Below are 227479 nucleotides of genomic sequence, written 5' to 3'. Positions count from 1 at the left end.
CTGACCGCGCGGGATGCGGCGTTCCGGATCGGGTCGGTCTCGTTCGAGGACCAGGGCCGCGCCCGCGTGATGCGGGTCAATCAGGGCCTGTTGCGCGTCTATGGCTGTGAGAAGACGGGTCTCTTGCTTGGCGCCGAGATGTTTGGCCCCGCGGCCGAGCATATCGGGCACCTCCTGTCCTGGGTCATCGCGGATCATCTGACGGTCGAGGAGATCCTAGACCGCCCCTTCTATCATCCGGTGATCGAGGAAGGTGTGCGCACCGCGCTGAGGAACCTCAACACCGCGCTCGGGTTCGCCCCGCCGCCGCCCGCGCGCAGCATAGATTGCGGGCCGGGCGGATAGCGCCGGTTGGTTCGGATCAGATCACCGGCAGGTCGGGCGCGGCACGGGCGGTCAGCAAGCGGCCCCCCTCGGGCGTGACGACGATATCCTCCTCATGCACCATCATCAGGCCGTCACCGTAGGACAGCGACGGCTCCAGCGTCAGCACCATGTTTTCGCGCAACTCGGTCGTGTCGAAGGCCGCATGCGAGGGTTGCTCGGTCAGTTGCATCCCCAGGCCGTGGCCAAGCCGCCCGATATCGCCGCCGCTGGCGTCCATCTCGGCGATCACCGCCGACATGGCGTGAAAGAGGTCGCGGCAGGTGGCGCCGGGGCGGGCGGCGGCGATCCCGGCCTCGGTTGCGCGCCACAGCACGTCATAGGCGCGCCGTGCGGTGTCATCTGCGTGGCTCACTGCCCAGTTGCGGTCAAAATCGCAGAAATACCCGTCCCAGGTCAGGCCGGTATCCAGCATCAGGATATCGCCCCTCTGTAGAGGCTTGCGCGTCGGCGGCGAGATCACGTCGCGGTAGCCGCCCCGGTCCGCTCCGCCGACCAGATAGGGCGCGTCATCGGCCCCCTGCGCCAGCGCCTCGCGGCGGAAGGCGCGGAAGACCTCCTCCAACGGCATCCCCTCGGCGACCAGGTCGGGCACCCGCGCGAAACTGGCCGAGCCGATGGCGCAGATATGGGCGATCTTGTCGATCTCGGCGGGCGATTTGACCATGCGCAGCCCCTGCACCAACCCGGTCGCATCCGCGATCCGCAGCCCCGGCAGGCCCGCGATCAGCCGCTCCCAATCGGCAAGCGGCATCCGCAGATGCGTCTCATGGCCCATCATCACGCCGATCCGGGCGGCTTTCCCGGCCAGCGGGGCCAGTAGCTCCGTCAGCAGGCTGATCCCGTCATCTTGCGGGGCGGGGGCGCTCCAGGTGCGGGTATCGTCCAGCCATGTGCGGCGCATCAGGTCGGCCCCGATCTCGGGGATGATGGCGACGGGTTTGCCTGCGGCGGGGACGAAGAGGAACCAGGGCCGGGTGGGCGATTGCCAGAACAGTGTGTGAAAACCGCTGAAATAGCGCAGATCGGCCTCGGTGGTCAGAAGCAGCCCGGCCAGACCCTCGCGCGCCATCAGGGCCTGCGCGCGGTCGGTGCGGGCGGCGAACTCGGCGGGTGGAAAGCCACGCTCGGGCGGGGTCACTCCGGGTCTCCCTCGTAGTGCGGCAGGAACGCCGACGGCATCGGCCCCTTGTTGCGCCCGCCCTGCTGCATCTGCTCCCACCCATGCGCCAGCGCGCCCACGGATCGCGACAGGCAGAAGAGGCCGCGCGCCAACGGCGGCGGAAAGCCAAGCTCGCAGAAGATCACGGCGGTCGCCCCGTCGATATTCATCGCGATCGGCGTGCCGCGCTGCTGGCCGATCTCTTGCTGCACGGCCTCGCCGATCTCGGCAAACCGGCCCGAGACAGTGCCCGCCGACGCCGCCCCCCGCACCAGGGCCATGAGGCGCGGCGCGCGCGGATCGACCGGCTTGTGAAAGCGGTGGCCGAAGCCCGAGACGATCTTGCCGTATTTGCTCCGCCATGCCGCCAGCCCCTCCTGCACGGCCTGATCGAGGGGCGCATCGCGCGCAGCAATGTCGTAGTAAAGCTCGGCGCATTGTTCGCCTGCGCCGCCATGCACATCGCCAAGCATGTTGACCGCCGTGGCCATCACGTTGTTCAGCCCGACGCCACAGGTCGCGGCCATCCGCGCGGCGGCGATGGAGGGCGCCTGTGGTCCGTGGTCCACGCCCGCGACCAGCGCGGCCTCAAGAAGGGCGGCTTCCTGCGCGCTCGGCAGGCCGCCGCGCGTCATCAGCCAGATCATCTGTGGAAACGAGACATTGCCGATCAGGTCTTCGACCGCATGTCCGCGAAAGGCGATGCGGCCCGGTTCCATGTCGATGATCGAGGTCCGCCACCATTGGCGGATCGTGTCGGCGTCACTCATATCGGGCGGTCCTTCGGCTGCTTGCGCGCAGCATGACCCGACCGCCCGGAAATGTCACACCCCAACGGGCAGCAGCATCCGCCTGGGGTCGGCGATCAGGCCCGCATAGCGCGCCAGGAACCGCGCCGCGTCTGCCCCGTTGATCACCCGGTGATCATAGCTGAGGTCGAGCGGCACCATCGGCACCGGCTGCCACGCCTCGCCGTCCCAGACCGGCACGGTATCAGAGCGGGTCAGGCCCAGGATCGCCAGTTCGGGCGGGTTCACGATGGGGGTAAAGCCGATACCGCCGATGCCGCCGAGATTCGAGATCGTCATCGAGGCGCCGCCCATCTCGCCGCCACCAAGCTTGCGCGCCTGCGCCTTGGCGGCCAGATCGGTGATGTCCTCGGCGATCTGCCACAGCCCCTTGCGGTCGGCATCGCGGATCACCGGCACCATCAGCCCGTGGGGCGTGTCCACGGCAATGCCGATATGGGCGTAATCCTTGAGGATAAGGGTCTGCCCGTCCGGCGACAGAGACGCATTGAACCGGGGATAGGCGCGCAGGCAGCGGGCCAGCGCCATGACATGAAAGGCCAGCGCGGTCAGCTTGGTGCCGCGCGCGCGGGCTTCATCCCGGACGCTGGCGCGAAAGGCGTTGACTGCGCGCATATCGGCCCGGTCGTGATGCGTGACCTGCGGGATCATCGCGTTCGCAGCCCCCAGATTGGCGGCGGCGATGCGGGCCATGCGGGGCAGGGGCTCTTCGCTGATCGGGCCGTATGCGGCGTGATCCACATCCCAATAGCGCTGCGCATCGGGGGCGGGGGCGCTGCCGTTCATGCCGTCCACATCCTCGCGCCCCAGGGTGGTGCGGCCCGTGTCGCGGGCCAGCTTCTCCAGGTCGACGCCCTTGTCGGCGGCGTGTTTGCGCGTGCTCGGGCTTGCCTTGATTTCCATCACCGCGCCCTCACCAACTGGCCGAGATATACTGGGTTTCCATGAATTCCAGCATCCCTTCATGGCCGCCTTCACGGCCCAGGCCCGATTGCTTGGTGCCGCCGAAGGGGGCTGCCGGGTCGCTGACCAGCCCGCGATTGAGGCCGACCATGCCGTAATCGAGCCGCTCGCAGACCTGCAACGCGCGCTTGAAATCGCCCGAGAAGACATAGGCGACAAGGCCGTATTCGGTGTCATTGGCGCGTTTGATGACGTCATCCTGGTCACGGAAACTCTGGATCGCGGCCACGGGGCCGAAGATCTCGTCCTGCACGCAATCGGCGTTTTCCGGCACGTTCGACAGCACCGTCGGCGGGTAGAAATAGCCCTTGCCGTCAATCGCTTCGCCGCCACATTCGATCTTCGCGCCCTTGGCGACGGCATCGGCCACGAACGCGGCCACCTTGTCGCGGGTGTCGGCATTGACCAGCGGGCCCACATCGACGCCCTCGTCCAAGCCATCGCCCACCTTGAGCGCCTGCATCCGCTCGACCAGGCGGCGGGTGAACTCCTCGGCCACATCCTCATGCACATAGATGCGGTTGGCGGCGGTGCAGGCCTCGCCCAGGTTGCGCATCTTGGCCAGCATCGTGCCCTCAAGCGCGACGTCCATATCGGCGTCGTCGAAGATGATGCAGGGCGCGTTGCCGCCAAGCTCCATCGCCGGTTTCAGCACCTGGTCGGCGGCGGATTTCAGCAGCTTGCGGCCCACCCCGGTGGAGCCTGTGAAGCTGACAACGCGGACGCGGGGATCATGCAGCATGTGATCGACAAGCGCGCCGGTGCGCCGCGAGGGCAACACGTTCACCAGGCCCGCAGGCACGCCCGCCTCCTCCAGCAGAGGCATCAGCGCCAGCATGGTCAGCGGCGTTTCAGAGGCCGGTTTGATGATCACGCCGCAGCCCGCCGCCAGGGCAGGCGCGATCTTGCGGGTGCCCATCGCTGCGGGGTAGTTCCAGGGCGTGACCAGCACGGCCAACCCTGCGGGCTTGTGCTGCACCATGATGCGCGCGCCCGAGGCTGGCGCATGCGTGATCAGGCCATCGGCGCGCACGGCTTCCTCGGCGAACCAGCGGAAGAATTCGGCGGCATAGCCCGCCTCGCCCATCGCATCGGTCCGGGCCTTGCCGTTTTCCAGCGTAATCAGCCGGGCGAAGTCTTCCAGCCGCGCACTCATCAGCTCCCACGCATTGCGCAACACTTCCGAGCGTTCGCGCGGGGTGCGCGCGGCCCAATCGGCCATCGCGGCCTCGGCGGCATCGAGGGCTGCATCGGCATCCGCGATCTCGGCCGAGGCGACCGAGGCGATGACCTCTTCATTGGCGGGATTGATGACGTCGAACCGGGCCTTTTCGGCGCCGTTCCGCCACTGGCCGTTGATGTAGAGGTCACTGTGCAATGCGTCGAAATTGATGTTCCCCTTGGTCATGGGATCGTCCTTTCCGTCAGAGTAAATGGCGAAGCGGCTCGGCCAGCCGCCCGGCAAGATCGGTCATGAAATCCTGCGCTGCCTCAGCCGACAGGTGATCGGGCGCGCAGTCAAGGGTGAGGGTCAGGGTTTGTGCGCCGCCGATGCAGAGCTGTGGGGTCGCGGTGGTGTTGCTGATCGAGGTGAGCCGGGTTCCGGTCAGATCGCGGATGAGAAGCGTGGGCGGGGCGTCGCCTTCCTGTGCCGCGCCCAGACCGGCGCGGTCTGGATCGGGGAAGCTGCAGGTCTGGCCGTCTGTCTCGGTAGCAATGGTCAGGCCGTCGGCTGCCATGGCGCGCCGCAGCGCCGCCCCGGCCATGGCGGCGAGGATGGCGGCAGGGTCCGGCGCGGTGCCGGTCTCGGCCTCGATCCAGGTCAGGAGGCCGGTGAAGGCGCGGGCCGGGATCTGGGCGGTGATGCGCAGGCCGGACTGGCCAGTGGCGGGCAGGGTCTTGAGCGTCTCGATATCGGCGGCATGAAAGGGCTGCTCATAGCCTGCCTGCACCAGCCGGTTCAGGTCCAGCCCCTGTTCCAGCGCCAGCCGTCTGGCTTTGGGCGAGGCGAGGATGCGCCCGTGCGTTGCGGGTTTCGGCACGGGTGGTTTGCCGGTCTTCGGCTCGGGATCAGGTGTCGGGGTCGGCTCCTCCGCCCTCTCGGGCGTCCTCGCCTCTTGCGTCTTGCCTGCCAGGCTGCGCTGCACGGGCGCGTCGGGGGCGGATGCCGAGATGATGGCGATCACGTCGCCCACCGGGGCCTCTTCGCCTGCTTCCGCCAGCAGCGCCGCGACATAGCCGTCATGGCCCGCCTCGACCTCCATGGTCGCCTTGTCGGTCTCCACCTCGAAGAGCACATCGCCCGAGGCCACGGCCTCGCCAAGCCCCTTGTGCCAGGCCACGATCAACCCCGCATCCTGCGCCATGCCAAGCGCGGGCATGATGACCTCGGCCCCATCTGGAAGGTCGGTGTCGTTCGCGGCGGGAGCGGGCTCAGGCACTTCATCGGTCGCGGCGGCACCGGCCTTCGCCTCTGGTGCCGCGCCAGTGCCCTCCGCCGTCTCCGAGATCAGCGCGATCACGTCGCCCACCGGCACCTCCGCCCCGGCCTCGGCGCGCAGGTCGGTCAGGAAGCCGTCGCCGGGGGCCTCCACCTCCATGGTGGATTTGTCGGTCTCGACCTCGAAGAGCAGATCGCCCACTGCCACCGCATCGCCCGGTGACTTGAGCCAGCGCACCAACAGGCCGGTTTCCTGCGCCATGCCGAGCGCGGGCATGATCACCTCATGCGGCATGGATCATCTCCCCCGCCACCAGCTTGCGGGCCATGTCGGCCACGCCTTCGGGGGTCGGCACGGTCAGATCCTCCAGCGCCGGGCTGAACGGCACGGGGACGTCCATCGCCCCCATCCGCATCACGGGCGCGTCGAGATGATAGAACGCCTTTTCGTTGATCCGCGAGGCGATTTCACTGGTCACGCCAAAGCTCTGATGCCCCTCATCGACCACGATCACGCGGGCCGTCTTGCGGGCAGAAGCCAGGAGCGCCTCTTCGTCCAGCGGCACGATGGTGCGCGGGTCGATCACCTCGGCGCTGATTCCCTCGGCCTCCAGCAGTTCCGCCGCCCTCTCGCAGACCTGCACCATCGAGGAGGTGCCGATGAGCGTGATATCCTTGCCCTCGCGCAGGATATTGGCCTCGCCGAAGGGGATCAGGTATTCCTCCTCCGGCACCGGGGCCTTGTCGTTATACATCAGCTTGTCTTCGAAGATGACGACCGGGTTGTTGTCGCGGATCGCGGTCTTCATCAGCCCCTTGGCCTCATAGGCCGAGGAGGGCAGGGCGACCTTCAGCCCCGGAATATGGGCGACCAGCGCGTGCAGCGACTGGCTGTGCTGCGCCGCCGAGCGCCGGGTGGCCCCGAGGTTGGTGCGCAGGACCAGCGGCACGTTCAGCTTGCCGCCCGACATGTAATGCGTCTTGGCGGCCTGGTTGCAGAGCTGGTCCATGATCAGGAAGATGAAATCGCCGAACATCAGGTCCACGACGGGCCGCGCGCCCGTCATGGCGGCGCCGACGGCCAGGCCCATGAAGCCGGGTTCGGCGATCGGCGTGTCGATGACGCGGGCCGTGCCAAACTCCTCGACAAGACCGGACAGCACCTTGAAGGGCGTTCCGGCCTCGGCCACGTCCTCACCGATGATGAACACGGTCTCGTCGCGGCGCATTTCCTCGGCAAGCGCCTCGTTCACGGCCTTGGACAGGGTAATCTCTCGCATCGGGCTCTCCTCAGGCATCGGGACGCAGGGTGGCGGGATCGGTGGCGGCATAGACATGCATGTCGACCTCGGACGCATCGGGATAGGCGGCCTCCAGCGCGTATTCGACGGCCGCCTTGGCTTCCGCGCGGATCTCGTCCTCGATGGCCTTCAACTCCTCCGGCGACGCGACGCCCTCACCCTCCAGCCATTTGCCGAAATTGATGATCGGGTCGCGGCCTTCCTTCCAGATCGCCTCCTCCTCCTTGTCGCGGTAATAGGCGCGGTTGATGTCGCCGACATGGTGGCCGTGATAGCGGTAGGTCTTGAGTTCGATGAAGAACGGCCCTTCACCCTTGCGCGCCCGCGCGACCAGCTTTTGCGTCAGGTCGTTGACTGCCAGCACGTCCTGCCCGTCGATGCTGTGCGCCTCGATCCCGAAGGCCTCGGCCCGCGCGGTGATGGAGCCTGCGGCTATCTCCTCGGTCTTGGTGTATTCCGAATAGCCGTTGTTCTCGCAGGCATAGATGACCGGCAGCGACCAGAGCGCCGCCATGTTCATGACCTCGTAAAGCAACCCCTGCGCCGTCGCGCCATCGCCGAAGAAGCAGACGGTCACATCGTCCGAGCCTTGCATCTTGGCGCGCAGGGCCGAGCCGGTGGCGATCCCCATGGACCCGCCCACGATGGCATTGGCACCAAGGTTGCCGTGGCTCTGGTCGGCGATATGCATCGAGCCGCCCTTGCCCCGGCAATAACCCTCTTCCTTGCCCAGAAGCTCGCAGAACATCGCCTTGAAATCGGCCCCCTTGGCGACGCAATGGCCGTGGCCGCGATGGGTCGAGGTGATGCGGTCATTGTCGGTCAGCGCCTCGCAGATGCCGACGGCGACGGCTTCCTCGCCGGAATACATATGCGTCAATCCCGGCATCTTGGCCGAGAGGTAGAGCTGGTTGGCATTGTCCTCGAAGGCCCGGATGCGCACCATCTGGGAATACATGCGCAGGTAGTCTTCGCTGTTGTGTTTGGTGTCGGCCATCTGACGCTTCCTCTTCGGGCAAGTGCCCCTTTCATTTTGCCAAAAATACCTTCGGGGGGTGCGGGGGGCAGACAGCCCCCCGCGGATCCCGTCAGGGATCAGTACCGATTGGCGATCGGCAGGTCCTCGGCGGGGAAGAGGCTGATCACCTCGCAACCCGTTTCCGTCACCACGACCTCTTCCTCGATGCGCGCCGCCGAATAGCCGTCCGCCGCCGGGCAATAGGTCTCCAGCGCGAAGACCATGCCGGTCTGGATCTCCATCGGGTGTTCCAGGCTGACCGCGCGGCTGATGATGGGGCGTTCGTGCAGCGCGAGCCCAAGCCCGTGGCCGAACTGCAACCCGAAGGCCGAGGCCTCGTCGGGAAAGCCGAATTCCTCGGCCTTGGGCCAGACCTCTGCCACCTTGTCGGTCGAGACGCCCGGCTTGATCATCGAGATCGAGGCGTCGATCCATTCGCGCGCCTTCACATAGGCGTCGTTCTGCGCCGGCGTGGCCCGCCCGATATTGAAGGTTCGGTAATAGCAGGTTCGATAGCCCTGATAAGACTGGAGAATATCGAAGAACGCCTGGTCGCCGGGGCGGAAATAGCGGTCGGTGAAATTGTGCGGATGCGGGTTGCAGCGTTCGCCGGAAATGGCGTTGATCGCCTCGACGTCATCGCTGCCCATCTCGTAGAGCATCTTGTTGCTGAGCGCGACGATGTCGTTTTCGCGGATGCCGGGTTTCAGCTCCTCATAGATCATGTGGTAGACGCCATCGACCATGGAGGCCGCCTGGGTCAGCAGCTGGATCTCGTCCCAGTTCTTGATCTCGCGCGCCGCCAGCATGATCTGCTGGCCGTCGATGACGTTGATCCCCTCGGCCTTCAGCGCCTCGAACATCGCGGTTTCGGCATAGTCGACGCCCACCGGCATGTCGGCCATGCCCGCATCCTTGATCAGCCCGGCAATCTCCTTGGCATATTTGCGCATGAGGCCAAATTCGGGCGGGATGGTCCCGCGCATCCCCACCACCCCGGCGCGGCAATGATCGGGCACCAGCCAGTCGGAGAACTTCTTGTGATGCATCGCGGCCGATCCGAAATCCCATACGTAAGGCGCGTCGTCGCCGGTCAGCAGGCAGAAGCGGCACATCTTGTCGCGTTCCCATTCGCCGATCTTGGTCGCGCTGACATAGCGGATGTTGTTGACATCGAAGAGCAGCAATGTGCCCGCATTCGACGCCTGCAACGCCTGCCGCGTGCGCGCCAGACGGTAGCGGCGCAGACGGTCATGGTCGATCCGGCGTTCGAAATCGACGGATGTGTGGCCCCAGGCGGGGATGCGCCCCTCCCACCGCCAGTTGGGTTCGAGATCCTGCGGGGTCAGCAGGTTGGGCATGAGAGCACGGGACATGAGGCAAACTCCTTCGGTTGCGCGGGGGGCGCATCGGCGTGATTGGGGGGCAGGCGGCGGTTACTGGATGCACCAGCCGCCATCTATGTGGATCATCTGGCCGGTCATGTAGTCGCTGTCGTGGCTGGCCAGGAACGACGCGGTGCCGGTGATGTCGTCGGGGTAGGAGACGCGCTTGATCTGCAAGGCATCGCGCACGATATCCTCGTAGGCCTGGCCTTCCTTCTGCTTGAATCCGATATCGACCAGGTCCTTGTCGAGCTGTTCCCAAAGCGGCGTCACCACCACGCCGGGCGCATAGCCGTTGACGGTGATGTTGTGTTCCGACAGCGCCAGCGCGCCGCAATGCGTGAGCGCGAGGCAGCCGTATTTCGACGTGCAGTAAACCGTCACATCGACCAGCGGCTTGCGCGACGCGATGGAGCCGACGTTGATGATCTTGTAGGGGTGATCCTCCATCGGGCCCTGCTTGATCATCTGGCGGGCGGTCTCCTGCATTCCCAGCCACATCGCCTTGGTGTTGACGTTCATGATCATGTCCCAGTTGTCTTCGTCGATATCCATGAAGAACCGGGGCTTGTTGAGGCCGGCATTGAAGAGGCCCACATTGATCGAGCCGAAAGCATCGACGCAGGCGGCGACGGCGGCGGCATTGTCCGCGCGCTTGGTCACGTCCATCTTGACCGCGATGGCACGCCCGTTGCCTGCGCTGTTGATGTGGTCCGCGACGGCCTGTGCGGCCTCATGGTCCAGATCGCCGATGCAGATATTGGCCCCCTGCGCCGCAAAGCACTCGGCATTCGCCTGCCCCATGCCGCGCGCGGCCCCGGTGATCAGGATGTTCTTGCCCTTCAGGCGATTGGGGTCCATGGCTCTCTCTCCTACTAGGCTTTCTGGTCTTGCATGATTTTCTCGGCCCCGCGTTGCAGGCGGGCCAGAGTGTCGCGGGGCTTGGTGACGCCGCGCAGCATGTCGTGAAGCTCGTGACCGCACAGCGCGATCAGCTCGTTGATCCGGGGCACCGGCGGGCGCGGCCAGAATTGCAGCTCATCGCGCCAGGACATGGCATCGACGGCCTCGAATATGGGCGAGAGGCGGCGCACATCGGGGTCGGCGCCCACCGAATAGCGCGGCGCGGTGCGGCTGCCGTTCTGGACGTAGAGCTTTTGCGCCTCGGGCGAAGTGAAGGCGATCAGCGCCTTGCCCGCCTCGCGCTTGCGCTCCTCGCTGAGATTCGCGGGAATGCACAGGACATAGCCGCCCACCGGCGCGATCGGGCGGCCCGACGGCCCTGCCGGGTGCGGCAGGTAGCCGGTGCGCCCATGCGCGGGCGAGGTCTCGTCCAGCTCGAAATAGGGGGCCAGAAGCGTGTAGCCATAGGCCATCGCGATCTTGCCCGCCGCGTAGGGGCGGACGCGTTCATACCAGGACATCGACAGGATGTCGGGCGGCGAGAATTCCAGCAGCGCCATCAGGTATTCGGCGGCCTCCAGCGCGCGCGGCGTGTCCAGCGTCGGCACCAGGTCGTCGCGATCCAGATGATCGGCATCGACCCCGCCCGCGATCGGGGGCAGGTTGAAGATCGGCTGACCGAAATCGGCGCAGGTCATCATGAAGGTATGGCCAAGCGCCGTGCCGCGCGCCGCGTTCCAGGCAATGCCGTAGCGGCCCCTCTGCGGGTTGTGGAAGGTCTTCGCGGCCTTCAGCACCGCATCCGTGGTGGCGGGCGGCGACAGCCCCGCCTCGGCAAAGAGGTCGGTGCGGTAGAACAGCAATTCCGGTGTCGTTTGGCTGGGAACGCCATAGGGCCGCCCCGCCCAATGCGCCGCGCGCCAGCCGGCGGTGTGAAAGTCGCCGGGATCGAGCGCGTCGATATCAAGCACCTCGTCCAACGGCGACAGGATCCCGCGCGTCACGAACTCGCCCACCCAGGGCAGATCGACGGCGATGATGTCATAGCGGCTGACGGCTCGGTCGCCGTTGCGCAGGGATTCCTCGTGCAGCCGGTCGATGGAAAAGGCGCGCTGGCTGATCTTGGTGCCGACGACCTGCTCGAACTGGCGCTTGAGGTTCTCCATCACCATGAAGGTCGGATCGCCATGCACCAGGATGCGCAGGCCCCCCGGCAGGGCCAGCGGTTCGGGCAGAACCTGCGGCGGCTGGATCGAGCGACCCTCCTGGTAGGAACCGCCGAAATAGTATTCCGCCCCCTTGGCGGCGTTCGGGCCGACACCGATCCGCTGCCGCGCCATGCGCAGGATGCGGTCGGAAAGCTGCGACCAGTCCTGCATCAGCTTGGCACTGGGATGCAGCGAGAAGCTCTTGCCGGTGCGGGTCCGGGGACGCTGTTCGACCAGGCCCGCCTCCTGCATCTCGGCCAGTTTGCGGCGCGCGGTGGCATAGGGCGTGCCCGAGGCGGCGATGGCCGAGGAGGCGGTCGAAATGCGCCCCTCCAGGTGGTTGCGCACCAGGTGGATGGCCATGTTGAGATGCGGGTTGGGCGCGCCGATATCCAGGGCCGAATCGACTTCGGCCATGAATTCCTCAACGAATTCAAGCGCCTGACCGATCTCGAGCGGTTCACGAGAGGGCGCAGTAGTCGCTACCATCTTGCTTCCCGCCATATATTCACTTTGAATATTTCCCATTGCCTTGCCGGGCGTCCCTCGTGGATCAGCGGGCCCGCGCGGCCCTCGCTTCGCGTCGCTCATGCGGCGTTCCTTCTGTTGTGCGGGATCGGATGGTCGGATTGAACAGCACAGATGTCCATTATGACCATTAGGATAATCAAAATGAACATCTTTATGGGCGATGCGATCCGGGCAAAGGGAAACACTGTCCCTCATTCGGCTGCCGGGGAGGGGACGATTCCCGATTTGGACTGTGGCAGCCGCAATGTAAGGTCTTGTCCAACGGAGGATTCAGGATGACCAGATTGAACAAAGCCCTGCTTGCAGGTACCACGGCACTGGCCGGGCTCGCCCTTGCGGGCACCGTGTCGGCGCAGGAGACATTCCGCATCGGCATCACGCAGAACAACGTGGGTGTCGACAGCTACCAGACCACCTATGAAGAGGCGTTCATCGCCGCCGCGGAGGCCAACCCGAATGTGGAGGTCGTGGTCCTGGACGCAGGCGGTGACGTGGCCCGCCAGATCGCCCAGATGCAGGATCTGATCCAGCAGGAGGTCGATGCCATCATCATCTGGCCGACCAATGGCCAGGCCGTGATCCCCGCCGTGCGCGAGGCGTCTGAGGCCGACATTCCGGTCATCGTGACCAATTCCAACATCGCCGAGCCGGGCTTTCCCTTCGTCGCCTCCTTCTCGGGGCCCGACAACATCACCCAGGGCTCGCGCGCGGCGGAAATCATGTGCGACCGCTTCACCGAGCTCGGCATCGAGGACGAGGCGCAGATCGTGCAGATCTCGGGCCAGCCTGGCTACACCACCGCCATCGAGCGGGCGCAGGGCTTCGAGGATCGCCTGCCCGAGGTCTGCCCGAACGTGACCCTGCTGGAAACGCAGCCCGGCAACTGGAACCGCGAGGATTCGCAGCGCGTGATGGAGGCGTTCCTGGTCCAGTATGACGACATCGACGGGGTCTATTCCGGCGATGACAACATGGGTGTCGGCGCGATGAATGCCGCGATCGCGGCAGGCCGTGACGGCATCACCTTCGTGGGCGCGACCAACTTCGCGGTCGGCTATGACGCGATGGGGCGTGGCGAATACTGGGGCTCGATCTACCAGTCGCCGGTCGACGATGCCGAGGCCGCGCTGGCCACGGCGCTGGCGATCCTGAACGGCGAAGAGGTGCCGTTCCTGAACTACTTCGATACGCCGAAGATCACGCAGGAGAACATGGAAGAATTCGACCGTCCGGTCTTCTGATCTCTTTCTCCCTGGGCGGGGTCCGGGCGACCGGGCCTCGCGCCATCCAACAACTGTTTTTCGTTACAAGTCAGGAGGGCGTCATGGGCCGTGTCTCGGGGCGTGCATGTATCGTCACCGGTGCCGCGCAAGGCATCGGCAAGGCCATCGGACTGGCCCTGCTGGACGAGGGGGCGGAAGTTTGCTTTGCGGATCGCAACGCGGAAAAGCTGGACGCAATCGCGGATCGGGACCGCGCCATCACCGCCACGGTGGATGTCAGCGACCGCAGCCAGGTCCGCGCGATGATCGACAAGACGGTGGATGCCTTCGGCAGGCTGGACGTCATGTTCAACAATGCCGGCGTCAACAAGCCGATGAATTTCCTCGACGTGACCGAGGAGAACTGGAATTTCATAATGGGGATCAACGGGCTCGGCTGCCTGATCGGAATGCAGGAGGCCGCCCGCCAGATGATCGCCCAGGGGCGTGGCGGCAAGATCGTCAACACCGCCTCGATCGCCAGCCGACAGGGCTTTGACAATGTCGCGCCCTATTGTGCCTCGAAATGGGCGGTGGTGTCGCTGACGCAATCTGCGGCCCGCGACCTGGCGCGGCATGACATAACGGTAACGGGATTTGCCCCCGGCGTGGTCGCGACCGAGATGTGGGAGGAGGTCGACCGCGACCTGATGCAGATCGGGGCCGCCGAACGCCCCGGCCAGGCGATGGAGGAATTTGCCGCCGATATCCTCAAGGGCCGCGTCGCGACGCCCGCCGATATCACCGGCACGACGACATTCCTCGCCTCGCCGGAGAGCGACTACATGACCGGCCAGATCGTGATGATCGACGGTGGCATGACGCTGGTCTGAGGCGCAGAATTGACGGGCCGCGCGATCGCGGTGAGGGAGGGGACAACATGAAGAACGACCGGCTTGGGAAATTCGCGGGGGTGCTGGCGCGGCAGGGTATCCTTGTCGCCTTCATCCTCTTCATGATCGGTTTTTCCCTCTGGAACGCCCGTTTCATCAGTGTCGAGAACGTCTTTGGCGTCGTGCGCTCCTCGGCCATCCTGGGGGTCATGGCGCTTGGCGTGACCTTCGTGGTGATCGGCGGCAATCTTGACCTCTCGGTCGGCTCGCTCATGTCGTTCTCGGCCATCGTGGTGCTGGACCTGCATGAGAACCCCGCCTTCGGACCGGCGCTGGCGATCCCCGCGATGTTCGCGATGACCATGGCGATCGGGGCGCTAAACGGCTTCCTTGTCGGCTATCTCAGGCTGAATTCACTGATCGTGACACTCGGGATGCTGTCGGCCATTCACGGGCTGACGCTGACCTATTCGGGCGGGCAGAACATGGATATTGCCAACCAGGAAGCGACCTGGTTCGGCATCTTCGGGCGCGGCACCGCGCTTGGCATTCCGATCCCCGTCTTGATCTTTGCGGGGCTTGCCGCCGTTCTGGCGATCCTCTTGGCCAAGACCCCCTTCGGGCGCAAGGTCTATGCCGTCGGTGGCAATGAGGTCGCGGCGACCTTCTCCGGCATTCCGCGCGCACGGGTCGTGTTCTTCACCTACCTGATCTCCTCCTTCTGCGTCGCCACGGCGGGTCTGATCCAGGCCAGCCGCACCATGGGCGCGCAGAACACCGTGGGGCAGGGGCTGGAGCTTGAGGTGTTGGCCGCCGTCATCCTGGGCGGTGCATCGCTGCTCGGCGGTTCGGGAACCGTCTTCAAGACCGTGATCGGCGTGCTGATCCTCGGCTTCATCCAGAACGGCCTGCTGCTGGCCGGGCTGGAGTTCTACGTCCAGTTCGTCGTGACCTGGATCATCATCATCCTGGCGGTCTGGCTGGATATCGCGGCCAAGCGCGGCCGTCTCTGGTCGCCGATCGCCTGAAGGGGAACACCGATGCAACGCATGAACACAACGGACCTGATCAAGGGCGGCGCGATCTGGGGCTTCATCGTGCTGGAGCTGGTCTTCTTCTCGGTCGCGGGATCCTTCTGGTCGCTGTCGGAAAGCGCCTTCATGGATTTCGACAACATGCTGCTGCTTCTCAAGCAATCGGCCCCCATCGGGATCATCGCGGTCGGCATGACGATTATCATGATCAACGGCAATATCGACCTCAGCGTCGGCGCGACCTTCGCGCTGTCCGCCGTGGTGATGCTGGATTCGATGAACTGGCCGATCATGGCGGGGCTGGGGGATTGGGCCATTCCGGTGGCCTGGCTGCTGGCGCTGCTGACCGGTGCGGTGCTTGGCTTCATCAACGGGATCATCGTGTGGAAAACCGGGGTCGATGCCTTCATCGTCACGCTTGGTTCGATGCTCGGGTTTCGCGGGCTGGTCTTCATGTATAACGGCGAGAACCCGACCTTTCACCTGAACTGGACCATGGTCGATATCGCGGAATGGGACGCGCTCGGGGTCGAGACACCGGCGCTGGTCCTGATCGCGGTCGTGGTCGTCGCCTGGCTGATCATGACGCGCACGGTGCATGGCCGCAATGCCTATGCCATCGGCAACAACCGCGAGGCGGCGGTCAATGCGGGCCTGCGCGTCGGGCCGCATATGCTGATCAATTTCGTCATCATCGGCACGCTGGCAGCCCTGTCCGCCGTGGCCTTCTATTCGGCCAGCGGCTCGGTGAACCCCAATGACGGGATGCTGTTCGAACTGTGGGCCATCACCGCCGTGGTGCTTGGCGGCACCAAGCTGACGGGGGGCTCGGGCTCGATCATCGGCACCTTCGGCGGCGTCATCGCGATCCAGCTTCTGCGCAAGGGCCTGGGCCATATCGGGGCCGATACCGAGACCGTCAACCTTGTGATCGGGTCCATCCTGATCGCGGTGCTGTTCCTTGATCGCCAGCTCAATCGCAAGGGCCAGGAGGAGTTGAAGGTATGAACACGGATCGAAAACCCGCCCTGCGGCTGGAAAACATCGTCAAGACCTTCCCCGGTGTGCGGGCGCTGGACGATGTCAGCTTCGAGGTCTTCCCCGGCGAGGTCCACGCCCTGATGGGCGAGAACGGCGCCGGGAAATCCACCCTGATGAAGGTTCTGGGCGGCATCCACCAACCCGACGAGGGCCGCATTTTCGTCGAGGAGGCCGAAGCCGTCATGACAACGCCGCTGCATGCCAAGGCGCGCGGGGTCATGTTCATCCACCAGGAACTGAGCCTGGCCGAGGAACTGTCGGTGGCCGAAAACGTCTACCTGGGCGAGTTGCCGCGCAAGAGCTTTGGCCGCGTCGATTGGGCGACGCTTTATGCGAATACTGACGAGATCCTCAAGCGTCTCAAGGTCGGTTTCACCGCCCGCACCCGCGTCGGCGACCTGTCGATTGCCAATCAGCAGATGGTCGAGATCGCCCGCGCGCTGACCGTCGACGCCAAGGTGGTGATCTTCGACGAACCCACCGCATCCCTGACCGATGCGGAAAAGGTCGTGCTCTTCGAGGTCATCGCGGGGCTTCAGGCGGAAGGCGTCGGCATCGTCTACATCTCGCACCGGATGGAGGAGATCTTCAAGATCACCGACCGCATCTCGGTCCTGCGCGACGGGGAATATCGCGGCACGCTGATCACGTCTGAGACGAACGAGGACGAGATCACCCAGATGATGATCGGGCGCAGCCTGGACCTCAGCCGCCGCACCGCGCGCGGCGAGGTCGGCAAGACCGCGCTTCGGGTCGAGGGGCTGTCCTGCGGCAGCCTGTTCCAGGATATCAGCTTTGACGTGCGCCAGGGCGAGGTGGTGGGGTTCTACGGCCTTGTCGGCGCGGGCCGGACCGAGATCGCCGAGACTCTGTTCGGCCTGCGCACGCCCTCGGCCGGCAAGATCTTCCTCAAGGATGAGGAGTTGCGCATCCATTCGCCCATCGAGGCGATCCGGCACGGCATCTCGCTGGTGCCCGAAAGCCGCAAGGAACAGGGGTTGGTGCTTGGCATGAACTGCCGCGACAACATCACCTTGCCGCAGGTCAGCGACCTTGTGGCGGGGCCCTTCGTCTCGGACGGGGCCGAGGTGGCGATTTTCGACCAGTATCGCGACCGGCTGGAGATCAAGACGCCAAGCTGGCGCAGCGCGGTCGGCAACCTGTCGGGCGGCAACCAGCAGAAGATCGTGATCGGCAAATGGCTGGCGATGCGGCCCGAGGTGCTGATCGTGGATGAACCGACGCGCGGTATCGACGTGGGCTCAAAATCCGAGATCCACAACCTCTTGCGCGATCTGGCGGCGCGGGGCTTTGCGGTGATCGTGATCTCGTCGGAAATGCCCGAGGTTCTGCATGTCTCGGACCGCATCGTTGCCATGTACCAGGGCCGCGTCATGCGCATTTTCGACGCCGAGGAGGTGACCGAGGACAGCCTGATCCAGGCCATATCGGGGATCGAAAACGGCAAGGTGGCCTGACATGCGCGTGGGCTTTGCAGGGCTGGGGCGCATGGGCGTGCGCATGGCGGAAAACCTCGTTGCGGCGGGCCACGATGTGACGGTGTGGAACCGCAGCGCGGAAAAGGCGGAAGGCTTCGCCGCCGCGCATCGGGCCGATGTGGCGCGGACCCCCAAGGCGCTGGCCGATGCGGTGGATGTCGTGGTGACAATGTTGGCCGACGATGCGTCATCGCAGGTGGTGCATCTGGGGCCGGAGGGCCTGTTCGCGGGCCGCCGCGCGCAGATCTTCGTCGAGATGGGGACGCTTGGACCCGATCATCTGCGGGCGCTGGCAGCGGCGACGGATAAACGCGTGATTGATGCGCCGGTCTCGGGCGCGACACAGGCCGCCACTGAGGCGCAATTGCTGATCATGGCGGGCTGTGACGCCGCCACGCTGGCCGAACTGCAGCCGCTTTTCGACGCGATGGGCAAGAAGACCATCTGCCTGGGCAAACCCGGTGCGGGCGCGGTGATGAAACTGGCGGTCAACATGCTGATCCACGGTTTGAACCAGACCCTGGCCGAGGCGATGACATTGGCCGAGGCGGCAGGCATCGCGCCTGACGCCGCCTTCGACGTGATCGAGGCCAGCGCCGCCGCCGCGCCGATGCTGACATATCGCAGGCCGCTCTACCTGGACGAGGCGGGCCATGACGTGACCTTCACCGTCGCATTGGCGGAGAAAGACCTGCGCGTCGCGGGCGACCTGGCACGCGGGCTTGGCGTGGCCCTGCCGCAATCGCAGGTCACGCAAGCCATCCTGGAACAGGCCATCGAGCAGGGTTTCGCCGCCCGCGACATGGCCGCGATCCTCAGCTACATGCGGGAGCAAAGACAATGAAAGCAGCCCTTTTCGTCGGCGGTTGGGAGGGGCACACGCCCACCGAGTTCAGCGATTGGTGCGCCGCTCTGCTACGCGACAACGGCTTCGAGGTCGACATCCACGACACGCTGGAGCCGCTGGCCACGCCCGGGAAACTGCAAGATGTCGACCTGATCGTGCCGATCTGGTCCTCGGCGCGGTCGGGCCACCAGGAAGAGTTCGGCAACATGACCAAGCCGCAGGAGGACGGCCTGCTGCAGCTGATCGGCGAGGGGCGCGGGATTGCCGGCTGGCACGGCCATATGGGTGACGCCTTCCGCGACCGGCCGACCTATCACTTCCTCATCGGCGGGCAGTTCGTGGCGCATCCCCCCGGCTGGCCCGACAATCTGCAACCGCGCGAGGATTACATCGACTATGACGTGACCGTCACCCGCCCCGCCGATCCGATCATGCAGGGCATCGGCAGTTTCCGCCTGCGATCCGAGCAATATTACATGCTGGTCGACCCCTCGAACGAGGTGCTGGCCACGACCACCTTCTCGGGCGATCACCTGTGGTGGATCGAGGGCACCGTCATCCCCGTCGTCTGGAAACGCCGATGGGACAAGGGCCGGGTTTTCTATTGCTCCATCGGACATGAGCTGGACGACCTCAAGACCAGCCAGGTCACCGAGATCCTGCGCCGTGGCATGATCTGGGCCGCGACGCGCGAGGGCTAGGCCCGTCCCGACATAATCCCATTCAACCTGGCGGCCACGTGCTGTAGGGTCTTTCGACGTGCGCCCTGCGGAATATGTTAGTTTAGCGCTAACATTTCTTGTCCGAGTTCTGTATCAAGGTCGGAACGGGTGCCCTGACCCGCGAGGTGACCGCACCGGTTGCCCTGCCCAACATGCTACGAGACCGCGCGATGCTGAAACCGAACGACACCCATATCACCGCCACGCAACTGGCAGGTGAGATTTCCCGCCACCTGAACCTGTCGCTTGGCAAGGACGCGGCCCATGCCAGCCTCTATGACTGGCGCATGTCGCTGTCGCTGGCCCTGCGCGACCGGGTGGTGGCCCCGTGGTTCGCCTCGACCCGCGCCACCTATGAAGGGCAGCACAAGCGGGTCTATTACCTGTCGATGGAATTCCTGATCGGGCGGCTGATCGAGGATGTGACGATCAACCTGGACCTTGAGGGCGTGGTGCGCGAGGCGCTGGCCGATCTGGGGCAGGATTACGCAAGCGTCATGGCCGATGAACCCGACGCCGCCCTTGGCAATGGCGGGCTGGGGCGCCTGGCGGCCTGTTTCATGGACAGCCTGTCAACGCTGGCGATTCCGGCCTATGGCTATGGTATCCGCTATGAACACGGCCTTTTCGAGCAGCATTTCGAGAACGGCCAGCAGGTCGAGACCGCCGAGGGCTGGTTGGCGCAGCGCCACGCCTGGGAGTTCGAGCGGCCCGAAGTGGCCTACAAGATCCATTTCGGCGGCCATGTGGCCGATGAAGACGGGCGCGCGGTCTGGCACCCGGCGGAGACCGTTCTGGCCTCGGCCTATGACACGCCGGTCGTCGGCTGGCAGGGGCGGTGGGCCAACACGCTCAGGCTGTGGGCGGCCAAGCCCATCAAGCTGTTTGATCTGGAGAGCTTCAACCGCGGCGACTACGTCGCGGCCAACGCGCCCGAGCGGCTGGCGCGGACGATCTCCCGCGTCCTCTACCCCGACGACACCACCGAGGAAGGCAAGGAACTGCGCCTGAAGCAGGAGTATTTCTTTACCGCCGCCTCGATCAAGGACCTCATCCGCCGCTTCCTGTCCGAAGGGCACAGGCTGGACGACCTGGCGTCGCTGGTGGCGATCCAGCTCAATGACACGCATCCCGCGATTGCCGGGCCGGAACTGGTGCGGCTGCTGGTCGATCATCACGGGGTCGAGATGGGCGCGGCGATTGATACGGCGCGCGCCTGCCTCGGTTATACCAATCACACGCTGTTGCCCGAAGCGCTGGAGCGCTGGCCCGAGGGCCTCTTTCAGCGCATCCTGCCGCGTCATCACCAGATCATCGTCGAGATCCAGAACCGGCACCTGGCGGAAACCGGCAGTGACATTCGCATCCTCGACCATGGCAATGTGAACATGGGCGAACTGGCCTTCATCATGGCGCATAAGGTCAACGGCGTCTCGGCGCTGCATTCCGACCTCGTGAAGCAGACGGTGTTCGCCGATCTCGACGCCGCCTATCCGGGCCGGATCATCAACCAGACCAACGGCATCACGCCGCGCCGCTGGCTGCAGTCGTGCAACCCGGCCCTGCGGGCGTTGATCACCGACACCATCGGCAGCGGCTGGCAGGACGATCTGGAGCGCTTGCAGGAGCTGAAACCGCATCTGGACGATACCGGGTTCCTCGACCGGTTCGATGCCGCCAAGGCCGCCAACAAGGCGCGGCTGGCGGCGTGGCTCAAGGACCGGCACGGCACCGTCCTGGACCCCGCCGCGATGTTCGACATCCAGATCAAGCGCATCCATGAATACAAGCGCCAGCACATGAATATCCTGGAGACCATCGCGCTCTGGAACGAGATCCGGGACAATCCGAACGGGGACTGGACCCCGCGCGTCAAGATCTTCGGCGGCAAGGCGGCACCGGGCTACGCGCTGGCGAAATCCATCATCCGGCTGATCAATGACGTGGCCGCGACGATCAACACTGACCCGGTGACGCGCGAGTTGTTGCAGGTGGTCTTCCCCGAGAATTACAACGTCTCGATGGCCGAGATCCTGATCCCCGCATCGGACCTGTCAGAGCAGATTTCGACGGCGGGCAAGGAGGCGTCGGGCACCGGCAACATGAAGCTTTCGCTGAACGGCAGCCCCACCATCGGCACGCTCGACGGGGCCAATGTGGAGATTCGTGACCATGTCGGGGCGGAAAACTTCTTTCTCTTCGGTCTGACGGCCGAGGAGGTGCGCGCGCGCCGCGTGCAGCCCGGCTATGCCCGTGCGGCGATCGAGGCCAGCCCGCGCCTGATGCGCGTGTTGGGCCAGATCGCGGAGGGCGTGTTCTCGGGCGGGGACACGCATCGCTACGGGGATATCCTGCACAATCTATGGGAACATGATTATTTCCTCGTGAGTTGCGATTTCGACGCCTATTTTGACACACAGCGTGAGGTCGATACGGTCTACAGGGACCGCGCCCGCTGGACCAGGATGGCGGCGGCGAACACCGCCGGGATGGGCTGGTTCTCGTCCGACCGCACGATCCGGGGCTATGCGCGCGACATCTGGGGCGCGACATCCGTGGCGCATTAGGAAAGGGGACGCGATGGCAGACGTGATCAGCGCAGAGGATGCCGGGCAGATCGTTGCGGCAACCCATGCCGATCCCTTCGCCGTACTGGGCCAGCATATGCTGGACGGCCATCCCTCGATCCGCGCCTTCCACCCCGAGGCTGACGCGATTGACGTCCTGGACGCGAAATCAGGCCGCAAGGTTCTGTCGCTTGCCCCCGTGGCCGATGCGCGGGGCCTGTTCGCGGGCATCGCCACGCGGCGCAAGCGGGCCTTTGCCTACCGGCTGCGGATCGGCAGGGGCGCCGATACCTGGGAGGTCGATGACCCCTATCGCTTTGGCCCCGTCCTGGGCCCGCTGGATGAGCACCTGTTCTCCGAAGGGGCGCATCTGAACCTGTGGCGGATGCTCGGGGCGCATGTGATCACGCATGAGGGCGTGGAGGGCACCCATTTCGCGGTCTGGGCGCCCAATGCGCGGCGGGTCTCGCTGGTCGGCGATTTCAACGCCTGGGACGGTCGGCGCAACCCTATGCGCAGGCGTGGCCAGACCGGCGTGTGGGAGATTTTCATTCCCGGTTTGGGCGAAGGCGAGCCTTACAAGTATGAGCTTCTGGACGCGGTCGGGCGATTGCTGCCGCAAAAGGCCGACCCGTTCGGCTTCGGGGCCGAGCATCCGCCCGCCACCGCCTCGGTCGTGCGGCGGCTTGAGGGGTATGACTGGTCGGACGCCGACTGGATGACCACGCGCGCCGGGGCGCAGAGCATCGACCGCCCGATCTCCATCTACGAGGTGCATATGGGATCGTGGCGGCGCGTGATCGAAGAGGGCAACAGGCCGCTCTCCTATCACGAACACGCACGGCAACTGGTCGGCTATGCCAAGGATATGGGCTTCACCCATATCGAGCTGATGCCGGTATCCGAGTTTCCCTTTGACGGATCATGGGGCTATCAGCCCGTGGGCCTCTACGCGCCGACCATCCGGCATGGCACCTTGCAGGAGTTCCGCGCCTTCGTCGATGCCTGCCACGGGGCCGGTCTGGGCCTGATCCTGGATTGGGTGCCGGGGCACTTCCCCGAGGACGCGCATGGGCTCGGCCGCTTCGACGGCACCGCGCTCTACGAACATGCCGACCGGCGCGAGGGGTTTCACCCGGACTGGAACACGCTGGTCTATAATTACGGGCGGGCCGAGGTCTCAAACTTCCTGCTGGCCAATGCGCTCTACTGGCTCAAGGAACATCACATCGACGGGCTGCGCGTCGATGCCGTCGCCTCGATGCTCTACCGCGATTATTCGCGCAAATCGGGCGAATGGGTGCCCAACATCCATGGCGGGCGCGAGAACCTCGAGGCCATCAGCTTCCTGCAGCGCACCAATACCGTGGCCTATGGCGAATGCCCGGGGATCGTGACGGTGGCCGAGGAATCCACCGCCTTTCCGCAGGTCAGCGGATCGGCGGATAAGGGCGGGCTTGGTTTCGGGTTCAAGTGGAACATGGGCTGGATGAACGACACGCTCTCCTACATGGAAGAGGATCCGGTTCACCGCAAATACCACCACCACAAGATGACTTTCGGCCTGCATTACGCGTTCTCGGAAAACTTCGTGCTGCCGATCAGCCATGACGAGGTCGTCCACGGCAAGGGCGCGATGCTGGCCAAGATGGGCGGGTCAGACGCTTTCGGCAACCTGCGCGCCTATTACGGCTTCATGTGGGGCCATCCGGGCAAGAAGCTGCTTTTCATGGGCTGCGAGTTTGCGCAGGGGCGTGAGTGGAACCATGATTCCAGCCTCGATTGGCATTTGCTGGACCAGCCGCAGCATGAGGGCGTGCAGCGGCTGGTGCGTGATCTGAACAGGCTCTACCGGGATACGCCCGCGCTTTATCAACTCGATTGCAAACCCGAGGGGTTCGAATGGGTCGAGGAGGGGGCGGCGGAGGAATCGCTCTATGCCTGGCTGCGCAAGGGGCAGGACGGCGCGGCCCCGGTTCTGGTCGTGTGCAACTTCACGCCGGTGGAACGTTCCGCCCGGCGCATCGGCGTGCCGCAGGCGGGCCGCTGGATCGAGCGGCTGAACACCGACGCCGCGTGCTATGGTGGCGGCGATCGTGGCAATCTGGGCGGGGTCGAGAGCGAACCCATCGCGGCCTCGGGGCGGGCGCAATCCATCGCGCTGACGATTCCGCCGCTTTCGACGCTCTTTTTCGAACTGGATCAGGGCTGACAGACAATCAACAGGGGAGGGAGACGGCAATGGATACGGAACCGCACAGGCTGGCGCAGCAGAGCATGGCCTTCGTTCTGGCAGGCGGGCGCGGCAGCAGGCTTTACGAGCTGACCGACAGGCGCGCCAAACCGGCGATGTATTTCGGCGGCAAGAGCCGGATCATCGACTTTGCCCTCTCGAACGCCGTCAATTCGGGCATCCGCCGCATCGGGGTGGCGACGCAATACAAGGCCCATTCCCTCATTCGCCACCTGCAACGCGGCTGGAGTTTCTTCCGGGCCGAGCGAAATGAATCGCTGGATATCCTGCCCGCCTCGCAGCAGATGAACAACGAGAACTGGTACAAGGGCACCGCCGATGCCGTGACCCAGAATATCGAGATCATCCGCGGCTACGGGCCGAAATACATCATCATCCTGGCGGGCGATCACATCTACAAGCAGGACTACGCGCAGATGCTGAAGCATCACGTCGACAGCGGCGCGGATGTGACCGTGGGCTGCATCGAGGTGCCGCGCATGGAGGCGACGGGGTTCGGCGTGATGGATGTGGATGACAGCGACCGCATCCATGCCTTCGTGGAAAAGCCCGCCGACCCGCCCGCGATGCCGGGGCACCCGGATATGGCGCTGGCCAGCATGGGGATCTACGTGTTCGAGACCGAATACCTCTGCGACCTGCTGGAAAAGGACGCGCAGGATCCGGGGTCGAACCACGATTTCGGCGGCGACATCATTCCGGGGATCGTCAAATCCGGCAAGGCCATCGCGCATCCCTTCAGCCGCTCCTGCGTGCGCAGCGGGTTGGAGGAGAAACCCTATTGGCGCGATGTCGGCACCATCGACGCCTTTTGGCAGGCCAATGTCGACCTGACCGATTTCAGGCCGGAACTGGACCTATACGACAATGAATGGCCGATCTGGACCTATTCGGAACTGACCGCGCCCGCGAAATTCATCCATGACGAGGAAGGGCGGCGCGGCCATGCCGTGTCCTCGATGGTGTCGGGGGGCTGCATCATTTCCGGCTCTCGGCTGGATCGCTGCCTGCTGTTTACCGGCGTGCGCACCCATTCCTATTCGGAACTGGAGGCCGTGGTCGCCATGCCCTATGCCGAGATCAAGCGCAACGCGCATCTGAAAAACGTCGTGATCGACCGGGGCGTCGTCATCCCCGAGGGTCTGGTCGTGGGCCAGGATGCCGAGGAGGATGCACGCCGCTTCCGCCGCACCGCGAACGGCATCTGCCTGATCACGCAACCGATGATCGACCGGCTGGAGGGCTGAGATGCGGCTCCTCTTCGTCGCGTCCGAATGCGCGCCTTTCGTCAAGACCGGCGGGCTGGCCGATGTGATCGGCGCGGTGCCCAAGGCGCTGGCGGGCGTAGGCGCGGAGGTGCGGGTGCTGATCCCGGCCTACCCGGCGCTGGCGCGGCTGGTGGCGGAGGGCACACCGGTGATGCGCTTCGACGATTTCTTCGGCGGCGCGGGGCGCATCGTGGCGGTAAAGGCCGAGGGGCTGGACCTGCTGCTTCTGGACGCGCCGCACCTCTTTGACCGGCCCGGCAATATCTACCTGGGCCCCGATGGCAAGGACTGGCCCGACAATGACCTGCGCTTTGGCGCGCTCTCTTTTGCGGGCGCGCAGGTCGCGCAGCAAGGCTTCGATGGCTGGCAGGCCGATCTGATCCACGCCCACGATTGGCAGGCGGGGCTGGTCCCGGCCTATCTGCGGCAGGCGGGCGACAGGACGCCGGTGGTCACGACGATCCACAACATCGCCTTTCAGGGCGTGTTCGGGGCCGACCGGCTGGATGCGCTGCGGCTGAAATCGGCGCTCTTCACGCAAGAGGGCATCGAATATTACGGGCAGATCAGTTTCCTGAAAGCGGCGCTGCAATTGTCGGATCGGATCACGACGGTCAGCCCGACCTATGCCGCCGAGCTGATGACGCCCGAGTTCGGCATGGGCATGGATGGCATCCTGCGCGCGCGGGCGGGCGATCTCACGGGCATCCTCAACGGCATCGACCTCGACGCCTGGAGCCCCGACACCGACCCCGACCTGATCGCGCCCTATTCCACCCGCAGCCTCAAGGGCAAGGCGCGGAACCGGGCCGAGGTGATGCGGCGCTTTGACTTGACCGAGGGCCGCGGCCCGCTTTTCTGCGTCATCAGTCGTTTGACGGCACAAAAGGGGCTGGACCTGTTGCTGGACTGTCTTCCGGGGCTTGTCGGGCAGGGCGCGAAGCTGGCGCTTCTGGGCAGCGGTGAGCCGGGGCTGGAGCGCGGATTTGTCGGCGCGGCCAGCCGGTTCAAGGGCTCGGTCGGGACGATCATCGGCTATGACGAGGCGCTCTCGCACCTCATGCAGGGCGGCAGCGACGCGATCTTGATCCCCTCGCGGTTCGAGCCTTGCGGCCTGACCCAGCTTTACGGGCTGCGCTACGGTACCCTGCCGGTGGTGGCGCGGACGGGCGGGCTGGCCGACACGGTGATCGACGCCAATGACGCCGGATTGCAGGCGGGCTGCGCCACCGGGGTCCAGTTCCCGCCGGGAAGCGCCACGATGCTTGGCCATGCGATCGGCCGGACCTGTGCCCTCTATCGGGAGCGGAAGGTTTGGCAGGGCATGATGCGCCGCGCGATGCGCCACCCGGTCGGGTGGGACCGTTCGGCGGCGGAGTATCTGGATGTCTACCGCGCGGCGATGGGGTAGAGGCCGGGGCATGAGCTATCAACTGACAGGCGGACGCCCGACTCGGCTCGGCGCGCATCACGATGGGGCAGGCGTGAATTTCGCCGTGTTCTCGGCCCATGCCGACAAGATGGAGCTGTGCCTGTTCTCCGAGGACGGCAAGGAGGAACGCGCGCGGATCGTCCTGCCCGAACGCACCGGCCCGGTCTGGCACGGGTATCTTGCGGGCCTGCCCGTGGGCACCGTCTATGGCTACCGCGCGCATGGGGCATACGCGCCCGAGCGGGGCCACAGGTTCAACGCCAACAAGCTGCTGATGGACCCCTACACGCGGGAATTGCGCGGCACCTGGACGAATGACCCGGCGACATCGGGATTTGTCGAGGGCGAAGGCGATCTGTCCTTCGACCCGCGCAACTCCGCGCCCTTCGTCGCGAAATCCGTCGTCTCCGACCCGGCGCTTTTCCAGGGGCTGGCGGCAGGGCGGCATACACCTTCCGACCGCGACCTGATCTATGAAGCGCATCCCAAGGGTCTGACGCAGACGCACCCGGGCGTGGCGGGCGACCTGCGCGGCACCTATGAGGGGCTGGCCAGCGCGGAGATGCTGGAGCATCTGAGCGCGCTCGGCGTGCGGGCGGTGGAGCTTCTGCCGGTTCACTCTTTCCTCGACGACCGCTTCCTGACCGAGCGGGGGCTGCGCAATTACTGGGGCTACAACTCGCTCGGCTTCTTCGCGCCCGAGCCGCGCTATTTCGGACCCGAGGGGCTGATCGGATTCCGCCGTATGGTCGACCGGTTTCACGCAGCCGGCATCGAGGTGATCCTCGACGTGGTCTATAACCACACCGCAGAAGGGGACGAGTTCGGGCCGACGCTGTGTTACCGGGGCCTCGACAATGCCTCCTACTATCGCCTCATGGCGGGGCAGCCGCGCCATTACGTCAACGATACCGGCTGCGGCAACACGCTGAATGTCGCGCACCCCTATGTGCTTCGCATGGTGCTGGACAGCCTGCGCTTCTGGGTGGAATGCATGGGCGTCGATGGCTTCCGCTTCGACCTTGCCACCACGATGGGGCGCGAGGATCACGGCTTCGACCCGCGCGGCGGGTTCTTCGATGCGCTGCGCCAGGATCCGGTGCTGGCCGAGGTGCGGATGATCGCCGAGCCCTGGGATATCGGGCCGGGGGGCTACCAGCTTGGCCAGTTCCCGCATGAGTTCGCGGAATGGAACGACAGCTACCGCGATACGGTCCGGCGCTATTGGCGCAATGATCCGCATAGCGCGCAGGAGCTCGCCGCGCGGCTTCTGGGATCGGCGGATCGCTTCGACCGGGACGGGCGGCGCGCAACGTCTTCGGTGAATTTCGTCTCGGCCCATGACGGGTTCACGTTGGCCGACCTGACGCGCTATTCCCGCCGCCATAACGAGGCCAATACCGAGAAGAACCGCGACGGGCATAACAGCAATTACAGCGACAATTGCGGGGTCGAGGGTGAGACCGGTGACCCGCAGATCATCGCCCGCCGCGCCCGGCGTCAGCGCAATCTGCTGGCGACGCTGTTCCTGTCGCAAGGCACGCCGATGCTGCTGGCGGGCGACGAAATCGGCAATAGCCAGGGCGGCAACAACAACGCCTATTGCCAGGATAACGAGACCGGCTGGCTGGATTGGGACCGCGCCGACCGGGGCTTGCAGGGCTTCGTCGCGCATCTGTCCGCATTCCGTCGCGCCAACCCGGTGCTTCGGCAGACCCGGTTCCTGCATGGCGACACCAGGGCAGATGGGCTGGCGGATGTCGAATGGCGCGATTTCGACGGCGGGCCGCTGCCCTGGCGCGATCCGGGGCTGGACAACCTGTGCCTGATCCTGCGCGGCGCGGCGGATGCGCCCGAGGGGGAGGCGGGCGCCGCGTTCCTGGTCTTTAACCGGGGTGATGCAGCGGGCGAGGTTATGCTGCCGGACGCGCCCGAGGGGTCCGCATGGCACCGCGCGGTGGACACCGACCGGCTGGAGCGGGACGCCCGGATCGCGCGCGATACGGCGCAAGTCGCGGGCGACAGCGTCGTGGCCTTCATCCTGGCGAAAGCACCATGAGCACCGACCCCGACCTCGCCGCGCTGGCCGATCTGTGCGGGATCCTGCCCGCCTATCACGACCTGCACGGGGGGCAGCGGATCACCTCGCCCGAGACCCAACGCGCGCTCTTGGCGGCGGATGGGGTGGATGTGTCCTCGCCCGCCGCGATCCGCGACAGCCTGGCAGCGCTGCGCCAAGCGGGCCAGGATCGCTGGTTCCCCGAGGAGGTGATCATCGAGGCGGGGGCGGAGGCACATCTTGGCTTTGGCCTCGGCGCGACATGGGCGTTGCGCGCGGGGGATGACGAGGTGGTGGCCGAGGGGCTGCCCGCCGATCACATCACCCTGCCGTCGTTGGCCCCCGATATATACGTCCTGCGCGCCGAGGCCTCAGGCCGGATCGAGGAGGTGACGGTGCTGGCCGCGCCGTCGCGCCTGCCGTCGATAGAAGACCTGACCGGACAAACCCGCCTCTGGGGCCTCAACTGCGCGCTCTACGGGCTGCGGTCGGACAGAAATGCGGGGCTTGGCGATTTCGACGACCTCGCGCGCATGGCCGAGATCGCAGGCGGGCAAGGGGCCGGGTTCCTCGGCATCAACCCGATCCACAGCATGGGCTATGCCGACCGCGCGGCGATCAGCCCCTATTCGCCGTCGCATCGGGGTTACCTCAACACCAGCCATATCGCGCTGAACGGCGCGGATGGGTTTCAGGCCATCCGCGCGGCCGAGCATGTCGATTACGCCGCCCACAAGCCCGCCCATTCCGCCGCGCTGGAAGCCATGTTCGCGGTGTTTCAGGGCGATTCCGGGTTCGACGCTTTCCGGCAGGCAGGCGGGGCGGATCTTGCCCGCTTTGCCCGGTTCGAGGCGCTGAGCGAGATCCATGGCCCCGACTGGACGCGCTGGCCGGATGATCCCGGCCCGTTGGAGCCTGCGCGCGAGACTTTCCATGCCTGGCTGCAATGGCGCGCCGACGGCCAGTTGGCCGAGGCACAGGCCCGCGCGAAAGCGGCCGGGATGCCCCTTGGCCTCTACCTCGACCTCGCCGTGGGCCCGCGCCGTGACGGGGCCGAGGCCTGGTGCGAGCGTGACGCCATCGCACAGGGCGTCTCGATCGGTGCGCCGCCCGATCACCTCAGCCCCGAGGGGCAGAACTGGTCCCTCGCGGCCTTCGCGCCCCGCAAATTGCGCGCGCAGCACTACGCCCCCCTGCGCCGCATCCTGGCCGCGACCATGCGCCATGCGGGCGTGATCCGCATCGATCATGTCCTTGGCCTCAACCGCAGTTTCTGGATCCCCGACGATGGCAGCCCCGGCGGCTATATCCGCCAACCTTTCGAGGCGCTTCTGGCGGTGATCAAGATCGAGGCCGCGCGCCATGCCTGTGCCGTCATCGGCGAGGATCTGGGGCTGGTGCCCGAGGGCTTCCGCGAGACCATGCGGGGGCACGGGTTCTACGGCTATTCGGTCCTGCAATACGAGAAGGACCACGAGGGCAATTTCCGCACCCCCGGCGATGGCGCGGCGGAAGTGCTGGCCTGTTTCGCCACCCATGACACGCCGACCCTGCGCGGCTACGCAGGCGGGCGCGACGTGGACTGGTGGCGTGACCTGGGATGGATCGACGCGGACCGGGCGGACGAGATCAATCGCCAGAGGCAGGCCGAATTGGACCGGATGCCGCGCGCGGGAGACCTCGCGACCAGCATCCACGCGCTTCTGGCCCACGCCCCCGCCGCCCTGGTCGCGGTGCAGCTTGACGATGTGCTGGAGGCGGTCGAGGCGCAGAACCTGCCCGGCACGATTGACGCGCACCCGAACTGGCGTCGAAAATACGATGTGGACCTGGACGACCTGGCCCGCGACCCGCGATTGCGAGACATCGCGTCGATCATGCGCGGGGCCGGGCGCGCGCAACCTCAAGGAGGGACCAGCCGATGACGATCAAGACCATTCCCACGACCCCGATCGACGGGCAGAAGCCCGGCACATCCGGCCTGCGCAAGAAGACGCGGGTGTTCATGCAGACGCCCTACCTGGAGAATTTCATCCAAGCGACGATCGACGCCATTGGCGGCGGTGCGGGCAAGCGGCTGGTGGTGGGCGGCGACGGGCGCTACTTCAACCGCGCCGCGATCCAGACCATCCTCAAGATGGCGGCGGGCAATGGCGTGGCCGAGGTGATCGTGGGCCAGGGCGGGATCCTCTCGACCCCCGCCGCGTCCAACCTCATCCGCGAGAACAAGACCGATGGCGGCTTCATCCTGTCGGCCAGCCATAATCCCGGCGGCATCGACGAGGATTTCGGCGTCAAGTTCAACGCGGCCAATGGCGGGCCCGCGCCCGAAAAGCTGACCGCGCGCATGTATGAGGCGACGACGACCATCGCGGAATACAGGATCGCCGAGGCCGCGGATATCGACCTGGGCCGGATCGGCGAGACCACGCTGGACGACATGCGCATCCGCGTTGTCGATCCGGTCGAAAGCTACCAGGCGCTGATGCAGCGGCTCTTTGATTTCGACGCCATCCGGTCGCTGTTCGCGGGCGGCTTCACCATGTGTTTCGACGCCATGCACGCGGTGACCGGGCCCTATGCCACGGCGATCCTGGAAGGCGCGTTGGGTGCGCCCACTGGCACCGTCGTGAACGGGACGCCGCTGGAGGATTTCGGCAAGGGCCACCCCGACCCCAACCCGATCTGGGCCAAGCCGCTGATGGACCTGATGATGGGCGCGGATGCCCCCGATCTGGGCGCGGCCTCGGACGGGGACGGCGACCGCAACATGATCGTCGGGCGCGGGGCCTATGTGACGCCATCGGACAGCCTGGCGATCCTGGCGGCCAACGCGCATCTCGCCCCGGCCTATGCGGGTGGCCTTGCGGGGATCGCGCGCTCCATGCCGACCAGTGCCGCCGCCGACCGGGTGGCCGCGAAACTGGGCATTGCGGCCTATGAGACGCCCACGGGATGGAAGTTCTTCGGCAACCTGCTGGATGCGGGCAAGGTCACGATCTGCGGCGAGGAAAGCGCCGGCACCGGCTCGGACCATGTGCGCGAGAAGGACGGGCTGTGGGCGGTGCTGCTGTGGCTGAACATCCTGGCCGCGCGCAAGCAATCGGTCGCCGAGATCGTGACGCGGCACTGGCAGGAATTCGGGCGCGACTACTATTCGCGCTACGATTACGAGGATGTCGCGACCGATCAGGCCACCCGCCTGATGGACGGGCTGCGCGACCGGCTGGACGGGCTGGCGGCGAGGCGCTTTGCCGACCTGACGGTCGCGGGGGCGGATGAGTTCTCCTATCTCGATCCGGTCGATGGGTCTTTCAGCGAGGGGCAGGGCCTGCGCATCGCCTTTGAAGGCGGCGGGCGCGCCGTGTTCCGGCTGTCGGGCACTGGCACGCAAGGGGCGACCCTGCGCCTCTACCTGGAGCAATATTCCGGCACCGATGGCCGCACCGACCTGGACCCGCAAGAGGCGCTGGCCCCGGTGCGCGAGGCGGCGCAGGAGATCAGCGACATGGGCGCGATCATCGGTCGGACGGAGCCGGATGTGGTGACCTGAGCGGGTAGTTTCGCGACGATTCCATCCGATAAAAAAGTGGCGTGCGCGTGCGCGGCGTGGTCCCGCGCGGCGTTTTGCTTGCCTGATGGCCGAGTCGCGGCACTCTGACGGCCCTCGCTCCATGCACCATGGCTGACAACCCGGCGCCATGGCCGGAACATTGCGGAAACACAGTTGTGCCGCAATCTCCGCGCCCCGGAATTCCCGTATGATAAATTCATCTATTTTCAATATCTTAGACCTGCATCATACCTCGGTCTGATACCGTTCAGACTTCGGTCGGGGGGCACCGGATTCAGACCCTCGGCCGATTTTTTCCGGCCCCCACTCGGGGCAATGTCAGGTCATCGGACGGCTACACCGGTCGTCTACCAACACCCTTCGCAGGAGACATGACATGACGACTTTCAACCTCAAGACCCTCACCGCGCGCTTCACCAAGGACGACTCCGGCGCCACCGCCATCGAGTACGGCCTTTTCGCGGCCCTTATCGCGGCTGCCATCGTCGGCACGGTTGCCACGCTCGGCGGGCAGACCAATTCGGGCTTCACCACGGTCAGCACGGCCCTGTCGGATTCGGGCATCGAGGCCCCGGCAGAGGGCGGCGAGGAACCCCCGGCACAGTAATCGCCGGTCCTGCGGGCGGCGCGCGGGGGCAGGGGCCGGGTTCTCTGGCCACCCCCGCCCCGCGCGCCTGTCCGATCCACCCCACCCCAGACCAGACCCTATCGCGGAGACGACCCATGGCACAGGCCACCCCTTCCCCAACCGACCCCGTCACCGCCTATGTCTGCACCGAGCAGGGCGCGGACGTGGTGCGCGCCTTCGCCGCCAATTCGGGCGGCGCGGAACCTGTCTTGCATGGCGGTGGCGTCAGCGGGGCCGCGCGGCTTTGCGGCGCGGACCAGCGCGGCGGCACCGTTCTGACCGAGATCGGCAACCTTCCCCTGCCCATGGCCTGTGAAAGCGTGACCGAGATCCACCGCAGCGGCGCGCGCGTCATCGTCTTCGGAATGCAGGACGACATCGGCACCTATCGCGCCATCCGGCAGGCAGGCGCGCTTGAATATTTCGCCTATCCCGTCGATGTGGCCGACATCATCCGCGTGTTGTCCGAGGAAACCGCGAACGACCCCGAACCTGTCAGCGATCCCGCCCTGCGCATCGCCGTCACCGGCAGCAATGGCGGCGTCGGGGCCAGCCTTCTGGCACAGAACCTGGCCTGGATCTCGGCAACCGCGCGGGGGGGTGAACGGGCCACCGCGCTGGTCGATGGCGATCTGGCCTTCGGGTCGGTCGCCTGTGACCTCAACCGTGACACCACACCGGGCTTCCGCGAGGCGCTTGCCGCCCCCGACCGCGTCGATGAGACCTTCCTCAAGGCCACCATGGACCGCATCACCCCCAATCTCTCGCTCTATTCCGGCCATGGCCGCGCAGTGCCGGATGCCGACGCGCTGGAGGGCGGGCTGACCCGGCTTCTGCCGCGCCTCTCGGCCAGTTTCCCCACCACCGTGCTGGATGCGCCGCGCGCGCTGATCCTGCGCCGCCCCGACATGGTGCGCCAGTTGCACGCATTGGTGCTGGTCGTCCCCGGCGGATATGGCGGCATCCACGCCGCAAGCCGCCTGATGGCCCGCCTGCGCGAGGATGCGCCGGATCTTCGGGTCATTCCGGTCCTGTCCGAGCTGCGCAAGGATGCCGGGCTGCCCCGCAAGGAGCTGGCACAGGCCTTCGGGACCGAGATCGCCCATATCCTGCCGCGCGACGACAAGGCCATGCTGCGCGCCCATCGGGCCGGCAGGCCGCTGGCACAGCACGCGCCCCGGTCGGGCTATGTGCGGGCGGTGTCCGGGCTTTGGTCCGCGCTGTCCTCGCCCGCGACCCCGGCGGCCGCGAAACAGCGTCGGGGCCTCCTGCGCAGGGCGCGCGCATGACCCTGCATATGGAACAACCCTCGCTCGCCCGCGCGCTGGAACAGGTCTTGCTGCTGGCCCGCCAGATCGACGCCGAGACGCTCGGGCCCCAGGACCGCGCCAATGCCGCGATCACCTATGTCGTGGAGCAATCCGGCGGTCTCTGGCCGCTGGCCCTGCAACGCGAGATCCTGACCCGCGCCACGGCGGCGCTGGAGGATGAGGGCGCGGCGCCGCCCGAAACGCGGGCCGAGGCCCCCGCGGCCAAGGCACCCACCCCTGACCGGCCCGCCCGCCGTCTGCATCTTGTCGCGCAGCCCGCCGCCCCGGAGCCCGCCCCAGAGGCGATGGACCCCGCGCCGATGTTGCACCTGGCGTCGGAGGTCACGCAGGCGCTGTCGAAGCAGATGGATTTCACCGACCTGGCCCGGCAGTCGCGGGAAGAGCAGGAGGCTTCGATCCGCGAGGCCATCACCGCCCTGACCGAGGCGCGCAAGCTGCAACTCAACGGGCGCGAGATTGCCGATCTTGTCGCCTCCGTGCTGGCCGACATGCTCGGCCTCGGCCCGCTTGAACGCCTGCTGGCCGACGAGGAGATCACCGATATCATGGTCAACGGCCCCGCCCAGGTCTATGTGGAGCGCGGCGGCAAGCTGGAACTGACGCCCGTGCGTTTTCGCGACAACGCGCATGTCTTCAGCGTCGCGTCCCGCATCGTGGCCGAAGTAGGCCGCCGCATCGACGAGGCGCAGCCGATGGTCGATGCATGCCTGAAGGATGGCAGCCGGGTCAATGTCGCGGTGCCGCCGCTGGCGATTGACGGGCCGACCATCACCATCCGCAAATTTCCCAAGAACCCGGTTCGCCTGGACGCGCTGGTGCAGGGCGGCAGCCTCTCGGCGCAGATGGCGGCGTTCCTGGGTCTGGCCTCGGTCCTGCGCCTCAATGTGCTGATCTCGGGCGGCACCGGGTCGGGCAAGACGACGCTGTTGAATGCGCTCTCGCAATTCATCCCGGCGGGCGAGCGTGTCGTCACCATCGAGGATGCCGCCGAACTGCGCCTGCAACAGCCCCATGTCGTGCGCTTTGAGACCCGCCCCCCCAACGTGGAGGGCACCGGCGAGGTCACCATGCGCACACTGGTGCGCAATGCGCTCAGGATGCGGCCCGACCGGATCATCATTGGCGAGATACGCGGCGACGAGGTGCTGGACCTGATGCAGGCGATGAACACCGGCCATGACGGCTCGATGTCGACGCTGCACGCCAATTCCCCGCGCGAGGCGCTGACACGGGTGGAAAGCATGGCGGCGCTGGCGGGCTTTTCGGCGGGAACGGCGGTGATCCGGCGCCAGTTGACCGATGCCGTTCACCTGGTGGTTCAGGTCAGCCGGATGCGCGACGGACGCCGCCGCATCACCTCGATCTCGGAGATCGCGGGGATAGCCGGTGACGCCATCATGCTACAGGAAATCTTCCGCTTCCGCACCGATCCCGACAGCACGCGGGCGGAGGTGCGCGGCGGGTTCGAGTTCTCGGGCTACCGCCCCGACTTCGCCAGTCGCGCCGCAGAATACGGTCTGGCGGATGAGCTTGACCGGATATTGGAGGGCTGAGGCCATGTCGCAGGAATTGCTTGTTCTGATCGCGGGGTCTGCCACGCTTGCCCTGCTGGTGCTGGCGGGCCTCGTCCTCAGCGACCGCCGCCGCCGCGCGCATCGCGCCCGTGTCGCGCGGGCACTTTCCGGCCACCGGCCTGACACCATTCCAACCGCCACCAAGCCCCGTCAACGGCGTAGCCGCGCGGCCCGGCCCGGTGACCCAGTGGGGCGCAACCTGGCCCGCCTCGACGAGGCGCTGGCCCGCGCGGGCATGACGGTTTCCGCCGGTGAGGTTCTGACCCAGATCGGCATTGCGGTGCTGGCGCTTTACGCGATCTTCGTGCTGCTCTTGCAGCTGCCCCTTGTGCAGGCCGTCGCGATGGCCGTGGCGGGCCCTGCGGCTCTGTTGTTGCTGGTGCTGCGCTTCAAGCGGGCCAGGCGGATAGCCGCCTTCACCGCCGGTCTGCCCGATGCGCTGGACGTCTTCGCGCGGGGGCTCAAGGCGGGGCGACCGGTCGCCGACAGCCTCTCCATCGTGGTGGAAAACGCCCCCGACCCGGTGCGCGGTGAACTGGCGCGCTGCCGCGATCAGATCAAGATGGGCACCACGCTGGCCGATGCCTTCGCCGATCTCGCCGCGCGGATGCCGACGGCCGAGGCGCATTTCTTCGGCGTCGCCACCGCGCTGCAATCGGAAACCGGCGGCAACCTGATCGAGACGATCGAGAACCTTTCGGCGCAGTTGCGCGAACGCCGCAAGCTGAAGCAGAAGGCGCGCGCGCTGTCCTCCGAGGCACGGGCCAGCGCCATCATCCTGGCCTCGCTGCCCTTTGCCGTCGGGCTGGTGATCTTTCTACTGAACGCGGCCTATCTGGACCCGCTCTTCAGCGATCCGCGCGGGCGGGCGATGCTGATCACCGGCATTTGCAGCATCGCACTTGGCATTTTCATGATGGTGCGGATGGGCAAGCTCGATGTTTGATTTTCTCGGCACCGGAGGGCGCATGATGACCGACCCCGAAATCTACATGTTCTGGATGGCCTTCATCGGCCTGTCCGTCAGCTTCCTGGCCGCCGCCGGGCTGATGGCCGATGCACGGGTGAAATCGCAGCGCGCGGCCCGGATCGCGCGCGCCTGCGGCACCGCCCCCGCGCCCGAGGCCCGGCACGGCGGCCCGCTGCATGAGAGGATCGGACGCGCCCTGCTCAGGATGGCGGCGCAGAGCGGCGAAAGGGTCTCGGCCATTCTGGGCGGCGAGGCCAGGGCCACCGCCGAGGACTTGCAGGCGGCGGGGTTCCGGGGCCGCGACGCGGTGCTGATCTATGCGTTTCTCAAGACCGTCCTGCCGCTTGGCACGGTGCTGGTCGGCGCGGCCTGGGTGCTGACCACCGGGCGGGCCGGATTGGGCCTGCTGGTGCCGCTGGCGACCGTGCTGGCCATCGCGCTGGCGATCTCCAAGGGCGTGGATATCGCGGTCGACGTGATCCGCAAGAAGCGGCTGGCGCGGATCCGCTTGGGTGTCGCTGACCTGCTGGAACTGCTGGTCATCACCAGCGAGGCCGGCCTGGGGCCGCAACCCGCCCTGCACCGCGTGGCGGGAGAGCTTGAGGCCGCCCATCCCGAGCTTGCGCGCGAGGCGTTGCAGATGGTGGCCGAGATGCGCATGACCAACGACCGCCGCGCCGCCTATCAGGCGCTGGCCGCCCGCGTGCCGCTGCCCGAAATCGGTGTCTTCACGCAGACGCTGGACCAGTCCGACACCTATGGCACGCCGTTTTCGCGCGCCATGCGCACCCTGATGGTGGAGTTGCGCAGCGATCGCCTGCTCAGGGTCGAGGAAAAAGCCGCGCGCCTGCCGGTAATCATGACCGTGCCGCTCATTTTCTGCATCATGCCCGCCGTCTTCATCGTGCTGGTCGGCCCCGCCGTCCTGTCCATCCTCGACAACATCATCGCGGGGGGGTGAACGATGCGCAGGGTTCTCCGCCGTTCCCTCCGCCACTGGCGGAGCAACGAGTCCGGCGCCGTCGCGGTCGAGTTCGCCATCATCGCGCCGCTTCTCTTCGCGATGCTTTTCGGGATCGTCGTGGTGGGCTATGCAATGGCGCTCAGCCATTCGGTGAACCAGTTGGCGGGCAGCGCCGCGCGCGCCAGTGTCGCCGGACTGACGCAAGGCGAACGCCGCGACCTTGCGCAGGCCTATCTGGACGAGGCCGCCACGCATTACCCGCTGCTGGTGCAAGACGCGATCCGCCCGACCCTGACCCTGTCGCAGACGGGCGATGCGGATATCACCGTGGCGATTGCCTATGACCTCGACGGCTCCATGCTGTCGCTGGCGAACGGGTTTCTGGGGCTGGACATGTCCGTGCTGAGATCGGAGGCCTATCTTGCCTATTGATGCCCTCACCCGGTTCCGTCGTGACGAAAACGGCGGCGTCGTGATCATCGTGGCGCTGTGCCTCACGGTGCTGTTCGCCTTCGTGGCCTTCGGCGTCGATATCGCCTCGCTCTACCGCGACCGGGCGCGGTTGCAGACCCAAAGCGACCTTGTGGCCCTGGGCACCGCCGCCGATCTGCGCGATGGCGATGCGCGGATGGGCGCGATGCTGGCGGGCAACGGGTTGGGTGCGGATGCCCTGCGCGAGGTGCAATATGGCCGTTTCCTGCGCAATCCCGCGATCCCGCGCGAGGAGCGCTTCATCCCGCTCGACCAGAACGCGCCCGGCGTGAATGCCGTCTCGCTCAGCCTCGGGGCCGACGCGCCCATCTACTTCGCCAGTGTGCTGACCGAGGAGAATTCCGTCACCGTAGAGGGACATGCCACCGCGACCCGGACGGGTGCGGCCAGTTTCTCGCTTGGCGGGCGGTTGCTACGTGTGGCGCCGGGGGCGCTGAACGGGCAGCTTTCACAGGCTTTCGGCGTCGATCTGGAGCTTTCGGCCTATCAATACCAGGTTCTGGCGGATGCGGAGCTGTCCTTTGGCGACTTGCGCGCCGCGCTGGCCGCCCGGATCGGGTTCGAGACGCTTAACCCGGTCACAATCCTGGACGAAACGGTCCCCGCGAACAGTGTCATCGCCGCGCTTTCCGACGTCCTGCCGCCCGGTATTGCCAGCCATCTGGGCGACCTGGCCGCCCTGCCGCCCGGACTGGCGCTGGAGGTGGGCGACCTTCTCTCGGCCGCCGACCCCGATCTTGGCCTGACCCTGACCGGGTTCATGGAGGCGCTGCCGGTCTCGGCGCTCGACGTGGTGCTGGCCATGGCCGACAGCGTCACCCGCGACGTGCCGCTGAGCGTCGAGACCGATATCGCCGTGGTCGGTCTTGTCGCGCTCGACCTCGAGGTGATGATGCAAGAACCCCCGGCGCAATCGGGCTGGATCGAGATGGGCGAGACCGGCACGACCCTGCACAGCGCCGCCATGCGCGCGCGTGCCGACCTGGACCTTGCGCCCGACCTTCTGGGCACGCTCGGCGCCGGTGTCAGCGCCACGCGCCTCACGCTGCCGATCTATGTCGAGCTGGCCGGGGCGACCGCGACGCTGACCGACCTGGCTTGTGGCGGGGTCAGTCCCGATGACATCGTCGCCGCTTTCGACACCGCGCAAACGCCCCTGTCGCCGCTGGCGGGCAGCTCGGTCGCGGCGCTCTACCTGGGCGAATTCGATGCGTTGGAATTCGGCTCCTCCGCCCCGCTCGACCCCGCCGATCTTGGCTTTGCCGACATCCTGGACCTCTCGATCTCCATCGACCTGCCGCTGCTGCCGGATATAGAGGTCGGCCTCCTGACCTTGCAGGCGCGCAGCGTGGCGCGGGTGGGGCAGTCGCGGACCGAGGAGATCCTCTTTACCCGCCGCGACCTGGAGACCGGCGACCTGACGCGCGGGTTCGGCTCGGGCGACCTCTTGCAGACCGGGATCAACGGGCTGCTCTCGCCCGCAAATACCGAGATCCGCGTGAAGCCGGGCCATGCCGGACTGCTCGGTGCAGTTGTCGGACCGGTGGTGGACGGCGTGCTGGCGCTCCTGCCCGACCGGCTGCTGTCGACCCTGGCGGCACCGGTCGATGGCGTGCTGGACGGCGCGCTTCAAGCGGCGGGGCTGGAGCTTGGGGCAGGGGAGCTGACGCTGACCGGCCATCACTGCGAGGTGGTGCAGTTGGTGCAATGAGCGCGGCCAGCGAAAAGGGCCCGTGTCATGGACGCGGACCCTGTCGGTTCAGGTAACGGAAGGAGAGTGGCGCGCGATCAACGCCCGCCTGCGGTGGCCCGCTGTTCGGGCATGAGATTGGCCGCCGCCGCACTGCCGGATTTGCCCGCCAGCGCTTTCATCTCGCCCAGTTTGAACAGGGGACGGGCCGAGGGCTGCGGTGCGGCCTGTCCGGCCTCCTGCGCCACCGCGCAAACCTCGTCCGTGACATAGCCGATCAGCTGATACCGTGTCTCAAGCCCCGATTTCTGGTAGATCTTGCCAAGCTGCGACTTCACCGTTGCAACGGCACAGCCACGCATTTCCGCGATTTCGCCGTTCGAGAAGCCCTTGACCACGAAGAGCGCCACCTCCGCCTCGGCCTGTGACAGGCCCCATTCGGCGGCGTAATGCTGAAGGATGACCTCCTTCGAGGCCGGGTCATCCGCGCCGAGGGTGGCGCGCGATCTGCGCTGGCCGTCGAAATGCGCCTTGATCCGGATGAAGGTGATATGGGCCACGCAGGCGGTCAGAACCGCGAACCCGGCGAAGAGGCCCGAGAGGGTGACAAGATCGCGCTGCTCGGGCGTCAGGAAAAGCTGCGAAACGAGGACGGTCTTGATCGCCGCGACCGTAAGGACCACCGCGGCTGCCGTATACCAGAGTTTGTTCATCGCGTCTCTCCAACTGTCCTGTTCTTCGCCTTCGAATTTTTACGCATGGAATGGGGCAAAACTGTGCAGGACTGCGCGCGATTGTTTGAAGATGGCCCTTGCAAGGAGGGTTCCGCGCACGGTTTTCCGGACGTTTGATCTCGGACATGTCGAAAAGGACAGGTGAGGCCGGGATAGGCGCCGCGACCGGGTCTGGCTTGACCCGCGCGTCACAAGGCCCTGTTCCAGGTTGCGGGATTCGTCCTAAAGTGGCGCGACGACCCCCGGCCCGCCGACAGACAGAGGACCCTGCGATGACCCGGATCGACAGCCCGTGCCAAAGCCCGTCATCCGCCTTGCCGCGCGGGGCGGTCGCATGACGGGGCCCAACACGCTTTCTACCCTGGTCAACGCCATGCTCATGGTGGTGCTGGCGGGTTATCTGCTGAAGGTCGGCCAGCCGGTGCTGCTGCCGATCCTGGCCGCCGTGATCGTGGTCTATGTCCTGGTCAACCTGTCCGAGGCGCTTGGCCGTCTGCCGGTGATCGGCCGCCTGCCCGCCGCGCTGCGGCGGTTTCTGGTGTTGCTGGCCTTCACCGCGGCCCTTTTCGCGCTGACCGGCGTGGTGGTCGGCACGATCAGCGAGATCCTGGCCCAGGCCCCGCGCTACCAGGCCAATATCGAGCGGCTGGTGGCGCAGATGGCCGAGTTCATCGGCGTCGACGACCGCCCCGACTGGCCCGCGATCCGCGATGCGACCTTTGGCCGGTTCTCGGTGCAGGGGGTCATCAACACGGCCTTCCTGAACGTCACCGGGATCGGCTCGGCCGTGTTCCTGATCATCATCTATTCGGCCTTCCTGATGGCTGAACGGGCGGGCTTCGCCAACAAGCTCTTCACCGCGTTGCCCGATCCGCGCGACGCCGAGCGCACCGCCGCCATCATCCGCGATGTCAACGAACGGATCGGCGATTACCTGGCCGTCAAGACGCTGATCAATGTCCTGCTCGGGTCGATCTCGTTTGTGATCCTCTGGGCGATGGATGTCGATTTCCCGCTCTTCTGGGCGCTGCTGATCGGGCTGCTCAACTATATTCCATACGTCGGCTCGCTGGTCGGTGTGGCGCTGCCGGTGCTGCTCTCGGTGGTGCAATTCGGCGAGCTCAGCCGCACCATCATCCTGGCCGTCCTGCTGACCATCGCGCAGGTCAGCGTCGGCAACGTGATCGAGCCGCGCCTGATCGGGCGGCGCGTCAACCTCAGCCCCTTCGTGGTGCTGGTGGCCCTGGCGGTGTGGTCCTCGCTCTGGGGGGTGGCGGGGGCGCTGCTGGCTGTGCCGCTGACCTCGATGCTGGCCATTGTCCTATCTGCCTTTGATGCCACACGTCCCATCGCGATCCTGATGGCCGACCGGGTGATGGGCGCCTACAGGCCCGACCCATGATCGCGACGCTGATCAAGCTGCTGATCGGGCTGCTGCTGTGGGTGGGACTGGCCATCGTCGCGGCGCGGATCGTCTTTGCCCTGCCCAGGGTGCAGGACCGGATAGACAGCACCGCGCTGGACCCGGCGGATGTCGGCCCGCTGGCCGCGACCTTGCGCGTGCGCGCCAGGGGGCAGGAGGGCAAGACCGGGATCGCCATGCTGCGCGACGGGGCCGATGCCTTCGCCGCGCGGATCATGCTGGCCGATGCCGCGACCACCTCGATCGACGCGCAATACTATATCTGGCATGACGACCTGACCGGCTACCTGCTGCTGGACGCCTTGGCGCGTGCCGCCGAACGCGGCGTTCGGGTGCGGCTTTTGCTGGACGATAACGGCACATCGCGGCTGGACGCGGAACTGGCCGAGTTGGACGCGCATCCCAATGCCGAGGTCCGGCTCTACAACCCGTTCAACCTGCGCCGCTTCAAGCTGGCCTCCTATGCCTTCGATTTCTTCCGCCTCAACCGCCGGATGCACAACAAATCCTTCACCGTCGACGGGCGCGTCACCATCCTAGGCGGGCGCAATATCGGCGACGGATATTTCGGCACCGGCCCCGCCGCGCTCTATGTCGATCTGGATGCGCTGGCGGTTGGCCGGGTCGTGCCCGAGGTCTCGGCGGATTTCGACCGCTATTGGGCCGCGCCTTGCGTTCATCCGGTCGGGCCGATCCTGGGACAGGCGCGGCGCGACGGGGCCATCGAGGACGGGCTGGCGCACTATGCCGACGACCCGCAGCTTGAAGAATACCTGGAGATCCTCGAAGGCTCCGAGATCGTCACCCGTCTGTCGGCGGGCGACCTGGACCTGGAATGGACCGAGGCCGCGCTGATCAGCGATTCACCGGCCAAGGGCGAAGGCGCGGCACGGCGCGAGGACCTGCTGTCGGCGCGGCTGCTGAAAGCCGTGGCCCGGATCGAAAGCCGGTTCGACGGCATCTCGCCCTATTTCGTGCCGGGACGTGCGGGCGCGCGGGCCTTCAAGGCGCTGCGCAAGCGTGGCGTATCAGTGCGGATGCTGACCAATTCGCTGGAGGCGACGGATGTGCTGCCGGTCCATGCCGGATACACGTCGAAGCGCGGCACGCTGCTGCGCCGGGGCGTGAAACTCTACGAATTGCGCCGCAAATCCGCGTCCAGGACGCCCGCGGATACGCTCGGGCGGTTCGGCTCGTCGGGGGCCAGCCTGCATGCCAAGACCTTCGCCGTCGATGGCAAGCGCATCTTCGTCGGCTCGTTCAATTTCGACCCGCGCTCGACCATGCTGAACACCGAGATGGGCCTGCTGATCGAAAGCGCGGCGTTTGCAGGAAACCTGCATGACGCCTTCGACCGGGAATTGGACGGGCTGGCCTGGCGGGTCGAGATGGACGGGCTCAAGACGGTCTGGATCGACCCTGAAAGCGGCGAGGTGACGCGGGATGAGCCCGGCACGACCTTTGCCAGGCGTGTGGTGCTCAGGGTGATCGGCTGGCTGCCGGTGGAATGGCTGCTTTAGCTACAGCGCCGAGATCACCAGCCGGACGGCGATGATCAGGAGGAGCCCGAGGATACATTTGTCGAACACATCGCGGCTGATCCGCCGCGCAAGATACGCCCCGAGCGGCATCGCCGCCACGATGAGGGCCAGCGTGCCGAGGCCAAGCGCGAAGCGGTTCCAGGTCATTAGCCCGTACTGGATCTGCAACGGCAGTTGCGACAGCGACATGGCGGTGAAGAAGACCGCGATGGTCGAGATGAAGACCGCCCGCTCCAGCTTGAGCGCATTCAGGAACGTGACCGAGATCGGCGCCGACACACCGACCGCGCCTTGCAGGATGCCGCCCAGGAATCCGATGGGGGCGGCAAGTGGCAAGGCGCGCGCATAGGCCAGCGCCCAATCGGGTTTGACCAGGCGGAACCCGACATAGAGGAACACCACCACCGCCACCAGAAGCAGCAGCGTATCGGGCAGAAGGCGGGCGAGGATCACGGTGCCAAGTCCGGCGCCGACCAGCCCGGCAATCGCGAAGCGGGCGGTAAAGCCCCAGGGCAGCCGCGCGCCGCGATAGGCCCAGGCCTGCCAGATATTGGACAGGAGGTTCGGCACGGTAAAGATCGTCACCGCGGTCGGCACGTCGAAGACAACGGCCAGCATCGGCACCGCCACAATCGGCGCGCCTGCCCCGGTCGCCCCCTTCAGCACGCCGCCGATGAGAATACCCAGAACGGCCAGCGTGATGGCTATGGGGTCGGTGTTCATCTGCTATCCTGTTCCGCTCCTGCCGACAAATTGGCTTGTCAAAAGGGAAAGGGCAATCAATATTGGACGGAATCTTGTTATTTGAGATTTTTGGGTCGGATGTCACAGGCAAGCGGAGACCGGGTATTGGCGATCCTCGACCTCTTTTCCGAGGATCGGTTGGTCTGGACGCCGCAGGCGATGATGGCCGCAACCGGCTATACCCGACCGACGCTCTACCGCTATCTCAAGACCTTGCGCGCGGCGGGGTTCCTGGCCGCGGTGCCGGGCGGCGGCTTTGCCATCGGCCCGCGCGTGGTGGAGCTGGATTTCCTGATGCGCAAATCCGACCGGCTGATTGCGGGGGCGGAAGCGGAGTTGCACGACCTTGCCGCACGCTTTCCCGGCACGGCCTTTCTGGCGGAGTGGTATGGTGAGCGGCTGCTCTGCGTCGCATCGTCCAGCCGCGACATTGCCGCGCGCACCAGCTACCCGCGCGGGCGGCCCATGCCGTTGGCGCGCGGGGCGGCGTCGCGCGCGATCATCGCGCATCTGCCGAAACGGCAGCAACAGCGGTTCCTGGATCACGAGGCCGACCTGCGGCAGGTGCGCCGCGATGGCGTGGCCGTGGCGCATGGCGAGGTGACACGCGGTATCGTCGGCACCGCCGCGCCAGTGCTGGACGAGGGCGGCCGCCCGCTGGCCTCGCTCTGCGTCTCGATGGAGGCGGAGGATTACGCGCGGATTGTCCCTGCCGACCTGGCAGAGGCGATCATCGCGGCGGCGGCGCGGATCATGGCGCGGCTTTCGGAGCGGCAGGACTTGGATCGGACCGGCTGACCACCGGAGAAAGAGGGAGTGAGACACATGCAGAGCGACCCGGCACGGCATTATATCGGCGGCACCTGGCGCGAGGGGGTGGGCGATCTGGGGACCAGCACGAACCCCGCCGATTTCAGCGCGGTGGGGCAGTTTCACCCCGGATCGGCGGCCCTGACGGATGAGGCCTGCGCGGTGGCCCGCGACACCTTCTTTTCAACGGATTGGGCCCATAACCCCCGCCTGCGCGCCAAGGCGATGTTCGAGATGGCCGACAGGCTGGAGGCGGCGAAGGACGAGATCGTGGCGCTCTGCGTGGCGGAAAACGGCAAGCTGCGCGCGGAAGCCATGGGCGAGACCATGGGCGCGATTTCCGAGACGCGCTATTACGCGGGGCTTGCGCGCGGCATTCGCGGCACCATGCAGGAGGTGATGCCGGGGCAGATGTCGCTCTTTCACCGCGAGGCCGTGGGCGTGGCCGCCGTGATCGTGCCGTGGAACGCGCCAGTGACGCTGCTGATGCGCTCGCTCGCCCCGGCGTTGGCGGCGGGTTGCACCGCGGTCATCAAGCCCGCGGGCCAGGTGCCGCTGACCCATGCCCGCATCATGCAGGCGCTTGTGGGCGCGCCGTCCTTGCCTGCGGGCGTGATCAACTCGGTCAATGAGAACGGGATCGAGGTGGGGCAGGCGCTGGTCGCCTCGGAAAATGTCGACGTGATCTCCTTCACCGGGTCGTCGCGCACCGGCAGCGCCATCATGGCGGGCGCGGCCCCGACGCTGAAACGGGTAGGACTTGAGCTTGGCGGCAAGGCGCCCGCGGTGATCTTCGAGGATGCCGACCTGGATTTGGCGGTCAAGGAACTGACCCATGGCGCGCTGAACATGGCCGGGCAGATTTGCGTCGCCGCCGCGCGGTTCCTGGTGCATGAGAGTGTCGCGGAGGACTTCGAGGCCAAGGCGATTTCCGCTTTCAAATCAATACGAACCGGGCCGGGCAGCGACCCCGACAGCCAGATGGGAAGCCTGATCGACGCCGACGCGCAGGCGCGGATCGCGGGGCTGATCGAGCAGGCGGGCGATGAAGGCGAGATGCTCTTGAAGGGCGGCAGGCTGGACCAGGGCGCGTTCCTGACCCCGACGCTCTTCCGCATCGACAATCTGCAATCCGCGCTGGTGCAGGAGGAACTGTTCGGCCCCATCGTCTGCGTCGAACGCTTCGCCGATGAGGCAGAGGCGGTGGCCCGCGCGAACGCCACGCTCTACGGGTTGGCGGCCTCGGTCTTCACCCGCGATGTGGGGCGCGCGATGCGGGTCAGCCGGGCGATCCGGGCGGGCACGGTCTGGGTCAACTCGCATCTGCGTTTGTTCGCGGAAGGGGAAACCGGAGGCTTTGGAAAATCCGGCCTCGGGCGGTTGCACGGGCTGGAGGGATTGGCCGATTTCCTTGAAACCAAACATATTTATCTGGAACCGGGGATGATCTGAGCCATGGAGATGACGCATGACGTGGTGATCATCGGCGGCGGGCCGGTGGGTCTTGGGCTGGCCATCGACCTGGGCCAGCGCGGGCATTCGGTGGCGGTGGTGGAGCGCTACCGCGCCTTGCATCCTGTGCCCAAGGGGCAGAACCTGACGCAGCGGACGCTGGAAATCATCGACCATTGGGGGTGCGAGCGGGAATTGCGCGCCGCGCGCATCGTGCCGAGGGGTGTCGCGAATGGCGGATTGGTGACCTACGGGACGCTGCTGGGCGAACACGCCTATAACTGGCTGCCGCGTGAATCCGTCGGGACCTATTACGGCCAGAGCGTCGACCGGATGCCGCAATATTGCACCGAGCGCGTGCTGCGCGAGAGGGTAGCTGACCTGCCCTCGGTCGAGCTGTTCTATGGCTGGCGCTTTGATGCCTTGGCGCAGGATGCCGAGGGCGTGGTCGTTGATATCGTTGAATATAAAGGCGAGGTGAGGCGCAGTCTCCGGGGCCGCTATGCGGTCGGGAGCGATGGCAGCCACTCGGCCACGCGCGAGGCGGCGGGGATCGGGCAGGAGGTCAAGGACCATGACCGCAAGATGGTGCTGCTGGTGTTCCAATCGCCGGAACTGCACCGCCTGCTTGGGGAGCGCTATGAGGAGAAATCCTTCTACTACGCGCTCAGCCCCGAATTGGAGGGCTACTGGAAGTTTCTGGGCCGCGTCGATGGCGATAGGACATGGTTCTATCATGCCCCCGTCGCGGTGGAGGCAACGGCGGAAAACACCGATTTCGCGGCCATGCTGCATGAGGCGGCGGGCCAGGAATTTGCGCTTGATATCAATTATGTAGGTTTCTGGGATCTGCGCTTTGTGCTGGCCGAAAGCTACCGCGCGGGCCGGGTTCTGATCGCAGGCGATGCCTGCCACAGCCACCCGCCCTATGGTGGCTACGGGATCAATACCGGGTTCGAGGATGCGCGGAATCTCGGCTGGAAACTGGGCGCGGTGCTGGAGGGGTGGGGCGGCGACGGGTTGCTGGACAGTTATGACGCCGAACGCAGGCCGGTCTTCGCCTCGCTCAGGGATGATTTCATCGAGCGGTTCATCGAAGAAGACCGCGCGTTTTTAAGGACTTACGACCCTGAGGATGATGCGGAAGCCTTCGCCCGTGAATGGGCCGCGCGCAATGTCGGATCGACCGAGGTTTTCACCTATGAGCCGCATTACGAGGGCTCGCCGCTGGTTGGCGGACCGGGGCGACCGGCGGCGAAGGGGGATCATCAGTTTACCGCGCGCGCCGGGCATCATCTGGCCCCACGCGCGCTGTCGGACGGGCGGACGACCTATCAGGCGTTGGACGGGTCGGCATTTACTCTCTTTGATTTCAATGGCTTGATGGGAGAGGACTTTGTCGGTGTCGCCGAGGCGGCGGGGGTTCCCCTGACCGTGATCAGGGACAGGTACGAGGGAGAGCGCTGCGACTACGGCACGCGCGCGATCCTCGTGCGCCCGGATGGCTACGTGGCCTGGGCGGGGGAGGCGGGAGAGGCGGCCGAGATCCTCATGCGGGCGGTCGGGCGCGGAATTCCTGACAGCTTTGTCCGTTTATCCTGACAGGGTTGTCAGCTTTTCGGGCCGTTTCTGGCGCGGCGCAAAGTGCCTTCGAAGGCACTTGCCATCCCTTCGAAGGGATGGGCGCCCTACATCCGCGTCACCTTCAACCTCGTCTTCAGGTCGGTGCGGCAGAAGGCGTGCAGGAAGCAGGTCTTTTCCGACACGTCCAGCATGTCACGGGCGATGTCGTCGGACTCGTCGGTGGTCAGGTGGACATGGGTTTCGACCGGGTCGGCCTCGCCTGCCTTTCCGGTGCCGCCCGAGGCCCCGCCGAGGGAAAAATGCGTGTCCTGCACGATGGCGTATTTCGGAAGGTTGAGCTTCTCCATCGAGGCCATGCGCCCGAACTGGGTCATGAAGCAGAACGCGATACCGGCGGAGATGTAGCTGACCGCATCGGGGGCGCGGGCGTCCTTGCCCTCATCCGACAGGAACCGGAAGATGGAGCCGTGCGGGCTGTAGAGATGTTGCTCGATCTCCTTCAGCCCGTCCTTGCGCAGGGTGCAGATGGCTGCCGGGTTCAGGGTGCGGTCCTGGTGATCGGTGAGGCTGCTGGCCGCGCCCGCCGTGCCCTTGGCGACGGATTTCCCGGGCGACATGCCCTCGCGGGCGATCAGGGTCAGGTCGGTCTCATCCGCCTCCGGCTCCGCTCCGTCTGGCAGGCCGACGACGGGCGCATCAAGCGCCTGCGCCTCGCCGGTGTGGATCTGCTGGCCGTTCTTGGAAAGCGTGAAGAGGCTCGGCAGTTTGCCCCGCATCAGCCCGTTCAGCGGCGAGGCGTGGACGGCGTTGGACAGAAGCCCGGAGAGCTTGGCGTCATCGGCATCGGTCTCGACCTGCACCTCCAGCTCCACCGGCAGCGCGCCGCCGGTCATGGTGCGTTGCCGCATCGAGCCTTGCATGGTGTAGAAGTTGTTCTGGATCAGGCGCAGGTTGCGCAAGCGCACCCCCTCACGATCCGCCAGCGCGGTGATCTCGTTCATGTAGCTGGAGATCATGCCGACGGTCAGGAAGGCCAGCGGGCAGGGTGCGGCATCGTGGCCGTTGAGGTAGGCGCCCTCATCCGAGACCAGCCGCCACATCGTGCCGGTGCGCGCCGAGAGCACCAGCGCCTCCTTCTGGAAGCCCGAGAGCGAGCGGACCATGGCCCGCACCGCGTCGCCGTGGCGGATCTCGGGCGCGGGCAGGCCCACGGCAGCCGGGTTCGAGACCTTGAAGAACGGCGGCTGGCCGCTGGCGGCGATGATGTTTTTACCCATTTGCATGACGAAGACCTCCTTGTCTGGGGGCGCTAGCCGAACATCGTGTCGGGCAGCAGCAAGGCTATTTGCGGAAAGATGAGGATGAGGATGACCGCGGCCAGCATGGCGAACCAGAACGGCCAGATGCCGCGGAAGATGGTGTTGAGCGGCACATTGGGCGCGATGCCCTTGACCACGAAGACATTGACGCCGACGGGGGGCGAAATCAGGCCCATCTCAAGCGCGATGACCATGAGGACGCCGAACCAGACCATGTCGATGCCCAGGGGCTCGATGATCGGCTGGACCAGCGGCACGGTGAGCACGAGGATGGCGAAGCCGTCCATGAACATGCCGAGAATGACGAAGATTGCGATGAAGGCGATGACGACCTGCATGCCGGTATAGCCCTGCGCCTGCACCCAGTCGGCAAGGTCGTTGGTGACGCCGGAAAAGCCGATGAAGCTCTTGAAGACGAAGGCCCCGAAGAGGATCAGGAAGACGGTGCCGGAGGATTTGAGCGTGCTGGCGAAGACCTCGACAAGGTTGGCACGGGTCAGCTTGCCGCGAATGATGGTGACGACAAAGGCGAGGGTAGCGCCGATGCCCGCCGCCTCGATGGCGGAAAAGACGCCGGAATAGATGCCACCGATGGTCAAAAGGATGATGCCGATGATCCAGCCCGCGCGGGCCAGCATCCGAAGCCGTGTGGCCAGCGGGGCCTTGTCGGTGCCTCCCGGCGCGCGGTCAGGGTGGCGCAGGACGGTGATCCAGATCGCCAGGATGAAAAGCGCGGTCAGCATCAGCCCGGGCAGGACACCGGCCATGAAGAGGCGGCCGATGCTCTCCTCGGTCAGGATGGCGTAGATCACGAACCCGGCGGAGGGCGGGATGAGAATGCCGAGCGTGCCGCCCGCCGCGATGGAGCCTGCGGCGAGCCCGCCCTCGTATTTGTAGCGCTCCATTTCCGGCAGGGCGACGCGGCCCATGGTGAGGGCGGCGGCCAGCGACGACCCCGAGAGCGCCGAGAACCCCGCGCAGCCCACCACTGAGGCCGAGGCCAGGCCGCCCTTCATGTGCCCGACCCAGGAATGCGCCGCGGCATAGAGGTCGCGGCTCATCCCCGAGGCCCCGGCGAGGTTTCCCATCAACACAAAGAGCGGGATGATGGTCAGCGGGTAGTTCGACGCCTCGTTGAAGATCTCGCCGCCCAGTTTCGGGATCGCGGCGCGTTCGCGGATGAACCAGATGCCCGCGGTGCCCACCAGCATCAGGGCGATGCCCACCGGCATGCGGATGGCGAGGAGGATGAAGAGGCTGAGAAACCCCAGGAGCGCGATCAGGCTGTCTTCCATCGGGTCAGTCCGCCATTTCGTTGGGGTCGTCGCCGGTGAAATGAAAGAGCCCGATGACAAGGTGCAGCGCCGTGGTGGCGGCATAGAGCGCCATGGCGACGGCGAGGTAGTAGTAGAAGGGGCGATGTTCGATCGAGAAATTCGCCGTGATGCAGGCGCGCTCGGACCCGCAGGCCTTCTTGGTCAGGGCGTAGACGGCCAGCACCAGGATGAACAGCGTCAGCGCGCGCATGATCAGGTCGGTGATCCGGGTCAGGCGCCGCCCGCCAAGCGTGCCGAGCAGGTTGACGCTGACATGGGACTGGTGGCGGGCGCCATAGGCAACGGCGGCGCCCGCGACAAGGACCAGGACCATCTGCGAGAGATCCTCGGTCCCGAAGATCGGGTCGCGGAAGATGTAGCGCGAGATCACGGCGGCCAGCGTGATGACCATCAGGGCGACGATGGCCAGCCCGCCCGCCACGGCCAGCAGCCCGGCCAGGCGGCCGAGCTGCCGATCCGCCCAGAGAAGGGGTTTGGGCGTCGCTCGCGTCACGCTTACTGGCCCATCATCCGGTCCATGACCGCGCCGACGGTGGTGCCGCCGACGACCTCGGCGCGGGCCTCCTCGAGTGCGGTGGCATAGGCGTCTTGCCAGCGGGCGCGTTCCTCATCGGTCAGGTCGATGATCTCGACCCCGGCCTCGCGCGCGATCTCGATGCCGCGCGCGGCGGCGGCGTCGAAGGCGCGCCCGCCCGAAAGCGACAGCTCGTCATTGGCGGCCTCGTCGACCCAGGCGCGTTCCTCGTCCGAGAGGCCGTCATAGACCTCCTGGTTCATCAGCAGCACGAAGGCGGACCCTGAGCCGGGGAAATAGGTGGTCAGGTAATTGCCCGGCTCATGCAGGTTGAACGAGCCGATGGCCGAGGCCCCGATGGCGATGCCGTCGATCACGCCATTGGTGAGGTTCTGGTTGATCACGCTGACCGGTTGGGCCACGGCAGAGGCGCCCACGGCCTCGGCAAAGGGCGCGTCCTGCACGGCGGTGACGCGCACCAGGAGCCCCTCGAGGTCTTCCATCGTGCGCACGGGCGTGTCGCGGGTGATCAGGATCGGCGGGCTGTTGGCCCAGACTGCCAGCAGGTGAGCCTGATACTCGGACTCGATCAGGTCGCGGGCGCGCAACAGCGCCTCGGTGCAGTCCAGCGCGCTGTCGCAGACATCGGGCAGGGTCACCACATTGGTCATCGGAAACACGTCGCCGGTATAGCCCGGCAGCGCGAAGACGATATCGGCGACACCGTCCAGAAGGATGGAGTATTGCTGCGGCGGCACCGAGTTGAGCGCGCCGCCGGGGAACATCTCGACGGTCAGTTCGCCGCCCGACAACTCGGCCAGGCGTTCGGCGAAGGGCGTGAAGACGGCGGCATTCATCGGGTGGCGCGGCCCCATGAAATAGGCCAGGCTCAGCTCCTCCCCCTGTACTGGAAGCGTCGATGCGGCGACGGCCGCGGCGGCAAGTAAACCCTTGCAATTCATTGTCTTGGTCTCCCCATTTGGTTGCTAATTCGGGAACAGCCAACTGGCCGGCCCGCTGATGGAATGGCTGGATTGAAACTGGATGATGCCCTCGTATCCGAGGTTGCGCCCGAGCCCCGACTGCTTGACGCCGCCGAACGGCCCGCGGCTGTCCTGCGCGGTGGGGCCGTGGGCGTTGAGATAGGTGTATCCCGCGTCCAGCCGCCGGGCCAAAGCGGTGGCGCGGTCGCGATCCTCGGTCCAGACGGAGGAGCAGAGGCCGAAGCGGCTGTCATTGGCCTTCGCGATGGCCTCGTCCTCAGTCTCGAAGGGCAGGATCGGCAGGGCGGGGCCGAATTGCTCCTCGGTGACAAGTTTGAGGGCCGGGTCGGGGTCCAGCGCCAGCACGGGTTTCTGGAAATACCCCCTGGCGTAGAGGTCGGGGTCGGGCACCTGGCCCAACTCGCGCAGGTCGGCCCCTTTGCTGCGCGCCTCCTCGATCAGGCCGGTGACGGTTTTTAGCTGTTTGGCGTTGTTGAGCGGGCCCATACGGGTCTCGTCCAGAAGCCCGTCGCCGACCACTATGCGGTCACAGGCGGCGCTGAGCCCCTCGACCACCTCGTCATAGCGGGACCGATGCACGTAGAGCCGCTTCAGCGCCATGCAGATCTGGCCCGTCGACATGAAGGCCCCCAGATACATGCGCTGGAAGGCGTCGGCATCCAGCATGGCGTCAGCGCAGATGATCGCGGCGTCATTGCCGCCCAGTTCCAGCGTGACCGGCGTGAGGTTCCGGGCCGCCTGCGCCATGATGTGACGGCCCACGGTGTCGGAGCCGGTGAAATTCACGAAACGCACCAGAGGGTGCGTGACCAGCGCATCGCCGATCTCGGACGCGGCCCCGGTGACGACATTGATCACGCCGGGAGGCAGGAGTTTGGCCATCAGATGCAGGGTCAGGGTGGGCGCGAGGGCCGAGTTGCTGCTTGGCTTCACCACCACCGTGTTGCCCGCCATCAGCGCCTGCGGCAGCTTTGCGCCGAGGATGGAGAGCGGCCAGTTCCACGGCACGATCAGGGCGGCCACCCCGCGCGGCTGGCGGGTGATGATGGTGTCGAAAGGCGGGCCGGTGAGGTGTTCATCCGTCGCAAGACGGTCCGCATAGGAGGCGGTGAGGCGGAAGCGGTCGCCGAGGCGGGCCATCTCCAGCTGGCATTCCTTGAGGATCTTGCCATGTTCGCGGCAGAAGAGGCGGGCGCGGGCGGCGAGATCCTCCGCATCCGCCGTCAGCGCGTCGGCGATCCGGGTCAGATGGTCGGCCCGCTCGGCATAGCTGAGCGCGGCCCAAGACGGGTAGGCGGCATGGGCGGCCCGCACCGCCGCGTCCACATCCTCGGGCGATCCGGCGGCGGCATGGCCGACCAGCTCCTCGGGGCGGGCCGGGTTGTGCAGCGCGTAGCGGCGGTTCCCGGTTGCGGGCCGCGCCTCGCCATTCACGAAAAGATGGGTCTCGACCGGGCTGTCGCCCATGGTCAGGGTCATTGGATGGCTCCTCCCAAAGCCTGGACCCGCGCCCCAGGGGGGCATGAGTCGTTAACGGATAGGAGACCCAATTATGGATACAAAATAAACCCTAAACTTGGGGATAGTCCAAGAAACCGCTCGACAAGCACGATTTCGAATACAAATATCGGGTTCATGTCCTCCAGCGGTCAACATGTCCTTGCCGTCGTCCGGCGTCAGATCCTCAGCGGCGCGCGCGCCCCCGGTGAGAAGATCAGCGAGGTTGCGGTGGCCGGCGAGCTTGCGGTGTCGCGCACGCCCGCGCGCACGGCTTTGGCAGCGCTTGAGGCCGAGGGGCTGATCGAAAAGCGCAAGGGGCGCGGCTACACCGTGCGCTCGATCTCGCAATCCGACGTGGCCAATGCCATCGCGGTCAAGGCGGCGCTGGAATCGCTGGCCGCCAAGACGCTGGCCGAGCGGGGGCTCAATGCCGAGACAGACGCCGCGCTCTGCCGTTCCATCGCCGTGACGCAGGCGATGCTAGAGGGCGACGCGCCGGTGACCGAGCATTTCGAGACCTATCACGAGGCCAATGTGCTGTTTCACGAGACCATCATGCGGGCCTGCGGCAACGACCTGATCGCGCATGCCTTCGAGCGCATCGCGATGCTGCCCTTCGCGGCGCTGGGCGCGCTGTCCTTCGAGGCGACGGACCCAAGGCGCGAGCGGATGCGCCTGACAGTGGGCCATTCGCAGCATGTCATCATCCTGGACGCTCTGCGCAAACGCGATGCGGGCCGCGCCGAGGCGATGATGCGCGAGCACAGTCACGCGACGATGAATTACGGCGAGCTATTCTCGCGCGATCTGGGGCGGGCGGAATGACCGGGCGGCTCGACGGCAAGGCAGCGATTGTCACCGGCGGGGCCAAGGGGCTGGGGCTGGTTTTCGTGCGCGCGTTGCTGGCGGAAGGTGCGCAGGTGCTGGCGGTGGATATCGCCGATATCGGCGCGGCCGAGGCGGCGGGTGCGCGGGCGATGCGGGCCGACATCACGCAAGCGGCGGGCGAGGTGGCCCGCGCCTGCCAGGAGGCGTTCGGGCGCATCGACATCCTGGTCAACAACGCCGCGCTCTATGCCAGCCTGCCCGTGGCGCGCTATGACGCAATCGACCTTGAGATCTGGGACCGCGTGATGGCGGTGAACGTGACCGGCACCTACAAGATGATCCGCGCCGCCGCCCCGGTGATGGAGGCCGCGGGGGCGGGCAAGATCGTGAACATCACGTCCGGAACAGTCAAGAAGGGCATGCCGGGGATGTTGCATTACGTGGCCTCCAAGGGCGCGGTGCAGGCGATGACACGGGCCCTGTCGCGGGAATTGGGGCCATCGGGCGTCTGCGTGAACAACCTCGCCCCCGGATTGACGCTCTCGGACAGTATCCTGGCGAACCCGGACCATGTCGAGGCGACGCGGGCCAAGGTGCTGGCCAGCCGCGCGATCCCGAGGGACGGGCTGCCCGAGGACCTGGTGGGCGCGCTGGTGTTCCTGTGCTCGGACGAGAGCGATTTCATGACCGGGCAGACGGTGGCGGTGGATGGCGGGTCGGTGAATACGTGAGGTGTGTCTTGCGCGCCAAGTCGGAATAGCGGCACAGCCGCCCGACCATCGACGGGCCGCCCCCCGGACCGGCGATTTGGCTGATCTTGGTGCAACGATTGAGTGGTGGAGTGATTTGGCAGGCATAAATCACTCCGAACAGATGTTGGATCGCCGATCCGCGGCCCGTCGCTGGCCGGGCTTGGGAAACCACCTCAATCAATCTTCGACGCATCCTTGTACATCACCCGGTGCCGCCGGGTCTTGATCCAGTCCTCCAGCTCCGCATCGCTGATGAACTGGTCGCGGTCGTAGCGGTCCCAGTGCCGGATCTCCTCCATCGGGCGGCGCCAGCGCTTGTAGGGCGCGGCGGCGGGCGGGCCGAAGAGGAAGATGTCGAGGACCGAGATTTCCTCGGGGATGCCCAGCAGGGGCCGCATCGCCTCCTGCGCCTCCTCCTGGCCGATGGCGGTGACCCACCAGACATTGTAGCCAAGCGCCGCGGCGGCCAGATGCGCCGACATGGTCGAGGCGGCGACCGATTGCAGCAAGATGCGCTCGGCGTTTTCCTTGTACATCCGGTCGAGGTCGGAGCCGTCATTCAGCACCGGGAAGGCGTTGATCCAGCGCATGTCGGAACAGACCACGATGAACCCCGGCGCGGTGGCGAGGCCGCGATAATCCGGCGTCGGGAACTTCATCCTGGCCTTGGCGCGGAACCGCTGTTCGGCGACGAAATAATCGGTGATCTGCTGTTTCACGCCCGCGTCGTGCACCACGATATATTGCCAGGGCTGCGCGTTGGCGCCTGACGGACCGTGGCGCGCGGCCTCCAGGATCAGGTCGTAATGCGCCTCGGGCACGACGTAGCCCGCGTCGAACTTGCGCACCGTGACGCGGTTGCGAATGACCTGCATCAGCGCGTCATAGCGGGTGCGGTCGCCGATCTCGGGCAGGTCGATCTCGGCCTCGGCGGCGTCGAGATCGACGGCGGATGTGGTTTCTTCGCTCATGTGCTCCCTCCCGGTTTCTGCGCAAGGGTAGCACCGGGGCGCGTTTTGCCAAATCTCAATCGGCGCGGTGCAAGAGGTTCGCCATCAGGCGGAAGGCCCCCGGCGTCAGTTTCTCCATCTGGTGATGCACGATGAGGGCGCAATGGGTGTGGCGGCCCTGGCCGATCCGCGCGGACAGCAGCGCGCCTTCATGCGGGGCCTCATCGGGGTCGGCCATGGAGAGGAGAGGGGTATAGACCTCATCCCAGGACTTCGCGAAATAGAGCCCGCGTTCCTTGTGCCATCCGTCCCAATCCTGCGCGCCAATGGGGTTGGGCGTGGTCAGGAGGGGGTGGTCGGGGATGAGATGCGTGACCTCGGCGGTCTCGTCGGTGACGCGCCAGCGCAGCGAAGGCGAGCCGATCTGCAGGTGTTCGGGGGGTGTCGTGTCGGGATCCCAGTTGTCGCCGGGGCGATGGTAGAGCGTGACCAGGTTGCCGCCCGCGCGGGTCCATTCGTGCAGCGCGGGCAGGGTGTCCAGCAGGTCGGGGCGGAAGCGGAAGGCGAAGACGCCGACCAGCACAGTGTCGAACCCCGCAAAGGGGGCGGAGGCGGAGAGGTGCGCGGGCGTCAGCGCCGTGACATCGCAGCCAAGGGCGGCCAGCCAGTCGTCCACACGGTCATTGTCGCCGCCGATATAGGCGATGCGGGCCTCGGGCAGCGTGACGGTCAACGCGCGGATGCGCAGGCGGGTCGGAAAGCTGCGCAGGCGCGGGGCGATATGGGTGTAACGGAAGAGATGCGTGGTCTGCGCAGGCCTGCCGTCGAGGGTGAGGGGCAGATCGTAGAGGCCGGGGGCGAGGTCGTCGGGCGTGGTGATCCGCACATGGTCGCCGTCCCAGGTCTGGTCCCAGCCGGGCGGCAGGTCGAAACCGGGGGTGCCTTGGGTGCGGGCGCTGAGCTCCAGCGTGACGCCGCGATCCGGCGCGGCGAGGTTCAGCACCACGGCATCGCGCGAGAGGGTCGCGCGGGTGGTGGGCAGGACCAGCGGCGGCACTTCCAGCGGCAGGTAGGACCGCGTTCCCGCGACGGTGACGGCAAGGCGCGGGCGGGCCGGGTGCAGCGGGTCGTGCCGGTCGGGATAGGGGTCCGAGGGGGGCGCTTCGGGGCCTGCGGTGATGAGGCTGGCATCGCCGCTCCAGCCCTCGGGCAGATCGGGGCTGAGGGTGGCCCCGGCTTGCGGGTTGTATTCGAGATGCAAGGCTGTGGTTTGGCCGGGAATCAGCACGTCCTCGGCCAGCCAACCGCGCGCGTCGGCATTGGCGCTGATGCGGATCACGCGGGCCAGTTGCGCCGCCTTGCGGGTCAGGCGGTGGTGATGCTCCGGGGTGATGGTGTCCAGCGCGGCAGTGATCGCGGCGTGAGCGTCGAGCGCGGCCTGCTGCACGGCGGCACGGTCGGGGAAGGCAGAGAGCGCGGCGTCGATGGCCCGGCTCGCGGCTTTCAGGTCGGGGCCGTCGCCAAGATCGTCCAGGCGCATCGGCAGGCCATCGGTGACCGCGCCCTGATCCGCGCCGACCGACGAGCGCACCAGGTGCAGCGGCCAGCCGGGATGCGGGGATGTGCCGGTCCAATGGCCCATGCCTTGCGTCTTGTGGAACCAGCGCGAGTGCTGGCCGATGCGGGGCCAGGGCCAGCCCGAGACCGGCTCATGCCCGTCGCCGCCGATGCGCAGGGTCTCCTTGGGCGGCGGCACCTCGTCATCATAGGAGCCGCCCGCGCCGGACCAGGCGGGCAGGTAGAGCTTGGCGACCTGCCAGGGCGGCAGATCGGAGCCGTCAAAGCCGGGATCGGCGGCGAGGTCCATCACCAGATGCGCGGCCTCGGTCATGGCGCGGTGGTGGCCGTGCTGGCCGGGAATGTCGAGGAAGGTGGGGCAGATGATGTCCGGTCTGTCCGTCCGCACGAGATCGACGAAACGGGCGAGGGTGCGCGCGCGGCCCCATTTGCCCATGGTCTCGACGCCCGATTTGGAGAAGCCGAAATCGAAGATGCTGTCCCCGGGGCTCTCCGAAAGCCAGTAGAGGCGCATATCCAGCACATCCGCGGCGCGCTCCATCTCGGCGGTGCGCAGGGTGCCCAGATCCTCGGTCACCTCGCTGCCGATGTCGTTCTGGCCGCCCTCGCCGCGATTGGCGCAGATATAGGACAGGTTCACCCCGTCGCGGAAGGTGAGCGCGGCCAGCATGGTCGAGGTCTCGTCATCCGGATGCGCGCCGGTATTCATGAAGGTGGTGACGGATCTCAGCGGTTGCAGCGCGCGCCAGAGGGTCAGCATCAGGGGCTGGGCCAGGTCACGGGCGATGCGGTCGGGTTGGGTCAGCGGCATGGGGGCCTCGGGGTCTTGGGGGGTCAGATCTCCGCGGCCATGCGCGGGGTGAAGGCGTGGTTGATAATGAGCGCGGCGGCGCCTTGCGTGGCGGTGAGGGGCCCGCAGGTGCCGCAAATGAGGCGCGGATGGGCGCGACCGGGGCGGTTGGCGACGGACCGGTCGGACAGGGCCACGCGGGCCAGAAGCGCCTTGAGAAGCGGCTCGGGCAGTGCGCCGCCCGCGATGACGGTGTCGGGATCGTAGAGGTTCTCGACGGTCAGGACGGCGTGCGAGAGGGCCTGGCCTGCATCCTCCAGCCAGTCCATCAGCACCGGGTTCCGCGCAAGAAAGAGCGCCTCCAACGCGGCGGAGGTTTCGGCCTCTTCGCCGGTCGCGGCCAGCCGGTCGCGCAGGGCGATGCGGCTGGCGATCTGTTCCAGCGGCGCGAATTGCCCGCGATGGGGAACCGCGATCTGGCCGATCTCACCGGCATTGCCGCGCGCGCCGCGCAACAGGCTGCGCTCGGCGATCACGCCAAGCCCGATGCCGGTGCCAAAATAGAGGCAGGCGAAACTGCCAAGCCCCTGGCCGTGGCCCGAGACCATCTCGGCCATGGCCGCCGCGCTGGCGTCGTTCTCGATGATGACGGGCAGGTCGAGCGCCTGGGACAGACGCGCCAACGCGTCCTCCTCGGCCCAACCCGGCAGGTCGGAGGCGGCCCCCGAGAGGCCCGTCACCCCGAACGGCCCCGGCATCACGACACCCGCACCGATAAGCCGGTCGGCCCCGGTCTCGGCCACCGCCATCTCCTTGACCTGACGCAGCTTTTCGCAAACCGTCGCAGGGGCGGCATCGGTCAGCCGGTCGCGGTGCGAGAAGAGGATCCGCCCGTCCAGATCGCTGATCGCGACCAGTAGCGCCTCGGGCCGCACCTCGACGCCGAGCGCCAGCCCCGCGCGCGCATCCAGCGCGTATTGCATCGCGGGCAGGCCCCGGCCCTGGCTGAGTTTCCCGGCCTCGACCAGCCAGCCCTCGGCGACCAGGTCGGCGATGATATTGCTGACGGCCTGCGTCGACAGCCCGCTTTCGCGCGCGATCTGCGCCCGCCCGCTGGCCCCGGTGGCGCGGACATGGCGCAGCACCAGCGACCGGTTATAGGCGCGGCTGCGCAGGGCGTTCGACCCGGCAGGGGGCGGGGTGATCAGACTCATGGTGAAATCAGAGCTACCGCAGGGCGCTTGTTAATTCAACTTGATTGAGTTAATTTTAGATTCGCGCCCCGAGGAGACACGAGAGGGCGAGTGGGCCATCACCGGCCACCACCAGACAGGGAGCCTAGACCACCATGATACGGAACCTCCGCCACGCCGCCCTTGGGGCCACACTCAGCACCGCCGCGATGATCGCCGCCGCCCCCGCGCAGGCCCAAGTGACCATTGAATACTGGCAGTATTTCTTCGAAGCCCGCGTCACCGCGATGGAGCAGCTGATCGAAAACTTCGAGGCCGCGAACCCCGACATCACCGTCAACATGACGACCTTCCCCTATGCCGATTACCGCACCCGGACCGCCGTTGCGATCCCGGCGGGTGAAGGCCCGGATGTGGTGCAGCTCTTCTATGGCTGGCTGAATGACTATATCGAGGCCGAACTGATCCAGCCGCTGCCGGTCGAGGCCTTCCCGCCCGACGAGATCAACGCGGAATTCTTCCCGATGGTGCAGGCGATGGAACGTGACGGCCAGTATTACGCGCTGCCGACCGCGGTGCGCAGCCTGGCGCTCTTCTACAACAACCGCCTCTTCGAGGCCGCCGGCATCGACGGTCCGCCCGAGACACTGGATGAAATGGTCGAGATCGCGGCCGCCCTGACCGAACGCGATGGCGCGGGCAACATCACCCAGGTGGGCCTGACCTCGGGCATGACCGCGCAGGACCACCATTGGTGGCGCGAGGTTCTGGTGCGCCAGTTCGGCGGGGAACCCTACACCGACGGCTACCGCAACGTGGCTTACGATTCCGAGGCCGGGCTTGCGGCGCTCAACTTCTACCATGGCCTCTCGGCCGAGCATGGCGTGACGGATGCGGGCTTCATGGACGAGCCGCAGGCCGCCTTCCGCGCCGGACGCGCAGGCATGCATATCGACGGCTCGTTCCGCATCGGCGCGCTGGAAGGCACGCGTGGCCTGGATTGGGGCGTGACCGAACTGCCGGCGGGGCCCGATGGCACGCGGTCGAACTATTCCTCCTACTGGGTGAACGCGATCACCAGCCGCGCCGAGGGCGAGGAATATGACGCGGCGGTTCTGTTCATGGATTACATCACCTCGCCCGAGGCGATGCAGATCTGGCTGGACACGGTCGGCGAACTGCCCGCGCGCCAATCGGTCGGCATGACCGACGAGAACGCCGAGCATCCCGTCTACGGCCCCTTCATCCGTGGCCTGGAATACGCCAATACCACCATCTTCGCCGATGAATCCGCGCAGCGGCAGATCCTGGTCGAGATGCTGGAGCGAATCAACCTGCAAGGCCAGGATCCGGCGGAAAGCCTGGCCCAGGCCGCCGCGGCCGAGCAGGACTTGCTCGACGCCTATTACGGCGAGTAACGGCAGACAGCTTCCCCGGCCCGCCACGTCCCCGGCGGGCCGGACACATTCCCCGCAGACCTCGTCAGGCCAGACCCGATGTCCTTCTACCGCGCCCTCTCCATTCGCCAAAAACGCACCCTCTGGGCCTGGGGTTTCCTGGCCGTGCCCATCATCTTCTACGTGGTGATCCGGTTCTACCCCACCGGCAACGCGATGGTGCTGAGTTTCCAGAGCTGGAACCTGCTGGGGGACCGCGAATGGGCGGGGCTGGCGAATTACCGGGTGCTGTTCAGCGATCCGGTGTTCTGGCAGGTGTTCTGGAATACGTTCAAATACCTGCTGATCGGCACGCCCATCAGCCTGGTGATCAGCTTTTTCATCGCCTATCACCTCGACAAGGTCCGCTTTGCGCATGGCTTCCTGCGGGCGCTCTATTTCCTGCCTTTCATGACCTCCGCCGTGGCAATGGCCTGGGTCTGGCGCTGGTTCTACCAGGGCGTGCCCATCGGCCTGTTCAACAACATGCTGGCCTCGGTCGGCATCGGGCAGGTGGAGTTCCTGAATTCCACCACCAACGCGCTGCCGTCGATCCTGGCGCCCGCCGTCTGGGCCGGACTGGGGTTCCAGGTGATCATCTTCATGGCCGGTTTGCGCGCCATCCCGCGCAGCTATTACGAGGCCGCCGAGATCGACGGCGTGTCGAAATGGACGGTGCTGTGGGAGATCACGATCCCGCTCCTGCGGCCCACCATCGTCTTCATCGTCGTCTTCTCCTCGATCGGGTTTTTGCGCATCTTCGACCATGTCTTCAACATGACCACGAACAATCCCGGCGGGCCGCTCAACTCGACCAAACCGCTGGTCCTGATGATCTACGAGACCGCGTTCCGCAGCTTCGACATGGGCTATGCCGCGGCGCAGACGGTGGTTCTGTTCCTGATCCTGCTGGTCGTGAGCCTGATCCAGCTGCGCATCCTGAGGGACAGCTGAGATGACCGCCACCGACACCCAGATCCGCGCCACCTCCGCCGCCCTTCTGGAGGGCACCCGCGCCAAGCAGCGCCGAAGCCTCGGCCAGACGATCCGCTGGCTCTTGCTCTTCGCGGGCGGCATCGCGATGATCATGCCGATCGCCTACATGCTGTCCACCTCGCTGAAATGGCCGCATGAGGTCTATAATGTGGGCCTCATCCCCGAGGAGCCGCATCTGGAGAACTACGCCTATGTGCTCGAAGATGGTCGTTTCTTCGGCTGGTTCATCAACTCGCTGATCATCGCGGTGCTGACCACGGTCTCGAACCTCTTCTTCGACAGCCTCGTCGGCTACACGCTGTGCAAATTCACGTTTCGCGGGCGCCAGATCGTCTTCATCGCGATCCTGTCGACGCTGATGATCCCGACCGAGATGCTGGTGATCCCGTGGTATATCATGAGCCAGAGCTTCGGCTGGCTGGACAGCTACTGGGGCATCATGTTCCCCGGCCTGATGACCGCCTTCGGCGTCTTCCTGATGCGCCAGTTCTTCCAGACCGTGCCGGACGATTTCATCGAGGCCGCGCGCATCGACGGGCTGAACGAGTTCCAGATCTACTGGTCGGTCGCGCTGCCGATGGTCAAGCCGGCCCTGGCGGCGCTGGCGATCTTCGTCTTCCTGGGCAACTGGACGGCCTTCCTGTGGCCGCTCATTGTGACCACCGACGCCGCGCTCTACACGCTGCCGGTGGGGCTGTCCTCGTTCGGGGACGAGGCCGATGTGCAATGGGAGCTGATCATGACGGGGGCCGCGATCTCGACTCTGCCGACGCTGATCGTGTTCCTGATCTTCCAGCGTTTCATCATCCAGGGCGTGGCGATGGCGGGTCTCAAGGGATGATTGTGCGCCAGGATCCACCGTTCCGCCGTGAGTATTTTTGCCAAGAAGATGCGGAAAATTCGACTAAAATTGTCTCATCTTCTTGGTCCAAATACTCGAATCCGACCCCTGCCGCGGGCGCTATCGGTGCAAGAGAATGACCGACAGTTCCACCTTCCCCGACCCGACCTATCGCGACACGGTTCTGGCGCCGCTCTTCGAGGGGGTGAAGACCCATTTCGCAGGGCACATGGCGGCGATCAACCGGGCACATCTGGTGATGCTGACCGAGACCGGTATTCTGGGCGCGACGGAAAGCGGCCGGATCGCGGGCGCGCTGCGCGACATCGCGGCGGAGACCGATCTCGAGACGCTCAGCTATACCGGCGAGCACGAGGATTATTTCTTCTATGTCGAGGCCGAGTTGAAGCGGCGTCTGGGGCCGGATCTGGGCGGCATGCTGCACACCGCGCGCTCGCGCAACGACATGGATCATACCGTGTTCAAGCTGGCCTTGCAGACCCGCGTCACGGCGATGCTGGAGGGGATGACGGGCCTGGCCGAGGCGCTGATCGCGAAGGCGCGGGAAGACCGCGATACCGCCATCGTCGCCTATACCCATGGCCAGCCGGCGCAACCGTCGACCTTCGGCCATTACCTTGCCGCCGCAATCGAGGTGCTGCTCTCTGACATCGCGCGGTTGGCGCGGGAGGCGGGCGCGCTGGATCTCTGCCCGATGGGGGCCGCCGCGATCACCACCTCGGGCTTTCCCATCGACCGGGCGCGGGTCGCGGAGCTTCTGGGCTTTGCCGCGCCGAAACAGAACTCCTACGGCTGCATCGCCTCGGTCGATTACATCACCGGGCTTTATTCGGCGCTGAAACTGCCCTTCCTGCATCTGGGCCGGGTGATCCAGGACATGGCCTTCTGGTCCGCCTTCGAGGTTGGCCAGCTGCATGTGCCCAATTCGCTGGTCCAGATCAGCTCGATCATGCCGCAAAAGCGCAACCCGGTGCCGATCGAGCATATGCGCCACCTGGCCAGCGTCACCGTGGGGCGGTGCGAGACGATGCTGGGCACGATGCACAACACGCCCTTCACCGACATGAACGATAGCGAGGGCGAGGTGCAGGCGGCGGGCTATGACGCCTTTGCCTCGGGCGGGCGGGTCATCGCGCTTTTAACCGCGTTCCTGCCCGCGTGCAGGATCGACGAGGGCCGGGTGCGCGCCAATGCCGATGCGGCCTGCGTCACCGTCACGGAACTGGCCGATACGCTGGTCCGGGTTGAGGGGCTGTCGTTCCGGCAGGCGCATGAGGTCGCGGCGAAAACTGCGCGGGCTGTCATCGCCGAGGGCTGCGCCCTGGGGGCGGGATACGGCGATTTCGCCGCCGCCTTCCGGGCCGAGACGGGGCGCGATCCGGGCCTCTCCGAGGAGGAGTTCGCGCAGGCCACCTCGCTTGATGGCTTCATCGCCCGGCGCGACCGGTTCGGCGGGCCCGCCCCCGCGCCGATGGATGCCGCACTTGAGGGATATGCCGCCCGGCTGGACGGGTTGCGCGCCGATCTGGCCGCCATCCGGACCCGCCGCCGAGATGCCGAAACCGCGCTGACCACAGCCTTTACCCAATTGACGGAGCCCGCCTGATGTCCGACCTCGCCCTGCGCAACCTGGTGAAGAGCTATGACAAGACGCAAGTGCTGCACTCGATCAACCTCGATGTGGCCGATGGGGAGTTTGTCGTCTTTGTCGGCCCGTCCGGCTGCGGCAAGTCCACCACGCTCAGGATGATCGCGGGGCTGGAGGAGGTGACCTCGGGCGAGATCGAGATCGGGGGCCGGGTGGTCAACAACCTGGAGCCCAAGGAACGCGACATCGCCATGGTGTTCCAGAATTACGCGATCTATCCGCATATGACGGTGCGCAAGAACATCGGCTTTGGGCTGCGATCCTCGAAGTTGTCCAAACCCGAGAAGGAGGCCCGCATCGACGAGGTGGCGGGTATCCTGGGCATGACCGATCTGCTGGCGCGCAAGCCCGCGCAGCTCAGTGGCGGGCAGCGCCAGAGGGTCGCCATCGGGCGTGCCATGGTGCGCGATCCGGCGGTGTTCCTCTTCGATGAGCCGCTCAGCAACCTTGACGCGCAATTGCGCACCCAGATGCGGCTGGAGATCAAGAAACTGCACCGCCGCGTCGGCAACACGATCATTTTTGTCACCCATGACCAGGTCGAAGCCATGACCATGGCCGACCGGATCGTGATCATGAAGGACGGCCATATCCAGCAGGTCGGCACGCCCGACGAGGTCTATCACAAGCCCGCCAACACCTTCGTTGCGCAATTCATCGGCGCGCCGTCGATGAACCTCCTGGAGGGGACGGTCGAAGGCGGCGCTGTTTCGCTGACGGGCGGCGGGTCGGTGCCTCTGACGCAGGTCAAGGTGGCCGAGGGGCGCGCGGTCAAGCTGGGCGTGCGGCCCGAGGATCTGCACCTGGCAACGGAGGGCGATACGCTCTTTGAGGGCGAGGTATCGGTGGCCGAGCCGCTGGGCGCGGAGACGCTGCTTTACGTGACATTGGCGGGGCGCGAGATCATCGCCACGGGGCCGGGACGCAACCCGCCCAAGGCCGGGGATCATGTGCGCCTGAGCGCCGATCCCGCGCAGATGCACGTCTTCGATGCCGAGACGGGCGCGGTGATCGCGTGAGCGGGCAGACCGTCATCTGTGCGGGCCGCATCTATTGCGACCTGGTGTTTTCCGGCCTCGACGGTCCGCCCGAACCGGGGCGCGAGGTCTTCGCGGAAGCGCTGGCGCTGCGGGCTGGCGGCGGGGCCTATATCACGGCGGCCTATCTGTCGGCGCTCGGGGGGCAGGCGGGGCTGATGGGGGTGTTGCCCGCGCCCCCGTTCGCCGATTGCGTGACGCGCGAGATGGCGCAGAACCGGGTGCGCTCGCATTGCAGCGCGGCCGGTGCGGGCGATCCGCAGATCACGGTGGCGCTGGCCCGGGGCGGCGACCGGAGCTTCATCACCCGGCGCGTCGGCGCGGCGCTTGCGGGGGCTGACCTGCCACCCGCAAGGCACCTGCATATCGGCGAACTGACCACGGCGCTGGAGCATCCCGAATTGATTGCCAGGGCGCGGGCGCGGGCCATGTCGGTCTCGCTCGATTGCAGTTGGGACGCTCGCGCGCTGGCGGATCCCGGGACGGCGGAGGTGATCGCCTCGGTCGACATCTTCCTGCCGAACGCGGCGGAAATGGAGGCGCTGGCGGCAAGCGGCATCGCGGTCGCGCCGCGCCTGATGAGCGTCATCAAGCGCGGGGCGGAGGGCGCGACGCTGATCGGCGCGGAGGGCGCGCGGATCGAGGCGGCGGCGATCCCCACGACGCCAGTGGATACCACCGGCGCGGGCGATGCGTTCAACGCGGGCTTTCTGGCCGCCTGGCTCGACGGGGCGGAGATGGCCGAGGCGCTGGCCCAGGCCAATCGCTGCGGGTCCATCGCCGTGGGCCGGATCGGCGGGGCGGGCGCGCTGCCGGATTTGCGCCTGCCCGAGACGGGGATCTCAGGTCAGGCGCGCCGTCAGGTGTGAGACCAGCGTGAACATCGGCGAATGGGTGTAGCCGTAATCCTCGACCGTCAGGTCGGGAAAGTCGCGGGCAAGGCGGGTGATGACCTGCTCCACCTCCATCGTCACCGCGTAGCGCCCGATGCACGAAAAGATGCCGCCGCCGAAATTCAGGTGCGGCGGTTCCTCGGTCCGGTCGATATCGAACCGCTCCGGGTTGGCGTAGTAGCGCCCGTCCCAATGCGTGGTCCCGATATTGGCGAAGACCGGCGTGCCGCGTGGGATGGCGACATCCGCGATCTGCATATCCTCCATCGCCTCGCGCGACGTGGAAATGCTGCGCGGGCGGTAGCGCATGACCTCACGCACGGCGGCGGGGACCAGCGCTGGATCACGGTGCAGGCGCGCCCAGATCCCGGGCCGGGTGGCAAGCTCGATCACCGCGATGCCGATCTGGTGCGAGGAATTGTCGGTATTGGCCTCGGCCAGCTTGATGACCCAGTTGCGCAGGTCGTCGGCGTCCAGATGTCCGGCCTTCTCGGCGGCGATCAGGTCTGACAGAAGATCATCGGCGGGGCTGGCGCGGCGGTCCGCGATGCGGGCATCGACGAAATCTATCAGCGCCTCGAAGGCGTCGAGAATCTCCTGCCGGTGCGCGGGGTTTCGGGTATGGACCTTCTGCACCGAATGCGAGGTGCGGGCGACGAAGGCGGCCTCCTCGAAGGGTGCGCCGATCCAGTAGCAATAGACGGCAGACGGGGTGGGGTCGCAGAGCGCGCCGATCAGGTCGACCGATTGGTCGCGCGGGATGGCGTCGATCACCCGGTCGACCACCTTTTCCATGTCGCCGCGAAACCGCTCGGTCCCCTCCGGCCCCATCAGGCGGGTGACGGGCAGGCGCAGGTCGCGCCGTCTTGGCCCGCGATTGTGAAACGAGATCGAGTTGCGCTTGTAGTCCAGCGGGCGGCCCTCGGGCAGGCCAAGCACGTTCATCAGCTTGGGATGCCCGGTGCCAAGCTGGCGGTCGAGGATGGCCTGGCGGCAGAGGTCGTAATCGAGGATTTCCACCCCCCGCGCGCTGCGCGCCACCTGCCAGTTCCGGGCCCACCCGGCCAGTGTCTCGAACGGCGCGCGCTGGTAGTCAGCGCTGTCAAAATCCAGTTCGGGCAAGTCTTCGATGGTCTGCATGAACGGCCCTCCTGCTGTCCGTAAAAGAATAGACATAATCGCGGTGCGCTGGCAAAGTCATCCTGTCAGGAAGGGGCAGCCATGCCGACCCGTGTCCAGCAATTCCACAGACGCCTGACCGGATCGTGGTCGGCCCGGTCGTCCTGGCCCTGTTTCATCGTCAATTGCCGCAGCTCTCCCGGCTTCTGATCCTTCACCCGATCAGACAACAGGAGAATGACCATGAAAGACCGAACGACACCGACCCCGGTGCAGGAGGCATACGCGCGCGATGGCGTCGTCCTCTTGCAAAACGTCCTGACGCCCGACTGGCTGGAAAAGCTGCGCGCGGCGGTGGACGAGGAAATCAAGCGCGGCGAGAGGTATTTCGCCTACAAGAACATGCGCGAGAGGCCCGGAACCTTCCAGGATTACTGCCTGACCTCGGATATCGGCGCGCGGGTCGCGGAGGTTGCGGGCTCGCCCTGGACCTCGCTGATCTATGACCAGCTTTTCGTGAAGGAGCCGGACACCAAGACCCAGACCGGCTGGCACACGGATCAGCCTTATTGGCCGGTCGCGGGGCCGATCATGACGATGTGGATCGCGCTGGACGAGGTGGACCCCGACAACGGCGCGCTGGAATTCGTGCGCGGCAGCCACGCCTGGGGGGCGAAATACCGGCCCTTCAAGACCGATCAGAAGGGCGCGTTCCTGCATTACATGGAAGAGGGCAACCCCGACTATATCGACATGCCCGATTTCGAGGCCGACCGGGACCGGTATGACATGCTGCATTTCGCGCATATGAACCCCGGCGATGCGCTGGCCTTCGACGGCATGACGGTGCATTCGGCGATGGGCAACCGGACCACGACCCGGCGCAGGCGCGGCTATGCGATCCGCTTCGCGGTGGAGGGCGCAAGCTACGAGCCGCGCGATTCCGTCACCGAATGGCTGCATGATGACAGCCTCGCCCCCGGCGCGCCGTTTCGCGGCGGGCGGTTTCCGGTGATCCACGGGGCATGACAGGGGCGGGCCGGGGGCGGACCTCCGGCCCATCTTCACACCACGGTCTCGGTCGCCTCCGCCTGGATGGCGCGGTCGAGTCCCTGCCGGAACAGCTTGGCCCCCTTGTCGAGGCCAAGGTCGATATGCGGCGTGACCGCGTGTTTCATGCCCACATGGACCTTTTCCAGGATCGCCTTGTCTTCCAGAAACGCCATCCGCGCGCCGTCATTCATGTAGCGCGAGATGTCCTCGTCCCCGGCATGGTCGCTGCGGTGCTGGAACCAGAAATAGCGCGTCTTGTCCTCGGTGATCGGCGTCATGAAATTGTAGGAGATGTTGGTGAAGGTCTCATCGACCGGCGCGCTGTCATAGCCACCGGTTCCGACCGGCGTGTAGACCGATTTGTTGAGGCCGATCGCGGGGCGGCACATCTCGTAATGCTGCAGCCGGTCGCACATGCCCTCGAACCGGACCAGCCTGGCGTAATAGGGCGAGGGCGGTTGCCCGAAGATCCAGCGCGAGACGATCACGCCGCGGTCGGTCTTGTTCACATCCAGCGGTTCCTCATCCGTGCCCGCGCCCGCGAAGCTGGTGACATGAACCCAGGCGACATGGCTGGGATCGAGCAGGTTGTCGCAGACCCAGAGGTAGTTGCAATCGACATCCATCACCCCGCCATCGGTGAGGCCCCAGGTGGGATCGTCGTAATTCTCGACCTCGAAGATCGTGTCGGGATCGGCCAGCGCGGGGTCGCCCATCCAGATCCAGAGCAAGCGGTAGCGGTCCACGACGGGATAGGATTTCACCACCGCGCGGCGCGGGGTCATGCCGCGTTGGGTGGGGCTGTCGATACAGATGCCGGTGCAGTCGAACTTGAGCCCGTGATAGCCGCATTCGACCGTGTCGCCGATCAGGTTGCCGTCTGACAGCGGCAGCTTGCGATGCGGGCAGGCGTTTTCCAGCGCGACGGGCGTGCCATCCTCCTGCCGGTAGAACACGATGTTCTCGCCCAGGAAGGTCTCGGCCTGCAATTCACGGCCCACATCCTTGCTCCACGCCGCGACATACCAGCAATTCCTCAGAAACATCCGCAAGCCTCGTCCCTCTTGTTCCGGTTGCGCCGAGTATGCGCCGATGCGCCGCCCAACGCCATGCCGGATCGGTTATGCGTGGCATTAGGCTGGCTAATCAGGAAACGGGGCCGGGGATCTCGGGCTGCGTCTCGGCCTCGGATTTGATCCAGGCCAGGAACTCGCGGATCTTGGGGCTGTCATCGCCGCCCTTGCGGCGGACAAGCCAGTAGGACAAGGGCGAATCCGTGATCTGCGGGAAGGGCCGCACGAGGCGTCCATCACAGAGCGCGTCGATGACCAGCGGTTCGCGCCCAAGTGCCACGCCGACGCCCTCGATCGCGGCTTGCGTGACCATGTTGGCCTGCCCGAACCGGCGCGAGCGCGCGCCCACAGGCAGGCTCACGCCGACCCTGGCAGCCCAGTAGCTCCAGGTCGGGTTCTTGTCGCCGAAGGTCAGGGTTTCATTCTCCAGCAGCGTGTAATAGACCAGATCCTCGATGCGGCGCAGCGGATGCGGGCGGCTCAGAAGGGCGGGGGCGCAGACGGGAAAGAGCCGTTCGTTCAGCAGCAGGTCGACCTCCGCATCGGGGTGATGGCCAAGGCCGTAGCGAATCCCGATATCGGCATCGACGGCAGAGAACGGCACCTGCCCGGTATCGGTCGCAACGGAGATCGAGAGGTCGGGATGGGCCAGGTCGAAGCGCAACAGGCGCGGGAACAGCCAGGTGAAGGCAAAGCCCGGCAAGCAACTGATCACAATGGTCTTGTCGGCGCGCGTGCGGTCGCGCAGCCGGGCGCAGACATCCGAGATGCGGCCAAGACCGGCGGCGATGGCCTGGGCCAGTTCCTCGCCCTCGCGCGTCGGCGAGGAGCCGCGCGCGCCGCGCACCAGCAGGTCTTGCCCCAGCCATTCCTCAAGCGCCTTCACATGCTGGCTGATGGCGCTCTGGCTGACGCCCAGTTCATCGGCGGCGGCGGAAAACCCGCCCTGGCGGACGACGGCCTCGAAGGCGCGCAGGGCGGAGAAGGGGAGGTTGAGGATCATATTAGCCAGTCTAATGCCAACCATTACAGGTTTCAAATAGTCGTGATGCAACCGGCGCGGTAGTCTGGCGGGCGCAAGGATAGGAACGACCATGACCGACATGACGCCCGAACGCGGCGCGCGCAACCTGCTGCTCAACTGTGCCGAGGCCAAGCCCGGTGAGCGGCTGCTGATTGCCTATGAGCCGCCCGGCTACGGCTATTTCGACGCAGACGCCGTGCCATGCGTGGCAGCGGCGGCTGAGGGGCTTGGCCTGCATGTCGATACGGTCGATGTCGGTTTCAACCCCGACAACCCGCATTTGCCCGCGCATCTGCTGCACCGCTTCGAGGCCGCCGATATCGTGCTGTTCCTGGCGCGTCTCGGCGATCAGCTGCGCTTTTCCGAGATGCCGCAGGGCAAGAAGATCATCGTCAGCTTCGCGCTGAACCGCGAGCTTTTCGGCTCGGGCTTCGCCAATGGGCATCACGACGCGTTCCTGGAGATCAAGGACGCGGTGAACGGCGTGCTGGACCGCGCCACCCATGTCCGGCTGACCTGCCCCGCAGGCACCGACATCACCGGTCGGCCCGAGATGAACCTCGAGGCCGATGGCGACACCTCGATCCTGCGCTTTCCGATGTCGGTCTTCACGCCGGTCCCGGCCTACACGTTCTCGGGCCGCGCCGCGCTGGCGGGGTTCCTGACCGGCACCGGGTCACGCTATTACGACGACTATAATGTCGAGTTCGACGCGCAGGTCTTCGCCCGGTTTGAACAAGGCCGCCTGACCGGGTTCGAGGGCGGGGCCAGCGACGTCGCCCGCGCCAATGCGCATTACGACCGGGTGTCGGAGAAATTCGGGATCGACCGCAACTTCATCCATTCCTGGCACGCGGGCATCCACCCCGGCTGCGGCTTTCCCTGGGACATGCGCGAGAATTACGAGAAATGGGGCGGCGCGGCCTTTGGCAATCCGCGCATCCTGCATTTCCACACCTGCGGGGCCTATGCGCCGGGCGAGATCAGCTGGAACATCGTCGATCCGACCATCGTGATCGACGGCGTGACCTTCTGGGACCGCGGCGTGTTTCATGCCGAACGCCTGCCGGGTGGCGCGGCGATCCTGGCGCAATACCCCTGTGCCGCAGCCCTCTTTGCCCATCCCGCCCGCGATATCGGCTTTCGCCCCGATCCCGCGCCGCAGATGTTGGCCACGGCTTGATCGAATCGCCTGATACTTGCTAATCAGACCTCAATGAGGGCGCAGATGAGCGTGCCCTCATGGTGCGGAGCACTCCCGTCTCCGGTCGCTGGTCCTGGAAGGGCTGATCGCCCCCGCCAGCACAAATTCACGAGACTTCACATGACAAACGCGATTGTCACGCCTCTGACGCAGGCTTTGGCCGAGGGGAAACTGACCCGCGCCGAGTTGAAAGAGCTCATGCAGCGGTCGAACGGACCGGGGCTGGTGCATCTGGCGCTCTGGCTTCTGCTGCTGGCCACGACCACGACGCTGGTGGTGCTGGCCTGGAACAGCTGGCTGATCTGGCCCGCGATGTTCGTGCAGGGCGTGGTGCTGGTGCATCATTTCTCGCTGCAACATGAATGCGTGCATTACACGGTCTTTCGCACCCGCTGGCTGAACGACCTGGTGGGGCAGGTCTGTGGCTATATCATCCTGCTTCCGCACCGGTTCTTTCGCTACGAGCATTGCGATCACCACACCTATACGCAGGTGACGGGGCAGGATCCCGAACAGGTGCCGATGCCGGAAACGATCTGGCAATATCTGCTGTATCTGTCGGCGCTGCCCTATTGGAAAACCAAGTTCACCGAGGTGTTCCGCCACGCGATGGGGCGGCTTTCCGAGACGGAAAAGGGCTTCATCCCCAAGGTCGAGCACGCCGCCGTCTACCGCGATGCGCGGATGATGTTGGGCTTCTATGCGGCTGTGATCCTGGGCATGGCGGTGACGGGCTGGTGGGGCCTCGTCTGGCTCTGGTTCATTCCGCTTCTGCTTGGTGAACCGGTGATGCGCTTCATCCGCATGACGGAACATGTGGGCCGCCCCACGGTGCCGCAGATGCACGAGAACACGCGCACCAGCCTGGTCTCGGCGCCATGGCGGTTCCTATGCTGGAACATGAACTATCACGCAGAGCACCACTATGTCGCCTCGGTACCGTTCCACCGCCTGCCCGTCCTGCATGAGAAGCTGCGCGATCACATCTTCGTCGAGAAGGGCGGCTATCTCGGCGCGCATCGCGACATCCTGCGCCAGATCTTCGCGAGGCAGGCATGAGCCGGGACTGGCGCGACCTGATCGCGGTCACCGAGCTTGAGGAGAACTGGGTCACGCGGGTGGATCTTGGGCCCCGCAAGCTGGCCGTCTACGACACGCCCGCGGGGGTGCATGTGTCGCTGGCTTTGTGCAATCACGGCGGGGCGGATCTGTGCGACGGGTATTTCGACGGCCATGTCATCGAATGCCCGCTGCATCAGGGCGCGTTCGATGTGCGCGACGGGCGGGCGGTATCCGCGCCTGCGACACGCCCGATGAAGGTCTTCGAGGCCCGCGTGCAGGACGGCATGGTGCAGGTCAGGGCGTGATCCGGGCCAGCATCTCGGCGATCCAGGGGGCATAGCTGCGGTCGATGGCGACCTCGAAGCCGTGCCCACCGCGCGTGATCAGGGCCTTCTGGGTGAAGAATTCGGTGAAGCTGGCCCCGTCATCGGGGAAGGTTTCAAGGTCCAGCGGGCAGCCGGTGGCGGTGACATGCGCGGCATCGGGGCCGGTGATGCGGACCCAGGCATAGACATCCGAGACCCGCACGATGCTGATCTCGGGCGGCGCGTCGGCGGGTTTGAGGGCATCGGTCAGGGCCTCCTCGCGGGTCAGGTCGGCGATCAGCAGCCAGTGATCGGGGCCGATATGGGCGAGGGTCTTGCCGTCTTCCCGCACCCGTCGGTTCGGAGCATCGGGAAAGCCGGGCAGGGTGTCGCCCGCCCAATCCGCCAGCGCGGCTTGCGGCCCCTTGAGGTCGAAGATCGCGCGCACTGGACCGTCCGTGATCGCCACATCATAGCTCATGCGCGCAGCCTTTCGCCCTCGGGATCGTAATGGATGGGGGCGGTGATGCGCACCGGCAGAACCTCGTCCTTGACCCGCACATGTGCCATTTCCCCATGCTGTGACGCGCCGTTCTCCAAAAGCGCGAGGCCGATCCAGCGGTCCTGCACGACGCTCCAGACGCAGGCGGTGACCAGCCCCTCGGTCGCGCGGGTCTTGCCCCCCGGTGTCAGCGGCGCGCCCTCGGGCACCTGGCGGTCGGGTTCGGGCAGGAACCCCACCAGTTCGCGGCGCACTGCCCCGCCCGCGCGTCGCAGCGCGATCGAGCGTTTGCCGATATAGTCGGCCTTCTTCTTCGACATCGCCCATCCCAGGCCCAGGTCATGCGGATCGACCGTGCCGTCGACCTCATGCGCCAGCGACAGGAACGCCTTTTCGACGCGCAAGACGTGGTTGGCCTCGGAGCCGACGGGCTGGATGCCGTGGGATGCGCCTGCCGCCATGATCTTTTCCCACAATTCGGGCAGGTGGCGCGGGGCGACGTTGATCTCGAACGAGAGTTCGCCGGTGAAGCTGACGCGCACGACACGGGCGGGCAGGCCCGCGACGGTGCCGTCTGCGAACCCCATGAAGGGCAGCGCCTTGCGCGTGAGGTCGATATCGCCGCCGAGCGCCATCATCACCTCGCGCGCCTTCGGGCCGCAAACCGTGGCATTGGCCCATTGGCTGGTCACATCGGTGAGGAAGATCTGCCAGTCGGGGAATTGGGTCTGCGCCAGTTCCTCCATATGGGACTGAACCGCCGCCGCGTGGCCGGTGGAGGCCGAGACGATCCAGCGATGCTCCGACAGGCGCAACACGACGCCATCGTCGAAGATCAGCCCGTCATCGGTCAGCATCAGCCCGTAGCGCCCGCGCCCCGGTTGCAGCCCCGACATGATGTTGGTGTAGAGATGGTCGAGGAAGCGGCCCACATCGCGGCCTTTGATCTCGAACGTGCCAAGCGGCGATCCGTCATAGATTCCGACGCCTTCACGCACCACGCGGGCCTCGCGGTTGACGCTGTCCTGAAAGCTCTCGTCGGGACGCGGGAAATAGCCAGGCCGCTGCCAGCGCGCGCCGGCCTCATACATCACCGCGCCCCGGGCCTTGTTCCAATCGGTCAGGGGCGTGTGGCGATAGGGCAGGGTGACCGGGCCGTCGCGTTGCCCCGCGATGGCCCCGAAGGAGACCGGCGTATAGGGCGAGCGAAACGTGGTGGTGCCAACCTCCTCCATCCGCGCGCCCTGTTGCAGGGCCACGGTGCCGATGATGTTGATATTGCCGGTCTTGCCCTGGTCGATGCCCATGCCGCCCGTGGTATAGCGCTTGACATGTTCCACATTGCCATAGCCCTCGCGCAGGGCCAGGTGCACGTCATCGACGGTCACGTCATTCTGGATATCGAGAAACGCCTTGCCCTTGGCGGCTTCGACACGCCACAGGGGCTGGACCTTGTAGGGGGCCTCGCCCGGCAGGGTCAGGTCGCCCGCCGCAGCACCGATGGCACGGACGGATTGCACAGGCGCGTCGGGGAGGAAGCTGGCGATTTTCTCGTCATAGCGCAGGGTGCCGCGCGATTGCGACCAGAGATGCACCGCCGGGTTCCAGCCGCCGGATTGGGCCAGAAGGTCGCATTGGATGCGCCGGGTGGGGCCGCCCTGGATAGGTGCGACCTCGACGACGCGCAAGCGACGATGACCGCGCGCCCGCGTGACAACATGGGCGGGCAGGATCTCGATACCGGGGACAAACTCGCGGGTCTCCTGCGGCACCTCGGCGCGGCTGTCGATGATGGCGGCGACCGTGATGCCCGCTGCGGCCAGATCGGCGGCGACGGCATAGGCGCTGCTGTTATTGGTGAAGATCACCGCGCGGCGCCCCGGCGTCACGGCATAGCGGTTCACATAGGCCTGCGCGGCCGAGGCCAGCATCACGCCGGGGCGGTCGTTATTGCCGAAGACAAGTGTGCGCTCGATCGCGCCGGTGGCAAGGATCACGCGAGCCGCGCGGATGCGCCAGCTGCGTTCCAGAAGGCCATGGCCGGGGCTGCTTTCGTTCACCATCAGGTAATTGTGCTCGCGATAGGCCCAGGCGGTCGCGTCTTGCAGATGGGTGACATTGGGCAGGGCGGCAAGCTCCGAGACGGTCTCCGCCACCCAGTCCAGCGCCGGTTTTCCGTCCACCTCCAGCCGCCGGTTGAGCAGGCTGCCGCCCGGCTCGATCCCCTCATCGACCAGCATCACCCGCGCACCGTCGCGGCCCGCCTCCAGTGCGGCGCGCAGGCCTGCGGGCCCGGCCCCGACGACCAGCAGGTCGGCATGGGCAAAGCGCGCCTCGAACCGGCCTTCGGGCGGCGCGGCGGGTGCGCCCGCCAACCCCGCGGCACGGCGGATCGACGGCTCATATAGATGCCAGTTCGGCCATTTGAACGTCTTGTAATAGAAGCCCGCGGGCAGGAAGCGCGCGGCGATCTGCGTCATCGCGCCAAGGTCGAACGCGGGCGAGGGCCAGCAATTGACCGAGCGCGCCTTGAGCCCGTCGCGCAAGGGCACCGTGGTGGCGGGGCGGTTGGCCGAAGCGTCCGTGCCTTCCAGTTCCACCAGCGTGCCGGGCTCCTCGACGCCCGATCCGACGATGCCGCGCGGACGGTGATATTTGAAGCTGCGTGCAGTCAGGCGGATGCCGTTCGCGATCAGCGCCGAGGCCAGCGTGTCGCCGTGAAACCCCGAAAGGCTACGCCCGTTGAAAGTAAACGAGATGCGGCGCGTGCGGTCGATGCGGCCGCCATCGGGCAATCGGTTACGCATCCGGCCCCTCCACGATGTCATGGGTCCGCGTGTCGCGCCAGATCGTCAGCCAAACCCCACAACCGCGCGCGTGGTGCCATCGTTCATGGACCGGCCCGAGCGGATTGGGCACCTGCATCAGGTAATCCACCCACTGCGCATCCGTCACGGCATTTGGGTCGGGCCGGTCGGGTTTGACCGGGCCGCCATAGGCGAACTCGCTCTCGTTGCGCGGCCCGCAGAAGGGGCAGGGGATCAGCATCATGGGCTGCGTTACCTCGCCGTGGTGGTGCCGGTTTCCATCACGTAATCGAGGTGACGGAAGCGTTTCAGCGTGAAATCGGCCATCAGCTTGTGCGGGCGTCCGGTGGCGACCAGATGCGCCAGGGTCAGGCCGCCCGCAGGAATGGCCTTGTAGCCGCCCCACCAGCCGGCGGTGACGAAAAGGCCGGGGATGTCGGTCTCATCCATGATCGGCGAGGCATCTTGCGCGATATCCAGGTGCCCGCCCCATTGCCGCATCAGCTTGAGCCGCTTGAAGGACGGGAAGAGCGACAGCATCGCGGTCACGGTATCCTCGAACACGTTTTGCTTGATGTCGCGGCGAAAGCTCTGGCCGGGATCGGGTGCGCCGCCGATGACCATCTCGCCCTTGTCGGACTGGCTGAAGTAGAAGCCGCTATCGGGGCAGTTCACGATCACATCGACCAGCGGCTTGACCGGCTCCGAGACGAAGGCCGTCAGGTTCATCGTGCGCAGGGGCAGGCGCAGCCCGGCGGTTTCGGTGATCGTCGTGGTATGGCCCGAGACGGCGACCACAACCTTGCCCGCGCGCACGGTGCCGCGATTGGTCTCGACCCCCTCGATCTTGCCATCGGCCCCCCGGATCAGGCTTTGCACCGCCGTCTGTTGCTGGATCTCGACCCCCATCGCGTCGGCGGCGCGGGCATAGCCCCAGGCGACCGCGTCATGGCGGTTCACGGCGGCGTCAGTATGGACCATGCCGCCCAGGATCGGCAGGCGCGCATCGGGCCCGCCCCCCGTCAGGGCGGGGATGCGGCGGCGGACCTCCTCGGTCGAGATCGGCTGATAGGTGGAGCCGTAGATATCCATCACCAGTTGACGGCGGCGCAGCTCCCGCATCTTGCCCCAGGTCTGGATCACATCGACCATGCTGCGCTTGGAGTGCATCATGTTGAAGTTCAGCGCCTTGGTCAGACCCTCATAGAGTTCCACCGATTTCACGTAGAACGGGATCGAGGCATCGCGCATGTAGTTAGACCGGATGGTGACGGTATTGCGCGCGATATTGCCACCGCCGAGCCAGCCGCGTTCCAGCACCGCGACGTCTGTGATCCCGTGCTCCTTGGCCAGGTAATAGGCGGTCGCCAGCCCATGCCCACCCGCGCCGATGATCACCACGTCATAGCGAGGCTTCAAGGGCGGCGCGCGCCAGGCGCGGGTCCAGCCCTGGTGTTTGTTCAGCCCGTGGCGGAGCAGGGAGAGAAGGGAGTAGTCTTGCATGATGGTTATATGTTTTACTTTCAGTAAAGACGCGTCAAGTGATTCCCTGTGAGGCAGGCCATGGCCGAGAAATCCGAGATCGACATCGCCGTGGGCCGCGCCCTGAACCGGCTGCGCGGTGAACGGGGCTTGACCGTGACCGCGCTGGCCGAGGGCGCCGGGGTCTCGCCGCCGATGATCAGCCGGATCGAGAAGGGGCAGGTCTCCCCGTCGCTCTCGACGCTTGCCGCGCTGGCGGGCGCATTGCAGGTGCCGGTGATGGCGCTGCTGGCGGCCAGCGACACGCCCGCCGATGTGCATCACGTCAAGGCGGGCGGGGGCCTGCCCTCGCGCCGGATCACCGAGGGCCACGCGCATGATTACCTGTTGCTCGGCAAGCACGGATCACCGGGCGGCCGGTTCGAGGCGGCCGAGATCACCATCACGCGGGATCAGGCGGGGCGGCTGCCGACCTACCAGCATGAAGGCCACGTCTTCATTCACCTTCTGGAGGGGCAGGCGCGCTATCGCTGCGGCGGGGAGATATTCGATCTGGGATCGGGCGATACGCTCAGCTTCGATGCCAAGCTGGCGCATGGCTTCGCGGAGATCCTCAGCGACCGGGTGCGTTTCGTCACCGTGTCGTCAAGGCCCGCCTAGCTGGCGCGTTTCTTGCCGCGCTCCAGCCGGGCGAACAACCGGCTGAGGCCGAAACAGACGATGAAGTAGAAGCCCGCCGTGGTGATCCAGGCTTCGAAGATCAGCCGCGACGAGGCGACAAGCTGCACCGTGGCGAAGGTCAGCTCGTAGACCGAGATCAGCGAGATGATCGAGCTGTCCTTGATCAGCGTGATGAACTGGTTGGCGAGCGGCGGGATCACCCGCTTCATCGCCTGCGGCAGCACGATATAGCGCATCTCCTGCATCCGGCTCATGCCGATGGATTTCGCCGCCTCGCGCTGGCCGCGCGGGATCGACTGGATGCCGGCGCGCACGATCTCGCCGACAAAGGCGCTCTCGAACAGGGCCAGCACGATGACGCCCGAGACGAGCGAGGGAAAGCGGCGCATCTCGCCGAAGAAGAACTCCCACACGCCGTTGTTTTCCTGCCGCGCGATGCCGCGCGCCCACCGTTCAAGGTTCAGGACGTCGATCAGTTGCTGGCTGAGGAAGAAGAAGAAGATGAAGACCACCACGACGGGTGGGATGTTGCGCAGAAGCTCCAGGTAGGTGCGCGCCAGCATCCGCACGGTCAGGTTGGTCGAACAGCGCGCGATGCCCAGGATGGTGCCCAGGATCAGCGCCAGCACGCTGGCATAGATCGAGATGCGGATGGTGGCGACAAGGCCGCGCAGCAGGATATTGGCGAACCATTCCTCGCGCCCCGTATGCCAGCCGACGATATAGGAGGGGATCAGGTGCCAGCGCCACGCATAGTTCAGCGTGCCCTCGATAGTGAACCAGATATAGCCGAAAAACCCGATCAGCACGGCCAGGATCAGGTAGTCGGGCCATTTCAGTTTGCGGAGGAAGCTGGTCACGGGCGGGCTGGCCTTTCGGGTTGATCAGGGGGCGGCGGCCCGCCCCCCGTCTTGGTGATTACTGCGCGACCTGGTCTGCCCATTCGTCACCGGCGAACCAGTAATCATGGCGCTCCTGCAACCAGCCCGAGCGCCATTGCTGCGCGATCCAGTTGTTGAAGAAGTTCAGCGCATCGGGGTCGCCCTTGCGCAGGGCAAACGCCTCGCCGCGCGGATCGTAGAGCTCATCGAAAGGCACCGTCAGGACGTCCGGGTAGCGGTTCGCCTCCCGGTTCGGGGTCGGCTGCGAGGCCATCGTGGCGTGGGCGTTGCCGTTCAGCACTTCCTGCGCCGATGCGCCGTCCTCGTCGAACAGCAGCAGTTGCGCCTCGGGGAATTGCCGCGCGATGACCGTGGCGGGCGTGGCCCCGCGACGGGCGGCGAAGATCACGTCGGGCGAGTTGTAATCCTCCAGGCTCATGCCCTCGGTCATTTCCGTATTGGCCAGGATCGCCAGGCCCGAGAAGGCGTAGGGGTCGGTGAAGTTCACCGTCAGGTTCCGGGCCGGCGTGACCGACATGCCGGAAATGATGACGTCGAAATTGCCGCCCAGAAGCGCGGGGATGATGCCGTCCCAGGAGGTCGGCACAAACTCGACCTCGACGCCCATATCCGCGGCCAGTTGACGGCCCACATCCAGCTCGAAGCCGATCAGTTCGCCGTTCACGTCGCGCATCGACCACGGCACGAAGAGCGACAGGCCGATGCGGATCACGCCCTCCTCCTGGATGCTTTCGATGACGCTTTCGCTGGACAGGGCCTGCGTCGCGCTTTGCGCGCTGGCGGGCAGGGCGAGGCCCATGGCGGCGACCGCGCCCAGGGCGGCCCCGAATACTCTGCGTGTCAATGTCATGTCGTCTCTCTCCTTGTTGGCAGGTTTTTTCGTCGGGTTTCTGGTTACTGATCGACCGCGTATCTTTTCTCCAGGAAGGACACGCCCACCGACAGGATCAGGGTCACGGCCATGTAGACCAGCGCCACGGTGAACCAGATCTCGAAGCTCATGAACGTGTCGGAAATGATGTTGCGCCCGATGGTGGTCAGCTCGGCCACCGCGATGACGCTGACGATGGCCGAGGATTTGATCAGGTGGACGACCTCACCGGTCATCGGCGGCAGCATGAAGCGCACCGATTGCGGCAAGATGATATAGCGATAGGTCTGACCGGTGGTCATGCCGATGGATTTCGCGGCTTCCCACTGGCCCACGGCGACCGCGTTGATGCCCGCGCGCAGGATCTCCGAGATCAGCGCGGAATGGAACACCGCCAGCGTCAGCACCGACGCGGTGTAGCGGTCCAGCCCGAAAATCGGCCCGAGCACGTAGTAGAAGAGGTAGAGCAGCACCAGAAGCGGGATGTTGCGGATGAATTCCAGAAAGGCGATGGCGACGGCCGAGCCCACGACCAGCCCGGACAGGCGCAGAAGCGCGATCAGCAGGCCGATGGCCGTGGCCAGCGCGAAGGCGGTCAGCGACAGCTGGATCGTGACGCCGAGCCCATAGAACATCTCGCCCATCTCGATGCCGTCATCGGTGAAGGTCCACAAGAATTGCGGCACCCGGTGCCATTGCCAGTTATAGCCCATGTTCTGCGCGCCGGTGAACGAGCCATAGATGATCGCGGCCATCACGGCGGCATAGATCAGCACCGAAACGATGGTCGAGCCGAAAAACCGCTGGATCGCGGGCGGCTGGGGCAGGGCCGCGCCCCTGGGTTGATGGGTGTCCGGCGCGGCGCTCACGCTCAATGCTCCAGGATCTGGTCCAGGAACAGGCGGCACCGTTCGCTGGAAGGGTTGGTGAAGAATTGTTCGGGCGGCGAGCTTTCGACGATGCGACCGGCTTCCATGAAAACCATCGTGTCGGCGACCTTGCGGGCAAAGCCCATCTCATGCGTGACGACGACCATGGTCATGCCGGTATCGACCAGCTCGACCATGACATCCAGAACCTCGTTGATCATCTCGGGGTCCAGCGCCGATGTGGGCTCGTCGAACAGCATGATCCGCGTTTCCATGCAGAGCGACCGGGCGATGGCCACGCGCTGCTGCTGGCCGCCCGACAGGGCGGAAGGATACTTGTCGGCCTGTTCCGGGATATGCACGCGGTCGAGATACTTGCGCGCCGTTTCCTCGGCCTTGGTCCGGCCAAGCCCGCGCACCTTCATCGGGCCGATCATCAGGTTTTCCAGCACCGTGAGATGCGGGAACAGGTTGAACTGCTGGAACACCATCCCAACCTCCTGCCGCAAGGCACGGATCTGCTTGGCACCTTCGTAAACCTCGATCCCGTCCACCACCAGCGTGCCGGAATTGTGAAACTCCAGCCCGTTGAAACAGCGGATCAGCGTCGACTTGCCGGAGCCAGACGGCCCGCAGACGACCATTTTCTCGCCCTTGTGGACCGTGATATTGACATCCTTTAGGGCATGGAAGTCCCCGTAGAACTTGTCCATATTGGTGGCCTCGATGATCGGCGTCCGGTCGGTCATGAAAGGTCCAGTTCGCGGCGTAAGAGGGTGGAGAGACACCATTTAGCGCAGTAGATCGGGGATTCGGCAAAGGCTTTTCCGGTCCGTGACGCGCGGCTGCGGGGCCTCCGCGCCAGGGGCGGCCGGGTCCGGGTTCCTCGTGGCAGCGGGTCGTGCAAGGCCCTGTCCCCCTCAAAGGGTGTTGCGTCTCATTGAATAAACTTGCGTATCGCGCAACAATCGTCAAGAATAATCTGTAGGTAAGGGGCCACTTGGCTCATTTGCTCGGTGAATCAAGGAGGAGTTGATGTCAGCCTGGATTAAGATGATCCCCGATGAAGACGCGGACCCGGCGCTGGAGGCCGCGCTGGATCGCGCCCGCACGCCGCATGGCACGGTCGATAACGTGATGCGCGTCCATTCGCTGCGCCCTGCCACCATGCACGGGCATGTCACGCTCTACCGCGCCTGCCTGCATGACGACACCAACACCGTGGCGATGTGGTTCCAGGAGGTCATCGCCTCCTATGTCTCGACGCTGAACGACTGCGCCTATTCCTATGCCAATCACTGGGCCAATGCGCGCCACCTGATCGGCGACGATGTCCGCGCCGACCGGATCGAATCCGCCCTCAAGGCGCACAAGCCCGATGACGCCTTCAGGGGTGCGGAACTGGCGGCGCTGCGCTATGCCGAGAAGCTGACACTCTACCCCGGCACGATGGTTGAAACCGATGTCACCGCCCTGCGCGAGGCCGGATGGTCCGATGGCGAGATCCTCGAGATCAACCAGATCGTCGGATATTTCTGCTACGCCAACCGGCTCCTGAACGGGCTGGGCGTCCGGACCGATGGCGATGTCGTCGGCTACTATGCCAGCGGCCAGCCCTGAGATGGCCGCGCCCGCGCCCCATCCCCCCCGCATCGAGGACGGCATCGGTGCCGCGCTGCGCGACCTGCGGCAAAGCCGGGGCCAATCGGCGCGCTGGGTGGCGGAACGGGCGGGAATATCCGCGGCGATGGTCAGCCGGATCGAGAACGGGCTGGTCTCGCCCTCGATCACGACGCTGGAGGCGCTGGCCCGCACGCTGGAGGTGCCGATTGCCACGCTCTTCCGCGAGGCCCGCCCGCAGCACAGCGACTATACGCTGGTGCGTTGTGGCGAGGGGCTGAAATCGACCCGGATCACCGACAATCATCGCCATGAATATGTCAACCTGGCCCTGCATTCGCGCAAGGATCTGCGGTTCCAGGCGCGCCGGGTGACTCTGTTGCGTGACAGCGGCCCGCCGCCCAACTATGTCGGCCACGGTGTCGTTTTCGTGCAGGCGCTGGCGGGCGAGGCGGTCTACCTCTATGGCAAGCAGCACTTCACCCTGCGCGCGGGCGACAGCCTCAGCGTCGATGCGGAGCTGAACCACGGCTTCGTCGAGGTGATCACACCCGAGTTCGAATTCCTGACCGTGCAGGCCGAACGCCCCTGAAAGGCCCCGCCATGGCAACGCCCCTGAACAGTGACCTGACCAGCGGACCGGTCTCGGGCCATTTCCGCGCGCTGGCCGTTCCCGCCGCGATCGGGATGCTGTTCAACACGCTCTACAATATCGTCGACATGTATTTCGCGGGGCTTCTGTCCACCGCCGCGCAGGCGGGCATCGCGTTGGGGTTTCAGGCTTTCTTCATCTCGATGTCGGTGGGGATCGGCATGTCGGCTGCGATGGGCGCGCTGGTGGGCAACGCGCTGGGGGCCAAGGATCGCCGCAGCGCCCGCAGGCTGATCGCGCAGGGCATCAGCTTCGGGCTGATGGCCTCGGTGATCCTGGCGCTCGCAGGCAGCGTCTATGGCCCCGCGATCATCCGGCTGGTCTCGGAACCCGGCGAATATCGCGACGCGGGCATCCGCTATTTCCTGTGGCTGTCGCTGGCCCTGCCGGGCTTCCTGCTGGCCTTTGCCTGCAACGGCATCTTGCAGGCGCATGGCGACGGGCAGTCGATGCGGCGGGCCCTGATGTGGGCGTTCTTCGCCAATATCGGGCTGAACCCGCTGTTCATCTATGGCATTCCGGGGGTCTGGGGCGGCATGGGGTTCGACGGGCTGGCGGTCTCGACCGTGGTCAGCCAGACCGGCGTGATGGCCTACATGATCCGGCAGGTGTTGCGGCTGGACACCACCGCCAACCTGCGCGCCCGCAACTTCCGCCCGCGCCTGCGCCGGGTCAAGGATATCGCGATGCAGGCGCTGCCCTCGGCGGTGTCCTTCATGATCATGATCCTCTCGGCCTTCGTGGTGCAATTCGCGCTCAAGGATTTCGGCGAACACGCCATCGCGGGTTACGGTGTGGCGATCCGGCTGGAGCAGATCCTTCTGCTGCCCGTCCTCGGCGTGACCGGCGCGCTTCTGCCCATCGCCTCGCAGCATTTCGGCGCAGGAAACGCGCAGGGCGTGCGCGATGCCGTGTTCTTCTGCCTCAAGGTCGGGCTCATCATGACGCTGATCGCGGCACCTGTCCTGTGGATTTTCGGCCGCTTCATCCTGGGCTTCTTCACCGATGACCCGGACGTGATCCGGGTGGGCGTGGCCTATCTGCGCGTCGATGGGGTGATCTTGCCCATCTACATGCTGCTCTTCGCCATCACCTCGTTCCTGCAGGCCATGAAACGCCCGATCTGGACCGTCTGGATCAGCCTCTACCGGCAGGGCTTTGGCGTCGCCTTCTTCATCTGGGTCTTCGTGGGCGTCCTGGGGTTCTCCGAGATCGGCGTCTGGTTCGGCGTCGCGGCGGCGGTCTCGACGGGCGCGCTGATCGCGGTCTTTATCGCCGAACGGGTGGCCCAGGCCGAGATCGGCGGGCTCTTCCGTCCCGTCCCCCCCAGCGAGGCCCCGATTGGCTGAGCCCGGTATCCTGCACGCCAGCGTCGATCTGGACGCCACGGGCCGCCACACCGGCGACCTGATGCTGAAGCACTCCGACAATTCCAACCCCTTGGGCTATCACCCGATCCCCGTCATTTCGCTGAAAGGCGGCGCCGGTCCCGTGGTGCTGATCACCGGCGGCACCCATGGCGATGAGTTCGAGGGGCCCTCGGCGATCATGCGGCTGGCCGCGCGTCTCGCGCCCGAGAGCCTTTCCGGTCAGGTCATCTTGATGCCCGCGCTGAACGCGCCCGCCCTGCAAGCGTCTTCCCGCGTCTCGCCGCTGGACGGGACCAACCTCAACCGCGCCTTTCCGGGCGATCCCCTGGGCGGGCCGACCGCCATCATCGCGGCCCATATCGCCGACCTCCTGACCCGCTGCGACGGGGCGATCGACCTTCATTCGGGCGGCAAGGCGTCGTTCTTCGCGCCCTGCGCGCTGGCCACCCAATCCGCCGATCCCGCCTTGCGCGCCGCCAACCTGAACCTCGCCCGCGCCTTCGGCCTGCCGCTGATCTGGGAGCTTGGGGGCCATAACGATGCCCGTTCGCTCAACGGTGCTGCCGATGCCGCTGGTATCCCGATGATCGCGGCCGAGCTTGGCGGCGGCGGCGGGGTCGATCCTGCCATCACCGACGCGACCGAGGCGGGGCTGATCAGCGCGCTGACCCATCTGGGCCTGTTGGCGGGCGAGGCCCCTTTGAGAGATGCGCGCCGGGTCGAGATCGCCTCGCCGCATCAGTCGCTCTACGCGCCGGGCGCGGGCATCTTCGACCGGGCCGTCAGCGCGGGGCAGGATGTGCGTGCGGGCGACATCGCCGGGCAGTTCCATTTCGTGATGGAGCCCGAGCGCCCCTCTCTCCCCGTCCGGGTCGCGCAGGATGGCTTCATCCTCGCCCATACCTGCCGGGGCCATGTCACGCGCGGCGAGTTGCTGGCGCTGGTGGCGCAGGACGTGGCCTAACCCGTCTGCCGCCCGAACCAGCGCGCCAGCGGGGCCGCCGTCATCCCGTGCAACAGCGCGCTGATCCAGACCGCGTTGATCGCCAGGTTCAGCACCGCCTCGGCCCAGTCTGCCTGCAAATCATCGACAACCAGCAGCGCGAAAAGCGCGGTGGCCAGCCCCCTCGGCCCGAACCAGCCGAAAAAGCCGCGTGTCAGGGGATCGGCGTCGGTGCCGGTCAGCGACAGCCAGATCGCGACAGGCCGCAGGATGAAGAGGCTGACGAGGATCAGCGCAAGATGCGGCAAGGTCAGCGAGGATGCGGCCTCGGGCACCAGCACGGCCCCCAACAGAAGGAACGCGCCCCAGGACAGCAGCTTGCCCTCGCTCTCGGTGAACTCGTAGACGAAGGCGCAGGCCCCGCGCACCACCGCGCCGAAGGCGAAGCCGCCGGTGAAGGCCGCGACGAAGCCGTTGCCGCCGACCGCCCCCGCCGCAAGGTAGCAACACGCCGCCAGCGCCAGCGTGCCGATGCCCTCATGGACATCGTCGGTGGCCCGCGCGGCCTGCGCTTTCAGCAGCAGCAAGCCGCCAAGCGCGCCAATGCTGACGCCCACCAGCGGGCCGAGCAGCACCTGTCTTGCCGCGAATATCGTCCATCCGCCCTCGGGCGCGGCCCCGGCAGGCGCGGCGAAGGCGGCCATCATCAGGACCAGCGGCAAGGCCAGCCCGTCATTCAGCCCGCTTTCCACCGTCAGCGCGCGGCGGTGGCGTTCGGGCACGTCCCTGTTGCTGATCACCGCATCGCCAAGTGCTGCATCGGTCGGCACCAGAATGGCCGCGATCAGCGCCACCATGGCAAGGGGCCAACCCGGCAACAGCAGCCAGCCCGCGACCCAGCCGAAGACAAAGCACAGCGGAATCCCGATCACCAGCATCCGCACCGGCCAGGCGCTGTGATGCTTCAACCCGTCATGATCGACCCGCGCCGCATCGAGGAAGAGCAGCACGATCAGCGTGATCTCGGCCATCACATGCAGGGCGCGTTCGGTGGCGGCCTCGGGGACCAGCCCGCCGAGGTTCAGCGCCACGCCGAGACCCAGGAATACCATCGGCGCGGTCAGGATCGTCGAGGACAGCCGCTTGGCCACCGTCGAGAAGAGGACCAGGAAAGCGGCGATCAGGAGGTAGGGGGTCATGGGTGGCAGGCCCTCATGGCTTGGTCGGGCGGTCAGCCTGGTCCGATGCGGGTGCCATCTTTCCATACCGCCCGCAGACCGTCCGTCGCAAGATGAATGAAATCGGCCCGCGCGCCGGGGCGCAGGTGGCCGAAATCGCCCGCCCCAATCAGCTCCGCCGGGATCGAGGTCGCCATGGCCAGCGCGTGATCCCTGTCGCAGATACCCCAGGCGGCGAGGTTGTGAATGGCCGTCGGCAGGTCCAGATCGGCCCCCGCCAGCGTGCCGTTTTCCAGCGTCAGCCGACCGCCCGCGCGCCGGATCTCGCGCCCGTTCAGCGTGAAGGCCTGCTGCTCGGACCCCGCCACCGACATCGCGTCGCTGACAAGGAAGATCCGCCCCGGCCCGGTCTTCGCCGCCATCGCGGCGCGGATCGTGGCAGGGTGGACATGCACGCCATCGGCGATCAGCCCCGCCGACAGGCGCCCCTCGGCCAGCACCGCGCCGACAAGGCCGGGTTCACGGTTGCCAAGCTGGCTCATCGCGTTGAAGAGATGCGTGGCGCAAGCCGCGCCCGCCTCCACCGCCGCCACGCAGGCGTCAAACCCCGCATCGCTATGGCCAAGCGAGACCAGCACCCCCGCCCCGGTCAGCGCCCGGATCTGCTCGGGCGTCACGGCTTCGGGGGCCAGCGTCATCTTCAGCACGGGCAGGCGCGCCGCTGCCGCACAGAGCATCTCCAGATCGCCGTCCCCCATCGCCCGGATGAGGCTTGGATCATGCGCGCCCTTGCGGGCAACCGACAGGTGCGGCCCTTCCAGATGCAGACCGGCAATCCCCGCCACGCCCTGAGCAATCGCGGCCTCCACCGCGTCGATGGCGGCGCGGCTATGGGGGGGGGTGTCGGTGATCAGCGTCGGCAGGATCGCGGTCGCGCCAAGCCCGATATGGGCGCGCGCCATGACCCGCAGCGTGTCGACCGAGGGGTCATCGTTGAACATCACCCCGCCGCCGCCATTGACCTGAAGATCGACCAGACCCGGCGCGATCACGCCGCCCTCCAGCCGCGTGACCTCGGCGCCTTCCGGCACATCCGGCACGATGCCGACGATGCGCCCCCCCTCGACCAGCAGCGCCTGGCCAGAGACCCGGGCCCCGCCGTCGAAAATCTCGGCCCCGAGATAAGCGCGCAACGTCATACCGTCTCCGTCACTTTCTTGAGGTGGCGCGGCGCGTCGGGGTTGATGCCCCGGTCGGCGGCGACCTCGTTGACCATGGAATAGAACGACACCATCAGCGACACCGCATCGGTCAGCGCGTGATCGGTGCGCACGAAACTCAGGCTTTCCGCCTTGCAGGGCTGGTCCGAGGTGATGAAGGCCCGCGCGCCCTTGGCGACCAGTTGGTCGGCCACGTCCAGAACCGCGCGCTTGGCCGCGTCATTGGTGGCGAAAAGCAGCACCGGAAAGCCGTCATCGACGATCGAGACCGGCCCGTGCAGCACCTCGGCCGCCGAATAGCTTTCGGCATGGATCTGGCAGGTTTCCTTGAATTTCAGCGCGGCCTCGTTGGAGATCGCCCAGGACGGCCCGCGCCCCAAGGTGAAGAGGGAATGTTTCTCGGCAATCGCCGCGCGCAGCTCGGGCCAGGTGCCTTCCGCCGCCTTGGCGAACGCTTCGGGGGCAGATCGCAACCCCTGCCGCAGCGCCTCGTCGTCCTTCCAATCCGCCAGCAGCATCAGCCCGGCCATCGCCGAGGTGATGAAGGTCTTGGTCGCCGCGACGCTGCGTTCGGGACCGGCCTGGATGTCGATGCAATGCGCTGCCACCTCGGCCAGCAGCGAGGTGGCATCATTCGTCACCGCCACCGCCATCGCGCCGCTTTCGCCTGCCGATTTCGTCATCGCGACAATGTCGGGGCTCTTGCCCGACTGGCTGACGGCAAGGCAGATCGAGCGGCCAAGGTTCAGCTTCGCGCCGTAGATCGAGGCCACCGAGGGCCCAATGGAGGCGACGGGCAGGCCAAGCTCCAGCTCGAAGGCGTATTTCAGGAAGGTGCAGGCATGGTCGGACGAGCCACGCGCCACGGTCACGGCATAGGCCGGGTCGGCCTCGCGCGCGGCGGCCGCGATCCGCGCGATGGGGTCCGCGCCCTGGGACAGCAGCCGTTCCACCGCTTCCGGAATTTCGAGGATTTCGCGCCGCATCTGGCTGGTCATGTCTGATCTTTCCTGTTTGTCAAAGCCGCAGCTCGGCCACGAAATCGTAGGCATCGCCGCGATAGATGGATTTGGTGAACTCGACCACCCGGCCCGAGGGCAGGTAGGAGACCCGCTCGATCCTGAGCCCCGCCGCGCCAGGCTCGACGCCGAGCAGCCCTGCATCCTCCTCGCCCAGGTTGATGGCCGAGATCTTCTGGATCGCGCGCACCGGTCGGTTGCCATCGTGTTCCAGCACCTCGTAAAGCGACGTGGTGACCGCCACCGGGTTGGGCAGGATATCGACGGGCAGGGACGCCTTTTCAATCGCCATGGGCCTGTCATCGGCCAGCCTGAGCCGCGCAATGCGCGCGACCGAGGCATTGGCGGGCAGGGCCAGCGCGATGGTTTCCTCGGGCGAGGGCAGGCAGACCGAGCGTTCCAGCCAGACCACCGTGGGCGTCATGCCGCGCCGGGTCATGTCCTCGGAGAACGAGGTCAGGTGCGACAGCGATTGCTGCACCCTTTCGCCGCGGTCGGTCACGAACGAGCCCGAGCCCTGCCGCTGTACGACATGGCCTTCCTCGACCAGCGCCTGAATTGCCTTGCGCACGGTGACACGGCTGAGGTCGGTCAGCGCGGCGATGTCGCGTTCGGGGGGCAGGGCGGCACCGGGGGGCAAAAGGCCGGTCTCGATGGCCTCGGCAATGCGCCCGCGCAACTGCACGTAGCGCGGTCCGGCGGCGGCCTCGTTTCGCGGCATGGCGCGCAGGTGGTCGGCGATGCTCATGTCTCCACCCCCGCCGCCAGGGTCAAGGCCCCGTCCAGGGCGCTGCCTGCGGGCTCGGCAAAGCTGGCGGCAACATCGGCGGGAAGGAACCCGGCATAATGCGGGGCCAGACCGCCGATAGGGCAGAGCACCTCGCCTGGGGTCCAGCCCAGACGGTTCAGCCCGTGCAGGATATAGTCCGCCCCTTCGCGCAGGATCTCCCAGGCGATGATGTCGCCCGCGCGGGCGGCGTCCAGGATCATCGGCGCGAGGGTGGCGAACTCGGCGGCACTGGCATCGCGCGCGAAGCGCAACAGCCCCACGGGGGACGAATCGTATCGGGCATGGATCGCGTCGGTGAAGGGCGTCGCCTCGGCCAGCCCGTCCAGCACATGCAGCGCGCGTTGCAGGGCGCGGCGGCCCAGGTAGGCGCCCGACGCCTCATCGCCCAGGACCAACCCCCATCCCCCGATCAGCCGAACCCGCCCCTCGGCGCGGCGGGCCAGGAACGATCCGGTGCCGATCCCCATCACCGCGCCGTCGCGCGCGCCCAAGGCGCCCACGACCGCCGTGATCCGGTCATCCGAGACCGCGATGCGATGGATCGGCAGCGCCTCCGCGACGCGGGAGGCAGCTTCGGGGCCGGTGACACCGGCCAGTCCCAGATAGGCCCGTGCAGAGCGAAGATCGGCCAGCCCCGCCTTGTCGGCCAATGCGGCCAGCCCGTCTTTCAGGGTGATCACGGCCCGGTCGAAATCGCTGTGAACATTGGCCGATCCGCCGCGATGCTCGATCCGCTCGCCATCGTGCAGCAGCGCAAAGCGGCATTGTGTGCCGCCGCCGTCGATACCGATCAGTATATCCGGGTCATGTGTCGTCATGAAAATACCAATACGATACCTATAGGAGGAAATCCAGCGAATACTGGTGAGAACGGGCGATTTTTCAGCGAAGAAAGAAAACCTCTTGGCAGATAGGTATTAGAAAGGTATTGTTTTTGATGTGGAGGGGGAATCACCATGACGGCACCAGTGACCGAGCATCTGCACGATCAGGCCAAGGGGCTGGATGCGTTGCCGTGTGACGTGATCGCCGGTCACCTGCTTTCGGCGCAGGCCGAGGCGCTGGCCGCCGTCTCCCATGCCACCACACAGATTGCGCAGGCCGGTCAGGTCATGGCCGACACGCTGGCGGGCGGCGGGCGGCTGATCTATGCCGCCGCCGGATCCTCCGGCCTGATGGCGATGGCCGATGCCTGTGAGCTTGCCGGAACCTATGGGACCGACCCGGATGCCGTCTCGATCCTGATGGCGGGCGGTCTGCCGCAGGACGCGGCCATGCCCGGCGGGACCGAGGATGATGAGGACGAAGCCACACGCGCCGCCGGGATCATCACCGCCAGGGACGCCGTCATCGTCCTCTCCGCCTCCGGCACCACGCCTTACGCGCTGCGCATTGCCGAAATCGCCAGGGCGCGCGGGGCGAGTGTCATCGCTATCGCCAACAACGCGGATGTGCCGCTCTTCGCCCATGCCGGCGTGGCCATCTGCCTGCCGACCCCGCCCGAACTGATCGCGGGCTCCACCCGGATGGGGGCGGGCACGGCGCAGAAGGTGGCGCTCAACATGATGTCCACGATCATGGGGGTGGCGCTTGGCCATGTGCATGACGGGATGATGGTGAATGTCCGCGCCGACAATGCCAAGCTGATGGGCCGCGCGGCCGGCATGGTGGCCCGTATCGCCAAGGTCTCCGAGGCCGAGGCGCGGAAACATCTGGCGGCCACGGGCGGCGCGGTCAAACCCGCGATCCTGCAAGCGGCGGGCGCGACCCCGGCGCGGGCCGAGGAGCTTTTGCACCGGACGCGCGGCCATATCCGCGCCGCGCTTATTGCCATGAACATCCCCGCCTGACCAAAGCGGCGGGGACAAGACCAGGACAAAAAGGGAGGAACCACATGTCCATGAAGAAACTCACTGCCAGCCTGCTGGCGACCACGATCCTGACGACGGCGGCGTCGGCGCAGGATGTGACCCTGACCATCGAAAGCTGGCGCAATGACGACCTCGTGCTCTGGCAGGACGTGATCATCCCCGCCTTCGAGGCCGAGAATCCCGGCATCAGCATCGAGTTTTCCCCCTCGGCCCCGGCGGAATACAACGCGGTCCTGAACTCCAAGCTTGACGCAGGCTCGGCCGGTGACCTGATCACCTGCCGTCCCTTCGATGCCTCGCTGGCGCTTTACGAGGCCGGTCACCTGCAAGACCTCTCCGATCTGGACGCGATGGAGAATTTCTCGGACGTGGCGCAATCGGCGTGGCAGACCGACGATGGCTCGGCCACCTTCTGCGTGCCGATGGCAAGCGTTATCCACGGCTTCATCTACAATGCCGACGCCTTCGAGGAAGTCGGCGTCGACCTGCCCGAAACGGTCGACGAATTCTTTGCCGTGCTGGACGCCTTCCAGGAGGATGGCAGCTATATCCCGATGGCGATGGGCACCAACGACCAATGGGAAGCCGCGACCATGGGCTACCAGAATATCGGCCCCAACTACTGGGGCGGCGAGGAAGGTCGCCTGGCCCTGATCGCGGGCGAGCAATCGCTGACCGATGAGCCCTGGGTCGAACCCTACCGCCAGTTGGCGCGTTGGGGCGATTACCTTGGCCGGGGCCATCAGGCACAGACCTACCCCGATAGCCAGAACCTCTTTACCCTCGGTCGCGCGGCGATCTACCCGGCGGGCTCGTGGGAGATCTCGGGCTTCAACAACCTGGCCGATTTCGAGATGGGCGCCTTCCCGCCGCCGGTCCCGAACGCGGGCGATGAATGCTATATCTCGGATCACACCGACATCGCCATCGGCATGAACGCCAACACGGAACATCCCGAAGAAACACGGATTTTCCTGGAATGGGTCGGGTCCGAGGAATTCGCGACGATCTATTCCAACGCGTTGCCGGGCTTCTTCTCGCTGTCCGATTTCGACATCGCGCAGGAGGATCCGCTGGCACAGGAATTCGTCTCCTGGCGGGACCAGTGTGACTCGACGATCCGGTCCACCTACCAGATCCTGTCGCGCGGCACGCCGAACTTGGAAAACGACACCTGGAACGCATCGGCACAGGTGATCCGTGGCACCGAAACCCCGGAAGAGGCCGCCGCCCGCCTGCAAGAGGGCCTGGCCAGCTGGTACGAGCCGCAGCAGTAACACCTCCCCCCTGTTGCTCACCGTCCGGGCGCGCGGGTTTCTCGCGCCCGGACACCAAAACCCCCGGAGGGTCCGATGAAAAACTCCCGCATCCGTTGGCATATCCTGGTGTTCCTGGCCCCCGCCGTGCTGGTCTACACCGCGATCATGATCATCCCGCTGTTCAACACGCTGCGCCTGTCGCTTTATACCGAGGTGGGTCAGGAGCGCGTCTTCGCGGGGCTGGAGAACTTCCGCACCCTCTTTGGCGATCCGCGCTGGTCGGCCAGTTTCTGGAACGCGCTGGCCAACAATTTCTGGTTCTTCATCATCCATATGCTGGTGCAGAACCCCATCGGCATCCTGCTGGCCGCGATCCTCAGCCATCCGTCCCTGCGCTTCGCCACGCTCTACCGCACCGCGATTTTCGTGCCGACCATCCTCAGCTTCGTCATCGTCGGCTTTGCCTGGAAACTGATCCTGTCGCCCATCTGGGGCATCGCGCCCGAGATGATGGACGCGGTCGGCCTGGGCGATTTCTACCAGCCGTGGCTGGGGCTGGAGGAAACCTCGCTGACCACGCTGGCGCTGATCTCCGTCTGGCAATTCGTCGGCATCCCGATGATGCTGATCTATGCCGCGCTGCTGACCATCCCCGACGAGATACTTGAGGCTGGCGAATGCGACGGCGTCACCGGGCTGGCGGCGTTCTGGAAAATCAAGCTGCCGCTGATCCTGCCCTCGATCGGGATCATCTCGATCCTGACCTTCGTGGGCAATTTCAACGCGTTTGACCTGATCTACGCCGCGCAAGGAGCCTTGGCGGGGCCGAATTTCTCGACCGACATCCTCGGCACCTTCATGTATCGCACCTTCTTCGGCTTCCAGCTGCAACTGGGCGATCCGCATATGGGTTCGGCCATCGCCAGCGCCATGTTCGCCATCATCCTCATCGGGGTCTGCATTTACCTCTTCGGTATCCAGACCCGGATGCGGCGCTACCAGTTCTGAGGAGGGCAGGGACATGAACAAGGCCCGCAGAAACCCGGTCAACATGATCGCCGCGCATGGCATCCTGATCGCCTACACGATCATCGCGCTCTTCCCGGTCGTCGTGATCCTGATCAACAGCTTCAAGACCCGCCGCGCGATATTCCGCGAGCCACTGGCGGTGCCGGATGCCGAGAGCTTTTCGACCATCGGTTACCAGACTGTTTTCAACCAGGGCGACTTCTTCCTCTATTTCCAGAACTCGATGATCGTGACGGTGGCCTCGCTGTTCTTCGTGCTTCTCTTCGGCGCGATGGCGGCCTTCGCGCTGGCCGAATACCGGTTCAAGGGCAACACGCTGATGGGGCTCTACCTGGCGCTCGGCATCATGATCCCCATTCGCATCGGCACTGTGGCGATATTGGAGATGATGGTCGCGACCGGCCTCGTGAACACGCTCTGGGCGCTGATCCTGGTCTATACCGCGCAAGGGTTGCCGCTGGCCGTCTTCATCCTGTCGGAATTCATGCGCACGGTCAGCGATGACCTGAAGAACGCGGGGCGCATCGACGGGCTGTCGGAATACACCATCTTCTTCCGCCTCGTGCTGCCGCTGGTCCGCCCCGCAATGGCGACGGTCGCGGTGTTCAACATGATCCCCATTTGGAACGACCTGTGGTTTCCGCTGATCCTGGCCCCCGCCGAGGCGACCAAGACGCTGACCCTGGGCAGCCAGGTCTTCATCGGGCAGTTCGTGACGGATTGGAACGCGGTCCTGTCGGCGCTTTCGATGGCGATCCTGCCGGTGATGGTGCTTTACGTGATCTTCTCGCGGCAACTCATTCGCGGCATCACCTCGGGGGCAGTCAAATGACCAAGGTTCTCATCGCAGGTCTTGGCAATATGGGCCTCAGCCACGCGCTGGCCCATCACGCCCACGCCGAGGCGCAGATCGTCGGGTTGGTTAACCGCTCCGGCAAGGTCAGCCACCCTGATCTGCAAGGTTACAAGGTCTTCACCGATTTCCACGCCGCGCTGTCCGAGACCAAACCCGACCTTGCCGTCATCGCCACCTATACTGACACCCATGTCGATTACGCCATCGCGGCAATGGAGGCAGGCGCGCATGTCTTCGTCGAGAAACCGCTGGCGATGACGGTCGCCGACGCCAAACGCGTCGTGGCCAAGGCCGAGGAAACGGGCAGGAAGCTGGTCGTCGGCTACATCCTGCGCCATCACCCAAGCTGGCAGCGCCTCATCGATGAGGCGCGCGCGCTTGGCGGGCCCTTCGTCTTCCGTCTCAACCTCAACCAGCAATCCACCGGCGCGGAATGGGAGACGCATAAGGCGCTCATGCAGACAACCTCGCCCATCGTCGATTGCGGCGTGCATTACGTCGATGTCATGTGCCAGATCACCGATGCGCTTCCGGTGCGTGTCAACGGGATGGGCCTGCGCCTGACCGACGAGATCCCTGCCGACATGTATAATTACGGCCAGTTCCAGGTTGTCTTCAATGATGGCAGCATCGGCTGGTACGAGGCCGGATGGGGCCCGATGATGTCGGAAACCGCCTTCTTTGTGAAGGATATCGTCAGCCCCAATGGCGCGGTCTCCATCGTCGAGGGCAACACGGGCGCCTCGGCCGATGTCGACGGCCACACCAGGGTGGGCAACATCCTCGTCCACCGCCCCTCGGGCGACCGCCTGATCGAGGCCGAGGACGAGCCCGGCCATGACGCGCTCTGCGCCGCCGAACAGGCCTATATGCTGCGCGCCATTGCCGAGGATATCGACCTTTCCCGCCATATGCAGGACGCGGTGCAATCGCTCGCCATCTGCCTTGCCGCCGATGAAAGCATCCGCACAGGGCGGCCCATTGACCTCAAGGAACAGCCCCAATGACAGCCCTTTCCCTGAAGAACGTGAACAAGAGCTTTGGCGAGGTGCATGTCCTCAAGGATATCAGCCTGGAGGTCGAGGAGGGCGAGTTCGTCGTTTTCGTCGGCCCCTCGGGCTGCGGCAAGTCCACGCTTCTGCGCGTCATCGCGGGGCTGGAGGATGCAACCTCCGGCACCGTCGAGATCGCGGGCGACGTGGTCAACACAGTGCCGCCCGCCAAGCGCGGCATCGCGATGGTGTTTCAAAGCTACGCGCTCTACCCGCATCTTTCAGTCAGGGACAACATGTCGCTCGGCCTGAAACAGGAACGCCAGCCCAAGGACGAGATCGCCGCGCGGGTGGCCGAGGCTGCCCGGATGCTGTCGCTTGGCGACTATCTCGACCGCCGCCCATCCGAGCTGTCCGGCGGCCAGCGCCAGCGCGTCGCCATCGGCCGCGCCGTGGTGCGCAAGCCCAAGCTCTTCCTCTTCGATGAGCCGCTGTCGAATCTCGACGCCGCCCTGCGCATGAACACGCGGGTCGAGATCGCGCGCCTGCACCGCACGCTGGAGGCCTCGATGATCTACGTCACCCATGACCAGACCGAGGCGATGACGCTGGCCGACAAGATCGTCGTGCTGCGCGATGGCCGGGTGGAACAGGTGGGCAGCCCGATGGAGCTTTACAACAACCCCGCCAACCAGTTCGTCGCAGGATTTCTCGGCGCGCCCTCGATGAATTTCCTCGCCGCGCCGCTGGTCGGCGGACCGGCGGGGCAGACCCTGGGCATCCGGCCCGAACATCTGCAAATCGCCGATGGGGGCCGCATCGGGGCGACCGTCACCCATGTCGAGAACCTCGGCGGCGACACCAATGTGCTGGCCCATCTGCCCGATGAGACGTTGATCACCGTGCGCCTCTTCGGGCAGCACCGGATCGAACCCGAGAGCGCCATCACCCTCGATTTCGACGATGCGCAGGCCTATCATTTCGACGCCGAGGGGGCACGGCTGCGCGCGGCCTGACCCCCCGCGCGTGGCCCCTATACAAAAGGCTTCGGACAGGATAGGAGCGGCCCCTTGGCCCCTCCCTGACCTGAAACGAAGTCCTTCCGTGAAACAAGCCCTATACGACGCCATCGCCGCGCGCGGCTACGAAACCCTGACCCCGGTGCAGGAGGCGGTAACCGCGCCTGACCTGACGGGCCGCGACATGCTGGTCTCGGCGCAGACCGGATCGGGCAAGACGCTTGGCTTCGGCCTCGCCATCGCGCCCACTGTCCTGGGCGAGGAGGAAGTCTTCGGCCCTGCCGCGGCACCCCTGGCCCTGATCATCGCACCGACGCGGGAACTGGCCTTGCAGGTCAAGCGCGAACTGTCCTGGCTCTATGCGGGCGCAAATGCGCAGCTCGCCTCCTGCGTCGGCGGCATGGACATGCGCGACGAACGCCGGGCGCTGGCGCGCGGCGCGCATGTCGTGGTGGCGACACCGGGCCGCTTGCGCGACCACATCACGCGCGGCTCCATCGACCTTTCCGCGATCCGCGCCGTGGTGCTGGACGAGGCCGACGAGATGCTGGACCTCGGCTTTCGCGAAGACCTCGAATTCATCCTTGGCGAGGCCCCCGAGACGCGCCAGACGCTGCTGTTTTCCGCCACCGTCCCCGCCGCCATCGCGCGGCTGGCGCAAAGCTACCAGCGCGATGCCGAACGCGTCTCCACCGCGGGCGAAAAACAGCAGCATGCCGATATCGAATACCGCGCGCTCTCTGTCTCGGCCCGCGATGCGGAAAACGCCATCATCAACGTGCTGCGCTACTATGAGGCGCCGAATGCGATCGTCTTCGCCAATACCCGCGCGATGGTGAACCGGCTGACGACGCGGCTATCGAACCGGGGCTTTCCGGTGGTGGCGCTGTCGGGGGAACTCAGCCAATCGGAACGCACCCACGCCCTGCAAGCGATGCGCGACGGGCGCGCGCGCGTCTGCGTGGCGACGGATGTGGCCGCGCGGGGGATCGACCTGCCCAATCTCGATCTGGTGGTCCATGCCGAACTGCCCTCGAACCACGAGACGCTCTTGCACCGTTCGGGCCGGACGGGGCGGGCCGGACGCAAGGGGGTCAGTGCCCTCATTGTGCCGCCTGCGGTGCGCAAGAAGGCCGAGCGCATCCTGAAATTCGCCAAGCTCAAGGCCGAATGGGCCGAGGCCCCCGGTGCCGAGGCGGTGATGGAACGCGACGAGGCGCGGATGCTGGCCGATGAAAGCTGGACCCAAGGCGTGACCGAAAGCGAGGCCGCGCCGGTCGCCAAACTGATGGAAGCCTTCACGCCCGAGCAGATTGCCGCCGCCTACCTGCGCCTCTACCACGCCCGCCATTCCGCGCCCGAGGATCTGAGCGAGGTCGATGCCAAACCCGCCCCGCGTGCGGCCTTCGGCCCCTCGGCCTGGTATGCGCTGGAGGGCGGGCAGGCCGTGGGGGCCGAGCCGCGCCGGCTGCTGCCGATGCTGTGCAAGGCCGGGGGGCTCTCGAAAGAGGATATCGGCGCGATCCGTATTCATCACGAGACAAGTTTCATCGAGATCCGGCAAAGCGCCGTGGCGGGCTTCGAGGCCGAGATCGGGCCGGAGATGACCGTGGAGGGCGCCAAACTGAGCCGCCGGGACGGCGCGCCCGAGATGGGTCGCGGACCCAAGCCCGAGCGTCCCGCCCGCAATCCGGCCCCCGCGAAACCCGATGGCACCACCACGCCGGTCGACTGGAACGACGCGCCCGCATCGAAACCGAAAAAGCCCAAGCCGGGGGCCGAGAAACCGCGCAAGCCGCGAAACAAGGACAAGGCGCGCGCCGAGGCGCGGCCCGAAGGCGTGGTGACCAAGCACAAGCCGCGCGGGGCCAAGCCTGCGGCCAAGCCAAAAGGCCCGCCGCCGCCCAAGGGCAAGCCGTCCTCGAAGAAGAACAAGGCACGGACCGGGGCCGCCAACCCCGGCGCGCGAATGGGCGGACCCCGGCGCAAGGGGTAACTGTCGCGCCCGTTACCAGATTGAAAATCCTGGCGGATTTGCCGGATTCTTTTTTGGGCGACGCGCCATGGTTGGCGGGGTGGTCGGGGCCGCCGGTGCGCCGGTGAGTATTTGGACCAAGAAGATGGGGTGGGGTCAGTGCGCCATGCGCGGGCGGCCCGAGGCGGTGACGGTCAGCGTGGCCTCGACGAACACCTCGCGGCCCTCGACCTCTGCGCCCTTGATCTCCTGCGTCGTGGCCAGCGTGACATGCGCGGCCCCGGCCCGGATGGCGGCGTCGTGGGCGTCCAGGCGCAGGGCGGTTTCAAGGGCGGCCAGCGCGGCCTCGGCGCTCGGGTAGAGGGCCGGGCCGCTTGCCAGATGCGCGGTGTAGCGGCCCGCGCCGTCGCTGGTGACGGTGCCGGTGGCGCGCTGGCTGATCTGGCCGACCACCGCGCCGATCGCGTTGGCGACACCGGCATGGGCGGGCAGGATCATGCGGGCGCCAAGTGCCGCACCCACCGCCGGGTAATAGGTGGGCGCGGAGGCCCCGAGGCCGATCACCGGCACGCCTATCCGGGCTGTCATCTCGATGATGCCGCCGTGATGGGCAAGGCCCGCGCGGGTCAGCGGATGATGGGCAAGGCCACGCGGATCGGAGCCCCTGAAGCCGGGATCCTCGGCGAATGCGGCCTCAAGCAGCGTGTCCCGGGTCTGCGCGGTCACCTGGTCGATGACGAGCCGGGCGAAACCTTCCGCGTCCGGGGCGCGGTGCAGGCCGTTTCCGGCGCGCTTGCGGTTCATCAGGGCGATGCCCTTGCGCGCGGCGCTGGCATCCCAGGCGTCAGAGAGCCCCAGGACATGCGCCGCATCGGTCGGCGTCACGCCCGCCAGCATCACCAGGCCGCGTGCGACCAGCCGGTCGAGCGCGGGCATCTCCAGCCGTGATTTCAGGAGGCCCGACAAGGGCAGGGCGCCCGCGATCCGCTCCAGCAAGGCCGCATCGCGGGCCGGCAGGCCGCCGCCTGCCCCCGCCATCCGGATCACGAAGCGCCCATCGTGATCGCCAGGCTGGTCGCGCGCCAGCGCCCGGTCCAGCGCCGCATGCACCAGGTCGGGATGTTGTTCCGCCAGCAGGCAGAGCGGCAGCACCCGGCGCGGCCCCAGCCGCATCCCGCCAGCCAGCCCCTCATCCTGCAGATGCACCTCGCTATCGCCGCCGAGCCCGGTGGTGCGCATCGCCACCGCCTCGACCATGGTGCGGTGGCCGCCGACCAGCGCGCCCTCTGCGTCGATTTCGGGCAGCCCGTGTTTCAGCAGCGCCACATCGGTCGTAGTGCCGCCGATATCGGAAACCAGCGCGGTCTGCTCGCCGGTCAGCCAATGCGCGCCGACCAGCGAGGCGGCGGGGCCGGAGAGGATGGTCTCGATGGGCCGCTCGCGCACCATCTGGGCCGAGATCAACGCCCCGTCGCCGCGCACCACCATCAGCGGCACCGCGATGCCGCGCGCCGCCAGGTGGCGTTCGCAGGCCGCGACCAGCGTGGCGATCTTGCCGATGAGCCGCGCGTTCAGCACCGCCGTCAGCGCCCGTTTGGGGCCGTTCAGCCTGGCCGATAACTCATGGCCGCAGGTCACGGGCAGGCCGGTCGCGGCGGCGATGATGTCGCGCGCGCGCATCTCGTGGGCCGGGTTGCGGGTGGCGAAGCGGGCGGTGAGGGCAAAGCCCGCGATGTTGCTGCCGAGGCGCTGCAGTTCCGAGGCAAGCAACGCCTCGTCCAGCGGCGCGGCTTCCCCGCCGGAAGCCCCGTGCCCGCCCGCAATCACGATGACCGGATCGCCGCCCATGGCCTCTGCCAGGCCCGCGCGGGCAAGGTCCGCGCCCGTGAAGCCGATCGCCACCAGCGCCACGCGCCCGCCCTGGCCCTCGACCAGCGCATTCGTCGCCAGCGTGGTCGAGAGCGAGACCAGCGCGATATCCTGCGGCCCCACACCCGCCGCCGCCAGCGCCGCATCGACCGCGCCGCCGATGCCGATGGCCAGGTCGTCGCGCGTGGTCAGCGCCTTGGCCGAGCCTAATACGGCCCGCGCTTCGGCGTCGATCACCACCGCATCGGTATAGGTGCCGCCCGTGTCGACCCCCAGAGAATAGCCCATCGCGCGCGCCCTTTTCGCTGCCCCATTCCGCCTCTAGCCCAAGTTGGACCCCACGTCACGCCCCCTGACGGATGGCTTGCGTTTCGCCGTCCAGCGCCCGATTGTGCGGCCCATGACGGACGGCCCGAGCCATGACGACTTGCAGGATTTCCTGACCGATCTCGACGCCGAGCTGCGCGCCGAGGCCGATTGGGGCACGCCGGCGGGCTACATCCCCGAGCTTGCCGATGTCGCACCCGATCAGTTCGGGATCTCGGTGGCGCTTGCGGGCGGGCGGGTGATCTCGGCAGGCGCGCATGACACGCGGTTTTCGATCCAGTCGGTCTCCAAGGTTTTCACGCTGGCCTGCGTGTTGGGCCGGATCGGCGATCAGCTCTGGCGGCGGGTGGGGCGGGAACCTTCGGGCACCTCCTTCGATTCCATCGTGCTGCTGGAACGCGAACAGGGCCGCCCGCGCAACCCCTTCATCAACGCGGGCGCCATCGTGACCACCGATGCGCTGCTGGACGGGCGGATGCCGAACCTGGCGCTGTCCGAGATCATCGGCTTCCTGCGCGCAGCGTCGGAGGATGCCGATATCCATATCGACGCCGCCGTCGCCGCCTCGGAGGAGCGCACCGGCTATCGCAATGTAGCGCTGGCCAACTACCTGGCCTCGCACAAGAACCTGTTCAACCCGCCGGAACTGACGCTTGGCACCTATTACCACCAATGCGCCATTGCGATGACCACGGATCAACTGGCGCGGGCGGGCCGCGTCTTTGCAGGGCTACCCGACGCGCCGCGCATGATCTCGACCGAACGGGCGCGCCGGATCAACGCGCTGATGATGACCTGCGGGCATTACGACGGCTCGGGCGAATTCGCGTTCGGCGTCGGCCTGCCCGGCAAGAGCGGCGTGGGTGGCGGCATATTGATGGTGGCCCCCGGCCGCGCCTCGATCGCGGTCTGGTCGCCCGGGCTGAACCGCTATGGCAATTCCCAGGTCGGCACCCGCGCGGCGGAGCGGCTGGCGCGCTTCACCGGCTGGTCGGTCTTCGGCGGCTGAGAAGGAGAGAGAGAGTGCCCATGCAATCCCCCCTCAAAGGTATCCGCGTGCTGGACCTGACCAACGTGCTTTCGGGTCCGTTCTGCTGCGCGCAACTGGCCTATCTGGGGGCCGAGGTGATCAAGGTCGAGGTGCCGGGCCGGGGCGATCTGGCGCGCCAGCTTGGGGCCGACCCGGCGTTGAATGCGGGTCTCATGGGCGTGTCATTCCTGGCGCAGAACGCGGGCAAGCGGTCGCTGACGCTGAACCTCAAGCACGCGCGTGGCAAGGCGATCCTGAAGCGCCTTGTGGCCGGGGCCGATGTGCTGGTGGAAAACTTCCGCCCCGGCGTCATGGACCGGTTGGGCGTGGGCTATGAGACCCTGCGCGCGGAAAACCCCCGGCTGATCTACTGCGCCATATCGGGCTTTGGCCAGACCGGCCCGATGCGCGATCTGCCCGCCTATGACCAGATCATTCAAGGGCTGTCCGGCGCGATGTCGATCACCGGCGACGGCGACAGCGCACCGATGCGCACGGGTTTTCCCATGGCCGACACGATCGGCGGGCTGACGGCGGCGATGGCGATCAACGCGGCGCTGGCGGGGCGGGGCGAGGCGGGCAGCTTCATCGACGTCTCGATGCTCGACTCGGTGCTGGCAACAATGGGGTGGGTGGTGTCGAATTACCTCATCGCGGGGCAGGTGCCGGTGCCGATGGGCAACGCCAATTTCACCGCGGCGCCCTCGGGCGCGTTCCGCACCGCCACCGCGCCGATCAACCTCGCCGCCAATAAACAGGAGCAGTTCGAGGCGCTGTGCGACGTGATCGACCGGCCTGATCTGGTGCGCGATCCGCGATTTGCCAGGCGGCAGGACCGGCTGGAGAATCGCGCCGCGCTGACCGGGAAAATCGAGGCCGGGTTCGCGGCGTTCGATGCCGAAACGCTGGTGACGCGGTTGAACGCGGCGGGCGTTCCTGCCGGACCGATCCTGACCGTCCCGGAGGCGCTGGCGCTGGAGCAGGTGCGGGGCCGCGATTTCCTGCGCGTCTTTCCCGAGACGCCCGGCATCGACCGGCCCGTCACCAATGCGCGCGCCGGATACCAGATGGACGGGGCCGCCCCGGATGTCGGCCTTGCGCCGCCCGCCCTGGGGCAGGACACCGACGCGATCCTGACCGATCTGGGATACGAGGCCGGTGACATCGCCGATCTGCGTGCCGACGGCGTGATCTGAGGCGATGCGGTGATCTCCAACACGCTCACCCTCAAACAACTCGAGGCGCTCGTCTGGGTCGCTGATCTCGGCAGTTTCCGCAAGGCGGCGGCGCATCTCGGCACGACGCAGCCCAATATCTCAGCCCGGATCGCGGCGCTTGAGGCGACGCTCGGCTTCAGCCTGATGGCGCGTGACGCGGGGTCAGTCGAGATGACGCCGCGCGGGCTGGACGTCCTTGAACAGGCTCGAAAATCCCTGCGCGCGGTCGAGGGTGTGCTGGACGTGGCCGCCCGCCCCGACCTGGCCGAGGACCGGCTGCGCCTTGGTGTCACCGAGTTGATCGCGACGACATGGCTGCACGATTTCCTGCGCGCGCTCAGGCAGGATTATCCGCGCGTCACGGTCGAGTTGACCGTCGATCTGTCGCGCACCCTGGATGCGGAGCTTGCCGCAAACGCGCTGGATCTCGCCTTGCAGAACGCGCCGTTTTCGCACGCCGCCACGGGGGAAATCACCTTGGGATCATACGGTTACGCCTGGGTCGCTGCGCCTGATCTCATGTCCGGTATCGACCCATCCACGGGCGTGGCGGGGCTGACCGCGCCGATCCTGACCCATGCCCGCCACACTCAGGCCTTCCAGGAATTGCAGGCCCACCTGCCCCCCGGTCCCGCGCCCCGGCTGGTGCCATCCAGCAGCCTCAATTCGGCGATCCTGATGGCGGTGAACGGCATGGGCGTGGCAATGGTGCCGCGCGCGATGGTGGCGGGGCACCTGGCGGGCGGGACGCTTGCAGAGGTGGACCTTGGCTGGCAACCCGAACCGCTTGATTTCACAGCCCGTTTTCACGCCGACCGCGCGGCGGGGGTGGTCAGGAAAGCGGCGGAACTGGCGGCACGGGTGGCGGCAGGGGATCAATTGAGCGGATCACATTGATCAAATCGAATAATTTGATCTGATACAACGCGCCGCGTATCGTCGCGCCGGATCAGCTTCAGGGGACCGCGAATGGCAACGACTACCAACCGGCTCGGCGTCGATATTGGCGGCACCTTCACCGATGTGGTTCTGGAAACCGACAGGGGCCAGTTTTCCACCAAGGTGCTGACCACCTATGCGGCGCCCGAGGAGGCCATTATCGACGGCATGGGCCAGGTCTGTGCCAAGGCGGGGATCGCGGCGTCGCAGATCGGCCAGATCATCCACGGCACCACGCTGGCCACCAACGCGCTGATCGAGAGGCGCGGGGCCAAGACCGCGCTGATCACCACGCAAGGGTTCCGCGATACCATTGAAATGCGGACAGAATCCCGGTTCGAGCAATATGACCTGAACCTGGAATTGCCCGAGCCGCTCTTGCCCCGCCAACGCCGCTACACGGTGGCCGAGCGCGTCGATGCGTCCGGCAATATCCTGATCCCGCTGGACCTGGCGGAGGTCGAGCGGCTGGTCGACCGGCTGGCCGAGGCCGGGTATGACAGCATCGCCGTGGGGCTCTTGCACTCCTACGCCAACGACGTTCACGAGCGGATGATCCGCGATGTGCTGCGCGACCGGATGCAGGATGCGATGGTCTCGATCTCCTCCGAGGTCAGCCCCCAGATGCGCGAATATGAACGCTTCAACACCGTCGTCGCCAACGCCTATATCAAGCCCTTGATGAAAAGCTACCTGTCGCGGCTGGAGGGGCGGCTGAGGGGTGAGGGCGTCACCTGCAAAATCTTCCTGATGCACTCGGGCGGCGGCATCATCAGCCTTGAAAACGCGGCCGATTTTCCCGTGCGGCTGGTCGAATCCGGCCCCGCCGGGGGGGCGGTTTTCGCCGCGCATATTGCCGCGCGCTACGGGCTCGACAAGGTGTTGAGTTTCGACATGGGCGGCACCACCGCCAAGATCTGCCTGATCAAGCACCAGATGCCCAAGACCTCGCGCGTGTTCGAGGTCGCGCGCAGTTATCGGTTCAAGAAAGGCTCAGGCATGCCGATTTCCATTCCCGTCATCGACATGGTCGAGATCGGCGCGGGCGGCGGCAGCCTGGCCCATGTCGATGCGATGCGCCAGATCCGGGTTGGCCCGGAAAGCGCAGGCTCGGAACCCGGTCCGGCCTGCTATGGGCGCGGCGGGGACAAACCTGCGGTGACCGATGCCGACCTTGTCCTGGGCAAGCTGGACCCGGAGAATTTCGCGGGCGGCTCCATCGCGCTGCATCCGGACCGCTCCGAACACGCGTTGACGCGTGTCTTGGGCGAGGTGCTGGAGATGGACGCGGGCGAGGCGGCCTTTGGCCTCGCCGAGCTGGTCGATGAGAACATGGCCAATGCCGCGCGGGTTCATGCGGTGGAGAACGGCGAAGATCTGTCCGACTACACCATGATCGCCTTCGGCGGCGCGGCGCCCCTTCATGCCGGGCGGCTCTGTGAGAAACTGGGCGTCGACCGCTTGCTGGTTCCACCCGGCGCGGGCGTGGGCAGCGCCATCGGCTTCCTGCGCGCGCCGTTCAGCTTCGAGGCCAACCGCTCGGTCTACATGCGCCTGTCGGAGTTCGACCCCGCCACGATCACCGGCCTGTTGGAGGAGCTTCGGTCCGAGGCGGCGGGGTTCGTGCGCAACTGCGACGCGCAGGCCGAGATCCTGACCGAATACAAGGTCTACATGCGCTATGCGGGGCAGGGGTGGGAGATCCCCATCGTGTTGAGCGAGGACGAGGCCACCGCCCCCGATGCGGAGACTTTCCTGAGGCTCTTCGAGGCGGACTATGCCAAGCTCTTCGGGCGCAGCGTCAAGGGCATGGATGTGGAGATCACCGTCTGGTCGGTCAACGCCACCACCCCGCCGGAACATGTCGCCCGCGTCGATGCCGCGCAGGCCGCCGGACCGGCGACGCCGACCGGACAGCGCCCGCTTTTCGATCCGGCCTTGGCGAAAATGACGACAGCGGACGTTGTCCGGCGTGCAGACATTGGCCTTGGCGAGACCGTAAAGGGCCCCGCCGCGATCACCGAGGATGAGACCACGATCATCCTGCCCGCCAGCCGGAGCGCCATTCGTCAGGCCGATGGCTGCATCGACATCACCCGCATGAAGGACACGCCATGAGCCCCTCGACCGTCGCCTATCAGGTCATGTGGAACCGCCTCATCTCGGTGGTGGAGGAACAGGCGCAGGCCCTTGTGCGCACCGCCTTTTCCACGTCCGTGCGCGAGGCGGGTGACCTCTCGGCCGGGGTCTATGACGTGGATGGAAACATGCTGGCGCAGGCCGTCACCGGCACACCGGGCCATGTCAACGCGATGGCCGATGCGGTGGCGCATTTCATCCGCCGCATCGGTCGCGAGAACATCCGCGCGGGCGATGTCTACCTGACCAACAACCCGTGGGAGGGCACCGGCCACCTGCATGATTTCACCGTGGTCTCGCCGTCCTTCCACAAGGGTCGGCTCGCCGGGTTCTTCGCCTGCACCGCGCATGTCGTCGATGTCGGTGGGCGCGGGTTCGGCGCGGATGCGAACAGCGTCTACGAGGAGGGGCTGCACGTCCCCATCATGCACTTCGCCCGCGAGGGCGAGGTGGACGAGACCCTGCTGCACCTCATCCGGGGCAATGTGCGCGAGCCGGGACAGGTGATCGGCGACCTCTACGCGCTGGCAACCTGCAACGAGATCGGGCATCGGCGGCTTGTCGACATGATGCAGGAATTTGCGCTGGACGACCTCTCGGGCATCGGCGGCTTCATCATGGAGAACTCCCGCCGCGCCACGCTGGAGCGGATCAAAGCCCTGCCGCGAGAGGTGGCGGAAGGCGCGATGACCGTGGACGGGTTCGACCGTCCCATCACGCTCAAGGTCAGGCTGACCATCGAGGAGGACCGCATCATCACCGATTTCGCGGGCTCCTCGCCCGTTGACAAGAAGGGCATCAACTGCCCGCTGGTCTATGCCAAGGCCTATGCCTGCTACGCACTGAAATGCGCCATCGCGCCCGAGATCCCGAACAATGCGGCGTCGCTGGCTCCGTTCGAGGTCACGGCCCCCGAAAACACCATCGTCAACGCGGCGCATCCCGCCCCCGTGGCCTTGCGCCATATCGTCGGCCATTTCGTCCCCGACGCGGTCTATGACGCGCTGGACAAGATCATCCCCGGCGTGGTGCCCGCAGAAGGGGCCGGGTGCCTGTGCAATTTCCAGCTGTCCCTGCGCCCCGCCGAGGGGGCGACGGGTGCCGTGCGGGCCGAAGTGCTGTCGTTCAACTCCGGCGGCTCCGGCGCGCGGCCCGCGCATGACGGGCTCAGCTCCACCGCCTTCCCCTCGGGCGTGATGACGATGCCGGTCGAGGCCACCGAACATGTCGGCCCGGTGATCATCTGGCGCAAGGAGTTGCGGCCCGATTCAGGCGGCGCGGGCCAGCAGCGCGGCGGGCTCGGTCAATACATGGAGGTCGGCGCGCGGGAAGGGCATGAATTCGACTTCTCCGCCATGTTCGACCGCGTGAAGCATCCTGCGCGCGGGCGGCGCGGCGGAGGTTCCGGCGGGGCCACCACCATCGCGCGCGATGACGGCACCGAAATGCGCGGCAAGGGCAAGCAATTCGTGCCGGAAGGCGCAAGGGTGATGCTGGCGCTGCCGGGCGGCGCGGGCTATGGCGATGTCGGCCAGCGCGACAGGGCCAAGGTGCGGCGCGACCTTGCGCGCGGCTATATCTCGGCGGAATGTGCGGCGCGCGACTACGGGCTCAGCGAGGCCGAGATCGCCACGGTGCAAGAGGCCGTGGAGAGGGGCGAGGAGGCGCAATGAGCGAAGGGCCAGCGCATGACAGCTATGACGTGGTCATCATCGGCGGCGCGATCATGGGGTCGGCGACGGCGTTTTTCCTGTCCGACATGGATTTCGACGGGCGCGTGCTGGTCGTCGAGATGGACCCGAGCTATTCCCAATGCTCCACCGCGCATACCAACAGCTGCATCCGGCAGCAGTTCTCCTCGGCGCTCAACGTGCGCATCAGCCAGTTCGGGGCGGCGTTCATCACCGACCTGCCGCGCCGGATGAAGGATCCGGAGGCGCCGCACCTGGCGATCCAGAATTTCGGCTATCTCTACCTGGCCGATAACGACGCCTTCGCCGAGACCCTGCGCGCCAGTCATGCCGTTCAGGCGGCCTGCGGCGCGGGCACCCGGTTGCTGACCCCCGACCAGATCGCCGAAGCCTATCCGTTCTACAACCTCGACGACATTATCCTGGGCTCCCACAACACGGTCAACGAAGGCTATTTCGACGGCGCGACGGTCTTCGACTGGTTCCGCCGTACCGCCCGCAAGCGCGGGGTCGAGTATGTGACGGATGAGGTGGTCGGCCTTGGCCGCACCGGCCCCCGCATCGACAGCGTAACGCTGAAATCGGGCCGCCGCATCGCCTGTGGGCAGGTCGTCAACGCCGCCGGTCCCCGCGCCGCGCGCATCGCGGCGATGGCGGGCATCGACCTGCCGGTGGAACCGCGCAAGCGCTACACTTGGGTGTTCCAGGCCGAAACCCCGCTGGACCGGCCCCTGCCGCTGACCATCGACCCCTCGGGCGTGCATGTGCGTCAGGAGGGCACGCAATACTACATGGCGGGCGGTCATGCCGATCACGATCCCGCCGTGGAGCCGGATGATTTCGGGATGGATCACAGCCTCTGGCAGGATCACGTCTGGCCCGCGCTGGCGGGTCGCATCCCGGCGTTCGAGGCGATCAAGGTGATGAATGAATGGGTCGGCCACTACGCCTATAACACGCTGGATCAGAACGCCATTCTGGGGCCGCATCCCGAGATCACAAACTTCCATTTCCAGAACGGATTTTCCGGTCACGGCTTGCAGCAATCGCCCGCCATGGGGCGCGGAATGGCGGAATTGCTGACCACCGGCGAATATCGTAGCCTCGATTTGAGCCCGTTCGGATTTGAGCGGATCGCCACCCACACCCCCCTTGTCGAGAAGGCCGTGATATGAACCTGCCCGCCAACCCCTTTGCCCGCGCGCTCAAGTCCAGGGACAAGCAGATCGGCCTCTGGATCAGCCTGGCCAGCAACATCGCCGCCGAGGTGACGGCCCATGCCGGGTTCGACTGGGCGCTGATTGACATGGAGCATGCGCCGAACGATTACCGTTCGGTCCTGGGGCAGTTGCAGGTTTTTGCAGGATCCGACACCACGGCGCTGGTGCGGGTGGAATGGAATGATACCGTCGCGGTCAAGAAACTGCTCGATATCGGCGCGCAGGGCTTGCTCTTTCCGATGATCCAGAGCGTCGAGGAGGCCCGGCGCGCCGTTGCCGCCACCCGCTATCCGCCAAAGGGCGTGCGCGGCGTGTCCGGCACCACGCGGGCCACGCGCTATGGCCGGGTCAAGGATTACCTCGGGCGGGTTGAGGACGAGACGGCGGTGCTGCTCCAGGTCGAGACCCAGGCCGCGCTGGACGCGGCGGAAGATATCGCCGCGGTCGATGGTGTTGACGGCATCTTCTTCGGACCTGCCGATATCGGCGCCGATATGGGCCTGTTGGGCAACCCGATGCACCCCGATATCTGGGCCCGTATCCGCCCCGTCGCAAAGGCGCTGATGGCCAGGGGCATGCCGGTCGGCACGCTGGTCACGGATCCTGGTTTCGCGGCGGAACTGATGGATGAGGGCTTTACCTTCGTGGCCTGCGGGCTGGATACCGGCCTGCTGGCGCGGGCCTCGGACAAGCTTCTGGCCGATGTGAAGGCCCATATGTAACGTGATGTGACGAAAGGACATTCCCGATGATGAAGAAACTGGTTCTGACCGGTGCCGCCGGGCGGCTCGGCTCCTACCTGCGCGAACCTCTGGCCGCGATGTGCGACAGCCTGGTATCGACCGATATCAAGGATGATATCGGCACGCTTTACGAGGGCGAAAGCTATGTGCAGGCCGACATCGCCGATCTGGACGCGATGGTGTCGATCACCGAAGGGGCCGATATGGTGATCCATTTCGGGGCCATCGTCGATGAGGGCCCGTTCGAGGAACTCCTGGGCCCCAACTTTATCGGCGCCTACAACATCTGGGAGGCGGCGCATCGCAACGGTTTGCGCCGCGTGGTCTATGCCAGCTCGATCCACGCGGTCGGGATGTATCCCAAGAACCAGCATATCGGCACCGACGTGCCGCACCGGCCCGACACGTTCTACGGCCTCGCCAAGTGCTTTGCCGAGGATCTGGGCAGCATGTATTGGGACAAGCGCGGATTGGAGAGCGTGTGCCTGCGCATCCTCTCCGCCGCGCAGGTCAACAACCCGCGCGCGCTTGGCTCATGGCTCAGCTATGACGACCTGATCCAGCTTGTGACACGCGCCATCGACACGCCGGTGACGGGGTTCTCGATCGTCTACGGCGTCTCGAACAACGACCGCGCGCCGGTGGACAATTCCAGCGCCGCCTTCCTGGGCTACCGGCCCAAGGACAACGCCGAAGACTACGCGGCGGAGGTGCTGGCCAATTCCGGCCCGCTCGACCCGCAGGATCCCGGCCATATGTGCCATGGCGGTCCCTTCGCCAGCGTTCCGCTAGGCCAGGGCGCGGTGGCCAGCATGGGCATCGTCGACGACAAGAAAGAGACCTGAGCGCGAGGGATGGCCGACGCAACGCCCGTCCTTTCGGTGATCCTGCGCCGCTACCGGCCCGAGGTGGCGCAGGAGATCGAAGCGCTTGAGGCGGGCATCCGCGACGCGGTGCAGCGGTGCCGCGGTTTCGTCGATCTGCGCAGCAGCCGCTCCGAACAGGGCGGCATCTGCGAGCTTGTCACCGTCTTCACCTTCGCCTCCGACGCCGATCTGGCGCGCTGGAACGCCTCGGAGGCGCGGGCCGATTACGTGGTGAGGCTGGACGCGATCAGCGAGGCCGCCCCGGTTCAGGCCCGGTTCGACGACCTGTCGCTGTTGCCGGGCCCGAAGGCGCAATTGCGCAAGATCGAGGTCGTCGCGGTCCTGATCTTCTGGATCGTGGTGATCGCCGAGGTGCTGACCCTTCTGGCGGGCTACGTCCTGCCCGACCGTTTCACCGGCTTCTGGCGCGAGGTCTTGCTGATCTCCGTCAATGTCCTGCTGATCAGCTATATCTTCCTGCCCTGGTCCAGTCGGGCGCTGACACGGCTCAAATCCCGTTTCAGGGCGCAATGATCGGTTGCGCCTTCAGCGCGGGTTCCGACAACTCAGCCCCGGCGAATTCCGAGCCTTCCTCGAACCAGCTGCGCGGCGCGGGCGCGCCCCAGAGGGTCTGGCGCTGCGGGTCTTTCAGATCCCATTTGATCGGTTCCAGGTCGGGATCGACGGTCTGGTAATCCGAGACATAGATCTCGATCCGGTTGCCGTCGGGGTCGCGGATATAGAGGAAGAAGGCGTTGGAAATGCCGTGCCGCCCCGGCCCGCGCTCGATACTGTCCACCCAACCCGTGGTCGCCATCAGGTCCAAGAGGTCGATGATGGAGAGCGCCGAGGGCACCCAGAACGCGGTGTGATGCAGGCGCGGGCCGGTGCCATTGGTGAAGGCCACGTCATGCACGCCGCCCTTGCGGTGCATCCAGGCGGCCCAGACCTTCCCGCTCTCCTCATCCTCGGTGTATTCGGTCGTGCGGAACCCTATTTCGTTATAGAAGGCGACGCTGGCATCCACATCCGCCGAGAACATGTTGAAATGGTCGATGCGCAGGGGGCGGACGCCGTTATATAGCTTGTATTGCTGGTGAATGGGCGCCAGCCGGTCCATCTGCACGTAGAATTCCAGCGGCACGCCCCAGGGGTCGCGGGTGCGCAATGTCTTGCCCATATAGGGGTTCTCGACCCACTCGGTTGGCAGGCCCTTGCCCGCAAAGAACGCCTCCGCCTTCTCAAGGTCGGGCTCATCATAGAGCTTGAAGCCCAACACGCCGACCTCGGATGTGCCGGATTTCACAAGCTTGATCGAGTGATGCCCGCGTTCTTCCATCGCGCGCAGGTAGAGGCTGCTGGCATCCTCATGGCTGACCTGAAGCCCGAGCGTATCGACATAGAATGCCCGCGACCGCGCGAGGTCTTTGACCCGGTATTCGACATGGCTGAGCCGCACGATGTTGAAAGGCGGATAGAGCACAGGGGGCGGGACGGGCATGGCGAACTCCGACTGGTTGCTATGGTGAACATGTTAAGCAATATATTTAACATGTCAACAAAAATTGAGATCAGAGATCGTCCAGCGCCGCCAAGGCGTCCAGCAGCGCGTCGAGCCTCTCGCGGCCCAAGACATCCTCGAAGCTCTGCGCAATGCGGGCGGCCTGGTCGCGGTTGGCGTCGATGATGGCCTGGCCCTCGGGCGTGATGGCCAGGGTCAGGCGGCGGCGGTCCTTCGCGTCGGTGGCCCGTGTGATGAGGCCATTGGCCACCATGTTCTGCGCGATCCGCGTCAGGCTCGGCAGCAGCAGGCTGGTCTGCTCGGCCAGTTTGCTGGCATCCATGGCCCCGTGCTCGGACAGCACCCGCAACACGCGCCATTGCTGTTCGGTAATGCCCGAGGCCGCCAGCATCTCGCGGATGGGGGCCATGACCTTTTCCCGCGCGCGGACAAGGGCGAAGGGCAGGGACCGGCGGGCAGGGGGCAGGTCTTGCGGGCTCATCTGTCGGGGCTCACCACGGTTGCATGTCTCGGGAATTACTTAATATACTAACTTATTGCCCCTGCACAGGCCCCGCGATGCCGCATTTCATCATCGAATACTCCGCCAACCTGGAGCCCGCCGTCGATATTGCCGCCCTGTGCGAGGCGGTGCGCGCCACCGCCGCCGGTATGGACTGCTTCCCCACCCCCGGCATCCGTGTGCGCGCCTTTCGCGCCGATCATGTTGCGATCGCCGATGGCGACCCGCAACACGGGTTTGTCGACATCTCCATCCGCCTGCGCGAGGGGCGTCCGCAAGAGGTGAAGGAGGCCGCCTGCGAAGGGATTTTCGAGGTCGCCCGCGCCTTTCTGGCCCCGTACATGGACGATCATTCCCTCGCGCTGTCCTTGGAGATGCGCGACATCGACGCCAGCCTGTCGCCCAAGACGGGCACGGTGCGGCGGCATCTTCCCGGTCGAGAATTTGGTTGACATGTTAAGTAATATGCTTAACATCGTAACTGAATTGAAGGAGCAGCGCCCCAATGTCCGAACCCGACCTCGCCCGCAATCTTGAGACACTCGACGGCTACCTCGCCCGCTTCCGCGATACCGGCATCCGCAACCGCATCGCGGGGGCGGATCGTGACGGCGGAGGGGGCGTGTTCCAGACCACCTCACCGGTCGATGAAAGCCTGATCTGCGATGTCGCGCGCAGCGATGCGGGCGATGTGGATGCCGCCGCGCGCGCGGCGGCGGCGGCGTTCCCGGCCTGGCGCGACATGCCCGCGACCGAGCGTCGCCGCATCCTGATCGACGTCGCCGAAGCCATCGAGGCGCGGGCCGAGGAAATCGCGCTCTGCGAATGCTGGGACACCGGCCAGACCCTGCGCTTCATGTCCAAGGCGGCGCTGCGGGGGGCCGAGAACTTCCGCTATTTCGCGGGGCAGGTGACATCGGCCCGCGACGGCCAGAACCTGCCCTCACCCACGCTGGTCAACATCACCACGCGCACCCCCATCGGCCCCGTGGGCGTGATCACGCCCTGGAACACGCCCTTCATGCTGTCGACCTGGAAGATCGCGCCGGCGCTTGCCGCGGGCTGCACCGTGGTCCACAAGCCTGCCGAGGCCTCGCCCCTGACCGCGCGCCTGCTGGTCGAGATCGCGGAAGAGGCGGGCCTGCCGCCCGGCGTGTTGAACGTGGTGAACGGCTATGGCGAGGATGCGGGGCGCGCCCTCACCGAGCACCCCGCCATCAAGGCCATCGCCTTTGTCGGCGAAAGCCGCACCGGGTCGCTGATCACCAAGCAAGGGGCCGATACGCTGAAACGTGTGCATCTGGAGCTTGGCGGCAAGAACCCGGTCATCGTCTTCGACGACGCCGATCTCGAGCGCGCATTGGATGCCGTCATCTTCATGATCTACTCGATCAACGGGGAACGCTGCACCTCGTCCAGCCGCCTGTTGGTGCAGGACACGATCAAGGAAGATTTCGAGGCCGCGCTGGTCGAGCGCGTGAACAAAATCAAGGTCGGCCACCCGCTGGACCCCGCCACGGAAGTGGGCCCGCTGGTCACGCGCGAGCATTTCGACAAGGTCACCGGCTATTTCGACATCGCGCGCGCTGACGGCGCCACCATCGCGGCGGGCGGGGGCCGGATGGGCGAGGAGGGGTTCTTCGTCAAACCCACGCTCTTCACCGATGCCACCAACGACATGCGCTGCGCGCGCGAGGAGATTTTCGGCCCCGTCCTCACCTCGATCCCGTTCGGAACGGAAGAGGAGGCGCTGCGGATCGCCAATGACACCGCTTACGGCCTCACCGGCTATGTCTGGACCAACGACCTGACGCGGGCCCTGCGCGTCACCGACAGGCTGGAGGCCGGGATGATCTGGGTAAACTCCGAGAACGTGCGCCACCTGCCCACCCCCTTCGGCGGCGTCAAGGCCAGCGGCATGGGGCGCGATGGCGGTGACTGGTCGTTCGAGTTCTACATGGAGCAGAAACATATCGGCTTTGCCACCGGGGCGCATAAGATCATGCGTCTCGGCGCGGGGTGAGCGTCGGAATTTGAGTATTTGGACCAAGAAGATGGGGGCAGGGTGATGCGATTTGCAACGGTGCGCGCGGGCGGTGAGCGGCTTTACGGCGCGGTGTCTGAGGCGGGGTTCGTGGCGCTGTCACCCGATTTTGCGGAATGGGCCAGCCTGCGTGAGGTGATCGCGGCGGGCGGGCTGGCGCGGCTGGCCGAGGCCGCCGAGGGGCGCGGCGTGACGCATGAGAGCTTCACCTATGACCTGCCCGTGCCCGATGCGCGCGCGATCATCTGCGTCGGCGTCAACTTCCCCGACCGCAATGCCGAATACAAGGACGGCACCGATCTGCCGCCCAACATGTCGCTCTTCCCGCGCTTTGCCTCCTCCTTCACAGGGCATGGCCAGCCGCTGATCCGTCCGCCCGAAAACCACACGCTGGATTACGAGGGCGAGGTCGCGGTGGTCATCGGCAAGACCGGACGGCGGATCGCGCAGGCCGACGCCTATGACCATATCGCCGCGCTGACGCTGTGCAACGAGGGCACGATCCGCGATTGGGTGCGCCATGCCAAGTTCAACGTCACCCAAGGCAAGAACTGGGACCGTTCCGGCGCGATGGGGCCGTGGCTGGTGCCGTTCACCGATCCGGCGCAGATCGAAGAGGCGCACATCGAGACGTGGGTAAACGGGGACTTGCGGCAGCAGGACGCGCTTGCCCGCATGATCTTTCCGATCCGCCGCCAGGTCGAATATATCTCGACCTTCATGACGCTGCATCCCGGCGATATCATCGTCACCGGCACCCCGACGGGCGCGGGCGCGCGGTTCGATCCGCCGCGCTACCTTGTGCCCGGCGACGTGGTGGAGGTCACGGCCACCGGCCTCGGCACCCTGCGCAACAGGGTCGAGGATGAGGCATGAGCCCCGAGGACCACGCCCGCGCCGCCCGCGACCTGCTGGAGGCGGAACGCAGGGGAACCCAGATCGGCCTGTTGTCGCGGCGTTATCCCGGCATGACGATGGACGATGCCTATGCCGTGCAATCGGCGCTGATGGCGGCGAAACTGGCCGAGGGGCGGCGCGTCATCGGCTGGAAGATCGGCCTGACCTCGAAGGCGATGCAGGATGCGCTGAAGATCGACACCCCCGATTCCGGCGTGCTGTTCGATGACATGGCCTTCGATGACGGCGCGACAATTCCCGCAGGCCGCTTCATCCAGCCGCGCATCGAGGCCGAGATCGCCTTTGTCATGAAGGCCCCGCTTGGGGGTGCCGACGTGACGCGCGCCGCTGTGCTGGCCGCGACCGGTTCCGTTGCCCCCGCGCTGGAGATCCTCGACACCCGCATCCTGCGCGCCGACCCCGCGACCGGGCAGACGCGGGTGATCACCGACACGATCTCGGACAATGCGGCCAATGCCGGGATCGTTTTGGGCGATGCACGGCATGACCCGGAGGCGGTCGATCTCAGATGGGTCGGGGCTGTTGTCAGCCGCAATGATGAGGTTGAGGAGACCGGGCTTGGCGCGGGCGTGCTGAACGATCCGGTGGAGGGCATCGTCTGGCTTGCGCGGCGGATGGAGCAATACGGCCAACGCATCGAGGCGGGCCAGGTGATCCTCTCGGGCTCGTTCATCCGGCCCGTCGAATGCCCGCCCGGCAGCCGCATCCATGCCGATTTCGGCGGCTTCGGATCGGTCGACCTGCGCTTCGCCTGACATTGTCGTCACTTTTTCGGAATCCGGTGGAAACCAACAGGGGGGTGCCCTAGTTTTGGTATGACTGCGGACCGGGACCACATCATGCGCCACCTCTTCACGATTGCCCTTGTTTCCCTGCTTTTGGCCCCACCGGCGCAGGCGCAGAATGACGTTCGATTTCAAGTCCTTGGCGGCGACGAGGCGCTGCGCGATGCGCTGATCGCGGCCTCGCGCCTGCAGGCCGTCACGGACGAGGAGGACAGCGCGAGTCAGGACATCGTGGCCGCCGCCCGGTCCGACTATGCGCGCCTTCTGGCGGTGCTCTATGAGCAGGGCTATTTCGGCCCTGATATTTCCATCACGCTGAATGGGCGGGAAGTCGCCGGGATGTCGCCCTTCGACCGGATCACGCAGGTCCGGAGCGCCGCGATCACGGTGGAACCGGGCCGCGCCTTCCGCCTTGGCCGCGCCGTCATCGCGCCGCTCGCCCCCGGCACCGACCTGCCCGAGGGGTTTCGCAGCGGCGCTCCGGCGGGCACCGTGATCCTGCGCGAGACGACCGAGGCGGGCATCATGGGCTGGCGCACCCAGGGTCACGCCACGGCGGATGTGGGCAACCAGCAGATCACCGCGCGCCACAACGAGGCCGAACTGGACGCCGAGATCACGTTGGCCCCCGGCCCGGTCTACCGCTTTGGCACGCTGATCCCGCAAGGCGAGGAACGGATGCGCACCCGCCGGGTGTTGCGCATCGCGGGCCTGCCCACGGGCGAGGTCTATGACCCCGATGAGGTCGACCGCGCCGCCGACCGGCTGCGCGACACCGGCGTCTTCACCTCGGTCGGCTTCACCGAGATTCCCAACCCCGACGGCACCCTGGATGTGCAGGCCGAACTGGTCGAGGCCCCCCTGCGCCGCGTCGGGTTCGGCGCCGAGATCCAGTCGCAGGACGGGCTGACGGTCAGCGGTTACTGGCTGCATCGCAACCTCTTTGGCGGCGCGGAACGGCTGCGCTTCGACGCGGAAATCTCGGATATCGGTGCGCAGAACAGCGGCATTGACGGGTTCGTTTCGGGCCTTTTCTCGCGCCCCGCCGACCTGACACCCGACACCACGCTGGAACTGGGCTTTCGCATCGAGCATCTGGATGAGCCGACATTCGTGGAGGACACCGCCAGCATCAATATCGGGCTGGAGCATCAATTCTCGGACGAGCTGACCGCCACGGCGGGCGTCTTCGCACGCTATTCGGATGTGTCGGACAACTTCTCGGAGCGTTCGGTCTGGATGGTGGGCCTGCCGCTCGGGCTGACCTGGGATTCGCGCGACAACGCGTTCGACGCGGCCAGCGGCTGGTATGCCGATGCCACGCTGACCCCCTTCACCGCGTTCGAGGATGGCGGCGGTATCCGCGCCACCGCCGATCTGCGCGCCTATTACGGCTTCGGCGAAGAGGACAGCACCCGCCTGGCGGGCCGGTTGCAACTGGGCACCGTCGATGGCGGCGATATTGCCGCGCTGCCGCCCGATTGGCTGTTCTACTCCGGCGGCTCAGGGACGGTGCGCGGGCAGGACTACCAGTCGCTCGGCGCGATGCAGAACGGGGTGCAGACAGGCGGGCGCAGCTTTGCCGGGGCGTCCTTCGAGATCCGCCAGGACCTCTTTGGCAATTTCGGCGCGGTGGCCTTCTACGATGTGGGCTATGTTTCGGCGGGCGCCTATGGAGAAGGGGCCAGCGACTGGCATTCGGGCGCGGGGCTCGGCCTGCGCTATGACACGCCCATCGGCCCCATCCGCCTGGATATCGCCACGCCCGTGTCGGGGGATGGCACCGGCGAGGATGTGCATCTCTACCTCGGTATTGGACAGAACTTTTGACCCGTTTCCTGATTGCCCTTTGTCTGATCGTCCTCGCCGGCCCCGCCCTGGCGCAGGACGAGCAGGAGCGTGACCGCTCGCTGATTGTCGGTTTCATCGAGGATGCGCTGTCGGACGGGGCGGCGCGTTCGGTGCGGATCGACGGGTTCTCCGGCGCGCTCAGCTCCACCGCGACGCTGGAGCGGCTGACCGTCGCGGACGCCGATGGCGTCTGGCTGACCATCGAGAATGCGGAACTGAACTGGAACCGCTCCGCGCTGTTCGCGGGCCAGGTCGACATCACCCGGCTGGCCGCCGAGCGCATCGCGCTGGAGCGATTGCCCGTCTCCGAAGGCGGCGACATGCCCCCGCCCGAGGCGGTCCCGTTTTCCCTGCCCGAATTGCCCGTGTCGATCCAGATCGGTGAGTTGCAGGTCGACCGGATCGAGCTTGGCGCGCCGCTTCTGGGGTTCGAGGTGCTGGCCAGCGCCAGCGGATCGGTGTCGCTGGCAGGCGGCGAGGGCACGGCGGCGCTGGACCTGACGCGACTGGACGGACCCGAAGGCGTCTTCGCGCTTGCCGCCAGTTATTCCAATGAAACCGGCGTGTTGGACCTCAACCTTGAACTGACCGAGGATGCGGGCGGCATCGCAGCGACGCTGCTCGACATCCCCGAAACGCCCTCGGTCGAACTGGCTGTCGAAGGGTCCGGCCCGCTCAATGACTTCGCCGCCGACATCACGCTTGCCACTGATGGCGAACCGCGCCTGTCGGGCGACGTCACGCTCAGCCAGTCCGACGCGGGCGCGCGGCAATTGGCGGTCGACCTTTCGGGCGATGTGGCGCGGCTGCTGGCCCCGGACTACCAGCCATTCTTCGGCAATGCGGTCAGCCTTCAGGCGCTTGCGATCACCGCGCCGGATGGGGCGATGGTGCTGGACCGGTTCGAGATCACCACCGCCTCGCTCTCCGTCTCGGGCTCGGGCGCGCTGGACCCGTCCGGCACGCCGGAGCGCTTTTCGCTGACCATGCTGATGCGCCCCGCCGAGGGCGAGCTCGTGCGCCTGCCGATCCCCGGCCAGCGGGTCGAGGCCGCCAGCGCCGACATCTCGCTCAGCTATGACCGCACGGCGGGGGATAGCTGGCAGGGGCAGGCCTCGCTGATCGACCTGCGGCTCGACACGATGCGGCTGGACGAGGCGCAGCTTGACATGTCCGGCACGATTCTGACGCCGGATAACACGCTTGAAGGCGTCACTGCCGAAGTTGCCGCCAGTTTCGAGGGGCTGACGCTGGAAGATGACGCGCTGCAACAGGCGGTCGGCTCCGCCGGGCAGGCCGGGTTCGACCTGGTCTGGTCCGATGGCGACCCGGTCGAGATCACCGATCTGACCCTCTCCACCCGCAACGCGCAACTCAGCGGCAGTGCCGATTTCACCACGCCGGAAGAACAGCTGATGCTGGCGCTGCAACTTGAGGGGATGCTGCCCGACCTTTCCGCCTTCTCGGCGCTGGCGGGCAGCGATCTTGAGGGTGCCGTCGCGGTCGAATTGCGCGGCGCGGTGGAGCTTCTGTCGGGCGCCTTCGACCTGCGCATCGACGGCACCGGGCAGGAAATCGCGCTTGGTGTCGGCGAGCCGGAGGGGATCCTGGCGGGCGAAACCGTGATCAGCGCGCTGGCCATTCGCGACGAAGACGGGTTGCGCATCGACAATTTGCGGGTCGAGGGGCAGGAGATCACCGCCAGCGGCAGCGTGGCACTGGCCAGTGACGCCAGCCGGGTGCAACTCGACGCGGCCCTGCGCGAGGCCGGTCTGATCAATCCTGCCCTCTCCGGGCCGCTGACACTCGCGGCGGCGCTGGAGCGCGGGGCCTCCGATACGCCTTGGGACGTGGAGGCCGAGGCGCAGCTGCCCAACATCGCCGTGACCCTCGCCGGTCAGGTCGGCCGGCCCGATGGCGGGTTCGACCTGCGCCTCGACGGCGTCGCGCAGGATCTTGAGCTTGGCCTGGGTGAGCCCGAGGGCCTTCTGGCGGGTGAAACCACTATCGGCGCGCGCGCCGTGCAGGATGCCGACGGCCTGCGCATCGAAGATTTGCAGGTCGAGGGCCAGCAGATCATCGCCAGCGGCAGCGCCTCCATCGCGCCCGAGGCCAGCCGGGTGCAATTGGACGCGCGGCTGCGCAATGCCGGCCTGCTCAGTTCCTCCGTCTCCGGGCCGTTGACGGTCGCGGCAACACTGGAACGCGGCGCGTCCGATACGCCCTGGAACCTGGAGGCCGAGGCGCGGCTGCAAAACATCGCCGTGAACGCCACGGGCCAGGTCGGCCTGCCGGATGGCGCGGTCGATCTGCGGGTGACGGGCAACGCCGCGCTGGCGCTGGTCAACCCGTTCATCGCGCCGCGATCAGTGCAGGGCACCGCAAATCTGGACCTGCGGATACAGGGCCAGCCTGGTCTGCCCGCCGTTTCCGGCACGATTTCGGCCAACGGGTTGCGCGTCGCGGCCCCCAACCTGGGGCTGGCGCTGGAGAACCTTTCGGCCAATGTGCAACTGTCGGGCGGGCGCGCGAGCGTCAGCGGCCAGGGCGCTCTGTCGACGGGGGGCAATGTCAACCTCGATGGCTCGGTCGATCTGACCGGGCCGGGGCTGCCGGGAAATATCGACGTGACGCTGACGCAGGCCCGCATCGTGCAGGGCGATTTCCTGCAAACCGTGGTGACGCGTGGCGACATCTCGATTTCGGGGCGGCTCACGCAGGGGCCGACGATCAGCGGCCAGATCGACCTGGGCCAGACCGACATAGTGCTGACAAACTCCACCACCGGCGCGGCCGAACCGATCCCCGACATCCGCCACGTGAACGAGGACCGCGACTCGCGCATCGCGCGGGCCAATGCGGGGCTGATCGGGCAGGGAGGCGGCGGTGCCTCCGGGCCTCCCCTGCCGCTCGATCTGACCATCTCCGCGCCCAACCGCATCTTCGTGCGTGGCTCGGGGCTCGATGCCGAAATGGGCGGCGCGATCCGCATCGGCGGCACCACGGCCAATGTCATCCCCTCGGGCCAGTTCGAGCTGATCCGGGGCCGCCTATCCGTGGTCGGGCAGCGCTTCGACCTGATCGAAGGCTCGGTGACGCTACAGGGCAGTTTCGACCCCTACCTGCGTGTCGTGGCACAGACCGAGGCGGGTGACGTGCTGGCGCGCATCATCGTGGAGGGGCCGATCTCGAACCCGGAACTCACGCTCACCTCGACGCCAAGCCTGCCCGAGGACGAGATCCTGTCGCGGCTTCTGTTCGGGCGCGAGGCCTCCAGCCTCTCGGCGGTTCAGGCGCTGCAACTGGTCGATGGCCTCTCGCGGCTGGCGGGCTCGGGCAGTGTCATCGGCGGCATCCGCGACAGCCTCGGTGTCGATGACCTCGACCTGACCACCGATGCCGAGGGGAACGCGCAGGTGCGCCTTGGCCGCTATATCGGTGAGAACGCCTATACGGATGTGCAGATCGGCTCGGACGGAGAGGCCGAGGCCTCGATCAACCTCGATCTCACCCCCAATATCACTGCGCGCGGCAGCTTCTCCTCGGACGGGCAGAGCGGGATCGGCGTGTTTTTCGAACGCGACTACTGAGGGACGTTGCGTTTTGTGCTATGCTGCAACGGTATTCGTTGCGTATGGGGGCGGAGATGCAGAGCCTCGACCCGAAACAGACCCGCGCCTTTCTGGCCGCGACCACGGCGGGCACCGTGCGCGGCGCGGCGGAAGCCCTGGGCGTCGAGCCCTCCACCATCAGCCGCGCCATCACCGGGCTTGAGACGACACTGGCCACCCGCCTCATCGAACGGGGCCGCCGGGGCGTGCAACTGACCGAGGCGGGGGCGCTTCTGCGCGACCACCTGCGCCGGGAAGCCTCTGAGATGGAAGCGCTGCAATCGCGCTTCGATGCGCTCAAGGGCATGGCACGCGGCACCGTGCGGGTGGCGGTGGGTGAAGGCTTTGTCGGCGATCTGGTCGGCGGCGCACTGCCCGGTTTCGCGGCCACCCATCCCGGCCTGACCTACGCGCTGGAGCAGGGCTCCACCGATGCCGTTCGTCACAGCGTGATGACCGATCAGGCCCATCTGGGGCTGGCCTATGACGTCGCCCCCGACCGCGCGCTCAAGCTTCTGGCGCGCCACCCGCAACCCCTGATGATGCTGGCGCGTCCGGGGTCGCGCTTTGCCGATCTCTCCGCGCCGCTTTCCATGGCGGCGCTGGCAAATCTTCCGGCGGCGGTGCTGACGGGCGGTTACGGTGTCGGGTCGGTTCTGGCACGGGCCGAGGCGCGGGCGGGTCACCGGCTGCACGCGGTGGTCGAGACCGGATCCATCGCCGTCCTCTTGGCCTTCGCGCGCTCCGGCATGGGCGTCACCGTCCTGCCGCGCTTCGCCGCCATGGCCGATATCGCGGCGGGCGGGCTGGTCGCGCGCGAGATCGCCGAGCCCGAGTTTCAGACCGGCGAAGCCGCGCTGATCGCCCGCAATGGCCGGGAACTCCCGCGCGCCGCGCAGTCCATGGCGGCGAATCTGGCCCGGCGCATGGCGGCTTTCGGCGGGCAATAGGTTGCGTGGCGCGCAACGATAAACTCCGATCCTTGCCTTTCCTGCCGCGCCGATCCCTGCCACTCTGGCGGGGAAACCGGCGGAGGGCAGGAGAATGAAACTCGGCATCATCGGATGCGGCAACATGGGCGGCGGCATGGCGCGGCATCTCGCTGACAGCGGCTGGCAGGTGGCGGCGCATGATCCCGATGCGGACCGGTTGGCCGCGTTGGCGGGGGTGGACGCTTTCCCCCACGCCCGTGCCCTCGCCGCCGCCTGCGACGTGATCGTGCTCTCGCTACCCACCGCCGCCATGGTGCGCGCGGTCATGGCCGAGATCGCTGATGCCCTGACCCAAGGCGCCACGATCCTGGATACCTCCACCTCCGACCCCGCCACCTCGCAGGCGCTCCATGCGGCGTGCGCGGCCAGGGGCGTCCAGTTTATCGACGGCCCCGTCAGCGGCGGGCCATCTGCGGCGCGGGCGGGCAGCATGACGATGGTTCTGGGCGGCGAGGCCGACGCCATAGAGGCCATCCGCCCGCTTCTGGACGCGCTCACCGCCAGGACCGTGCATATCGGCGGCCCCGGCGCGGGCCATGCCGCCAAGATCGTCAACAATATGCTCTGCGCGGCCAACCTTGTGCTGGTCGCAGAGGCGGTGCGGCTGGGACAGGCCGCGGGCGTCGCCCCCGCCGCCCTGCTGGAGGGCGTCAATGCAGGCTCGGGCCGCTCCGCCGTCAGCGAGGTGAATTTCCCCAAATGGGTGCTGCCGGATGCCTTCGACAGCGGCTTCACCATGGGCCTGATGCGCAAGGATGTGCGGCTGGCGCAAACACTGGCAGAGGGTGCGGGCGTGCCGATCCCCGCCTTCACCCGCATCGCGCAGATCTGGGCCGACAGCGCCGCGACCCTGCCCGACGGGGACGATTTCAACCGGATCGTGCAGTTTCAGACGGAGCAGGACCAATGACGCGGGCCCGGATTTTCACCGACACCATGGCCGAACTTGGCCTCAATGGCCGTATCCAGAGCCTCATCGGCGGCGTCCTCATGGACGGGCAGGGCGAGGATATCCCCCTGATCGACCCCTACACGGAAGAGGAGCTGACCCGCTACGCCGATGCCGACGCGGCGCTCGCCACCCGCGCCTGTGACGCCGCCGCGCGTGCGCAACGCGTCTGGATGGGGGATTTTACCGCCGCCGGGCGTGGCCAGGTCATGCAAGACGCCGCCCGCGCGATCACCGCCCATGCCGAGCCGCTGGCAAGGCTCGACGCGCTCATCGCCGGAAAACCGATCCGCGATTGCAGGGTGGAAATCGCCAAGGTCGCCGAGATGTTCGCCTATTACGCCGGGTGGGCCGACAAGCTGCATGGCGAGGTCATTCCGGTCCCCTCGGGCCACCTGACCTATACGATCCGTGAACCGCTTGGCGTGGTGTTTCAGATCACCCCCTGGAACGCGCCCGCCTTCACCGGCGGCTGGCAGATCGCGCCCGCCATCGCGGCAGGCAACGGCGTGGTGATCAAGCCCTCGGAACTGACGCCCGCGACCACCGTGGCGTTGGTGAAGCTGGCCGAGGGCGCGGGGTTGCCGCCGGGTCTGGTGAACGTGCTGGCGGGGCTTGGGACCACGGCAGGGCAGGCCGCCATCGCTCATCCCGCGACGCAGAAGGTGATTTTCGTCGGCTCCCCCGGCACCGGGCGGCGCGTCGCCGTCGCGGCGGCCGAGGCGCTGACGCCCTGCGTCCTGGAACTGGGCGGCAAATCGGCCAATATCGTCTTTGACGACGCCGACCTGAAAGCCGCCTGCCTCGGCGCGCAGGCCGCCATCTTCTCAGGCGCGGGGCAAAGCTGCGTCGCCGGATCCCGTCTGCTGGTGCAAGACGGCATCCGGCCCGACCTGACCGAGATGCTGACCACGGGCATGAACGCGATCAAACTTGGCGATCCGCTGGACGAGGCGACCGAGATCGGCCCGGTCGGCAATGCCGGTCAACTGGCCCATATCAGGCGTGTCCTCGACGGCGCGCAGCATGATGGGGCCGACCTCATGACCCGCGACAGCCTGCCCGATCGCGGCTTCTTCGTTGCGCCCACGGTGCTGACGGGGCTCGGCAACCGCAGCCTGCCCGCGATGACCGAGATCTTCGGCCCGGTCGTCACCACCATCCCCTTCGTGGATGAGGAAGAGGCCGTAAGCCTCGCCAATGACACGGTATTCGGCCTTGCCGGCGCGGTCTGGACGGCGGATGTGGGCCGTGCGCATAGGATGGCGGCAGCGGTTCGCGCAGGCACGTTCTGGGTCAACAGCTACAAGGCGATCCATGTCTCGGTGCCCTTCGGCGGCTCCGGCCAATCGGGCTATGGTCGGTCCTCCGGCTCCGACGCGCTGATGGAATATACCGCGCCCAAGGCGGTCTGGCTGGACGCGGCCCCGGTCCCGCGCATAGCGTTCGGCTACACATCCTGAAAGCGCGCGCGATGATCCATGACGAGACCCGAGACCTCTTGCAAGCCAGTCCCGACGCGGCGGCGATGACCGGCATCACGGCGGCGGATTGCGCCGACTTCCCCAGGTTGGCCGGCGCGCTCCTTGGCGGGATCGCCGCGAATGACGGGGTGCGGGCGACCGTCCACGCCGCCTATGCCGAGGCGCCCGCGCTGGTTGAGACCTCCAGCCATGACATCAGCGAAACCGCCCGGCGAAATTTCGAACCCGGCGGGCGCGCGGGCGCGCTGCTCTTCTCGCGCGGGGTGCAGGCGGTGATGGCGCATCGCGTGGCACATCACCTCTGGGGCCAGGGCGATCAGACCCGCGCCATGGCCCTGAAATCCGTGCTTGGCCGCGCGCTCTCCACCGATATTCACCCTGCTGCCCGGATCGGGCCGGGGCTGTGGCTGGATCACGGGCTCGGCTGCGTCATCGGCGAGACGGCGGTGATCGGGCGCGATGTCTCGATCTGGCATAACGTGACGCTTGGCAGCACGCTGACCGATAGCGGCCCGGACCGGCACCCGAAGGTCGGCGACGGCGCGGTGATCGGGGCGGGGGCGGTGATCCTCGGCAATATCCGTGTGGGGGCCGGGGCCAATGTGGGCGCGGGGGCGGTCGTGCTGCAAGACGTGCCCGACGCCATGACCGTCGCTGGCCCGCGCGGCGAGATCCGTGGCCCCGCAAGGGTCCGCTTCGCGCCGGAGCGATCATGAGCGCCAGTTTCGGTATCGACCATCCGCTGATCGCCACGCGGGATGTCGCGGGGCTGCGGAACCGGCTGATCTCGCTCGGTTTCACCATGACGCCGATCGGGCGGCATCCCTGGGGCACCTCGACCAGCCTCGCCATGTTCCGGGGCTGCCTGATCGAGATCATGGGGGTCTATGACGAGGCCCTGCTGGACACGCATCCGGCGGGCGATTTCCGCTTTGGCCGCCATGTCCACAGCCATTTGCAGGCGCGTGAGGGCGTGGCGCTGACCGCGCTGCACAGCGAGGACAGCCGCGCCGATGCGGATCGGGCAGAAGCGGCTGGCTTCACCGTCGCGGGTCATCTTGAGTTTGGCCGCGACGTGACCCTGCCCGATGGGCGGCAGGACCGCACCAAGACCACGCTGGCCCTCATGCCCGACACCCAGTTTCCGCGCCTCTCATTCTTCCTCTGCCAGCAGCACCGGCCCGAGTTGATCTACGTGCCGCGCTGGCTGGAGCATCCGAACACCGCCTGCGGCATCGCGGGGGTGACGATCCGGGCCGAGGCCCGCGACCGGACCGCGCTGCGCCCCCGGCTTGAACGCCTCTACGGCCCTGTGCGTGACCTGCAAGGCGGTTTCGAGACGCAAACCGCCAATGGTGTGATGCGGGTGCTGACGGGGGCGGCTTGCGAAGACCTCCTCGGGCCGCTGCCCGACGCCGTGCGGGCAGACCCTCAGCCCGCCATCGTCGGCATGGACATCAAGGTGCGGGACATGACGGTGCTGGCAGATCACGTCGCGGCCAGCGGGATGGCGGCGCGCCACGAAGGCGGCGCTGTTATCCTCGGCGATCCCGCCCGGACCGCCAGTGTCACCCTGCGGTTTGTGACAGGGTGACGCCGGAGCGCGGCCCGCCTGTGGCCCGCAAATGCGCGCGGTCGGCCGAGCGCTCCGCCCGGACCACTCCGGGGCTTTACCTCCACCCATAATCCCGGACATGGTCGATCCAGCGCACGCACAACAAGGACCAGACATGGCGCAGGACAGCGATCATCCAATCATCGTCATCGGTGCGGGCATCGTCGGCGTCTCGGCGGCGATCTGGCTGGCACGCGCGGGCCGCAATGTCACGCTGATCGACCGGGGCGCGCCGGGGATGGGCACCTCCTACGGCAATGCCGGATTGCTCGCGGCTTGTGCCATGGTCCCGGTCACCACGCCCGGCCTGCTGCCCAAGGCCCCGCACTACCTGCTCAGCCGCAATGAACCGCTCTTCCTGCGCTGGTCCTACCTGCCGCGTCTGGCCCCCTGGCTGGTGAAATATCTCGCCCATGCCAACGACCCCGACACGCGCCGTATCGCGCAGGGCCTCACGCCCATCACCGCCGACACGGTCGAACAGCACAAGGCCCTGACGGCGGGCACCGGTGCTGCGCATTGGATCACGAACAGCCCCTACCATTTCGCCTACAAGACCCGCGCAGGCTATGAGGCCGACGCCTATACCAACGCCCTGCGCCGCGAGGCAGGCTTTGTGCCCGACATTATCGAAGGCCCTGCGGTGCAGGAGGTCGAACCGGCCCTGGGCGCAAAGATCACCTGCCTCGCCACCTATGCCGACCACGCCTATATCCGCGATCCCGGCGGCTATGTCGCGGCGCTGGCCGAGGAATTCGTCAGGCTTGGCGGTGACGTCCGGCAGGCCGAGGTTCATGACTTTAGCCTGTCGGATGGCAAGGTCTCCGAGGTGATCACCTCATCCGGCGCGATGCCCTGTTCGGGTGTCGTGCTGGCCACCGGCGTCTGGTCGAAACCGCTGATGCGCAAACTGGGCCTGAAGGTGCCGCTGGAATCCGAGCGCGGCTATCACATCGTCTTTGAAGGCGCGGAAGGCGGCCCGTCCGCCCCGGTCATGGTCGCCTCGGGCAAGTTCGTCGCCACGCCGATGGCCGCCGGTTTGCGATGTGCCGGCGTGGTGGAGTTCGGCGGGCTCGATGCGGGCCCCTCGCGAGCGCCCTTCGCGCTTCTGCGCCGCCAGGTCGCCGCGACCTTCCCCGGCCTCGTCGCCGCCCGCGAGGAGGAATGGCAAGGCCACCGACCGGCGCTCACCGACAGCCTGCCGATGATCGGCGAGGTCGGGCAAACCGGCGTCTTCGTCGGTTTCGGCCATCACCATATCGGGTTGACTGGCGGGCCCAAGACCGGGCGGCTGATTGCCCAGATGATGACGGGGCAGGGGCCGAACCTGGATATGTCGCCCTACGCCCCTGGCCGCTTTGCCCGCTGATCCCAGTCGACCGCCCGCACCATCGCGGCGAAATCCGAGACCTCCTCGCGCTCCACCCGATCCTCGCGCATCAGGAGGTCGACCTGCCGGTGTTCGCCAAGATCCTCGAAGGCACGAAAGGCCAACCTCTCGGGGTCGATCTGAATGACCGTGCTCGGCAGCACGGTGACCCACTGCCCGCCGCGCACCATCGCGGTCAGCGTCAGCGTGTTCAGCGCCGACATCCGCGCGGTGCCCGTCGCCTCACGCACAGCCTCGATCCGGTCCGACAGCTCGTTGCGCAAGACCTGCTGAGCGCCCAGATCGGCCAGCCGCAAGGGGGCGCTGCGTGTGGCCAGCGGATGATCCCGCGCCATGATCAACCCGAACGCGTCCGAGAAGAGCGGCACCGCCCGCCCCCCCCGCACCGGCCCCGCAGGCGCGGCAACGCCGATGTCGATCCGTCCCCGCGTCAGCGCCTCAAGGATGCCGACCGAATCCATGTCGCGGATTTCCACCGAGACGCCGGGATGGCGGGCCAGGAACGCCCCCACGACCTGCGGAAAGATCATCCCCGCCACCGACGGCACCGCCGCCACCTGGATCAACCCCTGCGGCGCGGTGGCAAACCCCTCGATGGCGCGGATCGTGGCGTCGAACTGCTGCAATTCGCGCCGCGCCTGATCCAGCACATATTCGCCCAGGGGCGTCAGCCGGTTCTTGCGATCGGTTGCAAAGAGGCGCTGGCCCAGATGCTCCTCCAACCCCTTCAGCGTCATCGAAATCGCCGAGGGCGTGCGCCCCAGCCGGGTCGCCGCCTCCGCCAGGGTGCCGCTTTCGGCGACAATGGCGAAGGCGCGCAGCATCTCGATCTTGATCGTCATCGGCTTCAAAATCCCTGAAATCCAACCCTGTCACTCCAATCTGGCTGACATATCCGCCCCCGTCCATCCGGCATATCGCCAGGCCCGCCCGACCGCGCTATATCTGGGGTCAACCAAGGGGGACGGCATGGGCAATTGCGATATCGGACTGGTGGGCCTGGGCACGATGGGGGCGGCGCTGGCGCTCAACATCGCGGAAAAGGGTTTCAACATCGCGGTCTGGAACCGCACCGGCGCGAAAACCGAAGCCTTCATGGAAGGGGCCGGGGCGCTTGCCGCGAGGATCACTCCGGCGCAAGAGCTGGCGGATCTGGTCGCCGCCCTCAAGCCCCCCCGCGCGATCATCCTGATGGTGCCCGCGGGCGACCCGGTCGATCAGCAGATCGCGGCCCTGCGCCCGCTTCTCGACACTGACGACCTGATCATTGACGCGGGCAACGCCAATTTCCGCGACACGAACCGCCGCATGGCCGATCCCGGCGCGTTTCTCGGCATCGGTGTCTCGGGCGGCGAGGCGGGCGCGCGCCACGGCCCCTCGATCATGGGCGGCGGCGACCGCGCGCATTGGGACCGCGTCGCGCCGATCCTGACGGCCATCGCCGCCGACTATCATGGCATGCCGTGCGCCGCCTGGCTCGGGCCGGAAGGCGCGGGCCATTTCGTCAAGGCCGTCCATAACGGCATCGAATATGCCGACATGCAGATGATCGCCGAGATCTACGGGCTGATGCGCGACGGGCTTGGCCGCAGCGCGAACCAGATCGGCGATGTCTTCACCCGCTGGAACAGTGGCGCGCTGCAAAGCTACCTTGTCGAAATCTCCGGCCAGGTCGCCGCCGCCCATGACGCGGCCACGAACGGCCCGCTTCTGGATGTGATCGTTGATGCGGCGGGGCAGAAGGGCACCGGGCGCTGGACCGCGATCGAGGCGCAGCATCTGGGTGCGCCGATCCCCGCGATCGAGGCCGCCATCACCGCCCGCAACATCTCGGCCCGGCGCGAGGAAAGGCAGGCCGCCGAAGCCCTCTTCGGCCCCGCGCCAAAGCCCATCGACGCGGGCATATTGCAGGACAGCGTGATGGAAAAGGCCCTCATCGCGGGCAAGGTGCTGTGCTATTCCCAGGGCTTCGGAATGCTGGCCGCCGCCGCGCGGAGCTTCGGATGGACCATGCCTCTGCCAGAGGTCGCGCGGGTCTGGCGCGCAGGCTGCATCATCCGCTCGGCGATGCTCGACGACATGGCCGACGCGCTGACGGAAGACGCGGGCCGCACCCTGATGATGGCCCCGGTTTTCGCGGACCACCTGCGGGCCGGCCACGCCGCGCTGCGCACCCTCGTGGCCACCGCCGCCACGCATGGCATCGCGGTGCCCGCGCTCGCCTCGGCGCTGGCCTATTTCGACGCCATGCGCACCGCACGCGGCACCGCCAACATGATCCAGGGCCAGCGCGATTTCTTCGGCTTGCACGGCTTCGCGCGGCTGGACGATGGCAGCACCGGCCAGCACGGGCCATGGGCGGACGCGGAAAGCTGACAACCCTGTCAGAAATCGCGCCTCTGCGCCTCCGCCACGTCACGCAGAATTTCGTAAAACGTCAAGTGATGATCCAGGTAGTCCGTGTAAGGCGCGCCAAGTGCCGCGGCCTCCGCCACCGGGTCGCCCTCCCGCTCGGGCGGGCGGATTTGCCCTGAGGCCAGAACCTCGCCATGCCACTGCTGCACCGCCTCCCAGTCTGACGGCACCTGCCTGTCCCAGGACAGCGCTTCGGGCCGGTTCCGCAACCCGACATGCGCCCCATAGGCCCGCATGACGGCCTCAGGATCGCGGCGCAGATCGTCGGACAGGATCACCAGCGGCGTATGTCCGGCCTCTCTAAGGGTTTGATATAGAACCCATTCCGCCTCGATCCCCAGTTCCACGCTGGCAAAACCGGGGTCCTTCCTGGCGTAGGACAGGATGCTTTCGGCGGGATGGCGCACCAGGAACGCATGGGTGATCGCATCGCGGAACTCTGCGTCATCCGGCAGCGTGTCCAGCACGTAATAGGCCATGTCCTTGAAGAAGACCGGCCCGCCCTCGGCCCGCCGCAGGATCATCTGGCGCGTGTCGGCATAATCCGCCGGATGGTCGGGGTCAGGGCGGAAATCGGGAAAGCGGCGCGGCGCGCGGTTGAGGTAGTAATCATACAAGAACGGTTCATGCAGCACGTCCAGGTCGCCGCGCTCCCGCATCACCCTCTCGAACGCGGTCGAGACCGAGCGGGGATGGCACCAAAGGGCAAATATCCTCATGAAATCAATCCTATGTCTCTGCATTTTCAGGGTCAATCCGAACCCGGTTGATCGCGTCCGAAATGGCGGGCAAGCTGTCGGTCGAAGCGGAGGCATGACATGACCGAATTGAAGACGACCGCCGCCCGGATGGTGGCCGAGGCCCGCGCCCGGATCGAGGAGATCGACACCGCCGACCTGATCGCGCGGGCGGATGATCCCGACCTGGTTATCGTCGATATCCGCGATATTCGAGAGCGGAAACAAGGCTTTATCCCCGGATCGGTTCATGCCCCGCGCGGCATGCTGGAATTCTGGATCGACCCCGAAAGCCCCTATTTCCGCGAGGTGTTCGGCCAGGACAAGACCTATATCCTGCATTGCGCGGCGGGCTGGCGCTCGGCGCTGGCCACCGCGACGCTCAACGACATGGGCTTTGCCTGCGCCCATCTGCGCGACGGGTTCCAGGATTGGGAGGCGCAAGGCGGCCCCGTCGAGCGGCCCGAGGGTTAACGCAAGCCCCTCGTCGCCTTCTGCATCGCCGTGATCAAGGCATCGCGCCGCGCCGACATCTCCGCTGGATTGTCCTGTCCTTTCATGCCGTTGACCAACATGCGCGCCGTCTCCGCATCCAGGTGCGGCGTGCCCAGATCATCCCACCAACGGTTAAAGCTGTCGGCGTAGCGGGTGCAGAACTCCTCCAGCCCGCCCGCGCCCGCGCCGAGGTGAAACAGCGTCGTCGGCCCCATCGCGGCCCATCTGAGGCCGGGGCCCGCCCACATCGCCTTGTCCACATCCTCGACGCTGGCAACCCCCTCGCGCACCAGGTGAATCGCCTCGCGCCAAACCGCGGCCTGAAGCCGGTTGGCAACATGGCCCGGCACCTCTCGATTGACACGAATGGTAATCTTTCCAATGGTTTGGTAGAAGCCCTCCGCGTCCGAGATCGCCGCCGGATCGGTGCGGTCATTGCCCATCACCTCGACCAGCGGGATCAGGTGCGGCGGGTTGAACGGGTGCCCCAGAACGAAGCGGGCAGGGTCACGCCAGCCGCCCTGCATTTCGGAAAGTGTCAGACCGGAGGCGGAGGAGGCCAGGATCGCCCCCGGTTTCAGATCCGCTTCGATTTCGGCGAAGAGCGCATGCTTCAGCTCCACCCGTTCCGGCACGCTTTCCTGAATGAAATCAGCATCTTGAACAGCAGTTTTCGCATCACTGTGAAAGCGGATCGCATCCGGATTTCCATGTTCCACCAACCCCAACTCAACCAATGTCGGCCACGCCCGCGCGACATACTCCCGCAACGCCTTTTCCGCCCCCGGCGCCGGATCGTAGACTGCGACCGTCCGGCCCGAGGCCAGGAAAAGCGCCGTCCAACTGGCCCCGATCACACCCGCGCCGAGGCTGCAAACATGTTTGAAATCAGTCATCTAGAGCAATCCCGGCTGGATGGGGGAGGCCGCCGTCATGCCGCCATCCACGGTGAACATCTGGCCCGTTGCGAACGCCGCCTCGTCCGAGGCCAGCCACACCGCCATCGCGGCAATATCTTCCGGTCGCCCGAACCGCCGCACGGGATGGCGGGCCAACGCATCGGCCCGCGCCTTTTCCGGCTCGCGGGCCAGCGCAAACCCCGCCTCCAGCATCCCCGTCTCGATCCAGCCGGGACAGATCGCGTTGCAGCGGATGTCCGGCCCATGATCGACGGCGATGGAGCGTGTCAGCCCATGCACGAAGGCCTTTGACGCGTTATAAAGCGCCATCGACGGATCGGCGTGACGCCCCGAGATCGAGCCGATATTGACGATCGCGCCAGACCCCATCAGCGGGATGAAGGCGCGGCAGGTGTTGAACACCCCGCGCGCGTTTACGCCCATGACCGCGTCCCAATCGGCATCCGTGCTGTCGGTGACGGTCCTTTCCACCTGAACGCCTGCGTTATTGACCAGAATATCAATCTTGCCAATGGTTTGCGCTGCGTCGTTCACTTGAACCGGGTCCGCCACATCAAGGCTCTGCCAAGCACAGGGCAGCCCGTCGGGGGCCGGTCCGCGCCCGCAGGTGATCACCTCGGCGCCTTCCGCCAGGAAGGCTTCGACGATGCCGCGCCCGATGCCCTGCCGTCCGCCGGTCACGAACGCCCGCTGGCCCGCGAGCCGGGTCAAAACGCCACCCGGTCGGCACCTTTCAGCGCCAGCCTTTCGCGGGCCTCGGCGGGGGTTGCCACGCGCAGCCCGAGGTTCTCGACGATCGACCGGATCCGCGCCACCTGCTGCGCGTTCGAGACCGCCAGTTCGCCCTTGCCGATATAGAGGCTGTCCTCCAGCCCGACCCGCAGATTGCCGCCCAACATCGCGCTTTGCGTGGCAAAGGGCATCTGGTGCCGCCCCGCCGCCAGCACCGACCATTCGTAGTTTTCCGGCCCGAAGAGGCGATCGGCGATCTTGTGCATGTGCATCAGGTTCTCCAGGTCCGCGCCGACCCCGCCAAGGATGCCGAAGACCATCTGGATGAAGAAGGGCGGCTTGATAAGACCCTGATCAACAAAGAATTTCACGTTGTAGAGATGGCTGAGATCGTAGCATTCGAACTCGAACTTCGTGCCATGCGCTTCGCCCAGGGTCTTCAGCGCATATTCGATGGTGGCGAAGGTGTTGGGGAAGATGAAATCGCGCGTCATGCCGAGAAATTCGGGCTCCCAGTCATGTTGCCAATCCTTGTATTTCTCCAATAGCGGGAAGAGGCCGAAATTCATCGACCCCATGTTGAGCGAGGCCATTTCCGGCGAGGCATCGGTGGCCGCGCGCAGGCGCTCCTCCATGCTCATGCCAAGCCCCGCGCCCGTGCTCACGTTGATCACCGCGTCGGTGGATTGCTTGATGACCGGCAGGAATTTCTGGAACGTCTCGGTGCGCGGGTCGGGCTTGCCGGTTTCGGGGTCGCGGGCGTGCAGGTGGATTATCGACGCGCCCGCTTCCGCCGCCTCGATGCTGGCAGTGGCGATCTGGGCCGGTGTGATCGGCAGGTGCGGGGACATGGTGGGCGTGTGGATGCCGCCCGTGGGCGCGCAGGTGATGATGACGGATTTGGGCATGGACCCCTCCAATTTCGCAAGGCGTGGGCAGTTTGCCCACCGTTCACAATCGCATCTGCTGGACCTGCGCGGAAAGCCCGCCATCAAGCACCCAGAGCTGGCCGGACGCATAGCGCGCCTCGTCCGAGGCCAGCCAGGTCACGAGGTTGGCGATATCCTCGGGCGTGCCGTAGCTCCGCATCGGATGCACGTCACGCACGGCCTGTTGCAACTGGTCGATGGTCTTGCCGCCCGCGCCTGATCCGTCGCCCTCGAAAAAGCTCTGCAACATCGGCGTGTCGATATAGCCGGGGCAGATCGCGTTGACGCGGATGCCTTCGGGGCCGTGATCGCAGGCCATCGCACGGGTCAGGGCATGGACCGCGCCCTTGGTGGCGCAATAGGCGGCAAGGCCGGGATCGGCGATGAAGCCGTCATAGGAGCCGAAATTGATCAGGCTGGCAGTGGTGCCGTCCCTTGCTGCCTTGCGCAGCAGGGGCAGGGCGTGTTTCGAGGTCAGGAAGGTGCCGGTGACATTGACCGCGAAGCTGCGGTTCCATTCGTCCAGGCTGGTGTCCTCGATGGTCTTCTCGATCTCGATCCCCGCGGCGTTGACGAGGATGTCGAGCTTGCCCACCTGCGCCTCAATATGCGCCATCGCGGCCTTTACCGCTGCCTCATCGGCCACGTCCAGCGCGACGTATTGGCCATGGGCGGCGGCGCGGTCCAATGAGCCCGTGTCGCTCAGATCGCCCGCGAAGACCTGCGCGCCTTCCGCCTCGAAGCGGGCGCAGATCGCGCGTCCGATACCGCCGCGCCCGCCCGTGACGAAGGCCGTCTTGCCCTTGAGCCTCATGGCGCCGCCGTGCCGTAGGCGTCAAGAACAAGACCGTGGAAATGGTGCACCGCGTGTTCGGATTTGCCCGATCCCTCGGGGTCATGCACGATTCGGCCCTGCTGGAACGCGGGCGTGGACATGCCGCGCTGCACGCTTTCGACAAGGCCGATATCCTCGGGCTGCAGCACCTCGTCGATATAGCGCATCGCGTCGATCTCCATCGGGTCGGGATCGGGCGTTTCCAGGTAGAAATCGTAGGTTTCCAGCGTCCTGTCCGGCCCGACGGGCACCACGTTCAGCACGATCATCGAGGAGCGGCCCGGATAGCGCATCAGGCAGGTCGTCGGCCAGAGCCACCAGACCGCATGGGTGCGCACGGTGGCGTTCGACACGTCATAGGCGGAATTCGCGCCGGTCCCGGCCTCGGCCATGTGGCTGGAATAGATGCCGTATGTGGTGACCTTGTAGGTGTCCATGTCGACGAGGTCGCAGAAATCCTTATGCGCGGTCGGGCAGTGGTAACATTCGAGGAAGTTGTCGACGACGTTCTTCCAGTTCGACTTGATGTCATAGGTCAGGCGGCGGGCGAAGGTCAGGTTCTCTATGTCAGGCGCCCAATGGCGGATCTCGGTCTCCAGATTGCCCGCGACCTCCTGCAAGGGGGCCGCGTCGGGGTCGAGATTGACGAAGACGAAACCCGCGAATTCGGTGACCTTGACCTGATCGAGGCAGATGTCATTGGTGTCGAAATCCTCCAGCGCGTCCGTTTCCGGGGCGCGGACCAACTCGCCCGAGAGGCGATAGACCCAGGCGTGATAGGGGCACATGATGCGGCTGGTATTGCCCGCGCCCGTCAGCAGCATATGCGCCCGGTGCTTGCAGACATTGTAGAAGGCGCGCAACAGGCCGTCCCTGGCACGGGTGATCACGATCGGCTGGCCCGCGATATCGGCGGTGACGTAATCGCCGGGAGCGCGCAGTTTCTCGACGTGACAGACCCATTGCCAGTGCTTCGCAAGAATGGCCTGCCGGTCGGCCTCGAACCAGGCATTATCGGTATAGGCATCGGCCTTCAATGACAGCGACCGGCGCGGGTCGGGGTCATAGCCGTGGCGGATTTGCGCGAATTGGCGGGGGGAGGGCAGGTCGGTCATGGCGTGGCCTCAAACTCATCTCTGGCGCGAGGATCGTCGCAGATCGGTCGTCGGACCAGCCCTCGGTTCGACAGGAAAGCAACCGGGTTGGACATCTCAGCCGCCCTTGCGATGCATCGGCCAGGCGCGGAACTCGAACGGCACGCGGCCCTCGACCCGGTCCTGGCGCGGCGGCAGGCCGAAACGCTCCTTGTAGGCGCGGGAAAAATGCACCGGGCTGGCAAAGCCCGAGGCCAGCGCCACCTGTGCCAGCGCCATGTCGGTCTGCGTGACCAGCCCGCGCGCCCGGTCCAACCTTATATCGCGGTAATAGATCGACGGGGTCTTGCCGACATGCCCCTCGAACAGGCGGTTGAGCTGCCGGTGCGAGACGCGGGCCGCGCGGGCGATCTCGGCAATGGGGATCGGGGTTTCAAGATTGGCCTCCATGGCGGCGATGGCGCGGCGCAGGGCGGTGGGGGTGACGCTGCCCGCGGGCTCGGACGCGCCCGCGTTCTGGGTGCTGCCGGGCGGGCGCAGGGATTGGTGAAACAGGTAGCGCGCGGCGGCATTGGCGGTCGCATCGCCATGCGTGCCGCGCAGGATGTTGAGGGCGAAATCCACCGAGGCGCTGCCGCCCGCGCAGGTGATCCGGTTGCCGTCGAAGACGAACAGATCCTCGCTGACCTCGATCTCGGGGAAGGTCTCGCCAAACGCGTCGATATGTTCGTAATGCACCGTGGCGCGGCGGTCCTTGAGCAGGCCGGCCCGGGCCAGGATGAAGGCCCCGGTATCCAGCGCGCCAAGCGTGCTGCCGGAATGCGCCCATTGCCAGAGCTGCGCGTGCAGGCGCGAGGAGCGGTGCTGTTCGGGCGTCCAGCTGGAGGAGACGATGACGATATCGAAGCGGTGCTCCGGCAGGTCGTTCAGCGCCACCGTCTCGACCTGCATCCCATTGCTGGCGGTGCAGGCGCCACCGGACCCCGAAACAAGCGTCCAGTCGTAAAGCCCGCGCCCCTCAAGATAATTCGCGGCGCGGAACGGGTCGATGAAGCCCGCCGTGGCCCCCAGGTTGAAATAGGGCGTCACGAGGATCAGCAGGTGTAGGGTCTTGTCGGGTCGCGTGTGGTTCATTTCCCGTCCATTCGGGATCAGGAAAGCACAGAAACCGGCCGTTGCCTAGACGGTCCCGTTCCGCGCCAGCACGTCCAGCCCTTGTGTCTTGAGGTAATGCAGCAGGTCGATGAAGACCCAGTTTTCCGCCAGCTTGTCGCCGCGCCGCCGGTAGATGTCGATGACGCGAAACTCGCCCGCCGTGGTGCTGGCAGGCAGGCCCATGAAGCCGCCCGTGGGGATCGCGGTGAAATTGGGCCAGCCGAAGAAGCCGCCGTAATGCCCTTCGGCCAGTCGGGCGATGTGGCGGGTCCTGGAGCGTTCGGTAAAGCCTGCGCGGAACGGCGCGGAATGCTGGCGGGCGTAGCGCGCGATGGTGTAGCTTGCGCCGATGCCCGCAGGCCCCCACCAGAGCATGTCGTCATGCCAGGTCTGCGCCAGTTCCTCCTCAAGCGGCAGCCCGGATTTCCAGGTGCCGAGGTCATTGATCATAGCGTTGATCACGGCCAGCGTCTTTTCGCCCGCGCCCGGATCCTGCGGTCCGGTCAGCAGCCCGTCATGGGGGCGCGGCCCCGGCTGGACCAGATGCGCGGCGGTTTGCGGCGGGAACGGGTTCTGCCCCGCCTGCATCATCAGGTGGGGGATGTCGAAAAACGCGGCGGTCTCCTTGATCTTGCCCCCCTCGACCCGGTGGAAATCGCAATAGCGCAGCATGGTCAGCCGCCCCGAGGGCCGGATGCCGAGCCAGGGCGCATCGAAGAGGCCCATCAGATGGCCCATGGACACGACCCAGACCGACGCGCCGCCATCGAGGCTGTTGGCCCCGGCAAAGAACACGTCCATGCGGCGCTGGATATGGGTGAGCGACCCGCGCAACCCGTCCCAGAACCGGCTTCCCACGGCCTCGGCCCCGGTGATCCGGTCGAACGGGTGCATGCCGCGCCACAGGTAATCGGGCGCGGTAAAACGGGCGAGGGTGTCGGCGGCGGCGTCCGCCGGGGCGGCCTCCAGCGCCTCCTGGCAGGCCAGAACCAGGTCCTTTGCGGCTTGGATGTCTTGCATGGTGCCTCACGTGGAGCGAATCGCCCGGACGGTGCGGGCATGGCCGGATTAAGCACCGGATCGCCGTGATTTGCAAACGTATGCAATTTCTGCTTGCCATTCCCTCGACGCCCCGCTTACCATCCTCGCAAACGTATTCAAAACCGAGGAGTCGGAGGTCATGTGGTGGCGAGGGCAAGGGCCGTTGGCAGGCGGTCTGTTCAAGGCAAGGCCCGTGTGGGAGGCCGGGGAATGACCGACCGCCACACGCATCACAAGGCGCTGCTGGAGCCGCTGCGCGCGGCACTCTACGACTTCGACGAGGCCAGCGCGCGCCGGGCCTTGCAGGCGGTGGCGCCCGATGCGCTTTTCCGTCACTGCCACCCGTTCGGCGACATTCAGGGGCCGGATGGCTTCTTTGACGCGACCTTTGCGCCCCTGGCCCGCGCCTGGCCCGATCTCGAGCGGCGCGATTACATCGTCATGGCGGGGCCGGATGAACACGCCGCCGATTGGGTCGGCTGTGGCGGGTTCTATACCGGCACGTTCAAGCGCCCCTGGATGGATATTCCGCCCACGGGCCATATCGTCACCATGCGCTTTGCGGAGTTTTACCGCCTCGAAGACGGCAAGGTTGTCGAGGTCCAGGCCATCTGGGACATTCCCGAGGTGATGATGCAGGCAGGTGCCTGGCCGCTCGCCCCTTCGCTCGGGCGTGAGGTCCTGGTGCCGGGACCGGCAACGCCCGACGGGATCGTGCCGGGGCCTTATGACGAGGCCGAGGGCGCGGCCTCCTGCGCGTTGATCATCGACATGCTGGAGCATCTCAAGCGCCACCCGAGCCAGGGCGGGCCGGAAGTCATGGAGATGCCGAAATTCTGGCATCCGAAAATAAACTGGTACGGGCCTGCGGGTATCGGATCGGGCCGGGGCATCAAGGGCTTCCGCGACTGGCACCAGATCCCCTTTCTGGCCGGAATGCCCGACCGGGGGCAATACCTGGACGAGATCACCTATCATTTCTTCGGCGACCGCAACTATGCCGCCGTCACAGGCTGGCCCAACATGATGCAGACCATCACCGCGCCGGGCTGGTTGGGGATTGCACCCTCGGGGCAGAAGGTCTCGATGCGCAGCCTCGATTTCTGGCGCATCGAAGGCGGTTTGATCCGCGAGAACTGGGTGCTGGTGGACCTTCTGCACATGTATGACCAGATCGGCGTCGATCCCTTCGCCCGGATGCGTGAATTCAACAAGGCGCGCATGGGCTTTGACGATGAAACGGGGCGCGCGGCATGAGCCTTGTCCTGCATGGCAGAGCAACGTCATCGAACGTGCAAGCCGTCATGTGGGGGCTTGCCGAACTCGGCCTGGATGTCGAGCGGCGCGATGTCGGGGGGCGGTTCGGGGGCAATGATACGCCTGAATACCGCAAGATGAATCCCATGGGCCTGATCCCGGTCTTGCAGGATGGAGAGGTCGCGTTGTTCGAAAGCGCGGCGATCCTGCGTTACCTGGATCGGCGCTTTGGTCAGGGGCGGTTGTCGACCGACGATCCGCGTGGCGACAGTTGGGCGGAATGGGCCAAGCACACGATGTGCCGCACCTTCACATTGCAGGTTTTCTGGGGCTTCTACCGCACCCCCGAGGCGGATCGCGACATGGCGGCGGTCATTGCGGCGTTGCGCCGGTTCGAAGCACTTGCGGCTTTGGCCATGGCGCAGCGCGGCGCCGAGGCCTGGCTGATGGGCAACCGGTTCTCGCTTGCGGATCTCTGGGCCGGGCACGTGCTGTATCGTTATTTCACGCTCGATCTGCCACGCCAGCCGCCGGATGGGCTGAGGGCGTATTACGACACGCTGCAACAGCGACGGGTCTATTGTGATCATGTCATGATCGACTATTCCGAATTGAAAGGACGGCTTTCGTTTTGACCAGACTTCCCCGCACCCCCTCGTTCCGCCTCGACGGCAAGCGCGCGCTGGTGACCGGCGCGTCCTCGGGCATCGGCCAGGGCTGTGCCGTGGCGCTGGCCGAGGCGGGGGCGCATGTGGTCTGTGCCGCGCGCGGGGTCGAGAAACTGCAAGCCACGGTTGACGCGATGGCGGCGGAGGGCTGGTCGGCCGAGGCGCTGGCGCTGGATATGGCCGATCTGGACGCGCTCAGCGATGCGATGGCGGGCCAGGCCCCGTTCGACGTGGTGGTGAACTCTGCCGGAATGGCGCGGCATGGGCCCGCGCTGGAGACCACACCCGAGGATTACGACGCGGTGATGGATCTGGACCTGCGCGCGGCCTATTTCCTGTCCGCCGGTGCCGCGAAGGCGATGCAGGCGGCGGGGCTGCGCGGCTCGATCATCCATATCTCCAGCCAGATGGGCCATGTCGGCGGCATTGACCGCGCGGTCTATTGCGCGGCGAAGCACGGGCTGGAGGGGATGATCAAGGCGATGGCGGTGGAATGGGGGCCGATGGGCATCCGCGTCAACACGATCTGCCCCACCTTCATCCGAACGCCGCTGGCGCAGGTCACGCTGGACAACCCCGAGCGCGCCAAGTGGATCACCGACAAGATCAAACTGGGTCGCGTCGGCGAGGTCGAGGATATCATGGGCGCGGTCGCCTACCTGGCCAGCGATGCCTCGGCCATGGTCACGGGCACGGCGCTCCTGATCGACGGCGGATGGACGGCCGAGTGATGGCGGGCAAGGTCACATCCCTGCAGGTGGCCGCCCGCGCAGGCGTCAGCCAGAGCGCGGTCAGCCGGGTCTTCACGCCCGGTGCCTCGGTGTCCCAGAAAACCGCCGAAAAGGTGCGCAAGGCGGCCGAGGAACTGGGCTACCGGCCCAATGTCCTGGCCCGCGCGATGGTATCGGGCAAAAGCCGGATCATCGGGCTGGTGGTGGCCTATCTGGAAAACTACTTCTACCCCGAGGCGCTGGAGAAGCTGTCCAACGCGTTGCAGGCGCGCGGCTATCACGTGCTGATCTTCATGGCCTCGCAGAACGCGGGCAATCTGGACGATGTGATGTCCGAGATCCTGGATTACCAGGTCGACGGCATCGTCATCGCCTCGGTCTCGCTGTCCTCGGACGTGGCCGAGCGCTGCCAGTCGGCGGGCGTGCCCGTGGTGCTGTTCAACCGCAGCCAGGATATCGAGGGGATCACGTCGATCTCCTCGGACAATGTTGCCGGCGGGCGCAAGGTGGCCGAATTCCTGATGGCGGGCGGGCATCGGCGCATCGGCTATATCGCCGGGTGGGAGGGCGCCTCGACCCAACGCGACCGCGAGGCGGGGTTCACCGCCGCGTTGCACGACGCCGGACAGCAGGTGTTTTCCCGCGAGGTCGGGGATTTCGACACCGCCCGCGCCCGCGAGGCCGCCCGCGCCATGTTCGACAAGCCCGCGGATCGACGCCCCGATGCGGTTTTTGTCGCCAATGACCACATGGCCTTCGCGGTGATGGATGTGCTGCGGTTCGAGCTTGGCATCGCGGTGCCGGGTGAGGTCTCGGTGGTCGGCTATGACGACGTGCCGCCCGCCGCCTGGCCCGCCTACAACCTGACCACCGTGCGCCAGCGCGCCAACCTGATGGTGGGTGAAACCGTCGCGGCGCTGATGGACCATATCGACACGCCCCAGACCGCCCGCCCGCGCCGGGTGGCGATCGACGGCCCCCTCATCCTGCGCGGCTCGGCCCGCAGCCCGAAAGACAAAGGATAGAAGAGATGCAAGGTTTCGACCCCAAGTTCAGCGATTTCCCCGACTACATCATCGGCATCACCAAGGAGATCTGGGAGGATCGGGGCATCGCCACGCTGCACCAGTATTACGGCGACGAGATCGTGGTGCGCAGCCCGGCCTCGGTGGTGATCGGCAACCAGAATGTCATCGGGGCCACCATGGCGACGCTGGCCGAGTTCCCGGACCGGGAATTGTTGGGCGAGGATGTGATCTGGTCGGGCACGCCCGAGGAGGGGATGCTGTCCTCGCACCGCATCATCTCGACCGCGACGCACGCGCGCGACGGCATGTATGGCACGGCGACGGGCAGGAAGCTGCACTACCGCATCCTGGCCGATTGCCATGCGATCAACAACCAGATCAACGATGAATGGCTGATCCGCGACCAGGGCGCCATCGTGCGCCAGATGGGGTGGGAGCCGAAAGCCTATGCCGCCGACCTCATCGCGCGCGAAGGGGGCCCGGAGAATTGCGTGCAGCCGCTGACGCCCGCCAATGATGTCGAAGGCCCCTACAAAGGCCGGGGCAATGACAATGAATGGGGCGCGCGCTATGGCGGTATCCTGACCCGGATCATGGGCGCGGACATGGCCACGATCGAACGCGACTATGACCGCGCCGTGCAGACGGAATACCCGGGCGGCGTCACTGGCCATGGGTGGGGCGCGGTCGATCAGTTCTGGATGGGCCTGCGCGCGGCCTTTCCGGGGGCGGAATTCAGGATCGAACACCAGATCGGGCGCGACGACCCCAACATGTGCCCGCGCGCCGCGATCCGCTGGTCGCTGCATGGCAAGCACACCGGGTGGGGGGCGTTTGGCGTGCCGACCGGGGCCGAGGTCTATATCCTGGGGATCAGCCATGCCGAGTTCGGCGAGGTGATCGGCGGCCAGGTGAGCTTGCGACGGGAATTCACGCTGTTCGACGAAACCTCGGTCTGGAAGCAGATGCTGCTGCAAGGGGCCGCGCAGTGATCCAGGAGCAACGCGAACCTGTCAGACGCCTGCACGTGGCGCTTCAGGCGCGGCGGGCCGAGCGGCTCAACCCGCATCCGCCGGGGGGCTGACTTTCTTGCAAGAAAGTCAGGCGATCCTTGCAAGGATCGCCCCCCTTCCGACCCAATAAGGACCAATCCCATGACCCCTTCCGAAATGGAATCCCGCATCGTTCGCTACGGCGAGCTTCACCCCTGCAAGACCGCCTTCATCGACGCCCACACACCGGGCAGCGACCAGAAGGAGAACTTCACCATCATCGGCGGCGGCGTCTCCGAGAGCCCCGACCAGCACGTGCACATCACCATCCCGCACGGCTTCAACATCGGTGCCGCGGGCCAGCCGCCGAAATGCCGCAACTCGATGCACAACCACCGCACGGCGGAGGTCTTCTTTGTCCTCAAGGGCCGCTGGCGCTTCTTCTGGGGCGAGAAGGGCGACGCGGGCGAGGTCATCCTGGAAGAGGGCGACATCTTCAACATCCCCACCAACATCTTTCGCGGCTTCGAGAATATCGGCACCGATTACGGGATGATCATGGCGATCCTGGGCGGCGACGATGCCGGCGGCGGCGTCATCTGGGCCCCGCATGTGATCGAGGATGCCAAGGCGCATGGGCTGATCCTGGGCGAGAATGGCAAGCTCTATGACAGCAAGAAGGGCGAGCGCCTGCCCGAGGGTGTCGACCCGATGCCGCTCCTGTCGAAAGAGGAACTGGCCGAGGTCGATTGCCCGAGCGCCATGGACGTGATCGGCGGCTATGTGCGCCGCTATCTCGACATGGTGGCGCTGGCGGAGGAAAAGCCCGTCAAGGTGATCGGCGCGGAGGGTCTCATTCGCGACAAGCCCGGTTTCGAGGTCGATTTCCTCACCCGCGCCAGCGCGACGCAGGAAAAGCATGAGCATGACAAGCCCTCGGTCCTGATGCCGGTGAAAGGCCATTGGCGCGTGGACTGGGACGGCGGCAGCGCCACTCTCGCCCCCGGCGACACGATGTCGGTGCCCGAGGGCCTGGCACATTCCGTCGTGCCCTCGATGACCGGCGAGGCCGCGCTTTTCCACGTCATCGCCACGGACGATGCGGCGGGACCGACCTGGAAGGGGTGAGCGGTGATGCGCATCCTCACAGGCTTTGCCGCGCTTGTCGGCCTCAGCATGCTGGTCGCCGGGGTCACCTCGGGTGCGTCTGCATCGCTCTGGGGCGGGCTGGCGGTGGCAGGCGTTGCGGGGGCGCTTTTCTGGCGCAGCTTGCGCAACCCGGAGGTCACGCGAAAGATGGGCAGCTTCGCCCAGGTGACATTCGCGATGCAGCCCGGCCCCGGCGTTTCGGGGCCGGGCACCTACGCCCGCGTTGCCACCCCTCAAGGGAACGCGTGGGATGTGGCGCTGGACCGGCTGCCGGTGCGTGAGGATATGGATGCCTATGACATCGCGCATCGAGGGTGGGTCTGGCTTGCCCCGGGCGGCTTGCCCGAAAAGGTCCGCATCGACTATGGCACGACCTGGAAGAGCTGGCCGGTTCTGAAAGCCACCGAGACGAAAGGACAGATGAAATGACGAAACTCCTCGCAACCCATGTCGGATCGCTGCCGCGCAGCCAAGAGGTGGTCGATTTCATCTTCGCCCGCGAGAACGGCACCGAATACGACCCCGCCGCTTTCGATGCCTGCATGACGGCGGCGGTCTCCGAGACCGTGCGCAAACAGGTCGAGGCGGGGATAGATATTGTCAGCGATGGAGAGACCTCGAAGATCTCCTACGCCACCTACGTCAAGGATCGCTATACCGGGTTCTCGGGCGACAGCCCCCGCAACGCGCCCGCCGATCTCAAGATGTTCCCGAGCTTCCTGCAACGGCTGGCTGACGATGGTGGCACGCCGCAATACGCCCGTCCGATGTGTACCGGCGAGGTGCGATCCAAGGGGCAGGGGGAATTGCAGAAGGACATCGACAACCTCAAGGCGGCTATGACTGACCATAGCGCGACACGCGGTTTCATGAACGCGGCCTCGCCGGGGGTGATCTCGCTCTTCTTGCAAAACGACCATTACAAGACGCGCGGGGCCTATCTGGCGGCACTCGCCGATGCGATGAAGGCGGAATACGAGACCATCGTGGCGGCGGGGCTGGACCTGCAGCTGGACTGCCCCGACCTGGCGCTGTCGCGGCACATGCTGTTCAATGATCTCTCGGATGCGGAGTTCGTGCAGGTCGCGGGTGACCATGTCGCCGCGCTGAACCACGCGCTTGCCGACGTGCCGCAGGAGAAGGTCCGCATCCATATCTGCTGGGGCAATTACGAGGGGCCGCATTGCTGCGATATCCCGATGGACAAGGTGTTCTCGACGCTGATGTCGGCCAAGGCGCAATACCTGCTCTTCGAGACCTCGAACCCGCGCCATGCGCATGAATGGACCGTGTTCCGCGACCGCCGTGCCGAGATCCCCGATGACAAGATCCTGGTGCCGGGGGTCGTGGATACGACGACGAATTTCATCGAACATCCGGAGGTCGTGGCGCAACGCATCGAGCGCTTCGCGGGCATCGTCGGCAAGGAGCGGGTGATCGCAGGCAGCGATTGCGGCTTCGGCACCTTCGCGGGCTTCGGCGCGGTCGATCCCGCCATCGCCTATGCCAAGCTCGCGGCCCTGTCGGAGGGTGCGGCGCGGGCGGATGCACGGCTGTGACACCGCTTGTGATGCTACCGGGGATGATGTGCGACGCGCGCCTCTTCGGCCCGCAGATCGAGGCATTGTCCGGCACCTACCCGCTGATGACCCTGCCCATCGGCGGCAAGGACACGATGGTCGAACTGGCGCGCGAGGTGCTGGCCGTCGCGCCACCACGCTTTGCACTCCTGGGGCTGTCCATGGGCGGGATCGTGGCGATGGAGATCCTGCGCCAGGCCCCCGCGCGAGTGGATCGGCTGGCGCTTCTGGACACCAATCCGCGTGCCGAGACCGAGGAGAAGCGGGCGGGCCGGACGCCGCAGATGGAGGCGGCGGCGCGAGGCGGTCTGGCCCGGATCATGCGCGACGAGATGAAGCCCAATTACCTGGCCGATGGCCCCCGCCGGGGCGCGATCCTCGACCTCTGCATGGCGATGGCGCTGGATCTGGGCCCGGATGTCTTCATCCACCAGTCCCGCGCGCTGCGCGACCGGGTCGACCAGTCCGAGGTGCTGCGCGCCTACAAGGGTCGGGCGCTGGTGCTGTGCGGGCGCGAGGATACGCTCTGCCCGATCGAGCGGCACGACTACATGCACGGGCTGCTGTCGGGCAGCCAGTTGCAGATCATCGAGAACGCCGGGCACCTGCCCACCCTGGAACAACCCGAACTGACAATAGCGGCCATCCGCCGCTGGATGGAGGCCTGATGGACACGACACTTCTGGACCTTTTGCGCAAGGTCGATACCCCCACCGTCTGCAATGCCATCGAGGTGGTGCAGGGCAAGCGCGGGTTCGACCGGTTCACCCGTGGCACGATGGTGTGCTCGGCGCCGGGCGAGGCGATGGTGGGCTATGCCCGCACCGCGCGGATCGCGGCACTGGCCCCGCCGACAGAGGCCCCGGACGTGATCCGCACCCGTCGGATGGCCTATTACCGCTACATGTCGGAGGGCCCGCGCCCCGGCGTGGCGGTGGTCGAGGATCTGGACGGGGCCGCCGCGATCGGGGCCTATTGGGGCGAGATCAACACGACGATCCACAAGGGGTTCGGCCTGTCGGGTGCGCTGACCAACGGCGTCATGCGGGACTTGGGCGACCTGCCCGAGGGGTTTCCCGTGGTGGCGGGATCAATCGGGCCGAGTCATGGCTTCGTGCATGTGCGCGATCTGGATTGCGAGGTGCGGATATTCGGCCTCTCCGTGCGTCCCGGCGAGTTGATCCATGCCGACCGCCACGGTGCGCTGGTGATCCCGGAAGATGTCGTCGGGGGCTTGCAGGCCGGGATCGAAAGCCTTCTGGCGACCGAGAAGATCGTGCTGGACCCGGCGCGGGCGGATGGGTTCGACTTCGCCGCGTTCGAGGCCGCGTGGGAGGCGTTCGAGAAGGCGCGCACCTGACCAGATTGAAAACCCTGGCGGGTTTGCTCTATTTTTTGGTGCCTCCGGCGGGGATATTTCCGGAACAAAGAAGCATCAGGTTGCAAGATCGGCCAGGGCGGGTGGTCTGGGGCCGCCGGTGGCCCAATCCAGAAGCTCGACCGTGTGGACGATGGGAATCTCGGTGGCCGAACCGATCTGCATCATGCAGCCGATATTGCCGGCGGCGATGATCTGCGGGTCGGTGGCCTGGAGCGTCTCGACCTTGCGGGTCTTGAGCTGGCCCGAGATCTCGGGTTGCAGCAGGTTGTAGGTGCCCGCCGAGCCGCAGCATAAATGCGCGTCACGCGGCTCGACCACGGTGAAGCCCGCCGCTTTGAGCAGCGCCTTGGGGTGGGTGGTGATCTTCTGCCCGTGTTGCAGGGAACAGGCGGCGTGATAGGCAACGCGCAGGGCAGGCGCCCGGGGCTGGAGGTCGAGACCGGCCAGAAGCTCGGTGATGTCCTGCGCGATGGCGGCGACGCGGGCGGCATCGTCGGCCAGGTCGGTGGTGCGGAACATGTGGCCGTAATCCTTCACCGTCGTGCCGCAGCCCGAGGTGTTGATGACGATGGCGTCGAGCCCTTCGCCGTCGATCTCGGCGGCCCAGGCGCGGATGTTCCCGGCCGCCGTGGCGTGGGCCTCATCGGTCTTGCCCATGTGATGGGTCAGCGCCCCGCAGCAGCCCGCGCCGCGCGCCACCACGACCTCGCAACCATGGCGGCGCAGGATGCGGATGGTGGCGTCGTTGATATCGGTGTTGAGCGCCTTCTGCGCGCAGCCCGTCATCAGGGCGACGCGGGCCTTGCGGGGGCCTGTGGCGGGAAAGACCTGCGCGTCGTCATTGCGGCTGACCGGCGGGATGGTCTTGGGGGCCATCGCCAGCATCGCGCGCAGGCGGGCGTCGGGGATCAGGCGGGCGAAGGGTTTGGCCAGTTTCGCGCCGGCCAGCGCCGCGCGAAACCGCATCGGGTAGGGCAGGATGCGCGCCAGCGTCCAGCGCAGCAGGCGGTCCATCAGGGGGCGTTTGTAATTGGCCTCGACATAGGTGCGGGCGTGGTCGACCAGGTGCATGTAATGCACGCCCGAGGGGCAGGTCGTCATGCAGGCGAGACAGGACAGGCAGCGGTCGATATGCTTGACCGTCTTCGGGTCCGGCACGCGGCTGTTCTCCAGCATGTCCTTCATCAGGTAGATGCGGCCGCGCGGGCTGTCCAACTCGTCTCCGAGCACCTTGTAGGTGGGGCAGGTCGCGGTGCAGAAGCCGCAATGCACGCAGGCGCGCAGGATCTCGTTGGCGCGCGCGGTGCCGGGGTCTTGCAGTTGGGCGTCGGTGAAACTGGTTTGCATGGGATTAGCCCATCAGGCCGGGGTTGAGGATGTGATTGGGGTCGAACCTGGCGCGCAGGCCCTCGGAGATCCTGGCCAGTGCCGGGGCCTGCGGCTGGAAGACGGGCGTGCAGCGGCGCAGGTCTTCGGGCGCGCGGATCAAGGTGGCGTGGCCGCCATACGGGCCGAGCGCGTCACGGATCACCGGGGCCGGGTCGGCGTGGTGGGCGGGCACCGAAAGCCAGATCAACCCGCCGCCCCAATCGAGGCTGGCCTCCGCCCCCAGACGGTCGTGCAAATGCGAGGTCAGCAGGGCCGCGTCCGTGGGTTTGAGGGATAGTCGCCAGAGCGTATCGTCGCGGCCCTGGACCGCCGTCAGATCGCGGATATCGCGCCAGAGCGCCTTGTGGCCTGCGCCCTCGATCCGGTCGCTGTCGAGGTCGCGGAACCGGGCCTGCAATTGCGTGGCGCGGTTCCGGACCTGCAAATCGAACCCCTCCAGCCGAAGATAAGCCGTGCCCCCCTGCCAGGCCGCGCCGGAAATCTCGTAAGGCGTGCCGAGGGCGGCGCAGAAGAGGTCGGTGGCCTGCGCCACGGTCAGACCGGGAAAGGCGAGGGTGCAGGCGGTCTCAGGGCGCGGCAGGGTTTTCAGCGACACTTCGGTCAGGATGCCGAGCGTGCCATAGGCGCCACACATCAGTTTCGCGAGGTCCAGCCCGGTGACGTTCTTCATCACCCGCCCGCCATTCTTCAGCACCTCGCCGCGCCCGTTGACGAAGCGCACGCCCAGAAGATGATCGCGGCAGGCGCCAACAGCCAACCGGCGCGGGCCGGAGATGGCGGCGGCGACCATACCGCCCACGGTCGGCGTTCCGTTCGAGCCAAGGAGGCCGCGATGGTCCATCGGCTCGAAGGCCAAGTGCTGGTTCTCAGTGGCGAGGGCCGACGTGACCTCGTCCAGCGGCGTGCCCGCGCGCACCACCATGTTGAGGCTGCCGGGCTCATAGAGCGTGATGCCGGTCAGGCGATCCGTTGAGAGGGTGGTGTCGGTCTCGATGGCCTGGCCGATGACGCTGCGGGTGCCGCCGCCCCGGATGCGCAGGCGGGTATGGCTCGCCGCAGCATCTGCGACGGTTTCGGCCAGTTCGGCCTCATTGGCGGGGGTGAGGAGGGCGCTCATGCAAGGCCCTCCCGTCGGGTCAGTTCCGGGAGGCGACGTTCCAGGCACCTTCGTGCCAGCCCATCGCGGGGGGCAGGATGCCCGTAGAGAGCAGGCAGGGCGGCGCTGCGTCGGGGCCGGAGGAAAGGCCCGACAGAACGCCCCGTGCGGGAGGGGGCGCTGGCAGGACAGGGGTGCCCGCCTCGATCCGCTCCAGCGCGGCGTCGAGAGAGAGGGGGGCGGGCAGGTCGTTCACATGCGGCGTCAGGTCGATCTGCGGGGCGACCGGCATGGGCATGGTGACGCCCCAGGAGGCAAGGGCGGGGACGGTGGTTGCGATCAGGGCAAGGGCTGCGATGACGGTACGCAGCGGATGGGAAAAGAGCTTGGTCATGCAAAAGTCCTTTGGCATTCAATGCCCAGCAAAAGGCGGGAGGGATGCCATGACCATAGCCCAATAAGTGTGCAAATGACAATAACAACTGTCGCCCCTTCATGCCCCGCATGTCCGATAGGTCCGGATCACCCTGTGCAAACCCTTGATTTCATGCCCGGTTCCGCCGTGTTTCGCTGGCCGGAAGCGGAAAGACCTTGGTGGGGTTCAGGCGCCAGTTCGGGTCGAACACATCCTTGACCTGCATCTGCATTTCCAGGTCCGATTCGGAAAACTGGTTCCCCATCAGGTCGCGTTTCTCGATCCCCACGCCATGTTCGCCGGTCAGGCAGCCGCCCATCTCGACGCAGAGGCGCAGGATCTCGGCCCCGAGTGCCTCGGCCCGTTCCAGGTCGCCCGCCGTGTTGGCGTTGTAGAGGATCAGTGGGTGCATGTTGCCGTCGCCCGCGTGAAACACATTGGCCACGCGCAGCCCGTGCTCGGCGGCCAGATCGCCGATGCCCCTGAGGGTCCGGGGCAGGGCCGAGACCGGCACGGTGCCATCCAGGCACATGTAATCGTTGACCTGCCCCATCGCCCCGAAGGCCGATTTGCGGCCCTTCCAGATCGCGGCGCTTTCCTCAAGGCTTTCGCTCACGCGCATCTCGACCGGGTCCAGCGACTGCGCGATGGCGGTGATCTTGCCCAGTTGATCCTCGATCTCGGCCTCGGAACCTTCGACCTCGACGATCAGCAGCGCCTCGCAGATCGGGTATCCGGCATGGGCGAAATTCTCGACCACCTCGATGCAGGGCCGGTCCATGTATTCGATGGCCACGGGCAGGAGGCCCGATTTGATGATGTCGGCCACGCATTGCCCCGCGACCTCGGCGCTGTCATAGCCGATCATGACGGGCCGCGCGCCCTCGGGCTTGGGCAAGATGCGCAGGGTGGCTTCCGTCACGACCGCCAACTGCCCCTCTGAGCCGCAAATGAGGCCGAGCAGGTCCAGCCCGCCCGCCTCCATCTGTGCGCCGCCAAGCTCGACGATCTCGCCATCCGCCAGCACCATGCGCACGCCCAGAAGGTTGTTAGTGGTCACGCCGTATTTCAGGCAATGCGCGCCGCCCGAGTTCATCGCGATATTGCCCGCGATGGCGCAGGCCAACTGGCTGGAGGGGTCGGGCGCGTAGAAGAACCCGTCGGCATCGACATGTGCGGAGACGGAGAGGTTGGTCACCCCCGTCTGAACCCGGATGAAGCGGTTGGGATAGTCGACCTCCAGCACGTCGCGCAGCCGCGCGGTGCCCAGGATGACGCTGTCGGCCGTGGGCAGCGCACCGCCCGCCAGCGAGGTTCCGGCCCCGCGCGGCACAACCGGCACACCCATCTGGTGGCAGACCCGCATCACGGCGGCGACGCCTTCGGTCGTGCGCGGCAGGGTCACGGCCAGCGGGGGGCAGCGATAGGCGGTCAGCGCGTCGCATTCATAGGCCCGCGTTTCGACCGGGTCCGAGATCACGTCCTCCGCGCCGATGGCCTCGGCCAGGGCGGCCACGATCTGGTCCTTGCGGGACAGGATCGACGCGTCGGGGGCGGGCATGGCGATGGTGGACATGGGCGGCAGGCTCCTCCTTGTCCGCGAGTCAGTCGGTTTCGGAAAGACTAGCCGATATTGGTCAGAAAATCTAACCAAAAATGATAGGTGCGTCAGACCCCCAGGTAGCGGTCGGTGATCTCGGGGGTCAGGGCGGTGAAACCGTCGCTCCAGACGGTCGCGCCTTTCTCGATGATCACACCGCGATCGGCGATGCGGGCAAGCTCGGCCAGGGATTTGTCGACCACAAGGATCGCCAGCCCGCTGTCACGTTTCAGCCGCGCGATGGCCTCCCAGATTTCCTGCCGCACCAGCGGGGCCAGCCCTTCCGTCGCTTCGTCGAGGATCAGGAGGCGCGGGTTGGTCATCAGGGCGCGACCGATGGCCAGCATCTGCTGTTCCCCGCCCGATAGCGAGGCCGCGATCTGCCCCTCGCGCTCGGCGAGGCGCGGGAATAGCGCTGTGACGGTGGCGAAATCCCAGGTGCCGGGGCGGGCGGCGGCGATCAGGTTTTCCCGCACCGTCAGGGGGCCGAAACAGCGCCGCCCCTCGGGCACCAGCCCCAGACCCATCCGCGCGGCACGGTAGGACGGCACGTTGGCCATGTCGCGGCCATCGAGCCGTAACTGGCCCCCGTGATAGGGCAAGAGTCGGCAGATCACATTGATCGTGGTCGATTTGCCCATCCCGTTGCGCCCCATCAGCGCCAGAACCTCGCCGGGATCGAGCGCAAGGCTTATATCGAAGAGAGCCTGCGAGGGGCCGTAAGAGGCGGCGATGTGATCGAGTTCCAGAAGGCTCACGGGCTGGCCTCCTCGCCCAGATAGGCGCGGCGGACATCCGCGTTCTGGCGGATCTCGGCCGGCGTTCCGGTGGCGATGATGCGGCCATAGACCAGCACGCTGATCCGGTCGGCGAGGCGAAATACCGCGTCCATATCGTGTTCGACCAGCAGGATCGGCGCTTCAACCCGCAGCGCGTCCAGAAGCCCGGTCATGGCGGCGGTCCCCTCCAGCCCGAGCCCGGCCATCGGCTCATCCATCAGGAAGGCGCGCGGGGCGAGCGTCAGCGCAATGGCGACCTCCAACTGGCGGCGCTGGCCGTGGCTGAGGTCGGCGGTGCGGGTGCGGGCGTGACCCTGTAGCCCGACGCGGGCGAGGGCGGCTTGCGCCACCTGCCGCAAGCCAGCGTCCCGCATCACCGGGCGGAACAGGCGAAACGCGTGTCCCCCGAGCGCCCCGAGGGTGGCGTTTTGCAGCACGCTCATCTCCATCGCCAGGGCCGAGATCTGGAAGGTGCGACCAAGCCCCGCCCGTGCGCGCGCCGCCATGTCGAGGCCGGTCAGGTCGCGCCCCGCCAGGTGGACGGTGCCCGCATCGGGCGTCAGCGCGCCGGATATGGCCGCGATCAGCGTCGATTTTCCCGCGCCGTTGGGGCCGATCAGGGCGTGGATTTCTCCGCGCCGCAGGTCCAGGCTGACATCCTCGTTCGCTGTGAGCGCGCCGAAGGATTTGCGGATACCCCGGACCTGCAGGACAGGCTCAGTCATGTGCCACCTCCCGCCCCGCGATCAGGCCAATGAGGCCGCCGCGCGCGAAAAGCACCATGCCAAGCAGGATCGCGCCAAGATAGATGTGCCAGTAATCCGACACGCCATCCAGCCAATGCTCCATCGCGATGAAGATCGCGGCACCAAGCACGGGGCCGAAGAGCCGCCCGACACCGCCCAGGATGACGAAAACCATGATCTCGCCCGAGGTCTGCCAGCTGAACATCGTCGGGCTGACGAAACGGTTGAGATCGGCAAAAAGCGCGCCCGCAAGGCCGGTGATCGCGCCCGACAGGGTGAAGGCGAGCAAGTGCAGGCTGCGCGGGCGGATGCCGACAGAAGTCACGCGCATCGGATTTTGGCGCGCGGCGGCAAGCGCCAGACCAAAGGCGGAATGCTGGATGCGGCTGACCAGCCAGAGGGCACCGGCCAGCAGTACGAAACAGAGCGCGTAGAACTGGATCGGGTCCAGCGTGTTGAGGCCGGGAAAGCCGTTGCGCAGGTAGATCGACATGCCGTCCTCGCCGCCATAGGCGGGCCAGGAGATCATGAAGAAATAGAACATTTGCCCGAAGGCCAGCGTGATCATGATGAAATAGACGCCCGAGGTGCGGAGGGACAGCGCGCCGATGACCAGGGCGGCGAGGGCGGACGTGATCAGGGCCACCAGCCAGATCGCCGGCATCGACTTGGTGCCCTCGATCAGGAAAGGCGCCTCCGTCAGCGGGGTATAGGTCTGCGCGTGAAAGGCCAGCACCCCCATCGCGTAGCCCCCGATCCCGAAGAACGCGGCATGGCCGAGGCTGACGAGCCCTCCCAGGCCAAGCGCCAGGTTGAGGCCGACACCGGCCAGCGCCAGGATCGCGGCGCGGGTGGTCAGCGTGATGATGAAGGGCTCATCCGCCATCCAGGCCCATAGCGGCAGGGCGAGGAACCCGGCCAGGATGGCCGCGTTCAGGAGCGTCTCGCGCCGCATCAGGTGGCCCTGCCGAAAAGGCCGGAGGGACGGAAGACCAGGATCCCCGCCATCAGGATGTAGATCGCCATCGAGGCCAGCGATGCGCCGACCGTCGTGGCCGATGAGGCGTCCATCACGAGGCCGAAGACCTGCGGCAGCAGCACGCGGCCAAGCGTGTCGGTCAGCCCCACCAGCAGCGCCCCGATGAAGGCCCCCTTGATCGAGCCGATACCGCCGATGACGATGACCACGAAGGCCAGGATCAGCACCGGCTCGCCCATGCCGACCTCGACCGATTGAATGGCTCCGATCAGCGCGCCCGCCAGCCCCGCCAGCGCGGCCCCGAGCGCGAAGACGGCGGTGTAGAGCTTGGAAATATCGACGCCGAGCGCCGCGATCATCTCGCGGTCGACTTCGCCCGCGCGGATCTGGATGCCGATCCGGGTGCGCGCGATGAACCAGAACAGGCCGCCCGCGATGGCCAGCCCCATGGCGATGATGAAAAGCCGGTAGCGCGGGTAGTCGATGCCGCCGGGCAATGTGATCGGGCCCGACAGTAACGCGGGCGTGTCGATATAGAGCGGGAAGGAGCCGAAGAGGAACCGGGTTCCTTCCGAGAAGATCAGGATCAGCGCGAAGGTGGCCAGCACCTGGTCGAGATGGTCGCGCGCATAGAGCCTGCGGATCACCAGCACCTCCATCAGCACGCCCGCCACGGCGGAGGCCGCCAGCGCCGCGATCAGCGCCAGCGTATAGGAGCCGGTCGTCGCCGCCACGCCCGCCGCCGCGAAGGCCCCCACCATGAAGAGCGAGCCATGCGCGAGGTTGATCACCCCCATGACGCCGAAGATCAGCGTCAGGCCGGCGGCCATCAGGAACAGGGCCACGCCCATCTGCAACCCGTTCAGGCATTGTTCGATCAGGAGGAGGAGGGTCATGTCGGGCTGCGCGCGTCTGGTCTCATGCGGCGGGACATTGCGGGTTCAACCGGGCAAGATCAACGCTTTACCACCGCTTCGGCACAGGAAATTGCATGTTGACGGGTGTCATGCCGCTGGTTCCCGCGCGAAAGCTCGGATAGGTGTGAACGGGTTGATTTCAGGGCAGGACGGGTTTTCATGGCGGGGATTGCAGCATGACGGGCGCGGTTTTCCTGATGGTCCTTGCCGCCGCCGTGCTGCACGCGGTCTGGAACGCGCTGGTCAAGGGCGGCGCGGACAAGGCGGCGGCGATGACAGCGGTGGTGATCGGGCAGGGCCTGTCGGGTCTTGTCCTGTTGCCCTTCGTGCCGGTCCCCGACATGGCCTCTCTGCCCTATCTCATCGGCGGCGTGGGCCTGCATTTCGGCTACCAGGCGTTCCTGATCGCGGCCTACCGGATCGGCGATCTCAGCCAGGTCTACCCGATCGCGCGCGGCTCCTCGCCGCTGATTGTGACCGCCGTGTCGATCCTGTTCCTTGGCGTGCAGCTTGCGCCGCAGCAACTGGCGGGGATCGTGCTGATCGCGCTTGGCATCGGGTCAATCTCGCTCGTGCGCCGGGCCGATGGCGTGTTCCAGGGCAAGGCGGCGCTCTTGGCGCTGACCACGGGTGGCTTCATCGCCTCCTATTCCATCGTCGATGGCTTGGGCGCGCGGGTGGCGGGCACGGCGCTTGGATTCTATGCGTGGCATTCGCTGGCCAATGCGGCGGTTTTCGCGGGCGTCATGGGTCTGGCGCGGCCCCGGCTTCTGCCCGCCGCGATCCGGCTGCCGCGCTCGATCTTCCTGGGCGGCGGCGCATCCTTCATCGCCTATGCGCTGGTCATGTATGCCTTCACCCAGGCCCCCATCGCCCTGGTCACCGCGCTGCGCGAGACCAGCATCATCTTCGCGCTTTTCATCGGGGTCGGCGTGTTCCGCGAACCGCTCAACCTGGCCAAGGTCGCGGCCACGATGATGACATTGGGCGGCGCGGCGTTGCTCAGACTCTACCGGGGCTGACCCGTCAGGGGAACGCGGCGCAGGAGGTGGAAGAACCCCTCCGCGTCTTCCCCCATCAGCGCCAGATCGGCGATCCGCTCCGGCCGGTCCAGCACATCCGCGAAGTGATCGGCGAGGTTCTGGCAGAGGGTCTCGACCTGCCCCTGCGGCACTGGGCCGGTCAGGGTCATGTGAAACCGGAACTGGTCCAGCACGAAAGGATAGCCCCAGCGGGCAAGATGGTCCTCCTGCCGCGGTGACAGGCGCGATTTTCGGCGGCGGGCGAGCTCATCCCTCCTCGGCGGCGCGCGGAACTGGTCCAGATCCATCACCACCTGCGCGGCCAGCCTTTGCATGGCGGGGCAGGGGGCCGAGGGGGTCAGGGCAAGGAACCGGCCAAGGGCGGTGACGGTCAGGGCGGGCAGGTCTATCGGGGCGGTCCCGGCGGCGATGCGGGCGAGGGTGTCGCGCAGATCGGCCTCTCGGCTTCCCTCGGCCAGCCGGAAGGGCGGTTTCAGCGTGGCGTGAAAGCCGTATTTCCTGGGCCGGTCCACAAGCCGCGGCTCAGGGGGCGGCAATGCCACGCCCGCGACACTGTCCCACCCAAGCCACTCCGCCGCGCGGTCATAGAGCGCGCCGGTGGGGACGAAGAAAACAGCGTAGCGGCGAAATCCGGGCATGGCGGCGGTGATGGCAGATGCGGGGCCGTTTGCCAACACGCCGCCCGTCTCAGCCCCGGTCCATGATCTTGCGGAACCAGCTGATCGGCAGCCGCGCCCCGAGGCGGAAGAACCAGGCCATCGGGCCGGGGAACGAGGTGGCGAAGCGGCGTGACGTCATCGCCTTCACGACCTGCGCCGCGGCCTCGTCGGGGTCCATGATCATCGGCATGTTGAACTCGTTCTTGTCGGTCAGCCGGGTGCGGATGAAGCCCGGATTGGCCTGCTGCACGCGGATATTCGTGCCCTTGAGGTCCATGTAGAGGTTCTCGGCCAGGTGCATCAGCGCCGCCTTGCTGGCCCCGTATCCGACCGCGCCAGGCAAGCCCCGCCAGCCCGAGATCGAGCCGATCACCACGATATGCCCCCGGTTGCGGTCGATCATCCCCGGCAGGGCATAGCCGATCACCCGCTGCGCGCCCTTGTAGTTCACATCCGTCATCAGGAGGCTCGCGGGCACGTCCCAGTCGGTCGCGGGCATCGGCTCATAGGCGCCCGCCGAATAGATCAGCCCGTCGATATCGCCCGCTGCCTCGACCGCCTCTCGCACCGCGTCGTCATCGGTCACGTCGAGCGGCAGCACGCGGGCATTTGATACCTCCCCGGCCAAGTCGCGCAGCCGGTCCTCGCTGCGCGCGCTCAGGATCAGGCGGCAGCCTTCTGCGTCCAACGCCTTCGCCAAGGCGCGGCCCAGGCCCTCGCTCGCTCCGATCAGCCAGTATGTCCTGTCTCTCAACATCCTATGCGGGTCTCATCGTTGCGATCAGCTGTGCGACGGGCAGGCCGAATTTGCGCATGACGGATCGGTTCACCAGCGTGCCATTGTCCAGCAGATACATCCAATCGGTGACGGAAAGGACATGCCCGCCCGCGTCCGCCGGCAGGCGCAGCCGGTAGGTCATGCGCAAGGTCGCGCCCGATTGCTGGCCCTGCGCCGTGCCGATGATATCGTCGGCGGTCGCGGTGAACGCCCCATCGTTGCCCGCCTTCAGGTGCCATTCGCGGTCCTGCGTCTTGCCACTGGAGTAGCGGAACGCCTCGGACAGCGTGCCGCTTGCGCCGTCCCATGTCCCCTCCATCCGCGCGGTGAAGCGCGAGGAGACGCGACCGAACGGCCCGTAGATCACCCCGTCACAGACCATCGGGCCACAGAGGTGGCGGCGGATGTCGATCGCGGGTGTGGTGTCGGCGTAGTGATAGTGCCGCTGCGTGTGGAAGCCCGCGCGCGCGTGATAGATGATCGCGATCACGATCAGCAGGATCAGGAAAAGCAGCAGAAGCTCCATCACGCCTCCTCCGCATGGGACAGCGCCACCTGCATCACGTCGGTCTGCCCGGTCGTGAAGGCCGCCGCGCAGGAGCCGAGGTAGAACCGCCAACTGCGCAGAAACTCCTCGCCCATGCCGAGACGCTTGATGCGCGTCTCCTCCGCGTTCATGCGTTCGTGCCAGATGCGGCAGGTGCGGGCATAATCCTGCCCGAAGAAGAAGGGATCCTCCGCCACCAGCCCCGCCCTCGCGGCCTCGCGCCGGAAGATGCCGGGCGCCAGCAGCATGCCGCCCGGAAAGATGTGCTGACGGATATAGTCGCTGCCGCTGCGATAGGTCGGGAAATAGTCGTCAGGCACGGTGATGACCTGCAAGACGGCGCGACCGCCCTCTGCCAGCCGGTCTTTCAGCGTGGCGAAATAGGTCGGCCAGTAGCGTTCGCCGACCGCCTCGATCATCTCGATGGAGACGATATTGTCGAAGCGCCCCCGCGCCTCGCGGTAATCTTGCAACCGGATCTCGGCACGCCCGTCCAGCCGCGCATCGGCGTATCCCTTCTGGCTTGGCGAAAGGGTGAGGCCGGTGACATGCTGGCCCCGCTCCGCCGCCTGTTCGGCAAAGCCGCCCCATCCGCAGCCGACCTCCAATATGCTCTCACCGGGCGCAAGCTTGTCCAGGATGCGCGCGTTCTTGCGGGTCTGCGCGCCCTCAAGGTCAGCCCCCGCATCGAACAGCGCCGAGGAATAGGTCATGCCGGGGTCGAGCCAGAGGGAATAGAACTCGTTGCCGACATCGTAATGGGCGCGGATGTTGCGCGGTGAGCCCTTGCGCGAATTGGCCCGGAAGAGGGAGTTGAGCAGCCGGTAGCCAAGCCGCGCCCAGAGGCCGAGATAGGCGAAGCGCTCCAATTCCCGCAGGTTGAGCAGCGACACTTCGCACAGATCAGCGATGGAGGGTGTGTCCCAGAGCCCCGCGACATAGGTTTCCCCCAACCCGATATCGCCCTTGGCGGCGCAGGCGGTGACGACGGACCAGTCATGCAGCTGCAGCTCGGCCTCCGGGCTGCCTTGGCCGAAATCATGGATCTCGCCTTCGGGCGTAATCAGGCGCAGCCGGCCCCTGGTGATGGCCGCGCAACTGTCCAGGAAATCGCGTTTGATGCGGGTTGTCAGGAAGAGCATCGGCTCACCTCTTGCTTGGGTGGTTCAGGACGGGGGCGATAGGCGGCCCCTTTGAGTTTCAGGCGCAACGCGTGCCAGTGGATCAGCATCCATGTGCGGGCGGCCCCGAAAGGACGGGCGATGGACATGCGCAGGATGGCGGCGTTGGTCAGGGGCTCACGCGGGCCGGTAAGGGTGGCGATGACGCCCTCCTCGCCGTCCTCATGCGCGATGCGGATGGCGATGCGATCAGGCTCGATGCGGAAGCAGAACCTATAGCGGCCCGCGACATCCTGGAAGGGCGAGACATGCAGGAGTTTCCCTGCGCTGATCTCATCCTCGGGCGTGATCGGCGCGAAGCCGGGCAAGTGGCAGAGATAGCTGTGCCGGTCGCCGAAGGTGTTGGTGACCTCGGCGATCACCGCGACCAGATCACCCCCGCGCATCGCCAGCCAAAAACTGACCGGGTTGAAGACGCGGCCAAGGATGGCGGGTTGGGTGAGCAGCAGGATCTGCGCATCCTCAAGCCCCGCAGCCCCGAACACCTCGACCGCCCAAGCGCGCCCGCGCCCCTTTTTCGGCATGCCGCCATGGTGGCGGTCATGCACGGCAGAGAGGCCGGGCCTGTTGCGGCGAAAGAGGGTCGGGCCGGTCCTGGCCTCCGGGTCGATCAGCACGTAATCCACCGCATGGGTGAAGGCGTGGCGGATGCTGCCTCGGCGTGCGTGGGTCGTTTCGGCCCGGATATGCTGCGGTTGAAACCTCACGCGGCGATCCGTTCGCGGCTGTCCAGCGTGCGGGCGATGCGCATGGCGCTGGCAAAGCCGTCCTCATGGAAGCCGTGGCGCGTATAGGCCCCGGCAAACCAGGTGTTGTTCTGCCCCGCGATCTTGCGCAGCGTGGCCTGTGCGGCAATGGCGGCATGGTCGAAGACCGGGTGGCGGAACGTGGTCTGGTCATAGACCTTGGCCGGGTCGATGGCGCGGGCGGGGTTCAGCGTCACGAAGAGAGGATCACCCTCGGGGATGTTCTGCAACCGGTTCATCCAGTAGGTCACGCCGATCTGCGTCTCGGGCGCGCGCGTGTCGGCCTGGTAGACCCAGGAGGACCAGACCGCGCGCCGTTTCGGCATCTGGTCCGCGTCGCGGTGCAGCCAGACCTGGTTGTCCTGGAACCGGATCGCGGACAGCGCGGCCTCTTCCTCGAGGCTCGGCCGGTCCAGAAGGCGCAGCGCCTGGTCGGCGTGGCAGGCGAAGACGACCTGGTCGAACACCTCGGGTGCGGCGCGCCCTGTGGCGACGGAACTGAGGCCGCCCACGCGCGAGACCGACATCACCGGGCAGCCCTTGCGGATCGCGACGCCCTGGCCCTTCAGGTGGCGCTCCAGCCGGGTGACATATTCGACGCTGCCGCCCTGAACCGTCCACCATTGATGCTGCCCGGTCGCGGAGAGAAGCGCGTGATTGCGGAAGAACTGCACCATGGCGCTGGCGGGAAATGAGAGGATCTGATCGGTGGGCGTGGACCAGATCGCACCGCAAAGCGGCGTCAGGTAATAGCGGCGGAACCAGTCGCCGAGGTCGAGCCCCTGCAAAAGGTCGCCGATGGTGGCCTGATCGTCCTTGGCAAATTCCTCGGCCCGGGCGTTGAAGCGCAGGATGTCGCGCAGCATCCGCAGATAGGCGGGGCGCGCAAGGTTGCGTTTCTGGGCCAGCATCGCCCCGATGGTCCGCAGCCCGTATTCGATGCGGCCATCGTCGATGGTGGCCCCAAAGCTCATGTCGCTTTTCGTAACCGGCACGTCGAGGTCCTGGAACATCCGCGTCAGATGCGGGTAATTGGCGTAGTTGAAGACGATGAACCCGGTATCGACGGGCTGATCGCCCCGCAGCCCCGCCATGACGGTGCGGGCGTGACCGCCAAGGCGCGGCGCGGCCTCGAACAGCGTCACCGAATGGCGCGGCGACAGGGCGTAGGCGGCGGCAAGGCCCGAGATACCGCTACCGATAATGGCGATCCGTTGGGCGCTTGGCGGGGGGATGTCGAGGGACATGGGCGGCGGGCTTTCATAACGATCAACTGTTCCCATTACGTGCCGGACAAAAAGGCAGATCAAAAAATGATCCGGAAATTGCGCCCGCGCGTAGATGGATTATGGTGATCACGATTGACCCTCCTGCCGCACAGATCGCGCCCTGCCTGCCTGCGGCGGGGGCGCTGGTGCGAGATGAAAGGCCGACCGTGGCACCGAAGACAGACCTGTCGGAACAGACGCAGCAGATGCTGGCGGTCCGCGACCGGCGCGACAAGCGGGCCTTTGCCGCATTGTTCGATTACTACGCGCCGCGCCTCAAGGGGTTCGTGATGCGCGGCGGCATGGACGCCGCGCAGGCCGAGGAGGTCGTGCAGGAGGTGATGCTGACCCTTTGGCGCAAGGCCGATCAGTTTGATCCGGAACGCGCGCAGGTCTCGGGCTGGATCTACCAGATCACCCGGAACCGGCAGATCGACACGGTTCGCCGCACCGCCCGGCCGATGCCGGAGGAATTGCGCGAGCCCGAGGGGCATGACCCCGATCCGGGCCAGATGCTGGCGCTGGAACAGGAAACCGAGGAGCTTCGGGGCGCGCTGGCCCGCCTCAAGCCGGACCAGAGAGAGATGATCGAGCGCGCCTATCTGGGCGAGTTGACCCACCAGGAGATCAACACCCAGACCGGCGTGCCGCTTGGGACCATAAAATCGCGCATCCGCCTGGGGTTGGAGCGGCTGCGCCACGAATTGAAAGAATTGCGAGAGCCATGAGCGATATCGCCCACCACATCCCCGAGCCGATCCTGGCCGCCTATGCCGCGGGCTCGCTGCCGCGCGTCTTCGAGGTGGTCGTCGCCACCCATATCTCGATGTGCGACAGCTGCCGCGGCGCGCTGGCCGCGCATGAGGCGCTTGGCGGCACCGTGCTGGAGGGGCTGGCCGAGGCCCCGGTGTCGGACACCCTTCTTGCGGGCGTCATGGACCGGCTGGACCACGCCCAACCCGATGCCGCCCCGGCCCCGAAACGCGAGGGGATCTATCCCGGCCCGGTCATGGCGGCACTGAAATCGCGCCCGCCGCGCTGGAAAAGCCTCGGCTTCGGCGTCAAGCAGGCGATCCTTGAGGCCGGAGACGAGGGCAGCCTGCGCCTTCTGCACATCCCGCCAGGCCGCGCGGTGCCCGATCACGGCCATAACGGGCTGGAACTGACGCTTGTGCTGCAGGGCAGTTTCTCGGATGAAACCGGCGCGTTCGGCGTCGGCGATCTGGAAGTGGCCGATGGCGATCTGGAACACACGCCGACGGCGGCCGAGGAGGCCCCCTGCATCTGTCTGGCCGCCACCGACGCGCCACTGCGGTTCCAGAGCCTTGTGCCGCGCCTATTGCAGCCGCTCTTCAAGATCTGACCTCTCGAAAATAATTCGCCTATCCCCCCAAGGAACTCGGCGCGGGATGCGTCTTGGTCTACAAGATGCGCATGACAGTGAGTGATCAGGACCTGGCCCTTGCGGCGGCCTCGGGCGACGGGCACGCCTTCGAGGCGTTGCTGGCGCGTCACTACGATCGCCTCTTTGCCCTGTGTTTCCGCTTTACCGGCCACCGCACTGATGCCGAGGACCTGTGCCAGGACATCTGCGCCGTGCTGCCCGCGCGGCTGGAAAGCTACCGGGGACAGGCCAAGGTGACGACATGGCTCTACCGTGTGGCCCATAACGCGGCCATCGACCGGCGCCGCCGCGCATCCAGCTATGCCCGCGCGCTGGACGGCTGGGGCGATTGGGAAACCGGCCGACTGGCCGCAATGGCCGAGGATCAGGCGAATGTCGCCTGGCTCCATACCGCGATGGGGCAGCTTTCCGAGACCCTGCGCGACACGCTGGCGCTGGTGCTGGATGATCTGACGCAAGCGGAAGTGGGCGAGATCTTGGGCGTGTCCGAGGGCACGATAGCCTGGCGCGTCTCCGAGGCGAAGAAGAGGCTGCGCGAGATACGAGAGAAGGAGGAGGCGACATGACCTCCCGTCACGACGACATGGATTTAGACGCGCTGAGGGACGCGATGCAGGCCGCCACCCCGGCCCCCGACGCCGCGCGCCGCGCTGAGAATTTGCGCCTTGCGCAGGAAAATTTCGAAACCGCCCAAGGATCGCGGACCGCGCCGCGTCAAACCTCCATTCAAGCCCCGAAGCGGGGCCTTGCAGATGGAGTATTTCAGATGATGACGACCCGATTGATTGCGGGCCTGACCGCCACCACGGCAATTGTCGCCGTGGGGGTGTTGGGTTTTACCCCGCTTGGCACGGATTTGATGAACAGCCGCGTCAGCGAGCCAGAGATCGAGGAGCGCGTGCCGGAGGGGCCGCTGGATACCGCCGAGGCCCCCGACGCAGAGGCCACCGACGACGAGACCGGAACCGAGCTCGCCGCCGACGCAATCGCCGAAGAGCGCGGCGAGGTGGCCCCCGAGCCCGCCCCGGTGATCGCCGATGGCATTGCCGCCGACATGGCTGAAACCGAGGCTCCGCCCCCCGCCTTGCCGTCGCCCGCGCTGCCCATGCCGGGCCAGGCTGGCAACAGCACCGTTGGCGGGTTGCTCAGCGCCTCGCCGCAATTGCGCGGCGGCAATAGCGGCGCGATCATCCAGCAGGGCTATGGCAATTCGACCGCCATCATCGCGCCCTCCGAGCCCTACATCGCGCCAGACCCAAACCGCGAGGAGTTTGCCAATGACGACGACAACCCCCTGCGCGTGACGGCGGAGGATCCGGTCTCGACCTTCTCGATCGACGTCGATACGGCCTCCTATGCGATCATCCGCTCCTCCCTGCAACGCGGGCAGATGCCCGACCCCGACGCCGTGCGCATCGAGGAGATGATCAATTATTTCCCCTATGATTTCGCCGCCCCCACCGAAGACGACATAAGCCCCTTCCGTCCCACCGTGACCGTGTTTGAAACCCCCTGGAACCCCGACACGCGGCTCTTGCATATCGGGTTGCTGGGCGAAATGCCCCTCATTGAGGAGCGCCCGGCCCTCAACCTGGTGTTCCTGATCGACACGTCAGGCTCGATGAACGACCCGTCGAAACTGCCCCTTCTGGTGCAAAGTTTCCGCCTGATGCTGGATCACCTGAACCCTGAGGACCAGGTGGCCATCGTGGAATATGCAGGCTCCGCCGGGGTCGCGCTGGAACCGACGCCCGCATCTGACCGCGACGCGATCACGCGCGCCCTGAACGGCCTCGGCGCGGGTGGCTCGACCAACGGGCAGGGCGGGCTGGAACAGGCTTACGCGCTGGCCGGTGACATGACCGAGGAGGGCGAGGTTTCCCGCGTGATCTTGGCCACGGATGGCGATTTCAACGTCGGTATTTCCGACCCCGATGCGCTGACCGACTATATCGCCGCGCAGCGCGAGACCGGCATCTACCTGTCTGTTCTCGGCTTCGGACGCGGCAACCTGCAAGACGACACCATGCAGGCGCTGGCCCAGAACGGCAACGGCACGGCGGCCTTCATCGACACGCTGAACGAGGCGCAGCGGGTGCTGGTCGATCAGCTCTCGGGCGCGCTCTATCCCATTGCCGATGACGTCAAGATCCAGGTGGAGTTCAACCCCGCGGTGATCGCGGAATACCGCCTGATCGGCTATGAAACGCGGGCGCTGGCGCGCGAGGATTTCAACAATGACGCCGTGGATGCGGGCGAACTTGGCGCCGGCCATTCCGTCACCGCGATCTATGAGGTCACGCCCGTGGGCAGCCCCGCCCGCCTGACCGACCCGCTGCGCTACGCGGCCTCCGACGCGGGCGACGTGCCCGCGGAGGTCTCGGAGGAACTGGGCTTCATCCGGCTGCGCTGGAAGGAGCCCGGCGAAGACGAGAGCCAGTTGATTGATTTCCCGATCACGGACACCGACACCTCTGGCACCGAGGCCAATTTCGCCGCCGCCATCGCAGGCTTCGGCCAGCTCCTGCGCGGCTCGGACTTCCTGGGCGATTGGGACTACGCCGATGCCATCGCGCTGGCCAATGCGAACCGGGGCGAGGATGAATTCGGCTACCGTTTCGAGGCGGTGCAGCTGATGCGCCTGGCCGAAAGCCTGTCCGAAAACTGACCTGCCGGATGGGCAGGGCGGTCTATCGTGCAGTCATCCTTCAACCGTCCTGCCCGATCCCCGGAGAGACTGTCCCCTCTCCGGGGGTCATTTTCACGCCCCTTCTTTGTTCCGAAAATATCCCGGGGTCCGGGGCAGAGCCCCGGCGGGTCGGATTGCGCAGCAATTCGACCCCGATCTCAGAACCGGTCCCTCAGCGAAAACCACACCATCCCCAACACCAGGAGCGGCCAGCGCAGGGCCGACCCGCCCGGAAAGCGCGGGCTTGGGACCGAGGCCATAACGTCAAACCGCTCCGCCTGTCCCGCGATGGTTTCCGCCGCGATCTGGCCCGCCAGCGTCGCCATCGCCACGCCATGGCCGGAATAGCCCGAAAGGCTGAGGATATTGCCCGCGACCCGCGCGAAATGCGGCATCCGGTTCATGGTGATCCCCAGCGTGCCGCCCCAGGCATGGCTGATCTTCACGCCCGCAAGCTGCGGGAACACCTCCTCCATCGGCCTGCGCACCGCACCTGCGATGTCACGCGGGAACCGGTAGCGGTAGCTTTCCGTGCCCCCGAACAGAAGCCGGTGATCGTCGGAGAAGCGGAAGTAATTCACCACGAACTTGCTGTCGGCAACGGCGCGGTTGCCGCGGATGATCTCCTCTTGCCGGTCCGCGCCAAGGGGCTGGGTCGCGACGACGTAATTGTTGATCGGCATGACGCGCGCGGCGACCTGTGGGTCCAACCCGCCCAGGTATCCGTTGCAGGCCAGCACGACATGGTTCGCGCGCACCCGTGCGCTGTCGGTCCGCACCACCGCCGGGCTGCCCTTGTCGAGTTTCACGACCCGCGCGCCCTCGAAGATCCGCGCGCCCGCCCCCCTGGCCAGCCGCGCCAGCCCGAGCGTCAGTTCCAGCGGGTCGATATGGCCCGCGCCCATGTCGAGGGTGCCGCCGTGATAGCAAGGCGAGGCGACGAGGCCCTGCAACTCCTCCCGGTCAAGGAACCGGATATCCTCGTAGCCATACACGTCACGCAGCTTCCTCGCGTAATCGCGATACTCCGGCACGTAACGGGCCCGATGCGCGGCGTGGATCACGCCGGGATGGAAGGTCGCGTGCACCTCGTCGCGCGCCGCCACCTCGCGGACCAGCTCCACCGACCGGGTGGCGATCGTCCAGAGCGCGCGGGCGTGGTCCTTGCCTACCATCGCCTCCAACGCGTCCTGCTCCAGCCGCTGGCCCTGTCCGACCTGGCCGCCGTTGCGCCCCGAGGCGCCAAAGCCGACGCGGCTCGCCTCCAGCAGCACCACGTCAAACCCGCGCTCCGCCAGGTGCCAGGCCGCCGACAACCCGGTGAAGCCGCCGCCGATGACGCAGACATCGCAGGTCAGATCGCCCTCTGGCGCGGCGAACAGGGGCAGGGGGGTGGCGGCATGGGCGTAGAAGGAAGGGGGGTACTCCCCCATCCTGTCATTGACGGTCAGCAGGTCCATGCGCGCCTCAGGCGGCCTTCAGCAGGCCATCCGCCTTCAGCGCCGCGTGGGTTTCGTCCAGCGACCTGGTGGCCCGCGCGATCAGCGTGTCGATATCGCCATGTGTCAGGATAAGCGGCGGCGAGATGATCATCCGGTCGCCGACATGGCGCATCACCAGGCCATTGGCGAAACAGCGGTCGCGGCAGATAAGGCCCGCCGTGCCTTTCCCGGCGGCGAACCCTGCGCGGCTGTCCTTGTCCGGCGTCATCTGGATCGAACCCATCATGCCGACGATCTTCGCCTCGCCGATAAGCGGATGATCGACCATCGCCAGCCATTTCTCGCGCAGGTAGGGGGCGGCGACGTCGCGGACGTGATCCAGGATCTTCTCCTCCTCCAGGATGCGCAGGTTCTCCAGCGCCACGGCGGCGGCGACGGGATGGCCGGAATAGGTATAGCCGTGGTTGAATTCCTCGCTGGAAATCACTTGCGCCACCTCGTCGCTGAGGATCGAGCCGCCGATCGGCGCGTAGCCCGACGAAAGCCCCTTGGCGATGGTCATGATGTCGGGGCGGATGCCGAATGTCTGGCTGCCGAACCAGTTGCCGGTGCGGCCAAAACCGGTGATGACCTCATCGGCAATCAGCAGGATCTCGTATTTGTCGCAGATGCGCTGGATCTCGGGCCAGTAGGTCTGGGGCGGGACAATGACGCCGCCCGCGCCCTGGATGGGTTCGGCGATGAAGGCCGCAACGCGATCTTCGCCCATCTCCAGGATGGCCTCCTCCAACTCCTGCGCGCGCTTCAGGCCGAAGGCGTCCGGGTCCATGTCGCCGCCCTCGGCCCACCAGTTGGGCTGTCCGATATGGTGGATATCGGGGATCGGAATACCGCCCTGCGCGTGCATCGCAGGCATGCCGCCAAGCGAGGCCGAGCCGACCGAGGAGCCGTGATAGCCGTTCTTGCGGCTGATGATGACCTTCTTGGTGGGCTTGCCCTTGATGTCCCAATAGGTCCGCACCAGGCGGATATTGGTGTCATTGGCCTCGGAGCCACCGGCGGCAAAGAAGGTGTGGTTGAGGTCGCCCGGTGCCAGCTCCGACAGTTTCTGGGCCAGCGCGATGGCGGGCACATGGGTGGTCTGGAAGAAAGCGTTGTAATAGGGCAGCTCGCGCATCTGGCGCGCCGCGACCTCGGCCAGTTCCTCGCGGCCATAGCCGACATTCACGCACCAGAGCCCGGCCATGGCGTCAAGCATCTCGTTGCCGTCGCTATCGGTCAGGGTGACGCCGCGCGCCCGCGTGATGACACGGCTGCCCTTCTTGGCAAGGGCCGCGTTGTGGGTGAAGGGGTGGACGTGGTGGGCGGCGTCCAGCGCCTGCAATTCCGCGGTCGGCAGGTGGTTGGTGATCATGTTCATGGCGGCGGTCCTCTCGGCTCAGACGTTCAAAAGCAGGTGTTGGCGTTCCCAGGGCGAGATCTCGCGCTGGTATTCCTCGTTCTCGGCGCGCTTGATGTCGCCGTAGAGCTGGCAGAACTCCTCGCCCAGCACCGCGCGGATCTCGGGCGCCTCGTCGAACAGGTCCAGCGCCTCGCTCAGGCTGGAGGGCAGGGGATCCTCGGTCTCCCAGATCTCGACCTCGACGGCGTCGCGGGGGCGGGTCTTGGAGACCATCCCCAGGTATCCCGCCGCAAGCGAGGCGGCGATGGCGAGGTAGGGGTTGCAATCCATCCCGATCACCCGGTTCTCCACCCGGCGCGATTCCGGCTTGGAGTGCGGAATGCGCAGGCCGGTGGTGCGGTTGTCGCGGGCCCATTCCAGGTTCGAGGGCGCGCTTTGCCCGTCCACCGTGATCCGGCGGTAGGAATTCACGTAAGGCGCCAGAAGCGGCACCAGCTGCATCAGGTAGGTCTGGCTGCCGCCGATGAAATAGCGGAACGCCTTGGTCGGGCTGCCGTCGCGGTTCGAGAAGATGTTGCGCCCGGTGGCGGTCTCGATCACGCTTTGATGCACATGCATGGCGCTGCCGGGTTCGTCGCGGATCGGTTTCGCCATGAAGGTGGCGAAGATGCCGTTCTTCAGCGCCGCCTCGCGGATCGTGCGCTTGAAATAGAACACCTGATCGGCCAGGCGCAGCGGGTCGCCATGCAGCAGGTTGATCTCGATCTGGCCCGCGCCGCCTTCCTGGATGACGGTGTCGATGCGGAAGCCCTGATCCTCGGCATAGTCGTAGATCGTGTCGATCACCGGCCCGTATTCATCGACGGCGGCCATGGAATAGACCTGCCGGCTGGCGCCCCTGCGGCCCGTGCGGCCAAGCGGCGGCTCGATGGGTTCGTTCGGGTCGGTGTTGGGCTTGGTCAGGTAGAATTCAAGCTCCGGCGCGATGACGGGCTGCCAGCCTTCCGCCTTGTAGAGGTCCAGCACCCGGCGCAGCACGTTGCGCGGCGCGATGGCCAGCGGGCTGCCGTCGCGGTTGGCCAGGTCGCAGATGATCTGCGCGGTGGCATCATCGGCCCAGGGAACGGCGGTGGCGGTCGACATGTCCGGCGTCAGCACCACGTCCTTTTCCAGCCACTGGTTCTCGATCTCCATGTCGACATATTCGCCCGAGATGGTCTGATAGAAGAGCGAGATCGGCAGGTAGAAGGTCTCGTCGGGGCGGAACTTGTAGGACGGCATCGCCTTGCCGCGCGAGGTGCCCGCGAGGTCGGGGATGATGCACTCGACCTCCTCCAGGCGGCGCCCGTCGAGATAGTCGGTGAAGGCTTCTGGCAGCGTGTCGAGCCAATCCGCGTCGGACTTCGCTTTGCGGGGCGTTCTCATCGTGAACCTGCATGGGTCTGGGGTGGGTGGAGCCGGCAAGCCGGTTGGGCGTAGAATATGATCAAATCCTGGGGGCTGTCAATCGGGGGCGTCTCGGTCATGCCTCCAGCCCGAGCGACTGGCGCATCAGGTCGAGGCCCTGCTGGATGTCCTCCTCGATCGCGCGGGCGGCGGCGACGGGTTCGCCCTTGCGCAGGGCGCGCAGCGTCTCGGAATGCTTGTCGGGCAGGTTGGAGGTGCCGAAGCGCCCGCAGACAACGCGCAGAGACGGCCCCACCCGCAGCCAGAGCGACCGCGCGATCTGGCGCAGGATGGGCGTGTCGGCAAAGTCGTAGAGGCGGAAATGGAAGCGGTAATTGTGCTCCAGGTAACCCTCGACATCACCCTTGGCAATCGCCGCCGTCACCGCGTCATCCAGCGCCGCAAGCTCCGAAATATCGGCCTCTGACATGCGCGATGCGGCCAGTTCCGTCATCTTCGGCTCCAGCGTCAGGCGGGCGAAATAGATCTCGTCCACCCGTTCCGGCGAGGCGTGGGGCACGCAGATGCGCCGGTTGCCGAGCGTCTCCAGCGCGCCTTCTGCGGTCAGCCGCCGGATCGCCTCGCGCACGGGCGTCACGCCCGCGCCGACCGCGTCCTTGAGCCCCAGGATCGTCACCGCCTGGCCCGGCTGAACCTCGCCGAACAGGATCATGTTGCGGATCTTCTTATAGATCGCTTCGTGTTCCGGCAGCTTGGGATCGGGTGCGTTCACGTCAGCGGCCTTCCCTGTTAATCTCGTCCTGACAAAACCTGTTCAGGTCGGGGAATCACCACGACCTTCGACAAAAACCTTGCGTCGAATCGAAGTTTTGATCAAATAAAAAGAAATGCACATCCACATGGGGAGACATCAGGGATGACAATCAAGATTGCAACGCTGGCGGCGACGGGCTCGCTGATCGCCTTTGCCGCGGCGGCTGAGGAAGTGCGGGTCTACAACTGGTCCGACTATATCGACGAGGCCCTGCTGGACCAGTTCGAGGCCGAGACCGGCTATGACCTGGTCTATGACGTGTTCGACAGCAACGAGCTGCTGGAGACGCGGATGCTGGCGGGCGGCTCGGGCTATGACGTGGTGGTGCCGTCGGGCACCTTCCTGCAACGCCAGATCAGCGCCGGTGCCTTCCAGCCGCTGGATTATTCGCTGCTGCCCAATGCGGAGAACCTCTGGGACGTGATCCAGGAACGCACCGCGCAATACGACCCCGGCAACACCTTTGCGATCAACTACATGTGGGGCACCACCGGGCTTGGCGTGAACGTGGGCCGGGTGCGCGAGATCCTGGGCGAGGATGCGCCGATCGCCTCGCTCGACCTGATCTTCAACCCCGAAAACATGGAACAGCTGGCCGAATGCGGCGTGCATTTCCTGGATGCCCCGACCGAGATGATCCCGGCCGCGCTGACCTATCTGGGCCTTGACCCCGACAGCCACGACCCCGACGTGATCGAACAGGTCGAACCGGTGCTGAGCGCGGTGCGCCCCTATGTGCAGAACTTCCACAATTCGGAATATATCAACGCGCTGGCCAATGGCGACATCTGCGTCGCCTTCGGCTGGTCGGGCGATATCCTGCAGGCCCGCGACCGGGCCATCGAGGCCGATAACGGCGTCGAGATCGTCTATAACGCCCCCAATGAGGGCGCGCTGATGTGGTTCGACATGATGGCGATCCCGGTCGACGCGCCGAACCCCGAAGGGGCGCATGCCTTCCTCAACTTCATCATGGATGCCGAGAACATGGCGGCGGCGTCGAACTATGTCTACTACGCCAACGGCAACCTCGCGAGCCAGGAATTCCTGGTCGAGGATGTGATCGGCGACCCGGCGATCTATCCCGATGAGGCGACGCTGGAGAACCTCTACACCACCACGCCCTACGACCCGCGCGTGCAGCGGTTCGTGACGCGCCTGTGGACCCGGATCAAGTCGGGCACCTGAGGCACCTTGCCGATCCCGCCCTGTCCGGACACAAGTTCCGGGCAGGGCTTTCTTCATTCCGCCGCTAGGAAGGATCTGCCATGCAAGCGCAAGCGCGGCCCGCCGAATTCGCCCCCTGGAACGATCCGAACGAAACCCCGCTGATCCGCTTCGACGGCGTCACCAAGCGCTTCGGAAATTTCACCGCGATCGACGACATCGACCTGGCAATCCACCGCAAGGAGTTCTTCGCGCTGCTCGGCCCTTCGGGCTGCGGCAAGACCACCTTGATGCGGATGCTGGCGGGGTTCGAGGCCCCGACCGAGGGCCAGATCACCATCGGCGGCAAGGACATGGCGGGCATCCCGCCCAACAAGCGCGAAGTGAACATGATGTTCCAGTCCTACGCGCTGTTCCCGCATCTGACGATCTGGGACAATATCGCCTTCGGCCTGAAACGATCCGACATGACCAGGGACCAGATCGCCGCGCGCGTCGATGAAATGCTGCGCCTGACGCGGCTGGAGAGATTCTCCAAGCGCAAGCCGCATCAGATCTCGGGCGGGCAGCGGCAGCGGGTGGCGCTGGCACGCAGCCTGGCCAAGGCCCCGAAACTGCTGCTGCTGGACGAACCGCTCGGCGCGCTGGACAAGAAGCTGCGCCAGGACACCCAGTTCGAGCTGATGGATATCCAGGAGAAGACCGAGACCACATTCGTCATCGTGACCCATGACCAGGAAGAGGCGATGACCGTCGCCAGCCGCGTCGCCGTCATGGATAATGGCAAGATCATCCAGGTCGATACGCCGCCGCGCATCTATGAAAGCCCCAATTCCGTCTATGTCGCGGATTTCATCGGTGATGTGAACCTGATCACGGGCACCGCACAGATGGGGCAGGGCGGCGCGGCCCGTCTGACCTGGGCGGAAGGCCAGCCCGAGATCATCGGCACGGCGGGCGAGGGGCTCAGCGCCTCCGCACCTGCCACTTTCGCGATCCGGCCCGAGAAGGTGAACATCTCGGAAAGCCGCCCCGAGGGCGTCAACAACGTCGTGCGGGGCAAGATCCACGACATCGCCTATCTGGGCAATATCTCGACCTATCATGTCGAATTGCCGGACGGGCAGATCATCAAGGCGCAGACCGCGAACAACCGCCGCCTGTCGCAGCGCATGTACACCTGGGAGGATGAGGTCTACCTGTCCTGGACCGACACCGCCGGCCTTGTGCTGGCAGGGTAGGGGGATACGCATGAACCTTGGCCGCCGCACCCTGATCGGGATACCCTATCTCTGGCTCCTGCTGCTGTTCCTGGTGCCGTTCGGGATCATCCTGAAGATCTCGCTCTCCGACATCGCGCTGGCGATCCCGCCCTATACGCCGACGCTGGACCTCTCCGAGGGCTGGCAGGGCATCCGCAGCTTCTTCGCCGCGCTCGATTTCGAGAATTATATCTTCCTGACCGAGGATGACCTTTACTGGCGGGCCTATCTCTCCAGCCTCAAGATCGCCTTTATCTCGACCCTGCTGGCGCTGGCCGTGGGGTTTCCCATCGCCTATGGCATGGCCAATGCCGCCTCGGAATGGCGGCCCACGCTGATGATGCTGGTGATTCTGCCCTTCTGGACCAGCTTCCTGATCCGCGTCTACGCCTGGATCGGCATCCTGTCGAACGAGGGGTTCCTGAACCAGTTCCTGCTCTGGACCGGTATCATCAGCGAGCCGCTCCAGATCATGAACACGCCAACGGCGGTCTATATCGGCATCGTCTATACCTATCTGCCTTTCATGATCTTGCCGATCTACGCCACGCTGGAGCGGATGGATGAAAGCCTGCTGGAGGCGGCGGAAGACCTTGGCTGCAGCCGGTCCTCGGCCTTCTGGCTGATCACCGTGCCGCTGTCGAAATCGGGCGTCATCGCGGGCTGTTTCCTGGTCTTCATTCCGGCCCTCGGGGAGTTCGTGATCCCCTCGCTTCTGGGCGGCTCGGGCACGCTGATGATCGGCAAGGTCTTGTGGGAGGAGTTTTTCAACAACCGCGACTGGCCGGTGGCAAGCGCCGTGGCGATCATCCTGCTTCTGATCCTCGTGATCCCCATCATCCTGTTCCAGAAGAACCAGGAAAAGGAACAGGAGGTGGACGCATGAGACGCTTTACCTGGTTCAACGCCACGTCGCTGTCGCTTGGCTTTGCCTTCCTCTACATCCCGATGATCATCCTCATCGTCTACAGCTTCAACTCGTCCCGGCTGGTGACGGTCTGGGCCGGGTTCTCGACCCGCTGGTATGGCGAACTGATCCAGAACGAGGCGTTTCTGGACGCGGCCTGGGTGACGCTTCGGGTGGCCTTCGTCTCCTCCTGCATCGCCACGGTGCTTGGCACGATGGCGGCCTATGTCCTCGTGCGTGGCGGGCGCTTCATGGGGCGGACGCTGTTTTCCGGCATGATCTACGCGCCGCTGGTCATGCCCGAGGTGATCACCGGTCTCTCCTTGCTCCTTCTCTTCATCTCCATCGGGCTGGACCGCGGCGTCTTCACCATCATCCTGGCGCATACGACCTTTTCGATGTGCTATGTCTCGGTCGTGGTCTCCTCGCGCCTCGTCAGCTTCGACCGTTCGGTCGAGGAGGCGGCGCTGGACCTTGGCTGCACACCCTTCGATGCGTTCAAATCCGTCACCCTGCCGATCATCGCGCCCGCCGTCATCTCGGGCTGGCTCCTGGCTTTTACCCTGTCGCTGGACGATCTGGTCATCGCCTCCTTCACCGCAGGCCCCTCGGCCACGACGTTGCCGATCAAGATCTTCTCATCCGTGCGCCTCGGCGTCTCGCCGGAGATCAACGCGCTCTCCACCATCCTGATCTCGCTTGTCACCATCGGCGTCGTCACGGCGTCGCTGGTCAGCAAACGCAGGATCGTGCAGGCCCGGCGCGATGAACAGATGGCGGAGCAGACGGCATGAAGGAAGAATACGAAGCCTATTGCGCCGCGCATGGGCGGCCCGAGCGTATCGAACTGATGCTGTCCGACATCAACGCGGTGCTGCGCGGCAAATGGCTGCCTGGCGATGCGCTTGGTAAGCTCACCTCGGGCGCGGTGCGCCTGCCCTATTCGACCTATGCGCCTGCGATCATGGGCAATGAGGTCGAGGCGACGGGCCTCGGCATAGTCGTCGGCGACCCTGATGGCGCGCTGGTGCCGGTCAAGGGATCGTTGCGGCCCGTGCCATGGATGCCGGGAACTGTCGCGCAGATGCAGGTCGAGATGCTGACGCCGGAAGGGCAGGCCAGCCCGATCTCGCCGCGCGGTATCCTTGAACGCATGGTGGACCGGTTCACCGCGCATGGCTGGCACCCCGTGGTGGCGACGGAGCTTGAGTTTTTCCTCCTGCGTCCGCGCAGCAAGGCCTATGACGCGCCGAAACCGCCCGTGCGCACCCCCGCCGCGCAGAATTACGACCTTGAGGTTGTCGCGCGGCAGGAGGCGATCCTGACCGAGATCCTGCGCGCCTGCGACGTGCAGGGCTTGGAGACCGACACGCTGATCGCCGAATACGGGCCCGGCCAGTTCGAGGTCAATTTCCACCATACCGGCGACGTGCTGGCCGCCGCCGACACCGCGCTTCTGTTCCGCCGCCTGGTGCGCGGCGTGGTGGCGAAACACGGGATGGAGGCCACCTTCATGGCCAAGCCCTATGCGGATGCGCCGGGCAACGGGATGCACGTCCATGCCTCGGTGCTGGACGATACGGGCGAGAACATCTTCAACCATCAGGCCGGTCCCGCGCCCTCCGCGACGCTGAAGAACGCGGTGGCGGGGGTGCTGGCCACGATGGAGGAATTGCAGGCCATCTTCGCGCCGCACATGAATTCCTATCGTCGCTTCCAACCGATGAGCTTTGCGCCCTCGACCCCCGATTGGGGCCTCGACAACCGCGCCGCGGGCGTGCGCCTGCCCGAGGTCACAGGCCCCGGCGCGCGGCTGGAACATCGCATCAGCGGGGCCGATGTGAACCCCTACCTGGTGCTGACCGCGATCCTGGGCGGCATGATGCACGGGCTGGAAACCGCGCCCGACCTGCCCTTGCCGATCGACGATCCGGCCTCCGAACCGGCACAACGGCTTGGCCATGACTGGTTCGACGCGGTGGAACGCTTCGCGGCTTCGGACCGCGCGGCGGAAATGTTCGGGACCGAGTTCCGCGATGTCTATGCCGCCGTCAAGCATGACGAGGTGCAGACCCTGACCGGCATGATCACGCCGGTCGAATACCAGTATTATCTCAGCCGCCTGTAGCCGCTCATGCGCGTTTACGAAGACATGGCCTATGGCCCCGCGCCGATTGCAGAATGTTTTTGGCGCGAGACGGTCGCGGACATCCCGCAGCATGGCCCCCTGGAAGGGTCCGCGCGCGCCGATGTGGCGGTGATCGGCGCGGGCTATACCGGCCTCAACGCCGCGCTGGCGCTGGCCGAGGCAGGGCGCGACGTGGTGGTGCTGGAGGCCGAACAGCCGGGATGGGGGGCGTCGGGGCGCAATGGCGGGTTCTGCTGTCTCGGCGGGGCCAAGGCGGGACCGGACAAGATCAGGGCGCTGGCCGGCGAGGATGGCGCGCGCGACTACGCCCGTGCCGAACGCGCGGCGGTGGATCATGTGGCGGGGCTGCTGGAGGCGCACGGGATCGAGGCCGACACCCATTCGCAAGGCGAGACCCTGCTGGCGCACCGGGCGCGCGACGTGACCGGGTTGCACGAGGTGGCCGAGCGGATGCGGCACTGGCAGGGGGTGGAGTCGCGTTTCATCCCGAGGGAGGCACTGGCCGAGCATGGCCTTGCCAGCCCCGAGTTCCACGGCGCGCTGACGACGCCGATCGGCTTCGCGCTCAACCCGATGTCATATATGCTTGGTCTGGCCCGGGCGGCGGTGCGCGCGGGCGTGCGGCTCTTCGGGGCCTCCGCCCTCATCGCCCTGACCCATGACGGCGATTATGTCCTGCGCACCGAACGGGGCGAGCTGCGGGCCAAGCAGGTGATCTTCGCCACCAACGGTTACAGCCGCGATGACCTGCCGGGCTGGTTCGCGGGCCGCTACCTGCCGGTGCAATCCAATATTCTTGTCACGCGACCCCTGAGCGATGCGGAGCTGTCCGCGCAAGGCTGGACCAGTCCTCAGATGTGCTATGACACACGCCACCTGCTGCATTATTTCCGCCTGATGCCCGACAAGCGGATGCTCTTCGGCCTGCGCGGGGCGATGCGCACGACGCAAGCCAGCCACGCCGCCACCCGCGCCACCGCGCGCGCCGATTTCGAGCGGATGTTCCCCGAATGGCGTCACGTCGAGACGCCGCATTTCTGGTCCGGCCTGCTTGCCCTCGCGCGCGACCTCATGCCCTTTGCCGGACCCGTTCCGGGGATGGAGGGGGCCTATGGCGCGATGTGTTACCACGGCAACGGGGTGGCGATGGGCAGCTATGCGGGGCGGCTGCTTGCGGCACAGATCACCGGCGACGGCCCCGCGACACCGGCGGCGATGCTGAGGCCGCTCAAACGCTTTGAACTCGGCCGCTTTCGGCGGCTGGTGCTGCCGGTCGCCTACCGGCTATACGGGCTACAGGATCGAGGATAGATCATGGCAAAAACTCCCATCATCGGCGTTCTGGAAACCGGTCGCCCGCCCGAGGAACTGGCCGATTATGGCGACTACCCCGGAATGGTCGCCGATTGGCTTGGGCGTGACGGTGTGACCTATCGCAGTTACGCGGTGCTGAAGGGCGTGTTGCCCGACGCGCCGGAGGAGGCGGATCTCTGGGTGATCACGGGATCGAAATTCGGCGCTTACGAGGACCACGACTGGATCCCGCCTCTGGAGGAGTTCATCCGCGCCGCGCGCGACGCGGGCCGCCCCATGGTGGGCATCTGTTTCGGCCACCAGATCATGGCGCAGGCGCTTGGCGGGGTGGTGCGCAAATCCTCGAAAGGGTGGGGGCTCGGCATCCATGATTACGGCCCGCTCAACTGGCCCGAGGCGCTCGGGGAAGAACCTGCGAAGCTGTCGCTGCAAGCCTACCACCAGGACCAGGTCGAGGTGGCACCTCCGGGGGCCGAGGCCATCGCCTCGACCGCCTTCTGCCCCTATGGCGCGCTCTGGTATCCCGGCTTCGCCATCACCGTGCAGGGCCATCCTGAGTTCTCGAAACCCTACGCCTCGGCGCTTCTGGATGCGCGCAAGGGCAGCGTGCTGGACCCCGCCGAGGTGGAGGACGCGCAAGATACCATGACGCGTGCTGACACCCGTGCCGACCTCGCCCGCCTGATCCGCCGCGTGTTCCTGCCCGAGGCGGGCTGATCCGATCCGGCAATTTGCCGGGATCGTCCAAATTGCAAGACACCACCGCCTGTGCCATTCCAGGACGCGACCCAACCGAAAGACGATGACATGACGCTGAAAGCCAAAGACGCCCCCGATCTGGGATCCTTCACCTGGGACGATCCGTTCCTCTTGGAGGCGCAACTGACCGAGGAAGAACGGATGCTGCGCGACGCGGCGACGGAGTTCGCGCAATCCAAGCTGCAACCCCGCGTGATCGACGCCTATGCCAGGGAAACCGTCGCGCCCGAGATCTTCCCCGAGATGGGGCAGGCGGGCCTGCTTGGCGCGACCCTGCCCGAGGAATATGGCGGGCTTGGCGCGGGATATGTCACCTACGGGCTGATCGCGCGCGAGGTGGAGCGCGTGGACAGCGGCTATCGCTCGATGATGTCGGTGCAGTCCTCCCTCGTGATCTACCCGATCTATGCCTATGGGTCCGAGGAGCAGCGCCAGAAATACCTGCCGGGCCTGTGTGACGGCTCGCTGATCGGCTGTTTCGGGCTGACGGAACCCGATGCAGGCTCGGACCCCGGCGGCATGAAGACGCGGGCCGAGAAGACGGAAGGCGGCTATCGCCTGTCGGGCTCCAAGATGTGGATCTCCAACGCGCCGATTGCCGATGTCTTCGTGGTCTGGGCCAAGTCGGATGCGCATGACGGCAAGATCCGGGGCTTCGTTCTGGAGAAGGGCCTGAAGGGCCTTTCCGCGCCCAAGATCGGTGGGAAGCAGAGCCTGCGTGCGAGCGTCACGGGTGAGATCGTGATGGATGGGGTTGAGGTCGGGGAAGACGCGCTGCTGCCCAATGTGGAGGGGCTGAAAGGCCCGTTCGGCTGCCTCAACCGGGCGCGCTACGGCATTGCCTGGGGCGTGATGGGCGCGGCCGAGTTCTGCTGGCATGGCGCGCGGCAATACGGGCTGGACCGCAAGCAGTTCAGGAAACCGCTGGCACAGACGCAGCTTTTCCAGAAGAAGCTGGCCGATATGCAGACCGAGATCACGTTGGGGTTGCAGGCGGCATTGAGGGTGGGGCGGCTGATGGACGAGGCGCGCGCCGCGCCCGAGATGATCAGCCTGATCAAGCGCAACAATTGCGGCAAGGCACTGGAGATCGCGCGCATGGCCCGCGACATGCATGGCGGCAACGGGATCTCCGAGGAGTTCCAGGTGATCCGCCACATGATGAACCTTGAGACGGTGAACACCTACGAGGGCACGCATGACGTTCACGCGCTGATCCTGGGGCGGGCGCAGACGGGGTTGCAGGCGTTTTTCTGATCGGTGTCGCCGCTTGCGCGGCGACCGGCGGGGGGACGCTGTCCCCCCGCACCCCCCTGGGATATTTTCAGAACAAAGAAGTGGGGCGCGGGATCAGTCGTTCGAGGTGATCATTTGCGCGGCCTTTTCGGCAATCATCACCACGGGCGCGTTGGTGTTGCCCGAGGTGATCGTCGGCATGACCGACGCATCGACCACGCGCAGCCCGTCGATGCCCCGGACGCGCAGTTCCGGGTCCACCACGGCGCGGTCATCGGTGCCCATGCGGGCGGTGCCGACCGGGTGGAAGATGGTGGTGCCGATCTGGCCCGCCGCCTCGATCAGCTCCGCATCCGTGGAGAACGCCGCGCCGGGCCGCAATTCCTCGGGCCGGTAGCGCGCCAGCGGGGCCTGCCTGACGATCTCCCGCGTCAGCCGGATCGCGCGGGCGGCGACCTGCCGGTCGGCTTCCGTCGACAGGTAATTCGGCGCAATCGCGGGGTGGACGTCAGCGTGGGGCGAGGCCAGCCGCACGGTGCCGCGACTGGTCGGGCGCAGGTGGCAGACCGAGGCCGTGAAGGCCGGGAACGGGTCCAGGTCGCCGCCGAAGGCCGCGAGGCTGAGCGGCTGGACATGGTATTCCAGGTCGGGCGTCTCGACCTCCGGCCCTGACCGGGCGAAGGCGCCAAGCTGCGACGGCGCCATCGACATCGGGCCGGAGCGCCTCAGCGCGTATTCCAGCGCGATCCCCGCCTTGCCGCGCCATGTGGAGGAGAGCTGGTTCAGCGTCACCACGCCCTCGACCCGGTAGGCGCAGCGCAGTTGCAGATGATCTTGCAGGTTGGCCCCGAGATCGGGGATTTCGCGCGCCACCTCTATCCCCATCCCCGCCAGATGCGCGCCGGGGCCGAGCCCCGAGAGCATCATCAGTTTCGGCGAGTTGATCGCGCCTGCCGACAGGATCACGTCGCGCCGCGCCGACGCCTGCGCGGGCTGGCCGTTCTTGCGGAACCGCACGCCCGTGGCGCGCGGGCCGTCGAGGATCAGCCGCTCGGCCTCGGCCCCGGTGATCACATTCAGGTTGCGCCGCCCCTTCGCGGGTTTCAGGAAGGCGCTGGCCAGCGACCAGCGCCAGCCGCGCCGCTGGTTGACCTGGAAATAGCCGACGCCCTCATTGTTGCCGGTGTTGAAATCCGCGGTCTTCGGAATGCCCGCCGCCTCGGCCGCATCGGCGAAGGCATCGAGGATCTCCCAGGACAGGCGCGGCTCCTCCACCCGCCAATTGCCACCCGCGCCGTGGATCTCGCTTGCGCCCCGGAAATGGTCCTGCGACTTGCGGAAGAGGGGCAGCACATCCTCCCACCCCCAGCCCACATTGCCCATCTGCCGCCACAGGTCGTAATCGCGCGCCTGTCCGCGCATGTAGATCATGCCGTTGATCGAGGAGCAGCCGCCCAGAACCCGGCCACGCGGGTAGAGGATCGACCGCCCGCCAAGCCCCGGCTCGGCCTCTGTCCGGTACATCCAGTCGGTGCGCGGGTTGCCGATGCAATAGAGGTAGCCCACCGGGATCCTGGTCCAGATGTAATTGTCCTTGCCCCCCGCCTCCAGCAGCAGGACGCGGGTGGCGGGGTCTTCCGACAGGCGGTTGGCCAGCACGCACCCGGCCGAGCCCGCGCCGACGATGATGTAGTCGAATATGCCATGGTCGATCATGCGGGCGTCACACCGCGTGTTCGGGCGTGATGATCTGCCGCGCGCCGTCCTGGAAATCCTTCAGGCTCAACTCCCACCGTGCCCTTGGCCAATGGACCTCGAGCGTCTGTTTCCGGGGCCGGTAGACCGCCGTGTAGAGCGTGCCGAAGCCCTGCGTGAAGGCCGTGGAATAGAGCGGCGGGCGCAGGAACGCCTTGATGAATTTCTCCTGCGGTTCGACATGCAGGGTCAGGCGTTGCAGCAAGAAGCGCTCGCGTTCCACCGTGGCCGTGAACCGCGCGTGGCTGGCCCATTCGACGCGTTCCTGGTGGTTGGTCGCGACCGCCGCGCCGGTGATCAGGGTGGCGCGGTCGGGGGCCATCAGCGCGGTCAGGTAGCGGCGTTGGGCATCGACCACGGTGACGTTGTAGCTCATATGCGTGGGCACGCGGCGCAGGACCTCGCCCGCCTCCTTCGCGGTCTCGCAGGTCTGCAACACGTAGCGCAGGATCAGCGGCACGCCGAACCCGTCGCCCACGACCCGGCGGCCGCCGAAGGTCAGCGACACCGCAAGCCCCGCATCGTTGATGCCATCGACCAGCCCCCAGAGCCCGTCACTTGTCCCCATCACGCGCCGCCCCTGCCAGGCTGTGTGCAGGATCAGGCTGTCGAAGGCGTGGGGGGAATAGTCGTAATTGCGCACCAGCATCGGTTCGGCGCCGGGCCAGATCGCCTGACTGCACCCAGACAGATAGGGTGGCGGGCAGTAGAAAGACAGGAAGCGCGCCGCGTGATCGGTGCCGCCCGCCAACTCGCAGAGCCGGTCATAAAGCGGCGTCATCTCCGGCATATGCGCCTTGAGGGCCTTAACGCTGTCCCAGTATCCGGGGCGCGCCTCGGCCCCTTCCCGGACCCACCAGCGATGGTAGTCGGGCCAGTATTCGTGAAACAACCCGGCCCAGATGGGGCCGGGTTCGCTTTCCGATATGGCGCGCCAGTTCAGTTGCATGCCTTGCCGGGGGCTACATGATCTTGAAAGCCGGGTCCGCCAGCGCAGGCCCCGCCTCGGCCACCGGCAGCGGGCGGCCATCGACACCCTGCTTGATGCCGTGAATCCAGCGCTTGGCCCGTTCGGTCAGCTTGAAGCCCTGCGTCATCGACCGCCCGCGCGTCACGACGATGCCGATATCGGCCCCCTCGTAGCGGTAATCGCCCGGTTGCAGGATGCGCAGGAAAAACGCCTCGTTCTCGCTTTCGACGGCGCGGCGGTGATAGTCGAACCGGTCGAAACTGATGCTGCCATCCTCGTTCATCTTGTAGATTCCGGTCTCGGGCACCTGAGTGGCGATGTCGACAGTGTCGTCGGTGTGCTTGATCACCATCTGGCTCCAGCTGTCGATCATGTTCGGATCGGCCCAACGCTGGTTCAATTCCTCCACGTCGAGGTTGAATTTCTTCTTCGAGAACTCCAGCAGGTGAAACAGGAAAAGCGGCGCATCGGCATGGGCGAAGGCCGCGTGATTGGTCATCGAGGACGCGCCGGTGATGCGCGGGTTCAATTCGCCAAGCCAGATGTCGTTGGTCTTCTTGTCGATCAGGAAATCCAGCTCGAAATAGCCGCGATAGCCTTCCTTGCGCAGTTGTTCACCGAATTTGAAGGTCAGCTCGCGCGCCTTCTGACGGACCTTGGGCGGGAAGGCGGTCGAGAAAATCTCGTTGCCGCACCAGCCGCCGCGATAGGGGGTCAGCTCCTTGAAGCCGACAAGCTCGGTCATCAGCGGGCCGACGATGGTGCCTTCCTTGGTGGCGCAGGCCTCGATCGCCGAGCCGCGGCAGTCGATCCGCTTCATGATCTTGATCTCGCCCTCGCCGACGATCTCATGCGCGTGGCGGCGGAAATCGGCCTCGGACTTGATGAAGAAGGTGGTGTGGCCGCTGTCGCCGAAGGCCGATTGCAGCACCAGGTCATGACCGATCCCGGCCTTTTCGCAGGTCTTCCTGAGGTCCTCGTAATCCTTGACCTCGGCCAGCACGTTGGGCACCGAGGGCACGCCCGCCTTGTTACCGATGCGCACGGTCTCGATCTTGTTGTCCATCGACTGGCGCAGCTTGGCCTTGGGAAACCACACATCCGCGCCCAGTTCCTTTGACAGGCGCTCGGTCTCCTCGTCGAACATCAGGAAGACGAATTTCGGCTTGCCGCCGCGCCGCTTGATCAGGTCGATGACCTCCTTGTGCTGCAACAGGTAGTTGTTGATATCCTCGATCGACTGGAATTCGGCATGGGGCTGTTCCGAGGGGCAGAACACGTTGGGATGCTTGCCGCCATAGCAGTCGATATAGCAGATATACTTGAAGTTCTTGCACCACTCATCCAACCCCAACAGGTTGAAATTGGTCGCCGAGATGAAGTAGATCGGATCCTCGTTGCGGTGAAAGTGGCGCCGGATCTCTGACATGTTGTTCAGGCTGGCTTTGGCCATGATATTTCTCCCTCTTGGTCCTATTTGTGACGCGCGTCGTTCAGCTTCAGACGCGCCGCATTGGTCCTGGCCTGCTGTTTCAGGGCCTTCTGGGTGAACACGCGCAGCCCCAGATCGTCGCGGTAGCCGTGGATCTCGCTGACATCCAGCGCGCGCATGAAAGACAGGATCTCCTTGCTGACCACCTGTCCCGGCACCAGGATCGGAAATCCGGGCGGGTAGGGGATGATGAACGAGGCCGAGACCACGTCATCGCCGCTTTCCATTGCCTCCTTGATCGAGCCGTCCAGTTCCAGGTAATCGCAATTCTTCTCGTCATAACTGAGGAAGAAGGCCGATCTTATGTCGCCTTCGCTGGTCACCTGGTCGGTGCGGAAGGCATCGTGGAAGCGGCTGAAATCGGGCAGCGGCGGCAGGTCGTGCATGAGGTTCGAGACGCGCTTTTCAAAGCCGCGTTTCTCCATCATCGACGCATCGTCCAGAAGCTCGTCCAGTTCCTTGGCGATCTCGACCAGCACCTCGATCAGGTAGGCCACCGATGAGCGCGTGGTGCCGATATTGGTCATGAACAACACGGTATTGCGCGAGGTCTTGTTGATCTGGATGCCGTATTTATCCATCAGGATATCGGTCTTGAACGTATCGCCGTCCCAACCGGTCCCGCCGACGGCCAGCGTCACGCGGGTGGCATCGAGGACAAACTCGTCCTTTTCCCAGCAATCCCAGATATCGGTCCAGCCCTGTTCGGGGTCATAATAGCTGGTGACCCCGCTTTCGCGGTAGGCTTCGGGGATCATGTCGCCCGCCGCCAGAACCTTGAAGTATTTCTTCAGCAGCGGATGGGTCGAGATGGCCCGGCGCATCGCCATCGCGGCCTCGACCTGGCGCTGGACGAATTCGAAACCTTCAAGCTCCACTTGCCGTCGGCCCACGTCGAGACTGGCGATGATCTGGTAATTGGGCGAGGTCGAGGTATGGGTCATGTAGGCCTCGTGGAAACTCGCCTCCACCTCGCCCTTGAAGTCCTGGTCGTTGACATGGATCATCGAGCCTTGGCGCAGCGAAGTCAGTGTCTTGTGGGTCGATTGCGTCGCATAGACCCGGACCCGTGCCCCCGGCGGCGGCAGAAGCCGCGTCGAAAGCAGCGCCTCCTCGTCGGCATCCTTCAACTCTTCTTGCTGCGCCGCGTAGGCGGTGGCGTGGTCCTCGGTGCGGAGGCGCTCGCGCAGGGTGTTGGCCGCGTTCATCGCGGTGCGCTGCCGGTAGGTGGGCCCGAAGCGCGCGAAGGCGAACCAGGCCTCGTCCCAGAGAAAGACGAGGTCGGGCTTGATCGCCAGACATTCCTCCATCATCCGTTCGACATTGTAGACGATGCCGTCGAAAGTGCAGTTGGTCAGGAGCAGCATCCGCACCCGGTCCAGCTTGCCCGCCGCCTTCAATTGCAACAGCTGATGCTTGATCTCGCGCAGCGGCACCGCGCCATACATCGAGTATTCATTGAGCGGATAGCTGTCGAGATAGACCACCTGCGCGCCCGCCAGCACCATGCCGTAATGGTGCGATTTGTGGCAATCGCGGTCGACCAGCACGATATCGCCGGGGCGCACCAGCGCCTGCACCACGATCTTGTTGCAGGTCGAGGTGCCGTTGGTGGCGAAATAGGTCTGTTTCGACCCAAATGCCCGGCTGGCCAGTTCCTGCGCCTCCTTGATGGGGCCGTGCGGCTCCAGCAGGCTGTCGAGCCCTCCGCTGGTGGCCGAGGTCTCCGCCAGGAAGATGTTGGGGCCGTAGAAGGCGCCCATGTCCTGGATCCAGTGCGAGCGGCTGATCGACTTGCCGCGGCTGATCGGCATGGCGTGAAACACGCCGGTCGGCTGCTTGGAATATTCGACAAGCGCGGTGAAGAACGGCGTCTTGTTGCGGGCCTGAACGCCGCGCAGGATGTTCAGGTGCAGTTCCAGGAAATCCTCCTGATTGTAGAACACGCGCCGGCAGATACCGAGGTCCAGCCCCGCGATATCCTCGACCGACCGATCGGTGACAAGGTAGGCGTCAAGCTCGGGGCGCACCCTGGCGATGAGGCGGCACAGCTCGGGCCCGTAATCCTCGGGGCTGAGCGCCTCGATCATGTTGATCCCGCCCGCCCGGTTCAGGTAGCGGGTCAGGATGGACAGTTCGATCTTGGATTCCATGATCAGGCCGGGGCGGACCACGATGGCCTGGATGTTGTGGTTGAACAGAACCCCGATCAGGGCGTCCTGCAAACTGGGCACGACGACCGTTTCGTAGTGAAACGGGTCTTCCATGCGGCGCATCCGGGCAAAGTTGCTTTTCAGCCAGCGTTCCTGATGCTCGTTGACATCATCGACGATCATCACCTCGAAATAGGGCTTGGCCAGCGCGCGCGCCTCCAGCGACTGGATCGCCTCATCCTCGTGATCGTCGGTTTCCGTGCCACGTTCCAGCGGCACATGGCGGCGGCGATAGGCCCCGGTGGCCAGCCCGCGTGCCACGCGCTGGATGGCATAGGCCGCGTCCTGGTAGTTCTGATGCTCGAACTGGCGCCGGATGTGGTCGAAGGCCTGCACACCGGGAAAGGCCCAGTAAGCCTCGATCGGGGCGAGCGAGTCGAAGAGCGTGTTGATCTTCTTGATCTGTGCCTCGGAGCCCTTGGCCTTGCCCGCGCGCGTGAGGGCCACCGAGGCCTCCCGCAGGGCGCTCCACCGATCCGATCTCAGTTGGATGGCGGAATAGTAGTCACTCATCGACTGCATGTCTTGGCCTCGCTGTTTTGCAACGGACGAGGCTCTCATAGTGACAACTTGCAGCGTCAGGTCAACAGCTAGCCCTGTTTGACGGGATCGAACTGTTCCTGATGGTCGTTGGGATGACTGCGCCGTGCGTAGGGTTCAATCGGCTTGGCCGAGGTGCCGCCCTCATCCAGCAAGATGCCCGCGCGCGAACCCTGGCGGGGGGTTTCCAGCGGTCCCAACCGGTGCAGGTAGGCGTCGGTTCCGCTGCTGCGGTCATAGACCGGGAAATCGGTCGAGCGGTCGCGGAAGCTTTTCAGAACCTGGCCCAGGCCCTTCATGCCGGTTTCGCGCTGACGGCGCACCTGGTTGAGGTCCAGCTCCAGCGGGAACATGTCCTCCTGGCCTGCGGACTGGTGCAGCACCGTGGCCGACGGGTCGATGACGCAGGAGCGCCCGACGCCGCCCGCGCCCAACCCGTTCACATCGACCACGTAGCACTGGAACTGCGCCGCCGTGGCGCGCGCGATGGCCAGCTCCGCGTCGCGGTCGGTGGTGCCGGTCAGGACCGGGTGCAGCAGAACCTCGACGCCCTGGCTGGTCAGTTGCCGCGTGGTTTCGGGGAACCAGATGTCATAGCAGATCGACAGGCCGAACCGACCCACATCCGGCACGTCGAAGACGCAGAACCCGGTGCCCGCCTCGACGCCCGCCTCGTAGGGGCGGAAAGGAAACATCTTGCGGTAGGTGGCGACGGTCTCGCCCTGCGGGTTCAGCACGGTCGAGGTGTTGTAGACAAGCCCTTCGTCGGTGCGCTCGAACATCGAGCCGGGGATGAGCCAGATATTGTGCTTGATCGCGGCCTCGCGGAAGCGGTCGATGGCGTCGTTGTGCAGGGGCAGGGCCGTCCGCGTCAGGGGGCCGAACGGGGCCAGTTCGCTGAACAGCACCATCTGCGTCCAGGGAAAGCGCGCCATGAGGACGTCGAGGCGATGGATCATGCCGTCGACATTGGGTTGCAATGCATTGACATACATCTGCACACCGGCAACTGCGAATGGCGTCATTTCGGGAGGTCTCCGCGAGTGGTCAGAAAATCGAGGCGCAGACTAGCCGCATTTGGCCGCGATGGCCAACGGGGGCTGTCCGACGCCCGAGGATCACGGCACATAAGGCCAGATCGGGGCGGCTGCAATCGCAAAGCGGCGGCGGCGGCGCGTCAGCACGAAAAGGTGAGGGATGCTGTCGTGTTCTTGCAACGATTGCGGGGTTGAGGGCGGCCCGTCGACGGGCCGCGGATGCGCTCGGTCGACCGAGCGCCCGTGCCAGGCCCCACCGTTTCCGGCTTAGCCAAAGGTGCGACTGCGCCTCGGCCGGTCAGGCCGCCCCCTCGGAGGCGCCGCGCGCCGTGAGGCAAGACGTGGTGCGGGCGGCGGGACTCGAACCCGCACGGGGGCAACCCCCTTCAGATTTTAAGTCTGATATGTCTACCATTCCATCACGCCCGCAAGCGCCCCGACGCTACCCCGCGCAGCCCGCGCTGAACAAGGGCAAAGCCCGTCAGCCGCGCTGGCCCGCGAATTTTTCCTGCCAGCCCTCGCGCGCCTCGTCGGTGATCTTGGCGAAGAGCACGTCGGGCACCGTGAAGCCGTGTCCCGCAGGCAGCGCCGCCAGCGCCTCGCCGACCGTGTCGGGCCAGTCCGCGCCTGCCGCCCCCATCGCCTCCAGCATCGCCGCCGACGCGTCCGGGATGAAAGGCTCGGACAACACCGCATAAAGCCGGATCAGGTTCAGCGACAGCCGCACGATGGCCGCCGCGCGGTCGGGATCCTCCTTGTAGGCGGCCCAGGGGGCGGCGGCTTGCAGGTATTCGTTGCCCGCCACCCAGATCGCGCGCAGCTCGGCGGCGGATTTGCGGACCTCCATCGCCTCCATATGGGCCTGGTAGGCATCGACGCGGCCCTGCAGCTCGGCCACCAGCGCGACCTCGGCATCGCCGTATTCGCCGCCCTCGGGCACCACCTCGCCGAACTTGGAGCGGCAGAACTTGGTCACGCGGCTGACGAAATTGCCAAGCACATCGGCCAGATCCTTGTTCACGCTGGCCTGGAAGTTTTCCCAGGTGAACTCGCTGTCGCTGCTTTCGGGCGCATGGGACAAGAGCCACCAGCGCCAGTAATCGGCGGGCAGGATCTCCAGCGCCTGGTCCATGAAGACGCCGCGGCCCTGGGAGGTCGAGAACTGGCCCCCGTCATAATTGAGGTAATTGAACGACTTGATGTAATCGACCAGCTTCCAGGGCTCGCCCGAGCCCATGATCGTGGCGGGAAAGCTCAGCGTGTGGAAGGGCACGTTGTCCTTGCCCATGAACTGGACGTAACGGACATCCTCGGCGCCCTTGTCCTCGCGCCACCAGCGTTCCCAGTCGTCGCCTTTGCCCGCATCGACCCATTCGGCGGCGCAGGCGATGTATTCGATGGGGGCGTCGAACCAGACATAGAAGACCTTGCCCTCCATCCCCGGCCACTCCGCCTCGCCCTTCTTGACGGGAATGCCCCAGTCGAGGTCGCGGGTGATGCCCCGGTCGCGCAGCCCGTCGCCATCGTTGAGCCATTTCCTGGCGATCGAGGTGGTCAGGATCGGCCAGTCGGTCTTGCTGTCGATCCAGTCGTTCAATTGCCCGCGCATTTCGGACTGGCGCAGGTAGAGGTGCTTGGTCTCGCGCACTTCCAGGTCGGTGGAGCCCGAGATCGCGCTGCGCGGGTCGATCAGGTCGGTGGGGTCCAACTGCTTGGTGCAGTTCTCGCATTGATCGCCGCGCGCGCGGTCATAGCCGCAATTCGGGCAGGTGCCCTCGATATAGCGATCCGGCAGGAAGCGTTTGTCGGCATGGGAATAGACCTGTTCCTCGCTCACCTCGCGGATCAGCCCGGCCTCGGCCAGGCGTCCCGCGAAATGCTGCGTCAGCTTGTGGTTCTGCGGGCTGGAGGAGCGACCGAAATGGTCGAAGCTCAGCCGGAACCCGTCGGACAGATCCTTCTGCACCTGCCACATCTCGGCGCAATATTCCGCGACCGGTTTCCCGGCCTTGGCGGCGGCAAGTTCGGCGGGGGTGCCGTGTTCATCGGTGGCGCAGAGAAACAGCACTTCGTGGCCGCGCTGGCGCATGTAGCGTGCGAAAAGGTCGGCGGGCAGTTGGCTGCCGACCAGGTTGCCCAGATGCTTGATCCCGTTGATGTAGGGGATCGCCGAGGTGATGAGGATACGTGTCATCTTGTGCGGGTGCCCGTCTTCTTGTTGCGCCGCCCCCCTCGTAGCGGATCGGCAGGGCAAGGACTAGGGGGCGCGGGCAGGCGGCAAGAAGGGGGCCGGTGTCGCCACCGGCCCCCCCTCGGGTGCTTCAGCATGGGAAGAGCTTAGCCTTCGTATTCGGGCTGCTGTTCAAGCGCCTCCTGCGTCGAGTCGATATAGACGCGCAGGGTGCCGTCCTCGTCCGAGCGCACGATCTGCAACTCGTCCAGGGTCACGGCGATGCGGTGCTCGCCCAGGCCCAGGAAGCCGCCGATATCCAGCACGGCGCGTTCGATCTGGCCATCCTCCGAAACGATCAGCGAATGGATCTCGCCGACATCTTCGTCGTCGGACCCGTAGACGCTGGTGCCGGTCAGGTCTTCCGCCGTCAACTCGTCGCGCGGCGCTTCGGTAAAGCCCTCGCGCTCGGCCATGGGCCGCGTCAGCATCGGACGGTTCTCGGTCATCGGCACGGTCTCTTCTTCCGTGGCGTCGGGCATCGCTTCCTCGTCCGACTCGGCCATGTCGGTGTCGTCGGACTGGTCTTCTTCGGCCATATCAAGCGCGTCGCCGGCAAATTCGTATTCCGGCGAATCCTGGACACCCGCGGCGCTGGCGTTCACCACGAGGAAGAAGTCGTCGCCTTCGCCGTCTTCCGCGACAAAGCGGATCTGGTCCATGGAGACGGCGGCGTCACGCTCGCCCATGCCCAGGAAACCGCCGACGCCGATGATCACGGCCTCGACATCGCCGTCGCGGGTCAGCACAATCTCGTTGATTTCGCCGATATCGTCCCATTCGGTCTCGCCGCCCTCGGCGACGCTCATGCCGTCTTCAATCGACTCCTCGGTGGCATAGACGCGCATCCCGATAAGTTCGGAGGCGTTGAGGTTGCGTTCGGCATCAAAAGTCAGGTCCGAGAACGCGCCGGTATGGGCTGCGCCATAGGCGCTGGTGCCGATGACAAGGGCGGTCGCGGTCGTAAGCAAGAAGCGTTTCATGTCTTGTCCTTTCGTTACTCATCAAGCTCGCTGATGCTTGGACAACTCAACGAATGGGCGATGCGTTCCCGGCAGGGTCGCAAGAATATTTTTCCGAAGTGATGGAACAAAACCCGGCTTTGCGTAACGCCTGAAAGGAACAGGCAAACCGCCTCATTTCATGCGGAAAATGCGCCCGACACTGAAGCTGGTGCGCGGGATCCAGACATAGCGCGTGCGGGTTCCCGAGGTGCCCCGGCGGCGCATCCGGATCAGCCCGAACACCACCAGCACAAGATGCGCGACCGAGATGAAGACGAAAAGCGCGCCGGGCCCAAAGAGGGTGATCAGGTTCGAGGTCAGAAGCGGCGCGACAATCGCCCCGAGCGCGAAGAAGAACATCAGCGCGGCAGAAAGCTCCACCCGCTCGTGATCCTCGGCCCAGTCATGCGCATGGGCCGCCGAGACCGAATAGATCGGCATCGTCACCAGCCCGAAGGTGAAGGCCGCCAGCATCACCGCCGTGGTGCCCATATCCGATGTCGTGATGGTCACGATACAGGCGGGCAGGGCAGCCAGCGACAGCCAGATCAGTATCCATCGGCGGTCATAGCGATCCGCCAGCCAGCCCACCGGGACCTGCGCCAGCGCGCCGCCAAGGACGAAGGCGGCCAGGAAGAACGCGATCTGTTCGGGGCGCAGGCCAACCTCGGCCCCGTAGAGCGGCCCGACCATGCGGAAGGACGCCGAGGAGACAGCGGCCACCATCACGCCCGCAACCGCCAAGGGCGACCGCCTCCAGGCCAGACCGGGGCGCAGGCGCGGCGCCGAGGGCGTCTCGGGCTCGGTCGTCTTGGTCAGCGTCAGCGGCAGCAGCGCGGCGCAGCTCAGGATCGCGAGCAGATTGTAGGAAACGTAATGGGCGGGTTCCAGGATGCCGATGAAAAGCTGCGCGACCAGCGATCCGATCATGTCCACCATCCGGTAGCTGCCCATCATCCGCCCGCGCGTCTCGTTCGTGACCTTGGCCTGCAACCAGGCCTCGGCCACGGTGTAGCAGCCCGCCACCGACAGCCCCGAGGCGACCCGCATCAAGGCCCAGGCCGTGGCATCCACGATCAGCATATGCGCCAAGAGGCCAATGGCCCCCGCAGCCGTGAAGGCGGCGAAGGCGCGGCTGTGGCCGACCGTGCCCATCAGGCGCGGCGCGAACCAGCAGCCGATGAAGAAGCCGAGGAAATGGGCCGAGCCGAGCAGGCCGATCTGGCTGTTGGAAAACCCAAGCTGCGCGCCGGAGAGAACATCCAGCGGGCCGACCCCGCCGGTCGAGATCTGGAGAAGGAAGATCGACAGGAACAGGGCGGCGAAGGAAACGAGAAGGCGCATCGGGGTCCGTGCGAGAGGGGGCTTTCGCACCAAGCTGACCGGGCCGGGCGGGCGGGGCTTGTGCGATTGCGACGGATACTGCGTCGGATTCGGGTCGGGGCACAATGGAAGACGGGCCCTTTCACGGGGCAATCGGTGCCGGGGCCCATCTGCTTGCACCTGCCGCGAACCGCCCTAGGGTGTGGCGCACCTGCCCGGATAAGGAAAAGACATGCGCCGCGTTGCCCTTGGATCGACCAATGAAACCGTTTCGGAACTGTGCCTCGGCACCATGACCTGGGGCACCCAGACCCCGGCAGAGGATGCGTTCCGCCAGATCGACCGCTGCCTTGAGGCCGGGATCACCATCATCGACAGCGCCGAGATGTACCCGGTCAACCCGGTCAGGCCCGAGACCTGCGGCCGCAGCGAGGAGATCATCGGCCAATGGAACGCGGCCAACCCCTCGCGGCGCGGGGCCTATCAGCTCGCCACCAAGATATCCGGCTATAACGAACGCTTCATGCGCCCCGGTGAGCCGATCAGCGCCAGAACCTTCCGCGCCGCCTTCGAGGGCTCTCTGAAACGCTGCCAGACCGATCACATCGACATCTACCAGTTGCACTGGCCCAACCGCGGCTCATACCATTTCCGTCAGAACTGGAGCTATGACCCGTCCACGCAGGACAAGGCGCAGACGCTCGATCACATGGCCGAGGTGCTGGAGGAAGCGGGCAAGCTGGTGCAAGAGGGCAAGCTGCGCCATTTCGCGCTGTCGAACGAATCCACCTGGGGCACCGCGCAATGGCTGCGGCTCTCCGAGGATCGCAACCTGCCGCGCGTGCAAACTGTGCAGAACGAATACTCGCTGCTCTGCCGCGCCTATGACACCGACATGGCGGAAATGGCGGTGAACGAGCGCGTGACGCTTCTGGCCTTCTCGCCGCTGGCCTGCGGGATGCTGACCGGGAAATACCAGGGCGGCGACGTGCCCGAGGGCTCGCGCCGGTCGCTGGTGCCGGAGCTTGGCGGGCGCTGGTCCGACCGGGTGGGGCCCGCGATCGACGCCTATCTGGGGATTGCCGAGACGCACGGGCTTGACCCTGTGGCCATGTCGCTGGCCTGGATCCAGACCCGGCCTTTCCCGGTCTCGACCATCTTCGGCGCGACAACCGAGGCGCAACTTGACCGCATCCTGCCCTCGGTCGACCTGAGCCTCAGCCAGGAGGTGCTGGACGACATCGCCGCCGCGCACCGCGCCCATCCCATGCCCTACTGACGCTCTGCCCGCAGGGCCGAGATCGACTGCCCATGCGCCCGCCGAAAGGCGCGGGCCAGTGTCGAGGGGCCGGAAAACCCCGTGCGCAGCGCGATCTCCTGCACGGATAGCCCGGTATCCAGCGCCAGCCTGCGCGCCTCGCTGAGGCGCAGCCGCAGGAAGAACGTGCCGGGGGCGGTGTCCAGATGCTGGCGGAACAGCATCTCCAGCCGCCGCGCCGACAGCCCTTGTGCGCGGGCGATGGCGGCGATGCTGGGCGGTTCCTCCATCTCGGCCTCCATCAGCGCGATGGCGCGGGCCACGGGGGGCGCGAGGCTGGCAAGACGCGCCTGAGAAACCAGGCGCTGCGGGCTCGGCCGGTCCTCGGGGTCATAAAGCAGCGCGTTGGCGACCTGACCGGCAAGCTCCGCCCCGTGATGCTTGCGGATCAGGTGCAGCATCAGGTCGAGGCAGGGCGCGGCCCCGCCCGTGGTCAGCGCGGGGCCGTCGATGACAAAGCGGTCGCGGCTCGGGGTGAGGTCTGGAAAGGCGGCGGCGAACGCCTCCAGGTCTTCCCAATGCGTGGTCGCGTGGCGGCCATTGAGCAGCCCCGCCCGCGCCAGCACCCAGGGCCCGCCATCGACACCGCAATAGGTGATGCCGCGCGCGCGCAACTGCCGCAGCCAGGCGCGCAGGGCAGGGGTGGCATGGGCGTCCAGGCGGAAGCCCGCGACCAGGATCAGCAGGTCCATATCGGCATGCAGCGGCAGCGGGTCGGATTGCAGCGTGATACCGGTGGTCAGCGTCACGTCCCCCCCTTGCGGGCTGAGCACCTGCCAGTCATAGAGGGCCTTGCCCGCCCGCCGGTTCGCGGCCCGGAACGGGTCCAACGCGGCGGCCAGCGACATCAGGTTGCTGTCGGGCAGGAGCAGCAACCCGATGCGGAAGGGCTTTTTCTCAAGGCTTGCGGAATCGGTCATGTCCGTTTCGTATATCGCAAGGCGAAGGGCTGCAATCTGGCCTTTGATGGGCGCGACTCATCACGAAGGAGACCGCCCATGCCCATGACCCCCACGCGCGACGTATTCATCACCTGCGCCATCACCGGATCGGGCGGCACCCAGGACCGGTCGCCGCATGTGCCGCGCAGCCCCGAGGAGATCGCGAATAGCGCCATCGCCGCCGCGCGCGCCGGGGCCGCCATCGTCCATTGCCATGTGCGCGACCCCGAAACCGGCGTGCCGAGCCGCGACCCGAAGCTCTACCGCGAGGTCACAGACCGCATCCGCGCCGCCGATATCGACATGGTCTTGAACCTGACGGCGGGCATGGGCGGCGACCTGGTGCTTGGCGGCGTGGAGCAGCCGCTGCCCACGGGTGACGGCACCGATATGGTGGGGGCGTCGGAACGCCTCGCGCATGTCCTCGAATGCCGCCCCGAGATCTGCACGCTCGATTGCGGCACGATGAATTTCGCCGAGGCCGATTACGTCATGGTCAACACGCCCGGCATGCTGCGCGCCATGGGCAAGATGATCACCGAGGCGGGCGTGCGCCCCGAGATCGAGGCCTTCGACACCGGCCACCTGTGGTTCGCCAAGCAACTGGTCGAGGAGGGCGTGCTGGACGCCCCCGCGCTGGTGCAGCTTTGCATGGGCGTGCCCTGGGGGGCACCCGATGACCTCAATACGCTGATGGCGATGGTCAACAATGTGCCGGATGACTGGACCTTCTCGGCCTTCGCACTGGGACGCAACCAGATGAACATGGTCGCGGCCTCGGTTCTGGCGGGCGGCCATGTGCGCGTCGGGCTGGAGGATAACCTGTGGCTGGAAAAGGGCGTGTTGGCGACGAATGAACAACTGGTGGACCGCGCGCGCGGCATCGTCGAGCGCATGGGCGCGCGGGTCGTCGGCCCGGACCAGGTGCGCAAGCGGCTTGGCCTGGTGAAGCGGGATCCGGTCGGATGAAGGGGCTGTCCGGCGCCCGTGTATTGATCACGGCGGGCGCGGCGGGGATCGGCCGGGTGATGGCCGAGCGGTTCCAGGCGGAAGGTGCGCGGGTCGCGGTCTGCGATGTGGACGCGGGCGCCGTGGCGGATATGCAGGCCGCCAACCCCGGCATCCTGGCCCGCGTCGCCGATGTGACGGAGGAGGGCGCGGTCGATGCGTTCTTCGACGAGGTGCTGGCCGCGTTTGGCGGGCTCGACGTGGTGGCCGCGAATGCCGGGATCGGCGGGCCTGCGGGCGCGATCGAGGATCTGACGCTTGGCGGGTGGAAAGACACGCTTGCCGTCAATCTCGACGGGGCCTTCCTGACCTGCCGCCGCGCGGCCCCGGTTCTGAAGGCGCAGGGGGCGGGGCTGCTTCTGCTGACCTCATCGACCGCCGGTCTCTTCGGTTATCCCTACCGCGCGCCTTACGCAGTGGCGAAATGGGGTATCATCGGGCTGATGAAGACGCTGGCGATGGAACTGGGCCCCTCCGGCGTAAGGGTCAATGCGCTCTGCCCCGGTGCGGTCAGCGGGCCCCGCATGGACCGGGTGGTCGCCAACGAGGCCAGGGCGCGCGGTGTCGGCGAGGACGAGATCCGGCAGCTCTACGTCAAGGGCGTGTCGATGAAGACCTGGGTGGAGGCCGATGACATCGCCGATATGGCGCTGTTCCTGGCCTCCGACATGGGGCGCAGGGTGTCAGGCCAGGCGATGGCCGTGGACGGGCATACGGAAACGATTGGAGATTAGGATGGCACGGGTTGCGGCAATCTTGGGCGGTGGCGTCATCGGCGGCGGATGGGCGGCGCGGTTCCTTCTCATGGGGTGGGATGTGCGGGTGTTTGACCCGGCGCCCACGGCGCAAGAGTCGCTTAGCGCCATGTTGGAGCGCGCCCGCGCGGCGCTGCCCGCGCTCTATGACGTGGCGCTGCCCGGGGAGGGGCGGTTGAGCTTCCATCCCACGATCAGCGAGGCCGTGGCGGGGGCGGAATGGATCCAGGAAAGCGTGCCGGAACGGCTGGAGTTGAAGCGCAAGCTCTACAGCCAGGTGCAGGCGGTCTGCGACGCGAACGCGGTAATCGGCTCCTCCACCTCGGGCTTCACCCCGTCCGAATTGCAGGGCTGCGCCACGCGGCCCGGGCAGATCGTCGTCACGCACCCGTTCAACCCGGTCTACCTGTTGCCGCTGGTGGAACTTGTCGGCTCTGGGAAGACCGATCCGGTCCTTCTGGACAAGGCGGAAGACGTGCTGCGCAGCGTCGGCATGTTCCCCTTGCGCGTGCGCGCCGAGATCCCCGCCCATATCGCCGACCGGTTTCTTGAAGCCGTCTGGCGCGAGGCGCTGTGGCTGGTCAAGGATGGCGTGGCCACGACCGAGGAGATCGACGACGCGATCCGCATGGGGTTCGGCCTCAGGTGGGGGCAGATGGGCCTCTTCGAGACCTACCGCGTGGCGGGCGGCCCGGCGGGGATGCGGCATTTCATCGAGCAATTCGGCCCGACGCTGACATGGCCCTGGACCAGGCTGATGGATGTGCCGGAGCTGACCGAGGAGTTGATCGACAGGATCGCCGACCAATCCGACGCGCAATCGGGGCATCTGAGCATCGCCGAGCTGGAGACCTTGCGCGATGGCAACCTGATCGGCATGATGCGCAGCCTGAAAGCACGCCGCGCCGCCGTGGGGGCGGTGCTGGCTGCGCATGAGGCGACGATCACGCCCGAGGCCCCGGACCTGATGGTGCCGATGCAGACGCTGGACCGTTTGGTGCCGACCGATTGGGTCGATTACAACAATCACATGAACGAGGCGCGCTACCTGACCGCGATTTCCGAAGCCTGCGACCGGTTCCTGCTATGGGTCGGGGTGACGCCGGACTATATCGCCTCGGGCGGCAGCTGGTTCACGGTGGAAAACCACATCCGGCATCTGGGCGAGGTTCGGATCGGCGCGCGTATCCGGGCGGTGACGCAGGTGCTGGACGCGGCGGGCAAGCGGCTGCGCCTGTTCCATTCGCTCTATTGCGGCGACGATCTGGTGGCGACGGGCGAGCAGATGCTCCTGCATGTGAGCCTGGAGACCCGCCGCGCCGCGGCGCCGCCGCCGGAGATGGCCGATCTGATCGCGTGCATCGCCGCGGCGCATGACGCATTCGGTCTGCCCGAGCGCGCGGGCGGCGCGATCGGCGCGCGGTAGACCTCGGTCGGCCGAGCGCGGATGCGGCCCGTCGACGGGCCGCGTGGCCCCCGGGGCTGGCGGTGGCGAGACGGATCGGATGGTGCGCGCGGGGCAGGCGTTGCGCCGGTGAGTATTTGGACCAAGAAGATGGGATCAGGGGATCTCGGCCCGCAAGGTTGCCAGGAAGTCGGGGATGTCGCGGGCCGACAGGCTGGCTTCGCGCACCAGACCGTCGAAATTGCGCGTCACGGCCTGCACCCGGTCGCGGTCGCGGAAGGCGACGTAGTAGCGGCCGAGATAGATCGCCGCCAGCTTGGGGCCGAAGACGGTGATCGGCGCGGAATAGATCCGGCGCGCATCATAGAGCACCAGCCGCAGCGTCGGGTAGAGCTGGTCATAGACCTGGCGCAGCCAGTCGATCTGTTCGCGGCGGGCGGCGGGCGCGAGCCCCTCGAAATAGCCCGCTCCCCTGGCGAAGGTGGTCAGGCGGTGCACCGGCAAAGCGATTTCGTAATCGCAATCGGTGCTGCGCATCCAGTCATAGCGCGCACTGGCCGCGGCGATGGCCTGACCCGCCGACTTGCCGGTCGCATCGCCATATTCCCATTCCATCACCGCATGCGTCTTGAGCATGTCGGGCAGGGTCGCGGGGACGTGGCGGATCTTGTAGCCCGCCGCCTCGCGGTGCCAGTCGAAGATGCGGTCGTCGCCGGTGCCGGCGCGCTCGGCATCGGCCATTGTCGTCGCCAGCAGGCTGCCGGTGCGTTCGGCCCTGTCGGAGAGGCCGAGGAGCCAGTCCGCCGAGACCTCCAGTGCCTGCGCACAGCCCGCGACGAGGTGGCCGCCGGGCATCCGCGCATCCTCGGAGGTCAGCAATTGCGTCACGGTCGAACGGTCGACCCCGGTGGCGCGCGCCAGCCCGGCGCGGCTGACCCCCGCCATCTGCAACGCGCTGGCGAGGCGGGTGCGGAAGAGGGTGGCGCGGTCCGATTTGCTGATAATTTCATACATTGTTTGATATTATCACCAAAGTTGGCGAATTGAAGAGTAAATTCGGACTGCCCGATACCCGTTCCGGTTGTTAGGTAGAGGGCAGCACGGGGCCGGGACAGCCTCGCTGCATCATTGAAATTGTTGAAGGAACGGGTGCCGATGCGTGTCGAATGGCCGACTCTGGGATTGATTGCTTGTGGATATCTTGCCTGGGGGCTGGCGCTGTTCTGGTTGCCGGACGTCTGGCTGCCACTGGCCATCGCGGGGGCGGTCCTGGCGATCACGCTGCATTCGTCGCTGCAACATGAGGTGCTGCATGGCCATCCCTTTCCGGGGCGCCGTGCCTTGGGCGAGGCGCTGGTCTATCCGTCTCTGAACCTCGTCATCCCCTATGCGCGGTTTCGCGACACGCATCTGGCACATCACTTCGACAGCAACCTGACCGATCCCTATGACGACCCCGAAAGCAACTACCAGGATCCGCGCGTCTGGCGGCGCTTGCCGCGCGTGGTGCAAGCGGTGCTGCGGATCAACAACACGCTGCTGGGGCGGATCGTGATCGGGCCGGCACTTGGCCAGATCACCTTCATGGCGGGCGACCTGAGGGCAATCCTGCGCGGCGACCGGGTGGTGTTGCGCGCCTGGCTCGGGCAGGGGGTCGTCACCGGGGCGATCCTGGGGCTGGTCGCGGTCTCGCCCATGCCGATCTGGGCCTATCTGCTGGCGGCATATCTGGGGCTTGGCGTGCTGAAGATCCGCACCTTCCTGGAGCATCAGGCGCATGAGTTGGTGCGCGGGCGCACGGTGGTGGTCGAGGATCGCGGGCCGCTGGCCTTCCTCTTCCTCAACAACAATTTCCACATCGTCCATCACATGCACCCCAAGATGCCGTGGTATCGCCTGCCGGGGCTCTATTTCGCCAATCGCGAGAAATACCTGACCCGCAATGGCGGCTATCGCTATGCCAGCTACGCCGAGATCTTCCGTCGCCATCTGATCCGCGCCAAGGACACCGTGCCGCATCCGCTGCGCCCGCAGGATTGACGCCCACGTCATTCGGCGCGATGTAGCGCCATGCCCGTCTGGATCGTCGCCTCAATCTTTGCCGCCTTCATGCAGAACCTGCGGTTTCTGCTGCAGCGGCATCTGAAGGTCACGACACTCTCGACGGGCGGCGCGACATGGGCGCGGTTCCTTTATTCGGCGCCGCTGGTGGCGGTTCTGGTGCTGGTCTATGCGGGGGCCAGCGGGCAGGGCTGGCCCGGCACAAATGCGCGGTTCTGGGGTTTCGTGGTGACCGGCGGGCTGGCACAGATGCTGGCCACCGCCTGTGTCGTGGCGCTGTTTGCGCGGCGCAACTTCACCGTCGGCATCACGCTGAAGAAAACCGAGGTGATCCTGACCGCCGGGTTCGGGCTGCTGATCCTGGGCGAGGCGGTCTCAGCCTCCGTCCTGGTGGCCATCGTCGTGGGGTTCGTGGGTGTGCTGCTGCTGTCGGACCCACCCAAGGGCGCGGTGCCGCTGCGCTGGCGGGCCCGGATCTTCAACGCGGCCTCGGGCTATGGCCTCGCCTCGGGCGTCCTCTTCGGTATCTCCGCCGTGGGTTATCGCGGCGCATCCCTGGCGCTGGAGGCGGGCGACGTGATGCTGCGGGCAAGCTTCACGCTGTCGGCGGCGACGGCGGTGCAGACGCTGATCCTCGGGCTCTGGCTGTTCCTGCGTGAGCGCGAGGAGATCGGCAAGGTCGTCGCGTCCTGGCGTGTCTCGGCATTGGTGGGGCTCACCTCGATGGCGGGCTCGCTCGGCTGGTTCATCGCCTTCACGCTGCAAACCGCGGCGCTGGTCAAGGCGGTGGGGCAGGTGGAACTGGTCTTTACCTTCCTCTTCTCGATCTTCTGGCTCAAGGAAAGATCGTCGGGCAAGGAGATCGCGGGCATCGCCCTGATCCTCGTCAGCCTGGGGATCATCATCGCGGGGACGCTGCTGTGAATATCCTGATCTCCATCGCGCCGGTCTTCGTGCTGATCTGTCTTGGCTATGCCTTGCGGCGGGGCGGAATTCCGTCGACGGAATTCTGGAACCTCAACGACCGGCTGGTCTATTTCCTGCTGATGCCGGCGCTGTTCTTCGTCCGCGTCTCGACCGCCGACCTGAGCGGAGGGGGCCTGGGCTGGATGGCGGCGGTGCTTTATGCCGGGTTCTTCACGGCGCTGGCCTTCGGGGTGCTGTCGGGGCGATTGATGCGCATGGATGGGGCCGCGGGCAGTTCTGTCATGCAGGGGGCGGGGCGCTTCAACACATTCATCGCGCTGGCCGTGGCCGAGGCGCTTTACGGGACGCAAGGGTTGCAGATCGCGGTGCTGGCGGCCTCGCTTCTGGTTCCGGTGGTGAACCTGAGCGTGGTCAGCCTGTTCGCCGTCATGGTGCCGCAAGACGGCGCGCGGCCTGTGGTCTCGGCGCTGAAGGGGCTGGCGACGAACCCGTTGATCCTGTCGATCCTGGCGGGGCTTGCGTGGAACATCGCCGGTTTCGGCGAATTGCCGGTGCTGCATGAAAGCCTCACCATACTGGGGGCGGCGGCGCTGCCGATCATGCTGCTTTGCGTCGGCGCGAACCTGAAACTGCGCGGGCTGACGGCGGAGGCGGGTCCGATCCTGGCCTCGGGGATCGGCAAGCTCTTGCTGTTCCCGGCGGTGGTGGCGGGGCTGGCGCTGGCGGTCGGCCTCACGCCGATGCAGGCGCAGGTGGCGCTGATCTACGGCGCGCTGCCGACGGGGGTGGCGGCCTATACGCTGGCGCGTCAGTTGGGGGGCGATGCGCCGCTGATGGCGGCGATGATCACGGTGCAGACGCTGGTGTCGTTCCTGACCATGCCGCTGTGGATCGCATTGGGCGAGGCTTTGTTCCTGCGCTAAGCCGAGGCTTTTCGAAAAGCCTCGTGAGCGATTTCGAAATCGCTCAGAGCCGCTCGAACCGGCTGATCTCGCCCGTGTTGTTGAAGAACGGCACGCCGGGTTGCGCCTCGCCTTTCAGGATCGCGCCGATCTCGGCCAGCACGACCTCGGTGATGAAGGGCATGTCAAAGCCGCGCGCCTCGTCCAGTGGCACCCATTGCAGGTGGCTCAACTCATCCTCGGCGCTGGAGAAATCGTCCGGGTCATTTGCCAGCCGCTCCGCATCGGCCATGAAAAACCGCGCATCGAAGCGGCGCGGGCGGCCCGGCGGCGTGATCGCGCGAAAGACGAACCGGAGCGCGTCGCCATCGGGCAGGTGGCCGGTGGCGAGATACCCGCGCCAGCCCTGCGGGGCCGCGATGGTTTCCGCACGCGGATCGGGCGCGCCCAGAAGCAGCCCGGTCTCCTCCCACAGCTCGCGCGTGGCGGCGGCCAGAAGGGCGGCGGCGGGCAGGTCGGATTGATTGGCAAGCCGGGTGGCGCAGTCGGGCGTCGGGGCGCAAGCCAGCGGGATCCGGGCATCGACCGCATCGACCGCGCCGCCGGGGAAGACGAACTTGGACGGCATGAAGGCCGCCGCCTTGCCGCGCTGCCCCATCAGCACGCGCGGGCGGGTTCCCGCGTCGCGCAGCATGATGATCGTCGCGGCGTTGCGAATGGCGCTCTTGTCTAGAATCCGTGCATCCTCTTGGCCCATTGCACCCCCACGAACGCGCCTTTCAACCGGGGCAACATGTAAAGCGCCAGCAGGACCGAGCCAAGCGAGAACACGGTCACCATGACCCAGGGGCCGGGGCGATAGGCGATATAGACATGCAGCATCGCGGCCAGCATGACATGGCCGGTGACAAGGATCGCGACATAGGCCGGACCGTCATCGACGCGGGCATGGCTGATATCCTCGCCGCAATGGGGACAGGTGGCGTGCAGTTTCAGGTAGCTGCGCAGGATGCGCCCCTCGCCGCAGTTCGGGCAACGCTTGCGCCATCCGCGCCGGACGGCGGGCCAGAAGGGCCGCTCGGCGGCGATCGGGGTCGAGGCGGGGTGCATGGGCGGCGGTCCTGCGTGTCGGGGCGGGGTGCCCCTCGGGATATAGGGCATTGCGGCCCCGGAACGAAATTACTTTGCATGATTTGCGACGGAATGTCCTGCGGGGCCCGTGGAACCCTCAGACAGTCAAGATAAGGAGTTCTTAAATGTCGATGAAAACCGCCCTGTTGCTTGGCCTGCTGATCCCCGTCGGATTTGCCGCCACCCTCCCCGCCAACGCCATGGGCCCCGGCGGTCAGGGCCGCCCCGCCTTCTCGGACCTGGATGCGAACGGCGATGGCAGCCTGACCCTGGAGGAGCTGCAATCGGCGCATGAGACGCGGATGGCCGAGGCCGATACCGATGGCGACGGCGCGCTCAGCCGGGATGAGCTTATCGCCCGCGCCACGGATCGCGCCGCCCAGATGATCGACCGGCAGATGGCCCGGTTCGACGACAACGAGGACGGGATGCTGAGCGCCAATGAGCTGGACGACATGCGCCCGCGCGGTGGCGATCCCGAACGCATGTTCTCGCGGATCGACGCCGATGGGGATGGCGTGGTCAGCGAAGCCGAGTTCGAGGAAACGGCGCTTGGCATGGGCCGCCGTCACGGGCAGGGCCAGCATCGCGGTTGGGGGCACCGGTCGAACGGATAACCCCCCTTGCACGGGGCGGCGCCATGGCCCCCGCGCGCCGCCCCGTGCAGCCGGGCCGCTGATGGCGACAGCACTTTGCGTTCTATCTGCTCCAGACAGTATCGAAAGGCGCGTTCGACCGCAGGCAGAGGCAGCGTCTTTCGATTCAAATCAAACGCAAAGTGCTTTAGAACAGGAGAATGGAGCCCTTGGATGCCCAGTTGGACGAGCTGCAGGATGATGCGCTGATGCTGCTCTTCGCACAAGGCGAGGCCGGGGCCGCGCGGATCCTGACGGCCCGTCTTCTGCCGCGCGTCCTGAACCATGCGGCGCGGGTCCTGGGCAACCGGACGGATGCCGAGGATGTCGCGCAGGAGGCGATGCTGCGGCTCTGGCGCGCGGCGGGCGACTGGCAGGCGGGCGGGGCCAAGGTCTCGACCTGGCTCTACCGGGTGACGGCGAACCTGGCCATTGACCGGCTGCGCCGCACGGGCCGCGCCGTGGGGCTGGACGACACGGATGAGCCGGCGGATGAGGATGCGCTGGCCGCCGATGACCGGTTGATCCGGGCCGACCGGATGGCGGCCCTTGATGCAGCACTGGCCCGCCTGCCCGAGAGGCAGCGACAGGCCGTGGTGCTGCGCCATATTGAAGGGGTCTCGAACTCCGAGATTGCCGAGGTGCTGGAGATCAGCGTCGAGGCCGTTGAAAGCCTGACCGCGCGCGGCAAACGTGCGCTTGCGGCGGCACTGGCAGGGCAGAAGGAGGCCTTGGGTTATGGGTGACAAACGCGATGATCTTGACGATCTGCTGGCCTCTGCCCGCGATGCCGAGGCCCCCTCGGATGCGCTGATCGCGCGGGTGCTGGCCGATGCCGCCACCGTGCAGGAGGATTTGCAGGCCCCGGCCCCCGCCTCCCGGCGCGGGTGGGGCGCGTGGCTGTCGGGGATCGGCGGCTGGCGCGGTGCGGGCGGCCTGGTTGCGGCCACCGCGACCGGGCTGATGGTCGGGGTTTATGCGCCTGATAGCGTCGATGCGCTTCTGGACGGAGCCCTGACCGATTACGGCGTGATCGCAAGCGATGAGCTCGTGTCCGGATGGGGCGCGCTTCTGGACCTGGAGGATGGCTGAGACATGAATACGCCTGAGACACGGCCCCGCCCGCCCCGCACCCCGCGCGGTGTCAAGATCGTGCTGGCGATGAGCCTCGCGATCAACCTGCTGATTGCGGGGGCCGTGGGCGGCGCGTTCCTGGGCGGGCGGCCCGAGGGCGGTATGCGCGACCGGGCCGAGGCCGCGCGCATCCTGGGGCTCGGCCCGCTGGCCACCGCGCTGGATCGGCGCGACCGGGCTGCCGTGATCTCCGCCGCCGGGGCCGACCGCGCCGCGATGCGGGCCGAACGCCAGCGTCTTGTCGAGGCCGCCCGCGACTTTGCCGAGGCGGTGCGCGCCGATCCGTTCGACCGCGCCGAGGCCGAGGCCGCGCTGGAGCGTCAGCGCGCCATCGTCTCCGGGCTTCAGGATCGCGGCTACGGCGCATTGCTGGATTATCTTGAAACCATGCCCGCCGAGGACCGCGCGGTATTCGCCGACAGCCTGCAACACATGCTGGCGCGTCAGGGCCGGGGGCGCTGAACCGGGGGCGGGGCATGTCCTGCGCCTATCGCCTCCTCGCTCGGGGCGGGCGCGCCACGAGGTTCACGCTTACGTGATCTCTTGGCCCGAGCGCCTTTATGGCAAGGCGCTCGGCCACCTGCCGGGGTATCCGCGCACAAAAATTTCCGGTTCTCTTGGAACATCTCCGGATGGGGCGTCGTTGTGCCGCCATACGAAGGCGAACGAGAGAGAAAGGATTTCTATCATGCGTAAGCAACTTCTATCCGCCACACTGATGAGCTCGCTCATTTTCGGCGGCGCAGCGCTGGCCGAAGAAACCCTGGGCACCATCGTGTCCATCGACCCGGCTGGCAACGCCGTGACCCTCAATGACGGCAACGAGTATGTCTTTGCCGATTCCGCAAGCGACAATGATGGCGGCCCCTTGCTGGCGGGCTATTCCGTCGGTGACATGGTCATGGTCAACTGGACCATGCAGGGCGACCGCCGCGTTGCACGCTCTATCGGTGGCAGCGCCGCCGTCAGTGAAATGGGTGTGATCGCAGACATCGACACCGCGGGCCGGACCGTGACATTGGCCGATGGCCGGATGTTCAGCTTCCCCGACCGCGACGGTGCCGAGGCACCCGACATCTCCGGCTTCACCGTCGGCGACTCGGTCGAAATCACCGCCGCGATGGAAGGCGACGGAATGGTCGGCCTGTCGATTGCATCCGCTGTCTCCACGCAAGTGACCGGCACGGTGGCCGCGATGGACGAGGGCGAGTTCTCGGTGACGCTGGATGATGGCAACACCTACGTCTTCCCGACCGAGATGAATGATCGCCTGCGGAACTTCGCGGTTGGCGACATGGTGACCATCACCGCGGTCGAGACAGGCACCGACATGATGATGCAGGGCCTGTCGATCGCACCGGCAAGCTGACCGGCGGGATCGTTGAAGACATTGGGAAGGGGCGCGGCTTTCGCGCCCCCTTTTTTCCTGTCTGCCGTGGCGGGGTCAGGCCGCCGAGGCCGAGGCTGACACCGTCACCAGGTTGCGGCCCTCCGATTTCGAATCGTAGAGCGCCCGGTCGGCCCGCGCGATCAGCGCGTCGGCCTGGTCCTGTCCGGGCTGGCCAAGCGCGATGCCGACGCTGACCGTCACATTGATCGGTTGGGCAATGCCGGGCAGCGAGATCGGCTGCCCGCCGATGGCCCGGCGCAAACGCTCGGCGCAATGCAGGGCGTGGTCGGGATCGGTGTCGGGCATGGCGACGAGGAATTCCTCGCCCCCCAGGCGGGCCACCAGATCCTGGCCGCGCAATTGGCTGCGCAGGCGCTTGGCGATGGTGGCCAGCACCCGGTCGCCGGCGGCATGGCCGAATTGGTCATTGACCAGCTTGAAGTGATCCAGGTCCAGCATCATCACCGCCAGGCCCTGTCCGGGCGCGGCCAGCAGGCGGCCAAGCTGGTTCAGCGCGTAGCGCCGGTTGTGCAGCCCGGTCAGGCTGTCGGTCACGGCCAGTTCCAGCCCGGCCTCGACCGTGGCGCGCAGCCGGTCGGATTGCCGCTTGCGCCGAAGTTGCGTCTTGATGCGCACCGACAGTTCCGCCGGGTCGAACGGATCGTAGAGGATGTCGCCCGCGCCCAGGTCCAGCGCCACCGCGCCGCGTTCGATATCGCCCTTGGGCAGGATCATCACCACCGCCGAATGGCGCGAGGCGGGGCGCGAACGCAAATCGGACAGCAGCCGCAACCCTTCGTTGCGCGTGCCCAGGTCGGCCGAGATCACGAAGACATCCGGCACCGCCTCCATCCCCGTGCCCGACAGCGCCTGTTCGCGCGGCAAGACCTGCAAGGCGGCGGTGCCCTGCGCCTCCAGCGCGCGTTTCCAGGTGACGCCGGTGGCGGCATCGGGGGCGACCAGCGCGACCTTGCCCGCGGGCGAGAACCCGGCGGCAGGTTCCGCAAAGCCGAAGCCCGCGCAGCTTTCCTCGCGCAGGCGCAGCTCGCGCTGGATCTCATGCGCGCGCAGGAGCGACCGCACCCGCGCCAGCAGCGTGACCTCATCGACCGGCTTGGTCAGGTAATCATCCGCGCCGCGTTGCAGCCCTTGCATCTTGCTGTCCTGATCGGCCAGCGCGGTGATCAGGATGACGGGAATATCGGCGGTGGCGGGATCGGCCTTGAGCTGTTCGCAGACCGCGACACCGCTCATGTCGGGCATCAGCACATCCAGCAAGATCAGGTCCGGCTGCTCGGATTTCGCGATGCGCAGCGCCGCCGCCCCGCAATCGGCCTGCAACACTGAATAGCAGGCCGCCGCGAGCTTGACCTTCATGACGATGCGATTGGTGGCAACGTCGTCCACAACGAGAATGCGCCCTGTCATCGAATGCTCCGCCGCTGGTTTATCTCTGGGCTTTGTTCATCCATGCTCCCGAAAGGTTAATAAAGCCTTTAACGCAGAGATGAGGACAGTCACATGAACGTGGTTCGCGCCGAGGAAACAGCCCTGAACGCGATGGCCTGGCTGGTTGGCAATGACGAGTTGCTGCCGGTCTTCCTGGGCGCCACCGGGGCCAGTCTGGCAGACCTGCGGGCGCAGGCGGGCGAGACCGCCATGCAGCTGTCTTTGCTGGATTTTCTGATGATGGACGATGCCTGGGTCATGGCCTGCTGCGATGCCTTGGGCCTGCCCTACGAGACCTTGCTGGAGGCCCGCCAATCGCTGCCCGGCGGGGCCGAGACAAGCTGGACCTGAGCAGTTGGCGGTTCTTCGCCGATCAACAATGATTGATGAATTATGCCGCATTTGATGAAATTCCGGGCGACATGATCCGCGGGATGACAGCCCCCGCCGACCCGTGCCACTCTGCGGTCAATAACAGGAGGCGAGGCAGATGATCACGGGCATCCTTTTCGACAAGGACGGCACGCTTTACGATTTCGAGCGCAGCTGGTCCGGTTTCGCGGGCGCGATGTTGCTGGATCTGGCCGAGGGCGACGCGACCCGTGCGCGCAGCCTCGGACAACGGATCGGCTTCGACACCGAAGACTCGCGCTTTGCCCCCGACAGCTGCGTCATCGCGGGCACCGATGACGACATCTGCGCCGCGCTGCTGCCCGGCCTTCCCGGCATGACGGACCACGAGCTGCGCCCGCGTCTGGCCCGCGCCGCCGCCGCCGCGCCGATGGTCGAGGCGGTGCCGCTGCGCGCCCTGTTGGCCCGGTTGCAGGCGATGGGGCTGAAACTGGGCGTCGCCACCAACGACACCGAAGGCTCCGCGCGCGCGCATCTGACCGCCACGGGCATCCTCGACCTGTTCGATTCGGTCGTGGGTTTCGACAGCGGCCATGGCGCGAAACCCGGCCCCGGCATGTGCCGCGCCTTCGCCGAGCGCTTCGGCCTTGTCCCCGGCGAGGTCCTGATGATCGGAGACAGCCTGCATGACCTGCACGCGGGCCGCGCGGCGGGTATGGTCGTGGTGGCCGTTCTGACCGGCATGGCGGACGACGCGGTGCTGGCCCCCCATGCCGACCTGGTGATCCCCGATATCGGCGTGCTGCCGGGGTTGCTGGCGCGGGGCGCGATCCCCTCCAGGACGGAAATGGAAGGCGAAGCGCCGCAAACAGGCTGAAAATCCGTCGCTAAGGGCAAACTTCCGGGACGTCTCCACCGGCACAGTCGGGGCATGTCACACCGGGAGACCCGCCATGCCTGATGCCACCTCGGTCGCCGCCGCGGCCGCCGAAACCGCCGCCGCCGCCCCCCGCCGCCGCCGCGCGGGCGGGCGCAGAGGCAACGCCGAGCGGGCGGGCACCGCCGTTGTCGACCAGATGCCCTGGCGCGTGCCCGTCAACCCCGACCGCCCCACCGAACCGCTGCCCCCCGAGGGCGTCGAGGCCATCCACAAGGGCGCCATGCGCATCCTGTCGGAGATCGGGATCGAGTTTCTCAACGAGGAGGCGCGCGACCACCTCGCCCGCGCGGGTTGCAAGGTCAGCGGCACCAACGTGCGCATGGACGAGTCCTTCGTGATGGAGATGATCGCGAAGGCCCCGAGCGAATTTACCATCACCCCGCGCAACCCCGACCGCCAGATCACCATCGGCGGCAAGCATATGGTGTTCGGCAATGTCTCCTCGCCGCCCAATGCCTGGGATCTGGATCGCGGCAAGCGCACCGGCGATTTCGAGACCTACAAGGAATTCCTCAAGCTGACGCAGTATTTCAACTGCATCCATTTCGCGGGCGGCTACGCGCCGGAACCGACCGATATTCACGCCTCGGTGCGCCATCTCGATTGCCTTTATGAAAAGCTGACGCTGACCGACAAGGTGGCGCATGCCTATTCCCTGGGCCGCGAACGGGTCGAAGATGTGATGGAGATGGTGCGCATCGCGGGCGGTCTGACGCGCGAGCAGTTCGAGGCCACCCCGCGCATGTATACCAACATCAACTCGGTCTCGCCGTTGCAGCATGATTTCCCGATGCTGGAGGGCGCGATGATCCTGGCCCGCGCGCGGCAAGGCGTGGTGGTGACACCCTTCACGCTGGCCGGTGCCATGGCCCCGGTGACGATGTCGGGCGCGGTGACGCTCAGCCTGGCCGAAGGGCTGGCCGCCCTGGCGCTGTTGCAATTCATCTCGCCGGGCTGCCCCGTTGCGATCGGCACCTTCACCTCGAATGTCGACATGAAATCGGGCGCGCCCGCCTTCGGCACCCCGGAATACATGCGCGCCACCCAGATGACCGGCCAGATGGCGCGGTTCTACGGGCTGCCGATGCGCGCCAGCGGCGTCTGCGCGGCCAATGTGCCTGACGGGCAGGCGATGTGGGAGACCTGCAATTCGCTCTGGTCGGCGGTGCAGGCGGGCGGCAACATGATCTACCATGCGGCGGGCTGGCTGGAGGGCGGGCTGATCGCGTCGCCTGAGAAATTCGTCATGGATTGCGAAGTCTTGCAGATGATCCAGCGCTATTTCGACCCTGTCCTGTGGTCCACCGGCGAGGATGACCTGGCCTTTGACGCCATCCGCGCGGTCGGCCCCGGCGGGCACTTCTTCGGCGTGCAGCACACGCAGGAGCGCTACCAGCACGCCTTCTACGCCCCGATTGCCAGCGACTGGAGCAATTTCGAGGCCTGGGAACTGGCGGGCGGCGAATGGAGCGCGCAGCGCGCGAACCGCCTCTACAAGGCCATCCTGGCAGAGTTTGAGCCCCCCGCAATGGAGGACGCGATCCGCGAGGAACTGGCCGATTTCGTCGCAAGGCGCAAATCCGAAGGCGGTGCCCCGACCGATTTCTGACCCGCCGCTCACGGTTTCTTAACCAGCGCCGCGCTATGAGATTGGCGACATAAGACGCGGGAGCCCTTGAATGCATGGTCTGGTGAATCGCGCCTTGCAGGGGTTTCTGACCGATACCTATGGCAAGGACACGTGGGACGAGGTGCGCAGCCAGGCGGCGCTGCCCTTTGACGGGTTCGAATCCATGCTGCATTACGATGACCGCCTGACCGAACAGACCGTCAGCGCGGCGGCGGCGGTTCTGCACAAGGACGCGATCTCGCTGCTGGAGGATATCGGCACCTACCTGGTGACCCATCCCAACCTGGAGCCGCTGCGCCGGTTGCTGCGGTTTGGCGGCGATACCTTCTACGATTTCCTGCAATCGCTGGACGATCTGGCCGGGCGGGCCAGCCTCGCGGTGCCTGACCTGGTGCTGCCGGATCTGCATATCTGCCACCTGCACCGCAATTCCTTCGTGCTGGAGGTGAAATGGCCGGTTCCCGGCATCAGCGCCGTCTTTCTCGGCGCGCTCCGGGCGCTGGCGGATGATTACGGCGCGCTGGCGATCCTGGAGTTTGACGGCGCGGGCGGCGGGATCGAACGGATACGGATCGAGTTGCTGGATACGGCCCATGCCTCGGGGCGGCATTTCTCGCTTGGGGCGACGGCGACATGAGGAAACCGCCGGATTTCGCGCTGGAGGGGGGGGCCCTCGATGCCCTGATGCCGATGCATCTGTGGTTCGGGGCCGATGAGCGGGTAATCCGCGTCGGCCCGACACTTGCCAAGATCGCGGGCGAGGAACAGCTTGTCGGCCAGCGCCTCTTTGACATTATCGACCTGCGCCGCCCGCAGGCCGCGCAGACGGTGGAGGGGGTGCTGGCGCTGGCCGGGATGCGCCTGCGCCTGGCGCTTTTCCGCCGTGCCGACCTGCCGTTTCGCGGCGTCGTGGTGCCGATGCCGGGCGGGCAGGGCGGTTTCATCAAGCTCTCGCTCGGCGTTTCATTCGCGCAGGCCGTGGCCGATTGCGACCTGACGCTGAACGATTTCTCGCCCTGCGACCAGACCGTCGACCTGCTCTACCTGGCCGAGGCCAATGCCGTCATTGCCCAGGAATCGCGCAACCTGACCGCGCGGCTGCAAAAGGCCCGCGAAAGCGCCGAGGAACAGGCCCTGACCGACGCCCTGACCGGGTTGCACAACCGCCGCGCCATGGATGCGACGCTGCGCCAACTGGCCGGTGACCCGATGGCGCGGTTCGGGCTGATGCATCTCGACCTCGATTTCTTCAAGGAGGTCAATGACACGCTCGGCCATGCCGCGGGCGACCATGTGTTGACCCATGTCGCCGACATCCTGCGCGCCGAGATCCGCACCGGCGACATCGTGGCGCGCGTCGGCGGCGATGAATTCGTGCTGCTCTTCCGCGATTGCGACGACGCTGAGCTTTTGCAGTCCATCGCCGACCGGCTGATCCGGCGGCTGGAGGAGCCGACCCTCTTCGACGGTCAGCAATGCCGCATCTCGGCCAGCGCCGGGTCGGTCCTGGCCTCGCGCTACGAGGTGCCCGACCCCGACCGGATGCTGAACGATGCCGATATCGCGCTCTATACCTCGAAGAATCGCGGCCGCGCGCAGCACACCTATTTCGACGATGAATTGCTGGCCCCCGTGACCGGCACCGTCCGGCCCAACTGACGCGCGGCGCGGGTCTGGCGCGGGGTCTCCCCGAATTCGCGCAGATAGGCGCGGGTCATGGCGCTGGCATCGGCATAGCCCGCGCGCAGGGCGATCTCGGCCACACTGATGCGGCTTTCGCCCGCCAACCGTCGCGCCGCCAGCAGCCGCAACCGCTGATAGGCCCGGCGCGGGGGCACGCCCATCCTTGCCTGAAACCGCGTCTCCAGCTTGCGTTGCGTGCAGCCAAGCGCGCGGGCCAGGGCGGGGATGGCAAGCGGATGCTCCAGGTTGCGCCGCATCAGCGCCAGCGCGGCATCGACCAGGCCCGCCCGCATGCCGGAACGCGGGGGCGCATCGCTCTGCATGAAAAGCGCTGCGATCTCGGCACAAAGCGCAGGGCCATGGGCGCGCCCGATCATCTCCTGCACCAGGTCGAAAGCCGACATCGCGCCGCCGCAACTGGCCCGGTCGCGGTCGATGACAAAGCGCGAGCTGTCGGCATCAAGCTGCGGAAACGTCTCGGAAAAGGCGTCAAACTCGTCCTGGTGGATCGTGGCACGATAGCCGTCCAGAAGGTTTGAGGCCGCCATCAGCCAACTGCCCGTGTCCAGCCCCGCCACCATGTCGAACCGCCCCGCCGCCGCGCGCAAACCCCGGCTCAGATCCGGGGTCAGAAGGGCGCGAAACCCGTAGCTTGGCAGCACCATGAGGCAGGCGCCGCCGGGATGATCGGCCAGCCGCATCTCGGGCAGAACCGGCATCCCCCCCGATGACGTGACCGGGCGGCCATCCGGCGTCAGGAACCGCCACGCGTAAAGCCTCCGGCGCGACAGGGTGTTGGCCGCGCGCAGGGGCTCAACCGCGTTGGCCAGGCAATGGTTCGAGAACCGCTCGAACAGCAGCACGCCGATTTGCGCGGGGGATTTCTGCGAACTCTGCATGAAAGGCAGCTAATCCTGCATGACGTCTCCGCGCAAGCGGTCTCAGGCTGTCCCGGACACCAGACCGGGGATCCGCGCCATGAATTTTGGACTGAGTGATGAACAGGAGATGATCGTCTCGACGGTGCGCAGCTTTGTCGAGAACGAGATCTACCCGCATGAGGCCGAGGTGGAGCGCACCGGCGAGGTGCCGCCGGAGCTGGCAGACCGCCTCAAGCAGAAGGTGATCGAGCTCGGCTTCTACGCCTGCAACTTCCCCGAGGACGTCGGCGGCGCGGGGCTCGGCCATGTCGATTTCACCCTGGTGGAACGCGAGCTTGGCCGCGGCTCGATGGCGCTGACGCATTTCTTCGGGCGGCCGCAGAACATCCTGATGGCCTGCGAGGGCGAGCAGCGCGAGCGCTACCTCTTGCCCGCCGTCCGGGGCGAGAGGATGGACGCGCTGGCGATGACCGAACCGGGGGCGGGATCGGACGTGCGCGGCATGACATGCAGCGCCGTGCGTGACGGCGGCGACTGGGTGCTGAACGGCACCAAGCATTTCATCTCGGGCGCGAATCACGCCGATTTCGTCATCGTTTTCGTCGCGACCGGCGAGGATCAGACCCCGCGCGGCCCCAAGAAACGCATCACCACTTTCCTGGTCGACCGCGGCACGCCGGGCTTCACCATCCGCGACGGATACCGCTCGGTCAGCCATCGCGGCTACAAGAACATGATTCTGGAGTTTGACGATTGCCGCCTGCCCGATGCCCAGGTCCTGGGCGAGGTCGATGGCGGCTTTGCGGTGATGAACGACTGGCTTTACGCCACCCGGATCACGGTCGCGACCAACAGCGTCGGGCGCGCGCGGCGGGTCTTCGATTATGCGCTGAATTATGCCGCCGAACGCAAGCAATTCGGCCAGCCCATCGGCAGGTTCCAGGGCGTCAGTTTCCAGTTGGCCGACATGATCACCGAGATCGACGCCGCCGATTACCTGACGCTGGCCGCCGCCTGGCGGCTGGATCAGGGCCTGCCCGCGAATCGCGAGATCGCGTCGGCCAAGCTCTACGCCACCGAAATGCTGGCCCGTGTCACCGATGCGACGCTGCAAATCTATGGCGGCATGGGGCTGATGGACGATTTCCCCATCGAACGGTTCTGGCGCGATGCGCGGGTGGAACGGATCTGGGACGGCACCAGCGAGATCCAGCGCCATATCATCAGCCGCGATCTTCTGAGGCCGCTCGGTGCGTGACATATCCCGGCTTTTCCGCCCCCGTTCCATCGCCGTGATCGGCGGCGGCGCGTGGTGCGACAGCGTCGTGCGCCGCTGCCGCGAGATGGGCTTCGACGGGCCGATCTGGCCGGTCCATCCGACCAAGGACGCGGTCGGCGGGCAGCCCACGGTTCCCCGGTTGGAGGATCTGCCCGCCCCCCCCGACGCCTGTTTCATCGGCGTCAACCGGCAGGCCACCGTCGCGGCGGCGCGCATCCTGTCGGGCATGGGCGCGGGCGGCGCGGTCTGTTTCGCCTCCGGGTTTTCCGAGGCGCGGCAGGAGCTGACGGATGGCGCCGACCTGCAGGATGCGCTGCTGGAGGCGGCGGGCGAGATGCCGATCCTGGGGCCGAATTGCTACGGCTTCATCAATTATCTCGACGGCGCGCTGCTCTGGCCCGACCAGCATGGCGGCGAGCGGGTCGAGACAGGCATCGCGATCGTGACGCAAAGCTCCAACATCGCGCTCAACCTGACGATGCAGACGCGCGGCCTGCCGATCGCCTATGTGGTGACAGTGGGCAACCAGGCGCAGGTCGGGCTGGCAGGGATCGGCGAGGCGCTGCTGTCGGATCCGCGCGTCACGGCACTTGGCCTGCATATCGAGGGGATCGGCGATCTGCGCGCCTTCGAGGCGCTGGCGGCGACGGCGCGCGGGCTTGGCAAGCGGATCGTGGCGCTGAAATCCGGGGCCTCGGAACAGGCGCGCGCGGCGGCAGTGTCGCATACCGCCTCGCTGACAGGCAGCGATGCGGGCGGTCGGGCGTTCCTGGCGCGGTTGGGGATCGGGCAGGTCGACTCGCTGACCGGGATGCTGGAGGCGTTGAAACTGCTGCATGTTGCGGGGCCGCTCAGGTCCAATCGCATCGCGTCGCTGTCCTGTTCGGGTGGCGAGGCGAGCCTGATGGCCGATAGCGCGGTGGGGCGTGGGGTGGAGTTTCCGCCCCTGTCTGAGGCGCAGAAAACCGGCCTGCGCGCGGCCCTCGGCCCCAAGGTCGCGCTGGCCAACCCGTTGGATTACCACACTTATATCTGGGGCGATGAGGCGGCGCAAACGGTGGCCTTCACCGCCATGATGGACCCGTCGCTGGCGCTTGGCTGCCTGGTGCTGGACTTTCCCCGCCCCGACAAATGCAGCTATGACGACTGGCTGGCCACCTGCCGCGCGGTGAAGGCGGCGGGCGAGGCCTCGGGCGTGCCCATGGCGCTGGTCTCGACCTTGCCGGAAACCCTGCCGGAGGCGATCTGCAAGCAGATGGTGGCGCAGGGGGTGACGCCGCTTTGCGGGCTGACGGATGCGCTGACGGCGATCGAAATTGCCGGGCGGGAATTGCCGCAACCCGCAGCGCCCGTTTTCCTGCCGCGGCCCGTCACTCGTCCTGTCCTGCGGACCGAGGCCGAGGCAAAGGCGGCGCTGGCAAGGCATGGGCTGCGCGTGCCCGCATCGGGCCGCGCGCGCACGGCCAAGGATGCGGCCAGTATCGCCGCGCGGATCGGGTGTCCCGTGGTGCTCAAGGGCGAAGGCATCGCCCACAAGACCGAAAGCGGCGCGGTCAAGCTTGCTCTGACCCATCCTGACGCCGTGGCCGAGGCCGCGCGGGAGATGGCTGCGCCCTCCTACCTGGTCGAGGAGATGATCACCGGCACCCTGGCCGAATTGCTGATCGGTGTGGTTCTGGACCCCGCCCATGGCTATGTCCTGACGCTGGCGGCGGGCGGCGTCTGGACCGAATTGATGAATGACAGCATCAGCCTGCTGCTGCCGGTGGAGGGGCCGGAGATCGAGATGGCCCTGGATCAGCTTGGATGCGCCGCCTTATTGAAAGGTTACCGAGGTGCGCGGCCCGTCGATCTGCAGGCGGTGGTCAAGGCGGTGCTGGCGGTGCAGGATTACGTCATGACACGCGGCGCCCGCGTCGAGGAGATTGAAATCAACCCCCTGATCTGCACTGCGGACGCGGCCATTGCCGTCGATGCGCTGATCCGGGGAGAGGAGGACTAGATGACGGAAAACCCGGTAAAAACAGAGCGTCGCGGCCATGTGCTCGAGGTCACGCTGGACCGGCCCAAGGCCAATGCGATCGACCTGAAGACCAGCGTGATCATGGGTGATGTCTTCACCGAGTTCCGCGACGATCCCGACCTGCGCGTTGCCATCATCACCGGTGCGGGCGAGAGGTTTTTCTGCCCCGGATGGGACTTGAAGGCGGCGGCGGATGGCGATGCGGTCGATGGTGACTACGGCAAGGGCGGCTTTGGCGGCTTGCAGGAATTGCGCGGGCTGAACAAGCCGGTGATCGCGGCGGTGAACGGGATCTGCTGTGGCGGCGGGCTGGAGCTGGCGCTGTCGGCCGACATCATCCTTGCCGCCGATCACGCGCAATTCGCGCTGCCCGAGATCCGGTCCGGCACCGTCGCGGATGCCGCTAGCGTCAAGCTGCCCAAGCGCATTCCCTATCACATCGCGATGGAGATGCTGTTCACGGGGCGCTGGATCGACGCCGAGGAGGCGCATCGCTGGGGCCTGATCAACCACATTCACCCCGGCGCGGAGCTGCTTGAAAAGGCACGGGAAATGGCCGATCTGCTGGCTTCGGGTCCGCCGCTTGTCTACGCCGCGATAAAGGAGATTGTGCGCGAGGCCGAGGATATGAAATTCCAGGACGCGATGAACCGGATCACGCGCAGCCAGTTCGAGACGGTTGAAAGGCTCTACCGTTCCGAAGATCAGGCGGAAGGCGCGCGGGCCTTCGCCGAGAAACGCGATCCGGTCTGGAAGGGACGCTGAGCGTCAGATGCCGCAGATCTCGCGGATTGTCTCGGCATCCTCGGGATAGCCGAGGCGTTCGGCCATGGTCAGGGTCTGGGTGATGACCCCCACCGGCACATCGGTCAGCATCTCGAGGCTGAAGGCGTCAAAGCGGATCTTGGGGCGGGCATGGGTGTGGATCTCAGCGGCGCGCTTCAGGGGCTGGCCGACGAAATCCGACAGCGCCGCGTCATCCTCGGGGCGGTCGATGCGGAAGATGACGCCGGGGTTGTGGTTCAGCGCCAGCGCGAACCAGCGGGTGTAGCTTTCCAGCGCCAGGGCGACGGGATTATCCACATATTGCAGATACTTGCCGCTTTTCGTCAACAGGATCCGGTTGCGATACTTGATCGACCGGGGGCGCCGGTTTTCCGGCACGATCGAGGGGATCGCCGCCAAGGGTGAGCGCGCGGCGCAGAAGATGCGTTTGAACGGGGCCAGCGGTCCCAGCCCGTGGCCCCAGGGCACTTTCTCACGCTCGCCAAGCAGCGTCCAGGAGACCAGCCCGTCGGCCCCCTTGCGTTCATGCCCGACATCGAGGCCGCATGTCCGGATCAGGTTGGTGCTGAAAAGCGTGCCGCATCTCGGGTGCCCCAGACCCACGATATAGCTGTCCGGATCGACCTCAGCTTGAACGCCCATGACATGCCCCTTGCCTGTTTTTTGCAGATCATCCCCATTCAGGCCCGATCTGTCCACGCCGGATTTCCCCCCCGGCTCAGGCGGCGGGGGGGACCGCTTGCAGGCTTTGCACGCCGATATCGCCCTCGCGCGCGGCACGGATGGCCAGTGCCGCGGAATGTGACCCGGCCGCCGTGGTAAAATAGGGGATCTTGTCATAGAGCGCGACCGAGCGGATTTCGCGGCTGTCTTCAACGGCTTGCGCGCCTTCGGTCGTGTTCAGGACCATCGCGATGCGGTTGTCCTTCAGCATGTCGACGATATCGGGGCGGCCCTCATAGACCTTGTTCACCGTGTCGCAGGTCAGCCCGTGAGACTTGAGCCAGGCCGCCGAGCCGCGCGTGGCCACCAGGTCGAACCCCAGATCGGTCAGGATCTGCGCGGCCTCCAGCATCTGCGCGGTCTTGTCGGCATCCTTGATCGAGATGAAGACCAGGCCACTTTGCGGCAGGACCGTGCCCGCGCCCATCTGCGCCTTGAGGAAGGCGCGGGGGAAGGACACGTCCCACCCCATCACCTCGCCGGTGGAACGCATTTCGGGCCCCAGGATCGTATCGACACCGGGGAAGCGGGCGAAGGGCAGCACCGCTTCCTTGACGCTGAACCACGGCATCGCGGGGTCGGCCAGCGTCATCGGGTCGGCCATGGGCAGGGTGCCGGGCTTGGCGTCCGAGGGATAGCTGCCGCGATGGGTGAAATTGGTCAGGGGCTCGCCCGCCATCAGCCGCGCGGCGATGGAGGCGATCGCGGAGTCCGTCGCCTTGGCGACAAAGGGCACGGTGCGCGAGGCGCGGGGGTTGACCTCGATCAGGTAGACCTCACCGTCCTTGACCGCGAATTGCACGTTCATCAGCCCGACCACCTTGAGGCCCCGGGCCAGCGCCACCGTCTGCTTGTTCAATTCCTCGATGATTTCAGGGCTGAGCGAATGCGGCGGCAGGCAACAGGCGCTGTCCCCGGAATGCACGCCCGCCTCCTCGATATGCTGCATGATGCCCGCGACATGGACGTTTTCGCCATCGCAGAGCGCATCGACATCGACCTCGACGGCCCCGTCCAGGTAGCTGTCCAGCAGCACCGGGCTGTCGCCCGAAACCACCACGGCCTCGGCGATGTAGCGTTCCAGGTGGGCGGTGTCGCGCACGATCTCCATCGCGCGGCCGCCAAGCACGTAGGAGGGCCGGATGACCAGCGGATAGCCCAGGTTTTCCGCCGCCTCGCGCGCCGCCGCGTCGCTGGAGGCGATGGCGTTGACGGGCTGTTTCAGGCCAAGGCGGTTCACCAGGTCCTGGAACCGCTCACGGTCCTCGGCCAGGTCGATGGCGTCGGGCGTGGTGCCGAGGATCGGGATGCCCGCCTCCTCCAGCGCGTTGGCCAGCTTCAGGGGCGTCTGGCCGCCGAACTGGACGATGACGCCGTGCAGGGTGCCGCTTTGCAGCTCGACCCGCAGGATCTCCATGACATGTTCGAAGGTCAGCGGCTCGAAATAGAGGCGGTCCGAGGTGTCGTAATCGGTGCTCACCGTCTCGGGGTTGCAGTTGATCATGATCGTCTCATAGCCCGCGTCGGTCAGGGCGAAACAGGCATGACAGCAGCAATAGTCAAATTCGATGCCTTGGCCGATCCGGTTGGGTCCACCGCCCAAAATCACGACTTTTCTGGCCTCTGTGGGGCGGGCTTCACATTCCGCTTCACCCATGACGCTGTGTTCATATGTTGAATACATGTAAGGCGTCTGCGCTTCGAACTCCGCCGCGCAGGTGTCGATGCGCTTGAACTGCGCGACGACGCCCTGGGCGATGCGCGCATTGCGGATATCGGATTCCTTCGCGTCGGTCAGGCGGGCCAGGCGCGCATCGGTGAAGCCCATCATCTTGAGCGCGCGCAGCCCGTCAGCGTCCTGTGGCAAGCCATTGAGGCGGATGTTGTTTTCCGTCTCGACGATCTCGCGGATACGAGCCAGGAACCACGGGTCGAACGAGGTGATCGCGTGGATCTCGTCATCCGAGAGCCCCTCGCGCATGGCCTGCGCGATGACACGGATGCGGTCCGGCGTCTGGTCGGACAGCGCCTTGAAAATCGCGGCCTTGTCGGGGGCGCCCGGAATGGCGATCTCGTCAAAGCCGGTCAGGCCCGTCTCCATGCTGGCCAGCGCCTTTTGAAGGCTCTCGTGGATCGTGCGCCCGATGGCCATGGCCTCGCCCACCGATTTCATCGCCGTGGTCAGGTTGGGCTGGCTGCCCGGAAACTTCTCGAAGGCGAAACGCGGGATCTTGGTCACGACATAGTCGATGGTCGGCTCGAAGCTGGCCGGTGTCACCTTGGTGATGTCATTGTCCAACTCATCCAGCGTGTAGCCCACGGCCAGTTTCGCGGCGATCTTGGCGATGGGAAAGCCCGTGGCCTTGGAGGCCAGCGCCGAGGAGCGGCTGACGCGCGGGTTCATCTCGATCACGACCATGCGGCCATCATCGGGGTTCACCGCCCATTGCACATTGGAGCCGCCGGTTTCCACCCCGATCTCGCGCAGCACGTTGATGCTATGCGTGCGCATGATCTGGTATTCCTTGTCGGTCAGCGTCAGGGCCGGGGCGACGGTGATGCTGTCGCCGGTATGCACGCCCATCGGATCGACGTTCTCGATGGAGCAGACGATGATGGCGTTGTCGGCGCTGTCGCGCACGACCTCCATCTCGAACTCCTTCCAGCCCAGAAGGCTTTCGTCGATCAGGATCTGCCCGACCGGCGAGGCATCCATGCCCGAGCGGCAGTAATGGATATAGTCCTCGCGGTTATAGGCGACACCGCCCCCCGTGCCGCCAAGCGTGTAGGCGGGGCGGATGATGGCGGGCAGGCCGATCTCCTCCAGCGCCTCCAGCGCGATGGCGACGCCGGCCTGAAGGTCGGGCTTGCCGCTCTCTTTTTTCGGGGCGGTGACGATGGTGGCCTTTGGGTTCTCGATCCCCAACCGGTCCATCGCCTCGCGGAACAGCTTGCGATCCTCGGCCATTTCGATGGCCTCGCGCTTGGCCCCGATCATCTCGACGCCGAATTTCTCCAGCACGCCCATTTCCTCCAGCGCGAGGCTGGTGTTGAGGCCCGTCTGCCCGCCCATGGTCGGCAAGAGGGCGTCGGGGCGTTCCTTCTCGATGATCTTGGCCACGATCTCGGGCGTGATCGGCTCGATATAGGTGGCGTCGGCCAGGCCAGGATCGGTCATGATCGTGGCGGGGTTGGAGTTGACCAGGATCACCCGGTAACCTTCTTCGCGCAGGGCCTTGCAGGCTTGCGCGCCGGAATAGTCGAACTCGCAGGCCTGCCCGATGACGATGGGCCCCGCGCCGATGATCATGATGGAGTTGATATCGGTTCTTTTCGGCATTTTGGCACCCCGGTGGCAGACAGGTGGACGCGCGAGCGGCCCGCGCGCAAATTGTTCTGCGTTTTAGGCATATCGCGCCGGGGCGCAAGGGGGCGGGGGCAGGTTTTGCGGAAATACCCGCGTGGGGTCACGCCATATAGTCGCGCGTCAGCGGCACCGCCTGCTTGTCGCGGGCCAATTGCACCTGGAAGACGCATTGCCGACCGTGCCGGAATGCCATCTCGCTTGCGGCAAGGTAATAGCGCCACATGCGCACGAAGCGCTCGTCATAGAGCATCAGCGCCGCCTCCGACTTGGCCTCGAACCGCTCCAGCCAGTGGCGCAGGGTCTCGGCGTAATGCAGCCGCCAGACCTCGATATCGGTCTGAAAGAGCCCCGCCGCCTCGAACGCGCGCGACATTTCCGACAGCGCGGGGACATAGCCGCCCGGAAAGATGTATTTCGTGATCCAGGGGCTGGTGGTGCCGGGCGGGGCGGCGCGCCCGATAGTGTGGATCAGGGCCACGCCATCCTCGGTCAACCGGTCGCGCACGGTGTCGAAATAGGTCCGGTAATGCGGCACGCCGACATGTTCGAACATGCCGACCGAGACGATGCGGTCGAACTGCCCGGTCACGTCGCGGTAATCGCGCAGCTCGAATTTCACCTTGTCCGACAGCCCCTCGGCCTCGGCGCGCTTGGTGGCCCAGGCATGTTGCTCGGTCGAGAGGGTGACGCCCAGAACCTCGGCCCCGTGATCGCGCGCGAGGCTGAGCGCCAGCCCGCCCCACCCGCAGCCGATCTCGAACACGCGCATTCCGGGCTCCAGCAGCAATTTTCTGGCGATATGCGCCTTCTTGGCGGCCTGCGCTTCCTCCAGGCTCATCTCGGGCTGCCGGAAATAGGCGCAGGAATATTGCCGGTCTTCGTCGAGGAAGAGATCGTAGAGCGTCGCCGACAGGTCATAATGATGCGCCACGTTCTGCCGCGCGCGATGGGCCGGGTTCCACTGGTCGGAGCGGCGTCGTGCCCGCCTCGCGGCCTGCGACGACCTGCGCCACCACAGATGACCCGAACGTTCCACGTTCACGGTCAGGAAGGTCAGAAACCCGCGCAGGTCGTCATCGCCTATGGTCAGGCGGCCATCCATATAGCCCTCGCCCAGGGCCATATCGGTGGTCAGCACCAGCTTGCGGGGCAGGTCGGGGTCGTGAAACCGCAGCGACACCGACGGGCCGTCGGCGCCCGAATAGGTCCGGGTCGTGCCATCCGCAAGCTGCACGTCAATGCGGCCCACGCGCACGAAGCCGCGCATAATGTGATCGAAGAGGCGCTCCCACATCGCCCGCACTCCCTCGGAAATCCCCGACATATTCCATCGCTTACGCGTCCGAGATTGCCGTTTCGCGCGGCGAATTCAAGCCCTTGGCGACCTGGCGCACGCAACCGTACCTTTCGCGCCGATGACGCGGCTTGACTTCCCGCGCCTGAGACGGTGTATCCGCACGGGTGATTATCCAGCCCCGAAGGGACTTAAACATGCACAGCTTTCGCAGCCATACATGCGCCGATCTGACCAAAGCCGATGTCGGTGAACCCGTGCGCCTGTCGGGATGGGTCCACCGGGTGCGCGACCATGGCGGGGTGCTGTTCATCGACCTGCGCGACCATTACGGCATCACGCAAGTTATCGCCGATGGCGACAGCCCGGTCTTTTCGCAGCTGGAGAAAGTGCGTTCCGAATGGTGCATCCGCATCGACGGCACCGTGCTGGAACGCGATGCGTCGCTGGTCAACCCGAACCTGCCGACCGGCGAGATCGAGGTTTTCGTGCGTGATCTGGAAGTTTTGGGCGCCGCCGGTGAATTGCCGCTGATGGTGTTCGGCGATCAGGACTACCCGGAAGAAACGCGCCTGCGCTACCGCTTTCTCGATCTGCGGCGCGAGAAGATGCAGAAGAACATGAAGCTGCGCTCGGATGTCGTCCGCTCGATCCGGCAACGCATGTGGGACGCCGATTTCAACGAGTTCCAGACCCCCATCATCACCGCATCCTCGCCCGAAGGCGCGCGCGATTTCCTGGTGCCAAGCCGCCTGCATCCGGGCAAGTTCTACGCCCTGCCGCAGGCCCCGCAGCAGTTCAAGCAGTTGCTGATGGTTTCGGGCTTCGACAAGTATTTCCAGATCGCGCCGTGTTTCCGCGACGAAGACCCGCGCGCCGACCGCTCGCCCACCGATTTCTACCAGCTCGACATGGAGATGTCGTTTGTGACGCAAGAGGATGTGTTCAACACCATCCAGCCGGTGATTCAGGGCATTTTCGAGGAATTCGGCGAGGGGCATAGCGTCGACAAGGTCTGGCCGCAGATTTCGTATCGCGACGCGGCGCTCTGGTATGGCACCGACAAGCCCGACCTGCGCAACCCGATCAAGATGGAAGTCGTCTCCGAGCATTTCCGTGGTTCGGGCTTCGCTATCTTCGCCAAGCTGTTGGAGCAGGAGGGGACAGAGGTGCGCGCCATTCCGGCACCGGGTGGCGGCAGCCGCAAGTTCTGCGACCGCATGAACAAGTTCGCGCAGGAGGAAGGGCTGCCGGGGATGGGCTATATCTTCTGGCGCGACCAGGGCGAAGGGATGGAGGCCGCGGGCCCTCTGGCCAAGAATATCGGCCCCGAACGCACCGAAGCGATCCGCACGCAGCTTGGCCTTGGCGTCGGCGATGCGGCGTTCTTCCTGGCGGGCAAACCGTCCCAGTTCGAGCTTGTCGCAGGCCGCGCCCGCACTGTCATTGGCAACGAGCTGAAACTGACCGAAGAAAACCGCTTCGCCTTTGCCTGGATCGTCGATTTCCCGCTCTACGAGAAGGACGAGGAGACCGGCAGGATCGACTTCAGCCACAACCCGTTCTCGATGCCGCAAGGCGGGATGGCGGCACTGGAGGGCGATCCGCTAGAGGCGCTTGGCTACCAGTATGACCTGGCCTGCAACGGGTATGAACTGGTCTCGGGCGCGATCCGGAACCACAAGCCCGAGATCATGTTCAAGGCGTTCGAACTGGCCGGCTACGGCGAGGCGGAGGTGCGCAAGCGTTTCGGCGGCATGGTCAACGCCTTCACCTTCGGCGCGCCGCCGCATGGCGGATGTGCGGCGGGGATCGACCGGATCGTGATGCTCCTGGCCGATGAGGCCAATATCCGCGAGGTCATCCTCTTCCCGATGAACCAGCGCGCCGAGGATCTGATGATGGACGCCCCGTCCGAGCCCGCATCCGGGCAGTTGATGGAACTGGGCCTGCGCGTCATTCCGCAGGACTGACCGAGGGGGCGGCGGATTGCTGCTCGCCGCCCTCATCTTGATCTATCGCGCCTCTGATGGGTAGGGTATGGTTGCGCTCAGACCGACTTGACCGGATGTTTTTGCCCGATGTCCTTCCACGCACAAATTCGCTTCGGCACCGGGCTTTCGCCCGCCCATCCGCCTGCCTCGCGTGACGAGATGCTGGCCCGTCTGGCCGGTCCCGACCAGATCGCCGCCGCCTTTCCGCAGGAAGGGTATGCGGCGCGCGCAGAACGTGCGCTGGAATTTGTCGCTGCCCGCCGCGACCTCACGCAGGGCGAGGCCGAGGCTGCGCTGTCCGAACGCCTGTCGCGCGAAATGCGCGAGGACAATTTTCGCCAGATGGCGCTGACGCTTGCGCGTGGCGTGGCCAGCCCGGATGGCCTTCGCGAACGCCTGACCTGGTTCTGGGCCGATCATTTCACCACCGTGCGCCGCAGCGCCGCGATGCGGGGCGCCATCACCGGCTATGTCGAGGACGCCATTCGCCCCCATGTCGCGGGCCGGTTCGGCGACATGCTGGCATCGGCTGTCCTGCATCCCGCGATGGTGCTCTACCTTGATCAGGATCGCTCGGTCGGACCCAATTCGCCTGCCGGATTGCGGACCGGGCTCAGCCTGAACGAGAACCTGGCGCGCGAGGTGCTGGAACTGCACACGCTCGGCGTCGATGCGGGCTACAGCCAGCGCGACGTGCGCGAAATGGCCGAGTTGCTGACCGGTATCGGCATCCGCCAGAGGCGGGAGCTGATCTTTCGCCCCGGCCATGCCGAACCGGGCGCTGAAACGGTCTTCGGCGCGACCTATGGCGGGGCGCGTTCGGCCGATCTCTCCGAGATCCGGGCGGCCCTGCACGATCTTGCCCTGCGCCCCGAAACCGCGCGCCATATTTGCGGCAAGCTGGCCGACTATTTCATCTCCGACACGCCCGATCCCGGCCTGATAGACACCATGGCGGCGGTCTGGGACGATACCGGCGGCGCCTTCTTGCCGGTCCTGGACACGATGCTGTCACACCGCGCCGCCTGGTCGGATGCGCCGGGGCGGGTCAAGCGCCCGTTTCATTTCATCACCTCGGCCCTGCGCGCCCTCGGGTCTCCGCCCGACCAGATCGCCAATGCCTCGCGTCAGAGGGTCAACACGCGGCTGAACCTGCCGCTCATTGCCATGGGCCAGCGCTGGCAAGGGGCGGCGGGTCCGGATGGCTATCTCGACGATGACCGCGAGTGGATCCGGCCCCAAACGCTGGCCGCTCGGATCGGGTGGGCGATGCTGACGGCGAGCGAGATGCCGCGGCTGCCCGATCCGCGCGATTTCGTCGTGACCGCGCTTGGCGACACGGCCAGCCCCGATCTGCGTCGCGCCGCCGCCCGCGCCGAAACCCGCGCCGAGGGGGTTGGCATCGTGCTGGCCGCGCCCGAGTTCCAGAGGAGCTGACATGCCCGCTATCACCCGCCGCCAGATGCTTGCCCTTGGATGCTCGGCCGCCGCCAGCCCGCTGATCACACCCGTGGCCTTCGCCTCGTTGCCCACCGATCACCGGCTGGTCGTCATCATCCTGCGCGGCGCGATGGACGGGCTGGACGTGGTGCAGCCCTATGGCGACCCGGCGCTGGCGAGGCTTCGGCCTGGCTTCGATATCGGGCCGGACGCAGGCGCGCGCGACCTCGACGGGTTCTTCGCGCTGCATCCCGGTCTGCGCGATCTCTGGCCGCTTTGGCAGGCCGGTGAGCTTGGTTTTGCCCATGCTGTTTCAACGCCCTACCGCAACGCGCGCAGCCATTTCGACGGCCAGGATCTTCTGGAGGCGGGGACCGGGCCGGGCGCGGATGCGCGTGATGGCTGGCTCAACCGGCTGGTGCAGACCATTCCCGGTGCGACGCGGGAAACCGCGCTGGCCGTGGGCCGGGACGAGGCGCTGATCCTGCGTGGGGCCGCGCCCACCTCGGACTGGTCGCCCGCCGCGCGCCTGCTGCTGTCGCCGGCGACCTCGGACCTGCTGGCTGCCGTCTACCACGACGATCCGCTGTTCCAGGCGTCTTTCGATGAGGCGCAATTCCTGTCCGGTCTGCTCCATGGCGACTTCTCCGAGGTGGAGGGCGACGGGATGATGGCGGGCATGCAGGACGCGATGGCAGGCGCGGGCCAGGCC

Annotated in this window: 203 protein-coding genes and 1 tRNA gene (2 of these 204 only partly in view); 120 read left to right on the top strand and 84 right to left on the bottom strand. The window is 66.3% G+C overall.

The genetic code is table 11. The annotated features are described in order from the left end of the window. A protein-coding gene (locus AC13C7_RS11000; RefSeq protein WP_482867500.1) for a dihydrolipoyl dehydrogenase crosses the window boundary here: on the top strand, window positions 1-345 show its final stretch. The gene continues 1089 nt to the left of window position 1, outside the view; 345 of the gene's 1434 nt are visible here — the last part of the coding sequence; the start codon falls outside the window, past its left edge; the stop codon is at window positions 343-345. A 16-nt stretch (window positions 346-361) separates the two neighbouring features. Here AC13C7_RS11000 and AC13C7_RS10995 read toward each other — a convergent pair whose 3' ends face one another. The 10 genes from AC13C7_RS10995 to AC13C7_RS10950 form a co-directional block, all read right to left on the bottom strand. Continuing rightward, window positions 362-1525, bottom strand: a complete 1164-nt coding sequence (locus AC13C7_RS10995) for a M24 family metallopeptidase (RefSeq protein WP_482867499.1) — start codon at window positions 1523-1525, stop codon at window positions 362-364. Next, window positions 1522-2316: a citryl-CoA lyase gene (locus AC13C7_RS10990; protein WP_482867498.1), complete on the bottom strand. Its 795-nt coding sequence runs from the start codon at window positions 2314-2316 to the stop codon at window positions 1522-1524. Before AC13C7_RS10990 ends, AC13C7_RS10995 begins: the two co-directional genes overlap by 4 nt. Window positions 2317-2370: 54 nt before the next feature. Further along, the gene (locus AC13C7_RS10985; protein ID WP_482867497.1) at window positions 2371-3258 is read right to left on the bottom strand and encodes a 2-oxo acid dehydrogenase subunit E2; all 888 of its coding nucleotides are present in this window, start codon (window positions 3256-3258) and stop codon (window positions 2371-2373) included. Between the two features lie 10 nt (window positions 3259-3268). Then, window positions 3269-4726, bottom strand: coding sequence for an NAD-dependent succinate-semialdehyde dehydrogenase (locus AC13C7_RS10980; RefSeq protein ID WP_482867496.1), 1458 nt, complete (start codon window positions 4724-4726; stop codon window positions 3269-3271). Between the two features lie 16 nt (window positions 4727-4742). Then, a complete protein-coding gene (locus AC13C7_RS10975; protein ID WP_482867495.1) occupies window positions 4743-6053 on the bottom strand; it encodes a biotin/lipoyl-containing protein in 1311 nt (436 codons plus the stop codon). Continuing rightward, a complete protein-coding gene (locus tag AC13C7_RS10970) occupies window positions 6043-7038 on the bottom strand; it encodes an alpha-ketoacid dehydrogenase subunit beta (RefSeq protein ID WP_446117361.1) in 996 nt (331 codons plus the stop codon). The genes AC13C7_RS10975 and AC13C7_RS10970 overlap by 11 nt, the downstream gene beginning before the upstream one ends. A 10-nt stretch (window positions 7039-7048) precedes the next feature. Beyond that, complete coding sequence (locus tag AC13C7_RS10965) at window positions 7049-8056, bottom strand: thiamine pyrophosphate-dependent dehydrogenase E1 component subunit alpha (RefSeq protein WP_172316778.1); 1008 nt, start codon at window positions 8054-8056, stop codon at window positions 7049-7051. Between the two features lie 98 nt (window positions 8057-8154). After that, window positions 8155-9453: a M24 family metallopeptidase gene (locus AC13C7_RS10960; protein ID WP_474886876.1), complete on the bottom strand. Its 1299-nt coding sequence runs from the start codon at window positions 9451-9453 to the stop codon at window positions 8155-8157. A gap of 60 nt (window positions 9454-9513) precedes the next feature. Next, complete coding sequence (locus AC13C7_RS10955) at window positions 9514-10323, bottom strand: SDR family NAD(P)-dependent oxidoreductase (protein ID WP_446119653.1); 810 nt, start codon at window positions 10321-10323, stop codon at window positions 9514-9516. 14 nt (window positions 10324-10337) lie between these two features. After that, on the bottom strand, window positions 10338-12062 hold the full coding sequence (locus AC13C7_RS10950; RefSeq protein ID WP_482867494.1) for an ABC transporter substrate-binding protein: 1725 nt from the start codon (window positions 12060-12062) through the stop codon (window positions 10338-10340). Window positions 12063-12379: 317 nt separating this feature from the next. On the opposite strand from AC13C7_RS10950, the gene AC13C7_RS10945 reads away from it, so the two are divergent. From AC13C7_RS10945 to AC13C7_RS10845, 21 genes are all read left to right on the top strand, one after another. Further along, on the top strand, window positions 12380-13345 hold the full coding sequence (locus AC13C7_RS10945; RefSeq protein ID WP_172316786.1) for a sugar ABC transporter substrate-binding protein: 966 nt from the start codon (window positions 12380-12382) through the stop codon (window positions 13343-13345). A gap of 83 nt (window positions 13346-13428) precedes the next feature. Further along, a complete protein-coding gene (locus AC13C7_RS10940) occupies window positions 13429-14199 on the top strand; it encodes an SDR family NAD(P)-dependent oxidoreductase (protein ID WP_172316788.1) in 771 nt (256 codons plus the stop codon). A 47-nt stretch (window positions 14200-14246) separates the two neighbouring features. Next, the gene (locus AC13C7_RS10935; protein ID WP_172316790.1) at window positions 14247-15227 is read left to right on the top strand and encodes an ABC transporter permease; all 981 of its coding nucleotides are present in this window, start codon (window positions 14247-14249) and stop codon (window positions 15225-15227) included. Window positions 15228-15239: 12 nt separating this feature from the next. After that, entirely contained in the window at window positions 15240-16241 is a 1002-nt protein-coding gene (locus tag AC13C7_RS10930) for an ABC transporter permease (RefSeq protein WP_172316792.1), read from the top strand. Further along, window positions 16238-17752, top strand: a complete 1515-nt coding sequence (locus AC13C7_RS10925; protein WP_482867493.1) for a sugar ABC transporter ATP-binding protein — start codon at window positions 16238-16240, stop codon at window positions 17750-17752. The genes AC13C7_RS10930 and AC13C7_RS10925 overlap by 4 nt, the downstream gene beginning before the upstream one ends. A gap of 1 nt (window position 17753) precedes the next feature. Then, entirely contained in the window at window positions 17754-18617 is an 864-nt protein-coding gene (locus tag AC13C7_RS10920; RefSeq protein WP_482867492.1) for an NAD(P)-dependent oxidoreductase, read from the top strand. After that, window positions 18614-19321, top strand: coding sequence for a ThuA domain-containing protein (locus AC13C7_RS10915; RefSeq protein ID WP_482867491.1), 708 nt, complete (start codon window positions 18614-18616; stop codon window positions 19319-19321). The genes AC13C7_RS10920 and AC13C7_RS10915 overlap by 4 nt, the downstream gene beginning before the upstream one ends. Before the next feature lie 191 nt (window positions 19322-19512). Beyond that, window positions 19513-21909, top strand: a complete 2397-nt coding sequence (locus AC13C7_RS10910) for a glycogen/starch/alpha-glucan phosphorylase (RefSeq protein ID WP_482867602.1) — start codon at window positions 19513-19515, stop codon at window positions 21907-21909. A 13-nt stretch (window positions 21910-21922) separates the two neighbouring features. Continuing rightward, the gene (gene glgB / locus AC13C7_RS10905; RefSeq protein ID WP_482867490.1) at window positions 21923-24121 is read left to right on the top strand and encodes a 1,4-alpha-glucan branching protein GlgB; all 2199 of its coding nucleotides are present in this window, start codon (window positions 21923-21925) and stop codon (window positions 24119-24121) included. Between the two features lie 29 nt (window positions 24122-24150). Beyond that, on the top strand, window positions 24151-25410 hold the full coding sequence (gene glgC, locus AC13C7_RS10900; protein ID WP_446119667.1) for a glucose-1-phosphate adenylyltransferase: 1260 nt from the start codon (window positions 24151-24153) through the stop codon (window positions 25408-25410). A 1-nt stretch (window position 25411) separates the two neighbouring features. Further along, complete coding sequence (gene glgA / locus AC13C7_RS10895; RefSeq protein ID WP_482867489.1) at window positions 25412-26842, top strand: glycogen synthase GlgA; 1431 nt, start codon at window positions 25412-25414, stop codon at window positions 26840-26842. Window positions 26843-26852: 10 nt separating this feature from the next. Beyond that, complete coding sequence (gene glgX / locus AC13C7_RS10890) at window positions 26853-28922, top strand: glycogen debranching protein GlgX (RefSeq protein ID WP_482867488.1); 2070 nt, start codon at window positions 26853-26855, stop codon at window positions 28920-28922. Next, a complete protein-coding gene (malQ, locus tag AC13C7_RS10885) occupies window positions 28919-30847 on the top strand; it encodes a 4-alpha-glucanotransferase (protein ID WP_482867487.1) in 1929 nt (642 codons plus the stop codon). Before glgX ends, malQ begins: the two co-directional genes overlap by 4 nt. After that, the gene (locus AC13C7_RS10880; protein ID WP_482867486.1) at window positions 30844-32475 is read left to right on the top strand and encodes an alpha-D-glucose phosphate-specific phosphoglucomutase; all 1632 of its coding nucleotides are present in this window, start codon (window positions 30844-30846) and stop codon (window positions 32473-32475) included. The genes malQ and AC13C7_RS10880 overlap by 4 nt, the downstream gene beginning before the upstream one ends. Window positions 32476-32872: 397 nt before the next feature. Beyond that, window positions 32873-33103, top strand: a complete 231-nt coding sequence (locus tag AC13C7_RS10875) for a Flp family type IVb pilin (RefSeq protein ID WP_172316812.1) — start codon at window positions 32873-32875, stop codon at window positions 33101-33103. Between the two features lie 116 nt (window positions 33104-33219). Then, complete coding sequence (locus AC13C7_RS10870) at window positions 33220-34413, top strand: CpaE/TadZ family protein (protein WP_482867485.1); 1194 nt, start codon at window positions 33220-33222, stop codon at window positions 34411-34413. Continuing rightward, the gene (locus tag AC13C7_RS10865; protein ID WP_482867484.1) at window positions 34410-36008 is read left to right on the top strand and encodes a TadA family conjugal transfer-associated ATPase; all 1599 of its coding nucleotides are present in this window, start codon (window positions 34410-34412) and stop codon (window positions 36006-36008) included. The genes AC13C7_RS10870 and AC13C7_RS10865 overlap by 4 nt, the downstream gene beginning before the upstream one ends. A 4-nt stretch (window positions 36009-36012) precedes the next feature. Continuing rightward, window positions 36013-36975: a type II secretion system F family protein gene (locus tag AC13C7_RS10860; RefSeq protein ID WP_172316816.1), complete on the top strand. Its 963-nt coding sequence runs from the start codon at window positions 36013-36015 to the stop codon at window positions 36973-36975. Further along, a complete protein-coding gene (locus tag AC13C7_RS10855; protein WP_482867483.1) occupies window positions 36968-37960 on the top strand; it encodes a type II secretion system F family protein in 993 nt (330 codons plus the stop codon). The genes AC13C7_RS10860 and AC13C7_RS10855 overlap by 8 nt, the downstream gene beginning before the upstream one ends. 3 nt (window positions 37961-37963) lie before the next feature. Further along, complete coding sequence (locus AC13C7_RS10850) at window positions 37964-38395, top strand: TadE/TadG family type IV pilus assembly protein (RefSeq protein WP_482867482.1); 432 nt, start codon at window positions 37964-37966, stop codon at window positions 38393-38395. Further along, the gene (locus tag AC13C7_RS10845; protein ID WP_482867481.1) at window positions 38385-40166 is read left to right on the top strand and encodes a pilus assembly protein TadG-related protein; all 1782 of its coding nucleotides are present in this window, start codon (window positions 38385-38387) and stop codon (window positions 40164-40166) included. The genes AC13C7_RS10850 and AC13C7_RS10845 overlap by 11 nt, the downstream gene beginning before the upstream one ends. A gap of 77 nt (window positions 40167-40243) precedes the next feature. On the opposite strand, the gene AC13C7_RS10840 is transcribed toward AC13C7_RS10845, so the two are convergent. Further along, window positions 40244-40858 (bottom strand): helix-turn-helix transcriptional regulator, encoded by a 615-nt coding sequence (locus tag AC13C7_RS10840; RefSeq protein ID WP_172316824.1) that lies wholly within the window; start codon window positions 40856-40858, stop codon window positions 40244-40246. Between the two features lie 355 nt (window positions 40859-41213). Here AC13C7_RS10840 and AC13C7_RS10835 point away from each other — a divergent pair, with 355 nt between their 5' ends. Then, window positions 41214-42281, top strand: coding sequence for an AI-2E family transporter (locus AC13C7_RS10835; protein WP_172316825.1), 1068 nt, complete (start codon window positions 41214-41216; stop codon window positions 42279-42281). After that, window positions 42278-43822, top strand: coding sequence for a phospholipase D-like domain-containing protein (locus AC13C7_RS10830; protein ID WP_482867480.1), 1545 nt, complete (start codon window positions 42278-42280; stop codon window positions 43820-43822). The genes AC13C7_RS10835 and AC13C7_RS10830 overlap by 4 nt, the downstream gene beginning before the upstream one ends. Here AC13C7_RS10830 and AC13C7_RS10825 read toward each other — a convergent pair whose 3' ends face one another. Further along, window positions 43823-44566, bottom strand: a complete 744-nt coding sequence (locus AC13C7_RS10825) for a sulfite exporter TauE/SafE family protein (RefSeq protein WP_172316829.1) — start codon at window positions 44564-44566, stop codon at window positions 43823-43825. It abuts the gene before it with no gap. 99 nt (window positions 44567-44665) lie between these two features. On the opposite strand from AC13C7_RS10825, the gene AC13C7_RS10820 reads away from it, so the two are divergent. The 3 genes from AC13C7_RS10820 to AC13C7_RS10810 are packed head-to-tail and all read left to right on the top strand — an operon-like array spanning window position 44666 to window position 48451. Further along, a complete protein-coding gene (locus tag AC13C7_RS10820) occupies window positions 44666-45385 on the top strand; it encodes an IclR family transcriptional regulator (RefSeq protein WP_482867479.1) in 720 nt (239 codons plus the stop codon). A gap of 27 nt (window positions 45386-45412) precedes the next feature. Further along, on the top strand, window positions 45413-46849 hold the full coding sequence (locus AC13C7_RS10815) for an aldehyde dehydrogenase family protein (protein ID WP_482867478.1): 1437 nt from the start codon (window positions 45413-45415) through the stop codon (window positions 46847-46849). A gap of 9 nt (window positions 46850-46858) precedes the next feature. Then, window positions 46859-48451 carry an FAD-dependent oxidoreductase gene (locus tag AC13C7_RS10810; protein ID WP_482867477.1) on the top strand — a complete coding sequence of 531 codons (1593 nt, stop codon included), beginning with the start codon at window positions 46859-46861 and terminating at the stop codon, window positions 48449-48451. Window positions 48452-48537: 86 nt separating this feature from the next. On the opposite strand, the gene AC13C7_RS10805 is transcribed toward AC13C7_RS10810, so the two are convergent. The 5 genes from AC13C7_RS10805 to AC13C7_RS10785 are packed head-to-tail and all read right to left on the bottom strand — an operon-like array spanning window position 48538 to window position 54086. Beyond that, the gene (locus AC13C7_RS10805; protein WP_482867476.1) at window positions 48538-49716 is read right to left on the bottom strand and encodes an OsmC family protein; all 1179 of its coding nucleotides are present in this window, start codon (window positions 49714-49716) and stop codon (window positions 48538-48540) included. A gap of 26 nt (window positions 49717-49742) precedes the next feature. Then, on the bottom strand, window positions 49743-51047 hold the full coding sequence (locus tag AC13C7_RS10800) for a TRAP transporter large permease (protein WP_172316839.1): 1305 nt from the start codon (window positions 51045-51047) through the stop codon (window positions 49743-49745). 4 nt (window positions 51048-51051) lie between these two features. After that, the gene (locus AC13C7_RS10795; RefSeq protein ID WP_172316841.1) at window positions 51052-51582 is read right to left on the bottom strand and encodes a TRAP transporter small permease; all 531 of its coding nucleotides are present in this window, start codon (window positions 51580-51582) and stop codon (window positions 51052-51054) included. Window positions 51583-51584: 2 nt separating this feature from the next. Next, the gene (locus tag AC13C7_RS10790) at window positions 51585-52565 is read right to left on the bottom strand and encodes a TRAP transporter substrate-binding protein (protein WP_482867475.1); all 981 of its coding nucleotides are present in this window, start codon (window positions 52563-52565) and stop codon (window positions 51585-51587) included. 24 nt (window positions 52566-52589) lie between these two features. Beyond that, window positions 52590-54086 (bottom strand): aldehyde dehydrogenase family protein, encoded by a 1497-nt coding sequence (locus AC13C7_RS10785; RefSeq protein WP_235952575.1) that lies wholly within the window; start codon window positions 54084-54086, stop codon window positions 52590-52592. A 156-nt stretch (window positions 54087-54242) separates the two neighbouring features. Between AC13C7_RS10785 and AC13C7_RS10780 the strand changes: the two genes are divergently transcribed. After that, window positions 54243-54932, top strand: coding sequence for a GntR family transcriptional regulator (locus tag AC13C7_RS10780; protein WP_172316845.1), 690 nt, complete (start codon window positions 54243-54245; stop codon window positions 54930-54932). Next, window positions 54929-55666 (top strand): SDR family NAD(P)-dependent oxidoreductase, encoded by a 738-nt coding sequence (locus AC13C7_RS10775; protein WP_482867474.1) that lies wholly within the window; start codon window positions 54929-54931, stop codon window positions 55664-55666. The genes AC13C7_RS10780 and AC13C7_RS10775 overlap by 4 nt, the downstream gene beginning before the upstream one ends. 194 nt (window positions 55667-55860) lie before the next feature. Here the strand turns inward: AC13C7_RS10775 and AC13C7_RS10770 are convergent, their stop codons facing one another. From AC13C7_RS10770 to AC13C7_RS10760, 3 genes are read right to left on the bottom strand one after another with little or no spacing between them, the layout of a single operon-like run. Next, window positions 55861-56658: a nitroreductase family protein gene (locus AC13C7_RS10770; RefSeq protein WP_482867473.1), complete on the bottom strand. Its 798-nt coding sequence runs from the start codon at window positions 56656-56658 to the stop codon at window positions 55861-55863. A 55-nt stretch (window positions 56659-56713) separates the two neighbouring features. Beyond that, entirely contained in the window at window positions 56714-59026 is a 2313-nt protein-coding gene (locus AC13C7_RS10765; protein ID WP_482867472.1) for a PIG-L family deacetylase, read from the bottom strand. Between the two features lie 23 nt (window positions 59027-59049). Next, complete coding sequence (locus AC13C7_RS10760) at window positions 59050-60219, bottom strand: ROK family protein (RefSeq protein ID WP_482867471.1); 1170 nt, start codon at window positions 60217-60219, stop codon at window positions 59050-59052. Window positions 60220-60353: 134 nt separating this feature from the next. On the opposite strand from AC13C7_RS10760, the gene AC13C7_RS10755 reads away from it, so the two are divergent. The 6 genes from AC13C7_RS10755 to AC13C7_RS10730 all read left to right on the top strand — a co-directional run bounded on the left by AC13C7_RS10755 (window position 60354) and on the right by AC13C7_RS10730 (window position 67046). After that, window positions 60354-61616 carry an extracellular solute-binding protein gene (locus AC13C7_RS10755; RefSeq protein ID WP_446119280.1) on the top strand — a complete coding sequence of 421 codons (1263 nt, stop codon included), beginning with the start codon at window positions 60354-60356 and terminating at the stop codon, window positions 61614-61616. A 78-nt stretch (window positions 61617-61694) separates the two neighbouring features. Then, window positions 61695-62588 (top strand): carbohydrate ABC transporter permease, encoded by an 894-nt coding sequence (locus tag AC13C7_RS10750; RefSeq protein WP_172316857.1) that lies wholly within the window; start codon window positions 61695-61697, stop codon window positions 62586-62588. 1 nt (window position 62589) lies between these two features. Further along, a complete protein-coding gene (locus tag AC13C7_RS10745) occupies window positions 62590-63471 on the top strand; it encodes a carbohydrate ABC transporter permease (protein WP_474886823.1) in 882 nt (293 codons plus the stop codon). Window positions 63472-63607: 136 nt separating this feature from the next. Further along, complete coding sequence (gene argH / locus AC13C7_RS10740) at window positions 63608-65098, top strand: argininosuccinate lyase (RefSeq protein WP_482867470.1); 1491 nt, start codon at window positions 63608-63610, stop codon at window positions 65096-65098. Next, complete coding sequence (locus AC13C7_RS10735; RefSeq protein WP_482867469.1) at window positions 65098-66159, top strand: ABC transporter ATP-binding protein; 1062 nt, start codon at window positions 65098-65100, stop codon at window positions 66157-66159. Before argH ends, AC13C7_RS10735 begins: the two co-directional genes overlap by 1 nt. After that, the gene (locus AC13C7_RS10730; RefSeq protein WP_172316865.1) at window positions 66156-67046 is read left to right on the top strand and encodes a carbohydrate kinase family protein; all 891 of its coding nucleotides are present in this window, start codon (window positions 66156-66158) and stop codon (window positions 67044-67046) included. The genes AC13C7_RS10735 and AC13C7_RS10730 overlap by 4 nt, the downstream gene beginning before the upstream one ends. Here AC13C7_RS10730 and AC13C7_RS10725 read toward each other — a convergent pair. Further along, entirely contained in the window at window positions 67020-68210 is a 1191-nt protein-coding gene (locus AC13C7_RS10725; protein ID WP_482867468.1) for a cytochrome P450, read from the bottom strand. The genes AC13C7_RS10730 and AC13C7_RS10725 overlap by 27 nt on opposite strands. Window positions 68211-68432: 222 nt before the next feature. On the opposite strand from AC13C7_RS10725, the gene AC13C7_RS10720 reads away from it, so the two are divergent. After that, on the top strand, window positions 68433-69218 hold the full coding sequence (locus AC13C7_RS10720) for a phytanoyl-CoA dioxygenase family protein (protein ID WP_482867467.1): 786 nt from the start codon (window positions 68433-68435) through the stop codon (window positions 69216-69218). 35 nt (window positions 69219-69253) lie between these two features. Here the strand turns inward: AC13C7_RS10720 and AC13C7_RS10715 are convergent, their stop codons facing one another. After that, window positions 69254-70288: an aromatic ring-hydroxylating oxygenase subunit alpha gene (locus tag AC13C7_RS10715; RefSeq protein WP_172316871.1), complete on the bottom strand. Its 1035-nt coding sequence runs from the start codon at window positions 70286-70288 to the stop codon at window positions 69254-69256. 100 nt (window positions 70289-70388) lie between these two features. Continuing rightward, window positions 70389-71318 (bottom strand): LysR substrate-binding domain-containing protein, encoded by a 930-nt coding sequence (locus tag AC13C7_RS10710; RefSeq protein ID WP_482867466.1) that lies wholly within the window; start codon window positions 71316-71318, stop codon window positions 70389-70391. Between the two features lie 91 nt (window positions 71319-71409). On the opposite strand from AC13C7_RS10710, the gene AC13C7_RS10705 reads away from it, so the two are divergent. From AC13C7_RS10705 to AC13C7_RS10695, 3 genes are all read left to right on the top strand, one after another. Continuing rightward, window positions 71410-72522: a hypothetical protein gene (locus AC13C7_RS10705; RefSeq protein ID WP_172316875.1), complete on the top strand. Its 1113-nt coding sequence runs from the start codon at window positions 71410-71412 to the stop codon at window positions 72520-72522. 141 nt (window positions 72523-72663) lie between these two features. Beyond that, entirely contained in the window at window positions 72664-73602 is a 939-nt protein-coding gene (locus tag AC13C7_RS10700; RefSeq protein ID WP_482867465.1) for a fatty acid desaturase family protein, read from the top strand. Then, a complete protein-coding gene (locus tag AC13C7_RS10695; protein ID WP_482867464.1) occupies window positions 73599-73910 on the top strand; it encodes a non-heme iron oxygenase ferredoxin subunit in 312 nt (103 codons plus the stop codon). Before AC13C7_RS10700 ends, AC13C7_RS10695 begins: the two co-directional genes overlap by 4 nt. Here AC13C7_RS10695 and AC13C7_RS10690 read toward each other — a convergent pair. The 4 genes from AC13C7_RS10690 to AC13C7_RS10675 are packed head-to-tail and all read right to left on the bottom strand — an operon-like array spanning window position 73900 to window position 78722. Continuing rightward, window positions 73900-74391 carry a sarcosine oxidase subunit gamma gene (locus tag AC13C7_RS10690; RefSeq protein WP_482867463.1) on the bottom strand — a complete coding sequence of 164 codons (492 nt, stop codon included), beginning with the start codon at window positions 74389-74391 and terminating at the stop codon, window positions 73900-73902. The two genes, AC13C7_RS10695 and AC13C7_RS10690, sit on opposite strands and share 11 nt — an antisense overlap. Then, the gene (locus tag AC13C7_RS10685; RefSeq protein ID WP_482867462.1) at window positions 74388-77219 is read right to left on the bottom strand and encodes a 2Fe-2S iron-sulfur cluster-binding protein; all 2832 of its coding nucleotides are present in this window, start codon (window positions 77217-77219) and stop codon (window positions 74388-74390) included. Before AC13C7_RS10685 ends, AC13C7_RS10690 begins: the two co-directional genes overlap by 4 nt. Further along, window positions 77212-77463 (bottom strand): sarcosine oxidase subunit delta, encoded by a 252-nt coding sequence (locus AC13C7_RS10680; protein WP_482867461.1) that lies wholly within the window; start codon window positions 77461-77463, stop codon window positions 77212-77214. Before AC13C7_RS10680 ends, AC13C7_RS10685 begins: the two co-directional genes overlap by 8 nt. Window positions 77464-77471: 8 nt before the next feature. Further along, the gene (locus tag AC13C7_RS10675; protein ID WP_482867460.1) at window positions 77472-78722 is read right to left on the bottom strand and encodes an FAD-dependent oxidoreductase; all 1251 of its coding nucleotides are present in this window, start codon (window positions 78720-78722) and stop codon (window positions 77472-77474) included. Between the two features lie 60 nt (window positions 78723-78782). Between AC13C7_RS10675 and AC13C7_RS10670 the strand changes: the two genes are divergently transcribed. Further along, window positions 78783-79361, top strand: coding sequence for a helix-turn-helix domain-containing protein (locus AC13C7_RS10670; protein WP_446117195.1), 579 nt, complete (start codon window positions 78783-78785; stop codon window positions 79359-79361). On the opposite strand, the gene AC13C7_RS10665 is transcribed toward AC13C7_RS10670, so the two are convergent. From AC13C7_RS10665 to AC13C7_RS10650, 4 genes are read right to left on the bottom strand one after another with little or no spacing between them, the layout of a single operon-like run. Next, complete coding sequence (locus tag AC13C7_RS10665) at window positions 79358-80242, bottom strand: amino acid ABC transporter permease (RefSeq protein WP_172316889.1); 885 nt, start codon at window positions 80240-80242, stop codon at window positions 79358-79360. The two genes, AC13C7_RS10670 and AC13C7_RS10665, sit on opposite strands and share 4 nt — an antisense overlap. A gap of 58 nt (window positions 80243-80300) precedes the next feature. Further along, window positions 80301-81134, bottom strand: coding sequence for a transporter substrate-binding domain-containing protein (locus tag AC13C7_RS10660; protein ID WP_172316891.1), 834 nt, complete (start codon window positions 81132-81134; stop codon window positions 80301-80303). Between the two features lie 44 nt (window positions 81135-81178). Beyond that, a complete protein-coding gene (locus AC13C7_RS10655) occupies window positions 81179-82024 on the bottom strand; it encodes an amino acid ABC transporter permease (protein WP_446117194.1) in 846 nt (281 codons plus the stop codon). 2 nt (window positions 82025-82026) lie between these two features. Continuing rightward, complete coding sequence (locus AC13C7_RS10650) at window positions 82027-82773, bottom strand: amino acid ABC transporter ATP-binding protein (RefSeq protein WP_172316893.1); 747 nt, start codon at window positions 82771-82773, stop codon at window positions 82027-82029. Between the two features lie 286 nt (window positions 82774-83059). Here AC13C7_RS10650 and AC13C7_RS10645 point away from each other — a divergent pair, with 286 nt between their 5' ends. From AC13C7_RS10645 to AC13C7_RS10630, 4 genes are read left to right on the top strand one after another with little or no spacing between them, the layout of a single operon-like run. Next, window positions 83060-83644 (top strand): peroxidase-related enzyme, encoded by a 585-nt coding sequence (locus tag AC13C7_RS10645; RefSeq protein ID WP_482867459.1) that lies wholly within the window; start codon window positions 83060-83062, stop codon window positions 83642-83644. A 1-nt stretch (window position 83645) separates the two neighbouring features. Continuing rightward, a complete protein-coding gene (locus tag AC13C7_RS10640; protein ID WP_172316897.1) occupies window positions 83646-84236 on the top strand; it encodes a helix-turn-helix domain-containing protein in 591 nt (196 codons plus the stop codon). Between the two features lie 11 nt (window positions 84237-84247). Further along, window positions 84248-85645 (top strand): MATE family efflux transporter, encoded by a 1398-nt coding sequence (locus AC13C7_RS10635; protein ID WP_482867458.1) that lies wholly within the window; start codon window positions 84248-84250, stop codon window positions 85643-85645. Beyond that, window positions 85638-86630 (top strand): succinylglutamate desuccinylase/aspartoacylase family protein, encoded by a 993-nt coding sequence (locus AC13C7_RS10630; protein WP_482867457.1) that lies wholly within the window; start codon window positions 85638-85640, stop codon window positions 86628-86630. Before AC13C7_RS10635 ends, AC13C7_RS10630 begins: the two co-directional genes overlap by 8 nt. Here the strand turns inward: AC13C7_RS10630 and AC13C7_RS10625 are convergent. Genes AC13C7_RS10625 through AC13C7_RS10605 form a run of 5 tightly spaced genes read right to left on the bottom strand, consistent with a single transcriptional unit; the run spans window position 86627 to window position 91634 of the window. Then, window positions 86627-87808, bottom strand: a complete 1182-nt coding sequence (locus tag AC13C7_RS10625) for a cation:proton antiporter (protein ID WP_482867456.1) — start codon at window positions 87806-87808, stop codon at window positions 86627-86629. The genes AC13C7_RS10630 and AC13C7_RS10625 overlap by 4 nt on opposite strands. Before the next feature lie 32 nt (window positions 87809-87840). Then, the gene (gene nagA / locus AC13C7_RS10620; RefSeq protein ID WP_446121715.1) at window positions 87841-88986 is read right to left on the bottom strand and encodes an N-acetylglucosamine-6-phosphate deacetylase; all 1146 of its coding nucleotides are present in this window, start codon (window positions 88984-88986) and stop codon (window positions 87841-87843) included. Continuing rightward, the gene (locus tag AC13C7_RS10615) at window positions 88983-90005 is read right to left on the bottom strand and encodes an SIS domain-containing protein (protein WP_172316904.1); all 1023 of its coding nucleotides are present in this window, start codon (window positions 90003-90005) and stop codon (window positions 88983-88985) included. Before AC13C7_RS10615 ends, nagA begins: the two co-directional genes overlap by 4 nt. A gap of 19 nt (window positions 90006-90024) precedes the next feature. After that, window positions 90025-90774 (bottom strand): GntR family transcriptional regulator, encoded by a 750-nt coding sequence (locus AC13C7_RS10610; protein WP_172316906.1) that lies wholly within the window; start codon window positions 90772-90774, stop codon window positions 90025-90027. Continuing rightward, window positions 90771-91634 carry a glucosamine kinase nucleotide-binding domain-containing protein gene (locus AC13C7_RS10605; protein WP_214647383.1) on the bottom strand — a complete coding sequence of 288 codons (864 nt, stop codon included), beginning with the start codon at window positions 91632-91634 and terminating at the stop codon, window positions 90771-90773. Before AC13C7_RS10605 ends, AC13C7_RS10610 begins: the two co-directional genes overlap by 4 nt. Window positions 91635-91772: 138 nt before the next feature. Between AC13C7_RS10605 and AC13C7_RS10600 the strand changes: the two genes are divergently transcribed. The 7 genes from AC13C7_RS10600 (at window position 91773) to AC13C7_RS10570 (ending at window position 99838) form a co-directional block, all read left to right on the top strand. Continuing rightward, the gene (locus AC13C7_RS10600) at window positions 91773-92666 is read left to right on the top strand and encodes an N-acetylmuramic acid 6-phosphate etherase (protein WP_172316908.1); all 894 of its coding nucleotides are present in this window, start codon (window positions 91773-91775) and stop codon (window positions 92664-92666) included. Window positions 92667-92710: 44 nt separating this feature from the next. Then, window positions 92711-93964 (top strand): ABC transporter substrate-binding protein, encoded by a 1254-nt coding sequence (locus tag AC13C7_RS10595; protein ID WP_172316910.1) that lies wholly within the window; start codon window positions 92711-92713, stop codon window positions 93962-93964. Between the two features lie 75 nt (window positions 93965-94039). Then, window positions 94040-94954: a carbohydrate ABC transporter permease gene (locus AC13C7_RS10590; RefSeq protein ID WP_446117624.1), complete on the top strand. Its 915-nt coding sequence runs from the start codon at window positions 94040-94042 to the stop codon at window positions 94952-94954. A gap of 13 nt (window positions 94955-94967) precedes the next feature. Then, window positions 94968-95807: a carbohydrate ABC transporter permease gene (locus AC13C7_RS10585; protein ID WP_172316914.1), complete on the top strand. Its 840-nt coding sequence runs from the start codon at window positions 94968-94970 to the stop codon at window positions 95805-95807. Continuing rightward, entirely contained in the window at window positions 95804-96838 is a 1035-nt protein-coding gene (locus AC13C7_RS10580; RefSeq protein WP_482867455.1) for a Gfo/Idh/MocA family protein, read from the top strand. The genes AC13C7_RS10585 and AC13C7_RS10580 overlap by 4 nt, the downstream gene beginning before the upstream one ends. Next, entirely contained in the window at window positions 96835-97839 is a 1005-nt protein-coding gene (locus tag AC13C7_RS10575; RefSeq protein WP_482867454.1) for an ABC transporter ATP-binding protein, read from the top strand. The genes AC13C7_RS10580 and AC13C7_RS10575 overlap by 4 nt, the downstream gene beginning before the upstream one ends. 88 nt (window positions 97840-97927) lie before the next feature. Beyond that, entirely contained in the window at window positions 97928-99838 is a 1911-nt protein-coding gene (locus AC13C7_RS10570; RefSeq protein ID WP_482867453.1) for a DEAD/DEAH box helicase, read from the top strand. 135 nt (window positions 99839-99973) lie between these two features. On the opposite strand, the gene AC13C7_RS10565 is transcribed toward AC13C7_RS10570, so the two are convergent. After that, the gene (locus AC13C7_RS10565) at window positions 99974-101974 is read right to left on the bottom strand and encodes a hydantoinase/oxoprolinase N-terminal domain-containing protein (protein ID WP_482867452.1); all 2001 of its coding nucleotides are present in this window, start codon (window positions 101972-101974) and stop codon (window positions 99974-99976) included. 112 nt (window positions 101975-102086) lie between these two features. Here AC13C7_RS10565 and AC13C7_RS10560 point away from each other — a divergent pair, with 112 nt between their 5' ends. The 9 genes from AC13C7_RS10560 to AC13C7_RS10520 all read left to right on the top strand — a co-directional run bounded on the left by AC13C7_RS10560 (window position 102087) and on the right by AC13C7_RS10520 (window position 112392). Continuing rightward, entirely contained in the window at window positions 102087-103022 is a 936-nt protein-coding gene (locus tag AC13C7_RS10560; protein WP_172316924.1) for a glutaminase, read from the top strand. Window positions 103023-103042: 20 nt separating this feature from the next. Then, window positions 103043-104239, top strand: a complete 1197-nt coding sequence (locus AC13C7_RS10555; protein ID WP_482867451.1) for a CaiB/BaiF CoA transferase family protein — start codon at window positions 103043-103045, stop codon at window positions 104237-104239. A gap of 9 nt (window positions 104240-104248) precedes the next feature. Continuing rightward, window positions 104249-105157, top strand: a complete 909-nt coding sequence (locus AC13C7_RS10550; RefSeq protein WP_482867450.1) for a LysR family transcriptional regulator — start codon at window positions 104249-104251, stop codon at window positions 105155-105157. Between the two features lie 72 nt (window positions 105158-105229). Next, on the top strand, window positions 105230-107317 hold the full coding sequence (locus AC13C7_RS10545) for a hydantoinase/oxoprolinase family protein (RefSeq protein ID WP_482867449.1): 2088 nt from the start codon (window positions 105230-105232) through the stop codon (window positions 107315-107317). Further along, window positions 107314-109011 carry a hydantoinase B/oxoprolinase family protein gene (locus tag AC13C7_RS10540; protein ID WP_482867448.1) on the top strand — a complete coding sequence of 566 codons (1698 nt, stop codon included), beginning with the start codon at window positions 107314-107316 and terminating at the stop codon, window positions 109009-109011. The genes AC13C7_RS10545 and AC13C7_RS10540 overlap by 4 nt, the downstream gene beginning before the upstream one ends. Then, window positions 109008-110204: an NAD(P)/FAD-dependent oxidoreductase gene (locus tag AC13C7_RS10535; RefSeq protein ID WP_482867447.1), complete on the top strand. Its 1197-nt coding sequence runs from the start codon at window positions 109008-109010 to the stop codon at window positions 110202-110204. Before AC13C7_RS10540 ends, AC13C7_RS10535 begins: the two co-directional genes overlap by 4 nt. Continuing rightward, entirely contained in the window at window positions 110201-110971 is a 771-nt protein-coding gene (locus tag AC13C7_RS10530; protein ID WP_482867446.1) for an HpcH/HpaI aldolase family protein, read from the top strand. The genes AC13C7_RS10535 and AC13C7_RS10530 overlap by 4 nt, the downstream gene beginning before the upstream one ends. A gap of 29 nt (window positions 110972-111000) precedes the next feature. Next, on the top strand, window positions 111001-111837 hold the full coding sequence (locus AC13C7_RS10525; protein ID WP_172317854.1) for an NAD-dependent epimerase/dehydratase family protein: 837 nt from the start codon (window positions 111001-111003) through the stop codon (window positions 111835-111837). A gap of 9 nt (window positions 111838-111846) precedes the next feature. Beyond that, window positions 111847-112392, top strand: coding sequence for a putative antibiotic biosynthesis monooxygenase (locus AC13C7_RS10520; protein WP_482867445.1), 546 nt, complete (start codon window positions 111847-111849; stop codon window positions 112390-112392). On the opposite strand, the gene hpaD is transcribed toward AC13C7_RS10520, so the two are convergent. Beyond that, a complete protein-coding gene (hpaD, locus tag AC13C7_RS10515) occupies window positions 112379-113359 on the bottom strand; it encodes a 3,4-dihydroxyphenylacetate 2,3-dioxygenase (protein ID WP_482867444.1) in 981 nt (326 codons plus the stop codon). The genes AC13C7_RS10520 and hpaD overlap by 14 nt on opposite strands. Before the next feature lie 70 nt (window positions 113360-113429). Then, window positions 113430-113861: a homoprotocatechuate degradation operon regulator HpaR gene (gene hpaR / locus AC13C7_RS10510; RefSeq protein ID WP_172316939.1), complete on the bottom strand. Its 432-nt coding sequence runs from the start codon at window positions 113859-113861 to the stop codon at window positions 113430-113432. Window positions 113862-113938: 77 nt separating this feature from the next. On the opposite strand from hpaR, the gene AC13C7_RS10505 reads away from it, so the two are divergent. From AC13C7_RS10505 to AC13C7_RS10450, 12 genes are all read left to right on the top strand, one after another. Beyond that, window positions 113939-114334: a 5-carboxymethyl-2-hydroxymuconate Delta-isomerase gene (locus AC13C7_RS10505; RefSeq protein WP_482867443.1), complete on the top strand. Its 396-nt coding sequence runs from the start codon at window positions 113939-113941 to the stop codon at window positions 114332-114334. Window positions 114335-114387: 53 nt separating this feature from the next. After that, the gene (gene hpaE / locus AC13C7_RS10500) at window positions 114388-115905 is read left to right on the top strand and encodes a 5-carboxymethyl-2-hydroxymuconate semialdehyde dehydrogenase (protein WP_482867442.1); all 1518 of its coding nucleotides are present in this window, start codon (window positions 114388-114390) and stop codon (window positions 115903-115905) included. Between the two features lie 45 nt (window positions 115906-115950). Beyond that, on the top strand, window positions 115951-116802 hold the full coding sequence (locus AC13C7_RS10495) for a fumarylacetoacetate hydrolase family protein (RefSeq protein ID WP_482867441.1): 852 nt from the start codon (window positions 115951-115953) through the stop codon (window positions 116800-116802). Next, window positions 116799-117599 carry a 2-oxo-hept-4-ene-1,7-dioate hydratase gene (gene hpaH / locus AC13C7_RS10490; RefSeq protein WP_482867440.1) on the top strand — a complete coding sequence of 267 codons (801 nt, stop codon included), beginning with the start codon at window positions 116799-116801 and terminating at the stop codon, window positions 117597-117599. The genes AC13C7_RS10495 and hpaH overlap by 4 nt, the downstream gene beginning before the upstream one ends. 84 nt (window positions 117600-117683) lie before the next feature. After that, complete coding sequence (locus tag AC13C7_RS10485; RefSeq protein WP_482867439.1) at window positions 117684-119459, top strand: autotransporter assembly complex protein TamA; 1776 nt, start codon at window positions 117684-117686, stop codon at window positions 119457-119459. Next, complete coding sequence (locus AC13C7_RS10480) at window positions 119456-123070, top strand: translocation/assembly module TamB domain-containing protein (protein WP_482867438.1); 3615 nt, start codon at window positions 119456-119458, stop codon at window positions 123068-123070. Before AC13C7_RS10485 ends, AC13C7_RS10480 begins: the two co-directional genes overlap by 4 nt. Before the next feature lie 56 nt (window positions 123071-123126). Next, window positions 123127-124041 carry a LysR family transcriptional regulator gene (locus tag AC13C7_RS10475; RefSeq protein ID WP_172316953.1) on the top strand — a complete coding sequence of 305 codons (915 nt, stop codon included), beginning with the start codon at window positions 123127-123129 and terminating at the stop codon, window positions 124039-124041. A 94-nt stretch (window positions 124042-124135) separates the two neighbouring features. Continuing rightward, entirely contained in the window at window positions 124136-124993 is an 858-nt protein-coding gene (locus tag AC13C7_RS10470) for an NAD(P)-dependent oxidoreductase (RefSeq protein ID WP_482867437.1), read from the top strand. Then, window positions 124990-126495, top strand: a complete 1506-nt coding sequence (locus AC13C7_RS10465) for an aldehyde dehydrogenase family protein (protein WP_482867436.1) — start codon at window positions 124990-124992, stop codon at window positions 126493-126495. The genes AC13C7_RS10470 and AC13C7_RS10465 overlap by 4 nt, the downstream gene beginning before the upstream one ends. A gap of 11 nt (window positions 126496-126506) precedes the next feature. Continuing rightward, window positions 126507-127232, top strand: coding sequence for an LbetaH domain-containing protein (locus AC13C7_RS10460; RefSeq protein ID WP_482867435.1), 726 nt, complete (start codon window positions 126507-126509; stop codon window positions 127230-127232). Further along, window positions 127229-128110, top strand: a complete 882-nt coding sequence (locus AC13C7_RS10455; protein WP_482867434.1) for a VOC family protein — start codon at window positions 127229-127231, stop codon at window positions 128108-128110. The genes AC13C7_RS10460 and AC13C7_RS10455 overlap by 4 nt, the downstream gene beginning before the upstream one ends. A gap of 136 nt (window positions 128111-128246) precedes the next feature. Continuing rightward, window positions 128247-129500, top strand: a complete 1254-nt coding sequence (locus tag AC13C7_RS10450) for an NAD(P)/FAD-dependent oxidoreductase (protein ID WP_482867433.1) — start codon at window positions 128247-128249, stop codon at window positions 129498-129500. On the opposite strand, the gene AC13C7_RS10445 is transcribed toward AC13C7_RS10450, so the two are convergent. Then, window positions 129473-130363, bottom strand: a complete 891-nt coding sequence (locus AC13C7_RS10445; protein ID WP_482867432.1) for a LysR family transcriptional regulator — start codon at window positions 130361-130363, stop codon at window positions 129473-129475. The two genes, AC13C7_RS10450 and AC13C7_RS10445, sit on opposite strands and share 28 nt — an antisense overlap. A 127-nt stretch (window positions 130364-130490) precedes the next feature. On the opposite strand from AC13C7_RS10445, the gene gndA reads away from it, so the two are divergent. Beyond that, window positions 130491-131897, top strand: coding sequence for an NADP-dependent phosphogluconate dehydrogenase (gndA, locus tag AC13C7_RS10440; RefSeq protein WP_482867431.1), 1407 nt, complete (start codon window positions 130491-130493; stop codon window positions 131895-131897). An 8-nt stretch (window positions 131898-131905) separates the two neighbouring features. On the opposite strand, the gene AC13C7_RS10435 is transcribed toward gndA, so the two are convergent. Next, a complete protein-coding gene (locus tag AC13C7_RS10435) occupies window positions 131906-132655 on the bottom strand; it encodes a sulfotransferase-like domain-containing protein (protein WP_482867430.1) in 750 nt (249 codons plus the stop codon). Window positions 132656-132754: 99 nt separating this feature from the next. Here AC13C7_RS10435 and AC13C7_RS10430 point away from each other — a divergent pair, with 99 nt between their 5' ends. Continuing rightward, on the top strand, window positions 132755-133147 hold the full coding sequence (locus tag AC13C7_RS10430) for a rhodanese-like domain-containing protein (RefSeq protein WP_446121331.1): 393 nt from the start codon (window positions 132755-132757) through the stop codon (window positions 133145-133147). Here the strand turns inward: AC13C7_RS10430 and AC13C7_RS10425 are convergent. From AC13C7_RS10425 to AC13C7_RS10395, 7 genes are all read right to left on the bottom strand, one after another. Further along, window positions 133144-134064 (bottom strand): 3-hydroxyacyl-CoA dehydrogenase NAD-binding domain-containing protein, encoded by a 921-nt coding sequence (locus tag AC13C7_RS10425; protein WP_482867429.1) that lies wholly within the window; start codon window positions 134062-134064, stop codon window positions 133144-133146. The genes AC13C7_RS10430 and AC13C7_RS10425 overlap by 4 nt on opposite strands. Beyond that, window positions 134065-134799, bottom strand: a complete 735-nt coding sequence (locus AC13C7_RS10420; RefSeq protein ID WP_482867428.1) for an SDR family NAD(P)-dependent oxidoreductase — start codon at window positions 134797-134799, stop codon at window positions 134065-134067. It lies immediately after the preceding gene. Next, a complete protein-coding gene (kce, locus tag AC13C7_RS10415; RefSeq protein WP_482867427.1) occupies window positions 134796-135728 on the bottom strand; it encodes a 3,5-dioxohexanoate:acetyl-CoA acetone transferase in 933 nt (310 codons plus the stop codon). Before kce ends, AC13C7_RS10420 begins: the two co-directional genes overlap by 4 nt. Window positions 135729-135771: 43 nt before the next feature. Then, window positions 135772-136563 carry an SDR family NAD(P)-dependent oxidoreductase gene (locus AC13C7_RS10410; RefSeq protein WP_482867426.1) on the bottom strand — a complete coding sequence of 264 codons (792 nt, stop codon included), beginning with the start codon at window positions 136561-136563 and terminating at the stop codon, window positions 135772-135774. Beyond that, complete coding sequence (locus AC13C7_RS10405) at window positions 136560-137699, bottom strand: aromatic ring-hydroxylating oxygenase subunit alpha (protein ID WP_482867425.1); 1140 nt, start codon at window positions 137697-137699, stop codon at window positions 136560-136562. Before AC13C7_RS10405 ends, AC13C7_RS10410 begins: the two co-directional genes overlap by 4 nt. Window positions 137700-137795: 96 nt before the next feature. Then, entirely contained in the window at window positions 137796-138812 is a 1017-nt protein-coding gene (locus AC13C7_RS10400; RefSeq protein WP_482867424.1) for a GlxA family transcriptional regulator, read from the bottom strand. A 45-nt stretch (window positions 138813-138857) separates the two neighbouring features. Then, entirely contained in the window at window positions 138858-139853 is a 996-nt protein-coding gene (locus tag AC13C7_RS10395; RefSeq protein WP_482867423.1) for a nuclear transport factor 2 family protein, read from the bottom strand. A 231-nt stretch (window positions 139854-140084) separates the two neighbouring features. On the opposite strand from AC13C7_RS10395, the gene AC13C7_RS10390 reads away from it, so the two are divergent. The 10 genes from AC13C7_RS10390 to AC13C7_RS10345 all read left to right on the top strand — a co-directional run bounded on the left by AC13C7_RS10390 (window position 140085) and on the right by AC13C7_RS10345 (window position 148639). Then, complete coding sequence (locus tag AC13C7_RS10390) at window positions 140085-141131, top strand: ester cyclase (protein ID WP_482867422.1); 1047 nt, start codon at window positions 140085-140087, stop codon at window positions 141129-141131. Further along, a complete protein-coding gene (locus tag AC13C7_RS10385; RefSeq protein WP_482867421.1) occupies window positions 141128-141766 on the top strand; it encodes a glutathione S-transferase family protein in 639 nt (212 codons plus the stop codon). Before AC13C7_RS10390 ends, AC13C7_RS10385 begins: the two co-directional genes overlap by 4 nt. Next, window positions 141763-142530, top strand: a complete 768-nt coding sequence (locus AC13C7_RS10380) for an SDR family NAD(P)-dependent oxidoreductase (RefSeq protein WP_482867420.1) — start codon at window positions 141763-141765, stop codon at window positions 142528-142530. The genes AC13C7_RS10385 and AC13C7_RS10380 overlap by 4 nt, the downstream gene beginning before the upstream one ends. Then, entirely contained in the window at window positions 142515-143555 is a 1041-nt protein-coding gene (locus AC13C7_RS10375; protein WP_446169447.1) for a LacI family DNA-binding transcriptional regulator, read from the top strand. The genes AC13C7_RS10380 and AC13C7_RS10375 overlap by 16 nt, the downstream gene beginning before the upstream one ends. Window positions 143556-143560: 5 nt before the next feature. After that, a complete protein-coding gene (locus AC13C7_RS10370; RefSeq protein WP_482867419.1) occupies window positions 143561-144550 on the top strand; it encodes a nuclear transport factor 2 family protein in 990 nt (329 codons plus the stop codon). Window positions 144551-144712: 162 nt separating this feature from the next. Beyond that, complete coding sequence (locus AC13C7_RS10365) at window positions 144713-145678, top strand: cupin domain-containing protein (RefSeq protein WP_482867418.1); 966 nt, start codon at window positions 144713-144715, stop codon at window positions 145676-145678. A gap of 6 nt (window positions 145679-145684) precedes the next feature. Further along, window positions 145685-146128, top strand: coding sequence for a hypothetical protein (locus AC13C7_RS10360; RefSeq protein ID WP_172316995.1), 444 nt, complete (start codon window positions 145685-145687; stop codon window positions 146126-146128). Next, window positions 146125-147258 (top strand): cobalamin-independent methionine synthase II family protein, encoded by a 1134-nt coding sequence (locus AC13C7_RS10355; RefSeq protein ID WP_482867417.1) that lies wholly within the window; start codon window positions 146125-146127, stop codon window positions 147256-147258. Before AC13C7_RS10360 ends, AC13C7_RS10355 begins: the two co-directional genes overlap by 4 nt. Beyond that, window positions 147255-147947, top strand: coding sequence for an alpha/beta fold hydrolase (locus AC13C7_RS10350; RefSeq protein ID WP_172316999.1), 693 nt, complete (start codon window positions 147255-147257; stop codon window positions 147945-147947). Before AC13C7_RS10355 ends, AC13C7_RS10350 begins: the two co-directional genes overlap by 4 nt. After that, the gene (locus AC13C7_RS10345) at window positions 147947-148639 is read left to right on the top strand and encodes an RraA family protein (protein ID WP_482867416.1); all 693 of its coding nucleotides are present in this window, start codon (window positions 147947-147949) and stop codon (window positions 148637-148639) included. The genes AC13C7_RS10350 and AC13C7_RS10345 overlap by 1 nt, the downstream gene beginning before the upstream one ends. 75 nt (window positions 148640-148714) lie before the next feature. On the opposite strand, the gene glcF is transcribed toward AC13C7_RS10345, so the two are convergent. From glcF to AC13C7_RS10305, 8 genes are all read right to left on the bottom strand, one after another. Further along, window positions 148715-150007, bottom strand: coding sequence for a glycolate oxidase subunit GlcF (glcF, locus tag AC13C7_RS10340; protein ID WP_482867415.1), 1293 nt, complete (start codon window positions 150005-150007; stop codon window positions 148715-148717). 4 nt (window positions 150008-150011) lie between these two features. Beyond that, on the bottom strand, window positions 150012-151166 hold the full coding sequence (gene glcE / locus AC13C7_RS10335) for a glycolate oxidase subunit GlcE (RefSeq protein WP_482867414.1): 1155 nt from the start codon (window positions 151164-151166) through the stop codon (window positions 150012-150014). 19 nt (window positions 151167-151185) lie between these two features. After that, entirely contained in the window at window positions 151186-151539 is a 354-nt protein-coding gene (locus AC13C7_RS10330; RefSeq protein WP_172317007.1) for a hypothetical protein, read from the bottom strand. A gap of 151 nt (window positions 151540-151690) precedes the next feature. Continuing rightward, entirely contained in the window at window positions 151691-153136 is a 1446-nt protein-coding gene (locus AC13C7_RS10325) for an FAD-linked oxidase C-terminal domain-containing protein (RefSeq protein ID WP_214647386.1), read from the bottom strand. 92 nt (window positions 153137-153228) lie between these two features. Continuing rightward, window positions 153229-153918 (bottom strand): ABC transporter ATP-binding protein, encoded by a 690-nt coding sequence (locus AC13C7_RS10320; RefSeq protein WP_482867413.1) that lies wholly within the window; start codon window positions 153916-153918, stop codon window positions 153229-153231. Next, window positions 153915-154664: an ABC transporter ATP-binding protein gene (locus AC13C7_RS10315; RefSeq protein ID WP_482867412.1), complete on the bottom strand. Its 750-nt coding sequence runs from the start codon at window positions 154662-154664 to the stop codon at window positions 153915-153917. Before AC13C7_RS10315 ends, AC13C7_RS10320 begins: the two co-directional genes overlap by 4 nt. Beyond that, the gene (locus tag AC13C7_RS10310) at window positions 154657-155640 is read right to left on the bottom strand and encodes a branched-chain amino acid ABC transporter permease (RefSeq protein WP_482867411.1); all 984 of its coding nucleotides are present in this window, start codon (window positions 155638-155640) and stop codon (window positions 154657-154659) included. The genes AC13C7_RS10315 and AC13C7_RS10310 overlap by 8 nt, the downstream gene beginning before the upstream one ends. After that, window positions 155640-156560 (bottom strand): branched-chain amino acid ABC transporter permease, encoded by a 921-nt coding sequence (locus AC13C7_RS10305; protein WP_482867410.1) that lies wholly within the window; start codon window positions 156558-156560, stop codon window positions 155640-155642. The genes AC13C7_RS10310 and AC13C7_RS10305 overlap by 1 nt, the downstream gene beginning before the upstream one ends. A gap of 197 nt (window positions 156561-156757) precedes the next feature. On the opposite strand from AC13C7_RS10305, the gene AC13C7_RS10300 reads away from it, so the two are divergent. Then, window positions 156758-157603, top strand: a complete 846-nt coding sequence (locus AC13C7_RS10300; protein ID WP_172317017.1) for a DMT family transporter — start codon at window positions 156758-156760, stop codon at window positions 157601-157603. On the opposite strand, the gene AC13C7_RS10295 is transcribed toward AC13C7_RS10300, so the two are convergent. The 6 genes from AC13C7_RS10295 to AC13C7_RS10270 are packed head-to-tail and all read right to left on the bottom strand — an operon-like array spanning window position 157591 to window position 162782. After that, window positions 157591-158262, bottom strand: a complete 672-nt coding sequence (locus AC13C7_RS10295) for a DUF1045 domain-containing protein (protein ID WP_172317019.1) — start codon at window positions 158260-158262, stop codon at window positions 157591-157593. The two genes, AC13C7_RS10300 and AC13C7_RS10295, sit on opposite strands and share 13 nt — an antisense overlap. Window positions 158263-158311: 49 nt before the next feature. After that, window positions 158312-159040 carry an SDR family NAD(P)-dependent oxidoreductase gene (locus AC13C7_RS10290; RefSeq protein WP_482867409.1) on the bottom strand — a complete coding sequence of 243 codons (729 nt, stop codon included), beginning with the start codon at window positions 159038-159040 and terminating at the stop codon, window positions 158312-158314. Between the two features lies 1 nt (window position 159041). Beyond that, a complete protein-coding gene (locus tag AC13C7_RS10285) occupies window positions 159042-159587 on the bottom strand; it encodes a DUF3833 domain-containing protein (protein WP_482867408.1) in 546 nt (181 codons plus the stop codon). Continuing rightward, entirely contained in the window at window positions 159587-160750 is a 1164-nt protein-coding gene (locus AC13C7_RS10280; RefSeq protein ID WP_482867407.1) for a class I SAM-dependent methyltransferase, read from the bottom strand. The genes AC13C7_RS10285 and AC13C7_RS10280 overlap by 1 nt, the downstream gene beginning before the upstream one ends. Next, window positions 160738-161496 carry a DUF1365 domain-containing protein gene (locus AC13C7_RS10275; RefSeq protein WP_482867406.1) on the bottom strand — a complete coding sequence of 253 codons (759 nt, stop codon included), beginning with the start codon at window positions 161494-161496 and terminating at the stop codon, window positions 160738-160740. The genes AC13C7_RS10280 and AC13C7_RS10275 overlap by 13 nt, the downstream gene beginning before the upstream one ends. After that, window positions 161493-162782, bottom strand: coding sequence for an NAD(P)/FAD-dependent oxidoreductase (locus AC13C7_RS10270; protein WP_482867405.1), 1290 nt, complete (start codon window positions 162780-162782; stop codon window positions 161493-161495). Before AC13C7_RS10270 ends, AC13C7_RS10275 begins: the two co-directional genes overlap by 4 nt. A gap of 101 nt (window positions 162783-162883) precedes the next feature. Between AC13C7_RS10270 and AC13C7_RS10265 the strand changes: the two genes are divergently transcribed. The 4 genes from AC13C7_RS10265 to AC13C7_RS10250 all read left to right on the top strand — a co-directional run bounded on the left by AC13C7_RS10265 (window position 162884) and on the right by AC13C7_RS10250 (window position 166876). Next, on the top strand, window positions 162884-163531 hold the full coding sequence (locus tag AC13C7_RS10265; RefSeq protein WP_482867404.1) for a sigma-70 family RNA polymerase sigma factor: 648 nt from the start codon (window positions 162884-162886) through the stop codon (window positions 163529-163531). Continuing rightward, window positions 163528-164166 carry a ChrR family anti-sigma-E factor gene (locus tag AC13C7_RS10260; protein ID WP_482867403.1) on the top strand — a complete coding sequence of 213 codons (639 nt, stop codon included), beginning with the start codon at window positions 163528-163530 and terminating at the stop codon, window positions 164164-164166. Before AC13C7_RS10265 ends, AC13C7_RS10260 begins: the two co-directional genes overlap by 4 nt. Before the next feature lie 71 nt (window positions 164167-164237). Next, window positions 164238-164774: an RNA polymerase sigma factor gene (locus tag AC13C7_RS10255; protein WP_482867402.1), complete on the top strand. Its 537-nt coding sequence runs from the start codon at window positions 164238-164240 to the stop codon at window positions 164772-164774. 200 nt (window positions 164775-164974) lie between these two features. After that, window positions 164975-166876 (top strand): vWA domain-containing protein, encoded by a 1902-nt coding sequence (locus AC13C7_RS10250; RefSeq protein WP_482867401.1) that lies wholly within the window; start codon window positions 164975-164977, stop codon window positions 166874-166876. Window positions 166877-167055: 179 nt separating this feature from the next. Here the strand turns inward: AC13C7_RS10250 and AC13C7_RS10245 are convergent, their stop codons facing one another. The 4 genes from AC13C7_RS10245 to AC13C7_RS10230 all read right to left on the bottom strand — a co-directional run bounded on the left by AC13C7_RS10245 (window position 167056) and on the right by AC13C7_RS10230 (window position 171920). Then, window positions 167056-168357: an NAD(P)/FAD-dependent oxidoreductase gene (locus AC13C7_RS10245; protein WP_482867400.1), complete on the bottom strand. Its 1302-nt coding sequence runs from the start codon at window positions 168355-168357 to the stop codon at window positions 167056-167058. Window positions 168358-168364: 7 nt separating this feature from the next. After that, window positions 168365-169759 carry an aspartate aminotransferase family protein gene (locus AC13C7_RS10240; RefSeq protein WP_446121693.1) on the bottom strand — a complete coding sequence of 465 codons (1395 nt, stop codon included), beginning with the start codon at window positions 169757-169759 and terminating at the stop codon, window positions 168365-168367. Window positions 169760-169777: 18 nt separating this feature from the next. Continuing rightward, window positions 169778-171166, bottom strand: coding sequence for a glutamine synthetase family protein (locus AC13C7_RS10235; protein WP_446121695.1), 1389 nt, complete (start codon window positions 171164-171166; stop codon window positions 169778-169780). 97 nt (window positions 171167-171263) lie between these two features. Then, window positions 171264-171920: a GntR family transcriptional regulator gene (locus tag AC13C7_RS10230; RefSeq protein ID WP_482867399.1), complete on the bottom strand. Its 657-nt coding sequence runs from the start codon at window positions 171918-171920 to the stop codon at window positions 171264-171266. A gap of 144 nt (window positions 171921-172064) precedes the next feature. On the opposite strand from AC13C7_RS10230, the gene AC13C7_RS10225 reads away from it, so the two are divergent. The 8 genes from AC13C7_RS10225 (at window position 172065) to AC13C7_RS10190 (ending at window position 180777) form a co-directional block, all read left to right on the top strand. After that, on the top strand, window positions 172065-173150 hold the full coding sequence (locus AC13C7_RS10225; protein ID WP_172317044.1) for a polyamine ABC transporter substrate-binding protein: 1086 nt from the start codon (window positions 172065-172067) through the stop codon (window positions 173148-173150). 80 nt (window positions 173151-173230) lie between these two features. After that, entirely contained in the window at window positions 173231-174370 is a 1140-nt protein-coding gene (locus AC13C7_RS10220) for an ABC transporter ATP-binding protein (protein ID WP_482867398.1), read from the top strand. Between the two features lie 10 nt (window positions 174371-174380). Further along, the gene (locus tag AC13C7_RS10215) at window positions 174381-175277 is read left to right on the top strand and encodes an ABC transporter permease subunit (protein WP_172317048.1); all 897 of its coding nucleotides are present in this window, start codon (window positions 174381-174383) and stop codon (window positions 175275-175277) included. After that, window positions 175274-176092 carry an ABC transporter permease gene (locus AC13C7_RS10210; protein ID WP_172317050.1) on the top strand — a complete coding sequence of 273 codons (819 nt, stop codon included), beginning with the start codon at window positions 175274-175276 and terminating at the stop codon, window positions 176090-176092. The genes AC13C7_RS10215 and AC13C7_RS10210 overlap by 4 nt, the downstream gene beginning before the upstream one ends. Further along, window positions 176089-177426 carry a glutamine synthetase family protein gene (locus tag AC13C7_RS10205; protein WP_482867397.1) on the top strand — a complete coding sequence of 446 codons (1338 nt, stop codon included), beginning with the start codon at window positions 176089-176091 and terminating at the stop codon, window positions 177424-177426. The genes AC13C7_RS10210 and AC13C7_RS10205 overlap by 4 nt, the downstream gene beginning before the upstream one ends. Before the next feature lie 6 nt (window positions 177427-177432). Next, window positions 177433-178758 carry an NAD(P)/FAD-dependent oxidoreductase gene (locus tag AC13C7_RS10200; RefSeq protein ID WP_482867396.1) on the top strand — a complete coding sequence of 442 codons (1326 nt, stop codon included), beginning with the start codon at window positions 177433-177435 and terminating at the stop codon, window positions 178756-178758. A gap of 3 nt (window positions 178759-178761) precedes the next feature. Beyond that, window positions 178762-179478, top strand: a complete 717-nt coding sequence (locus tag AC13C7_RS10195; protein WP_172317056.1) for a type 1 glutamine amidotransferase — start codon at window positions 178762-178764, stop codon at window positions 179476-179478. A 90-nt stretch (window positions 179479-179568) separates the two neighbouring features. Then, window positions 179569-180777, top strand: coding sequence for an acyl-CoA dehydrogenase (locus AC13C7_RS10190; protein ID WP_482867395.1), 1209 nt, complete (start codon window positions 179569-179571; stop codon window positions 180775-180777). A 93-nt stretch (window positions 180778-180870) separates the two neighbouring features. Here AC13C7_RS10190 and AC13C7_RS10185 read toward each other — a convergent pair whose 3' ends face one another. From AC13C7_RS10185 to AC13C7_RS10145, 9 genes are all read right to left on the bottom strand, one after another. Beyond that, complete coding sequence (locus tag AC13C7_RS10185) at window positions 180871-182472, bottom strand: GMC family oxidoreductase (RefSeq protein WP_482867394.1); 1602 nt, start codon at window positions 182470-182472, stop codon at window positions 180871-180873. Window positions 182473-182479: 7 nt separating this feature from the next. Continuing rightward, window positions 182480-183460, bottom strand: a complete 981-nt coding sequence (locus tag AC13C7_RS10180) for a C45 family autoproteolytic acyltransferase/hydrolase (protein ID WP_482867393.1) — start codon at window positions 183458-183460, stop codon at window positions 182480-182482. A 13-nt stretch (window positions 183461-183473) separates the two neighbouring features. Next, the gene (locus AC13C7_RS10175) at window positions 183474-184934 is read right to left on the bottom strand and encodes a biotin carboxylase (RefSeq protein WP_172317064.1); all 1461 of its coding nucleotides are present in this window, start codon (window positions 184932-184934) and stop codon (window positions 183474-183476) included. A 20-nt stretch (window positions 184935-184954) separates the two neighbouring features. Continuing rightward, window positions 184955-187708, bottom strand: coding sequence for an aminotransferase class I/II-fold pyridoxal phosphate-dependent enzyme (locus AC13C7_RS10170; protein WP_482867392.1), 2754 nt, complete (start codon window positions 187706-187708; stop codon window positions 184955-184957). 68 nt (window positions 187709-187776) lie between these two features. Continuing rightward, on the bottom strand, window positions 187777-188751 hold the full coding sequence (locus AC13C7_RS10165) for a carbon-nitrogen hydrolase family protein (protein WP_482867391.1): 975 nt from the start codon (window positions 188749-188751) through the stop codon (window positions 187777-187779). Window positions 188752-189105: 354 nt separating this feature from the next. After that, a tRNA-Leu gene (locus AC13C7_RS10160) sits at window positions 189106-189192 on the bottom strand. A gap of 52 nt (window positions 189193-189244) precedes the next feature. Next, window positions 189245-190957: a methionine--tRNA ligase gene (metG, locus tag AC13C7_RS10155; RefSeq protein ID WP_482867390.1), complete on the bottom strand. Its 1713-nt coding sequence runs from the start codon at window positions 190955-190957 to the stop codon at window positions 189245-189247. Window positions 190958-191100: 143 nt separating this feature from the next. Beyond that, complete coding sequence (locus AC13C7_RS10150; RefSeq protein ID WP_446170602.1) at window positions 191101-191976, bottom strand: PRC-barrel domain-containing protein; 876 nt, start codon at window positions 191974-191976, stop codon at window positions 191101-191103. A gap of 153 nt (window positions 191977-192129) precedes the next feature. Continuing rightward, window positions 192130-193341 (bottom strand): MFS transporter, encoded by a 1212-nt coding sequence (locus AC13C7_RS10145; RefSeq protein ID WP_172317074.1) that lies wholly within the window; start codon window positions 193339-193341, stop codon window positions 192130-192132. Window positions 193342-193552: 211 nt separating this feature from the next. Between AC13C7_RS10145 and AC13C7_RS10140 the strand changes: the two genes are divergently transcribed. After that, the gene (locus AC13C7_RS10140) at window positions 193553-194599 is read left to right on the top strand and encodes an aldo/keto reductase (RefSeq protein ID WP_172317076.1); all 1047 of its coding nucleotides are present in this window, start codon (window positions 193553-193555) and stop codon (window positions 194597-194599) included. On the opposite strand, the gene AC13C7_RS10135 is transcribed toward AC13C7_RS10140, so the two are convergent. Then, window positions 194593-195558, bottom strand: a complete 966-nt coding sequence (locus AC13C7_RS10135) for a GlxA family transcriptional regulator (RefSeq protein WP_172317078.1) — start codon at window positions 195556-195558, stop codon at window positions 194593-194595. The genes AC13C7_RS10140 and AC13C7_RS10135 overlap by 7 nt on opposite strands. Before the next feature lie 78 nt (window positions 195559-195636). Between AC13C7_RS10135 and AC13C7_RS10130 the strand changes: the two genes are divergently transcribed. Genes AC13C7_RS10130 through AC13C7_RS10120 form a run of 3 tightly spaced genes read left to right on the top strand, consistent with a single transcriptional unit; the run spans window position 195637 to window position 198768 of the window. Further along, window positions 195637-196548 (top strand): beta-keto acid cleavage family enzyme, encoded by a 912-nt coding sequence (locus AC13C7_RS10130; protein WP_172317080.1) that lies wholly within the window; start codon window positions 195637-195639, stop codon window positions 196546-196548. Then, window positions 196545-197321 carry an SDR family oxidoreductase gene (locus tag AC13C7_RS10125; protein ID WP_446118596.1) on the top strand — a complete coding sequence of 259 codons (777 nt, stop codon included), beginning with the start codon at window positions 196545-196547 and terminating at the stop codon, window positions 197319-197321. Before AC13C7_RS10130 ends, AC13C7_RS10125 begins: the two co-directional genes overlap by 4 nt. Window position 197322: 1 nt before the next feature. Further along, window positions 197323-198768 (top strand): carnitine 3-dehydrogenase, encoded by a 1446-nt coding sequence (locus AC13C7_RS10120; protein WP_482867389.1) that lies wholly within the window; start codon window positions 197323-197325, stop codon window positions 198766-198768. A 135-nt stretch (window positions 198769-198903) separates the two neighbouring features. Here AC13C7_RS10120 and AC13C7_RS10115 read toward each other — a convergent pair whose 3' ends face one another. Further along, complete coding sequence (locus tag AC13C7_RS10115) at window positions 198904-199761, bottom strand: helix-turn-helix domain-containing protein (RefSeq protein ID WP_482867388.1); 858 nt, start codon at window positions 199759-199761, stop codon at window positions 198904-198906. 141 nt (window positions 199762-199902) lie between these two features. Here AC13C7_RS10115 and AC13C7_RS10110 point away from each other — a divergent pair, with 141 nt between their 5' ends. From AC13C7_RS10110 to AC13C7_RS10100, 3 genes are read left to right on the top strand one after another with little or no spacing between them, the layout of a single operon-like run. Next, on the top strand, window positions 199903-200787 hold the full coding sequence (locus AC13C7_RS10110; protein ID WP_446118590.1) for a fatty acid desaturase: 885 nt from the start codon (window positions 199903-199905) through the stop codon (window positions 200785-200787). Window positions 200788-200817: 30 nt separating this feature from the next. Continuing rightward, window positions 200818-201732 (top strand): EamA family transporter, encoded by a 915-nt coding sequence (locus AC13C7_RS10105; protein ID WP_482867387.1) that lies wholly within the window; start codon window positions 200818-200820, stop codon window positions 201730-201732. Then, entirely contained in the window at window positions 201729-202658 is a 930-nt protein-coding gene (locus AC13C7_RS10100) for an AEC family transporter (protein ID WP_482867386.1), read from the top strand. Before AC13C7_RS10105 ends, AC13C7_RS10100 begins: the two co-directional genes overlap by 4 nt. Before the next feature lie 43 nt (window positions 202659-202701). Here AC13C7_RS10100 and AC13C7_RS10095 read toward each other — a convergent pair whose 3' ends face one another. Then, window positions 202702-203394 (bottom strand): NUDIX hydrolase, encoded by a 693-nt coding sequence (locus AC13C7_RS10095; RefSeq protein WP_172317094.1) that lies wholly within the window; start codon window positions 203392-203394, stop codon window positions 202702-202704. Continuing rightward, window positions 203367-203747, bottom strand: a complete 381-nt coding sequence (locus AC13C7_RS10090) for a DUF983 domain-containing protein (protein ID WP_172317096.1) — start codon at window positions 203745-203747, stop codon at window positions 203367-203369. The genes AC13C7_RS10095 and AC13C7_RS10090 overlap by 28 nt, the downstream gene beginning before the upstream one ends. A gap of 146 nt (window positions 203748-203893) precedes the next feature. Between AC13C7_RS10090 and AC13C7_RS10085 the strand changes: the two genes are divergently transcribed. From AC13C7_RS10085 to AC13C7_RS10065, 5 genes are all read left to right on the top strand, one after another. Beyond that, window positions 203894-204385, top strand: a complete 492-nt coding sequence (locus AC13C7_RS10085; protein WP_482867385.1) for an EF-hand domain-containing protein — start codon at window positions 203894-203896, stop codon at window positions 204383-204385. Window positions 204386-204564: 179 nt separating this feature from the next. Beyond that, the gene (locus AC13C7_RS10080; protein WP_482867384.1) at window positions 204565-205149 is read left to right on the top strand and encodes an RNA polymerase sigma factor; all 585 of its coding nucleotides are present in this window, start codon (window positions 204565-204567) and stop codon (window positions 205147-205149) included. Then, window positions 205142-205495 carry a hypothetical protein gene (locus AC13C7_RS10075; RefSeq protein ID WP_172317102.1) on the top strand — a complete coding sequence of 118 codons (354 nt, stop codon included), beginning with the start codon at window positions 205142-205144 and terminating at the stop codon, window positions 205493-205495. The genes AC13C7_RS10080 and AC13C7_RS10075 overlap by 8 nt, the downstream gene beginning before the upstream one ends. A 3-nt stretch (window positions 205496-205498) precedes the next feature. Next, window positions 205499-205999 carry a periplasmic heavy metal sensor gene (locus AC13C7_RS10070; RefSeq protein WP_482867383.1) on the top strand — a complete coding sequence of 167 codons (501 nt, stop codon included), beginning with the start codon at window positions 205499-205501 and terminating at the stop codon, window positions 205997-205999. 226 nt (window positions 206000-206225) lie between these two features. Next, window positions 206226-206906, top strand: coding sequence for a DUF1344 domain-containing protein (locus AC13C7_RS10065; protein WP_172317106.1), 681 nt, complete (start codon window positions 206226-206228; stop codon window positions 206904-206906). Between the two features lie 75 nt (window positions 206907-206981). On the opposite strand, the gene AC13C7_RS10060 is transcribed toward AC13C7_RS10065, so the two are convergent. Then, window positions 206982-208355: a diguanylate cyclase gene (locus AC13C7_RS10060; RefSeq protein ID WP_172317108.1), complete on the bottom strand. Its 1374-nt coding sequence runs from the start codon at window positions 208353-208355 to the stop codon at window positions 206982-206984. Window positions 208356-208448: 93 nt separating this feature from the next. Between AC13C7_RS10060 and AC13C7_RS10055 the strand changes: the two genes are divergently transcribed. From AC13C7_RS10055 to AC13C7_RS10035, 5 genes are all read left to right on the top strand, one after another. Next, window positions 208449-208727 (top strand): DUF3572 domain-containing protein, encoded by a 279-nt coding sequence (locus AC13C7_RS10055; RefSeq protein WP_172317110.1) that lies wholly within the window; start codon window positions 208449-208451, stop codon window positions 208725-208727. Between the two features lie 139 nt (window positions 208728-208866). After that, entirely contained in the window at window positions 208867-209604 is a 738-nt protein-coding gene (locus AC13C7_RS10050; RefSeq protein ID WP_172317112.1) for an HAD family hydrolase, read from the top strand. A 76-nt stretch (window positions 209605-209680) separates the two neighbouring features. Beyond that, window positions 209681-211276, top strand: coding sequence for a trimethylamine methyltransferase family protein (locus AC13C7_RS10045; protein ID WP_482867382.1), 1596 nt, complete (start codon window positions 209681-209683; stop codon window positions 211274-211276). 70 nt (window positions 211277-211346) lie between these two features. Then, window positions 211347-211934, top strand: coding sequence for a heme NO-binding domain-containing protein (locus tag AC13C7_RS10040; RefSeq protein WP_482867381.1), 588 nt, complete (start codon window positions 211347-211349; stop codon window positions 211932-211934). Further along, entirely contained in the window at window positions 211931-212956 is a 1026-nt protein-coding gene (locus AC13C7_RS10035) for a diguanylate cyclase domain-containing protein (protein WP_482867380.1), read from the top strand. Before AC13C7_RS10040 ends, AC13C7_RS10035 begins: the two co-directional genes overlap by 4 nt. Here the strand turns inward: AC13C7_RS10035 and AC13C7_RS10030 are convergent. Beyond that, window positions 212902-213879 carry a GlxA family transcriptional regulator gene (locus AC13C7_RS10030; RefSeq protein ID WP_446117925.1) on the bottom strand — a complete coding sequence of 326 codons (978 nt, stop codon included), beginning with the start codon at window positions 213877-213879 and terminating at the stop codon, window positions 212902-212904. The two genes, AC13C7_RS10035 and AC13C7_RS10030, sit on opposite strands and share 55 nt — an antisense overlap. A 79-nt stretch (window positions 213880-213958) precedes the next feature. Here AC13C7_RS10030 and AC13C7_RS10025 point away from each other — a divergent pair, with 79 nt between their 5' ends. From AC13C7_RS10025 to AC13C7_RS10015, 3 genes are read left to right on the top strand one after another with little or no spacing between them, the layout of a single operon-like run. Then, window positions 213959-215119, top strand: a complete 1161-nt coding sequence (locus AC13C7_RS10025; protein WP_172317122.1) for an acyl-CoA dehydrogenase family protein — start codon at window positions 213959-213961, stop codon at window positions 215117-215119. Beyond that, window positions 215112-217142 (top strand): acetate--CoA ligase family protein, encoded by a 2031-nt coding sequence (locus AC13C7_RS10020; RefSeq protein WP_482867379.1) that lies wholly within the window; start codon window positions 215112-215114, stop codon window positions 217140-217142. Before AC13C7_RS10025 ends, AC13C7_RS10020 begins: the two co-directional genes overlap by 8 nt. Beyond that, a complete protein-coding gene (locus AC13C7_RS10015) occupies window positions 217143-217928 on the top strand; it encodes a carnitinyl-CoA dehydratase (RefSeq protein WP_482867378.1) in 786 nt (261 codons plus the stop codon). It begins immediately after the preceding gene. A gap of 3 nt (window positions 217929-217931) precedes the next feature. Here AC13C7_RS10015 and AC13C7_RS10010 read toward each other — a convergent pair whose 3' ends face one another. From AC13C7_RS10010 to AC13C7_RS10000, 3 genes are all read right to left on the bottom strand, one after another. Next, window positions 217932-218591 (bottom strand): hypothetical protein, encoded by a 660-nt coding sequence (locus AC13C7_RS10010; RefSeq protein ID WP_172317128.1) that lies wholly within the window; start codon window positions 218589-218591, stop codon window positions 217932-217934. Window positions 218592-218667: 76 nt separating this feature from the next. Then, the gene (gene carB / locus AC13C7_RS10005; protein WP_172317130.1) at window positions 218668-222012 is read right to left on the bottom strand and encodes a carbamoyl-phosphate synthase large subunit; all 3345 of its coding nucleotides are present in this window, start codon (window positions 222010-222012) and stop codon (window positions 218668-218670) included. Window positions 222013-222139: 127 nt separating this feature from the next. Then, a complete protein-coding gene (locus AC13C7_RS10000) occupies window positions 222140-223333 on the bottom strand; it encodes a class I SAM-dependent methyltransferase (protein WP_482867377.1) in 1194 nt (397 codons plus the stop codon). A 197-nt stretch (window positions 223334-223530) separates the two neighbouring features. Here AC13C7_RS10000 and aspS point away from each other — a divergent pair, with 197 nt between their 5' ends. The 3 genes from aspS to AC13C7_RS09985 form a co-directional block, all read left to right on the top strand. Next, window positions 223531-225306 carry an aspartate--tRNA ligase gene (aspS, locus tag AC13C7_RS09995; RefSeq protein WP_482867376.1) on the top strand — a complete coding sequence of 592 codons (1776 nt, stop codon included), beginning with the start codon at window positions 223531-223533 and terminating at the stop codon, window positions 225304-225306. 108 nt (window positions 225307-225414) lie between these two features. Continuing rightward, window positions 225415-226764, top strand: a complete 1350-nt coding sequence (locus AC13C7_RS09990) for a DUF1800 domain-containing protein (RefSeq protein ID WP_482867375.1) — start codon at window positions 225415-225417, stop codon at window positions 226762-226764. A gap of 1 nt (window position 226765) precedes the next feature. Further along, window positions 226766-227479: the 5' portion of a DUF1501 domain-containing protein gene (locus tag AC13C7_RS09985; protein ID WP_482867374.1), read on the top strand. Its footprint extends 495 nt past the window's final position; only the first 714 of its 1209 coding nucleotides appear in the window; it begins with the start codon at window positions 226766-226768; the stop codon falls past the right edge of the window.

It is taken from the genome of Alterinioella sp. B-7 (assembly GCF_056857775.1).
This window is presented reverse-complemented; position numbering and strand designations above follow the sequence as displayed.

What these genes read in the sequence shown, in the direction of transcription:
- AC13C7_RS10990 (WP_482867498.1), bottom strand. Translation starts at nt 2,316, where the DNA reads ATGAGTGACGCCGACACGATCCGCCAATGGTGGCGGACCTCGATCATC.
- AC13C7_RS10985 (WP_482867497.1), bottom strand. Translation starts at nt 3,258, where the DNA reads ATGGAAATCAAGGCAAGCCCGAGCACGCGCAAACACGCCGCCGACAAG.
- AC13C7_RS10980 (WP_482867496.1), bottom strand. Translation starts at nt 4,726, where the DNA reads ATGACCAAGGGGAACATCAATTTCGACGCATTGCACAGTGACCTCTAC.
- AC13C7_RS10975 (WP_482867495.1), bottom strand. Translation starts at nt 6,053, where the DNA reads ATGCCGCATGAGGTGATCATGCCCGCGCTCGGCATGGCGCAGGAAACC.
- AC13C7_RS10970 (WP_446117361.1), bottom strand. Translation starts at nt 7,038, where the DNA reads ATGCGAGAGATTACCCTGTCCAAGGCCGTGAACGAGGCGCTTGCCGAG.
- AC13C7_RS10965 (WP_172316778.1), bottom strand. Translation starts at nt 8,056, where the DNA reads ATGGCCGACACCAAACACAACAGCGAAGACTACCTGCGCATGTATTCC.
- AC13C7_RS10960 (WP_474886876.1), bottom strand. Translation starts at nt 9,453, where the DNA reads ATGTCCCGTGCTCTCATGCCCAACCTGCTGACCCCGCAGGATCTCGAA.
- AC13C7_RS10955 (WP_446119653.1), bottom strand. Translation starts at nt 10,323, where the DNA reads ATGGACCCCAATCGCCTGAAGGGCAAGAACATCCTGATCACCGGGGCC.
- AC13C7_RS10950 (WP_482867494.1), bottom strand. Translation starts at nt 12,062, where the DNA reads ATGGTAGCGACTACTGCGCCCTCTCGTGAACCGCTCGAGATCGGTCAG.
- AC13C7_RS10945 (WP_172316786.1), top strand. Translation starts at nt 12,380, where the DNA reads ATGACCAGATTGAACAAAGCCCTGCTTGCAGGTACCACGGCACTGGCC.
- AC13C7_RS10940 (WP_172316788.1), top strand. Translation starts at nt 13,429, where the DNA reads ATGGGCCGTGTCTCGGGGCGTGCATGTATCGTCACCGGTGCCGCGCAA.
- AC13C7_RS10935 (WP_172316790.1), top strand. Translation starts at nt 14,247, where the DNA reads ATGAAGAACGACCGGCTTGGGAAATTCGCGGGGGTGCTGGCGCGGCAG.
- AC13C7_RS10930 (WP_172316792.1), top strand. Translation starts at nt 15,240, where the DNA reads ATGCAACGCATGAACACAACGGACCTGATCAAGGGCGGCGCGATCTGG.
- AC13C7_RS10925 (WP_482867493.1), top strand. Translation starts at nt 16,238, where the DNA reads ATGAACACGGATCGAAAACCCGCCCTGCGGCTGGAAAACATCGTCAAG.
- AC13C7_RS10920 (WP_482867492.1), top strand. Translation starts at nt 17,754, where the DNA reads ATGCGCGTGGGCTTTGCAGGGCTGGGGCGCATGGGCGTGCGCATGGCG.
- AC13C7_RS10915 (WP_482867491.1), top strand. Translation starts at nt 18,614, where the DNA reads ATGAAAGCAGCCCTTTTCGTCGGCGGTTGGGAGGGGCACACGCCCACC.
- AC13C7_RS10910 (WP_482867602.1), top strand. Translation starts at nt 19,513, where the DNA reads ATGCTGAAACCGAACGACACCCATATCACCGCCACGCAACTGGCAGGT.
- glgB (WP_482867490.1), top strand. Translation starts at nt 21,923, where the DNA reads ATGGCAGACGTGATCAGCGCAGAGGATGCCGGGCAGATCGTTGCGGCA.
- glgC (WP_446119667.1), top strand. Translation starts at nt 24,151, where the DNA reads ATGGATACGGAACCGCACAGGCTGGCGCAGCAGAGCATGGCCTTCGTT.
- glgA (WP_482867489.1), top strand. Translation starts at nt 25,412, where the DNA reads ATGCGGCTCCTCTTCGTCGCGTCCGAATGCGCGCCTTTCGTCAAGACC.
- glgX (WP_482867488.1), top strand. Translation starts at nt 26,853, where the DNA reads ATGAGCTATCAACTGACAGGCGGACGCCCGACTCGGCTCGGCGCGCAT.
- malQ (WP_482867487.1), top strand. Translation starts at nt 28,919, where the DNA reads ATGAGCACCGACCCCGACCTCGCCGCGCTGGCCGATCTGTGCGGGATC.
- AC13C7_RS10880 (WP_482867486.1), top strand. Translation starts at nt 30,844, where the DNA reads ATGACGATCAAGACCATTCCCACGACCCCGATCGACGGGCAGAAGCCC.
- AC13C7_RS10875 (WP_172316812.1), top strand. Translation starts at nt 32,873, where the DNA reads ATGACGACTTTCAACCTCAAGACCCTCACCGCGCGCTTCACCAAGGAC.
- AC13C7_RS10870 (WP_482867485.1), top strand. Translation starts at nt 33,220, where the DNA reads ATGGCACAGGCCACCCCTTCCCCAACCGACCCCGTCACCGCCTATGTC.
- AC13C7_RS10865 (WP_482867484.1), top strand. Translation starts at nt 34,410, where the DNA reads ATGACCCTGCATATGGAACAACCCTCGCTCGCCCGCGCGCTGGAACAG.
- AC13C7_RS10860 (WP_172316816.1), top strand. Translation starts at nt 36,013, where the DNA reads ATGTCGCAGGAATTGCTTGTTCTGATCGCGGGGTCTGCCACGCTTGCC.
- AC13C7_RS10855 (WP_482867483.1), top strand. Translation starts at nt 36,968, where the DNA reads ATGTTTGATTTTCTCGGCACCGGAGGGCGCATGATGACCGACCCCGAA.
- AC13C7_RS10850 (WP_482867482.1), top strand. Translation starts at nt 37,964, where the DNA reads ATGCGCAGGGTTCTCCGCCGTTCCCTCCGCCACTGGCGGAGCAACGAG.
- AC13C7_RS10840 (WP_172316824.1), bottom strand. Translation starts at nt 40,858, where the DNA reads ATGAACAAACTCTGGTATACGGCAGCCGCGGTGGTCCTTACGGTCGCG.
- AC13C7_RS10835 (WP_172316825.1), top strand. Translation starts at nt 41,214, where the DNA reads ATGACGGGGCCCAACACGCTTTCTACCCTGGTCAACGCCATGCTCATG.
- AC13C7_RS10830 (WP_482867480.1), top strand. Translation starts at nt 42,278, where the DNA reads ATGATCGCGACGCTGATCAAGCTGCTGATCGGGCTGCTGCTGTGGGTG.
- AC13C7_RS10825 (WP_172316829.1), bottom strand. Translation starts at nt 44,566, where the DNA reads ATGAACACCGACCCCATAGCCATCACGCTGGCCGTTCTGGGTATTCTC.
- AC13C7_RS10820 (WP_482867479.1), top strand. Translation starts at nt 44,666, where the DNA reads ATGTCACAGGCAAGCGGAGACCGGGTATTGGCGATCCTCGACCTCTTT.
- AC13C7_RS10815 (WP_482867478.1), top strand. Translation starts at nt 45,413, where the DNA reads ATGCAGAGCGACCCGGCACGGCATTATATCGGCGGCACCTGGCGCGAG.
- AC13C7_RS10810 (WP_482867477.1), top strand. Translation starts at nt 46,859, where the DNA reads ATGACGCATGACGTGGTGATCATCGGCGGCGGGCCGGTGGGTCTTGGG.
- AC13C7_RS10805 (WP_482867476.1), bottom strand. Translation starts at nt 49,716, where the DNA reads ATGCAAATGGGTAAAAACATCATCGCCGCCAGCGGCCAGCCGCCGTTC.
- AC13C7_RS10800 (WP_172316839.1), bottom strand. Translation starts at nt 51,047, where the DNA reads ATGGAAGACAGCCTGATCGCGCTCCTGGGGTTTCTCAGCCTCTTCATC.
- AC13C7_RS10790 (WP_482867475.1), bottom strand. Translation starts at nt 52,565, where the DNA reads ATGAATTGCAAGGGTTTACTTGCCGCCGCGGCCGTCGCCGCATCGACG.
- AC13C7_RS10785 (WP_235952575.1), bottom strand. Translation starts at nt 54,086, where the DNA reads ATGACCCTGACCATGGGCGACAGCCCGGTCGAGACCCATCTTTTCGTG.
- AC13C7_RS10780 (WP_172316845.1), top strand. Translation starts at nt 54,243, where the DNA reads ATGTCCTCCAGCGGTCAACATGTCCTTGCCGTCGTCCGGCGTCAGATC.
- AC13C7_RS10775 (WP_482867474.1), top strand. Translation starts at nt 54,929, where the DNA reads ATGACCGGGCGGCTCGACGGCAAGGCAGCGATTGTCACCGGCGGGGCC.
- AC13C7_RS10770 (WP_482867473.1), bottom strand. Translation starts at nt 56,658, where the DNA reads ATGAGCGAAGAAACCACATCCGCCGTCGATCTCGACGCCGCCGAGGCC.
- AC13C7_RS10765 (WP_482867472.1), bottom strand. Translation starts at nt 59,026, where the DNA reads ATGCCGCTGACCCAACCCGACCGCATCGCCCGTGACCTGGCCCAGCCC.
- AC13C7_RS10760 (WP_482867471.1), bottom strand. Translation starts at nt 60,219, where the DNA reads ATGAGTCTGATCACCCCGCCCCCTGCCGGGTCGAACGCCCTGCGCAGC.
- AC13C7_RS10755 (WP_446119280.1), top strand. Translation starts at nt 60,354, where the DNA reads ATGATACGGAACCTCCGCCACGCCGCCCTTGGGGCCACACTCAGCACC.
- AC13C7_RS10750 (WP_172316857.1), top strand. Translation starts at nt 61,695, where the DNA reads ATGTCCTTCTACCGCGCCCTCTCCATTCGCCAAAAACGCACCCTCTGG.
- AC13C7_RS10745 (WP_474886823.1), top strand. Translation starts at nt 62,590, where the DNA reads ATGACCGCCACCGACACCCAGATCCGCGCCACCTCCGCCGCCCTTCTG.
- argH (WP_482867470.1), top strand. Translation starts at nt 63,608, where the DNA reads ATGACCGACAGTTCCACCTTCCCCGACCCGACCTATCGCGACACGGTT.
- AC13C7_RS10735 (WP_482867469.1), top strand. Translation starts at nt 65,098, where the DNA reads ATGTCCGACCTCGCCCTGCGCAACCTGGTGAAGAGCTATGACAAGACG.
- AC13C7_RS10725 (WP_482867468.1), bottom strand. Translation starts at nt 68,210, where the DNA reads ATGCAGACCATCGAAGACTTGCCCGAACTGGATTTTGACAGCGCTGAC.
- AC13C7_RS10720 (WP_482867467.1), top strand. Translation starts at nt 68,433, where the DNA reads ATGAAAGACCGAACGACACCGACCCCGGTGCAGGAGGCATACGCGCGC.
- AC13C7_RS10715 (WP_172316871.1), bottom strand. Translation starts at nt 70,288, where the DNA reads ATGTTTCTGAGGAATTGCTGGTATGTCGCGGCGTGGAGCAAGGATGTG.
- AC13C7_RS10710 (WP_482867466.1), bottom strand. Translation starts at nt 71,318, where the DNA reads ATGATCCTCAACCTCCCCTTCTCCGCCCTGCGCGCCTTCGAGGCCGTC.
- AC13C7_RS10705 (WP_172316875.1), top strand. Translation starts at nt 71,410, where the DNA reads ATGACCGACATGACGCCCGAACGCGGCGCGCGCAACCTGCTGCTCAAC.
- AC13C7_RS10700 (WP_482867465.1), top strand. Translation starts at nt 72,664, where the DNA reads ATGACAAACGCGATTGTCACGCCTCTGACGCAGGCTTTGGCCGAGGGG.
- AC13C7_RS10695 (WP_482867464.1), top strand. Translation starts at nt 73,599, where the DNA reads ATGAGCCGGGACTGGCGCGACCTGATCGCGGTCACCGAGCTTGAGGAG.
- AC13C7_RS10690 (WP_482867463.1), bottom strand. Translation starts at nt 74,391, where the DNA reads ATGAGCTATGATGTGGCGATCACGGACGGTCCAGTGCGCGCGATCTTC.
- AC13C7_RS10685 (WP_482867462.1), bottom strand. Translation starts at nt 77,219, where the DNA reads ATGCGTAACCGATTGCCCGATGGCGGCCGCATCGACCGCACGCGCCGC.
- AC13C7_RS10680 (WP_482867461.1), bottom strand. Translation starts at nt 77,463, where the DNA reads ATGATGCTGATCCCCTGCCCCTTCTGCGGGCCGCGCAACGAGAGCGAG.
- AC13C7_RS10675 (WP_482867460.1), bottom strand. Translation starts at nt 78,722, where the DNA reads ATGCAAGACTACTCCCTTCTCTCCCTGCTCCGCCACGGGCTGAACAAA.
- AC13C7_RS10670 (WP_446117195.1), top strand. Translation starts at nt 78,783, where the DNA reads ATGGCCGAGAAATCCGAGATCGACATCGCCGTGGGCCGCGCCCTGAAC.
- AC13C7_RS10660 (WP_172316891.1), bottom strand. Translation starts at nt 81,134, where the DNA reads ATGACATTGACACGCAGAGTATTCGGGGCCGCCCTGGGCGCGGTCGCC.
- AC13C7_RS10650 (WP_172316893.1), bottom strand. Translation starts at nt 82,773, where the DNA reads ATGACCGACCGGACGCCGATCATCGAGGCCACCAATATGGACAAGTTC.
- AC13C7_RS10645 (WP_482867459.1), top strand. Translation starts at nt 83,060, where the DNA reads ATGTCAGCCTGGATTAAGATGATCCCCGATGAAGACGCGGACCCGGCG.
- AC13C7_RS10640 (WP_172316897.1), top strand. Translation starts at nt 83,646, where the DNA reads ATGGCCGCGCCCGCGCCCCATCCCCCCCGCATCGAGGACGGCATCGGT.
- AC13C7_RS10635 (WP_482867458.1), top strand. Translation starts at nt 84,248, where the DNA reads ATGGCAACGCCCCTGAACAGTGACCTGACCAGCGGACCGGTCTCGGGC.
- AC13C7_RS10625 (WP_482867456.1), bottom strand. Translation starts at nt 87,808, where the DNA reads ATGACCCCCTACCTCCTGATCGCCGCTTTCCTGGTCCTCTTCTCGACG.
- nagA (WP_446121715.1), bottom strand. Translation starts at nt 88,986, where the DNA reads ATGACGTTGCGCGCTTATCTCGGGGCCGAGATTTTCGACGGCGGGGCC.
- AC13C7_RS10615 (WP_172316904.1), bottom strand. Translation starts at nt 90,005, where the DNA reads ATGACCAGCCAGATGCGGCGCGAAATCCTCGAAATTCCGGAAGCGGTG.
- AC13C7_RS10610 (WP_172316906.1), bottom strand. Translation starts at nt 90,774, where the DNA reads ATGAGCATCGCCGACCACCTGCGCGCCATGCCGCGAAACGAGGCCGCC.
- AC13C7_RS10605 (WP_214647383.1), bottom strand. Translation starts at nt 91,634, where the DNA reads ATGACGACACATGACCCGGATATACTGATCGGTATCGACGGCGGCGGC.
- AC13C7_RS10600 (WP_172316908.1), top strand. Translation starts at nt 91,773, where the DNA reads ATGACGGCACCAGTGACCGAGCATCTGCACGATCAGGCCAAGGGGCTG.
- AC13C7_RS10595 (WP_172316910.1), top strand. Translation starts at nt 92,711, where the DNA reads ATGTCCATGAAGAAACTCACTGCCAGCCTGCTGGCGACCACGATCCTG.
- AC13C7_RS10590 (WP_446117624.1), top strand. Translation starts at nt 94,040, where the DNA reads ATGAAAAACTCCCGCATCCGTTGGCATATCCTGGTGTTCCTGGCCCCC.
- AC13C7_RS10585 (WP_172316914.1), top strand. Translation starts at nt 94,968, where the DNA reads ATGAACAAGGCCCGCAGAAACCCGGTCAACATGATCGCCGCGCATGGC.
- AC13C7_RS10580 (WP_482867455.1), top strand. Translation starts at nt 95,804, where the DNA reads ATGACCAAGGTTCTCATCGCAGGTCTTGGCAATATGGGCCTCAGCCAC.
- AC13C7_RS10575 (WP_482867454.1), top strand. Translation starts at nt 96,835, where the DNA reads ATGACAGCCCTTTCCCTGAAGAACGTGAACAAGAGCTTTGGCGAGGTG.
- AC13C7_RS10565 (WP_482867452.1), bottom strand. Translation starts at nt 101,974, where the DNA reads ATGGGCTATTCTCTGGGGGTCGACACGGGCGGCACCTATACCGATGCG.
- AC13C7_RS10560 (WP_172316924.1), top strand. Translation starts at nt 102,087, where the DNA reads ATGACGGACGGCCCGAGCCATGACGACTTGCAGGATTTCCTGACCGAT.
- AC13C7_RS10555 (WP_482867451.1), top strand. Translation starts at nt 103,043, where the DNA reads ATGCAATCCCCCCTCAAAGGTATCCGCGTGCTGGACCTGACCAACGTG.
- AC13C7_RS10545 (WP_482867449.1), top strand. Translation starts at nt 105,230, where the DNA reads ATGGCAACGACTACCAACCGGCTCGGCGTCGATATTGGCGGCACCTTC.
- AC13C7_RS10540 (WP_482867448.1), top strand. Translation starts at nt 107,314, where the DNA reads ATGAGCCCCTCGACCGTCGCCTATCAGGTCATGTGGAACCGCCTCATC.
- AC13C7_RS10535 (WP_482867447.1), top strand. Translation starts at nt 109,008, where the DNA reads ATGAGCGAAGGGCCAGCGCATGACAGCTATGACGTGGTCATCATCGGC.
- AC13C7_RS10530 (WP_482867446.1), top strand. Translation starts at nt 110,201, where the DNA reads ATGAACCTGCCCGCCAACCCCTTTGCCCGCGCGCTCAAGTCCAGGGAC.
- AC13C7_RS10525 (WP_172317854.1), top strand. Translation starts at nt 111,001, where the DNA reads ATGAAGAAACTGGTTCTGACCGGTGCCGCCGGGCGGCTCGGCTCCTAC.
- AC13C7_RS10520 (WP_482867445.1), top strand. Translation starts at nt 111,847, where the DNA reads ATGGCCGACGCAACGCCCGTCCTTTCGGTGATCCTGCGCCGCTACCGG.
- hpaD (WP_482867444.1), bottom strand. Translation starts at nt 113,359, where the DNA reads ATGCCCGTCCCGCCCCCTGTGCTCTATCCGCCTTTCAACATCGTGCGG.
- hpaR (WP_172316939.1), bottom strand. Translation starts at nt 113,861, where the DNA reads ATGAGCCCGCAAGACCTGCCCCCTGCCCGCCGGTCCCTGCCCTTCGCC.
- AC13C7_RS10505 (WP_482867443.1), top strand. Translation starts at nt 113,939, where the DNA reads ATGCCGCATTTCATCATCGAATACTCCGCCAACCTGGAGCCCGCCGTC.
- hpaE (WP_482867442.1), top strand. Translation starts at nt 114,388, where the DNA reads ATGTCCGAACCCGACCTCGCCCGCAATCTTGAGACACTCGACGGCTAC.
- AC13C7_RS10495 (WP_482867441.1), top strand. Translation starts at nt 115,951, where the DNA reads ATGCGATTTGCAACGGTGCGCGCGGGCGGTGAGCGGCTTTACGGCGCG.
- hpaH (WP_482867440.1), top strand. Translation starts at nt 116,799, where the DNA reads ATGAGCCCCGAGGACCACGCCCGCGCCGCCCGCGACCTGCTGGAGGCG.
- AC13C7_RS10485 (WP_482867439.1), top strand. Translation starts at nt 117,684, where the DNA reads ATGCGCCACCTCTTCACGATTGCCCTTGTTTCCCTGCTTTTGGCCCCA.
- AC13C7_RS10475 (WP_172316953.1), top strand. Translation starts at nt 123,127, where the DNA reads ATGCAGAGCCTCGACCCGAAACAGACCCGCGCCTTTCTGGCCGCGACC.
- AC13C7_RS10470 (WP_482867437.1), top strand. Translation starts at nt 124,136, where the DNA reads ATGAAACTCGGCATCATCGGATGCGGCAACATGGGCGGCGGCATGGCG.
- AC13C7_RS10465 (WP_482867436.1), top strand. Translation starts at nt 124,990, where the DNA reads ATGACGCGGGCCCGGATTTTCACCGACACCATGGCCGAACTTGGCCTC.
- AC13C7_RS10460 (WP_482867435.1), top strand. Translation starts at nt 126,507, where the DNA reads ATGATCCATGACGAGACCCGAGACCTCTTGCAAGCCAGTCCCGACGCG.
- AC13C7_RS10455 (WP_482867434.1), top strand. Translation starts at nt 127,229, where the DNA reads ATGAGCGCCAGTTTCGGTATCGACCATCCGCTGATCGCCACGCGGGAT.
- AC13C7_RS10450 (WP_482867433.1), top strand. Translation starts at nt 128,247, where the DNA reads ATGGCGCAGGACAGCGATCATCCAATCATCGTCATCGGTGCGGGCATC.
- AC13C7_RS10445 (WP_482867432.1), bottom strand. Translation starts at nt 130,363, where the DNA reads ATGACGATCAAGATCGAGATGCTGCGCGCCTTCGCCATTGTCGCCGAA.
- gndA (WP_482867431.1), top strand. Translation starts at nt 130,491, where the DNA reads ATGGGCAATTGCGATATCGGACTGGTGGGCCTGGGCACGATGGGGGCG.
- AC13C7_RS10435 (WP_482867430.1), bottom strand. Translation starts at nt 132,655, where the DNA reads ATGAGGATATTTGCCCTTTGGTGCCATCCCCGCTCGGTCTCGACCGCG.
- AC13C7_RS10430 (WP_446121331.1), top strand. Translation starts at nt 132,755, where the DNA reads ATGACCGAATTGAAGACGACCGCCGCCCGGATGGTGGCCGAGGCCCGC.
- AC13C7_RS10425 (WP_482867429.1), bottom strand. Translation starts at nt 134,064, where the DNA reads ATGACTGATTTCAAACATGTTTGCAGCCTCGGCGCGGGTGTGATCGGG.
- kce (WP_482867427.1), bottom strand. Translation starts at nt 135,728, where the DNA reads ATGCCCAAATCCGTCATCATCACCTGCGCGCCCACGGGCGGCATCCAC.
- AC13C7_RS10410 (WP_482867426.1), bottom strand. Translation starts at nt 136,563, where the DNA reads ATGAGGCTCAAGGGCAAGACGGCCTTCGTCACGGGCGGGCGCGGCGGT.
- AC13C7_RS10405 (WP_482867425.1), bottom strand. Translation starts at nt 137,699, where the DNA reads ATGACCGACCTGCCCTCCCCCCGCCAATTCGCGCAAATCCGCCACGGC.
- AC13C7_RS10400 (WP_482867424.1), bottom strand. Translation starts at nt 138,812, where the DNA reads ATGAACCACACGCGACCCGACAAGACCCTACACCTGCTGATCCTCGTG.
- AC13C7_RS10395 (WP_482867423.1), bottom strand. Translation starts at nt 139,853, where the DNA reads ATGCAAGACATCCAAGCCGCAAAGGACCTGGTTCTGGCCTGCCAGGAG.
- AC13C7_RS10390 (WP_482867422.1), top strand. Translation starts at nt 140,085, where the DNA reads ATGACCGACCGCCACACGCATCACAAGGCGCTGCTGGAGCCGCTGCGC.
- AC13C7_RS10385 (WP_482867421.1), top strand. Translation starts at nt 141,128, where the DNA reads ATGAGCCTTGTCCTGCATGGCAGAGCAACGTCATCGAACGTGCAAGCC.
- AC13C7_RS10375 (WP_446169447.1), top strand. Translation starts at nt 142,515, where the DNA reads ATGGACGGCCGAGTGATGGCGGGCAAGGTCACATCCCTGCAGGTGGCC.
- AC13C7_RS10370 (WP_482867419.1), top strand. Translation starts at nt 143,561, where the DNA reads ATGCAAGGTTTCGACCCCAAGTTCAGCGATTTCCCCGACTACATCATC.
- AC13C7_RS10365 (WP_482867418.1), top strand. Translation starts at nt 144,713, where the DNA reads ATGACCCCTTCCGAAATGGAATCCCGCATCGTTCGCTACGGCGAGCTT.
- AC13C7_RS10360 (WP_172316995.1), top strand. Translation starts at nt 145,685, where the DNA reads ATGCGCATCCTCACAGGCTTTGCCGCGCTTGTCGGCCTCAGCATGCTG.
- AC13C7_RS10355 (WP_482867417.1), top strand. Translation starts at nt 146,125, where the DNA reads ATGACGAAACTCCTCGCAACCCATGTCGGATCGCTGCCGCGCAGCCAA.
- AC13C7_RS10345 (WP_482867416.1), top strand. Translation starts at nt 147,947, where the DNA reads ATGGACACGACACTTCTGGACCTTTTGCGCAAGGTCGATACCCCCACC.
- glcF (WP_482867415.1), bottom strand. Translation starts at nt 150,007, where the DNA reads ATGCAAACCAGTTTCACCGACGCCCAACTGCAAGACCCCGGCACCGCG.
- glcE (WP_482867414.1), bottom strand. Translation starts at nt 151,166, where the DNA reads ATGAGCGCCCTCCTCACCCCCGCCAATGAGGCCGAACTGGCCGAAACC.
- AC13C7_RS10330 (WP_172317007.1), bottom strand. Translation starts at nt 151,539, where the DNA reads ATGACCAAGCTCTTTTCCCATCCGCTGCGTACCGTCATCGCAGCCCTT.
- AC13C7_RS10325 (WP_214647386.1), bottom strand. Translation starts at nt 153,136, where the DNA reads ATGTCCACCATCGCCATGCCCGCCCCCGACGCGTCGATCCTGTCCCGC.
- AC13C7_RS10315 (WP_482867412.1), bottom strand. Translation starts at nt 154,664, where the DNA reads ATGACTGAGCCTGTCCTGCAGGTCCGGGGTATCCGCAAATCCTTCGGC.
- AC13C7_RS10310 (WP_482867411.1), bottom strand. Translation starts at nt 155,640, where the DNA reads ATGCGGCGCGAGACGCTCCTGAACGCGGCCATCCTGGCCGGGTTCCTC.
- AC13C7_RS10305 (WP_482867410.1), bottom strand. Translation starts at nt 156,560, where the DNA reads ATGACCCTCCTCCTCCTGATCGAACAATGCCTGAACGGGTTGCAGATG.
- AC13C7_RS10300 (WP_172317017.1), top strand. Translation starts at nt 156,758, where the DNA reads ATGACGGGCGCGGTTTTCCTGATGGTCCTTGCCGCCGCCGTGCTGCAC.
- AC13C7_RS10295 (WP_172317019.1), bottom strand. Translation starts at nt 158,262, where the DNA reads ATGCCCGGATTTCGCCGCTACGCTGTTTTCTTCGTCCCCACCGGCGCG.
- AC13C7_RS10290 (WP_482867409.1), bottom strand. Translation starts at nt 159,040, where the DNA reads ATGTTGAGAGACAGGACATACTGGCTGATCGGAGCGAGCGAGGGCCTG.
- AC13C7_RS10285 (WP_482867408.1), bottom strand. Translation starts at nt 159,587, where the DNA reads ATGGAGCTTCTGCTGCTTTTCCTGATCCTGCTGATCGTGATCGCGATC.
- AC13C7_RS10280 (WP_482867407.1), bottom strand. Translation starts at nt 160,750, where the DNA reads ATGCTCTTCCTGACAACCCGCATCAAACGCGATTTCCTGGACAGTTGC.
- AC13C7_RS10270 (WP_482867405.1), bottom strand. Translation starts at nt 162,782, where the DNA reads ATGTCCCTCGACATCCCCCCGCCAAGCGCCCAACGGATCGCCATTATC.
- AC13C7_RS10265 (WP_482867404.1), top strand. Translation starts at nt 162,884, where the DNA reads ATGGTGATCACGATTGACCCTCCTGCCGCACAGATCGCGCCCTGCCTG.
- AC13C7_RS10260 (WP_482867403.1), top strand. Translation starts at nt 163,528, where the DNA reads ATGAGCGATATCGCCCACCACATCCCCGAGCCGATCCTGGCCGCCTAT.
- AC13C7_RS10255 (WP_482867402.1), top strand. Translation starts at nt 164,238, where the DNA reads ATGACAGTGAGTGATCAGGACCTGGCCCTTGCGGCGGCCTCGGGCGAC.
- AC13C7_RS10250 (WP_482867401.1), top strand. Translation starts at nt 164,975, where the DNA reads ATGATGACGACCCGATTGATTGCGGGCCTGACCGCCACCACGGCAATT.
- AC13C7_RS10245 (WP_482867400.1), bottom strand. Translation starts at nt 168,357, where the DNA reads ATGGACCTGCTGACCGTCAATGACAGGATGGGGGAGTACCCCCCTTCC.
- AC13C7_RS10240 (WP_446121693.1), bottom strand. Translation starts at nt 169,759, where the DNA reads ATGAACATGATCACCAACCACCTGCCGACCGCGGAATTGCAGGCGCTG.
- AC13C7_RS10235 (WP_446121695.1), bottom strand. Translation starts at nt 171,166, where the DNA reads ATGAGAACGCCCCGCAAAGCGAAGTCCGACGCGGATTGGCTCGACACG.
- AC13C7_RS10225 (WP_172317044.1), top strand. Translation starts at nt 172,065, where the DNA reads ATGACAATCAAGATTGCAACGCTGGCGGCGACGGGCTCGCTGATCGCC.
- AC13C7_RS10220 (WP_482867398.1), top strand. Translation starts at nt 173,231, where the DNA reads ATGCAAGCGCAAGCGCGGCCCGCCGAATTCGCCCCCTGGAACGATCCG.
- AC13C7_RS10215 (WP_172317048.1), top strand. Translation starts at nt 174,381, where the DNA reads ATGAACCTTGGCCGCCGCACCCTGATCGGGATACCCTATCTCTGGCTC.
- AC13C7_RS10210 (WP_172317050.1), top strand. Translation starts at nt 175,274, where the DNA reads ATGAGACGCTTTACCTGGTTCAACGCCACGTCGCTGTCGCTTGGCTTT.
- AC13C7_RS10205 (WP_482867397.1), top strand. Translation starts at nt 176,089, where the DNA reads ATGAAGGAAGAATACGAAGCCTATTGCGCCGCGCATGGGCGGCCCGAG.
- AC13C7_RS10200 (WP_482867396.1), top strand. Translation starts at nt 177,433, where the DNA reads ATGCGCGTTTACGAAGACATGGCCTATGGCCCCGCGCCGATTGCAGAA.
- AC13C7_RS10195 (WP_172317056.1), top strand. Translation starts at nt 178,762, where the DNA reads ATGGCAAAAACTCCCATCATCGGCGTTCTGGAAACCGGTCGCCCGCCC.
- AC13C7_RS10190 (WP_482867395.1), top strand. Translation starts at nt 179,569, where the DNA reads ATGACGCTGAAAGCCAAAGACGCCCCCGATCTGGGATCCTTCACCTGG.
- AC13C7_RS10185 (WP_482867394.1), bottom strand. Translation starts at nt 182,472, where the DNA reads ATGATCGACCATGGCATATTCGACTACATCATCGTCGGCGCGGGCTCG.
- AC13C7_RS10180 (WP_482867393.1), bottom strand. Translation starts at nt 183,460, where the DNA reads ATGCAACTGAACTGGCGCGCCATATCGGAAAGCGAACCCGGCCCCATC.
- AC13C7_RS10175 (WP_172317064.1), bottom strand. Translation starts at nt 184,934, where the DNA reads ATGGCCAAAGCCAGCCTGAACAACATGTCAGAGATCCGGCGCCACTTT.
- AC13C7_RS10170 (WP_482867392.1), bottom strand. Translation starts at nt 187,708, where the DNA reads ATGCAGTCGATGAGTGACTACTATTCCGCCATCCAACTGAGATCGGAT.
- AC13C7_RS10165 (WP_482867391.1), bottom strand. Translation starts at nt 188,751, where the DNA reads ATGACGCCATTCGCAGTTGCCGGTGTGCAGATGTATGTCAATGCATTG.
- metG (WP_482867390.1), bottom strand. Translation starts at nt 190,957, where the DNA reads ATGACACGTATCCTCATCACCTCGGCGATCCCCTACATCAACGGGATC.
- AC13C7_RS10150 (WP_446170602.1), bottom strand. Translation starts at nt 191,976, where the DNA reads ATGAAACGCTTCTTGCTTACGACCGCGACCGCCCTTGTCATCGGCACC.
- AC13C7_RS10145 (WP_172317074.1), bottom strand. Translation starts at nt 193,341, where the DNA reads ATGCGCCTTCTCGTTTCCTTCGCCGCCCTGTTCCTGTCGATCTTCCTT.
- AC13C7_RS10140 (WP_172317076.1), top strand. Translation starts at nt 193,553, where the DNA reads ATGCGCCGCGTTGCCCTTGGATCGACCAATGAAACCGTTTCGGAACTG.
- AC13C7_RS10135 (WP_172317078.1), bottom strand. Translation starts at nt 195,558, where the DNA reads ATGACCGATTCCGCAAGCCTTGAGAAAAAGCCCTTCCGCATCGGGTTG.
- AC13C7_RS10130 (WP_172317080.1), top strand. Translation starts at nt 195,637, where the DNA reads ATGCCCATGACCCCCACGCGCGACGTATTCATCACCTGCGCCATCACC.
- AC13C7_RS10125 (WP_446118596.1), top strand. Translation starts at nt 196,545, where the DNA reads ATGAAGGGGCTGTCCGGCGCCCGTGTATTGATCACGGCGGGCGCGGCG.
- AC13C7_RS10120 (WP_482867389.1), top strand. Translation starts at nt 197,323, where the DNA reads ATGGCACGGGTTGCGGCAATCTTGGGCGGTGGCGTCATCGGCGGCGGA.
- AC13C7_RS10115 (WP_482867388.1), bottom strand. Translation starts at nt 199,761, where the DNA reads ATGTATGAAATTATCAGCAAATCGGACCGCGCCACCCTCTTCCGCACC.
- AC13C7_RS10110 (WP_446118590.1), top strand. Translation starts at nt 199,903, where the DNA reads ATGCGTGTCGAATGGCCGACTCTGGGATTGATTGCTTGTGGATATCTT.
- AC13C7_RS10105 (WP_482867387.1), top strand. Translation starts at nt 200,818, where the DNA reads ATGCCCGTCTGGATCGTCGCCTCAATCTTTGCCGCCTTCATGCAGAAC.
- AC13C7_RS10095 (WP_172317094.1), bottom strand. Translation starts at nt 203,394, where the DNA reads ATGGGCCAAGAGGATGCACGGATTCTAGACAAGAGCGCCATTCGCAAC.
- AC13C7_RS10090 (WP_172317096.1), bottom strand. Translation starts at nt 203,747, where the DNA reads ATGCACCCCGCCTCGACCCCGATCGCCGCCGAGCGGCCCTTCTGGCCC.
- AC13C7_RS10085 (WP_482867385.1), top strand. Translation starts at nt 203,894, where the DNA reads ATGTCGATGAAAACCGCCCTGTTGCTTGGCCTGCTGATCCCCGTCGGA.
- AC13C7_RS10080 (WP_482867384.1), top strand. Translation starts at nt 204,565, where the DNA reads ATGGAGCCCTTGGATGCCCAGTTGGACGAGCTGCAGGATGATGCGCTG.
- AC13C7_RS10075 (WP_172317102.1), top strand. Translation starts at nt 205,142, where the DNA reads ATGGGTGACAAACGCGATGATCTTGACGATCTGCTGGCCTCTGCCCGC.
- AC13C7_RS10070 (WP_482867383.1), top strand. Translation starts at nt 205,499, where the DNA reads ATGAATACGCCTGAGACACGGCCCCGCCCGCCCCGCACCCCGCGCGGT.
- AC13C7_RS10065 (WP_172317106.1), top strand. Translation starts at nt 206,226, where the DNA reads ATGCGTAAGCAACTTCTATCCGCCACACTGATGAGCTCGCTCATTTTC.
- AC13C7_RS10060 (WP_172317108.1), bottom strand. Translation starts at nt 208,355, where the DNA reads ATGACAGGGCGCATTCTCGTTGTGGACGACGTTGCCACCAATCGCATC.
- AC13C7_RS10055 (WP_172317110.1), top strand. Translation starts at nt 208,449, where the DNA reads ATGAACGTGGTTCGCGCCGAGGAAACAGCCCTGAACGCGATGGCCTGG.
- AC13C7_RS10050 (WP_172317112.1), top strand. Translation starts at nt 208,867, where the DNA reads ATGATCACGGGCATCCTTTTCGACAAGGACGGCACGCTTTACGATTTC.
- AC13C7_RS10045 (WP_482867382.1), top strand. Translation starts at nt 209,681, where the DNA reads ATGCCTGATGCCACCTCGGTCGCCGCCGCGGCCGCCGAAACCGCCGCC.
- AC13C7_RS10040 (WP_482867381.1), top strand. Translation starts at nt 211,347, where the DNA reads ATGCATGGTCTGGTGAATCGCGCCTTGCAGGGGTTTCTGACCGATACC.
- AC13C7_RS10035 (WP_482867380.1), top strand. Translation starts at nt 211,931, where the DNA reads ATGAGGAAACCGCCGGATTTCGCGCTGGAGGGGGGGGCCCTCGATGCC.
- AC13C7_RS10030 (WP_446117925.1), bottom strand. Translation starts at nt 213,879, where the DNA reads ATGCAGAGTTCGCAGAAATCCCCCGCGCAAATCGGCGTGCTGCTGTTC.
- AC13C7_RS10025 (WP_172317122.1), top strand. Translation starts at nt 213,959, where the DNA reads ATGAATTTTGGACTGAGTGATGAACAGGAGATGATCGTCTCGACGGTG.
- AC13C7_RS10015 (WP_482867378.1), top strand. Translation starts at nt 217,143, where the DNA reads ATGACGGAAAACCCGGTAAAAACAGAGCGTCGCGGCCATGTGCTCGAG.
- AC13C7_RS10010 (WP_172317128.1), bottom strand. Translation starts at nt 218,591, where the DNA reads ATGGGCGTTCAAGCTGAGGTCGATCCGGACAGCTATATCGTGGGTCTG.
- carB (WP_172317130.1), bottom strand. Translation starts at nt 222,012, where the DNA reads ATGCCGAAAAGAACCGATATCAACTCCATCATGATCATCGGCGCGGGG.
- AC13C7_RS10000 (WP_482867377.1), bottom strand. Translation starts at nt 223,333, where the DNA reads ATGTGGGAGCGCCTCTTCGATCACATTATGCGCGGCTTCGTGCGCGTG.
- aspS (WP_482867376.1), top strand. Translation starts at nt 223,531, where the DNA reads ATGCACAGCTTTCGCAGCCATACATGCGCCGATCTGACCAAAGCCGAT.
- AC13C7_RS09990 (WP_482867375.1), top strand. Translation starts at nt 225,415, where the DNA reads ATGTCCTTCCACGCACAAATTCGCTTCGGCACCGGGCTTTCGCCCGCC.